General features: G+C 65.8%; 217 protein-coding genes, 6 tRNA genes and 1 riboswitch (1 of these 224 running past the window's edge). Of the genes, 86 read left to right on the forward strand and 137 right to left on the reverse strand.

What is annotated here, in order from left to right:
• Nucleotides 1-86: 86 nt before the first annotated feature.
• Nucleotides 87-176 (reverse strand) — tRNA-Ser (locus tag BM075_RS05280).
• A 218-nt stretch (nt 177-394) separates the two neighbouring features.
• On the opposite strand from BM075_RS05280, the gene BM075_RS24755 reads away from it, so the two are divergent.
• The 7 genes from BM075_RS24755 to BM075_RS05320 are packed head-to-tail and all read left to right on the forward strand — an operon-like array spanning nt 395 to nt 7,015.
• Nucleotides 395-1,495: an SPOR domain-containing protein gene (locus BM075_RS24755; RefSeq protein ID WP_245758749.1), complete on the forward strand. Its 1,101-nt coding sequence runs from the start codon at nt 395-397 to the stop codon at nt 1,493-1,495.
• A gap of 18 nt (nt 1,496-1,513) precedes the next feature.
• Nucleotides 1,514-2,668: a D-alanyl-D-alanine carboxypeptidase family protein gene (locus BM075_RS05295; protein ID WP_093359610.1), complete on the forward strand. Its 1,155-nt coding sequence runs from the start codon at nt 1,514-1,516 to the stop codon at nt 2,666-2,668.
• A 4-nt stretch (nt 2,669-2,672) separates the two neighbouring features.
• Nucleotides 2,673-3,326 (forward strand): dTMP kinase, encoded by a 654-nt coding sequence (gene tmk / locus BM075_RS05300; RefSeq protein ID WP_093359611.1) that lies wholly within the window; start codon nt 2,673-2,675, stop codon nt 3,324-3,326.
• The gene (locus tag BM075_RS05305) at nt 3,323-4,465 is read left to right on the forward strand and encodes a DNA polymerase III subunit delta' (protein ID WP_093359612.1); all 1,143 of its coding nucleotides are present in this window, start codon (nt 3,323-3,325) and stop codon (nt 4,463-4,465) included. Before tmk ends, BM075_RS05305 begins: the two co-directional genes overlap by 4 nt.
• A gap of 9 nt (nt 4,466-4,474) precedes the next feature.
• Nucleotides 4,475-5,278 (forward strand): TatD family hydrolase, encoded by an 804-nt coding sequence (locus BM075_RS05310; RefSeq protein WP_093359613.1) that lies wholly within the window; start codon nt 4,475-4,477, stop codon nt 5,276-5,278.
• Nucleotides 5,278-6,075: an MBL fold metallo-hydrolase gene (locus BM075_RS05315; protein WP_093359614.1), complete on the forward strand. Its 798-nt coding sequence runs from the start codon at nt 5,278-5,280 to the stop codon at nt 6,073-6,075. Before BM075_RS05310 ends, BM075_RS05315 begins: the two co-directional genes overlap by 1 nt.
• Nucleotides 6,076-6,079: 4 nt before the next feature.
• Nucleotides 6,080-7,015: an AEC family transporter gene (locus BM075_RS05320; protein WP_093359615.1), complete on the forward strand. Its 936-nt coding sequence runs from the start codon at nt 6,080-6,082 to the stop codon at nt 7,013-7,015.
• 43 nt (nt 7,016-7,058) lie between these two features.
• Here BM075_RS05320 and BM075_RS05325 read toward each other — a convergent pair whose 3' ends face one another.
• From BM075_RS05325 to BM075_RS05345, 5 genes are all read right to left on the reverse strand, one after another.
• Nucleotides 7,059-7,970 (reverse strand): ABC transporter permease, encoded by a 912-nt coding sequence (locus tag BM075_RS05325; protein WP_093359616.1) that lies wholly within the window; start codon nt 7,968-7,970, stop codon nt 7,059-7,061.
• Nucleotides 7,971-8,058: 88 nt separating this feature from the next.
• Entirely contained in the window at nt 8,059-9,375 is a 1,317-nt protein-coding gene (locus BM075_RS05330) for an ABC transporter permease (protein WP_093359617.1), read from the reverse strand.
• Nucleotides 9,376-9,474: 99 nt separating this feature from the next.
• Nucleotides 9,475-10,548 (reverse strand): ABC transporter substrate-binding protein, encoded by a 1,074-nt coding sequence (locus BM075_RS05335; RefSeq protein ID WP_093359618.1) that lies wholly within the window; start codon nt 10,546-10,548, stop codon nt 9,475-9,477.
• A 66-nt stretch (nt 10,549-10,614) separates the two neighbouring features.
• The gene (locus BM075_RS05340) at nt 10,615-11,715 is read right to left on the reverse strand and encodes an ABC transporter ATP-binding protein (RefSeq protein WP_093359619.1); all 1,101 of its coding nucleotides are present in this window, start codon (nt 11,713-11,715) and stop codon (nt 10,615-10,617) included.
• A gap of 235 nt (nt 11,716-11,950) precedes the next feature.
• Nucleotides 11,951-12,967: a zinc ABC transporter substrate-binding protein gene (locus tag BM075_RS05345; protein WP_093359620.1), complete on the reverse strand. Its 1,017-nt coding sequence runs from the start codon at nt 12,965-12,967 to the stop codon at nt 11,951-11,953.
• Between the two features lie 73 nt (nt 12,968-13,040).
• On the opposite strand from BM075_RS05345, the gene BM075_RS05350 reads away from it, so the two are divergent.
• The 3 genes from BM075_RS05350 to BM075_RS05360 are packed head-to-tail and all read left to right on the forward strand — an operon-like array spanning nt 13,041 to nt 15,105.
• Nucleotides 13,041-13,544 (forward strand): Fur family transcriptional regulator, encoded by a 504-nt coding sequence (locus tag BM075_RS05350; protein ID WP_093359621.1) that lies wholly within the window; start codon nt 13,041-13,043, stop codon nt 13,542-13,544.
• On the forward strand, nt 13,541-14,311 hold the full coding sequence (locus BM075_RS05355; RefSeq protein WP_093359622.1) for an ATP-binding cassette domain-containing protein: 771 nt from the start codon (nt 13,541-13,543) through the stop codon (nt 14,309-14,311). Before BM075_RS05350 ends, BM075_RS05355 begins: the two co-directional genes overlap by 4 nt.
• A complete protein-coding gene (locus tag BM075_RS05360; RefSeq protein WP_093359623.1) occupies nt 14,311-15,105 on the forward strand; it encodes a metal ABC transporter permease in 795 nt (264 codons plus the stop codon). Before BM075_RS05355 ends, BM075_RS05360 begins: the two co-directional genes overlap by 1 nt.
• A 79-nt stretch (nt 15,106-15,184) precedes the next feature.
• Here BM075_RS05360 and BM075_RS05365 read toward each other — a convergent pair whose 3' ends face one another.
• The 8 genes from BM075_RS05365 to uxaC form a co-directional block, all read right to left on the reverse strand.
• A complete protein-coding gene (locus BM075_RS05365) occupies nt 15,185-16,621 on the reverse strand; it encodes a mannitol dehydrogenase family protein (protein WP_093359624.1) in 1,437 nt (478 codons plus the stop codon).
• A complete protein-coding gene (gene kduD, locus BM075_RS05370) occupies nt 16,599-17,327 on the reverse strand; it encodes a 2-dehydro-3-deoxy-D-gluconate 5-dehydrogenase KduD (protein WP_093359625.1) in 729 nt (242 codons plus the stop codon). The genes BM075_RS05365 and kduD overlap by 23 nt, the downstream gene beginning before the upstream one ends.
• Nucleotides 17,324-18,148, reverse strand: a complete 825-nt coding sequence (gene kduI, locus BM075_RS05375) for a 5-dehydro-4-deoxy-D-glucuronate isomerase (protein ID WP_093359626.1) — start codon at nt 18,146-18,148, stop codon at nt 17,324-17,326. The genes kduD and kduI overlap by 4 nt, the downstream gene beginning before the upstream one ends.
• An 11-nt stretch (nt 18,149-18,159) precedes the next feature.
• Nucleotides 18,160-18,471 carry a cupin domain-containing protein gene (locus BM075_RS05380; protein ID WP_093359627.1) on the reverse strand — a complete coding sequence of 104 codons (312 nt, stop codon included), beginning with the start codon at nt 18,469-18,471 and terminating at the stop codon, nt 18,160-18,162.
• Between the two features lie 10 nt (nt 18,472-18,481).
• Nucleotides 18,482-19,762 (reverse strand): TRAP transporter large permease, encoded by a 1,281-nt coding sequence (locus tag BM075_RS05385; protein ID WP_093359628.1) that lies wholly within the window; start codon nt 19,760-19,762, stop codon nt 18,482-18,484.
• Nucleotides 19,762-20,316: a TRAP transporter small permease gene (locus BM075_RS05390; protein WP_093359629.1), complete on the reverse strand. Its 555-nt coding sequence runs from the start codon at nt 20,314-20,316 to the stop codon at nt 19,762-19,764. Before BM075_RS05390 ends, BM075_RS05385 begins: the two co-directional genes overlap by 1 nt.
• A 76-nt stretch (nt 20,317-20,392) precedes the next feature.
• Nucleotides 20,393-21,367, reverse strand: a complete 975-nt coding sequence (locus BM075_RS05395) for a TRAP transporter substrate-binding protein (RefSeq protein WP_093359630.1) — start codon at nt 21,365-21,367, stop codon at nt 20,393-20,395.
• A 29-nt stretch (nt 21,368-21,396) separates the two neighbouring features.
• Nucleotides 21,397-22,803, reverse strand: coding sequence for a glucuronate isomerase (gene uxaC / locus BM075_RS05400; RefSeq protein WP_093359631.1), 1,407 nt, complete (start codon nt 22,801-22,803; stop codon nt 21,397-21,399).
• A gap of 107 nt (nt 22,804-22,910) precedes the next feature.
• Here uxaC and BM075_RS05405 point away from each other — a divergent pair, with 107 nt between their 5' ends.
• Complete coding sequence (locus tag BM075_RS05405) at nt 22,911-23,612, forward strand: GntR family transcriptional regulator (RefSeq protein ID WP_093359632.1); 702 nt, start codon at nt 22,911-22,913, stop codon at nt 23,610-23,612.
• Between the two features lie 48 nt (nt 23,613-23,660).
• On the opposite strand, the gene urtE is transcribed toward BM075_RS05405, so the two are convergent.
• The 13 genes from urtE to thiM all read right to left on the reverse strand — a co-directional run bounded on the left by urtE (nt 23,661) and on the right by thiM (nt 36,090).
• A complete protein-coding gene (urtE, locus tag BM075_RS05410) occupies nt 23,661-24,356 on the reverse strand; it encodes an urea ABC transporter ATP-binding subunit UrtE (RefSeq protein ID WP_093359633.1) in 696 nt (231 codons plus the stop codon).
• Between the two features lies 1 nt (nt 24,357).
• The gene (gene urtD, locus BM075_RS05415) at nt 24,358-25,098 is read right to left on the reverse strand and encodes an urea ABC transporter ATP-binding protein UrtD (protein ID WP_093359634.1); all 741 of its coding nucleotides are present in this window, start codon (nt 25,096-25,098) and stop codon (nt 24,358-24,360) included.
• Nucleotides 25,095-26,327, reverse strand: coding sequence for an urea ABC transporter permease subunit UrtC (gene urtC / locus BM075_RS05420; protein WP_093359635.1), 1,233 nt, complete (start codon nt 26,325-26,327; stop codon nt 25,095-25,097). The genes urtD and urtC overlap by 4 nt, the downstream gene beginning before the upstream one ends.
• 91 nt (nt 26,328-26,418) lie before the next feature.
• Entirely contained in the window at nt 26,419-28,377 is a 1,959-nt protein-coding gene (gene urtB / locus BM075_RS05425; RefSeq protein ID WP_093359636.1) for an urea ABC transporter permease subunit UrtB, read from the reverse strand.
• Nucleotides 28,378-28,442: 65 nt separating this feature from the next.
• Entirely contained in the window at nt 28,443-29,720 is a 1,278-nt protein-coding gene (urtA, locus tag BM075_RS05430; protein ID WP_093359637.1) for an urea ABC transporter substrate-binding protein, read from the reverse strand.
• 381 nt (nt 29,721-30,101) lie between these two features.
• Nucleotides 30,102-30,566, reverse strand: a complete 465-nt coding sequence (locus BM075_RS05435; protein WP_093359638.1) for a phage holin family protein — start codon at nt 30,564-30,566, stop codon at nt 30,102-30,104.
• A gap of 10 nt (nt 30,567-30,576) precedes the next feature.
• Nucleotides 30,577-30,864, reverse strand: coding sequence for a hypothetical protein (locus BM075_RS05440; protein ID WP_093359639.1), 288 nt, complete (start codon nt 30,862-30,864; stop codon nt 30,577-30,579).
• A 573-nt stretch (nt 30,865-31,437) separates the two neighbouring features.
• Nucleotides 31,438-32,175, reverse strand: coding sequence for an ABC transporter permease (locus BM075_RS05445; protein ID WP_093359640.1), 738 nt, complete (start codon nt 32,173-32,175; stop codon nt 31,438-31,440).
• Nucleotides 32,172-32,900 carry an ABC transporter ATP-binding protein gene (locus BM075_RS05450; protein WP_093359641.1) on the reverse strand — a complete coding sequence of 243 codons (729 nt, stop codon included), beginning with the start codon at nt 32,898-32,900 and terminating at the stop codon, nt 32,172-32,174. The genes BM075_RS05445 and BM075_RS05450 overlap by 4 nt, the downstream gene beginning before the upstream one ends.
• Entirely contained in the window at nt 32,897-33,832 is a 936-nt protein-coding gene (locus BM075_RS05455; RefSeq protein ID WP_093359642.1) for an ABC transporter substrate-binding protein, read from the reverse strand. The genes BM075_RS05450 and BM075_RS05455 overlap by 4 nt, the downstream gene beginning before the upstream one ends.
• Before the next feature lie 22 nt (nt 33,833-33,854).
• Entirely contained in the window at nt 33,855-34,670 is an 816-nt protein-coding gene (thiD, locus tag BM075_RS05460) for a bifunctional hydroxymethylpyrimidine kinase/phosphomethylpyrimidine kinase (protein ID WP_093359643.1), read from the reverse strand.
• The gene (thiE, locus tag BM075_RS05465) at nt 34,667-35,305 is read right to left on the reverse strand and encodes a thiamine phosphate synthase (protein ID WP_093359644.1); all 639 of its coding nucleotides are present in this window, start codon (nt 35,303-35,305) and stop codon (nt 34,667-34,669) included. Before thiE ends, thiD begins: the two co-directional genes overlap by 4 nt.
• A complete protein-coding gene (gene thiM, locus BM075_RS05470) occupies nt 35,302-36,090 on the reverse strand; it encodes a hydroxyethylthiazole kinase (protein ID WP_093359645.1) in 789 nt (262 codons plus the stop codon). Before thiM ends, thiE begins: the two co-directional genes overlap by 4 nt.
• Before the next feature lie 49 nt (nt 36,091-36,139).
• A riboswitch (TPP riboswitch) is annotated at nt 36,140-36,237 on the reverse strand.
• A gap of 211 nt (nt 36,238-36,448) precedes the next feature.
• On the opposite strand from thiM, the gene BM075_RS05475 reads away from it, so the two are divergent.
• Nucleotides 36,449-36,871: a c-type cytochrome gene (locus BM075_RS05475; protein WP_093359967.1), complete on the forward strand. Its 423-nt coding sequence runs from the start codon at nt 36,449-36,451 to the stop codon at nt 36,869-36,871.
• A 61-nt stretch (nt 36,872-36,932) separates the two neighbouring features.
• Here BM075_RS05475 and BM075_RS05480 read toward each other — a convergent pair whose 3' ends face one another.
• Together BM075_RS05480 and gltX are read right to left on the reverse strand one after the other, a co-directional pair.
• Nucleotides 36,933-38,447, reverse strand: coding sequence for a malonate--CoA ligase (locus BM075_RS05480; RefSeq protein ID WP_093359646.1), 1,515 nt, complete (start codon nt 38,445-38,447; stop codon nt 36,933-36,935).
• A gap of 456 nt (nt 38,448-38,903) precedes the next feature.
• Nucleotides 38,904-40,223: a glutamate--tRNA ligase gene (gene gltX, locus BM075_RS05485; protein ID WP_093359647.1), complete on the reverse strand. Its 1,320-nt coding sequence runs from the start codon at nt 40,221-40,223 to the stop codon at nt 38,904-38,906.
• A gap of 80 nt (nt 40,224-40,303) precedes the next feature.
• On the opposite strand from gltX, the gene BM075_RS05490 reads away from it, so the two are divergent.
• The 4 genes from BM075_RS05490 (at nt 40,304) to BM075_RS05505 (ending at nt 43,344) form a co-directional block, all read left to right on the forward strand.
• Nucleotides 40,304-40,708 carry a metallopeptidase family protein gene (locus tag BM075_RS05490; RefSeq protein ID WP_093359648.1) on the forward strand — a complete coding sequence of 135 codons (405 nt, stop codon included), beginning with the start codon at nt 40,304-40,306 and terminating at the stop codon, nt 40,706-40,708.
• A 128-nt stretch (nt 40,709-40,836) separates the two neighbouring features.
• Nucleotides 40,837-41,757, forward strand: coding sequence for an MBL fold metallo-hydrolase (locus BM075_RS05495; protein ID WP_093359649.1), 921 nt, complete (start codon nt 40,837-40,839; stop codon nt 41,755-41,757).
• A gap of 207 nt (nt 41,758-41,964) precedes the next feature.
• On the forward strand, nt 41,965-42,912 hold the full coding sequence (locus BM075_RS05500) for a 1-phosphofructokinase family hexose kinase (protein WP_093359650.1): 948 nt from the start codon (nt 41,965-41,967) through the stop codon (nt 42,910-42,912).
• A gap of 3 nt (nt 42,913-42,915) precedes the next feature.
• Nucleotides 42,916-43,344, forward strand: a complete 429-nt coding sequence (locus tag BM075_RS05505) for an ArsC/Spx/MgsR family protein (RefSeq protein WP_093359651.1) — start codon at nt 42,916-42,918, stop codon at nt 43,342-43,344.
• A gap of 36 nt (nt 43,345-43,380) precedes the next feature.
• On the opposite strand, the gene BM075_RS05510 is transcribed toward BM075_RS05505, so the two are convergent.
• The 3 genes from BM075_RS05510 to BM075_RS05520 form a co-directional block, all read right to left on the reverse strand.
• On the reverse strand, nt 43,381-43,659 hold the full coding sequence (locus BM075_RS05510; protein ID WP_143089819.1) for a hypothetical protein: 279 nt from the start codon (nt 43,657-43,659) through the stop codon (nt 43,381-43,383).
• A 237-nt stretch (nt 43,660-43,896) separates the two neighbouring features.
• Nucleotides 43,897-45,303: a magnesium transporter gene (gene mgtE, locus BM075_RS05515; RefSeq protein WP_093359653.1), complete on the reverse strand. Its 1,407-nt coding sequence runs from the start codon at nt 45,301-45,303 to the stop codon at nt 43,897-43,899.
• Nucleotides 45,304-45,429: 126 nt separating this feature from the next.
• A complete protein-coding gene (locus BM075_RS05520; protein WP_093359654.1) occupies nt 45,430-47,106 on the reverse strand; it encodes an NAD+ synthase in 1,677 nt (558 codons plus the stop codon).
• A gap of 169 nt (nt 47,107-47,275) precedes the next feature.
• On the opposite strand from BM075_RS05520, the gene BM075_RS05525 reads away from it, so the two are divergent.
• The 3 genes from BM075_RS05525 to BM075_RS05535 all read left to right on the forward strand — a co-directional run bounded on the left by BM075_RS05525 (nt 47,276) and on the right by BM075_RS05535 (nt 51,554).
• Nucleotides 47,276-48,856, forward strand: a complete 1,581-nt coding sequence (locus BM075_RS05525; protein WP_093359655.1) for an MORN repeat-containing protein — start codon at nt 47,276-47,278, stop codon at nt 48,854-48,856.
• Nucleotides 48,857-48,982: 126 nt separating this feature from the next.
• Complete coding sequence (locus BM075_RS05530; protein WP_093359656.1) at nt 48,983-49,777, forward strand: glutathione S-transferase family protein; 795 nt, start codon at nt 48,983-48,985, stop codon at nt 49,775-49,777.
• Between the two features lie 211 nt (nt 49,778-49,988).
• Entirely contained in the window at nt 49,989-51,554 is a 1,566-nt protein-coding gene (locus BM075_RS05535) for a 2-isopropylmalate synthase (RefSeq protein WP_093359657.1), read from the forward strand.
• On the opposite strand, the gene BM075_RS24115 is transcribed toward BM075_RS05535, so the two are convergent.
• A complete protein-coding gene (locus tag BM075_RS24115) occupies nt 51,529-51,729 on the reverse strand; it encodes a hypothetical protein (RefSeq protein ID WP_143089820.1) in 201 nt (66 codons plus the stop codon). The genes BM075_RS05535 and BM075_RS24115 overlap by 26 nt on opposite strands.
• A gap of 160 nt (nt 51,730-51,889) precedes the next feature.
• Between BM075_RS24115 and BM075_RS05540 the strand changes: the two genes are divergently transcribed.
• Entirely contained in the window at nt 51,890-52,801 is a 912-nt protein-coding gene (locus BM075_RS05540) for a helix-turn-helix domain-containing protein (RefSeq protein WP_093359658.1), read from the forward strand.
• Nucleotides 52,802-52,834: 33 nt separating this feature from the next.
• On the opposite strand, the gene BM075_RS05545 is transcribed toward BM075_RS05540, so the two are convergent.
• Entirely contained in the window at nt 52,835-54,349 is a 1,515-nt protein-coding gene (locus BM075_RS05545) for a mechanosensitive ion channel family protein (protein WP_093359659.1), read from the reverse strand.
• A gap of 275 nt (nt 54,350-54,624) precedes the next feature.
• On the opposite strand from BM075_RS05545, the gene BM075_RS05550 reads away from it, so the two are divergent.
• From BM075_RS05550 to BM075_RS05580, 7 genes are read left to right on the forward strand one after another with little or no spacing between them, the layout of a single operon-like run.
• Nucleotides 54,625-55,662, forward strand: coding sequence for a rod shape-determining protein (locus BM075_RS05550; protein ID WP_093359660.1), 1,038 nt, complete (start codon nt 54,625-54,627; stop codon nt 55,660-55,662).
• A 55-nt stretch (nt 55,663-55,717) separates the two neighbouring features.
• On the forward strand, nt 55,718-56,647 hold the full coding sequence (mreC, locus tag BM075_RS05555) for a rod shape-determining protein MreC (RefSeq protein WP_093359661.1): 930 nt from the start codon (nt 55,718-55,720) through the stop codon (nt 56,645-56,647).
• Nucleotides 56,640-57,179: a hypothetical protein gene (locus BM075_RS05560; RefSeq protein WP_093359662.1), complete on the forward strand. Its 540-nt coding sequence runs from the start codon at nt 56,640-56,642 to the stop codon at nt 57,177-57,179. Before mreC ends, BM075_RS05560 begins: the two co-directional genes overlap by 8 nt.
• A complete protein-coding gene (gene mrdA, locus BM075_RS05565) occupies nt 57,176-59,095 on the forward strand; it encodes a penicillin-binding protein 2 (protein WP_093359663.1) in 1,920 nt (639 codons plus the stop codon). The genes BM075_RS05560 and mrdA overlap by 4 nt, the downstream gene beginning before the upstream one ends.
• Entirely contained in the window at nt 59,092-60,240 is a 1,149-nt protein-coding gene (gene rodA, locus BM075_RS05570; protein WP_093359664.1) for a rod shape-determining protein RodA, read from the forward strand. Before mrdA ends, rodA begins: the two co-directional genes overlap by 4 nt.
• Nucleotides 60,237-61,172 carry a 2-hydroxyacid dehydrogenase gene (locus tag BM075_RS05575; RefSeq protein ID WP_093359665.1) on the forward strand — a complete coding sequence of 312 codons (936 nt, stop codon included), beginning with the start codon at nt 60,237-60,239 and terminating at the stop codon, nt 61,170-61,172. The genes rodA and BM075_RS05575 overlap by 4 nt, the downstream gene beginning before the upstream one ends.
• Nucleotides 61,173-61,222: 50 nt before the next feature.
• Entirely contained in the window at nt 61,223-62,074 is an 852-nt protein-coding gene (locus BM075_RS05580; protein ID WP_093359666.1) for an alpha/beta hydrolase, read from the forward strand.
• A gap of 16 nt (nt 62,075-62,090) precedes the next feature.
• Here BM075_RS05580 and BM075_RS05585 read toward each other — a convergent pair whose 3' ends face one another.
• The 6 genes from BM075_RS05585 to BM075_RS05610 form a co-directional block, all read right to left on the reverse strand.
• Nucleotides 62,091-63,086, reverse strand: a complete 996-nt coding sequence (locus tag BM075_RS05585; protein ID WP_093359667.1) for a P1 family peptidase — start codon at nt 63,084-63,086, stop codon at nt 62,091-62,093.
• A gap of 15 nt (nt 63,087-63,101) precedes the next feature.
• Nucleotides 63,102-63,842: a glucose 1-dehydrogenase gene (locus BM075_RS05590; RefSeq protein WP_093359668.1), complete on the reverse strand. Its 741-nt coding sequence runs from the start codon at nt 63,840-63,842 to the stop codon at nt 63,102-63,104.
• A 167-nt stretch (nt 63,843-64,009) separates the two neighbouring features.
• The gene (locus BM075_RS05595) at nt 64,010-65,461 is read right to left on the reverse strand and encodes an aldehyde dehydrogenase family protein (RefSeq protein ID WP_093359669.1); all 1,452 of its coding nucleotides are present in this window, start codon (nt 65,459-65,461) and stop codon (nt 64,010-64,012) included.
• Nucleotides 65,462-65,531: 70 nt separating this feature from the next.
• Nucleotides 65,532-66,242 (reverse strand): alpha/beta fold hydrolase, encoded by a 711-nt coding sequence (locus BM075_RS05600; RefSeq protein ID WP_093359670.1) that lies wholly within the window; start codon nt 66,240-66,242, stop codon nt 65,532-65,534.
• A gap of 130 nt (nt 66,243-66,372) precedes the next feature.
• Complete coding sequence (locus tag BM075_RS05605; protein WP_093359671.1) at nt 66,373-67,350, reverse strand: alpha/beta hydrolase; 978 nt, start codon at nt 67,348-67,350, stop codon at nt 66,373-66,375.
• A complete protein-coding gene (locus tag BM075_RS05610; RefSeq protein WP_093359672.1) occupies nt 67,347-68,108 on the reverse strand; it encodes an alpha/beta fold hydrolase in 762 nt (253 codons plus the stop codon). Before BM075_RS05610 ends, BM075_RS05605 begins: the two co-directional genes overlap by 4 nt.
• 200 nt (nt 68,109-68,308) lie before the next feature.
• Here BM075_RS05610 and BM075_RS05615 point away from each other — a divergent pair, with 200 nt between their 5' ends.
• The gene (locus BM075_RS05615; RefSeq protein ID WP_093359673.1) at nt 68,309-68,491 is read left to right on the forward strand and encodes a hypothetical protein; all 183 of its coding nucleotides are present in this window, start codon (nt 68,309-68,311) and stop codon (nt 68,489-68,491) included.
• 5 nt (nt 68,492-68,496) lie between these two features.
• Here the strand turns inward: BM075_RS05615 and BM075_RS05620 are convergent, their stop codons facing one another.
• Nucleotides 68,497-69,693 carry a pyridoxal-phosphate-dependent aminotransferase family protein gene (locus BM075_RS05620; RefSeq protein ID WP_093359674.1) on the reverse strand — a complete coding sequence of 399 codons (1,197 nt, stop codon included), beginning with the start codon at nt 69,691-69,693 and terminating at the stop codon, nt 68,497-68,499.
• Between the two features lie 281 nt (nt 69,694-69,974).
• On the opposite strand from BM075_RS05620, the gene BM075_RS05625 reads away from it, so the two are divergent.
• Nucleotides 69,975-70,670, forward strand: coding sequence for a tyrosine-protein phosphatase (locus BM075_RS05625; RefSeq protein ID WP_093359675.1), 696 nt, complete (start codon nt 69,975-69,977; stop codon nt 70,668-70,670).
• On the forward strand, nt 70,667-72,469 hold the full coding sequence (locus BM075_RS05630) for an ABC transporter ATP-binding protein (protein WP_093359676.1): 1,803 nt from the start codon (nt 70,667-70,669) through the stop codon (nt 72,467-72,469). The genes BM075_RS05625 and BM075_RS05630 overlap by 4 nt, the downstream gene beginning before the upstream one ends.
• Here BM075_RS05630 and BM075_RS05635 read toward each other — a convergent pair.
• Complete coding sequence (locus BM075_RS05635; RefSeq protein ID WP_093359677.1) at nt 72,430-73,137, reverse strand: TIGR04283 family arsenosugar biosynthesis glycosyltransferase; 708 nt, start codon at nt 73,135-73,137, stop codon at nt 72,430-72,432. The two genes, BM075_RS05630 and BM075_RS05635, sit on opposite strands and share 40 nt — an antisense overlap.
• Before the next feature lie 69 nt (nt 73,138-73,206).
• Between BM075_RS05635 and ygfZ the strand changes: the two genes are divergently transcribed.
• Both ygfZ and BM075_RS05645 read left to right on the forward strand, forming a co-directional pair.
• Nucleotides 73,207-73,962, forward strand: coding sequence for a CAF17-like 4Fe-4S cluster assembly/insertion protein YgfZ (gene ygfZ / locus BM075_RS05640; RefSeq protein ID WP_093359678.1), 756 nt, complete (start codon nt 73,207-73,209; stop codon nt 73,960-73,962).
• Entirely contained in the window at nt 73,950-74,765 is an 816-nt protein-coding gene (locus BM075_RS05645; RefSeq protein WP_093359679.1) for a fructosamine kinase family protein, read from the forward strand. Before ygfZ ends, BM075_RS05645 begins: the two co-directional genes overlap by 13 nt.
• Before the next feature lie 53 nt (nt 74,766-74,818).
• Here the strand turns inward: BM075_RS05645 and efp are convergent, their stop codons facing one another.
• Complete coding sequence (gene efp, locus BM075_RS05650) at nt 74,819-75,382, reverse strand: elongation factor P (protein ID WP_093359680.1); 564 nt, start codon at nt 75,380-75,382, stop codon at nt 74,819-74,821.
• 212 nt (nt 75,383-75,594) lie between these two features.
• Here efp and BM075_RS05655 point away from each other — a divergent pair, with 212 nt between their 5' ends.
• On the forward strand, nt 75,595-75,918 hold the full coding sequence (locus BM075_RS05655) for a DUF6280 family protein (protein WP_093359681.1): 324 nt from the start codon (nt 75,595-75,597) through the stop codon (nt 75,916-75,918).
• Between the two features lie 942 nt (nt 75,919-76,860).
• On the opposite strand, the gene BM075_RS05660 is transcribed toward BM075_RS05655, so the two are convergent.
• The 10 genes from BM075_RS05660 to lon all read right to left on the reverse strand — a co-directional run bounded on the left by BM075_RS05660 (nt 76,861) and on the right by lon (nt 87,049).
• On the reverse strand, nt 76,861-77,976 hold the full coding sequence (locus tag BM075_RS05660) for a hypothetical protein (RefSeq protein ID WP_093359682.1): 1,116 nt from the start codon (nt 77,974-77,976) through the stop codon (nt 76,861-76,863).
• A gap of 122 nt (nt 77,977-78,098) precedes the next feature.
• Nucleotides 78,099-79,514, reverse strand: a complete 1,416-nt coding sequence (locus BM075_RS05665) for a TolC family outer membrane protein (RefSeq protein ID WP_245758750.1) — start codon at nt 79,512-79,514, stop codon at nt 78,099-78,101.
• Between the two features lie 61 nt (nt 79,515-79,575).
• A complete protein-coding gene (locus tag BM075_RS05670) occupies nt 79,576-80,229 on the reverse strand; it encodes a protein-L-isoaspartate O-methyltransferase family protein (RefSeq protein WP_093359683.1) in 654 nt (217 codons plus the stop codon).
• A 419-nt stretch (nt 80,230-80,648) separates the two neighbouring features.
• On the reverse strand, nt 80,649-81,392 hold the full coding sequence (locus BM075_RS05675; RefSeq protein WP_093359684.1) for a helix-turn-helix transcriptional regulator: 744 nt from the start codon (nt 81,390-81,392) through the stop codon (nt 80,649-80,651).
• Nucleotides 81,393-81,441: 49 nt separating this feature from the next.
• Nucleotides 81,442-82,011 carry a histidine phosphatase family protein gene (locus tag BM075_RS05680; RefSeq protein ID WP_093359685.1) on the reverse strand — a complete coding sequence of 190 codons (570 nt, stop codon included), beginning with the start codon at nt 82,009-82,011 and terminating at the stop codon, nt 81,442-81,444.
• 32 nt (nt 82,012-82,043) lie between these two features.
• Nucleotides 82,044-82,118 (reverse strand) — tRNA-Val (locus BM075_RS05685).
• Nucleotides 82,119-82,222: 104 nt separating this feature from the next.
• Nucleotides 82,223-82,465: a hypothetical protein gene (locus BM075_RS05690; RefSeq protein ID WP_143089823.1), complete on the reverse strand. Its 243-nt coding sequence runs from the start codon at nt 82,463-82,465 to the stop codon at nt 82,223-82,225.
• 141 nt (nt 82,466-82,606) lie between these two features.
• Nucleotides 82,607-82,681 (reverse strand) — tRNA-Val (locus BM075_RS05695).
• A 114-nt stretch (nt 82,682-82,795) separates the two neighbouring features.
• Nucleotides 82,796-84,301, reverse strand: a complete 1,506-nt coding sequence (locus BM075_RS05700) for an NHL repeat-containing protein (protein WP_093359687.1) — start codon at nt 84,299-84,301, stop codon at nt 82,796-82,798.
• Nucleotides 84,302-84,631: 330 nt separating this feature from the next.
• Entirely contained in the window at nt 84,632-87,049 is a 2,418-nt protein-coding gene (gene lon, locus BM075_RS05705) for an endopeptidase La (RefSeq protein ID WP_093359688.1), read from the reverse strand.
• A gap of 250 nt (nt 87,050-87,299) precedes the next feature.
• Between lon and BM075_RS05710 the strand changes: the two genes are divergently transcribed.
• Entirely contained in the window at nt 87,300-88,259 is a 960-nt protein-coding gene (locus tag BM075_RS05710) for a glycosyltransferase (protein ID WP_093359689.1), read from the forward strand.
• 5 nt (nt 88,260-88,264) lie between these two features.
• Here the strand turns inward: BM075_RS05710 and tgt are convergent, their stop codons facing one another.
• Nucleotides 88,265-89,395: a tRNA guanosine(34) transglycosylase Tgt gene (gene tgt, locus BM075_RS05715; protein WP_093359690.1), complete on the reverse strand. Its 1,131-nt coding sequence runs from the start codon at nt 89,393-89,395 to the stop codon at nt 88,265-88,267.
• Between the two features lie 62 nt (nt 89,396-89,457).
• Nucleotides 89,458-89,940, reverse strand: coding sequence for a YciE/YciF ferroxidase family protein (locus tag BM075_RS05720; protein WP_093359691.1), 483 nt, complete (start codon nt 89,938-89,940; stop codon nt 89,458-89,460).
• A gap of 208 nt (nt 89,941-90,148) precedes the next feature.
• Between BM075_RS05720 and BM075_RS05725 the strand changes: the two genes are divergently transcribed.
• The 4 genes from BM075_RS05725 to BM075_RS05740 all read left to right on the forward strand — a co-directional run bounded on the left by BM075_RS05725 (nt 90,149) and on the right by BM075_RS05740 (nt 92,464).
• Nucleotides 90,149-90,511 carry an SUF system Fe-S cluster assembly protein gene (locus tag BM075_RS05725; protein WP_093359692.1) on the forward strand — a complete coding sequence of 121 codons (363 nt, stop codon included), beginning with the start codon at nt 90,149-90,151 and terminating at the stop codon, nt 90,509-90,511.
• Between the two features lie 98 nt (nt 90,512-90,609).
• Entirely contained in the window at nt 90,610-91,230 is a 621-nt protein-coding gene (locus tag BM075_RS05730; protein WP_093359693.1) for a hypothetical protein, read from the forward strand.
• A 71-nt stretch (nt 91,231-91,301) separates the two neighbouring features.
• Nucleotides 91,302-92,039 carry a DUF3307 domain-containing protein gene (locus BM075_RS05735; RefSeq protein WP_177208258.1) on the forward strand — a complete coding sequence of 246 codons (738 nt, stop codon included), beginning with the start codon at nt 91,302-91,304 and terminating at the stop codon, nt 92,037-92,039.
• Between the two features lie 53 nt (nt 92,040-92,092).
• Entirely contained in the window at nt 92,093-92,464 is a 372-nt protein-coding gene (locus BM075_RS05740) for a HesB/IscA family protein (protein WP_093359695.1), read from the forward strand.
• Here BM075_RS05740 and BM075_RS05745 read toward each other — a convergent pair.
• Entirely contained in the window at nt 92,442-92,660 is a 219-nt protein-coding gene (locus tag BM075_RS05745) for a hypothetical protein (protein WP_093359696.1), read from the reverse strand. The genes BM075_RS05740 and BM075_RS05745 overlap by 23 nt on opposite strands.
• A 92-nt stretch (nt 92,661-92,752) precedes the next feature.
• On the opposite strand from BM075_RS05745, the gene BM075_RS05750 reads away from it, so the two are divergent.
• From BM075_RS05750 to BM075_RS05760, 3 genes are all read left to right on the forward strand, one after another.
• Nucleotides 92,753-93,601 carry a LysR family transcriptional regulator gene (locus tag BM075_RS05750; RefSeq protein ID WP_093359697.1) on the forward strand — a complete coding sequence of 283 codons (849 nt, stop codon included), beginning with the start codon at nt 92,753-92,755 and terminating at the stop codon, nt 93,599-93,601.
• A gap of 101 nt (nt 93,602-93,702) precedes the next feature.
• Nucleotides 93,703-94,452 carry a triose-phosphate isomerase gene (gene tpiA, locus BM075_RS05755; RefSeq protein WP_093359698.1) on the forward strand — a complete coding sequence of 250 codons (750 nt, stop codon included), beginning with the start codon at nt 93,703-93,705 and terminating at the stop codon, nt 94,450-94,452.
• A gap of 13 nt (nt 94,453-94,465) precedes the next feature.
• Nucleotides 94,466-96,154 (forward strand): ABC transporter permease, encoded by a 1,689-nt coding sequence (locus tag BM075_RS05760; RefSeq protein WP_093359699.1) that lies wholly within the window; start codon nt 94,466-94,468, stop codon nt 96,152-96,154.
• A gap of 1,458 nt (nt 96,155-97,612) precedes the next feature.
• Here the strand turns inward: BM075_RS05760 and BM075_RS05765 are convergent.
• Together BM075_RS05765 and BM075_RS05770 are read right to left on the reverse strand one after the other, a co-directional pair.
• Nucleotides 97,613-98,644 (reverse strand): extracellular solute-binding protein, encoded by a 1,032-nt coding sequence (locus tag BM075_RS05765; RefSeq protein ID WP_093359700.1) that lies wholly within the window; start codon nt 98,642-98,644, stop codon nt 97,613-97,615.
• 208 nt (nt 98,645-98,852) lie between these two features.
• Complete coding sequence (locus BM075_RS05770; protein WP_093359701.1) at nt 98,853-99,320, reverse strand: Lrp/AsnC family transcriptional regulator; 468 nt, start codon at nt 99,318-99,320, stop codon at nt 98,853-98,855.
• Between the two features lie 143 nt (nt 99,321-99,463).
• Here BM075_RS05770 and cysG point away from each other — a divergent pair, with 143 nt between their 5' ends.
• The 6 genes from cysG (at nt 99,464) to BM075_RS05800 (ending at nt 104,988) form a co-directional block, all read left to right on the forward strand.
• Nucleotides 99,464-100,864, forward strand: coding sequence for a siroheme synthase CysG (cysG, locus tag BM075_RS05775; protein WP_093359702.1), 1,401 nt, complete (start codon nt 99,464-99,466; stop codon nt 100,862-100,864).
• Complete coding sequence (locus BM075_RS05780; protein WP_093359703.1) at nt 100,864-101,172, forward strand: DUF2849 domain-containing protein; 309 nt, start codon at nt 100,864-100,866, stop codon at nt 101,170-101,172. Before cysG ends, BM075_RS05780 begins: the two co-directional genes overlap by 1 nt.
• 75 nt (nt 101,173-101,247) lie before the next feature.
• On the forward strand, nt 101,248-102,912 hold the full coding sequence (locus BM075_RS05785) for a nitrite/sulfite reductase (RefSeq protein ID WP_093359704.1): 1,665 nt from the start codon (nt 101,248-101,250) through the stop codon (nt 102,910-102,912).
• Nucleotides 102,902-103,639 (forward strand): phosphoadenylyl-sulfate reductase, encoded by a 738-nt coding sequence (locus BM075_RS05790; RefSeq protein ID WP_093359705.1) that lies wholly within the window; start codon nt 102,902-102,904, stop codon nt 103,637-103,639. Before BM075_RS05785 ends, BM075_RS05790 begins: the two co-directional genes overlap by 11 nt.
• A gap of 17 nt (nt 103,640-103,656) precedes the next feature.
• Nucleotides 103,657-104,064, forward strand: coding sequence for a DUF934 domain-containing protein (locus BM075_RS05795; RefSeq protein WP_093359706.1), 408 nt, complete (start codon nt 103,657-103,659; stop codon nt 104,062-104,064).
• A 72-nt stretch (nt 104,065-104,136) separates the two neighbouring features.
• Nucleotides 104,137-104,988 (forward strand): ferredoxin--NADP reductase, encoded by an 852-nt coding sequence (locus BM075_RS05800; RefSeq protein WP_093359707.1) that lies wholly within the window; start codon nt 104,137-104,139, stop codon nt 104,986-104,988.
• A gap of 74 nt (nt 104,989-105,062) precedes the next feature.
• Here BM075_RS05800 and BM075_RS05805 read toward each other — a convergent pair whose 3' ends face one another.
• Nucleotides 105,063-105,764: a hypothetical protein gene (locus BM075_RS05805; RefSeq protein WP_093359708.1), complete on the reverse strand. Its 702-nt coding sequence runs from the start codon at nt 105,762-105,764 to the stop codon at nt 105,063-105,065.
• Nucleotides 105,765-105,849: 85 nt separating this feature from the next.
• Here BM075_RS05805 and infC point away from each other — a divergent pair, with 85 nt between their 5' ends.
• Together infC and BM075_RS05815 are read left to right on the forward strand one after the other, a co-directional pair.
• Nucleotides 105,850-106,587, forward strand: a complete 738-nt coding sequence (gene infC, locus BM075_RS05810; RefSeq protein WP_425445188.1) for a translation initiation factor IF-3 — start codon at nt 105,850-105,852, stop codon at nt 106,585-106,587.
• Between the two features lies 1 nt (nt 106,588).
• Nucleotides 106,589-107,266, forward strand: a complete 678-nt coding sequence (locus BM075_RS05815; protein WP_093359709.1) for a DUF938 domain-containing protein — start codon at nt 106,589-106,591, stop codon at nt 107,264-107,266.
• Nucleotides 107,267-107,317: 51 nt separating this feature from the next.
• On the opposite strand, the gene rocF is transcribed toward BM075_RS05815, so the two are convergent.
• Nucleotides 107,318-108,247 carry an arginase gene (gene rocF / locus BM075_RS05820; protein ID WP_093359710.1) on the reverse strand — a complete coding sequence of 310 codons (930 nt, stop codon included), beginning with the start codon at nt 108,245-108,247 and terminating at the stop codon, nt 107,318-107,320.
• A gap of 1,067 nt (nt 108,248-109,314) precedes the next feature.
• On the opposite strand from rocF, the gene BM075_RS05825 reads away from it, so the two are divergent.
• Nucleotides 109,315-110,199 carry a phosphoadenosine phosphosulfate reductase gene (locus tag BM075_RS05825; RefSeq protein ID WP_143089824.1) on the forward strand — a complete coding sequence of 295 codons (885 nt, stop codon included), beginning with the start codon at nt 109,315-109,317 and terminating at the stop codon, nt 110,197-110,199.
• 6 nt (nt 110,200-110,205) lie between these two features.
• Here BM075_RS05825 and ureG read toward each other — a convergent pair whose 3' ends face one another.
• From ureG to BM075_RS05865, 8 genes are all read right to left on the reverse strand, one after another.
• Nucleotides 110,206-110,820 carry an urease accessory protein UreG gene (ureG, locus tag BM075_RS05830; RefSeq protein ID WP_093359712.1) on the reverse strand — a complete coding sequence of 205 codons (615 nt, stop codon included), beginning with the start codon at nt 110,818-110,820 and terminating at the stop codon, nt 110,206-110,208.
• A 28-nt stretch (nt 110,821-110,848) separates the two neighbouring features.
• The gene (locus BM075_RS05835; protein ID WP_093359713.1) at nt 110,849-111,487 is read right to left on the reverse strand and encodes an urease accessory protein UreF; all 639 of its coding nucleotides are present in this window, start codon (nt 111,485-111,487) and stop codon (nt 110,849-110,851) included.
• Entirely contained in the window at nt 111,480-111,977 is a 498-nt protein-coding gene (locus BM075_RS05840; protein ID WP_093359714.1) for an urease accessory protein UreE, read from the reverse strand. The genes BM075_RS05835 and BM075_RS05840 overlap by 8 nt, the downstream gene beginning before the upstream one ends.
• A 130-nt stretch (nt 111,978-112,107) precedes the next feature.
• The gene (ureC, locus tag BM075_RS05845) at nt 112,108-113,817 is read right to left on the reverse strand and encodes an urease subunit alpha (RefSeq protein WP_093359715.1); all 1,710 of its coding nucleotides are present in this window, start codon (nt 113,815-113,817) and stop codon (nt 112,108-112,110) included.
• Nucleotides 113,818-114,232: 415 nt separating this feature from the next.
• Nucleotides 114,233-114,928: a hypothetical protein gene (locus BM075_RS05850; RefSeq protein ID WP_093359716.1), complete on the reverse strand. Its 696-nt coding sequence runs from the start codon at nt 114,926-114,928 to the stop codon at nt 114,233-114,235.
• 56 nt (nt 114,929-114,984) lie between these two features.
• Nucleotides 114,985-115,290, reverse strand: coding sequence for an urease subunit beta (locus BM075_RS05855; protein WP_093359717.1), 306 nt, complete (start codon nt 115,288-115,290; stop codon nt 114,985-114,987).
• A 71-nt stretch (nt 115,291-115,361) separates the two neighbouring features.
• Complete coding sequence (locus tag BM075_RS05860; RefSeq protein WP_093359718.1) at nt 115,362-115,664, reverse strand: urease subunit gamma; 303 nt, start codon at nt 115,662-115,664, stop codon at nt 115,362-115,364.
• Between the two features lie 8 nt (nt 115,665-115,672).
• Nucleotides 115,673-116,497 carry an urease accessory protein UreD gene (locus BM075_RS05865; protein ID WP_093359719.1) on the reverse strand — a complete coding sequence of 275 codons (825 nt, stop codon included), beginning with the start codon at nt 116,495-116,497 and terminating at the stop codon, nt 115,673-115,675.
• Between the two features lie 183 nt (nt 116,498-116,680).
• Between BM075_RS05865 and pyrC the strand changes: the two genes are divergently transcribed.
• The 3 genes from pyrC to BM075_RS05880 all read left to right on the forward strand — a co-directional run bounded on the left by pyrC (nt 116,681) and on the right by BM075_RS05880 (nt 120,324).
• A complete protein-coding gene (pyrC, locus tag BM075_RS05870; protein ID WP_093359970.1) occupies nt 116,681-117,739 on the forward strand; it encodes a dihydroorotase in 1,059 nt (352 codons plus the stop codon).
• Between the two features lie 125 nt (nt 117,740-117,864).
• Nucleotides 117,865-118,539, forward strand: coding sequence for an orotate phosphoribosyltransferase (locus BM075_RS05875; RefSeq protein ID WP_093359720.1), 675 nt, complete (start codon nt 117,865-117,867; stop codon nt 118,537-118,539).
• A gap of 267 nt (nt 118,540-118,806) precedes the next feature.
• Nucleotides 118,807-120,324: a replicative DNA helicase gene (locus tag BM075_RS05880; protein WP_093359721.1), complete on the forward strand. Its 1,518-nt coding sequence runs from the start codon at nt 118,807-118,809 to the stop codon at nt 120,322-120,324.
• A 27-nt stretch (nt 120,325-120,351) separates the two neighbouring features.
• Here the strand turns inward: BM075_RS05880 and BM075_RS05885 are convergent, their stop codons facing one another.
• A complete protein-coding gene (locus BM075_RS05885) occupies nt 120,352-120,873 on the reverse strand; it encodes a GFA family protein (protein ID WP_483887628.1) in 522 nt (173 codons plus the stop codon).
• Nucleotides 120,874-121,008: 135 nt separating this feature from the next.
• On the opposite strand from BM075_RS05885, the gene alr reads away from it, so the two are divergent.
• Genes alr through BM075_RS05900 form a run of 3 tightly spaced genes read left to right on the forward strand, consistent with a single transcriptional unit; the run spans nt 121,009 to nt 123,604 of the window.
• Nucleotides 121,009-122,061: an alanine racemase gene (gene alr / locus BM075_RS05890; protein ID WP_093359723.1), complete on the forward strand. Its 1,053-nt coding sequence runs from the start codon at nt 121,009-121,011 to the stop codon at nt 122,059-122,061.
• 23 nt (nt 122,062-122,084) lie between these two features.
• On the forward strand, nt 122,085-122,861 hold the full coding sequence (locus tag BM075_RS05895) for an MlaE family ABC transporter permease (RefSeq protein ID WP_245758764.1): 777 nt from the start codon (nt 122,085-122,087) through the stop codon (nt 122,859-122,861).
• Nucleotides 122,858-123,604 carry an ABC transporter ATP-binding protein gene (locus tag BM075_RS05900; RefSeq protein WP_093359724.1) on the forward strand — a complete coding sequence of 249 codons (747 nt, stop codon included), beginning with the start codon at nt 122,858-122,860 and terminating at the stop codon, nt 123,602-123,604. The genes BM075_RS05895 and BM075_RS05900 overlap by 4 nt, the downstream gene beginning before the upstream one ends.
• Before the next feature lie 9 nt (nt 123,605-123,613).
• Here the strand turns inward: BM075_RS05900 and BM075_RS05905 are convergent, their stop codons facing one another.
• A complete protein-coding gene (locus BM075_RS05905; RefSeq protein ID WP_177208259.1) occupies nt 123,614-124,945 on the reverse strand; it encodes a LysM peptidoglycan-binding domain-containing protein in 1,332 nt (443 codons plus the stop codon).
• 113 nt (nt 124,946-125,058) lie between these two features.
• On the opposite strand from BM075_RS05905, the gene BM075_RS05910 reads away from it, so the two are divergent.
• Nucleotides 125,059-125,625, forward strand: coding sequence for an LOG family protein (locus tag BM075_RS05910; protein ID WP_093359726.1), 567 nt, complete (start codon nt 125,059-125,061; stop codon nt 125,623-125,625).
• Here the strand turns inward: BM075_RS05910 and rarD are convergent.
• The 9 genes from rarD to BM075_RS05955 all read right to left on the reverse strand — a co-directional run bounded on the left by rarD (nt 125,556) and on the right by BM075_RS05955 (nt 134,058).
• Nucleotides 125,556-126,464 carry an EamA family transporter RarD gene (gene rarD / locus BM075_RS05915; RefSeq protein WP_093359727.1) on the reverse strand — a complete coding sequence of 303 codons (909 nt, stop codon included), beginning with the start codon at nt 126,462-126,464 and terminating at the stop codon, nt 125,556-125,558. The genes BM075_RS05910 and rarD overlap by 70 nt on opposite strands.
• 72 nt (nt 126,465-126,536) lie before the next feature.
• Entirely contained in the window at nt 126,537-126,992 is a 456-nt protein-coding gene (locus tag BM075_RS05920; RefSeq protein WP_093359728.1) for a host attachment family protein, read from the reverse strand.
• Nucleotides 126,989-127,192 (reverse strand): hypothetical protein, encoded by a 204-nt coding sequence (locus BM075_RS05925; protein ID WP_093359729.1) that lies wholly within the window; start codon nt 127,190-127,192, stop codon nt 126,989-126,991. Before BM075_RS05925 ends, BM075_RS05920 begins: the two co-directional genes overlap by 4 nt.
• A 293-nt stretch (nt 127,193-127,485) precedes the next feature.
• Nucleotides 127,486-128,085 carry a superoxide dismutase gene (locus BM075_RS05930; protein ID WP_093359730.1) on the reverse strand — a complete coding sequence of 200 codons (600 nt, stop codon included), beginning with the start codon at nt 128,083-128,085 and terminating at the stop codon, nt 127,486-127,488.
• 209 nt (nt 128,086-128,294) lie between these two features.
• On the reverse strand, nt 128,295-129,467 hold the full coding sequence (locus BM075_RS05935) for a tetratricopeptide repeat protein (RefSeq protein WP_177208260.1): 1,173 nt from the start codon (nt 129,465-129,467) through the stop codon (nt 128,295-128,297).
• A 139-nt stretch (nt 129,468-129,606) separates the two neighbouring features.
• A complete protein-coding gene (locus BM075_RS05940; RefSeq protein WP_093359732.1) occupies nt 129,607-130,185 on the reverse strand; it encodes a sarcosine oxidase subunit gamma in 579 nt (192 codons plus the stop codon).
• Complete coding sequence (locus BM075_RS05945; RefSeq protein WP_093359733.1) at nt 130,178-133,177, reverse strand: sarcosine oxidase subunit alpha family protein; 3,000 nt, start codon at nt 133,175-133,177, stop codon at nt 130,178-130,180. The genes BM075_RS05940 and BM075_RS05945 overlap by 8 nt, the downstream gene beginning before the upstream one ends.
• A complete protein-coding gene (locus BM075_RS05950; protein WP_093359734.1) occupies nt 133,174-133,497 on the reverse strand; it encodes a sarcosine oxidase subunit delta in 324 nt (107 codons plus the stop codon). Before BM075_RS05950 ends, BM075_RS05945 begins: the two co-directional genes overlap by 4 nt.
• A gap of 234 nt (nt 133,498-133,731) precedes the next feature.
• On the reverse strand, nt 133,732-134,058 hold the full coding sequence (locus tag BM075_RS05955; protein WP_093359735.1) for a hypothetical protein: 327 nt from the start codon (nt 134,056-134,058) through the stop codon (nt 133,732-133,734).
• A gap of 230 nt (nt 134,059-134,288) precedes the next feature.
• Between BM075_RS05955 and BM075_RS05960 the strand changes: the two genes are divergently transcribed.
• Entirely contained in the window at nt 134,289-134,510 is a 222-nt protein-coding gene (locus tag BM075_RS05960; RefSeq protein WP_093359736.1) for a hypothetical protein, read from the forward strand.
• A gap of 2 nt (nt 134,511-134,512) precedes the next feature.
• Here the strand turns inward: BM075_RS05960 and BM075_RS05965 are convergent, their stop codons facing one another.
• Nucleotides 134,513-135,760, reverse strand: coding sequence for a sarcosine oxidase subunit beta family protein (locus tag BM075_RS05965; protein WP_093359737.1), 1,248 nt, complete (start codon nt 135,758-135,760; stop codon nt 134,513-134,515).
• Nucleotides 135,761-135,986: 226 nt separating this feature from the next.
• Between BM075_RS05965 and ccmI the strand changes: the two genes are divergently transcribed.
• The 3 genes from ccmI to BM075_RS05980 are packed head-to-tail and all read left to right on the forward strand — an operon-like array spanning nt 135,987 to nt 138,226.
• Nucleotides 135,987-137,513: a c-type cytochrome biogenesis protein CcmI gene (gene ccmI, locus BM075_RS05970; protein ID WP_245758751.1), complete on the forward strand. Its 1,527-nt coding sequence runs from the start codon at nt 135,987-135,989 to the stop codon at nt 137,511-137,513.
• A gap of 3 nt (nt 137,514-137,516) precedes the next feature.
• Nucleotides 137,517-137,993, forward strand: coding sequence for a Holliday junction resolvase RuvX (gene ruvX, locus BM075_RS05975; RefSeq protein ID WP_093359738.1), 477 nt, complete (start codon nt 137,517-137,519; stop codon nt 137,991-137,993).
• On the forward strand, nt 137,990-138,226 hold the full coding sequence (locus BM075_RS05980) for a DUF1289 domain-containing protein (RefSeq protein WP_093359739.1): 237 nt from the start codon (nt 137,990-137,992) through the stop codon (nt 138,224-138,226). Before ruvX ends, BM075_RS05980 begins: the two co-directional genes overlap by 4 nt.
• 7 nt (nt 138,227-138,233) lie before the next feature.
• On the opposite strand, the gene BM075_RS05985 is transcribed toward BM075_RS05980, so the two are convergent.
• Both BM075_RS05985 and dusA read right to left on the reverse strand, forming a co-directional pair.
• Nucleotides 138,234-138,968 (reverse strand): SpoIIAA family protein, encoded by a 735-nt coding sequence (locus BM075_RS05985; RefSeq protein WP_218152815.1) that lies wholly within the window; start codon nt 138,966-138,968, stop codon nt 138,234-138,236.
• Nucleotides 138,969-139,037: 69 nt separating this feature from the next.
• Complete coding sequence (gene dusA, locus BM075_RS05990) at nt 139,038-140,084, reverse strand: tRNA dihydrouridine(20/20a) synthase DusA (protein WP_093359740.1); 1,047 nt, start codon at nt 140,082-140,084, stop codon at nt 139,038-139,040.
• Nucleotides 140,085-140,468: 384 nt separating this feature from the next.
• Here dusA and BM075_RS05995 point away from each other — a divergent pair, with 384 nt between their 5' ends.
• Together BM075_RS05995 and BM075_RS06000 are read left to right on the forward strand one after the other, a co-directional pair.
• On the forward strand, nt 140,469-141,002 hold the full coding sequence (locus BM075_RS05995) for a biliverdin-producing heme oxygenase (RefSeq protein ID WP_143089826.1): 534 nt from the start codon (nt 140,469-140,471) through the stop codon (nt 141,000-141,002).
• A 13-nt stretch (nt 141,003-141,015) separates the two neighbouring features.
• Nucleotides 141,016-143,595 (forward strand): HWE histidine kinase domain-containing protein, encoded by a 2,580-nt coding sequence (locus tag BM075_RS06000; protein WP_093359742.1) that lies wholly within the window; start codon nt 141,016-141,018, stop codon nt 143,593-143,595.
• A gap of 86 nt (nt 143,596-143,681) precedes the next feature.
• On the opposite strand, the gene BM075_RS06005 is transcribed toward BM075_RS06000, so the two are convergent.
• Entirely contained in the window at nt 143,682-144,470 is a 789-nt protein-coding gene (locus BM075_RS06005) for a hypothetical protein (protein WP_093359743.1), read from the reverse strand.
• Nucleotides 144,471-144,699: 229 nt separating this feature from the next.
• On the opposite strand from BM075_RS06005, the gene pepN reads away from it, so the two are divergent.
• Nucleotides 144,700-147,264, forward strand: a complete 2,565-nt coding sequence (gene pepN / locus BM075_RS06010) for an aminopeptidase N (RefSeq protein WP_093359744.1) — start codon at nt 144,700-144,702, stop codon at nt 147,262-147,264.
• 254 nt (nt 147,265-147,518) lie between these two features.
• Nucleotides 147,519-148,439: a 1-acyl-sn-glycerol-3-phosphate acyltransferase gene (locus BM075_RS06015; protein ID WP_245758752.1), complete on the forward strand. Its 921-nt coding sequence runs from the start codon at nt 147,519-147,521 to the stop codon at nt 148,437-148,439.
• Between the two features lie 21 nt (nt 148,440-148,460).
• Here the strand turns inward: BM075_RS06015 and BM075_RS06020 are convergent, their stop codons facing one another.
• From BM075_RS06020 to BM075_RS06030, 3 genes are all read right to left on the reverse strand, one after another.
• Nucleotides 148,461-149,090, reverse strand: coding sequence for a LysE family translocator (locus BM075_RS06020; RefSeq protein WP_093359745.1), 630 nt, complete (start codon nt 149,088-149,090; stop codon nt 148,461-148,463).
• Nucleotides 149,087-149,551 carry an Lrp/AsnC family transcriptional regulator gene (locus BM075_RS06025; protein ID WP_093359746.1) on the reverse strand — a complete coding sequence of 155 codons (465 nt, stop codon included), beginning with the start codon at nt 149,549-149,551 and terminating at the stop codon, nt 149,087-149,089. The genes BM075_RS06020 and BM075_RS06025 overlap by 4 nt, the downstream gene beginning before the upstream one ends.
• A 146-nt stretch (nt 149,552-149,697) precedes the next feature.
• Nucleotides 149,698-150,381, reverse strand: coding sequence for a transglycosylase SLT domain-containing protein (locus BM075_RS06030; protein ID WP_342741234.1), 684 nt, complete (start codon nt 150,379-150,381; stop codon nt 149,698-149,700).
• A gap of 195 nt (nt 150,382-150,576) precedes the next feature.
• Between BM075_RS06030 and gatB the strand changes: the two genes are divergently transcribed.
• The 3 genes from gatB (at nt 150,577) to BM075_RS06045 (ending at nt 154,668) form a co-directional block, all read left to right on the forward strand.
• The gene (gene gatB / locus BM075_RS06035; protein WP_093359747.1) at nt 150,577-152,085 is read left to right on the forward strand and encodes an Asp-tRNA(Asn)/Glu-tRNA(Gln) amidotransferase subunit GatB; all 1,509 of its coding nucleotides are present in this window, start codon (nt 150,577-150,579) and stop codon (nt 152,083-152,085) included.
• Nucleotides 152,086-152,208: 123 nt separating this feature from the next.
• A complete protein-coding gene (locus BM075_RS24760; RefSeq protein ID WP_245758753.1) occupies nt 152,209-152,727 on the forward strand; it encodes a DUF4177 domain-containing protein in 519 nt (172 codons plus the stop codon).
• Nucleotides 152,728-152,979: 252 nt separating this feature from the next.
• Complete coding sequence (locus BM075_RS06045; RefSeq protein ID WP_425445185.1) at nt 152,980-154,668, forward strand: chloride channel protein; 1,689 nt, start codon at nt 152,980-152,982, stop codon at nt 154,666-154,668.
• Between the two features lie 36 nt (nt 154,669-154,704).
• Here BM075_RS06045 and BM075_RS06050 read toward each other — a convergent pair whose 3' ends face one another.
• From BM075_RS06050 to cobS, 7 genes are all read right to left on the reverse strand, one after another.
• Nucleotides 154,705-155,052 (reverse strand): DUF427 domain-containing protein, encoded by a 348-nt coding sequence (locus tag BM075_RS06050; RefSeq protein ID WP_093359748.1) that lies wholly within the window; start codon nt 155,050-155,052, stop codon nt 154,705-154,707.
• An 81-nt stretch (nt 155,053-155,133) separates the two neighbouring features.
• A complete protein-coding gene (locus BM075_RS06055) occupies nt 155,134-156,933 on the reverse strand; it encodes an aminopeptidase P family protein (protein WP_093359749.1) in 1,800 nt (599 codons plus the stop codon).
• Between the two features lie 92 nt (nt 156,934-157,025).
• Entirely contained in the window at nt 157,026-157,796 is a 771-nt protein-coding gene (locus BM075_RS06060) for a calcium-binding protein (RefSeq protein ID WP_093359750.1), read from the reverse strand.
• Nucleotides 157,797-157,900: 104 nt separating this feature from the next.
• Nucleotides 157,901-159,772, reverse strand: a complete 1,872-nt coding sequence (gene cobT / locus BM075_RS06065; protein ID WP_093359751.1) for a cobaltochelatase subunit CobT — start codon at nt 159,770-159,772, stop codon at nt 157,901-157,903.
• 114 nt (nt 159,773-159,886) lie between these two features.
• Nucleotides 159,887-161,437 (reverse strand): CYTH and CHAD domain-containing protein, encoded by a 1,551-nt coding sequence (locus BM075_RS06070; protein WP_093359752.1) that lies wholly within the window; start codon nt 161,435-161,437, stop codon nt 159,887-159,889.
• Nucleotides 161,438-161,569: 132 nt separating this feature from the next.
• Nucleotides 161,570-162,277, reverse strand: coding sequence for a phytochelatin synthase family protein (locus BM075_RS06075; protein ID WP_218152816.1), 708 nt, complete (start codon nt 162,275-162,277; stop codon nt 161,570-161,572).
• A 93-nt stretch (nt 162,278-162,370) separates the two neighbouring features.
• Complete coding sequence (gene cobS, locus BM075_RS06080) at nt 162,371-163,354, reverse strand: cobaltochelatase subunit CobS (protein WP_093359754.1); 984 nt, start codon at nt 163,352-163,354, stop codon at nt 162,371-162,373.
• A gap of 272 nt (nt 163,355-163,626) precedes the next feature.
• On the opposite strand from cobS, the gene BM075_RS06085 reads away from it, so the two are divergent.
• Nucleotides 163,627-164,112 (forward strand): hypothetical protein, encoded by a 486-nt coding sequence (locus BM075_RS06085; protein WP_093359755.1) that lies wholly within the window; start codon nt 163,627-163,629, stop codon nt 164,110-164,112.
• Between the two features lie 41 nt (nt 164,113-164,153).
• Here the strand turns inward: BM075_RS06085 and BM075_RS06090 are convergent, their stop codons facing one another.
• Nucleotides 164,154-164,783 (reverse strand): DnaJ domain-containing protein, encoded by a 630-nt coding sequence (locus tag BM075_RS06090; RefSeq protein ID WP_093359756.1) that lies wholly within the window; start codon nt 164,781-164,783, stop codon nt 164,154-164,156.
• 106 nt (nt 164,784-164,889) lie between these two features.
• On the opposite strand from BM075_RS06090, the gene BM075_RS06095 reads away from it, so the two are divergent.
• A complete protein-coding gene (locus BM075_RS06095; RefSeq protein ID WP_093359757.1) occupies nt 164,890-165,147 on the forward strand; it encodes a BolA family protein in 258 nt (85 codons plus the stop codon).
• A gap of 124 nt (nt 165,148-165,271) precedes the next feature.
• On the forward strand, nt 165,272-166,642 hold the full coding sequence (locus tag BM075_RS06100) for an FAD-binding oxidoreductase (protein WP_093359758.1): 1,371 nt from the start codon (nt 165,272-165,274) through the stop codon (nt 166,640-166,642).
• A gap of 110 nt (nt 166,643-166,752) precedes the next feature.
• Here BM075_RS06100 and recN read toward each other — a convergent pair whose 3' ends face one another.
• The 13 genes from recN to ftsW form a co-directional block, all read right to left on the reverse strand.
• Nucleotides 166,753-168,402: a DNA repair protein RecN gene (recN, locus tag BM075_RS06105; RefSeq protein ID WP_093359759.1), complete on the reverse strand. Its 1,650-nt coding sequence runs from the start codon at nt 168,400-168,402 to the stop codon at nt 166,753-166,755.
• A gap of 146 nt (nt 168,403-168,548) precedes the next feature.
• Nucleotides 168,549-169,400, reverse strand: a complete 852-nt coding sequence (locus BM075_RS06110; RefSeq protein ID WP_093359760.1) for an outer membrane protein assembly factor BamD — start codon at nt 169,398-169,400, stop codon at nt 168,549-168,551.
• 129 nt (nt 169,401-169,529) lie between these two features.
• Nucleotides 169,530-170,450: a UDP-3-O-acyl-N-acetylglucosamine deacetylase gene (gene lpxC / locus BM075_RS06115; RefSeq protein ID WP_093359761.1), complete on the reverse strand. Its 921-nt coding sequence runs from the start codon at nt 170,448-170,450 to the stop codon at nt 169,530-169,532.
• A gap of 249 nt (nt 170,451-170,699) precedes the next feature.
• Nucleotides 170,700-172,322, reverse strand: a complete 1,623-nt coding sequence (gene ftsZ / locus BM075_RS06120; protein ID WP_093359762.1) for a cell division protein FtsZ — start codon at nt 172,320-172,322, stop codon at nt 170,700-170,702.
• A gap of 448 nt (nt 172,323-172,770) precedes the next feature.
• Nucleotides 172,771-174,105: a cell division protein FtsA gene (gene ftsA / locus BM075_RS06125; protein ID WP_093359763.1), complete on the reverse strand. Its 1,335-nt coding sequence runs from the start codon at nt 174,103-174,105 to the stop codon at nt 172,771-172,773.
• Nucleotides 174,102-174,923, reverse strand: a complete 822-nt coding sequence (locus BM075_RS06130; RefSeq protein WP_093359764.1) for a cell division protein FtsQ/DivIB — start codon at nt 174,921-174,923, stop codon at nt 174,102-174,104. The genes ftsA and BM075_RS06130 overlap by 4 nt, the downstream gene beginning before the upstream one ends.
• Nucleotides 174,924-174,973: 50 nt before the next feature.
• Nucleotides 174,974-175,888, reverse strand: coding sequence for a D-alanine--D-alanine ligase (locus tag BM075_RS06135; RefSeq protein ID WP_177208261.1), 915 nt, complete (start codon nt 175,886-175,888; stop codon nt 174,974-174,976).
• Nucleotides 175,889-175,982: 94 nt separating this feature from the next.
• Entirely contained in the window at nt 175,983-176,921 is a 939-nt protein-coding gene (murB, locus tag BM075_RS06140; RefSeq protein WP_093359766.1) for a UDP-N-acetylmuramate dehydrogenase, read from the reverse strand.
• A 1,512-nt stretch (nt 176,922-178,433) separates the two neighbouring features.
• Nucleotides 178,434-178,727: a DUF2484 family protein gene (locus tag BM075_RS06145; RefSeq protein ID WP_093359767.1), complete on the reverse strand. Its 294-nt coding sequence runs from the start codon at nt 178,725-178,727 to the stop codon at nt 178,434-178,436.
• Nucleotides 178,724-179,002 (reverse strand): DUF2484 family protein, encoded by a 279-nt coding sequence (locus tag BM075_RS06150; RefSeq protein ID WP_093359768.1) that lies wholly within the window; start codon nt 179,000-179,002, stop codon nt 178,724-178,726. The genes BM075_RS06145 and BM075_RS06150 overlap by 4 nt, the downstream gene beginning before the upstream one ends.
• A gap of 52 nt (nt 179,003-179,054) precedes the next feature.
• Nucleotides 179,055-180,452, reverse strand: coding sequence for a UDP-N-acetylmuramate--L-alanine ligase (gene murC / locus BM075_RS06155; RefSeq protein WP_177208271.1), 1,398 nt, complete (start codon nt 180,450-180,452; stop codon nt 179,055-179,057).
• 17 nt (nt 180,453-180,469) lie between these two features.
• On the reverse strand, nt 180,470-181,594 hold the full coding sequence (locus BM075_RS06160; protein WP_093359770.1) for a UDP-N-acetylglucosamine--N-acetylmuramyl-(pentapeptide) pyrophosphoryl-undecaprenol N-acetylglucosamine transferase: 1,125 nt from the start codon (nt 181,592-181,594) through the stop codon (nt 180,470-180,472).
• Nucleotides 181,594-182,760, reverse strand: coding sequence for a putative lipid II flippase FtsW (gene ftsW, locus BM075_RS06165; protein ID WP_093359771.1), 1,167 nt, complete (start codon nt 182,758-182,760; stop codon nt 181,594-181,596). The genes BM075_RS06160 and ftsW overlap by 1 nt, the downstream gene beginning before the upstream one ends.
• A gap of 258 nt (nt 182,761-183,018) precedes the next feature.
• Here ftsW and BM075_RS06170 point away from each other — a divergent pair, with 258 nt between their 5' ends.
• The gene (locus BM075_RS06170; RefSeq protein ID WP_245758754.1) at nt 183,019-183,705 is read left to right on the forward strand and encodes a hypothetical protein; all 687 of its coding nucleotides are present in this window, start codon (nt 183,019-183,021) and stop codon (nt 183,703-183,705) included.
• A gap of 14 nt (nt 183,706-183,719) precedes the next feature.
• Here the strand turns inward: BM075_RS06170 and murD are convergent, their stop codons facing one another.
• The 9 genes from murD to BM075_RS06215 form a co-directional block, all read right to left on the reverse strand.
• Nucleotides 183,720-185,126 carry a UDP-N-acetylmuramoyl-L-alanine--D-glutamate ligase gene (gene murD / locus BM075_RS06175; protein WP_093359772.1) on the reverse strand — a complete coding sequence of 469 codons (1,407 nt, stop codon included), beginning with the start codon at nt 185,124-185,126 and terminating at the stop codon, nt 183,720-183,722.
• Between the two features lie 80 nt (nt 185,127-185,206).
• Nucleotides 185,207-186,289, reverse strand: coding sequence for a phospho-N-acetylmuramoyl-pentapeptide-transferase (mraY, locus tag BM075_RS06180; RefSeq protein WP_093359773.1), 1,083 nt, complete (start codon nt 186,287-186,289; stop codon nt 185,207-185,209).
• Nucleotides 186,290-186,302: 13 nt separating this feature from the next.
• The gene (locus tag BM075_RS06185; RefSeq protein ID WP_093359774.1) at nt 186,303-187,751 is read right to left on the reverse strand and encodes a UDP-N-acetylmuramoyl-tripeptide--D-alanyl-D-alanine ligase; all 1,449 of its coding nucleotides are present in this window, start codon (nt 187,749-187,751) and stop codon (nt 186,303-186,305) included.
• Nucleotides 187,748-189,235, reverse strand: coding sequence for a UDP-N-acetylmuramoyl-L-alanyl-D-glutamate--2,6-diaminopimelate ligase (locus BM075_RS06190; RefSeq protein WP_093359775.1), 1,488 nt, complete (start codon nt 189,233-189,235; stop codon nt 187,748-187,750). Before BM075_RS06190 ends, BM075_RS06185 begins: the two co-directional genes overlap by 4 nt.
• Nucleotides 189,236-189,333: 98 nt before the next feature.
• Nucleotides 189,334-191,118: a peptidoglycan D,D-transpeptidase FtsI family protein gene (locus BM075_RS06195; protein WP_093359776.1), complete on the reverse strand. Its 1,785-nt coding sequence runs from the start codon at nt 191,116-191,118 to the stop codon at nt 189,334-189,336.
• Nucleotides 191,115-191,471, reverse strand: coding sequence for a cell division protein FtsL (gene ftsL, locus BM075_RS06200; protein WP_093359777.1), 357 nt, complete (start codon nt 191,469-191,471; stop codon nt 191,115-191,117). Before ftsL ends, BM075_RS06195 begins: the two co-directional genes overlap by 4 nt.
• Entirely contained in the window at nt 191,468-192,478 is a 1,011-nt protein-coding gene (gene rsmH / locus BM075_RS06205; RefSeq protein ID WP_093359778.1) for a 16S rRNA (cytosine(1402)-N(4))-methyltransferase RsmH, read from the reverse strand. The genes ftsL and rsmH overlap by 4 nt, the downstream gene beginning before the upstream one ends.
• A gap of 3 nt (nt 192,479-192,481) precedes the next feature.
• On the reverse strand, nt 192,482-192,985 hold the full coding sequence (gene mraZ, locus BM075_RS06210) for a division/cell wall cluster transcriptional repressor MraZ (RefSeq protein WP_093359779.1): 504 nt from the start codon (nt 192,983-192,985) through the stop codon (nt 192,482-192,484).
• A gap of 701 nt (nt 192,986-193,686) precedes the next feature.
• A complete protein-coding gene (locus BM075_RS06215; protein ID WP_093359780.1) occupies nt 193,687-194,769 on the reverse strand; it encodes an Mrp/NBP35 family ATP-binding protein in 1,083 nt (360 codons plus the stop codon).
• A 1,248-nt stretch (nt 194,770-196,017) separates the two neighbouring features.
• Here BM075_RS06215 and BM075_RS06220 point away from each other — a divergent pair.
• On the forward strand, nt 196,018-196,227 hold the full coding sequence (locus tag BM075_RS06220; RefSeq protein WP_093359781.1) for a DUF1127 domain-containing protein: 210 nt from the start codon (nt 196,018-196,020) through the stop codon (nt 196,225-196,227).
• A 281-nt stretch (nt 196,228-196,508) separates the two neighbouring features.
• Nucleotides 196,509-196,730: a DUF1127 domain-containing protein gene (locus BM075_RS06225; protein ID WP_093359782.1), complete on the forward strand. Its 222-nt coding sequence runs from the start codon at nt 196,509-196,511 to the stop codon at nt 196,728-196,730.
• Nucleotides 196,731-196,917: 187 nt separating this feature from the next.
• Here the strand turns inward: BM075_RS06225 and BM075_RS06230 are convergent, their stop codons facing one another.
• Complete coding sequence (locus tag BM075_RS06230) at nt 196,918-197,331, reverse strand: response regulator (protein WP_093359783.1); 414 nt, start codon at nt 197,329-197,331, stop codon at nt 196,918-196,920.
• Between the two features lie 72 nt (nt 197,332-197,403).
• Complete coding sequence (locus BM075_RS06235; protein WP_093359784.1) at nt 197,404-199,845, reverse strand: ATP-dependent helicase; 2,442 nt, start codon at nt 199,843-199,845, stop codon at nt 197,404-197,406.
• A gap of 268 nt (nt 199,846-200,113) precedes the next feature.
• On the opposite strand from BM075_RS06235, the gene BM075_RS06240 reads away from it, so the two are divergent.
• Complete coding sequence (locus BM075_RS06240; protein WP_093359785.1) at nt 200,114-203,554, forward strand: pyruvate carboxylase; 3,441 nt, start codon at nt 200,114-200,116, stop codon at nt 203,552-203,554.
• Nucleotides 203,555-203,590: 36 nt separating this feature from the next.
• Complete coding sequence (locus BM075_RS06245; RefSeq protein WP_093359786.1) at nt 203,591-203,977, forward strand: MAPEG family protein; 387 nt, start codon at nt 203,591-203,593, stop codon at nt 203,975-203,977.
• A gap of 1 nt (nt 203,978) precedes the next feature.
• Here the strand turns inward: BM075_RS06245 and BM075_RS06250 are convergent, their stop codons facing one another.
• A complete protein-coding gene (locus BM075_RS06250; protein ID WP_093359787.1) occupies nt 203,979-204,545 on the reverse strand; it encodes an NADPH-dependent FMN reductase in 567 nt (188 codons plus the stop codon).
• Between the two features lie 216 nt (nt 204,546-204,761).
• Between BM075_RS06250 and BM075_RS06255 the strand changes: the two genes are divergently transcribed.
• The 5 genes from BM075_RS06255 (at nt 204,762) to hisA (ending at nt 207,198) form a co-directional block, all read left to right on the forward strand.
• Nucleotides 204,762-204,836: transfer RNA gene (locus tag BM075_RS06255), tRNA-Gly, on the forward strand.
• Nucleotides 204,837-204,913: 77 nt separating this feature from the next.
• A tRNA-Gly gene (locus BM075_RS06260) sits at nt 204,914-204,988 on the forward strand.
• Nucleotides 204,989-205,109: 121 nt separating this feature from the next.
• Complete coding sequence (gene hisB / locus BM075_RS06265) at nt 205,110-205,697, forward strand: imidazoleglycerol-phosphate dehydratase HisB (protein ID WP_093359788.1); 588 nt, start codon at nt 205,110-205,112, stop codon at nt 205,695-205,697.
• Nucleotide 205,698: 1 nt separating this feature from the next.
• On the forward strand, nt 205,699-206,340 hold the full coding sequence (hisH, locus tag BM075_RS06270) for an imidazole glycerol phosphate synthase subunit HisH (RefSeq protein WP_093359789.1): 642 nt from the start codon (nt 205,699-205,701) through the stop codon (nt 206,338-206,340).
• A 123-nt stretch (nt 206,341-206,463) separates the two neighbouring features.
• Entirely contained in the window at nt 206,464-207,198 is a 735-nt protein-coding gene (gene hisA, locus BM075_RS06275; protein ID WP_093359790.1) for a 1-(5-phosphoribosyl)-5-[(5-phosphoribosylamino)methylideneamino]imidazole-4-carboxamide isomerase, read from the forward strand.
• Here hisA and BM075_RS06280 read toward each other — a convergent pair.
• A complete protein-coding gene (locus tag BM075_RS06280; RefSeq protein WP_093359791.1) occupies nt 207,173-207,616 on the reverse strand; it encodes a DUF302 domain-containing protein in 444 nt (147 codons plus the stop codon). The genes hisA and BM075_RS06280 overlap by 26 nt on opposite strands.
• A 107-nt stretch (nt 207,617-207,723) precedes the next feature.
• On the opposite strand from BM075_RS06280, the gene hisF reads away from it, so the two are divergent.
• Both hisF and BM075_RS06290 read left to right on the forward strand, forming a co-directional pair.
• Complete coding sequence (hisF, locus tag BM075_RS06285) at nt 207,724-208,485, forward strand: imidazole glycerol phosphate synthase subunit HisF (protein ID WP_093359792.1); 762 nt, start codon at nt 207,724-207,726, stop codon at nt 208,483-208,485.
• A 68-nt stretch (nt 208,486-208,553) separates the two neighbouring features.
• Nucleotides 208,554-208,868: a phosphoribosyl-ATP diphosphatase gene (locus tag BM075_RS06290; RefSeq protein WP_093359793.1), complete on the forward strand. Its 315-nt coding sequence runs from the start codon at nt 208,554-208,556 to the stop codon at nt 208,866-208,868.
• On the opposite strand, the gene BM075_RS06295 is transcribed toward BM075_RS06290, so the two are convergent.
• The 3 genes from BM075_RS06295 to rlmB form a co-directional block, all read right to left on the reverse strand.
• Complete coding sequence (locus tag BM075_RS06295) at nt 208,865-209,311, reverse strand: CoA-binding protein (RefSeq protein ID WP_093359794.1); 447 nt, start codon at nt 209,309-209,311, stop codon at nt 208,865-208,867. The genes BM075_RS06290 and BM075_RS06295 overlap by 4 nt on opposite strands.
• 197 nt (nt 209,312-209,508) lie before the next feature.
• Nucleotides 209,509-209,805, reverse strand: coding sequence for a hypothetical protein (locus tag BM075_RS06300; protein ID WP_093359795.1), 297 nt, complete (start codon nt 209,803-209,805; stop codon nt 209,509-209,511).
• Nucleotides 209,806-209,817: 12 nt separating this feature from the next.
• Complete coding sequence (gene rlmB, locus BM075_RS06305) at nt 209,818-210,594, reverse strand: 23S rRNA (guanosine(2251)-2'-O)-methyltransferase RlmB (RefSeq protein ID WP_093359796.1); 777 nt, start codon at nt 210,592-210,594, stop codon at nt 209,818-209,820.
• A 188-nt stretch (nt 210,595-210,782) separates the two neighbouring features.
• On the opposite strand from rlmB, the gene BM075_RS06310 reads away from it, so the two are divergent.
• From BM075_RS06310 to BM075_RS06320, 3 genes are all read left to right on the forward strand, one after another.
• Nucleotides 210,783-210,866, forward strand: a tRNA-Tyr gene (locus BM075_RS06310).
• A 163-nt stretch (nt 210,867-211,029) separates the two neighbouring features.
• Nucleotides 211,030-211,776 carry a 5-oxoprolinase subunit B family protein gene (locus BM075_RS06315; protein ID WP_093359797.1) on the forward strand — a complete coding sequence of 249 codons (747 nt, stop codon included), beginning with the start codon at nt 211,030-211,032 and terminating at the stop codon, nt 211,774-211,776.
• Nucleotides 211,773-212,825: a 5-oxoprolinase subunit C family protein gene (locus BM075_RS06320; protein WP_093359798.1), complete on the forward strand. Its 1,053-nt coding sequence runs from the start codon at nt 211,773-211,775 to the stop codon at nt 212,823-212,825. Before BM075_RS06315 ends, BM075_RS06320 begins: the two co-directional genes overlap by 4 nt.
• 27 nt (nt 212,826-212,852) lie before the next feature.
• On the opposite strand, the gene BM075_RS06325 is transcribed toward BM075_RS06320, so the two are convergent.
• From BM075_RS06325 to iolD, 14 genes are all read right to left on the reverse strand, one after another.
• The gene (locus BM075_RS06325; RefSeq protein WP_093359799.1) at nt 212,853-213,323 is read right to left on the reverse strand and encodes an A24 family peptidase; all 471 of its coding nucleotides are present in this window, start codon (nt 213,321-213,323) and stop codon (nt 212,853-212,855) included.
• A 6-nt stretch (nt 213,324-213,329) separates the two neighbouring features.
• Nucleotides 213,330-214,166 (reverse strand): helix-turn-helix transcriptional regulator, encoded by an 837-nt coding sequence (locus tag BM075_RS06330; protein WP_093359800.1) that lies wholly within the window; start codon nt 214,164-214,166, stop codon nt 213,330-213,332.
• Between the two features lie 265 nt (nt 214,167-214,431).
• A complete protein-coding gene (locus tag BM075_RS06335) occupies nt 214,432-215,430 on the reverse strand; it encodes a type II secretion system F family protein (RefSeq protein WP_093359801.1) in 999 nt (332 codons plus the stop codon).
• 9 nt (nt 215,431-215,439) lie between these two features.
• Nucleotides 215,440-216,411: a type II secretion system F family protein gene (locus tag BM075_RS06340; protein WP_093359802.1), complete on the reverse strand. Its 972-nt coding sequence runs from the start codon at nt 216,409-216,411 to the stop codon at nt 215,440-215,442.
• A 3-nt stretch (nt 216,412-216,414) separates the two neighbouring features.
• Entirely contained in the window at nt 216,415-217,809 is a 1,395-nt protein-coding gene (locus BM075_RS06345) for a TadA family conjugal transfer-associated ATPase (RefSeq protein WP_093359803.1), read from the reverse strand.
• Between the two features lie 12 nt (nt 217,810-217,821).
• Nucleotides 217,822-219,027: a CpaE/TadZ family protein gene (locus BM075_RS06350; protein WP_177208262.1), complete on the reverse strand. Its 1,206-nt coding sequence runs from the start codon at nt 219,025-219,027 to the stop codon at nt 217,822-217,824.
• 19 nt (nt 219,028-219,046) lie between these two features.
• Nucleotides 219,047-219,736, reverse strand: coding sequence for a TadE/TadG family type IV pilus assembly protein (locus tag BM075_RS06355; protein ID WP_093359805.1), 690 nt, complete (start codon nt 219,734-219,736; stop codon nt 219,047-219,049).
• Nucleotides 219,733-220,269: a TadE/TadG family type IV pilus assembly protein gene (locus BM075_RS06360; RefSeq protein WP_093359806.1), complete on the reverse strand. Its 537-nt coding sequence runs from the start codon at nt 220,267-220,269 to the stop codon at nt 219,733-219,735. Before BM075_RS06360 ends, BM075_RS06355 begins: the two co-directional genes overlap by 4 nt.
• 5 nt (nt 220,270-220,274) lie before the next feature.
• Nucleotides 220,275-221,732, reverse strand: coding sequence for a TadE/TadG family type IV pilus assembly protein (locus BM075_RS06365; RefSeq protein WP_093359807.1), 1,458 nt, complete (start codon nt 221,730-221,732; stop codon nt 220,275-220,277).
• 24 nt (nt 221,733-221,756) lie between these two features.
• The gene (cpaB, locus tag BM075_RS06370) at nt 221,757-222,554 is read right to left on the reverse strand and encodes a Flp pilus assembly protein CpaB (RefSeq protein WP_093359808.1); all 798 of its coding nucleotides are present in this window, start codon (nt 222,552-222,554) and stop codon (nt 221,757-221,759) included.
• A 152-nt stretch (nt 222,555-222,706) separates the two neighbouring features.
• On the reverse strand, nt 222,707-222,901 hold the full coding sequence (locus tag BM075_RS06375; protein ID WP_093359809.1) for a Flp family type IVb pilin: 195 nt from the start codon (nt 222,899-222,901) through the stop codon (nt 222,707-222,709).
• A 414-nt stretch (nt 222,902-223,315) separates the two neighbouring features.
• On the reverse strand, nt 223,316-224,122 hold the full coding sequence (gene iolB / locus BM075_RS06380; protein ID WP_093359810.1) for a 5-deoxy-glucuronate isomerase: 807 nt from the start codon (nt 224,120-224,122) through the stop codon (nt 223,316-223,318).
• A gap of 117 nt (nt 224,123-224,239) precedes the next feature.
• Nucleotides 224,240-225,133 (reverse strand): myo-inosose-2 dehydratase, encoded by an 894-nt coding sequence (gene iolE / locus BM075_RS06385; RefSeq protein ID WP_093359811.1) that lies wholly within the window; start codon nt 225,131-225,133, stop codon nt 224,240-224,242.
• A 70-nt stretch (nt 225,134-225,203) separates the two neighbouring features.
• Nucleotides 225,204-225,248, reverse strand: the 3' portion of a protein-coding gene (iolD, locus tag BM075_RS06390; protein ID WP_093359812.1) for a 3D-(3,5/4)-trihydroxycyclohexane-1,2-dione acylhydrolase (decyclizing). The gene runs 1,782 nt beyond the window's last position; only the last 45 of its 1,827 coding nucleotides appear in the window; its start codon lies beyond the right edge, outside the window; its stop codon occupies nt 225,204-225,206.

The raw sequence follows: 225,248 nt of genomic DNA on the forward strand, positions 1-225,248 counted from the left end.
GTTCGCACCCAACCGGCAAACGCCTTTGAAAACAGGAGAAAAACGCCACTCCAAGAACGGCCCGAACGCGTTCGAAAGGGTGATAGTGGCGGAGGCGGTGGGATTCGAACCCACGGTACGCTTTCACGTACGCCGGTTTTCAAGACCGGTGCATTCAACCGCTCTGCCACGCCTCCGACCGGAGCGTTCGGATACGCGTTACGGAGCGATTCTGGAAGCCGAGATGTGTGCCAACGTCCTCGCAATACGGCCACGGCGAGTCTCGACTCTTCCTTCGTCGGCAAACACGCTGTATAAGAGGTGTCAATGGGGCGAACATGCCCAAAATCGAGCGGTGGGGTCGTCTGGCCGGCCCCGGACAAGCGCGGCGAACGCGCGGAAAATGGGGTCAAGAATGGACAGATACAGGCTGACTCTGCTTCTTGGTGTTTCGTTGCTGGTTCTGCCCGTCGCAGGATGCATGGAAGGCATGCCTGGAGGGGGTGATAAACCGGAGAGCGAGGCGACGGCCTTTGCCGAGAGGCCAGCGGCCGGGCGGCTGGTCGAACGAGACGTCGAAGCGCCCGAAGTCTTCCAGGTGTCAGATACCGGCCTTTGGGACGGGCGCCCCTCCCTCGGTGGGGTTTGGGTCGCGCATCCAGACGTGAAGGAGCCGGAGCGGGTCGTCATACGCAACGAGGAGAGCGGAAGTTTCGTCATCGGCGCTCTTTTCAAGCGCGAGCGCGAGCATCCCGGACCCAAGCTTCAGGTCTCGTCCGACGCGGCTGCCGCACTCGGCCTGCTTGCAGGCAAGCCCACGAAAATCAATGTCACCGCGCTGCGCCGCGAAGAGCCGCAGGCCAAATCCGAGGCCGCTGCTCCGGCGATTGAGGAACCGGCGGTTACGGAGGCTGTTGTCGCAGATATCCCCGCCCCGGCAGCTGCGCCCGAGCCGGCCGCGGTGCCTGCCCAGGAGCAAGTTGCCTTCGGTGCACCGATCGCCGCTGGGACAATCGGTGGAGGCGACGGCGCTCCTGCCGCGCCCGCAGAGGTCTCGGCACCGGCAGACCCGGCGACGATCCAGACTGCGACCAAGCAGAAACGGTCGTGGAACCCGTTCCGCCGCTTCAAGCGCAACGAAACGGTGACGCCGGTGGCTGCACCCGCGCCGACACCGGGGATCGGGTACGAGCCGCTGACGTCGGAGCCGCTTCCCGCTGTTGCCAGCGAAGCGGCCGCTGCCCCCGAGGCGATCGCGGAAAGCCAGGCAAACGAGCCGAAGATCGACAAGCCGTACGTGCAACTCGGCATCTTCTCGGTGGAGCAGAATGCGAACAACACCGCCGATGCGATGCGAAAGAACGGCGTGACCGCGAAGGTGTTTGAGCAGGAGAGCAGCGGCAAGACATTCTGGCGTGTCGTGGTTGGCCCGGCGAGTTCCCGAGCGGACCGGACGTCCATGCTCAAGAAAGTGAAGGATCTGGGCTTTGCCGACGCCTATCCCGTCAGCGGCTGAGGCGGTAGACATACGATCATGAGAAAATTCGCCACCCTGCTGATTCTTGCCGCCGGCCTCTTTGCCAACGCGGCCTCCGCCGCCTTCGAGACACGCGCCACCGCCGCCTGGGTGCTGGACGAAACGACCGGCACCGTGCTGCTGTCCAAGAACGCGGAGACGCCACGCCCTCCGGCATCCATGTCGAAGCTGATGACGCTCGACATGCTCTTCGAAGCCGTGCGCGACGGCCGGGTGACGCTCGACACGCGCTTTAGCGTCTCGGACAAGGCGGCCGGGATGGGCGGGTCGTCCATGTTCCTGACGCCGAAGGACCGCCCGACGGTCGAAGAACTGATCCAGGGGATCATCGTGCAATCTGGCAACGATGCCTGCGTCGTGGTGGCCGAAGGGCTGGCCGGGACCGAGGATGGCTTTGCCAAGCTCATGAACGAGCGGGCACGGGCCATCGGGCTGAAGAACTCCCATTTCGTCAATGCTTCGGGCTGGCCGCACCCGGATCACAAGATGTCGATGGAAGATCTGGGCATCCTGGCTCGGCGCCTGATCGAGGAGTTTCCGGACTACTACCATTACTTCGGAATGCCCGAGTTCGGCTACGACGGCCGCGTGCCGTCCAACCACCGCAACCGCAACCCGCTGCTGTCTCTGGGCATTGGCGCCGACGGTCTGAAGACCGGTCACACGGCCGAGGCGGGGTACGGGCTTGTCGGTTCCGCCGTACAGGGGAACCGGCGGATCATCTTCGTGATTTCCGGCCTCGGGAACGAAACCGAACGCGCGGAAGAAGCCGAGAGCATCGTCAACTGGGCCTTCCGCCAGTTCGTGCACAAGACCATCGCCGAAAAAGGCACGCGCCTTGCCACGGTGCCGGTGTGGATGGGCTCGCAGCAGAATGTCGGCCTGGTCGTGCCGGAAGACTTGAACTTGCTGGTTCCTGCGGTGGTCAGAGGCGAGATCCAGGCCGAGGTGACTTACGAAACGCCCCTGCGCGCCCCGATTGCAGAGGGACAGCAGATTGGCACGCTGATCGTGGACCTGCCGGATCTGGAACGCCAGGAGCTTCCGTTGACGGCGGAGACGGCGGTGTCCCGGGGCGGGTTCCTGCCGCGCGTGCGCACCGCCGCGCTCGTGCTGTTCAAGCAAATCAGCGGACAGGCCGCGGGGCTCTGATTTCATGCCGGCGCCCGAGGCCCGGCGCGGGGTCTTCATCACGTTTGAAGGGATCGACGGGTCCGGTAAGTCCACTCAGGCCAAGCGGCTGGCCGAGGCGTTGGTTGCGGCGGGTTTCGAGGTCGAACTGACGCGCGAGCCGGGCGGCTCCGAGGGTGCGGAGCAAATCCGCAGCTTGGTGCTGGAGGGCGACCCGGATCGATGGTCGCCCGAAACCGAGATCCTGCTGTTCACCGCCGCGCGTCGGGATCACTTGGAAAAGCGGATCTGGCCCGCGCTGGAGGCTGGCAAGGTGGTCATCTGCGACCGGTTCGCCGACAGCACGCGGCTTTACCAGGGCCTGCGGCGGGACGGCTTGCGCGAGCAAGTGGATCGCCTGCATGACATGATGATCGGCACCGAGCCGGACGTGACCTTCGTGATCGACCTGGACCCTGCCCTCGGCCTGTCCCGCGCCAAGGGGCGGCAGGGCAGCGAAGAACGCTTTGAGGATTTTGGCGAGGGTATGCAACGCCGGATGCGCGCGGGATTTCTTGAACTCGCCCAAGACCATCCGGAGCGCTTTATCCTGATCGATGGCGGCCGTCCGGCGGATGCGGTGGCTGCGGACGTCCTGGCCCGCGCGCTGCCCCGCCTGCCCGCTCCGGTGACATCGTGAGCGAGAGCGCCGACATTCCTGAACCCGACCGCCTGGAAGGTGCACCGCATCCACGGGAGACCCTCGCCCTCGTGGGTCAGCAGCACGCCGAAGCCGCCTTTCTCGACGCCTACACGTCCGGCCGTCTCCACCATGCGTGGCTCATTACCGGCCCGCGCGGCGTCGGCAAAGCCACGCTCGCCTGGCGACTGGCGCGTTTCCTGCTGACAGCACCGGAGCCGGGAGGCGAGGACAGTCTGTTCGGCGCCCCGTCCCCACCCGACACGCTGGACATCGATCCGGAGCATCCGGTCAACCGCCGGGTGCAGGCCCTGTCGGAGCCACGCCTGTTTCTGCTCCGCCGGCCGTGGGACGACAAGGCGAAGCGGCTGAAGCAGGAGATCACGGTCGATGAGGCGCGCAAGCTCAAGGGCTTTTTCGCCATGTCGTCGACGGATGGCGGACGGCGTGTGGTGATCGTGGACTCGGCCGACGAGATGAACCCGTCCGCAGCCAACGCGGTCCTCAAGCTGCTGGAGGAGCCCCCTGCCCGCACGGTTTTGCTGCTCGTGTCGCATCAACCCTCGCGACTTTTGCCCACGATCCGCTCACGTTGCCGGACGCTGCGCTGCGATCCCTTGACGCCTGCTGACATGGAGCACGCACTTGCAGCCGCCGGAGCCACCTTGCCGGAGGACATGTCGCCGCTCACCGCACTGGCCGTAGGATCGGTCGGCGTGGCCTACAGGTTGATCTCCGAGGATGGTCTGGCGCTCTACGCAAACCTTGTCGCACTGTTCCAATCCGCCCCCGGTATCGACCGCGACCGGGCGCTGTCCTTCTGCAATGCCGTGGGACAGCGCGGGGGTGAGGTGACCATCGATCAGGCGTTGGAGACGATAGACCTGTTCCTCAGCCGGCTGGCGCGTACCGGCGTTCTCGGCCCCCCGGATCCGGAGGCCGCGCGTGGCGAAGCTGCCCTGATGTCCCGCCTCTGCCCCCATTTGGGCGCAGCCCGCCATTGGGCGGCGCTGCAACAGACTGTGAGCGAACGCACTCGCCATGGCGTGGCGGTCAACCTTGACCCTGCTGCCCTGCTGCTTGATACCGTGCTCAAGATCAATGCGGGCGCCGAAGAGGGATTGCCCGCGCCAGTTTGAGCCGAGCAAATGCCCCACCCCACGATCGTCGACAGCCATTGCCACCTGGATTTCCCGGATTTTGACGGGGAGCGCGACGGTATCGTCGCCCGCGCAGCAGAGGCCGGCGTGACGCGGATGGTGACGATCTGCACGAAGCTACGGCTCGAGCCGCAGGTGCGTGCGATCGCCGAAGCGCACGGGGGCATCTTTTACGCAGCCGGCACCCACCCGATGAGCGCGGCGGAAGAGCCGCTCGCCAGCGTGGACGAATTGGTCGCCCTGTCGAAGCATCCCAAGTTTGTGGGCATCGGGGAGACCGGGCTGGACTATCACTACACTGCCGAGAGCGCCGAAGTGCAGCAGGCGAGCCTGCGGATCCATATCGAGGCCGCGCGCCAGACCGGCCTGCCGCTCATTATCCACGCCCGCGATGCGGACGACGACATGGCGCGCATCCTGACCGAGGAACATGCCACTGGCGCCTATGCGTGCGTAATGCATTGCTTCAGTTCATCGGCCGCTTTGGCGAAGGCCGCGCTGGATCTGGGCTTTTACCTCTCCATGTCCGGCATCGCCGCCTTCCCGCGGAGCAAGGAGCTGCGCGATATCTTCGCCGCTGCGCCCCTCGACCGTATCCTGGTGGAGACCGACTCGCCCTACCTCGCCCCACCACCCCACCGCGGCAAGCGAAACGAACCAGCCTTCACCGCGCACACCGCCCGCGTCGGAGCTGAGGTGTTTGGTGTGGAGTACCCGGAATTCGCCGCCCGAACGACGGAGAATTTCGACCGCCTCTTCGCCAAGGCCGCCGCGTGGGAAAAGGCCGCCTGATGGCCGAACTGCGCTTTACGATCCTTGGATGCGGCTCCTCGGGCGGCGTTCCTCGCGTGGGCGGCCTTTGGGGGGCCTGCGATCCGACGAACCCCCGGAACAACCGACACCGCTGCTCGCTCCTGGTTGAACGGTTCGACAACGGCGCGGCGACCCGTGTGCTGATCGACACCACCCCCGATTTGCGCCACCAGCTTCTGTCTGCCGGCGTCGGCGTGCTCGACGCCGTGGTCTACACCCACGACCACGCCGACCATACGCACGGCATCGACGATTTGCGCATGGTTGTCTTCAACCGCGGCAGCCGCCTGCCCGTGTGGGCGACGCCGACGACGCAGGACGCCCTGATGGCTCGGTTCGGCTATGCCTTCGTTCAGCCCGCGGGTTCCGACTACCCACCGATCCTCGACATGAACACCGTCAACGGGGTCGTGACGGTTTCAGGCGAGGCCGGGCCCATTGTGCTCACGCCGATCCACGTCCGCCACGGAAACATTGACGCGCTTGGTTACCGCATCGGCGACCTTGTCTACATGCCCGACGTCAACGAGATTCCGGACACCGCGTGGGACGAGCTTTTGGGGCTCGACTGTTGGATCATCGACGCGCTGCGCTACAAACCGCACCCGAGCCATGCCCACCTTGATCTGGCGCTGGACTGGATCGCCCGTGCGGCGCCCCGTCACGCGGTTCTCACCAACATGCATATCGACATGGATTACGCCGAGGTCGCCGAGCAGACGCCGGACCATGTCAGCCCCGCCTATGACGGCATGGTCCTGCGGTACGAGGTCTGATCCGATGCTCGCCATTCTCGCCGCCATCCTTCCCGTCTTCATCGTGGTCGGCTTCGGGTACGTCGCCGTCCGCTACAATCTCTTTGCCGACAGCGCCGTCGAAGGGCTGATGAAGTTCTCGCAGAACTTCGCCATTCCCGCCCTGCTGTTTCGCGCGATGTCGACGCTGGAAATCGGCGCGGCCTTCACGCCGTCGCTCTTCCTGAGCTACTACGGCGGCGCGACCCTGTCGTTCCTGGTGGCACTGCTGGGAGCACGCCTCCTGTTCGAGCGCCCATGGGAGGACAGCATCGCCATCGGATTCAGCGGCCTTTTTGCAAATGGCCTGTTGCTTGGCGTGCCCGTCACTGAACAGGCATTCGGCCCGCAGGCGACCGAAGGCAACTTCGTCATCATCTCGGTCAATTCGCTCTACTGCTACGGCATCGGCATCACCGCCATGGAAATCGCGCGCGCTCGTCGCAGCGGCGGAACCCTGTCGCAGCTTCCCGGCCGGGTGCTTAAGGCGATGTTCCGCAACGCGATGATCCTCGGCATCATCTCCGGGCTGGCGGTCAACGCCTCCGGTTTGACGCTTCCTGTCTTCTTTACCGATGCGCTCGATCTGATGGCCCGCGCGGCCCTTCCGGCCGCCCTTTTCGGCCTCGGCGGCGTGCTCTGCCACTACCGCCCCGAGGGCGACCTTCGGACGATCGCGTTGATCGTCCTGGCTTCCCTCTTCATCCACCCGGCAACGACGTGGTTTATCGGGACGGTGTCGTCCCTGCCGGAAGCCGGTTTCCGGTCCGCCGTGACGATGGCGGCCATGGCACCGGGTGTGAACACCTACATCTTCGCCAACATGTACGGCACCGCGCGGCGGGTCGTTGCGTCTGCCGTGCTGATCGGAACGGCCGTGTCGTTGTTCACCACCTGGGCGTGGTTGACGCTACTGCACTGATCCAGCTGCGGCGGTGCCGGACCGCCGCGCCCCTGCGCTTCGCTTACCCAGGAGAGACGCCACGCAGTTTCTCCGACCGGCGGCGCAGAAGTTCCACCGTGGTCAGCAAGGCAATCGAGATGACGACCAGGATCGTCGCCACGGAGAGGATCGCCGGGGAAATCTGCTCGCGGATGCCGTTCCACATCTGGCGCGGGATCGTCTGCTGGTCGTGCGCGGCCACGAAGAGGACCACGACGACCTCGTCGAAGGACGTCACGAAGGCGAAGAGCGCCCCCGAGATCACGCCGGGCAGGATCAGCGGCATCGTGATCTTGAAGAACGTCGTCGTCGGGTCCGCCCCAAGAGAGGCCGCGGCGCGGGTAAGCGAATGGTCGAAGCCCACCAGCGTCGCCGTCACCGTGATGATGACGAAGGGGATGCCGAGCGTCGCGTGGGCCATGATGATGCCGATGTAGGTGTTGGCGAGGCCGGTCGAGGAATAGAAAAAGAAAAGACCCGTCGCGGTGATGATGAGCGGCACGATCATGGGCGAGATCAGGATGGCCATGATGGTGCGCCGGAACGGCATCTCCGGCCGCGACAGGCCGAGCGCCGCGAGCGTGCCAAGGAAGGTCGCCAGGATCGTGGCAAAGAAACCGATAATCACCGAGTTCTTGGCGGCGTTGATCCAGGCGGCGTTGGCCCAGGCGTCGGCCCACCACGACGCGTCGCGCGGGGCTTCCGGGTTTTCCATGCCGAAGGTCAGCAGAAGGTCGTACCAGCGCATGGAATAGCCCGTGGGATCGAGCGACAGCATCTTTTCGGTGAAGGTGAAATAGGGCTCCGCATTGAAGCTGAGCGGCACGACGATCAGGATCGGCGCGATAAGAAAGAGGAAGATCAGGGCACAAATCACGAGGTAGAGGTAGTGCCAGATCTTCTCCAGCGGCGAAGCGTAGCTTGGAAGGGCCATGGGCGGTCTCCGGTGGTGGAGGCCGGGGGGCCAGCCCCCCGGACCCCCCGGGATATTTATGGACACAAGAAGATGCGCGGCGGCGTCATCATCCGAGCTTGAGGTTGTCGATGCCGACCAGCCGGTCGTAGAGCCAGTAGAGCAAGAGCACTGCGCCCAACAGGAGCGAAGCGAGTGCGGCGGCCAGGGACCAATTGAGCGATTTCTGCATGTGGAAGGCGATGAGGTTGGAGATGAGCTGGCCGGAGGAGCCGCCCACCAGCGCCGGCGTGATGTAGTAGCCGACCGCGAGAATGAAGACGAGCAGGCCACCCGCGCCGATGCCCGGCACGGTTTGCGGGAGGTAGACCCGTCGGAAGGCGGTCCACGAGGTGGCTCCGAGCGAGCGGGCGGCGCGCACGTAGGACGGGTCGATCGGGCGCATGACGGAGTAGAGCGGCAGCACCATGAAGGGCAGCAGGATGTGCGTCATGGCAATGATGGTCCCGGTGCGGTTGTAGATCATTTGAAGCCGGTTCCCGTCGTCGATCAACCCCGAGGCGACCCAGAGGTCGTTGACCACGCCCTGACTCTGTAACAGCACGATCCATGAGGTCGTTCGCACCAGCAGTGAGGTCCAGAACGGCAGCAGCACGAGGATCATCAGCAGGTTGGAATGGCGCAGCGGCAGTGTCGCGAGCAGGTGCGCTATGGGAAAGCCGAGGATCAGCGTCATCAGGGTGATGAGCGCCGAGAGGACGAAGGTGCGCTGGAAGAGCAGGATGTAGACGGCGCGTTCCTCGTCGACCTTGACGATGTTGCCATCCGCGTCGCGGGTGCGGTCCAGGGCGGCGAGGTAGAAGTCGAGCGTGAAGGCCTTGGAGGCACTTCGCATCGCAGCCCAGATCTCCGGGTCGGCCCACTCCTCGTCGGCGTCCAGTATGGCCTCCTTGTAGGGCGGCTCCATACGCTCGGCCTTTCGCGACGTGCCGGTAAAGAGCGAACGGGTGCCGGAGACCTCGTAGTTGATGCGGGTGCCGATCTGGCCGATGGCCTTGATATCCCGCGCGTGGGCAAGGCCGGCGGCGAGGGCTGCATAGGCCGCCTCGTCCGGCTCCGTGCCGGGTTCATTTTCGTTGAACCAGCCGCGCAGATCGACCATGAGCGGAATGGTGTCGCCGGTGTCGCGGTCTTTCCACGAGTAGAACGCGGAGTTGTTGACGGACATCGACAGCATCTGGCCGATAGGCACCAGGAACGTGACCACCACGAAGAGCAGCAGTGGCACAACGAGGAAGAAGGCGCGGCGCTTGTTACGGGCCTGCGCGCGGGCGAGCGCGGCCTTCAGCGGCTTTCCGTCGGCCGTTGTAAGCCTGCCATCTGTGGCTCGGGTCGTGGGGGCGGCTGCGGCAACGGCGTCGGTCATGCGGTGTCCCAGCTAGGCTGTGCGGCGCGAAGCGGCGCGGTTTGGCAGGGATCCGCCCCGAGCGCGCGGCCCGGGGCGGACGGGTTCAGGAGCGGGCGGTCAGCCGGCCAGCCAGGCGTTGAAGCGCTCGTTCAGCTCCGTGTCACGGTCAGCCCAGAACTCGAAGTCAGAGGCCAGCGCCTTCTTCAGGTTGTCTTCGGCGGTGGGCATGTGCGGGCCCATCTCCGTTTTGCCGTCCTGATAGAGACCGACAAGCGGGCCGGAGGACTTGCGGGCCGGGCCGTAGCTGATCCACTTGGCCTGCTCGGCGAGCTGCTCGGTCTCCGTCGCGAAGGCGATGAACTGCAGCGCCAGATCGAGGTTCGGCGCGCCCTTGGGAATGACGTAGCCATCGTACTCGTAGATCTGCCCGTCGAAGACAGTGACGAACGGCTGATCCTCTCCCACGGCGGCGTTGAAGATCCGGCCGTTGTACGCGGTGGTCATCGCGACCTCGCCATCGGCCAGAAGCTGCGGCGGTTGAGCGCCGGCTTCCCACCAGACGACCTGGTCTTTGATCTCGTCGAGCTTGGCGAAAGCGCGGTCGACGCCCTCGTCGGTCTCGAGCATGCCATAAACTTCCTCAGGCGCCACGCCGTCGGCCATCAGCGCCATTTCGAGGTTCGCCTTGGCGCCTTTGCGCAAGCCGCGCTTGCCCGGATAGGTCTCCAGGTCGAAGAAATCGGCGATGGTGCTCGGCGGATTGTCCGGGAAGGCCGTGGAATCGTAGGCGTAGATCGTCGAGAAGACGATGGAGGTCACCAGGCAATCGGTCACCGCGCCGGGCAGGAAATCGTCCATAGCCGGCGTGCCGTCGGATCCATCTGGCAGGATCGAGGGATCGATCTCTTCCAGAAGCCCTTCGTCGCAAAGGCGTACGCCGTCAGCGTATTCCACATCGGCCACGTCCACGGTGACGTTGCCGGCTTCGACCTGGGCCTTGATCGGCGTCGCAGGGTTGTCCGCGTCGACCGAAATGACCTTGATGCCGGTCTCTTCGGTGAAGGGTTTGTGGTAGGCTTCGACCTGGGACTTGCCGTAGGCGCCCCCCCAGCTCATGACCGTCAGTTCCTGCGCCGAGGCGCCGACGGCCAAGCCAATCAAGGCTGTGGTCAGTATCAAGGTCTTCTTCATCGTCGTCTCCCTGTTGGACGGTTTTTATTGGTTATGCACCGCGCCCGTCATTAACGGCCCGAAAGCTCACATCGGGTCGAGCGCGCGGGCATCTTGCGGGTGCCAGCTGATCTGCAACTTTCGTCCCGGTTCCAGGCGCTGCTGCCCCAGCATGTTGCGGCACTTCATCACGAAGTCGTCGTGCCCCGCCACGCGCATGCGAGTGCGGAAGCTGTCGCCCATGTAGATGAACTCAAGCACTTCGGCCTCGATCGTATGGGCGCCCGGATCGAAGTACTCCGGCTTGAACTCCACGCGTTCCGGGCGGATCGAGACCAGCGTGTCCTGCCCGACCTGCGTGACGTTCACCGGGGTCGCGTCGATGATCTCGCCGGACTTGAGCCGAACGACGGCCTTGTCCGCCTCGATCGCCTCGACCGTGCCCTCCAGGCGGTTGTTCTCGCCGATGAACCCGGCCACGAAACTGTTCTGCGGCCGCTCGTAAAGCTCGTCCGGCGGGGCAAGTTGCTGGATCCGGCCGTCGTTGAAGACCGCCACACGATCTGACATCGTCAGAGCTTCGGTCTGGTCGTGGGTGACGTAGACCACCGTGATCCCGAGGCGCTCGTGCAGGTGCTTGATCTCGAACTGCATGTGTTCGCGCAGTTGCTTATCCAGCGCGCCGAGGGGCTCGTCCATCAGGACCAGTTCGGGCTCGAAGACGAGGGCCCGCGCGAGAGCAACGCGTTGCCGCTGACCGCCCGAAAGCTGCGCGGGCCGGCGGGCGCCAAATGCGCCCATCTGCACCATATCCAACGCCATGCGGACACGGGCTTCGCGGTCGCTCTTCGGCTCTCCCCGCACGTCGAGCGGAAAGGCAAGGTTCTCGGCCACTGTCATGTGGGGGAAAAGAGCGTAGTTCTGGAACACCATCCCGATACCGCGCTTGTGCGGGGGAATGTTGTTGATGGGCTTTCCGTCTAGCTTGATCTCGCCGTGGGTGGCGGTCTCGAAGCCTGCCAGCATCATCAGGCAGGTCGTTTTGCCCGAACCCGATGGGCCGAGCATCGTCAGAAACTCGCCTTTGGGCATCTGGAGATTGAGGTCTTTCACGACGAGAGTTTCCCCGTCGTAGCTCTTCTGTACCCTGTCGAATTCGACAAAGGGCTTGGCGGCTGGCGCGTTCAAGGCAGCTCCTGTCGGACGTGTCCCGCGTTACTTTCGTTCGCGACGCTATTGTTGACGTTTACTAAAGCAACCGAGATCACAGTTGGCAATCCGGCAGAGCGGCAGAAATGCTGCCAAAAACGACAGGTGCATGGCAAATGAGCGTAATTCCCCCCGTGTTCGCTCGGGAATGCGGCAGCACCGCAGAGAGGAACGACGTAGCGCCCCGGCCGGAACGCCCGGCCGGGGCTGAGACTTAGCGGCAGGTGGCGAACCCATCGGCGATGTCACGCAGCGTTGCGGTATAGAGGCCCTGGCCGGGATCGTGCGAAACGCCGAGGGGATCCAGAACCACGGTCTTCACGTTGGCGCCTTCGGCCACCGTGTCGACCAAGGCTGCGTTGAACTGCGGCTCGGTGACCATGCAGGAGACGCCGGCCCGCCGCACTTCGTCCCGAAGCGCGGCGACGCGCGCGGCCGTCGGGTCCGCCGCATCTCCGAGGGACAGCGCGCCGACGGCCTGCAGGCCGAAGCGGCGTTCGAAATACTGGAAGGCATCGTGCAGAACGATGAAGCGCACGTCGCCGAGCGGTGCGAGTTCGTCCGTGATATCGGCCCCGAGCGTCGCCAGCTCCGCCTGCGCCGCGGCCGCGTTGTCCGCGTAGGCCGTGCCGTTTTCCGGATCGATTGCCGATAGCGCCTCGGCGATCGCAGTCAGCCAGACCTGCGCATTCGCCGGGTCGAGCCAGGCATGGGGGTCCGTACCGTGGTGATCATGATGGTCGTGGTCGCCTTCCCCATCGTGGTGGTCGTTCTCGGCCTCCTCATCGTCATGGTCATGGTGGTGCTCATCCGCGTGATCGCCCTCCGACGCGTGCTGGACGGCCCCTGCATGCGCCGCCTCCTCATGCTCGAAGAGGTCGTTGCTGCGAAATTCGTGAAGCTGCGTGCCCGGCACCTCCAGAAGCTCCAGCGCCTCAGCATCCCCCGCCAGGGAGGCGATGGATTTCGACAGCCACGGCTCCAGCCCCTCCCCCGCCCAGACGACAAGATCCGCCTCCGACAGCGCGCGCGCCTCCGACGGGCGCATTGCGTATCCGTGGGGCGACGCTCCCGGTGGCACGATCAGCGACGGCGCTCCAAGCTCGCCCATCACCTTTGCAACGAGCGAATGAATCGGGGCGATATCGGTTGCCACCGACGGTACCTCCGCCATCGCCACCGCAGGCATCGACAGGGCGACAGCCACCCAACTCGTGAGACGTTTCGTCATCGGTCAACTCCATTTCCAGGTGGCGGCCTCGTAAATGATACGTTATAACAACACAAGAGAAATCGGAGAGACCATGCCCGGCCACAACAGACAGACCGAGCCCATGGGGTTCGCGCGTCATGACCACGATGCCTGTGTCAGTGCAGCGCTGACGCAGGCGGTTGCTTATTGCGACGCCGAAGGTTTGCGCTTCACGCCAGTGCGCAGGCGCGCGCTTGAAATCCTGCTGGAGAGGCACGCCGCCATGGGAGCCTACGACGTGCTCAAGCGACTGCAGGACGAGGGCCTGGGCGCGCAGCCGCCCGCAGCCTATCGGGCTCTGGATTTCCTGGTGCAGCACGGGTTTGCGCACCGCGTGGAAGGCCTGAACGCCTTCGTCGCGTGTACGCGCCCGGGCGAAGACCACGTGCCCGCCTTCCTGATTTGCACCAGTTGCAACCGCGTGGCCGAGGCGGCGACGATCCCCGCCCGGAGACTTCTGGAGACCGCCGCCGAAGCTCAGGGATTCGCCATCGCCAAGGTGCTGGTGGAGGCCGAGGGCACCTGTGCCGCCTGCCGCGAGCGGGCTCAGGCATGAGGGACATCGCACCGCCGCTCATCGCGGTCCGCAACCTCGGCGTCAGGATCGGGACGTTAGACGTCTTGCGAAACGTCGATCTGGAAATCCACCCGGGCGAGATCGTCACCATCGTCGGCCCCAACGGGTCCGGCAAGTCCACCCTTGTCCGTGCGATTGTCGGCGCCGTTCGCCCGCATACCGGCACCATCACCCGCAGTCCGGCACTTCGCATCGGCTACGTCCCACAGAAACTCCACATCGACCCGACGCTACCGATCACCGTGGCCCGTTTTCTCTGCCTGCCCACCCGCCGCACGGCAGATCAGATCGCCGGGGCACTCAATACCGTCGGCCTGCCCGACCTGCACAAGCGGCAGATGTCGGCGCTGTCGGGCGGGCAGATGCAGCGGGTGCTGCTGGCGCGCGCCCTGTTGGAAGCGCCCGACCTGCTGCTTCTCGATGAACCCACGCAGGGGTTGGACCAGCGCGGATCCGCGGCATTCTACCACCAGATCGAGGACGTTCGGGCCCGGCTCGGCTGCGCCGTCCTCATGGTCAGTCACGAACTTCACGTGGTCATGAGCGCGTCGGACCGGGTGATCTGCCTGAACGGTCACGTCTGTTGTCATGGCACGCCCGAAGTCGTTGCGACCGCCCCGGAATACAGGGCGCTGTTCGGCACGGGCACGCAGGGAGCCCTCGCGCTCTATCGCCATACACACGATCACGCCCACGACGACGACCACCCGCAGCCGGGTCACCATCACGAGGACCACGCGATCTGATGCTAGATGATTTCATGTTCCGCGCCGCGCTGGCGGGCGTCGGCACGGCGGTGGCGGCCGCCCCGCTCGGCTGTTTTGTGGTCTGGCGGCGCTTGGCCTATTTCGGCGACGCCACGGCACATGCGGCGATCCTCGGCGTCGCATTGGCGCTCGCTTTGGACGTGTCGATCTTTGGCGGCGTTGTCGTCGCGGCCCTCGCCATGGGCACGGTCGTCTCCACGCTCTCCGGTCGCGGCTTCGCGGCAGACACGGTTCTGGGGGTGCTCGCCCATTCGGCGCTGGCCTTCGGCCTCGTCGCGGTCTCGTTTCTCTCCGGCGTGCAGGTGGACCTCATGGGCTACCTTCTGGGCGACATTCTCGCCGTCAGCCGGACGGACCTGTTGCTCATCTGGGGTGGCGCCGGGGTGATCGTGGCCTTGATCGGCCTCCGATGGTCCGCATTGCTGACCGCGACCGTGGGCCCGGACCTCGCGATGGCCAGTGGCATTGATCCGCGGCGGGAACAGATGGTCCTGACGTTCTCACTTGCGCTCACGGTCGCCATTGCGATCAAGGTCGTGGGCGTTCTCCTGATCGCTGCCCTCCTGGTGATCCCGGCGGCAACGGCGCGGGGACTGGCGCGCACACCGGAAGCGATGGCGCTCTCCGCGGGCGCCACTGGCAGCGTCGCGGCCGTCGGAGGGTTGGGGGGATCGTTCATGCTCGACACACCGACGGGGCCGACCATCGTCTGCCTCGCGGCGCTGATGTTCGTGGTGTCCGTGCTGCTATCCGGACTTCAACGAACGCACTAGGACGCGGCGTCGAGCAAGGTTCGTCACCAGCGCAAGAGACGGCTGCGAGCCGAACCCGAGAGGTCAGGCTCGCAGATCGTCAGGCGACGGTTTCTGCGCAGGCGCGCGCGCCATCTTCCACCAGTGCTGTGTAGACGGGTTGCACCAAGGGCTCCAACCGCGCTGCAAGGTCCGCATCGAAGACCTCCCGCACAGTTAGCAAGGCCGCCACCTTGTCTGGTCCCTTCGCCTCGCCGGAGATTTGCCGGAGTTTGTCGGCAAGCGGATCCTGAACATCAATCGGGTCGCCTTTCTCATCGGTGCCGCCGACGTATCGCATCCAGGCGGCGAGAGCGAGCAACAGCCCGGGCGACGCGCGGCCTGCATCGAGATTCTCCTGCAACGTGCTCAGAATCCGCTGTGGCAGCTTTTGACTCCCGTCCATCGCGATCTGCCATGTGCGATGCCGGATCGCCGGATTGCGGAACCGCTCCAGAAGCTCGCCGGCATAGGCCTGAAGATCGACGCCGTCGGGCGGGGTCAGCGCGGGAATGATCTCGTTCTTCCAGAGGTGCTCCACGAAGCCGGCGAAAACCGGATCGCCAGTGGTCTCGGCAATGGTTTCGTGACCCGCCAGATACCCCAGATACGCGAGCGATGAATGCGCCCCGTTCAGCATTCGCAACTTCATGTGCTCGTAAGGCGTAACGTCCTCGACGAGTTGCACCCCCACCGCCGCAAAATCCGGCCGTTCGCCGCCGACGAAATCATCCTCGATGACCCATTGCCGGAAGGGCTCGTGCATCACCGGTGAGGCGTCGTGGTAACCTGCGAGTTGCTCCAGGCGGGCGATATCCTCCGGTTTGGTGGCCGGAACGATCCGGTCGACCATGGTCGAGGGAAAACGCCCCTCCGCCTCGATCCAATCCGCAAGCGCCGGGTCCACTTCCCGCGCAAGATCCAAGACCACCCCGCGCACCACCCGGCCGTTGTTTGGAAGGTTGTCGCAGCACAGCACGGTGAACGGGGGCCGGCCGGCGGCGCGGCGGGCCTGCAGTGCACGGACGAGGAAGCCCGGCGCCGATTTCGGCAGCTCGCCAGCGAGGTCGTAGACGATGTCCGGATGGTTGAGGTCCAGCTTGCCGGTCGCCGGATTGTGGCAGTAGCCCTTTTCCGTGACCGTGAGCGACACGATCCGGACCGACGGGTGGGACATCGCGGTCAGCAGCGCTTCCGGGTCCTCCGGCGCGACGAGCATGTCATGGACGTTTTCGATGACCTGAAACCGTTCGCCGGTGGGTGCCAGTTCCACGGCGGTGTAGGCATATCCCTGCGGTTTCAGCGCATTCCGGACAGAAGGCGACCTTAGGGAAACGCCAAGGATGCCCCAGTCCCCGCCACCCGCCAGGGCGGCCTCCGCGATCCAGGGCACGCCGAACGCGCGGAAGAACGCACCGAGGCCGAGATGAATGATGCCGATCCCGGCAGTGGGGCCGTTGGGCCGAACGAGACGATCAACGGGCAAGCCAGCCTCCATCGACGTTGAATATTGCACCATTTACGTAGTCCGCTGCAGGCGAAGCGAGGAACACCGCCGTGCCGGCGATATCCTCGGGCTTCCCCCACCGGCCGGCCGGGATGCGATCGAGGATCGCCTGGTTGCGGTCGGGGTCGTTGCGCAGCGCCTCTGTGTTGTTGGTGGCGATGTAGCCCGGTGCGATGGCGTTGACGTTGATGTCCTTTGCCGCCCATTCGTTGGCCAGCAACTTGGTCAGCCCCGCCACCCCATGCTTGGACGCGGTGTAGGATGGCACCCGGATGCCGCCCTGGAAACTGAGCAGGGAGGCGATGTTGACGATCTTGCCCCCTGCCCCGCGCGCCATGACCGCCTTGCCGAATGCCTGGCAGGTGAAGAACAGCGCCTTCAGGTTCACGTCCATCACGGCGTCCCAATCGGACTCCGTGAAGTCCACGGCGTCCGCCCGGCGGATGATGCCGGCGTTGTTCACGAGCACGTCGATCTCGCGGTCCGCGAAGACGTCCCGCGCGGCCATCGGATCGGCGAAGTCGAGGTCCATCGCCTCGGCGCTGTGAATCATGCCCACCGTCTCCGCGCAGGATGATCGTCCCGCGCAGATCACATGCGCCCCCGCTCCGCCAAGCGCAACCGCGATGGCCTGCCCGATGCCGGTATTGGCACCGGTGACGAGGGCGGTCTTACCCTCAAGCGAGAACGAGATCATCGCAAGTCCTCCACCGCAACCATGTCCATGTCGGTGAAGGCCATGTTGTCGCCCGCCATGGCCCAGCAGAAGGTATAGGCACCGGTGCCGGCCCCGGCGTGGATGGACCAGGGCGGGGAGACGACGATCTCTTCGCCCGCCATCAGGATGTGGCGGGTTTCCTGCGGCTCGCCCATGAAGTGGAAGACCCGCTGGCCGTCGGCCACATCGAAATAGAGGTACGCCTCCATTCGGCGGTCATGGGTATGCGCGGGCATCGTGTTCCAGACCGAGCCGCCATGCAGCTTCGTATAGCCCATGACAAGCTGGCAAGACTTCACGCCGCCTTCGTGGATGAATTGGTAGATCGTCCGGTCGTTCGAGGTGTCCGCCGAGCCGAGCTTGACCTCGTTGGCGTCGGCCGGCTTTGCAAGGGTGGTCGGATAGGTCTGATGTGCGGGCGTCGAGACGATGTAGAACCGCCCCTTTCCCCCGAAGGTCACCGCCCCTGCGCCCATGCCGACATACAGGATGTCGCCCTTCTCCAGCTCGTAGGTCTCGCCTCCGACTATGATCGTTCCGGTGTCGCCGATGTTCAGGATTCCGGCCTCGCGACGGGCCAGCCACGTGTCGGTTCCGGTCTCAGCGACCGCGTCCAGCACCAGATCGCTGCCCGCTGGCACCGCGCCGCCCACCATCATCCGGTCATAGTGCGTGCAGGTCAGCCGGATCTCACCGTCCGCGAACATGCCGGGCACGTGGAACCGCTCGCGAATACCGGCCGTGTCCAGTCCCTTCGCGGTTTCGGGGTCGGTGGCGTAGAGAGTTGTAACGCGTACCATGGCGGGTCCTTTCACAGAAAATCGTCTCGGCGGGGAGTGAACGTGTCGATGAGCTGGCCGGCCTCGAGGCAGACGCAACCATGTTCGGCGCCGGAGGGAATGATGAAGCTGTCGCCCGGGCCGACCTCGAACCGCTCTTCTCCCACGGTGAAGCGGAAACGTCCCGACCGAACGTAGGTCGACTGCACGTGCAGGTGGCTGTGTAACGCCCCCTCGCCGTCGTGCTCGAAGGTGAAAGCGACGACCATCAGCTCCGGGGCTTCCGACAGGACTTGGCGCGTGACGCCACCACCGGCGTCCACGACCGGGAATGTGCGAAGCATGTGGATCTCCTCAGCGGAACAGGGCCGGCAGCCAGAGAGACAGCGCGGGGATGAACGTGACGAGCAACAGGGTAACGACTGCCGCCGCGTAGAACGGGCCGATGGACCGCATGACCTGCCAGATGGAGATCTTGCCGACCGCGCAGCCGACGAAGAGCACTGTGCCAACGGGCGGCGTGCACAGGCCGATCCCAAGGTTCAGGATCAGGATGATCCCGAAATGCACCGGGTCCACCCCGAAGGCCATGGCGACCGGCAGGAAGATCGGCGTGGTGATGACGATCAGGGGCGACATGTCCATGAAGGTGCCGAGCACGAGTAGCGTCACGTTGATGAGAAGCAGGACGACGATGGGGTTGTCCGATATTCCCTGCATGAATTCAACCAGATCCGCGGGGATCCTCAGGTACGCCAGCAGCCAGCCGAACCCGGCGGCACTGCCGATCACCAGAAGCACCATCGCCGTCGTGCGCACGGCCCCGAGGGTGGCGCCGACGAAGGCCTCCCAGGACAGCGTCCGATACGCGATGAAGGTGGCGAACAACGCGTAGACCACCGCGATGCAGGAGGATTCCGAGGCGGTGAAGATCCCGGAGCGGACCCCGCCAAAGATGATCGCCACCAGGATCAGCCCCGGCAAGGCGTTGATGAACAGGCGCCCGACCATGCTCCAGCCGTGGAAGGGTTCCGTCGGATAGTCGCGCCGGCGCGCCATGATCCAGGCCGCCACCATGAGCGAGACGGCCAGGATGAACCCCGGAATGATGCCGGCGGTGAACAGGTCCGCGATGGACAGTTTTCCGCCCGCCGAGATCGAGTAGATGATCAGGTTGTGCGAGGGCGGCAACATCAGTGAGATCATCGAGGAGGTGACCGTCACGGCCACGGCGTAGTCGACATCGTAGCCGCGCTCCTCCATCTGCCCGATCATGATGCCGCCAATAGCTGACGTGTCGGCGGCAGCTGAGCCAGAAATGCCGCCGAACATGACCGAGGTCAGGATGTTCACCTGCCCCAGCCCGCCCTTGAAGTGCCCCACCATGGAGCCTGCAAGCGCCACAAGCCGCCGGGCGATATCGCCCCGCACCATCAGTTCGCCCGCGTAAATGAAGAACGGGATGGCCATCAGGGCGAAGACCGACACCCCGGAATTCAGCCGCTGGAAAATCACCACCGGCGGCAGCCCGAGGTATGTCACGGTCACGAAGGACGCAACGCCGAGGCAGAAGGCGATCGGCGTGCCGATCATAAGCAGGAACACGAAGCTGCCGAAAAGGATCCAGTATTCCATTATTGATTTTCCTCGATCCGGTTCGTGGGCACCAGGCCGTTCAATTCATCCTCGTCCACTGTCTCACCGAAGCGGGCCGTGGGCATGCCCGCGGCGCGGCGCGCAAGCCGTTCGAGGGAAAAGATCACCAGAAGCACCCCGCCTCCCACCAATGGGATGAAGTCGAACGCGCCCGAAATTCCGAGGGACGGGAGCTTGTTGCCCGCCGTTTTGAGCGCGAGTTGCGTCCCGTACCAGATCATGCCGAAGCCGAAGGCCACGACGACGAGGTCGGAGACCGAGTAGCACCAGAGCTTCGCGCGATTGGGCAGAACCATCAGCATCACGTCGAAGGAGAGGTGATACCCCTCGCGCACGCCAACCGCGGCGCCGAGGAAGATGAACCACCCCATGACCATCACCGAGCCCGGTTCTGTCCAGATAATGCTGTCGTTGAGAACGTAGCGCCAGAAGACCTGGGCCGCGATCATCGCGGTCATGATGACCAGACCTGTTCCCGACAAATAGAGGGCAATGCGCCCGATGATTCCCGTGACACGCGCCACGGATCTCATAGTCTCCTGCACGGCAACCTCCGGCGCATGGAGGGCCGCGGCGGCACATCATGCCGCCGCGGCCAGGGGTTTCATATTACTCGACGGCGCGAATGCGTGCGACGAGGTCCTTCAGAGTTTCGTCGGTGACGTACTTTTCGTAGACGGGGTCCATCGCCTCGATGAACGGCGTCTTGTCGATGTCGGTGATGATCTCACTGCCTGCGGCACGGACCTTCTCCTCGGATTCCGCCTCACGCTCGGCCCAGAGTTCCCGCTGAACCTTCGTGGATTCCTTGGCGGCTTCCATTACGAGCGCCTGGTCCTCTTCCGAAAGGCCGTCCCAGGTCTGCTTCGACATCACCAGCACTTCCGGCACCATCAGGTGCTGGTCGAGCGTGTAGTAGCCGGCGACTTCGAAGTGGCCGGAGCTTTCGTAGGACGGCCAGTTGTTCTCCGCCCCGTCGATGACGCCGGTTTGGATCGAGCTGTAGACCTCGCCATAGGGCATCGGCGTCGCGTTGGCGCCGAGGGCACCGACCATGTCGACGAAGAGGTCCGACTGCATGACGCGGAACTTCATGCCCTCCAGGTCATCCAGCGAGTCGATTGGCTTCTGGCTGTTGTAGAAGCTGCGTGCGCCGGCATCGTAGGTGGTCAGCGCGACCAGATCGTGATCCGAGAACGCATCGAGGATCTGCTGGCCGATCTCCCCGTCCATCACCTTGTGCATATGATCGACCGACCGGAAAATATACGGCAGCGAGGGGACTTGCGTTTCGGGGATGATGTTGTTGAACGGCCCGAAGGACACGCGGTTCAGGTCGATGACCCCGAACTGGGTCTGTTCGATTGTGTCCTTCTCCTCGCCGAGCTGTGCGGAGTGGAACATCTCGATGCAGATGCGGCCGTCGGTCTTTTCCTCCAGCATCTTGCCCATGGCTTTGACGCCCTCGACGGTCGGATAGCCGTCCGGGTGGGTGTCGGATGCCTTCAGCGAGATCTCGCAGGCAAAGCTGGCCGTTGCCATGGCGGCCGAAGCGAGTAGTGCGGCGGTGACTGTCTTGAGCATGGTACAGTTTCCTCCCTCTGGGTTGCTCGTCACAGTTTGTAGGCTCGTTTGACGAGCCTGTAGGCGAGGTCTTGGGCGACCTCGAACGCCTCGTCCTCGGCCAGCCGCCCGGTGCGGACCAACGTGGCGAGGAAAGCGCAGTCGACCCGCCGAGCGACATCGTGCCGGGCGGGGATGGAACAGAAGGCGCGGGTGTCGTCGTTGAAGCCCACGGTGTTGTAGAAACCGGCCGTTTCGGTGGTCATCTCGCGGAAGCGGCGCATGCCTTCGGGGCTGTCATAGAACCACCAAGCGGGTCCAAGTTTCAGCGATGGATAGACGCCGGCCAACGGCGCAAGCTCCCGCGCATAGGCAGTCTCGTCCAGCGTGAAGAGCACGATGCTGAGCCGCGGGTCCGTGCCGACCGCGTCAAGCAGCGGCTTGAGCGCGGCCACGTAGTCCGTGCGGCCCGGGATGTCGAAGCCCTTGTCGCGACCGAAAAGCTGCATCATTGGCGCCGAATGGTTGCGGCGGGCGCCCGGATGGATCTGCAGGACGAGACCATCATCCAGGCTCATCCGCGCCATCTCAGTCAGCATGTGCCCGCGGAAGGCGTCCGCCTCCTCGGGGGTGCAGGCCCCGTTCAACGCTTTCTCGAACAGCGCCACCGCCTCGGGGAGAGGGAGGTCCTCGGTCCGCGCGGAGGCGTGACCGTGATCCGAGGAGGTGGCGCCGAACTCCTTGAAGTAGGCCCGCCGGTTGCGGTGGGCCTCCAGGTATCCGTCCCATGTCGTTGCGTCGGTTCCGGCGATCTCGCCGAAGCGGGCGACGTTGTCCGCGAACCCCTCGAATTCCGGATCCACGACCGCATCGGGCCGGTAGGCCGTGACCACACGCCCGGTCCAGTCGCTGTCGCGGATCATCCGGTGCCAGCGCAGATCGTCGAGCGGGCTTTCGGTGGTGGCGATCACCTCGATCCCGAAACGCTCGAACAGCGACCGTGGCAGGAACTCCGGCTTGGCCAGGCACTCCGAGATGTGATCATAGAAGGCGTCCGCCGTCTCGGGACCGAACCGCTCGGTCAGACCGAACACCTCCTGAAACGCGTGCTCGAGCCACATGCGCGAGGGCGTGCCACGGAAAAGGTAGAAGTTTTCCGCAAACAGGCGCCAGATCTTTCGCCCATCCGTTTCCGCCCGCGAGCCGTCCGCACGCGGGACGCCAAGATCGTCCAGCGAAATCCCTTGCGAATGGAGCATTCGGAAGACGTAATGGTCGGGCGTAACAAAAAGCTGGGCAGGATCGGGGAACGGCGCGTTCTCGGCATACCAGCGGGGATCGGTGTGACCATGCGGGCTGACGATGGGGAGACCCTTGACCCTCTCATAGAGGGCGCGGGCCAGCGCTCGGGCTCCCTCCTCTGTCGGGAACAGCCGGTCTTCGTCCAATTGCCCCATAGCGACCGCCTCCCGCCGGATTCGCACGCGCCGATTGTATATCATTGCGTTCTTGCAGACTGATATGCTAGAATAACTCTCAAGTCAACAGGGTGGAACACCAGTCTATGTCCAGCAGCCCAAACCTCGCTTCGCTGGAGCCGATTCCGCGGCCGTCTGTCGCCGATCAGGTCTTCGAGAAACTCCACAATCAAATCATATGGCTGGAACTGCCCCCCGAAACACGGTTGTCCGAAGTGGAGGTCGCCCGCGCCCTGGACGTTTCGCGTCAGCCCGTCCGCGACGCCTTCTACCGATTGTCGAAGCTTGGTTTTCTCGTCATCCGCCCGCAACGGGCGACCACGGTCAGCCAGATCTCGCTGCGATACGTGCGCGAAGCCACCTTTGTTCGCACCGCGCTCGAACTGGAGGTCTTTCGTGTTGCCTGCGACACGCTTGGCGAGGCGGATTACGACCGCCTGCAGGAGATCATCGATCTGCAGAAAGTCGCCGTCGGCAAGGGCGCGCGGGGCAACTTCCACGAACTGGATGACGCATTTCACCAGGCGCTCTGCGATTGCACGCAGCATCCGTTCACGTGGCAGATGATCCGTGAGAGCAAGGCGCACATGGACAGGGTGCGCCTGCTGTCGCTCTCTTTCGGCTCCCACCAGGCTGTCGAGGATCACCTGAACCTGTTCGAAGCGCTGAAATCGCGTGACAAGGATCTGGCACAGGAGCTCATTCGGACGCACCTCGGCCGAATTCACGATCAGCTCGGCCGGATTCGGTCGGAACACCCCCAGTACTTCGCCGACGAGGACGTCTGAGGGCGTCGGCCGCCACGGGGGGCACACCCTGCCCCGCTGCGGTTCTGATCAGACCGAAACCGCGCCTTTCAGCGTTTCCTTGGACAGCTCAGCCCGGGTGCCCGCCATGGAGACCTCGCCCCGTTTCATCACCACGAAGCGGTCGGCAAGACCGTAGGCGAACTCGAAATACTGCTCCACCAGAACGATCGCCATGTTCCCCTGCCCCCGCAGATATTCGATCACACGGCCGATCTGCTGAATGATATTGGGCTGAATGCCTTCGGTCGGCTCGTCGAGCAGAAGCAGCTTCGGCTTAGTAATCATCGCGCGTGCGATGGCCAACTGCTGTTGCTGTCCGCCCGAAAGGTCGCCACCGCGGCGGCCAAGGAATTCCTTGAGGATCGGGAACAGCTCAAAGATCTCGTCGGGAATGACATGCTCCGATTTCGGCAGGCAGGCATAGGCGGTTTCCATGTTCTCCTGCACCGTCAGCAGCGGAAAGATCATCCGCCCCTGCGGAACATATCCGACGCCCTTGTGTGCCAGAACATGCGCCGGCACGCGCCCGATGGCCTCGCCGTCGAGTTCCACCGTGCCGCCCGAGCGCGGATGGGTGCCGGAGATCGCCTTCAGCAGGCTGGTCTTGCCGACCCCGTTGGTTCCCATCACGCAAGTTACTTCGCCCGCCGCCGCTTCCAGGTCGACCCCGTAGAGGATCTGGCTGCCGCCGTAGTGAAGGGTCAGATCGTGAATCTTCAGCATCTCAGCGCCCCAGGTAGACGTCGATGACGTCCTGATTTTTCGTCACGTGGTCCAGGCTGCCCTCGGCCAGAACCGAGCCTTCGTGCAGAACCGTCACCCTGCAGTCGAGCCGCCGGACGAACTCCATGTCGTGCTCCACAACCACGACCGCGCGGGTCTTTGCCGCCTCCTTGAGCAGATCGGTCGTGTGTTCGCGTTCCGCCAGCGTCATGCCGGCCGCGGGCTCGTCCACCAGCAGAAGGCGTGGCTCCTGCGCCAGCAGCATCCCGATTTCCAGCCATTGCTTTTGCCCGTGCGACAGCTCGCCGGATTTGCGCCGAAGCGCATCCGCCAGCCCGATCTCGGCGGCCAGTTCCTCGATCCGGACCCGGTCCGCCTCGCTCGGGCGAGAGGCCAGCACGCTCCATGGGCTGCGGCTCTTCTTCAGCGCCATCGCCAGGTTGGCGTAGACCGTCTGGTCCTCGAAGACGGTGGGCCGCTGGAACTTCCGCCCGACGCCCGCCCGCGCGATCTGGCTTTCGTTCATCTTCAACAGCGACTGGCTCATCTCGCCCCAGAGCACGCTGCCCTCGTCGGGGCGGGTCTTGCCGGTAACAATGTCCATGAAGGTCGTCTTGCCAGCTCCGTTGGGGCCGATGATCGCCCGAAGCTCGGCATCCCCGATGGAGAATGACAGGTTGTTGATGGCCTTGAAGCCGTCGAATGTGACGGACACGCCGGAGACCTCGAGAAGCTGGCTCATTGTTCGGCCTCCCGCTCGCGGAAGCTGCCCTTGTCCGGCCCGAGATCGGCACCGTGGCGGTCGGGCGGTCGGCGGCCGGTAACGAGGTCGAACAGACCACCGATCCCTTGTGGGGCGAAGAGCGTGACCAGCACGAAGGACAGGCCGAGCAGCACCTGCCACCAGTCGACCCAGTCGACGGTGTAGAAACCGAGCGGCACGCTTGGCACCTGCCCGCCCGTGAACCACGTCGACAGCAGAGAGACGAAGGCCGCGCCGATCACCGCGCCATAGAGCCGGCCGCGGCCACCGATGGCGACCCAAACGGCAAGGTAGATCGACGCGATGGGCGCGATCTCTGCCGGGTTAATGATGCCCGCCTGCGGGTAATATAGCGCACCGGCAATACCCGCGATGACGGCGGTGAGGGTGAAGACGAAAAGCTTGTAGCCCTCCACCGAGTAGCCGAGGAACCGGACCCGCGCCTCGTCGTCCCGGATGCCGCGAATGACCGAGCCGAACTTGCCGGAGACCACCCAGGCGCAGAGCAGGTACCCCGCTCCGAGGGCGAAGGCAGAGGCCCAGAAGAACCAGAGCGACAGCACGGACTGTGGCATGCCGGTGAGGCCGGGGATGTTCTGCAGGCCCGAGAGGCCGTTGTTGCCACGAAGGCCGGAGTCGTTCTGGAAGAGGTAAAGCGCGAGCGCCAGCGTCATGGCCTGGGTAAGGATCGAGAGATAGACCCCCGTCACCCGGCTGCGGAAGGCCAGCCAGCCGAAGACCAGTGCCAGCAGCCCTGGAACGAGGACCACCAGGGCAAGCTGCATCCAGAGGCTGTCCGCGAAGGCCCAGACAGGCGGGAACTCCGACCCGCCCACCACGCCGAAAATCTGGGTGCCGATGGCGTCCACGATTTCCTGATCGGTGGGCGGAATGGCGGCGTTGGACATCGAGGCAGTGACGATGGTCTCGGTTCGAGCATACATGAGCCACATGCCGATCATGTAGCCGCCGAGCCCGAAGAACGCCATGTGGCCGAGGCTGAGGATGCCGGTGTAACCCCAGACCAAATCCATCGCGAGCGCCACCAGGCAGAGGCAGAGCGTCTTGCCCAGCGTCTTGACGAAGGAGGTGGAGATCGCGCCGGAGCCTCCGGCCTCGCTCATCAAGGTCACAGCAAGCGTGAAGAGGGCGAGGCAGGCGATGAAAATCAGAACCGACGGGTTGCGCGCAAGGAAGGATCGGGTCATGGGCGGGCCCCCTCCGGCAGGCGGGGGTCGAGCCCCCCGCACCCCCCGGGATATTTTCGGACACAAGAAGACGGGCGTCGCGTCAACATGATCAATCTCCCGCTGCCCTGCCCTTGAGGGCGATGATGCCTCTGGGGCGGAACTGAATGAAGATGATGATGAAGATGATCATGTAGGTCTGGGCGGCCAGCGTGTTCGACGGGTTGAGCCATTCGATGCCCTTTTGCAGGAAGCCGATCATTGTGGCGCCAAGCAGCGTGCCCCAGATGTTGCCGACCCCGCCCACGACCACGGTCATGAAGCTCTGGACGATGTAGTCCTGGCCGAGTTCCGAGGTGACCTTGGCATAAAGCCCGATGGCGACGCCCGCGATGCCGGCGATTCCTGAGCCGAGGCCGAAGGCAAGCATGTTGATCCGATCGGGATTGATCCCCATGGACGCGGCCATGCGCGGGTTCTGAGTGACGGCGCGTAGTTCCAGACCCAGCCGGGTGCGGCGCATGATGAAGAGGAAGATCGCGAGGAAGACCAGCGCCAGCACGAAGATGGCGATCCGGATGTAGCTGATCGAGACGACGTCGCTGAGGACCAACGCCCCGTCGAGCCAGTCGGGCGAGGTGAGCGGCCGCGCCTGCGTGCCGAAGATGTTCTTGGCGAGTTGCTGCAGCGCGATGGAGATCCCGAAGGTGGCCAGCAGGGTCTCCAGTGGGCGGGAATAGAGCCAGCGGATGACAAGCCGTTCCATTGCGACGCCGGCGGCGAAAGTAACGGCGAAGGCGAGTGGCAGGGCGATGATGATGGAGATCGTGTAGTCCGGCACCAACTGCTGCACGACGTAGCCGGTGTAGGCACCCATCATGATGAATTCGCCGTGGGCCATGTTGATGACCCCCATCACGCCGAAGGTGATGGCCAGCCCGATTGCGGCAAGGAAGTAGATCGAAGCAAGAGAGAGGGCGTCGAGCGACAGGTCCAGCGCCTGGCTGAGGCCGACGCGGGTGGTGATGCTGGTGAGCGTGCCGCGAGCGGCGTCGGTGACGGCCTCCGACAGCTCTGCGTAGCGGTCGTAGAAGACATGGGCGTCGAGTGCCGCCTCGAACTCGGCCTCGGTGGCGGTGGGCGGGACAGTTCCTGCCTCGGCAAGGGACGCATAGGCGCGTTCGCGGGCGGCTTCGGTATTGAGGTGCTCGACAGGCACGCCGCCGACCTGACCATCCGCGATATTGGCCTCCAGCGCCGCGCGTTTGTCGGCGCGGCTGATGCGTGCAGGGGCGAGGTCCTTGGAGACGAGAAGGCTGTAGGCGTCCTCCTTCGTAAAATCCTCCTGCCCGGGGCGCAGCTTGCGGGCCACGTTCTCGCCCTCTGGAATGTCGCCCTCGGCCGCCTGTCGGGAGGTCGCCAGCAGAGGGTTCAACGCGGCGCGGACATCGACGCCGGTGTCGCCGGAGAAGCTGCGGATGGCCTCGATCCGGGTCTCCTCGCTGGCACCGTAGGAGATCGTCAACAGCCGCAACAAACGCTCTTCGCGGGTGCGGATGGTGGCGTCCGGCTCGTCCTCGACTGCGGCGCGCAGCGCGTCGAGGTGTTCGGGCTCCGGGTCGCGCTGAATGGAGTTCAAGGCCGCGATCCGCTTGCGCCGCTCCGGGGACTGGAGCTGGAACTGCACCAGCGCCGCCGCGATCATGCCGCGCACGCCAGAGTTCGGCTTCAACTGGTCCATATCGTCGTCGGGCACCTCGCCCAGCGGATCTCCGGTCGCGATGTCGATCAACTGGAGCGTGTCGCGGTCGATCTTCTCGGCAAAGAAGAACAGTCCGTCGGACTCACGCTGCCAGAGGTCCTTGTCCCGCCACTTCTCCAGAACGGTCTCCGCCGCGGGCAGACCGCTGTCGCGGAGTGCGTCGATTGCCGGACCGATGGTCCTGCGGGAGGACTTCTCGATCAGCTCGCGGTTTTCCTGCAGCAACGTCTGGATGGGGCTGTCCTGAGCCGCCGCCATGCCGACGCAGAGCATGCACGCGGCCAAAGCCGCCAGTAGGTATTTCGTCATTCCTGCCCCGATCCCCAAAGGGTCGGGAGGGCGCGGGCGCCCTCCCCCTTGTCATTCTCGTCGGATCAGTAGTTGGACTTGATCTGGACGCAGGTCTCGGTCTCGGTGTTGTACATGCCGCAGTCGAGCTCGGCCCAGTCGGAGGTCAGCACGGCCGACTCCGGGAGGTAGTCCGTCCAGGCATCGCCCGGCACTGGATCGGTTTCGGAGATGATGTCGAACTGGCCGTCATCCAGAATTTCGCCGATCAGGACCGGCTTCGTCAGATGGTGGTTCGGCAGCATCTCGGCGGTGGAGCCGGTCAGGTTCGGGAACTCCTGCCCGATCATCGCCTTGGAAACCGCGTCCACGTCGGTGGTTCCGGCTTCCTCGACCGCGTTCACCCACATGTTGAAGCCGATGTAATGGGCTTCCATCGGGTCGTTGGTCACGCGGGCCTCATCGCCGATGAAATCGTGCCAGGTCTCGATGAAGGTTTCGTTCTCCGGCGTGTCCGCGGACATAAAGTAGTTCCAGGCGGCCAGGTGGCCGACGAGGTTGGAGGTGTCGAGGCCCGAAAGCGCTTCCGCGCCCACCGAGAAGGCCACGACAGGGATGTCGTCGGCCGAGACGCCCTGGGCGGCCAATTCCTTGTAGAAGCCGATGTTGGCGTCGCCGTTGATGGTGGAGATCACGCCCACCTTCTTGCCGTCCGCGCCGAGCGCCACGACGTCGGAGACGATCTTGGACCAGTCGGAATGGCCGAAGGGGGTATAGTTGACGAAGATGTCTTCCTCGGCGATGCCCTTGTCCTTGAGGTAGGACTCGAGAATGTTGTTGGTCGTCCGCGGATAGACATAGTCGGTGCCGAGCAGCGCGAATTTCTCGACGCCCAGTTCCTCCAGGAAGTAGTCCGTCGCCGGAATCGCCTGCTGGTTCGGCGCGGCGCCGGTGTAGAACACGTTCTTGGAGCTTTCCTCGCCTTCGTACTGCACCGGGTAGAACAGCAGCCCGTTCAGTTCCTCGATCACCGGCAGCACGGACTTGCGGCTGACCGACGTCCAGCAGCCAAACATCACGTCGACGTTTTCGACGGTCAGCAGCTCGCGGGCCTTCTCGGCGAAGAGCGGCCAGTCGGAGGCCGGGTCGACCACGACGGCCTCGAGTTGCTTGCCCAGGACCCCGCCCTTCTTGTTCTGCTCTTCGATGAGCATCAGCATGGTGTCCTTGAGGGTGGTCTCAGAGATCGCCATCGTGCCGGACAGCGAGTGCAGCACGCCCACCTTGATGGTGTCGTCCTGCGCCAGCGCCGTCGTCGCAAAGGCCAGAGCGCCGAGCAGCGCAGAGGTCATACGAAGTTTCATGTAAACGGTGTCCCTGTGGTGGGCATCTGCGCGCGGCACCGGCTGCCGACGGGGCCGCGGTTGCGGCCCAGGCGGAAGCTGAATCCGGGCGTCAGTGCCAGTTCTTGTTGCGGCCCCGCGGAGAGAGGTTCCGCGGGAACTGGGAGGCCCGAGGTCGTTCGTACCCCGGCGGGAGGAATAAAAACGTCAGGCCGTGAGCTTGCGCAAATGTTGTGCAGTGCCCGGTAGCCTGATTGCGGCGGGCGCAGGAAAATGCATCCGGAATTGGCACTTTGGGAACGCAGACGCTCAAGTCCTACGCGCTTTACGTATAGTAAACCGCCCAGACAGGCGAAATGGCGCGCCGACGGCGCGCCCGAAAACCTGACGGAACAGACAGGTTCAGGACTTGGGATTCTTGAAAAGCGACGCCAGAATCGGGCCGAGAAGACCAGCACCAACGGTGCCGAGAGGGTCGTGCACGGCCCGGCGGACGCCCGCTGCCAGCGCACGAGCTTCCCATGCCGTCTGTTCGAGTTCCACCTCGAGGTCGGCAAGAGCGGTGTCCCGCACCTCCGTTATTACCTCGATTTCCCGCTCGGTGATCCGGCTGCGAGCGGCCAGAATGAGGACCGCCGCGAGGATCAGGTTAATCAGCGCCACGAAGAAAGCCGAGAAGGCGGGCCCAAGCACCGGCCAGAGCGCGTAGAGCGCGGCGACATTCAACATCACGAGGCCGATGACGCCGAACAGCCCCGCGATGGCGATCAACGCCGTCTGGCGGCGCATGGCATTCAGGCGCAGCCGCGCAATCAGCCCCTCGGCTTTCAGCACGATGGCAACGTTGCGTCCGATTCGGCTCTTCATCTGCGCCTCCCTACCGTCTGCGTCCGAGGAGAAAGCCCACAGCTACCGCCCCGAGGGCGATGGCGAATGGATGGCGCCGATAGGCGCCCTTCACCTCACCGACCATCTGGTCCACCACGGTTTCCAGTTCCGTGACGGCGGGCAGGCCTGCTTTCGGCGTTATTGGCCGACGCGGGGCACTTGCGGCGGCCGCGTGTGGGGGCACCGGCTTTGCCGCCGCCCGTTTGGCCGCCTGCGACTCCGCCAGCATCCGACGCAGTTCCGCGACTTCCGCGTTGAGGCGCGCTTCGGATATCATCTCGCCCGCCCTCTGCGATTCACGACCAAGAGTCGCCGGCCGGCACTGGGAGCGTTCGGGGCTACGAAATGAAGCATGGTCTCCTCTGTGCGACGCCGGGCGGGCCAAGCCGCCGATGCATTGAATAACACTGCGGCTCAAACCGCTAGCACGGAGTTAGCGACACCCACAAGCCACGTGCTCCGCGACGCCGGTGCGCCACCGATTCTTCAGCCCCGCACATCGCTCGGACAAAACCAAGCTTCATGTGCACAACTTGCGTCACGATGCCACTGGGAAGCCTCCGCTCGCACGCTATGAGCGGATTCCTGCCGCGGCTTGATCACAGCCGTCGATGAATTCCCACCCCTTCAATGGGTTGTCTCGGGGCACAGTCCGTCGATCCCCGCCCCTAACTGCATAATTGCTAACACAATTGCTTATAGATTGGTCATTTCAGGAGCGGACCGACTGTATACAGTCGCCAGATTGATCACCCTACGGAATGACCTAAAGGAAGGCATCGATTTGCGTCTGCCTTGGGAAGCTGTGGATAAGTCGGTGGATGGGCATTTTCTGCGCCCGCGCGTCGCATCAATCGAGCCGCGCAACAAGGCGGTCGCAGGCCCAGCCGACAGAACGGTGCAGGAGCAGCGTCAACGCCGCCAGAACCAGCAGAGTGGCGAACATCAGGTCGATCTTGACCCGCCCGTTGGCGAGCAGCATCAGGTACCCCAGCCCCCCGGCCGCGCCCACCCATTCTCCGATCACCGCACCAATCGGCGCGTAGACCGCGGCCAGCCGGAGCCCCGACGCCAGAGACGGTATGGCTGCCGGAACCCGGATCCCCCAGAGCAACCGCGCCGGCGACGCCCCCATGGTGTGCCCCAGGTCGAGCCAGCCGCGCGGCGTTCGCATCAGTCCGTCGAAGAAGGCTGAGGCGACCGGGAAATAGATGATGAGCACCGCCATCACCACCTTCGACCAGATGCCGTAGCCCATCCAGAGCGTCAGGATCGGCGCCAGGGCGAAGACGGGCAGCGATTGCGTCGCGACCAGGGCGGGCCGAATGAGGTATCGCGCAGCCGGAGAGACGGCGAGGCCGATAGCCGTGGCAATCCCGAGCCCCACCCCAAGAGCGAGGCCGATGAGAACCTCGGCCATGGTGATGCCAGCGTGCCAGGCGATCAGGCCCACATTACTCCAGAGCGCGCCCGCCACGCGGACCGGCCCGGGCAGGATAAATGGCGGCAGGTCCGCCAACGTCACGAGCGCCTGCCATAGGCCCACGAAGAGCACCGCGGCCGCGAGTCCCCGCCACACCCCGCTCATGCCGCCGGCTCCCTGAGCGCGTCGAGCAGGCGGCCCTGGAAGGCCAAAGTCTCGGAATCCGCGGCAGGCCGGATGGCGGGCGTTGCCGGGGGCACCGCTTCGACCATTCCTGTCCGGTCCATCAGGAAAACGCGGTCTCCAAGCCGCGCCGCCTCGCCAGGATCGTGAGTGACGAGCAGGACCGTCCGCCCCTCGAGCGTTTCGGCGGCAAGATCCTGCATCTCGGCCCGGGTTCGTGCATCGAGCGCGGAGAACGGCTCATCGAGAAGCACGACGGGGCGGTCCTCCATTAACGTCCGGGCCAGCGCCACCCGTTGACGTTGCCCGCCCGAGAGCTTCGTCGGCCGCTTGTGGGCGTGCTCGGACAGGCCCAGCCGCTCCACGAGTGTCTCTGCGGCCTCCACGTCCGGCGTCTCCCCACGCAGCCGCGCGCCCAGCGTCACGTTGCCCAGAACGTCGAGCCACGGCATCAGCAGATCCGTCTGCGCCATGTAGGCCACGCGCCCCGGCAGAGGCTTGCCATCGCTCGCACGGATATGCCCGTCAAAATCCACGCCGGTGTCGAGGCCGGCGATCAACCGCAGGATCGTCGTCTTACCGCAGCCCGACGGCCCCAGCAGGCAGGACCACGACCCCGGGTCGATCTCCAGTCGCACCGGCGGAAAGAGAGGCGACTCGCCGAAGCGCGCCGCCCCGATCAGGGTGATGCCCGGTGCCGGTGTCATTCGGCGCCGAGGTCGACCGCGATCTCGGAAACGGGCCGCGTGCCCTCGATCAGTCCAGCCTCGTTCAGGAACGCTTCGAAGCGCGCATAGCGGCCGGCGTCGAGCGCCGCGGGGGCCAGCGAGAAGCGCGGCCAGGTGTCGCCCCACGCCCGCTCGTTCAACTCGTCGCGCAGTTCCGCGGCGGTAGAGGAAAACACCTCCCAAGCCTCGTCGGGGTGATTGACGATGTAGTGGGTTGCGTGCTCGGTGGCGGTCAGAAAGCGCTGCACCTTATCCTTGTCCATCAGGTCGGGGTTGGTCACGTAGATCAACTCCTCATAGGGCGGCAGGCCTTCCTCTTCCAGATAGAAGCAACGGCCGGGCACGCCTTCGATGTCCATCTGGTTCAGCTCGAAATTGCGGAAGGCACCGATCACGGCGTCCACCTGCTCCGCCATTAGCGCGGGCGAGAGCGACCAGTTGACGTTGACCAGTTCGACGTCGTCGAGCGTGAGCCCCGCGTTGCCAAGGATCTTGGCGAGCAACGCTTCCTCCACACCGGCCACCGAAAAGCCGATCTTGCGGCCCTTCAGATCCGCGAGCTCCTTCACCGGCCCATCGTCCAGCACGGCGAGGCAGTTTAGCGGCATCCCGATCAGTGTGCCGACGCGGACGAGCGGCAGGCCGGCCGCGACAGACAGGTGCAGCTGGTACTGGTAGTCGATCGCGAGGTCAGCGTTGCCGGCGGCGGCCATCTTGGGCGGGTCGGACGGGTCCGAGGGTGCGATGATCTCCACCTCCAGATCCTGATCGGCGAAGAACCCCTTTTCCTGCGCCACGATGATCGGCGCGTGGTCGGGGTTGATGTACCAGTCGAGCACGACCGACATCTTGTCCGCGGCGAGCGCCGGGGTGGCGGCGAAAAGAGCGAAAGCGAGCGTTGTCAGGCGCATGGAGCGTCTCCTTGATGTCAGTCTACATGCCGCCGGCGGGCGGCCAGAGTGCGTGGAAGTGGTGCGTGGGTCCGTGGCCGTGTCCGATGGCAAGGGTATCGGCCGCCCCAATGGCGCCGGTGAGCCAGTCCCGCGCCGCCCGGACGGCATCGGCCAGCGCCGCCCCCTTGGCGAGTTCCGCGGCGATGGCGGAGGACAGCGTGCACCCCGTGCCATGGGTGTTCGGCGTCTCGATGCGGGGCGCATCGACCCAGAGCAGACCATTGGCAGTCGCCAGCACATCAGGGCTCTCCGCGCCCTCCAGATGGCCGCCCTTCAGCAGCACGGCCTGCGGCCCGAGGGCGCGCAGGTCCGCCGCATGGCGCGCCATTTCCTCGCGGCTCCGGGCGGGGTCACGGTCCAGCAGGGCCGAGGCCTCCGGCAGATTGGGCGTTAGCAGACTGGCGCGCGGCAACAGCCGGGTTCGTAGCGCCTCCACAGCGTCGGCAGGCAAGAGCGGATGCCCCCCCTTTGCGACCATCACCGGGTCCAGCACGACCGGTCCGTCATAGTCCGCCAGGCGGTCCGCCACAGCGACAGCGATTTCGGCCCCCGCGATCATGCCGATCTTGATCGCATCCACACGGATGTCGTCGAAGATCGCCTGTATTTGGTGCGAGACAAACTCCGGCGGAACGGTGTGCACACCGCTGACGCCCGTCGTGTTCTGCGCCGTGAGGGCGGTCATCGCCGCCATCCCGTAGACGCCCAAGGCAGAAAACGTCTTCAGATCCGCCTGGATACCGGCCCCGCCGGAGGGGTCCGACCCGGCAATGGACAGGGCTGTCGCAACGCTCATGTCCGCGCTCCCTTCACTGCTTCGACCAGATCGCGCGCGGCGGCTTCCGGGTCCGGCTGGCCACAGATGGCGGAGACGACCGCCAGTCCGGCCGCCCCGGCCGCGATCACGCCCTGGGCGTGCGCGGCCGTCAGCCCGCCAATCGCGACCGACGGCACCGGGCAGAGCGCCACAATCCGCGCCAGCCCGTCCATGCCGACGGGGCGTGCGTGGTCCGGCTTTGTGGGCGTGCCGAAGACGGGGCCAACCCCCGCATAGTCCACCGTTTTAGGGTCCAGCGCGCGTGCATGGGCCTCCGTTTCCACCGACAGGCCCAACACCATGTCCGGGCCGATGGCCGCGCGCGCCTCGTGGGCGGGGCGGTCCCCCTGCCCCACGTGCAAGCCGTCTGCCCCGCAGGCGACGGCGGCCTCCACGTCGTCGTTCACGACCAGCAGCGCGCCGGTGCCCTCCATCGCGGCGCGCAGCGCCCGTCCGATCTTCACCCGCTCGGACGTCGAGGCGGTCTTGTGTCGGAGCTGAATGGTGCGAATGCCGCTCGCCATGGCGGCGCGGGCGGTCTCCACCATGCCAACGTTTGCGCAAAGGTCGGGGTCAAGCACGAGATAGGCGGACAGGTCCAGCGGCGTCCTCATGCTGCCTGCACCCTGTCGTCGCCAATCGTTTCGGGGGTCACGGCGGCCACCGCATCCAGGAAGGCCGGCAGGAAGCTGCCCGGCCCCTGCGCCACCTTGGCCGCCTCTGCCCCGGCGGCGGCGAAATGGGCCAGCGCTCCCACGGTCGCGTCGAACGGATCTTCGACAGCCGCCGCGTAAGCCCCGACCAGGCAGGTCAGCGCGCAGCCGGAGGCTGTCACCTTCGGCATGAGCGGCGAGCCACCGGAGATACGCACCGCGCGGCTCCCATCGGTCACGAAATCCACTTCGCCGGTGACCGCCACAACCGAGCCCGCGCGTTGCGCTACGTCCCGCGCAGCGGCTTCGGCCGCGGTCACGGAATCGCCCGCGTCGACCCCCTTGCCCGAGCTGTCCTGCCCCCCGATCGCGAGGATTTCAGATGCGTTTCCCCGCACGATGGTGGGCGACTTCTGCATCAGCCGCGAGGTCGCTTCCCGCCGCAGGCCGGTTGCGAAACAGGCGACCGGATCGAGCACCCAGGGCTTCCCGGTCTTGGCGGCCACACTGGAGGCTTCGATCATGCCCGCGACCCACCGCGGGCTGAGCGTTCCGATATTGATGGTCAGCGCACCCGCGATGGCGGCGAACTCGCCCGCCTCCTCCACGTCGTGCACCATCGCCGGGGCCGCCCCCGCCGCCAGAAGCGTGTTCGCGGCAAAATTCATCGCCACGTAATTGGTGATGCACTGCACCAGGGGCGCTGCCTCACGCATGGATGCAAGGGATTGGGAAGGAGCGGTCATCGGATTGGCCTCCACCGGCAAAGGCCGCGGGGGGCCTGCTGGCGGTGCGCCGATCGGGTCCCCGACTCCCTCCGCCAGTATCATCTGGTTCAGGTTCAAAGGGTACTTCTCAGACCGCATGAGATGCGGACGCCCCCGTCGATGTCCGTCCATAAAGCAGATCGCTCCGGAAATGTCACGAGGGCGCGCCATCAAATATTGCCGGGGCACGCTTCAACGCCCGCGAACGGACCATGTCTAAATGCGGGCCCCGGCCAAGATTCCGGCCCCGGCCGCCATCGCCATGATCTGCTTCAACGACACGCGGCGAAAGACCGCGCATTGTTCCGGTGGAGGCAATCGGAAGGAGGAGGTCGAGATGAGGTGCTTCATTCTCGCCGCGGGCGCGATGCTCGCGCTGTCCACCGGAGTGGCCTTGGCTCAGGAGGCGGAGGCAAAACTCGGCGAACAGGAATACATGATCGCTTGCGCAGGATGTCACGGGGAGGACGGTAAAGGCAGTGGGCCGATGGCAGAGCTGCTTGTCATCAATCCACCGGACTTGACCAAGATCACCGAACGGACCGGAGGCGGTGCCTTCCCGTATTACAACACGATGATCCTGATTGATGGACGCAACGACATCCGTGCACACGGAGGCCCCATGCCGATCTGGGGAGACCGTTTCATGAGCGACATGCGCGCCCACGACGCCGCTTGGGTTACGCCCGAATCCGTGAAACTCGCGGTCAAGGGGCGCATATTGGCCCTGACGCAGTACCTGGCATCGATCCAGCAATAGCGGCCCCGGTGCAGCCGGCACGTAACCCGCCGCGGGGGACTCGGCGCATCCGCAATGATGGTCAGGCGGTAAAGACGTCCGAATAGGTTTGGCGCAGCAGCTTCTTCTGCACCTTTCCCATGGCGTTGCGGGGCAACTCGTCGACAATCACGTAATGCCGCGGCTGCTTGAACCGGGCGAGATTGGCGCTGATTTCGGCCTCGATCTCCAGCACGTCGAGCTTCGCACCACTCTCCGGCACCAATACGGCCACGACGCTTTCACCGAGATCCGGGTGCGGCGCCCCGATGACCGCGCTTTCCAGTACGCCGGGTTGCGCATCCAGCGCCTGCTCGACATCGACCGGATAGACGTTGAACCCACCCGAAATGATCAGATCCTTGCTGCGGCCGACGATGGTGACGTAGCCGTCCTCCCCCTGCATTCCCAGGTCGCCGGTAATGAAGAACCCGTCCGGGCGCAGTTCTTCCGCTGTCTTCTCCGGCATCCGCCAGTAGCCCTGGAAGACATTGGGGCCGCGTACCTCGATCATCCCCACTTTCCCGCGGGGCAGCTCGGCGCCGGTATCGGGGTCCGTCACCCGAATCTCCACGCCCGGCAGCGGAAGGCCCACCGTCCCCGCCCGCCGCTCGCCCTCGTACGGGTTGGAGGTGTTCATGTTGGTCTCGGTCAGGCCGTACCGTTCCAGAATGCGATGCCCGGTACGCTCTTCGAACGCCCTGTGTGTCTCCGCCAGAAGGGGCGCAGATCCCGCGATGAACAGGCGCATGTTAGCGCAGCGATCCCGCGTGAATTCGGGGTGGTCCAGCAGGCGGGTATAGAACGTGGGCACACCCATCAGCGCGGTGGCCCGCGGCAACGTCTCCAGAACCGCGTTCAGGTCGAACCGCGGCAGGAAGATCATCGACCCGCCGGCAAGCAGCATGATGTTGGTGGCCACGAACAAGCCGTGGGTATGAAAGATCGGCAGGGCATGGATAAGCACGTCTTCACGATTGAAGTGCCAGACGTCTTTCAGCACCTGGGCATTCGACAACAGGTTCTGCTGACTCAGCATCGCGCCCTTGGACAGCCCGGTCGTGCCGGAGGTGTAGAGCAGCGCCGCAAGGTCCGACTCCTCCCGGTCCGCCGGCTCGAATCGGTCCGACAAGCCGCGCGCGAGTTCGGCGAAGCTGCCGCTGCCATCGGCTTCCAGCGTTTCGTAGCGCACGCCGAGCTGGTCGCAATCGGTGTGCAGCACCTCACGCGAATCCCCCCGCCCCAGAACAAGCCGCGCGCCGGAATTCTCGATGAAGTAGCAGACCTCATGGGCGGTGTAGCCAGTGTTGAACGGCAGAAAAACGAGCCCCGACATAACCGACGCGGCATAGACGGCCAGTGCTTCTGGCGATTTGTCCACTTGCACGGCGAGCCGGTCTCCCGGCCGCAACCCCACGTCCGTCAGGGCATTGGCGAACCGGGACGCCATGCGCAGAAAGGCACCATGCGTCAGTTCGGCGCCGTCGGGGAGGACAAGGAACGGCGTCTCCTTGTCCATGTGCGGCGCGAACAGGGCGTCAAACAGGGGATTTGGCATGTCAGGACCCTTCGACGTACGTTCTTGTGCGACCTCTACCCTCCCGTCCCTCCCAAGGGCAAGGCGACGAAGCGCACGCGCGATGAGAGAGCTTCAGTTGCACGAAGACGCACTGCCGCAGCAAATTTCAGAGGCCGTCCTGCAATGTGAATAACTTTTTGCCGGATTTTCCGGGGCATGGCGCTATTTCAGTAGCATCACGCCCGCGCTTCTACGCCAAACACGATCTCGCATCCAAATGGACTCGGCAGAACCATATAACCTATTGTTATAAATCGTTTATTTTTTTATTATTTGCTGGAACAAATTTGAGGTTTAGCAAATTGGGCCGCCGATCACCCCACGCCAAATAGTTCCACGCTGTGGATAAGTTTGTGGACCTGCCGTCCGGTCAAGACTCAAGACGTGTCTCGATATGGCGTGTTGCATTTGCGCAACCCATACGATGTCGGTCGCTCAGAACTTCGGTTTGGCCTGCATAAGCGGCATAAAGTCTGCCATTTCAGGGCCATGACGGCGCCCGGTCAGAGCCTTGCGAAGCGGCATGAACAGCCCCTTGCCTTTCCGCCCAGTCTCCGCCTTCACCGCGGAGGTCCAGGTGGACCAGGTGGACTCGTCGAACGGAAGATCCGGCAATAGCGCCATCGCACTCTGGACGAAGTCCGCATCCTCCGGGTCGACGTCAGCCTGCGCGCCTTGCGACAGCACCGTCCACCAGTCGGCGATCTCTGCACGGGTACCGATGTTTTCCCGGACCACGTTCCAGAACTGCGCGGCCATATCGTCCGGAACGCCGATTTCCGCGATCCGGTCAGAGACTGCCTCCAGCGGCAGGCTATGCAGGTACCGCGCCGTGAGCGGCCGAAGGTCCTCCACGTCGAACTTGGTCGGCGCGGCGCCGAAATGGCTTAGGTTGAACCCGTCGATCAGCTCCTGATGGTCGGTGCGCAACTCCACCGGATCGGACGAGCCGAGTCGCGCCATCAGCGACAGCAGCGCCATCGGCTCCACGCCTTGCTCGCGCAGGTCGCGCAAGGCCAGCGTCCCGAGGCGCTTTGACAGTGCCTCCCCCTGCGGGCCGGTGAGCAGCGAGTGGTGCGCAAAGTGCGGCACGGCGCCGCCGAGCGCCTCGATGATCTGGATCTGGGTTGCGGTGTTCGTCACGTGGTCGGAACCGCGCACCACGTGGGTGATCCCCATCTCGGTGTCGTCCACCACGGAGGCGATGGTGTAGAGCACCTGCCCGTCCCCGCGAATGAGGACCGGATCGGAAACCGAGGCCGCGTCGATCGAGGTCAGGCCGAGGATACCATCCTCCCACTCGATCCGCTCCTGCTTCAGCAGGAAGCGCCAGTGCCCGGACCGATCCGCCCGCAGGGCCGCCTTATCTGCCTCGGAGAGCTGCAATGCCGCGCGGTCGTAAACCGGCGGCTTGCCCATGTTGAGCTGCTTCTTGCGCTTCAGGTCCAGTTCCGTGGGCGTTTCGAAGCACTCGTAAAGCCGCCCCTCCGCCCGCAATGCGTCCGCGGCCGCGGCGTACCGGTCAAGGCGGGAAGATTGCGTCTCCTCCCGGTCCCACGTCAGGCCCAGCCATTCCAGATCCTCCCGGATCGCATCGGCGTATTCCTGTTTCGACCGCTCGGGGTCCGTATCATCAAGCCGCAGAATAAACGTGCCGCCGGCTTTGCGCGCGATCAGCCAGTTGAACAGCGCAGTGCGCAGATTGCCCACATGCAGATATCCGGTGGGCGACGGGGCGAAACGTGTGACGGTCATTCGAGCTCTCCTGTTCTGCGCCCTCTTCCACAGGGGGGCGTTCTTGTCCATACCGGAGGCAGAGAACCAGGGGATCATGCATGGACTGGACCGCCGCACAGGCTCCGAGCCTCTACGACATCGCCGTTCTGGCGGAGGAGACCCGAAAGGCATTTCCGCAGCCGTTCGACTATCCGGCGCGGTCGGTGGTGATACAGGTGGAGGAACTGGCCGACGAGGACATGCTGGCGGACCTCGAGTTGGATGACCCCTACGAACTCACCGGACTCTACGACGGCATCCCTCTCACGGAGCGGTCCGTGATGGACCAGCCCGACCAGCCAGACATGATCTGGCTGTTCCGCCGTGCGATCCTGGAGGAATGGATCGAGCGCGGGGATGTGTCGCTGGCCGAGCTTGTCGGAAATGTCGTGGTGCACGAGTTCGCCCACCATTTCGGATGGTCCGACAAGGACATCGCCCGCATCGACCGTTGGTGGGAATAACGTCGAACAAGGCCTTGGCGCAGTGCCTCGGCCAGTTCCCTCTCCGAGACCCACTGCCCGAGAACTGAACCGACGCCGCCCCATGTGCGTACACACAGGATACGGGACTGGAGAACAGGAGATCCGACATGACCTTTCGCTTGAGCCGACGTGCCGCAATTGCGTCCACCCTCGCCGCGCCTGCCGTGCTGGCCGCCACACGTATGGCAACGGCCCAGACGGCGCCCCAGGCGCCCTCGCCGATGCCCCGGGCACGCGGCTTCAAGGTGGGCGACTTCGACGTGACGACCCTGCTGGCGGGCAGCGCAATGCGGGAGGAGCCGCACACGATCTTCGGCCTCAACGTGGACGCCGAGACATTTGGGACCGTAAGCCGGGACAACTTCATCCCCACGGACAAGGCTCAGTTCTATTTTACACCGACCGTGGTCCGCACTGCGAGCGAGGTGATTCTCTTCGATACCGGGCTGAACCCGGAAGGGATCGCCACGGCTTTGCAGGAGGCTGGCACGTCGGCCGATGACGTAACGCATGTCGTCATAACGCATATGCACGGCGATCACATCGGCGGGCTGATGAAGGACGGTGCGCCCACATTTGCGAATGCCGCCTACCTCACCGGCGAGCGCGAGTACGATCACTGGGCCGACTCGGGGAACGAAGGGTTCGAGGGAATGGTGAAGCCGCTGGCGGAGCAGATGACATTCCTGAAGGACGGCGACTCGGTCACCTCCGGCATCACCGCTGTCGCGGCGTTCGGGCACACGCCCGGACACATGACCTACATGCTGGAAAGCGGGAACGATCAACTTCTGCTCGCGGCAGACCTCGCCAACCACTACGTGTGGTCCCTCGCCTACCCCGACTGGGAGGTGAAATACGACAGCGACAAGGCCGCCGCCGCGGAATCCCGCCGCCGCATTCTCGGGATGCTCGCCGCCGACAAGGTGCCGTTTGTCGGCTACCACATGCCCTTCCCTGCCGCGGGTTTCGTTGACACGCGCGAAGACGGTTTCCGGTATGTGCCGGTCAGCTACCAGTTGATGTGACCTTCCGCGCGCCCTGACAGCACAGTTTCCGGGGCGCGCGCCCCTTGTGATTGGCACTGACATGCCTTTCCCTGCAAGCCGACGCTTTTCGCACAAGAACCGGTCGCCTCGTGCCTGCGGTCGTATTACGCGCCCTCCAAGGTTGCATCGTCGCGCCGAATGGGGTGTGTGTGCGCAAACATCGGCTGAAAGGGAAAGGCACACACCGTGTCGGAAATTCTGACGATCACCCTGAACCCCGCGCTCGACATCAACACCGAGACCGACCACGTCGTTCCCGACGTCAAATTGCGCTGCACCGAACCGCAGGTTGATCCCGGCGGCGGCGGCATCAACGTCGCGCGGGCCATCCAATACATGGGCGGCAAAGCGACCGCCATCGTCGCGGCGGCCGGCCACAACGGCAACCGGCTGCTCGACCTGCTCGGGGCCGAGGGCATTCCGACCGTCAAGATCCCATCTCCCGGCGAAACGCGCAGCAGTGTTGTGGTGAACTGCAAAGAAACCGGCCTGCAATATCGCTTCGTCCTGCCTGGACCGCCCTGGTCGGACGAACACGTGCGGAACGCCATCGTCACCACGGTACAGAATGCACCGGAGGGCGGGCTGATCATCCTGTCCGGCAGCCAGCCGCCGGGTGTGCCGCTCGATTTCGAGGAATCCCTGTCGACCGCCATCCGGCACGCCGGAGCGCGGCTCATCGTGGACACCTCCGGCCCGGCCCTGCGCCGGATCGTCGAGGACCATACCTCCCCGCCCTTCCTGCTGCGCTCGGACGACGAAGAAGCCGAAGGACTCGCCGGCCGCAAGCTGGTGACGCCGGCCGACACCGCCGCCTTCTCCCGCAGCCTGATCGAGAACGGCGTGGCGCAGAACATCATCTTCGCCCGCGGCGCCGAAGGTTCGGTGCTGACCACGGCGGAGGGGTCCTGGCTCGCGACGGCCGCGAAAGTGACCGTCGTCTCCAAAGTGGGCGCCGGCGACAGCTACGTCGGGGGATTCACCCTGAGCCTGTCGCGCGGAAGCTCGATTCAGGAAGCCGCCCGCTGGGGCGCTGCCGCTGCCTCCGCCGCGGTCACCACAGAGGCCACGCAACTGTGCCGGGGCGAAGACGTGGAGCGGCTGCTGCCGCAGTGCAAGCTGATCCCGCTCTGATCTATGGAAGCGACGATCTATCACAACGCCGCCTGCAGCAAGTCGCGAGACGTGCTGCGGGTGATCGAGGCTGCGGGCTACACCCCGCGCATCGTCAAATACGTGGAAACCGGCTGGGACCGCGCCCATCTCGCCGCCCTGCTCGAGGCTGCGGGGCTCACGCCCTCGCAAGCCCTGCGCCGCGTCCGTGGGCCGGCGAAGGATATGGGCCTGCTGGACGACGGCGTGACGGACGCCGAGATCTTCGAGGCGATGCTCGCGCGGCCGATCCTCGTTGAACGTCCGATCGTGACGACCGACCTCGGCACGCGGCTTTGCCGCCCGGTGAGTTTGGTGCTCGACCTACTGTCGTCATGGCCGGACGCACCCTTTGCCATGCTCAACGGCCACATGCTGATCGACGCACAGGGCCTTCCCGTTCCGGGTGCGTAACTGTCCTGAGGCCGGCAGGCGATGCCGGACGGCAGGTCACTTGTCGGACGGGTGAACGTATGTCGTCTGGAGGATCTTGCCGGTTTCGGTATCCACCACGATGCAAACTTCGCTCCCGTCCGGATCATAGGCGACAAGCCGGCCGGTTTCCGGGTCCAGTACCCGAACGTCGTGATACCCGTTGTTGATGAGCTTCGCGTTCATTCCGTCATAGAAGACCGACGGCATCTCGCGGTCCAACATGGCGCTCCAGGCCGGGGCGGCGAGCATGGCCAGAGGCACGAGGGGAACGAGCGTCAAGCGAGCGAGTTTCATGGTGTCCTCCCATTTGTTGCTCCGCTCCTGCCGCAGCACGCGGAAAACACGCGCAATCGAACGCACCGAGGCACGTGGCACGCACCGCCTCGTTCCGCAGCAGATTTACGGAAATTGTTCTGTCGGAAGCGGCCGGCGTCCCTGGCCGACCATGCGACAGGATAGCACAATTATGCCCGAGTCGGCTAGGCCGTCGCCGGAACCGACCGGCCCGCCGGGCCATCCTGAAGGCATGCGTCAGAAATAGATCAGCGACGCGACCGTGAAGAAGATGAGCACGCCGAAGACGTCATTGGCGGTGTTGATGAAGATCCCCGTGGCCACCGCCGGATCGAGCTTCAACTTTTTCAGAATGAACGGCACCAGGGCCCCGTAGGACCCCGCAACCATGGTGACGATCAGCAGCGCGGCGGCGCAGGTCAGCGCCAGGTGCTGCGCCCGTTCCACACCAATCGACGGCCCGATGAACAGAACCAGCAGCCCCACCACGGCACCGACCACCACCCCGTTGATGGCCGCGCCCAGCAGTTCGCGGCCGAGCCGGGGAAGAAAATCGCCGCTCCACTCCACGCCGGACCCGATCGCCTGGATCGACATCGTGGAGGCCTGCACACCCACGTTCCCCGCGGTGCCCATGACGACGGGGATGAAGCTCGCCAGGATCGCCGCCTCTGTAAGGGCCGTCTCGAAAGAGCCGATGACGCTCGCGGAGAGGCCCGAGCCGATCAGGCCCAGCAGGATCCAGGGAAGACGGCTGCGTACGATCCGCACCGGCCCGTCAAATTCGGAGGCCTCTGGCGACACGCCGCCCATCAGCAGCATGTCCTCCTTGGCTTCCTCGCTGGATATCTCGCGCAGCTCCTGCGCCGCGATCCCGCCAAGAAGTCGGCCTTCCCCGTCGACAACCGCGAGGTTCTGGATGTTGTACTTCGTGGCGAGCGCCAGCACGTCTTCCTGATCTGTCTCGGCCGTGACGAAGAACCGGGGCGGCTGCATGACCTGCACGACCGGCGTGTCGTCGTCGTAGAGAATCAGGTCCCGCAGCCGGACAGACCCCTTCAGGTGCCGCGCGTGATCGACCACGTAGACGCGTTCCAGTCGGTCAATCTCCTCCGAACGGGCGCGAATGTCGGCGATGATCTCGCCGATGGTGCCGTCCTCCCGTGCGGTCAGGATACCGCGCCGCATGTGGGCGGAGGCGAGGTCGTCGTTGGTTTCCAGCGCCTCGCGCAGCTCCGCAGCATGGGGATGCCCTTCGATCAGGTCCAGCGCGTAGGGGCGTGGCATCTCGTCCAGCAGCCGGATCGCGCGGTCCTGGTCGAGCTTGCGGAGCAGCTTGCGGAACTTCGCCTTGGTTTCTTCCTCCGCCAGCAGGGCGTGCAGGTGAGGATCGATCTCCGACAGCACGCCAAGTCCCGTTTCGTCGGGCATGATCTCGATAAGGCGGCGGGCGTCCTTGCTGCGCAAGGACATCAGCAGCGCCACGATATCCGCCACCGGCCACCTGCGGACCGCCGCGAGGGCCTTTCGCCCGTCGCCTTCCCGCACCATCCTGCCGATCTGCCGCGCCGTCACCCGGTTTTCGACAGCGGCTTCCTCGCTGCCGCTGGCATCCCACGAAAGCGAGGTGGCGGTTTCGGTCATGGTCGATCTCTCCTGTCGAAGCCTGCCCCGGACGCGGGACCGTCGACGGGAAATGTGCGTCAGACGGGGGCCGGTTCAAGTCCGGCACCCGCGGGAATGCACCATGAACGCCGCAGCCGGGGCGTTTCAGTCGGGAGCGTTCTCCCGCCCCACCGGGTCGCGCCAGCGGTTGACGATGGGATAACGGCGGTCGAGCCAGAAGGCGCGGCGCGTCAGCCGGGCGCCGGGAGCGGACTGGAAGCGTTTGTATTCGCTCATGTAGAGCAAGCGTTCCACGCGGCGGACATCCTCCAGCGAAAAGCCCTCGGCCAGCACCTCTTCGAAGCTCGCCTCCTCGTCCACCAGCAACTCCAGGATGCGGTCGAGCACCGCGTAGGGTGGCAAGCTGTCCTCGTCCTTCTGATCCTCCCGCAGCTCGGCCGACGGCGGCTTGTCGATCACGCGCGGCGGGATCACCGCGCCCTCCGGCCCCATCATCCAGTCGCGGTGGTTGGCGTTGCGCCAGCGGCAGGTCTCGAAAACCCGCATCTTGTAGAGGTCCTTGATCGGGTTGTAGCCGCCCGACATGTCGCCGTAGATCGTGGCATAGCCCACCGCGACCTCGGACTTGTTGCCGGTGGTCAGCAACATCTCCCCGAACTTGTTGGAGAGCGCCATCAGAAGCAGACCGCGCAGGCGGGACTGGATGTTTTCCTCGGTCACGTCCGCCGGCAGCCCCTCGAACATCGGAGCCAGCGCCTCCGTCACCGCTGCACGCGGGCCGGAAATCGGCACGGTGTCGAGCCGGCAGCCCAGGTTCTTCGCAACGGCCGCGGCATCCTCGAGCGAGGCGGGCGAGGTATATTCGGAGGGCAGCATCACGCAGCGCACGTTCTCCGGACCGATGGCGTCGGCAGCGATCATCGCGACCAGCGCCGAATCCACGCCGCCCGACAGGCCCAACAGCACCTTGGAGAACCCCGATTTGCGTAGGTAGTCGCGCAGCGCTTCCACCATCACGCGATAATCCTGCTCCCATTCGTTGGGCAGGTGCGCCTTTTCGCCGGGAACGGCCCGCCAGCCGTCCGGCCCTTCGACGAAGTCCTGATGCGCGATATGCTCGTCGAACACCGGGAACTGCGTCGCCAGCTCGCCGTGCGGATTGAGCACGAAGGTGCCACCGTCGAACACCTGGTCGTCCTGACCGCCAACCATGTTGAGATAGGCCAGCGGCAGGCCCGTTTCCACCACCCGGGAGACCATGTGCGTCATGCGGAAATCACGCTTGTTGCGGAAATAGGGCGAGCCGTTCGGCACCAGCAGGATCTGCGCGCCGGTTTCGGCCAGAGTTTCCGTGACGTCCGGGAACCACGCGTCCTCACACACCGGAATGCCCACGCGCAGCGGCCCCACCGCCACCGGCCCATGCACATCGCCGCTGGCAAAGTACCGCTTCTCGTCGAAGACATTGTAGTTGGGCAGGTGGTGCTTGAAGATCGGGCCGGCCATCTTCCCGCCCTGGAGCACCACGTAGACGTTGAAAAGCTCCGCGCCTTCGAACCACGGCAGGCCGATTCCGAGCGCCGGGCCGTCCGCGCAATCCTGCGCCAACTCTTCCATCACCCGCTGGCAATCGGCCACGAAGGCCGGCTTCATCACCAGGTCCTGCGGCTGGTAGCCGGCCAGGAACATCTCCGGAAGGGCGACCATGTCGCTGCCCGCCGCCTTGGCCTGTTCCCAGGCCACGCGCGCCTTTTCGGCGTTGCCCCGCAGGTTGCCCACCGTCGGGTTAAGCTGTGCCAGCGTCAATCGAAATCTGGTCATCGGCGCCTTCCTCGTCCCGGGCCCGACAGGGGGCCCCGGCCCTCTTATCAGACTGGCTGGCGCATGGAAGCCGATGTGGGCGAAAAGCAATTGCCCATGATCGGGGGGCCAACTAGTGTTGCGCACCAAACGTGGAATCCAAAACCCCGGCTTCGCCGAGGGGAGTATTATGACCCGACAGGCAAGATTTACCGCCCCGGCTGCTATTTTCGCGGCAACCCTGGCCACCGCCCTTCCCGCGATGGCGCAGCTATCGGACGTGCAGACCAAGCAGTACGAGAACGGCGGCGTGTACGAGGGCACCTTCAAGGACGGGTTGCAGCACGGCACGGGAACATACCTCCTGCCGAACGGCTACGAGTACACCGGCGACTGGGTGGAGGGCGAGATTCTCGGCGAGGGAATCGCACGGTTCCCCGATGGCGCCGTCTACGAGGGCAGCTTTGCCCGGGGCAAGCCGAATGGAACCGGCAAGATCACGTTTGCGGACGGTGGCACCTACGAGGGCGACTGGGTCGACAACGAGATGACCGGCAAGGGCGTCGCCAACTATGCCAACGGCGTGCGCTACGAAGGGGACTTCAAGAACGCATTGCATGACGGCTCCGGCGTGATGACAGCGCCCACCGGCTACGTCTACGAGGGCGAGTGGGTCGCCGGCGTCAAGGAAGGCAAGGGTAAGATCACCTACCCCAGTGGCGCGGTCTACGAAGGCAACCTAAGCCGCGGCCTGCGCTCCGGGCAGGGCAAGCTCACCATGCCGGACGGGCTGGAATACGAGGGCGCCTGGAAGAACGGCCAGATCAACGGTTTCGGCACGCTCCGCCAGTCCAACGGAGACGTCTATGAAGGTCTGCTCGTCAACGGCAAGCGCGAGGGCCAGGGAAAGGTGACCTACGCCAACGGCGACACCTACGAAGGCGAGTTCCACGACGATCAGCGCCACGGGGAGGGCACCTTCACGGGCACCGACGGCTACGTCTATGTGGGCCAGTGGGTCGACGGCAAGATCGAGGGCGAAGGCACGGTCGTCTACCCCGACGGGTCGGTCTACGAAGGCGCGTTCAAGGAAGATCAGCCCAACGGCAAGGGCAAGATCACCTACCCGGACGGCAACACCTACGAAGGCGACTGGCTGGACAGCGTGATCGAGGGCCAGGGCATCGCGACGTACGCCGACGGCCAGGTCTATGAAGGTGCGTTCAAGGACGCGCGCTATCACGGCTACGGCGTGATGACCTATCCCGACGGCTACAAATATGAAGGCGAGTGGGTGAACGGAACACGCCACGGCCAGGGCAAGGCGACGTATACCGACGGCAGCGTCTACGAGGGCGCATTCCAGGAGGGCCAGCGCACCGGCCAGGGCACGCTGACGGCCCCGAGCGGCTTCAGCTACACCGGCGAATGGCTGAACGGCGAGATGCAGGGCAAGGGCGTTGCGACCTATGTGAACGGCGACACCTACGAAGGGACCTTCGTCGCCGGGATGCCGCAGGGCGAAGGGCTGATGCGCTATTCCACCGGCGAGGTTCGTGCCGGCGATTGGGAGAAGGGCGATCTGGTGAAGTCCGATCCGGAAGCGGCAGCCCGCGCGGCCGAAGATACTGCCGGCAGCGAGGGAGCATCCTCGGCAGTGCCCGGTGCCACCGATGATACAACGGACGCGGCTCCAACCGACGGGACCGAAACCGCCGGCGACGGCGATACGACGTCCGGCACAGCCGAAGACGGCACGGCGGTCGACTGATCCGGTGACGGCGCGTCCGCACCGCATCGAGCCATGCAACAAGTGTTTGGATGCCATGCAACAGGCTCCGCGCCGTGGCCCATCTCGTGCGCGAGCGGTGACGGCAGTCAACGATCCGGAGGTTTCATGTCAGGCATAACGATCTACCACATCCCGGTCTGCCCGTTCTCACAACGCGTGGAGATCCTGTTGACGCTCAAGGGGATGAAGGATCGCGTGAATTTTCACGTCGTGGACGTCACCGAGCCCCGGCCGGACTGGCTGACGGCCAAGACCGGCGGCGCCGTCCCCCTCCCCGTTCTGGAAACCGCCGACGGCCGCATCCTGCGGGAAAGCCTCGTCATCCTGCGCTACATCGAAGAGCTTTGGCCCGACCCGCAGGTGGCCCGTTCCGACCCCTTTGAACGCGCCGTGGAGCGGATGCTCATCACACGCGAAGGCGGTTTCGCGGACATCGGCTACGGCATGGTCCTGAACCAGGACCGGACACAGACCGAGCGTTTCCGCGAGAAGATGGACGCCCATTACCTCGGCATGTCGCGCTTCCTCGACCGCCACGCGCCGGACGGCCCATTCCTGTTCGAGGACTTCGGCCTGGCCGAGGCCGTCTTCACGCCGCTCTTTATGCGGTTCTGGTTCCTCGAATACTACGAGGACTACCGCCTGCCCGACGGTCCCGAGGCCGCCCGCGTGCGGCGTTGGCATGCGGCCTGCCTCGACCATCCGGCGGCCCAACAGGTTTCATACCGCGAGATCGTGACGCTCTATTACGACTACGCGCTTGGCGTGGGAAACGGCGGCGTTCTGCCCGGCCGGGAAAAGTCCAGTTTCGTCTTCGAGCCGGACTGGAGCGACCGGCCCATGCCCCCGGCGCAAAAATACGGCTCCCCGGCGAGCGATTTCCAACTCGGCCTGCTCTGAAAACCGAATGGGCCTTCCATTTCGCCGCCGCGTCCGTATAGTCCCGCGCATGACGACCGTCCGGCATATCGCATTAGCCCCCGCTCCGCGGGCGCTGCCGCTTGCCGGCCTTCTCCTTCTCCTTAGCCGCCTCTGAGCGTGCCAGTCGGCGCGTCCGCTCAGAGGGCATGGTGACCGCGCCAGGGATTGAAGGACATCAAGGAACACCCCAATGACGAACGACAAGAACCGCGTGTTGATTTTCGACACGACCCTGCGCGACGGCGAACAGAGCCCCGGCGCGACCATGACCCATGACGAGAAGCTGGAGATCGCCCAGCTGCTCGACGAGATGGGCGTGGATATCATCGAGGCCGGCTTTCCCATTGCCTCCGAGGGCGATTTCGAGGCCGTGCGCGATATTGCCGAGGTGACGCAAAACGCCGTCATCTGCGGCCTGGCGCGGGCCAACTTCAAGGACATCGACCGCTGCTGGGAGGCCGTGCGCTACTCCGAACGGCCGCGCATCCACACCTTCATCGGTACCTCGCCGCTGCACCGCGCCATTCCGGACCTGTCGATGGACGAGATGGCCGACCGCATCCACGAGACGGTCACCCATGCCCGTAATCTCTGCGACAACGTGCAGTGGTCCCCGATGGACGCCACGCGCACGGAGTTCGACTATCTCTGCCGGGTGATCGAGATCGCCATCAAGGCGGGTGCGACGACCATCAACATCCCGGACACCGTCGGCTATACCGCCCCGCGCGAAAGCGCCGATCTAATCCGGCGGCTGATCGAGACCGTTCCCGGGGCCGACGAGATCATCTTCGCCACCCACTGCCACAATGACCTCGGGATGGCGACGGCCAACTCGCTGGCCGCGGTGGAGGCCGGCGCGCGGCAGATCGAGTGCACGATCAACGGGTTGGGCGAGCGGGCTGGCAACACGGCGCTGGAAGAGGTCGTGATGGCGATGAAGGTCCGCCATGACATCATGCCTTACACCACCGGCGTCGACACCAAGAAGATCATGAACATCTCGCGTCGGGTTGCCGATGTCTCCGGCTTCCAGGTGCAGTTCAACAAAGCGGTGGTGGGCAAGAACGCATTCGCCCACGAGAGCGGCATCCACCAGGACGGGATGCTGAAGAACCCGCAGAACTTCGAGATCATGCGCCCCGAGGACGTGGGCCTCTCCGCGACCAACCTGGTGATGGGCAAGCACTCCGGCCGCGCGGCCCTGCGCGCCAAGCTGCACGACCTGGGCTATGATCTGGGCGACAACCAGCTGAAGGACGTGTTCGTCCGGTTCAAGGCGCTCGCCGACCGCAAGAAGGAGGTCTACGACGACGACCTGATTGCGCTGATGCGCGAGGCAGGCCCGGAGACGGACGACCACCTGAGGGTCAAGTTCCTGCGGGTGATTTGCGGCACCGAGGCGCCACAGTCGGCCGACCTGACCCTGACGATGGATGGCAAGGACCACCAGGTGACCGCCACCGGCGACGGCCCGGTCGATGCCACCTTCAACGCCGTGAAGCAGATCTTCCCGCACAATGCGCATCTGAAGCTCTATCAGGTGCACGCGGTGACCGGGGGAACTGACGCCCAGGCGACCGTAACCGTGCGGCTGGAGGAGGACGGCCGGATCGTAACCGGTCAGGCCTCGGACACCGATACCGTCGTGGCCTCCGCCAAGGCCTACGTCGCGGCGCTCAACCGGCTAATCGTCCGCCGCCAGAAGGTCGGCTCCGACGAGAAGGAAATCAGCTACCGCGACGCGGTGAACTGAACGGCTCGCCAGACGGCTCGAGACCGCGGCGCAGGGGGACCCACCCCCTGCGCCGTTTCTGTTCCGGCTCGGGAATGTCCTGCATCCGGCGCGCAGGCCGATGTGCGTTGGCTGCCGAAACGCCGGGAAACAGCAGGTCCGCGACGCCGGGATAGGGCGATAGACGGCGGGTCATAGGGATTGCCTCCTTGTGTTGCTGACCCGATCATCTTGAAAAACGGCGCGTGACAGCACCGTCATGACCCGCCAGCGCCCGTAAGAAGCCCGTAAATCGCTTGGTCGGCCGGGCCGGACGGGGCAAACTGACCGGCAAAAGCCACCGTCCCGGAGGCGCCGTGCCGACCTCGCCCTCCCTCTTTGCCCGCAAGCTGCGCGAATGGCGCGCGGCCAACGGCGAGCACGGGCGGATGACGCAGGAGGAACTGGCCGAACGGCTGGACGTCAGCCTCGACGCCATCAGCAAGTACGAACGTTCCGTCTCCTTCATCCGCGGCGATCTGGAGCCGCGCCTCGCCGACCGCCTTGGGTGGCGCCGCGAGGACATCCTGGCCTGCCGACAGGATTGGGAGGACCGCCGGCAAACAGCCCCGCAGGCGCGGGAGAGGTACAGGTTGCTCGACCGGCAGGTCCTCGAAGACTCCTTTGGCGGCTCCCAGGCCAAGGCCATCGAGAATGCGCTCGTCATGGCACGGGCGGAATTCGCCGACATCCCGGAGGCGATGCAGCCACAGCCGCGCCTCTGGACGGAGGTCTACCTGCGCTTTCCGGACCATTGGGCGGCGGTCGTCTGGCAAAACCAGATCGTTGCGAAATGGGCCCTGCCCTTCCTCTGCCCCGAAGACGAAGTCCGCTTCCGCGACGGGGGGCTCGAAGAAGAGACGCTGTCAGCTGACCGCCTGCATCGCCCGCTCCTTCCGGGCAGCTACTTCGGCTACTCCCCCGCCGTCGTCGTCCTGCCGGGGCACGAAGCGGCCAGTACGCTCCAGCTCTCTTCATTCGTGCGGTTTCTGGAGGATCTGGCGTCGCGTGACGTGGTGCTTCACGGGATCGGAGCGATCTCCGTCAGCCTGGGCGGCGGGCGGCTTTGCCGGGATCTCGGCATGACGCGGCTCGGTTCTTACCGGATCTATCCGTCCTTCGACGTTTGGGAACTGCCAGGACGAGTGGTTCCCATGTCCATCTTCGGCCGGCGCAGCGCGCGCCTTGCCACTCGGTATGCGCAGGCATTCGGGGGCCCGGAGGCATGAACCGGGCCGCGGGCGACGCCGCGGCCGGGGCGTTCATGAGCGTTCCGACTCATCCTCAGATCCGCCGTCGTCGCCGGACGCATAGTCCTTCGCGCCCTCCGGCCTGCCCTTGCCCGGACCCGCTGGCTCCGCCAGGCCAAGCGCCGTCAGGCCCGCGACCGACGTGGGGTCGGTCACGCGCACATGCATGTCGGTCTGCGGGAACGGGATCGAGATGCCCTTGTCGTCGAAGGCTTCCTTGACCGACCGCGTCAGGTCCCACACCACGGTCCAGTAGTCCGCGCTCCGTGCCCAGGGCCGCACGATGAAGTTGACGGAGCTGTCGGCCAGTTCGTTCACCCGGATCACCGGCGGCGGGTCGCTCAGGACCAGCGGATGCGCGGTCACGACATCCTCCAGCACGGTCTGCGCCTCTTCGATGGAGTCGTCGTAGCCGATGCCGAACACCAGATCGACGCGGCGCGTCGCGGAGGCGGTGACGTTGGTGATGACATCTCCCCACACCTTGGAGTTGGGAATGACGATCACCTGGTTGTCCGGCGTCGTAACAGTCGTCGAAACCACGGATACGGACTGAACCGTCCCCGAGGTGCCCCCGGCGGTGATGTAGTCGCCCTCGTCGAAGGGCCTGTTGATCATGATCATCAGCCCGGCGGCAAGGTTGCCGAGCGTGTCCTGCATGGCAAACGCAATGATGAACGAGGCGCCGCCCACGACAGCGAAGAGCGGCGTGATGTCCACCCCGAGTGCCGACAGGACGATCATCAGGCCAATGGCAATCGTCACCCAATAGGCAACGAGCGCAAGGAAGGACTGCAACAGCTTGGAGAGATCGGGGACACGCGTCAGCAGGCGGCGGGAATAGCCGCGCACCAGCCGGGCAATCAGCACGAGCGCGAGGATGGAGACCAATACGACCGCGATCCGGGTGGCAAGCTGGATGCCGCCCTCCTCCGAGGTCGCCCAGTTGGCGGCGAGCCGGGCCAGCGCCCGCCAGCTTGCCTGTTGCGCCTCCTGCACCGAGATCGCGCTCTTGTAGGCCCGCATGGCGGCGATCTCGTCGGCGTTACCGCCCTTCTTTTCCCACGAACCGAGCACGGCCTCGAAACGGGTGAAGCTCTTCCCGCGGGTCTCCTTCAACTCGACGATCCGTTCCAGCTCGGCCTCCGAGGTCTGCCCATCGCCGGCTTCGGCCGCCAGCGTGGCGTCAACCACGGCCTGCGTCTGCTCCTGAATGATCGACTGCCAGTCGCCCGCGAGGACCGCGAGCTGTTCGGCCGTGAGGGGAAGCAGCCGGAGCTGAAGCGCCTGCATGGGAATGTTCGGGTCGGCGAGCTGTTCTGGATACGTGGGCGCCGCGTCTTCCTCCTGCGCCGGCTCCGCGGCGGCGGCATCGCTGGCCGTTGCATCGCCGGACGCGTCCGCGGGCTGGCTCGCCTCCGACCCTTGCGAATCGCCGGATGGCGTGTCCTGCGCCGCAACCGCTCCCGGCAACGCCAGGAGGAATACGATACTCAGCGCCCTGAGCAGCGCCCCTTTGATCTTCATGTCGTCACTCCATGCCCCGCAACGGCAGTAACCGGGATTTTACTACACGTCATTCGCGCCTCGCCACACCGAGGAATCGCCTGCACAAATCCGCGCCGGGCGATCCGGGTGGCGATACCATGAAGACCCACACAGCGCAAAACGGCCGGTCCCTGGCGCACTCGCCGGTATTGGCTCTTTTCCAGTGCAGGGTGCTTGACTATAAGTTGCGCATCCGGCGACAGCGGAGCGACCGGCAATGGTTTCTAAACGAAACGGCAACGAGCAGGAATAACATGGCGTTGTTTGGTGGGATGTTCTCCTCCGACATGGCAATCGACCTCGGGACGGCGAACACGCTCGTCTATGTAAAAGGCCGCGGGATCATCCTCAACGAGCCCTCCGTCGTTGCCTATCACAGCAAGAATGGTCGCAAGGAAGTTCTCGCCGTCGGCGAGGACGCGAAGATGATGCTCGGCCGCACGCCTGGAAGCATCGAGGCGATCCGGCCGATGCGCGAGGGTGTGATCGCGGATTTCGACACCGCGGAAGAAATGATCAAGCATTTCATCCGCAAGGTGCACAAACGCACGACCTTTACCAAGCCCAAGATCATCGTATGCGTACCCCACGGCGCGACGCCGGTGGAAAAGCGTGCCATTCGCCAGTCGGTCCTTTCGGCTGGTGCACGGCGCGCCGGCCTGATCGCGGAGCCCATCGCGGCGGCCATCGGTGCCGGAATGCCGATCACGGACCCCACGGGCTCCATGGTCGTCGACATCGGCGGCGGCACCACCGAGGTGGCCGTGCTGAGCCTCGGTGACATCGTCTACGCCCGCTCCGTGCGGATCGGTGGCGACCGGATGGACGACGCCATCGTCTCCTACCTGCGCCGCCAGCAGAACATTCTTGTGGGGGACTCCACGGCCGAACGGATCAAGACGTCCATCGGCACCGCGCGGATGCCCGACGACGGGCGTGGCGCCTCCATGCAGATTCGCGGCCGCGACCTGCTGAACGGCGTTCCGAAGGAAACCGAGATCAACCAGGCGCAGGTGGCCGAAGCCCTGTCGGAGCCGGTGCAGGCGATCTGCGAGGCGGTGATGACGGCGCTGGAAGCGACCCCACCGGACCTTGCCGCCGACATCGTGGACCGCGGCGTCATGCTGACGGGCGGCGGCGCGCTCCTGGGCGAGTTGGACCTGGCCCTCCGAGAGCAGACCGGCCTGGCGATTTCCGTCGCCGACGAGTCGCTGAACTGCGTCGCGCTCGGCACGGGCAAGGCGCTGGAGTATGAAAAACAGCTCCGACATGCGATAGACTACGAGAGCTGAAACCCTTTGGACCCGGTCACCGCCCCCGCGGGCCGGGTGGCGAGACGTGAGGCCATTGGCGAAACGTAACGGCAGCGAACTGGACTATGTCCGCCCGGTCCGGCGAATTCTGGTCGGGGGCCTGATCCTGCTGTGCCTCGGCATCTTTTTCCTGTGGCGGATCGACAGCCCCCGTGTGGAGCGGTTCCGGGCCAACCTGATCGACCGCGTCGTGCCGAGCTTCGAATGGGCCTCGGTGCCGCTGGCGCATTTCACCGGCATGATCGAGGATTTCCAGTCCTACCAACGCATCTATCAGCAGAACAAGGACCTCCGCCGCGAGTTGCAGCAGATGAAGGCGTGGAAGGAGGCCGCGGTTCAACTGGAGCAGCAGAACGCCAAACTGCTGGCGCTGAACAGCGTGCGGCTCGATCCCAAGCTGACCTCCGTCTCCGGGCTCGTGATCGCCGATTCAGGTTCGCCCTTTCGCCAGTCGGTCCTATTGAACGTGGGCGCCCGCGACGGCATCCGCGACGGATGGGCCACGATGGACGGGCTGGGGCTGGTCGGCCGCATCTCGGGCGTCGGCCAGTCCACGAGCCGTGTGATCCTGCTGACCGATGCCGCCAGCCGCCTGCCCGTCACGATCCAGCCGTCGGGCCAGCGAGCCATTCTCGCCGGCGACAACTCCGCCGCCCCGTCGGTCGATTTCCTGGAGAACCTCGATTCCATCAAACCCGGCGACCGCGTTGTCAGTTCCGGCGATGGCGGGGTGTTTCCCTCGGGCCTGCCGGTGGGCCAGCTCACCCTCGGGCCGGACGGGCGCTACCGCGTGTGGCTGGCGGCCGACTACCAGCGGCTGGAGTTCCTCCGCGTGCTGCGCAGCCACCAGGGCGAAGTCATCACCGACACCGGCGGCCTGATCGTACCGCCACAGCCGGACCCGGCGGCGGAAGCGGCCCCCGGCGAGGACGCCACGCCGCAGGAGGGCCGGGCAGATGGTTGATCCCGTCACCGCCCGGAGCTGGGGCTACCGCCTGCTCTTCGTCGCGCTCATTCTGCTGCTGGCCTTTGTGCAGATCCTGCCACTCGGCCCCGGTGCCGGCAAACTGCCCGGCCCGGACCTCATGCTCGCGCTTACCTTCGCCTGGGTCATTCGGCGCCCGAGCTACGTTCCCATTTCCTTGCTGGCCGTGCTGTTCCTGTTTCTAGACCTGATCCTTCAACGCCCCCCGGGCCTCGGTGCGGCGCTGGTGCTGGGCGGGTCCGAAATCCTGCGCGCGCGGCAGGCCGCGTCCCGGTCCATGCCGTTTCTCGTCGAATGGGCGCTGGTGACGGTGGTTCTGCTGTCGCTGGTGGGCCTGAGCCAGTTCGCCATGGCCATCGTGGTCGCCGACCGGCCGCCGCTGGGCCTCGGCCTACTGCGCGCAATGTTTACCGCCGGGGTCTATCCTCTGGTGGTCGCCCTGTCGCATTATGTGTTCAGGGTCACCGCCGCCGACCCGAACGAAGCCGACGCTCTGGGGAGCCGCCTGTGAGACGACCGACGAAAGACACCGAAGAAAGCGCCCGCCGGATCACGCGGCGCGGGTTGATCCTGGGCGGCTCCATGATTGGCTTCATGGGCGTGCTGGCCGGGCGGATGCGCTACATGCAGGTCGATCAGGCCGAGCAGTTCCGCCTGTTGGCCGAGGAGAACCGGATCAACATCCGGCTGATCCCCCCGGCGCGCGGGCTGATCTTCGACCGCACGGGAACCCCAATCGCCGCCAACACCCAGAACTATCGCATCGTGATCGTGCGGGAGGATGCGGGCGACCTGGACGAGACCTTCGCCAAGCTGCGCAAGCTCGTGCCGCTTTCGGATGCCGACGTCGAGCGCGCAATGCGGGAGATCCGCCGCCGCAGCCCCTTCGTGCCGGTTACAATCGCCGACCAGTTGGCTTGGGAAGACGTGTCCGAGGTCGCCGTGAACGCCCCTGCCCTGCCCGGTGTGACTCCGGAGGTGGGGCTGACGCGCCATTATCCGCTGGGCGAGGATTTCGCCCATGTCGTGGGCTACGTCGGTCCGGTGTCGGATTACGACCTGTCGAAGCTGGAAAACCCAGACCCGCTCCTGCAGATCCCGAAATTCCAGATCGGCAAGGTCGGGCTGGAAGCAAAGCGGGAGGACGTTCTGCGTGGCTCCGCCGGCACCAAGCGGATCGAGGTCAACGCCGGCGGGCGGGTGATGCGGGAGTTGTCCCGGCTGGAGGGCAAGAAGGGCGCCGACCTGCAGCTTACCCTCGATCACGGCCTGCAGAACTTCGTACAGGCGCGGCTGGCCGGCGAAAGCGCCGCGTCCATCGTGATGGACGTGCACACTGGCGACATTCTCGCCATCGCCTCCGCGCCGTCCTTCGACCCGAACCTGTTCGTGCGCGGAATCTCGGTCAGCGATTACCGCCGCCTGACCCAGAACGACCACCGCCCGCTCGCCGACAAGTCCGTCCAGGGGACGTACCCGCCCGGCTCGACCTTCAAGATCGTGACGGCCCTTGCCGCGCACGAGGCGGGGGTCGTGACGGCGGGCGAGACGATTTACTGCTCGGGCTACAAGAAGCTGGGCATCCGGCGGTTCCACTGCTGGAAACGCGGCGGGCATGGATTCATCGACCTGCACGACAGCCTGATGCGCTCCTGCGACGTCTATTACTACGAACTGGCGGAGCGGGTCGGGATCGACCGCATCTCCGAAATGGCGCGCCGGCTCGGCATCGGAATACGTCACGACCTGCCCATGTCTGCCATCGCCGAGGGCATCGCGCCGACCAAGGAGTGGAAACAGTCGAGCTACGGCGAGTCGTGGCGGGTGGGCGACAGCCTGAACGCCGCGATCGGCCAGGGCTTCGTTCTGGCCTCCCCGCTTCAACTGGCGGTCATGACCGCCCGGGTGGCCACCGGCGAGGGCATCCACCCGCGGCTGGTGAAATCCATCGACGCGGTGGAACAGCCGGTGCAGAGCGACGGGCCGCTTGGCATCAGTCCGACCACGCTCTCTCAGGTGCGCAAGGCGATGTATTCCGTCTCCAACTCCCGCCGCGGCACGGCCTATCGCTCCCGCCTTCTGCCGGACGACATGAAGCTCGCCGGAAAGACCGGCACCAGTCAGGTCCGCTCCGTCGTCGTCGACAACAAGAACGTGCCGTGGGACCAACGCGACCACGCGCTGTTCGTCTGCTTCGCGCCCTACGACAACCCGCGCATCGCGGTGTCCGTGGTGATCGAGCATGGCGGCGGCGGCTCTTCCGCGGCCGCCCCGGTCGCGCGCGACATCGTCGCCCGGGCCCTGCATGGGGACCTGCCCCCGCTCGACGTCTTCCCCTCCGGCGAGCGGGACAGTATCGCCGAGATCTGGGACGCCATGCCGCTGCGCCGTGAGGACGGCAGCTTCGGCCGGAGCGACCGCGCATGAGTTATCTGGAGTACCGCGTCCAGACCGTTCCCACGGGGCTGCGGAAGATCCTCCATCTGAACTGGGCCCTGGTACTGCTGCTGACGGCGGTCGCCTGCTTCGGCTTCCTTATGCTCTATTCGGTGGCCGGCGGCTCCATGCACCCCTGGGCCGAGCCGCAGATGAAACGCTTCGCCCTCGGCATGGTGGGGATGTTCGTCATCGCGATGGTGCCGATCTACATCTGGCGCAACGTCGCGGCGGTGGCCTATGCGGGCTCCGTCCTGCTGCTGATCGCGGTGGAACTCTTCGGCTCCACCGGCATGGGCGCGCAGCGGTGGATCGACCTCGGGTTCATGCGGCTGCAGCCCTCCGAGCTTATGAAGATCACGATGGTGATGTTCCTGGCCGCCTATTACGACTGGCTCGACATCCGAAAGGTCAGCCGGATCTTCTGGGTGATCCTGCCGCTTTTCATCATCCTGCTGCCCACCTTCCTGGTGCTGAAACAGCCGGACCTCGGCACCGCGATCCTGCTGGTCGCGGGCGGCGGGATCGTGATGTTCGCGGCGGGCGTCCACTGGGCCTATTTCGCGGTGGTGATCGCCGCCGGAGCCGGGCTGGTGACGGCCGTGCTGAAATCGCGCGGCACCGACTGGCAGCTGATCAAGGACTACCAATACCGCCGCATCGACACCTTTCTGGACCCCGAGTCGGACCCGCTCGGCGCCGGCTACCACATCACCCAGTCCAAGATCGCGCTCGGTTCAGGCGGCTTTTCGGGACGCGGGTTCATGCAGGGCACCCAGTCGCGGCTGAACTTCCTGCCCGAGAAGCACACCGACTTCATCTTCACCACCCTGGCGGAGGAATTCGGTTTCATTGGCGCCGCCTCGTTGCTGACGCTCTACGCCCTCATCATCGTCTTTTGCCTCGCCTCCGCCTTCACCAACAAGGACCGGTTCGCTTCACTCCTGACCATCGGCATCGCGGCGACGTTCTTCCTGTTCTTTGCCGTCAACATGTCCATGGTCATGGGGCTCGCTCCCGTCGTGGGTGTGCCGCTGCCGCTGGTCAGCTACGGCGGCTCGGCGATGCTTGTACTGCTGGCGGCGTTCGGGCTAATCCAGTCGGCCCACGTCCACCGCCCGAGAGACCGCTCATGACGCCCAAGGTTCTGTTCGCTGCCACCGACACCGCCTGGCAGGAATACGAAGGTCACCTCGGCCACGCGCTTGCCGCCGCGGGCATCGAAGCCGAGCTGTCGCCGGAGGCCGGCCCGCCGGAGACGGTGGACTACATCGTCTATGCCCCCAGCTCCAAGTTGAAGGATTTCACGCCCTTCACCCGGCTGAAGGCGGTGCTGAACCTCTGGGCCGGGGTGGAACACGTGGTTGGCAACCAGACGCTGCGCGTACCGCTGGCGCGCATGGTCGACCAGGGGCTGACCGAGGGCATGGTGGAATGGGTAACGGGCCACGTGCTGCGCCACCACCTGAACATCGACCACGCCCTGAGCCACCAGTCCGGGGAATGGGTCCGCCACGTGCCGCCCCTCGCCCGCCACCGCCCGGTGACCGTGCTGGGCCTCGGCGCGCTCGGGGCCGCCTCAGCGCAGGCGCTCGCGGGGCTGAACTTCCCTGTCACCGGCTGGAGCCGCACGCCGCGCGACGTGGCCGGGATCGACTGCCTGAGCGGTCCTGCCGGGCTGGAGGAAGCGTTAGCGCGCGCCGAGATCCTCGTGCTGCTGCTGCCGCTGACACCGGGCACGGAAGACCTGATCAATGCCGCCCATATCGACCAGCTTCCCCGCGGCGCGGTGATCCTGAACCCCGGGCGGGGCCGGCTGATCGACGACGACGCGCTTCTGGCGGCGCTGGATGCGGGTCACCTGGGGCACGCTACGCTCGATGTCTTCCGCACCGAACCGCTGCCCCCAGACCATCCGTTCTGGGCGCATCCAAAGGTGACGGTCACCCCGCACATCGCCTCCGAAACCCGCCCCGATACCGCCAGCGAGGTGATCGCCGAGAACATCCGCCGTGGCGAGGCGGGCGAGCCGTTTCTGCATCTGGTGGACCGCGACCGGGGCTACTGAGGCCTTCAGGCGCACATTGGGCCGGCGCTCATTGGCCTCCGGCCGCCGGCATGCTTAACTGGACCCCGGATGAGCCCGCGAAAGGCCCCGCAGTGATCGACCCGACCTCGTACGACAACGCCGATTTCATCCCCGACGGCGAAAGCTACTTCGACCGATGGCCGGCCGCGGCGGAGGCCTTCCGCCAACACCACCCCGAGGCGCAGCAGCGGCTCGACAGGCCCTATGGCCCCGGCGAGCGGGAAAAGTACGACCTCTTCCTGCCGGAACGTGCGAGCCCCCCCGAGGGCCTCTTCGTCTTTCTCCACGGCGGGTTCTGGCGGATGAGCGGCCGCAAGGACTGGTCGCACCTGGCAACGGGTGTTCTGGCGCATGGCTGGGCGGTCGCGATCCCGTCCTACCCGCTCGCGCCCCACGTCCATATCGCGGAAATCACGCGCGCCGTTGCCCGCGCGCTGCCGGTTCTGGCAGCCGAGGCGGCAGGCCCGATCGTGCTCAGTGGCCATTCGGCGGGCGGACACCTCGCGCTCCGCATGGTCTGCCCCGACGTGACGCTCCCGCCCGACGTGCGGAGCCGGATCAGGGGAATTCTGGCAATCTCCCCCCTCGCCGACCTGAACCCCCTGCTCATGCTGCCGATGAACGAGCACCTACAGATCGACGCGGTGGAGGCCGAACGCGAAAGCCCGATCCTCCATCCCGAACCCGACTGCGGCGTGCAGGTCGAGGTGGGCGGCGCGGAGCGGCCGAGCTTCATCGATCAGGCGATCCGGCTGGCGGACGCTTGGCAACGCAGCGACCTGACGATCACCCCCGGCAAACATCACTTCGATATTCTGGACGCGCTGGAATCGCCCGACAGCGCGATGGTGCGCAAGGCGCTCGCACTGGCGGCGGGCTGAGCCGCCGGACTGCCCGCTACGCGGGATCGCCCTCCGCCTCCACCTGCCGCCAGCAGGGAAGCGTATCGCCCGGCACGGGCGCCGCTGCCCAGACGCCCCGGGCAATCGCGCGCGACAGGCAGGCGGCGGCGGCGTGGCCGATCACCATGGGATCCAGCACCGGATCAGCGAGCGGCTGCGCTCCGGTGGTCACCGCGAAAACGAGATCGCCGTCGACGGGCGTGTGGGCCGGCACGATGGCGCGCGCCATGCCGTCATGCGCGGCAATGGCCATCCTTTGCGCTTCCGCCTTGGTCAAAGCGGCGTCCGTCGCCACCACGGCGATGGTCGTGGCCCCTCCGCGCTTCGGCTGCGGCTCGGTGCCCGGATCGAAGCCCGTCACCGGGCCGCAGCCACCGAACTCGTCATCGAATTCCCACGGGGCCGCCCAGAACCGCCCATCCGCGCCAACGACATCGCCCGCCGCATTCACCGCCACCAGCGCCCCGACCGTCACGCCATTCTCCAGCACGACCGAGGCCGACCCGAGCCCGCCCTTCAGCCTCCGGGTGGTCGCCCCCGTGCCAGCGCCTGCGGTGCCGATGGCAAAGTCCTGCGACGCCGCCGCCAGTGCCTGCGCCCCGAGCGCCTTGTAAGGGTTCTCGGACCAGTCCTTCTCCCCCCCGTTCAGCAGATCGAAGAGGATCGCGCCGGGCACGATGGGCACCCGCTGGCTGCCCACCGCAAAACCCCGCCCGGCCGCCCGCAGTCCGTCGGCCACCCCCGAGGCGGCATCGAGCCCGAAGGCGGACCCGCCCGCCAGCACGAGCGCGTCCACCTGTTGCACCAGTTTGTCAGGGGCGAGCAGATCCGTCTCCCGCGTGCCGGGCGCCCCGCCCATGACATGCACCGCCGCTGTCAGAGGCGCGTCCCCGAGCAGCACGGTCACACCGGATTTCAGTGTTGCGTCATCGGCGTTGCCGACCATCAGGCCCGGAACGTCGGTTATCAGGTTTCGCGCGCCGGGACGCATGGGTCTTTCCTTCGCTCAGATGCACCGCCCGCCGTCGACCTTCAGCACGCTGCCGGTGATCATGCTGGCTTCGTCGGAGCACAGGTAGCACGCAGCATTTCCAATGTCTTCCGGCGTCGAGAACCGCCCGATGGGAATGGTGGACAGGAACTTCTCCCGCATTTCCGGCGTGTCCTCTCCCATGAACGCGGCAAGCAGCGGCGTCTCGCCGGCCACCGGTGCCAGCGCGTTCACCCGCACGCCGGCCGGCGCAAGTTCCACCGCCATGGTGCGTGTCGCGGTGATCACCCACCCCTTGGACGCGTTGTACCAGTTCAGATTCGGCCGCGGCGAGATGCCGGCTGTCGAGGCGACATTGAGTATCGCACCAGCGCCGGCGGCCTTCATGTGCGGCACCAGGTACTTCGCCGTCAGGAAGATCGACTTGGTGTTGACCGCGAGCACCTTGTCGAAGTCGCTCTCGGCCACCCCTTCCAGCGGTCCCGGACGGTGCGTGATCCCGGCGTTGTTGATCAGGATATCCACCTTGCCGAACGCGCTGATGGCCTCCTCGGCCATGTCCTTCACGCTGCCGGAAAAGGCAACGTCGGTGAACTGCGCGATCCCGCCGACCTCTTCGGCCACCGCCCGGGCTGTCTCGATATTGATGTCCGCGATCATGACGCGGGCGCCCTCGGCGGCGAACTTGCGCGCGATGCCCGCGCCGAAGCCCGAGCCGCCGCCCGTGATGATCGCTGATTTTCCTTCCAGTCGCATCGGTCTCCTCCCTTGACCATTCCTGCACCGTCTGAAGAAGACACCTCAAAACGCCATCGGGCAACCAGATTGCAACCAAAGCAGCGCTTTGCCAAAAGCCCTTCCCGGCGGACGGCGACCGCCCCGCCGGCCATGTGGCCACGATCTTTCGGCCAAGAAATCAGCGTCTAACCGTGCCGGAGCGCGACCGTCTTGAGTTGGGAAAAGCCGTACAGGGCCTCGAACCCCTTCTCCCGCCCGTGGCCGGACTTGCCGACGCCGCCGAATGGCAATTCCACGCCGCCGCCCGCACCGTAATTGTTCACGAAGACCTGCCCGGCGCGCAGCCGGCGGGCCATGCGCATCTGCCGGGCGCCGTTCTCCGTCCAGACCGCCGCGACGAGACCGAGCCCGGTGCCGTTGGCGATCGCGATGGCCTCCTCTTCGTCCTCGAACGGCAATAGCACCTGCGCGGGGCCAAAGATCTCCTCCTGCGCCAGCCGGTGACCGGACGCCGCCCCCGCAAACAGGTGGGGCGCAACGTAATACCCGCCCGCCGGCGCATCCTCCACGATCCGGCCGCGAGCGAGGCAGTCCAGATCGGCGCCAAGCCGCAGATAGCCCTCCACGATCTGCTTCTGCCGCGCCGAGATGAGTGGACCGACCTCCAGATCCGCCATCGCCGGACCGACCCGCAGCGCCCGATAGCGCTCGGCCATCCGGTCTGCGACCTCCTCGTACCGGCGCCGCTCCACCAAAATCCGCGAGGCGGCGGAACACGTCTGGCCCGCGTTCTGAATGCCCGCGTTCACCAGAAACGGCAGCGCCGCCTCCAGGTCCGCGTCGGCGAAGACCACCTGGGGCGACTTCCCGCCCAGTTCCAGCGTCACCGGCACCACGTTCTCCCCGGCGGCCTTCTGCACGAGCTGGCCCACGGGGAACGACCCGGTGAAGGAGATATGGTCGACGCCCGCGTGGCCGGTGAGCGCCGCGCCCGCCTCCTCGCCAAGCCCCGGCACCACGTTCAGCGCCCCCGGCGGCAGGCCGGCCTCCTCCGCCAGCCGCGCGAAGGCGAGCGCGGTCAGGCACGCTTCCTCCGCCGGCTTCAGCACCGCGGCGTTGCCCATGGCCAGCGCGCCCCCCACGGAGCGGCCTATGATCTGCATGGGGTAGTTCCAGGGAATGATGTGGGCGGTCACGCCGTGTGGCTCGCGCAGGGTTAAGACGGTATAGCCCGCCTGATACGGGATCGTCTCTCCCATCACCTTGTCCGCCGCGCCGCCGTAGAACTCCATGTAGCGCGCCAGCGCGATAGCGTCGTTGCGCGCCTGGGCCAGTGGCTTGCCGACGTCCTGCGCTTCCATCCGGGCGAGATCCTCGACGCGTTCGAGCACCAACTGCCCGATCCGGGTCAGGATGCGCCCGCGCTCCACCGCGGTGGCCTGTCCCCAGTCGCCGTTCAGCGCGCTGCGCGCCGCCGTCACGGCCTCCCCGATCTCCGGTGCGCCGCCGCGCGCGATCTCTCCGATCTCCATCCCCGTCGACGGGTCTTCCAGCGGCAACGCCTCCCCGGCCCTGCGCCATTGCCCGCCGATCAGCATGTCCCGGCTGTCGAACCACCCCGCCGTCACATCTTTCATCCGTCTCTCCCTCTGCCGGCGCCACTCTGGCACGCCCACCGACGCTGGCAAGACCGGCCGTCCGCGCGGATCACCGCACCAGCAAGGGCGCCTCCAACCACGCCCGCAGGATCTCCGTGGTCTCCTCCGGCTGCTCCACCGTGGGCATGTGGCCAGCGCCGGAAATAACGCGAAGCTCCGCCACCGGTATCAGGTCCGCCATGAACGCGTGCCGCGCGACCGGGTAGAGCGTATCATGCTCCCCGCACAGCACCAGCGCGGGCACCTTGGTCGTGCTCAGCGTCTTTTGCTGGTCCGGGCGGCGCTGCAAGGCGCGCGACTGGGCGATGAACACGTCCCGCCCCAGCGACTGCGCCATGTCCGCCAACAGCGCCTGGGTCTCCCTCCGCCCCGCGCCCGGCGCGAGGCACTCCGGCGGGATCTCGGCCTTCATCGCCTCCGCCATCTTCCCGGTCTGCACGGCAATGATCCGCGGTTCCCGCAGCCCGGCGACGGATGGCGGCTCCGGCTGCGGGCTGGTGTCCATCAGCGCAATCCGGGTCACCCGTTCGGGCGACCGTCGCAGCACCTCCATCGCCACCATCCCGCCCATGCCGTGCGCCACCAGAGCGAATTTCCGCGGCGCCGCGTCGAGCACCGCGGATGCCAGCGCGCCCATCGAGGACGCTCCGGTGAGCGGCATGAAACTGATCGGACGCGTGGCGCCGAGGCTCAGGATCTGCGGCAGGAACAGCCGCGCGTCGCACATCATGCCCGGCAGGAAGACCACAGTTTCGTTCATTCACCCACTATCCTTCGACGAAAGCCGCACCGCGCCGTTTGCACGCGCCATGCTACGGCCGCAACCCGCCCGCCGAAAGCCCGGCAGGCGGCTTCCCGCCGCCGCTATCACGGCACGCCGGCCAACGCCATCACAGGCCTTCGGACCACTCCGTGATGCGATCGCTCAGGGACTCGGTCCGCTCCGGACTGATGATGTCGCCCGCGATGACGTGGTTCGACGGATCGCCCGTCCCGTCCGGCTCGATCAACTCCCGCGCCGCCTGACCGCCCCAGGCGATATAGACCGCATCGGTCGCATCCGCCGCCACCACCTGATCCGCCCGCGAATAGATGAAGAGCGCCGGAACCCGTGTGGCGGAGAAATCGAGCCGTGACACATGCTCTACCAGCGCCGCCAGCGGCACCGCCGCCTCCGTGGGATAGCGATGCGTCCAGTGGGCCGCGTGTGCCTCGTTCTGCGGTGTGAACCCGCGCTCCTCGCCGGCCAGCACAGGCACCCAATGCCGCGCGAGCGGCAAGGTCAGCAGCGACGCCGCCGCGGTCCCGATGCGAAAGTTCGGAGAAATCAGCACCACCCCCGCCAGCCCCTCCGACAGTGCCGGGTCCGTCGCGGCCAGCGCCGCCAGCGTCCCGCCGGTGGAGGCGGAGAGCACCAGCACCCGCTCCCCGATCCGCCGCCCGATCTCGAGGGCTTCGGCGGTATCCTGGATCCAGTCGCCGGCCTTCGGCTCCGCCATCGCGGCGCCGTCGCGGCCGTGCCCCGACAGGCGGGTGTAGAACAGGTTCGCCCCCAGCCGCTCCGCCACGATGTCCGGAATCGGCCGGATTTCCTCGGAGGAGGCGGAGAAGCCGTGCAGGTAAACGATGGACAGCGGTGTCACCTGGCCGCGCTCCCCGGCCCAGATAATCCGCTTGGCGTTCTCGGGGCGCAGCGCCGGAACGGTGGCCTCGCGCGCCTCCAGCCAACCGTCAAGATCGGCGGCATCCGCCGGCAGCGTCGCCGGATCGAACACCTCCCGCGCCTCCACCGGCTCCCGCGGGCCCCAGACCATGACGCCCGCGGCCGAAATCATCACGCACACCAGAAGCAGCGCGACAATTTTCATTTCCCACCACTCCCGGAGCCCGAGACGTCCTCCACCGCCGCGACGATGGTGGCAAGCTCTGCCGGTTCGGAGAAGCGATGATCCGCCCCCTTCACCAGCGTCAGGCGCATGTCGGGGCCGTCGGCGTGCTCCAGCAGCCGAAGCGCCACGGACACGTCGACATCGGCATCCGCCGTCCCTTGCAGGAACCGCGTCGGAAACGGCAGGTCCAGCGGTGCGCGCAGCACGAGGTGGCTGCGCCCGTCCTCGATCATCCGCTGCGTGACGACGAGCGGCTCGCCATACTCCGACGGCAGCGCCACTTGCCCCGACGCCTCCATCTCCGCCTTCTGGTCCTCGGTGAATTCCGCCCAGAACCCGTCTTCGGTGAAATCGGGCGCCGCCGCGATGGTGACGAGGCCCGCCACGCGCTCCGGCATGGCGCGCGCCATCAGCAGCGCCAGCCACCCCCCCATGGAGGACCCGACGAGCACGACCGGCCCCTCGGTCACCTCCGACAGGATGGCGCGGGCATCCTCCGCCCAGTCGCCGATGCACCCGTCCTCGAAGGTACCGTCGCTCTGCCCGTGCCCGGAACAGTCGAACCGCACGAACGCGCGGCCCGCCGTGCGCGCCCAGTCGTCCAGGTGCAGGGCCTTGGTCCCCTCCATGTCCGACCTCAGCCCATGCAGGAACACGACCGCAGGCCCCGCGCCGTCCCTCCGGCGATAGGCAAGGCGCCTACCGTGCTCGGTGGCGATGTACTCGGGCTGGCTCATCCGGCGTCCTCTCGTGTCAACGATATTGGCCGCAAGACTACCCATGTGCCGTGCCGCCGCAAGCCTGCCGCCCCGGTGGCCAGACGCCACCGGCGCGGTTGGCTGGACTCCGCCAGAAAATGCGCCATCTCGAGACTGTACCTCCGCAAGCCCGCCGCCCCGGTTTATGGTGGCGGTATGTCCCACACAGGAGCACGGGGATGAAACGGCATACCATGGGACGCGCGCCGGATTACACCGTCGCCGCGCTCGTCACGGCAGGCGTCAACCTCTTCTGCCTGCTCCTCGCCTTGCGCCTCACGCTGGGGTGGCCCGCCGTGGCGCTGACGGCCCTGTTGCTCAATCACCTGCTGGACCGTCTCGCCCGTCGCCGTCGCGGCTAGCGGCGTCAGTCGTCGCCCAAGGCCCGCGAGGCAGCCTCCAGCGCCCCGCTCCCATGAGGAATGTCGAGCGCCTTGAGCCCCGCATCGACGGAACCGAGCACCCCCATCACCATCTGCCCATTCACATACCCCATGTGCCCGATCCGGAAGGCGCCGTCCGAGTTCGGGTCTTCGTTCGTGGCCATGCCGAGCCCGATCCCGAGCGTCACGCCCATACGCGCACTCAGCCAGTCGCGCAGCCGCGTTCCGTTCTCCCGGCCGGCCAGAACGGTCGTCACCGCATGACTCCGGCAGGCGGGGTCGGCGATGTTGAGCGCCAGCGGGCCATCTTCCCCCCACGCCTCGACCGCCGCCCAGACCGCGCGGGCCAGCCGCGCGTGGCGCGCCCAGATCGCCTCCATCCCCTCTTCCCGGATCAGATCCAGCGCTGCCCTCAAACCATAGAGATGATGCGTCGGCGCCGTACCGCCAAAGTACTGATAGAACATCTCCGGCCGCACCCGCGGCCTCCAGTCCCAATAAGGCGTCACCAGACCCGCACGCTCGCGCAGCTCGTCCGCCTTCGGGCTGAAAAAGACGAAGCCAAGACCCGGCGGCGTCATCAATCCCTTCTGGCTCCCGCTCACCATCACGTCGACGCCCCAGGCGTCCATCTCGAACGGGTCGACGGCCAGGCTCGCGATGCAATCCACCATGAGCAACGCCGGGTGCCCTGCCCTGTCCAACGCCTCCCGCAGCGCGCGAATGTCGTTCCGTACCGAAGTGGCGGTATCCACATGCACGCACATGACGGCCTTCAGCGAATGCGCCGTGTCCGCCCGCAGCGCGGCCTCCACCCGGTCCAGATCGATCGGCGCCCGCCGACCGAAATCGATCCGCTCGACCTCCACCCCGAGCTGGCCGGCCATGTCCGCCCAGCCGTGCCCGAAGCGCCCCGTCGCGAGCATCAGCGCCCGGTCCCCGCGGCTGAACACATTGACCAGCGCCGCTTCCCAGGCCCCGTGGCCGTTGCAGATATAGATCGCCGCCTCGCCCGCCGTCCGGGCCACCTGCTTCAGCTCAGGCATGATCGTCTCGACGATATCGATCAACTCGCCGGTATAGATGTTGGGCGCGGGACGGTGCATCGCCCGCAAGACGGCCTCCGGCATCACCGAGGGGCCAGGGATGGCGAGGTACTGGGTGCCGCGCTGAACTGACATGGGACTCTCCAAAAAAAGAAACCGACCCCCGGACTTAGGACGCAGCCGCGCGGCCGTCAATCGCCCCGCACTCCAATGCCCCGGTGCGGGTCTCCCGGCGTCTTGTGTCCGCAAATATCCTCGGGGGGAGGCCGGCGCGCCCCGCGCCGGTCGGGGGGCAGACAGCCCCCCGCGCCCTCGGCGCCCGTGCTCCCCCCCGATGCTTGCCCTGACCCCTGTTTTTGCGCTAAGTCCCTGCGACGCCAAGCCCACGGCGCGCTCACCGGGAAGCCGACGACCCCATGTTGAAACGTATCGAGACCTGGTTCGAAAGCATCGAACGCCGGATGCGCGGGTCCGTGGGGGCGGACATCGCGCAACGCGAGGCGCGGCGCCGGGCATGGTTGCATTTCCACCTCTTCGACCACGCGTTTTTCCGATATTGGTGGACCAACTTCGACAAGGTCGCCGAGGGCGTCTACCGTTCCAACCATCCGGACCCGGCACGACTCGTCAGGTACAAGGAAATGGGAATCCGCAGCATCCTGAACCTGCGCGGCGACGACGGCCGCAGCCCGTGGCTGTTCGAGAAGGAAGCCTGCGACGCGCTGGGGATCGAGCTCCGAACGGCCCGGATCTACGCGCGCAAACCCGCACGACGGAAGGAGATCGTGGCCCTGATCGACACCATGCGGCAGATGGAGAAACCCTTCGTCATGCACTGCAAGTCCGGCGCGGATCGCGCGGGCTTCGCCTCCGTGCTCTACAAAGCCGTGATCGAGGGCGTCCCGCTGGAAGAGGCGCGCAAGCACCTGTCGCTCCGCTACGCCCACGCCAACTGGACGGCGACGGGCATCGTGGGCCATATCTTCGACATGTACGAAGCCCGCAACGCCGAGAGCCCGATCGACCTGGAAACGTGGTTCCGCACCGAATACGATCACAACACGGCCGCCGAGAGCTTCGCCGCCAAACGGGCCGGACGGCGCACGACATGATCAAACCCCTTGCCGAAATCGAGAACGTCGACGATCTCGGCTGGCGCGAACAGCGCAGGCTCTTCGTCTGGCTCTGGCGCGACTACATGCGCAAGCACATCGTGCCGGTCGTGGTGGCGGCCCTCCTCATGTCCATCGAAGGCTCCATGCTGGGCCTCATGAGCTACATGATGAAACCGATGTTCGACGACGTCTTCGTCGGCGGCAATGAAGAGGCGATGCTCATTGTCGGCATCGTCATGATGGGCATTTTCGTCATCCGGGCCTTCGCCAACGTCGCGCAGCGCGTGCTGATCACGCGCACCTCTGCCAAGATCGTGTTCGAACTTCAGACCCGGCTGCTGCAACACGTGATGACGCTCGACACCCTGTTCCATCAGGCCAACCCACCGGGCGCACTGATGGAACGGATTCGCGGCGATACCGGAGCGATCCGCAACGTCTCCAACGTTCTGATCACCGGCGCCGGACGGGACGTGATGTCGCTCGTCTCCCTGCTCGCCGTGGTCTTCTGGATCGACTGGCGCTGGACGCTGATCGCCTTGGTCGGCGTGCCGTTGCTGGTGCTTCCCTCGCTGCTCGTCCAGCGGTTCGTCCGCCAGGTCTCGCTCCGCAACCGCATCAACGCCGGCATGATGAGCACCCGGCTCGACGAGATCTTTCACGGCATCACGCCCATCAAGCTCAACGCCCTGGAGGCCTACCAGACCGGCCGGTTCCGCGACCTCGCCGACCAGCAGATCCAAACGGAGACCCGGGCCAGCTTCGGCAAGGCGCTGATCCCTGCCATGATCGACATCATGAGCGGCATCGGGTTCTGCGCGGTTCTGCTCTACGGCGGCAGCGAAATCCTCGCCGGCGAAAAGACGCTGGGGGAGTTCATGAGCTTCTTCGCCGCCATGGCGCTCGCCTTTGATCCGATCCGGCGGATCGGGGGGATGAGCGGCGTCTGGCAGGCCACCGCCGTCAGCCTTCACCGGCTCAAGACACTGCTCGAGATGCGGCCCAACCTCAAGAGTCCCGAACACCCGGTGCGTCTGCCGGAGGCGCAGGGCGATATCCGGCTGGACGGGGTCGAGCTTGCCTACGGCGACCTGCCGGTCCTGCGCGGCACCACGTTCACGGCCCATGCCGGTCAGACGACGGCACTCGTTGGCCTGTCAGGCGCGGGCAAATCCACCGTCTTCAACGTTCTGACCCGGCTCGTGGAAATCGACGGCGGTGTTGTGACCATGAGCGGCACGGATATCCGCCGTTTCGACATCGCCGACCTACGCGGCCAGTTCTCGGTCGTCACGCAGGATGCGCTGCTCTTCGACGAGTCGGTGCGAGAGAACATCCTGCTCGGCCGCACGGATGTCTCCGAGGAACGGCTGCGCGAGGTGATCGACGCCGCCTTCGTTTCCGATTTCATCGACGCGCTGTCGGATGGCATCGACAGCCCCGCCGGCCCGCGCGGCTCCGCCCTCTCCGGCGGCCAGCGGCAGCGCGTGGCCATCGCCCGCGCCCTGCTGCGCGACACGCCGATCCTGCTGCTGGACGAGGCGACCTCCGCTCTCGACGCCCACTCGGAGGCGGTGGTGCAGTCCGCGCTCGAACGGCTGTCGGAGGGCCGGACCACCCTCGTCATCGCCCACCGCCTCGCCACGGTGCGCAACGCCGACAAGATCGTGGTGATGGACGCCGGACGCGTGGTGGAACAGGGCACCCACGCCGAGCTGCTGGAGCGGGACGGTGCCTATGCCGAACTCTACCGCCTTCAGTTCAGCGAGCGCGACGAAGCCTCCGCCGCCGAATAGCCCCGCGCAAGCCGCTCCGGGGGGACCCCCGTCATGTACCGCGCAAGCCTCCAGAGGTTACGCGCCCCTTGCCCGACCCACCCTTGCGCCGCGTAGCGATCCGCCGACGTCGAGACCGTCGCCGGCAGCAGCCGCACCCGTCGCCCGAGCGCCCGCGCAAGCGCGACGTCCTCCATCAGCGGAATGTCCAGGTACCCTCCGGACCTCTCGTAAAGCGCCCGCGACAGGAGAAGCCCCTGGTCACCGTAAGGCAAACGGAGCGCCCGGCTCCGCAGGTTGGCCCACCCCGCCACGATCCGCGGCGCCACCCCCCGCGCCCGGAAGGACAAGCGAAAGGCACCGGCGCAGTCCGGCTCCACCATCGCCGCCTCAACGACGTCCACCCACCCCGCTGGCAAGTGCGTGTCCGCGTGCAGCACCAGTAGCCACGCCCCCCGCGCCGCCGCGCAGCCCCGCCGCAACTGGCCGCCACGGCCCGCGTCGCCGCGAACGACATGAGCGCCGACGGCCTCGGCCAGCGCGACCGTTTCGTCCCCCGATCCCCCGTCACTGATGACCAGATCGCGCACCAGCCCCGCCGCCACGCCCTCGAATACGCCCGGCAGCGACCCACGCAGGGCCGCCTCGGCGTTCAGGGTCGGGATCACGACGGAAAGCGGCGCAGTCATCTCACCTCCGGGTCTGTCGGGCCAGCGCGCCCTCCCCTATATAGGAGCGGAGCGGAAAGGGAGAACGAAATGACCGGGGAACAGGCATCGGGGCGCAGCGTGCTCGCCATCGGCGGCGGCGACCGCGAGCATTTCCTGCAAGGGCTCGTCACCAACGACGTGGCCAAGCTGGCCCACGGCGCCGTCTACGCCGCCCTCCTGACGCCGCAGGGGAAATACCTCGCCGACTTCTTCCTGATCCCAAACGGCGAGCGCATCCTGCTCGACGTGGCCGAACCCATGGCAGCCGGTCTCGCCAAGCGGCTCACCATGTACCGCCTGCGGGCCGACGTGACCATCGAGGCCACGGACCTTAACGTGCTCCGCGGCGTCGGGGACGCGCCGGACGTCGCCTTCGCCGACCCGCGCCATCCCTCGCTGGGCTGGCGGCTCTACACGCCGTCCACCGGTGACGCGCCAGCGACAGATTGGGACGCCCTCCGCGTATCCGCCTGCGTGCCGGAAAGCGGCATCGAGCTGATCCCGGACGACAGCTACATCCTCGAATGCGGATTCGAGCGGCTGAATGGCGTGGATTTCCACAAGGGCTGCTACGTCGGGCAGGAAGTCACCGCGCGGATGAAGCACAAGACGGAGCTTCGGAAGGGCCTCGTCACCGTTGCCGTAGACGGCAGCGCTCCGGTCGGCTCCGAGATCGTCTCCGGCGAGGTGGCCGTCGGGCGGCTTTACACCCAATCGCAGGGCCACGGGCTCGCCCATCTGCGGTTCGACCGCGCCACCGGCGCAATGCAGGCCGGCTCGGCGACAGTCACATGGGAGCGGTAGCCGCCGCCACCCGCGCCGCCGAAGAGACGTTCGGCACGCCCCCTGCCTCCGCCCGCGCCCTCCATGGCGGCGACCTCTCGGACGTCCTCCTGCTGGAGTGGCCAGACGGACGGCGGGTCGTTGCGAAATGCGGCCCCCTCGTGGACCGGGAGGCCCGAATGCTCCGCGCCATCCGGTCCGCCGGCGCGCCGGCTCCGGACGTCCTGGCGTGCACCGCGCACGTGCTGTTCCTGGAGACCTTGGACGAAGCCTCCCCAACGCCGCCCGCTTGGCAGTCCCTCGGCGTCGGCCTCCGCCGCCTGCACGACAGCACCGGCGCGACCTACGGCTGGCAAGACGACTACGCCTTCGGGTCCGTCGAAATCCTTAACGACGCGATGGAGGACTGGCCTGCCTTCTGGGGCGAACGCCGCCTGCTGGCCACGGCGAATGGCACGCCCGCCGACCTGCGCCGCCGCATCGACGCCCTTGTCCGCCGCCTGCCGGACCTCCTGCCGTCCGCGCCGCCCCCGGCCCTCCTCCACGGAGACCTGTGGTCCGGCAACGCCCTCTTCGGCCCGGGCGGCACCGCCTTCTTCATCGATCCCGCCTGCTATCACGGCCACGCGGAGGTCGACCTTGCCATGCTGCACCTCTTCGGCCGTCCCGCCCCGGCGTTCTGGGAGGGGTACGGCCCCACCGAGCCGGGCATGGACGACCGCCGCCCCGTCTACCAGCTCTGGCCGGCCCTGGTGCACCTGCGCCTCTTCGGCAGCAGCTACCGCGGCCTCGTCGAGCGCTGCCTGTCCGCCGTCGGGGGTTGAAACGCAAACGGGCCGCGCGATGGCGGCCCTATTTTCGGAGCGGTAAGAGCCGGTCAGGCCCGCTCGGAATACTCCATCGTTTCGGTGTTCACGACGATGTCTTCGTCCTGCCCAACGAAGGGCGGCACCATCACCTTGACGCCGTTGTCCAGCAGCGCGGGCTTGAAGGAGTTGGCGGCCGTCTGGCCCTTCACCACCGGCTCCGTTTCCACCACCTTGCAGACCACTTTCTGCGGCAGGCTCGCACTCAGCGCCTCCTGCTCGTAGTACTCGATCTGGATCGTCATCCCGTCCTGCAGGAACGGACGCCGCTCCCCGAGGATCTCGGCGGGCAGCTCGATCTGCTCGAACGTGTCGTTGTCCATGAACACCAGCATCCCATCGTTTTCATACAGGAATTGCTGGTCTTTCTGCTCCAGACGCACGCGTTCGACCTTGTCGGCACTGCGAAAACGCTCGTTCAGCTTGGAACCATTGCGCAGGTTGCGCAGCTCCACCTGAGCGAACGCGCCGCCCTTGCCGGGCTTCACATGGTCCACCTTGACCGCGGCCCAAAGGCCGTCGTTATGCTCCAGAACATTGCCCGGGCGAATTTCGTTTCCGTTAATTTTCGGCATGAAGAGTCTCGTGCGGCGCTTGATCCGGTTTCGCCGGCCTCTATATCTTGGTCATCCGGGGCTGGCAAGTCGACCAGATATGGCGTTTTGGAAGATAGAGCTATGCGTTGGGAACATGGGTGGCATTCCAAAACGGAAATACCGAATCGCAGCAAATAGGTCATATTCGGCGCCATGCCGAAAAGACAAGAGCAAGAATAAAGGACGACGAGATGAGTGATTTCGTTGACGGCACGGCTTTCAATTATGAGCAGGGTCAGAGAGCGAGGAAGCTCTTTGCTGCTGTTGTGTTGGCCGCGCTGGATGATGCCATTGCCGATGACAAGAAATACGGTAACGGCCCTGAGCAGATCGCCCGTTGGGCGCGCTCTCGCGATGGGCGTGAAGTGCTGAGCTGTGCCGGGATCGACCCCAATGAACGGGTTGTGTCCGGCTTGATGCAATTCGTCGCGAGCGGTGTGCGGACGTCTGTCGCGCTATCCCGCGAGGAAAGCGAACGTCGCCAAGCCGCGGCCGAACAAGCCGAGGCCGCCTGATCCTGCCCGCCTGCCCCTGGCCGGGCGGACTGGAAACCAACCGAAAAAGGGTGCGCACCCTCCGCGCACCCTTTTTCGTTGTGGCGACTCGACATCTAGCGCCCGACAAACTCACCCCGTCAGCGATATCCGAATAGCCGCGCCGGCCCGGTCGCTGCAGCCCGGGACAGTCGCCCCGATTCCGTGCAAGTACCACCGGAGTAGAAACGGCGTGGCCCTCTGGTCGAACTTGCGCCGTCCCTCTGGTCGCCCGCCTCTGCGCGTATCACCTATATTAACGCCGGTAATGGGAACGTTGGTGCGCCTTTCTCATAGCGCGGACTGGGACATACTCTTGGTATCCACTCGTGCCGCTCCGAGGATCGCTCGTACGCTCTTAAGGAGGACGCCGTCTGATCGGACATTATCGGCCCACGAGCTCGACTAAGCGCGGCCGGCCGAGCGACACCCCCATCCTCAGGCGCATCGACCGTGCGCGAAGGCTGGATCCATGGCTCGCGTTTCTCTCGTAGCGCTGCCTCGTCCACCTCGGCACCGATTGGCGCGGGGCTGAGCATTGGTCAAAATCTCCCATGACGCGTTTCCACTGGTCCTTCTCGCGTCGGCCCACGAGCTCCAAAGCGCCTGCCGAGAAAGCGGCCCGCCTTACGTACGGCAGATTGCGCGCGCAGCCTGGATTCGCGGCCGTGAGTCAAACATGGGCGTTGTCTCATACACCCAATTCGCCTGTTGGGGTAAAATGGGGATCTCACCCAGTTCGATCAGGCCGGAGCCAGCCGATCTCGGGTGCAACGGCCTACGAACGCCACGAAACTGCCCGGGAGAGCGGCGGGCCGACGTGGGCGGGCGAGTCAATGGCGCGGCAGAATTGAAATCGCGGTCCGCGATCCTCTTGTGCGCGATCTCCTGTAGCCCAGGCACCCACTGGTGCCGTTTAGGGTCCTACTCGAAATCTCGCATGGAAAGTGCCCGGTGGATCTCCCGGCGGACCAGCTTGCGCACGTTGCGGGTGATGCGTTCACCGAGTTCCCCTTGCAGTTCCTTGTGCACGCACTCCGAGATCAGGGCCGACAGGGCATCGGCATCCAGACCGGAGCCATAGGCGCCCGACGCGGCGGAGCTTTTGGCGACGTCTGTCGGAGTTTCCAAGCGGGACGGATGATCCCCCGCCCCGTTACCGGGCGCCTCCGCCGCGGCGGCCCCTTGGCGGGCATGCGCCCGGAACGAGGGCATCATGGGCACCACGTCATCGGTCAGCGACGGCGGACGCTGCTGGTCGGACGCTGAGTCCCTGTCGTCCGACGCGGAATCCCGGTTCGCAGGCGAATGGCGGAATGTCGGCAGATTGTAAACGTTGGGGTCCGCATGCGTGCCGAACCGAAAACCGGCGCGCGGCGCGTTCCGCGAGGCAAAGGTCGAGTCGCCGCCGGACTCAGCGTCCTCGCTTACCGATTGCGGAGAGGTTGCTCCGTCCCCGGCGCTCGCAGGCCGACCCTGTTGCGACGCCGCGGCGCGGTTCCGCCGTTCGACAGCGGCCCGAACGAAACTGGGCACCTCTGCCACGGGAATCTCGGGTGTGGCGTCGCCGGAAACGTCGTCCTTCGGCTCGGCGGGTTGTTCCGCCTCCGCTACAGGGGAGGTGTCCTCCGGCAAAATCGCCGCCTCCCCGTCCTCATCGGGATCGGCGACTTCTGCCGCTTCAGGCTCCTCGGGCACAGGGGAGGCGTCGGTGACCATGTCTTGGTTTGCCGCGTCCAGCGACGCCACTTCGGCCGGCGCGTCTATCGTTTCCTCCTCCGTCACCCTCAGGGACGGGGTCAGGATGAGGGCCGGTGTCTCGGTCCGGGTACGGGGCCGTGGCGGGGCATGCCGCTCGCTCTCCGGCTTTTCGACGCGCGCGGAAAACGGCGTCGGCGCGGCGTCGGGCGCCTCTGGAGCAGCCGCGTCCGCAGGCTCCGGCTCTTCCACATCCGGTTCCGTGCGGGCGTCGCCTTGCACGAGTCGCCGTATGGACAGCAGGACATCCTCGATCTCAGCGTTGGTTACTGGCTCCGACATGTCACCTCCCGCCCTTGCTCATTTCCCAGGCCCGCGACGAGACCGCACCCTTATCATATGGAAATGCCCCGACTTGTGAAGCCGGGGCCTTCGATCGTCCAGCCACGCGAGCATGCGAACGCTTATTGCCTGCCGATCTTCCGCAACACCTTGTCGAGCTGTTGCCCCCGCGGCGAGAAGCGCGCGGGCGCGTGTTTGACAGCGTTGTAGTAGCCAGCGGGGTCATAGGTCTGAATTCCAAGGTTCAGGTGGTCGACCGTCAACAGACCCATGGCAGAAAGAAGTGAATAAGCTGCTACGTATTGCGTGGCAATCGCGTCGATGCGGGAGGCGCGGGCGTCCAGCAGTTCCTGTTCGGCGTCCAGCACGTCGAGCGTGGTACGTGCGCCGAGCGTCGCTTCTTCCCGGGTGCCGTCAAAGGCGATCTGGGCGGCGTCGATCTGCAGATCGGTGGCCCGGATCTGCGCCCTCGACACCTCAAGGTTCGCCCAGGCGCTGGCCACCTGCTCTTCGATCCCAAGCGTCGTTTGCAACAGATTGGAGCGCGACGCGTTGCGTTGCGAAATCGCCTGCCGCTCCAGAGCGGCGAGGCGGCCGCCCCGGTAAATCGGCTGGTTCAGCGTGATGCCGAGCCGGTGCTCCTCGTCGTCGTACCGGTCGTCCGTGCCGGTCAGCGACGTGACGGTTGCGCTGATCGTCGGCAGATAGGCGCCCTTCGCGATTTTCATCCCGAGTTCCGCTACGGTCACTTCCCGCTGCGCCTGCCGAATATCCGGGTGCGTCCGCACGGCGACATTCGTCGCCTCGCCAACCGACGCGGCCGTCACCGGCAGGTTCGCGGGGGTTTGAAGATCGCCGGGATAGCGCCCAACTGCGGTGCGGAAGTTCTCGCGGGAGATGGCATAGTCGCCACGCGCGGCTTCGAGCGCGCTGACGGCGGCGGCAGAGCGGCTGTCGGCCAGGGCGACGTCCGTCCGGGTCACTTCGCCAACTTCGAACCGGTCTCCGGTGGCCTGCTTTTCCTGCTGCAGCACCCGAACGTTGTTCTCGCGCAGGTTCACGAAGGCCTGGGCGCGGAGCACGCCGAAATACGCGGTGACGGCCTGCAGCAAAACGCTCTGCTCCAAGGACCGGAGCGCCTCTCGCGTGGCCAGAACGGTTTCTTTCTCGGCCTCTACTCCAAGCTTGTTCCGCCCGCCCGCGTACAGATCGATCTTCGCCTGAAGCGCGAAGGTCGCGTTCAGGTTGTCAGGGGTCACGTCTTGGCCGGCAAAGTTAAACTGCCGGTCGTTCGGATGGGTCGCGCCGAAATCGGTGATGAAATCCAACGTCGGCAGAAGAGACGAAAAGGCGACCGCGACGTCGTCATCGGCCACCCGCAGCAACGCCCGGTTCTGTTCGAGCAGGTTGGAATTCCTGTAAGCGTCGATCAAGGCGTCGGACAAGGTCTCCGCCACAGCCCCAATCGGCATGAGCATCGCAACGGCCGTCGCCGCGCCGAAGATATCGCGCCTGAGGCGCCTGCCATAAATACTCACGCGAACTGCTCCCTCTCGAAGGCCTGCCTTTTCTTGCACTATAGCAGGCTCGATTCGCCGATTACAGCGAGAATGCTTTCTCCGCCTCGAACCCTGGCATTACGGGCGCACCGGCATTGAACGCGAACCGCCAGTTCACGGCACCGTCTATCTTGTATCCTATTCTGACTGCACCACATTCACTGTCCATGAACAGGCAGGCGATGCGTCCGCCCTCCTTGAGCTGGTCCATGAATGCTTGTGGCAGCGTGGCAACACCGCCCTGAATCATGATGACGTCGTAGGGGCCGTGCTGCGGCGCGCCCTCCGTCAGCGGACCCTGGATCACCGCGGCATTGTCCACGCCTTCTGCGGCGAGCGTGGATTCTGCTTCCGACGCAAGGTCCTGATCCTCTTCCAGCGCGACCACCGCTTCGGCCAGCCGGGCCGCGACGGCAGTGGCGTAGCCCAGCCCCGCGGCGACATCGAGAACCAGGTCGGTCGGCCCGATGTTGAGCGCATCGAGCATCTTGGCAAGCGTCCGCGGCTCCAGCATCACGCGCCGGTCACCGATCGGCACGTTCTGGCCCGCATAGGCGACCTCGCGGAGGTTGGCCGGCACGTAGAGTTCCCGCGGGACGGCCAGCAGCGCACTTATGATCGAATACTTCGTAACGTCGGATGGCCGGATTTGCGTATCGACCATCGTTGTGCGCAGGGATGTGAAGGAGCTCATCGAATACCTCTGTCGACCCGGAAGCGTCGAGATCGTGTCGCATACTCGCCAGAGTGAAGCAACCTGCCGGCACGCCGCACGCCTGCCCGTCCCCTGTTAAAAATGGCGGCGGGTCCTTTCCGGAAACCCGCCGCCCAACGCGCGGAAACCGCGCGGTCAGAGCACGTGAGTGGTGCTTGTGGCGCCCCCTTTTCTGACGCGGGGGTCAAACCGCCCGGCTGCCTGTCAAATACGTGGCGTGCCGGGCATCGCTCGATGGGCCGATGGGCGTGACCCTTCACGTTGGCGCTCGAGCCGGCGCACGGGTGGCAAGCGGGTCCGGCGCCGGTTCCGAACCCCGCCTACCGCAGGTCCAACGTGAATATCTGCACCGGTACACCCGGATCAGTCCCGTACCCGCGTGACCCGCCCGCACGGAGCTACGGACCCCAGCCTGACGTCGCGTTCTGAACCAGTCCCGCGCCCAGCCCCTTCACCGCCGCCGTCGTCCGGTCGTGAACCCGCAGCTTCTTGAAGATCCGCCGTATATGCGTGTCGACGGTATGGACGGAGATTCCGAGGATGTCCGCAATGACGGAGTTGGACTTGCCCTGCGCGATCCACTCCAGAATCTCGACCTCGCGCGCGGTCAGGCGATGGGCCTCCTGCTCCTCCGGCGGAACCAGTCGGCAATAGGCCAGATGCGCCGCCTGCCCCACCAGCTGCAACTCCCCCAATTCCGACGGCTCCAGCCGCGGAAAATCCTCCGGGAAACCGAGATTTATCGTTCCATTCCGACTATTTGGCCCGAACATCTGAATGACCACTCCATTCCCGGGAATCTCGGTGCGAACGATATCCAGAAAGGCCAATTCGGCGTCCGAGAGCTTCCTCTTCGTTTCGACATCGGACCAGTAGAAGGGCTCTGTCGTCACTAGGGCGACCGCCGAGATGGGGTTGCTGCGATGGTACCCCTCGGCAACGGAACGCCGAATGAACCCATCTGGGAATCCGTCGTGATAGATGGTGGGCGTCATGTCCCGGTCGGGGTCGCCCTGTACGTGACGGTAGCTGATACGAATCCCGCCGCGACTATAGAAAAAGGTGAGCATCACCCGCCAGAGCGCGTCCGCATCCGTTACCTTGCGCAGAGCGTCGACGAACTCCCGGCAATCTGTCTTCATCACGCGCGCCTATCCTGTCGGGGCCATGGGCCGGTTCCGGCAGATACCTCTAGACTGCCTCCAGACGCACCTCGCCCGTCGCCTGCGACACACGATAGACCACGCCCTGCCGATCCTCCAAACCGGCCATGGCGGGAATATCGAGACCGAGCAGCATTCCGCGGAGCAGTTGCGAGGTAACACCGTGTGTGACGACGATCACCGGCGCCCTTTGTTCCGCCAGCCAGTCCGCAATACGAGCCTGCATCTGCGCCAACCGCTCGCCCCCGGGGGCGTCGAACTTCCACAGGAAGGGGTGCGGGTCGTCCACGGTGCTGGGCCAGAGCCGCTCGATCTCCTCCAGCGTCCGCCCCTGCCACTCGCCCATGCCGACCTCGGCAAGGCGCCGGTCGAAGACGGGCCGCACCCCCGGCAGCGCCAGCGCCGCCGTCTCTGCCGTCCGGCCGCTGGGGCTGCTGTGGACGGCCAGCCCCTCCACCCCGGCTCCGCGCAGGATCTCCCCCTGCCGCAGGGCCTGCGCGCGTCCACGTTCGGTCAACGGCGAATCCAGATGGCTCTGCATCCGCCCCTCGACGTTCCAGACCGTCTCGCCGTGGCGCAGGATGTAAAAGTCGGTCATGCCAGGCCCGCGCAGCAAGTGGGGGGTGGGGATGGTGGGTGATGAGGGATTTGAACCCCCGACATCTTCGATGTGAACGAAGCGCTCTACCACTGAGCTAATCACCCGGTGGCGTGCGGGATAGCGGCAACCCCGAAGTTTGGCAAGGCGCAAACAGCCCCCGCTGCCGGCCTCCTAACGGGCCGTCCCAGCCCCGGCCGCCGTGATCGCCTCACCGCGCGCAGATCTTCTTCACCTGGTTCTTGATCGAAGTGTTCTTGCTGCCGTCGCTGCGGTTCGGATCGTTCTTGATCCCGGTGATCCGCGCCGCGTCATTCAGCGTGACCTTGGCGATGCACTCTTCCGACACACCGTCCCTGCGCAAGTCGGCAATCACCGTCTGTTCCATGTTCGATGCGGCCTGTGCGGACGACGCGGCAGCCACCATAACGAGACCCAATGCCATGCGTTTCATCACTGTAATCCAATTGAAAGTCACATGATCCGCATATGGGGAGATCGGGCGAAAATATCACCGCCCTCGGCCTCCCCGCACGTCGATTTGATCCGCGCGGACAGGGCCGCCCATGGCAGGCGCGCGATCGACTTGGGGGGATGGTGGGTGATGAGGGATTTGAACCCCCGACATCTTCGATGTGAACGAAGCGCTCTACCACTGAGCTAATCACCCGGCGACGAGCGAAATACCGGCTGCCACGCCCGTTTGCAAGGCTGAAACGGGCCGCCTCCGGCACCCGGAAGCGGCCGCAGGAGGCCCGCCAGTCCCCCGGCCAGCGTCGCATCGTCAGGCGATCAGGCCCGCGTCGAACAGGTACGGGTCCGTCATGGGCTGGAAGGTGCCGCTCGGGTCGTCGACACGGGCGAAATCCTCCACCGAAGTGATCGGCCCCTCGCTCACGAAGACTGCGCTGTCCGCAACGCCGTCCCCGTCCGGATCGACGGAAGCGTAGACCAACAGTTCACCATTCAGAACGCCTGCCACTTCCGCATTGCTGCTGTCGCTGCCCTCCAGAAAATCGAACGCGTCGACGGTTCCGGTCTCGGGATCGTAGGCATACAACTCCCGCCCGGTGTCGGGATCGGTCGCGCTGAAGTAGAGCTTGCCGTCATGTGCCTGCAGCCCCGATGGCGCGGAGCCTTCGGCCCCCGACGCAATATCCGCGATCAACGCCACCTCGTTTGTGGTCGCGTCATAACTGCGGAGTTCGAGCCCGGTCGCCCCATCCATCGCGGTGAAGAACAGCTTCTCGTCGAAGACCATCAGGTTGCCCGGATACGAGCTCCCGCCCCCGGAGATCAACTCCGCCGCCACGGAGACGGAGCCGTCCGCCGGATCGTAATACCGCAGTTCGGACCCGTTCGCGGGATCGTAGGCCGTAAAGAACAGCTTCCCGTCGTAGACGACGAAGTCCTGCGGAGACGACCCCGGGTTGCCCGCGTAGATATCCGCCACAAGGCTCACCTCGCCCGTTGCCGGATCGTAGGAATGCAGTTCCGATCCCGTCCCGTCCCCGGTCGCGCTGAAGAACATCTTGCCGTCGAACTCGATGAACCCCTGCGGAGCGGACCACCCGGTGCCTTGGTTGATATCGTGCAGCACGACGCCCGCGACAGGGTCATAGCTGAACAATTCCAGTCCTGCGTCGGGATCTTCGGCGCTGAAGAACAGCTTGCCGTCGAACGCGAAAAGATTCTCCGGGTACGAACTCGAGGACCCGTCCGCAATATCGGCCACCAGCGAAACGACCCCCGTCTGCGCGTCATAGCTGCGCAACTCGTAGCCGCTCGCGCGATCGTAGGCGGTAAAGAACAGCGTATCGTCGTAGACGATGAAGTCCGACGGCGATGCGCTGCCGCTGCCGTTGATCTCCGCAACCAGCGCCACTTCCCCGGTCGCCGGGTCGTAGCTGCGCAGCTCGTATCCGCTGGCGTCATATGCGGAAAAGTAGAGGCTGCCCGCATACTCTATGAATCCGGTCCGGCCCGCGAAGGAGCTGCCAGCGCCATCATTTATGTCGCCGAGCGGCGTGAGCGTCTGTCCGTCGAAGGTCCACGCCTCCCAGCCTTCCGCCGCCGTGCTGCCGCCCAGGATCGCGATCTGCGCCGGCGGTTCCGGATCGGTGGGCCCACCCGGATCGCCCGGGTCCCCGGGGTCCATCTGGTCTTCGATGACCGCGCCGATCCCGCTGTCCAGAAGGTTGTCGAGCGTTCCGTTCTTGGTGTGGACCTCGATCAGGTGGTCCAGCACATCCGACGGCGGCCCAGCCCGCTTTGCCTTGTCGTTTACCATTGGCAGTCTTCCTCATCACGATACGATTCAGACACGGACGACGCCCGCCCCGGGATCTTCCTGCGGGGTTCGGACCGGCCGTGCGGCACCTGGAAACTCGGAAATCGTACAGACGAAGACGGACGTTAACCAAGAATTGCGGCAGAAAGATGCAAACGGTTATCAAACGGTTAATGGCGCTTTCGACCCCCGCGACCGTTGCGGAACCGATGCCTTTCCGCCCCTTCCCCAAGGATCGTTTCCCGGGCGGTCCCAGCCTGCAACCTGGCGGCGAATCGAAAAAGGGCGCCGGTGAGGGCGCCCTTTTCCAATATCTCTATGATCCGGCCGTCAGTGCGCCGTCTGCGGTTCCCCGCCACGTGCGTCCTCGATGGCGGCGGCGCGTGCGGCCGCGGCTTCCTCCTCGGCCGCCTCGTCCCATTCGATGGGCTCCGGCATCCGAACCAGCGCGTGCCGCAACACATCGCGGACATTGGCCACCGGGATGATTTCCAGACCTTCCTTCACGTTGTCCGGAATCTCGGTCAGGTCCTTCTCGTTCTCCTCCGGGATGAGCACCGTCTTGATGCCGCCCCGAAGCGCCGCGAGAAGCTTCTCCTTCAGCCCGCCAATCGCCAGCACGTTGCCGCGCAGCGTGACCTCCCCGGTCATCGCGATGTCCTTGCGGACCGGGATCTTGGTCAGCACGGACACGATGGACGTCACCATCGCCACGCCCGCCGAGGGGCCGTCCTTTGGCGTCGCCCCTTCCGGCACGTGAACGTGAATGTCGATCGTGTCGAACTTCGGCGGCTTCACCCCGATCTCCGGCGCGATGGACCGCACGAAGCTGTTGGCCGCGTCGATGGATTCCTTCATCACGTCGCCCAGCTTGCCGGTCGTCTTCATCCGCCCCTTGCCAGGAAGCTTCAGCGCCTCGATGGACAGAAGATCGCCACCGACGCTGGTCCAGGCCAGCCCGGTCACGACGCCCACCTGGTCCTCCTTCTCGGCCAGGCCATAGCGGAACCGCTTGACGCCAAGGTAATCCTCAAGGTCCTTCGGCTCGATGACGACGGTCTCCACCTCCTTCTTGATGATCTTGGTGATCGCCTTCCGGCAGAGCTTCGCGATCTCGCGTTCCAGGTTCCGCACCCCCGCCTCACGGGTATAGGTGCGGATGATCTCGGTCAGCGCCGCATCGGTCAGTTCGAACTCCTTGGGCTTCAGCCCGTGGTTCTTCATCTGCTTGCCGATCAGGTGACGCCGCGCGATCTCGCGTTTCTCGTCCTCGGTGTAGCCGGCCAGCGGAATGATCTCCATCCGGTCCAGCAGCGGGCCCGGCATGTTGTAGGAGTTCGCCGTGGTCAGGAACATCACGTTGCTGAGGTCGTATTCCACCTCGAGATAGTGGTCCACGAACGTGTTGTTCTGCTCCGGATCGAGCACCTCAAGCATCGCGGAGGCCGGATCGCCACGGAAGTCCTGCCCCATCTTGTCGATTTCGTCGAGCAGGATGAGCGGGTTCGTGGTCTTGGCCTTCTTCAGCGCCTGGATGATCTTGCCGGGCATGGAACCGATGTAGGTCCGCCGGTGGCCACGGATCTCGGATTCGTCGCGAACGCCGCCGAGCGAGATGCGGATGAACTCGCGCCCCGTCGCCTTCGCAACCGACTTGCCGAGCGAGGTCTTGCCGACACCCGGAGGCCCGACGAGGCACAGGATCGGCCCCTTCAGCTTGGCGGACCGCTGCTGAACGGCGAGATACTCGACGATCCGCTCCTTGACCTTCTCGAGGCTGTAGTGATCGTCGTCGAGGACCTTCTGGGCGCGCGTCAGGTCCTTCTTGACGCGCGACTTCGTCCCCCACGGGATCGACAGCATCCAGTCGAGGTAGTTGCGGACCACGGTCGCTTCGGCGGACATGGGCGACATGTTCTTGAGCTTCTTCAGCTCCGCATCCGCCTTCTCCCGCGCTTCCTTGGAAAGCTTCGTTTCCGCGATCTTCTCTTCCAGTTCGGCGATCTCGTTGGCGCCCTCGTCGCCGTCGCCCAGTTCGCGCTGGATCGCCTTCATCTGTTCGTTCAGGTAATACTCGCGCTGCGTCCGCTCCATCTGGGACTTCACGCGCGTCTTGATCTTCTTTTCGACCTGCAGGACGGACATCTCCCCCTGCATCAGGCCATAGACCCGCTCCAGCCGTTCCGCGACCGAGAGCGTCTCCAGAAGCTCCTGCTTCTGCTGAACTTCCACGCCAAGGTGGCCCGACACCAGGTCGGCCAGCTTCGCAGCATCGCGCGTCTCCGCGATGGCGGCGAGCGCCTCCTCGGGGATGTTCTTCTTGATCTTGGAGTACCGCTCGAATTCCTCCGCGACGGACCGGATCAGCGCGGCCACGGTGTCGCGGTCGCCCATTTCCTCCGGCAGCTCTTCGGCTCTCGCCTCGAAGAAATCTTCGTTATCAAGGTATTCAAAGATCCGCACCCGGTGGATGCCCTCGACGAGCACCTTTACGGTCCCGTCGGGCAGCTTGAGGAGTTGCAGGACATTGGCCAACACGCCCGCGGAATAGATCCCCTCGGAAGAAGGGTCGTCATCCGCAGCGTCAATCTGGCTGGCCAGAAGAATCTGCTTGTCGTCCTGCATCACCTCTTCCAGGGCCCGGACGGACTTCTCCCGGCCCACGAAAAGCGGCACGATCATGTGGGGAAACACCACGATATCGCGCAGGGGCAACACGGGGTAGGACTGGTTGAGTGGCTCGCGCATGTTGATATTCCTGTCTGGGCAAGAAGGCACCGGCCCCAAGTCTGGCGGCACTCGGCCTTCTCCGGTCATCGGGGCTAGAGGTGGTGGTGCCGGCGGACAAAGTCAACCTCGCCCTCTTCTGCCTCGAGCATGACGGCTCGGGCGCGGGCCGGCAAGCAGATACATTGGTCAGATTGAAGCGGCGTGCCGATCCTGTGGACCCCGCGCCGCCGGTTGTCTAGTGTCCCGCCACCGCAACGGAAGCCCTCGGATGCCCCCTGAAACACCCCCCGCCCCGACGCCCCATGGCGCCTGCCGCATTGCCGCTGTCGTGGTCACCTTCAACCGGCTGGAGCATATCCGGAAAACCCTCGAACGGCTCGACATGGAGGGCATCGACCACGTCGTCGTGGTGGACAACGGCTCCACCGACGGCACACGGGAATGGCTCGAAACACAGCGGAGCCCCCGGTGTGACGTGCTGCTGACGGAGGGCAATCTTGGCGGCGCCGGCGGCTTCGCGCGCGGCATGGCGCACGCAAGAGACCACGTTGGCGCCGAATGGACCGTCCTGATGGACGACGATGGCCGCCCTGCCCCCGGCGCCCTCGCCCGGTTCCGCCAGCACGACTGGCAAACCGCGGACGCCGTGGCCGCCGCCGTCTTCTACCCCGATGGCCGGATCTGCGACATGAACCGCCCCCTGCGCAATCCCTTCGCCAAGGGGCGGAGGCAGCGCGGCTTCCGGATCGACGATGCCGCCTACGATGCCGGCGCGCCGTCTCTGCCCATCGACATGGCGACCTTCGTGGGCCTGTTCCTCTCCCGCCGAGCCTTGGAGGCGATGGACGGGCCGGACCCGCGTCTCTTTATATATGGCGACGATCTCATCCACACGCTCCGGCTCTCGCAGGCGGGCTGCCGCATCGTCTTCGCCCCGTCGATCCGGTTCGAACACGACTGCGCGACGATGAGCGACGCGACCAAAACTTACCGCCCGCTCTGGAAGGTCTATTACCACCACCGCAACGGCATCCTGCTCTATCGGCAGGCAGCCGGACCGCTCTCCTGGGGTTTGCTCGCGCTCAGGGCGCCGAAATGGTGGCTGGCGGGGCGCCACTATGGCGCGGACGCCCCGGAATACCGCCGCCTTCTGCGCAAGGCTCTGGCCGACGGCATCCTGCGCCGCCTCGACGATCCGCCGCCTGGCATCCCCGGCCCGCCGCGCTGACTGCCTTACAGGGGGTCGATATCGCCCCGCGCCCGCTCCGCGTGGAACGTCGACTCCCAGGCCGCAAACCGACCCTCAGCGATCGCCTCCCGCATCCCCTGCATCAGCTCCTGATAATAGTGCAGGTTGTGCCAGGTCAGCAGCATGGAGCTGATGATCTCCTGCGCCCGGAAGACGTGGTGGAGGTAGGCACGGGAGTAGTTGCGGCACGCGGGGCAGGAGCAGCCCTCGTCCAGCGGCCGCGGGTCCTCCTGGTGGCGGGCGTTCTTGATGTTGACCACGCCGCGGCGCGTAAACGCCTGCCCCGTCCGGCCCGACCGCGACGGCAGCACACAATCCATCATGTCGATGCCCCGCTTCACGGCGCCCACGATGTCATCCGGCTTGCCCACACCCATCAGGTAGCGCGGCTTGTCAGCGGGCAGCATGTCCGGCGCGTAGTCGAGAACCTGGAACATCACCTCCTGCCCCTCCCCCACGGCCAGCCCGCCAACGGCATAGCCGTCAAAACCGATGGCCCGCAGCGCCTCCGCGCTCTCCCCGCGCAGGTCTTCCTCGTCGCCCCCCTGCTGGATGCCGAAGAGCGCATGGCCCGGGCGATCCCCGAACGCATCGCGCGACCGCGCCGCCCAGCGCATCGACAGCCGCATGCTCTCCGCGATCCGCTCATGGGAGGCCGGCAGCGCCGGGCATTCGTCGAAGCACATCACGATGTCGGAGCCAAGCAGCCGCTGAATCTCCATGCTCCGCTCCGGCGTCAGCATGTGTTTCGAGCCGTCGATATGGCTGCGGAAACTCACGCCCTCCTCGGTCAGCTTGCGCAGCTCCGCCAGGCTCATCACCTGAAAGCCGCCCGAATCGGTCAGGATCGGCCGCTCCCAGTTCATGAATTTGTGCAGCCCACCGAGCCGGTCGATCCGCTCCGCGGTCGGCCGCAGCATCAGGTGGTAGGTATTGCCGAGCAACACGTCCGCCCCCGTGGCGCGGACGCTCTCCGGCATCATCGCCTTAACCGTCGCTGCCGTCCCCACCGGCATGAAGGCCGGCGTACGGATTTCGCCGCGCGGGGTGGAAATGATGCCGGAGCGGGCCTTGCCGTCGGTCATGTGCAGGGAAAAGGAGAATCGGGGTGTCATGGCGCCCGGTTACGCCAGGCGCGGCGGAAAGCAAAGTCCCGCCGCGCCGCCAGTCGCCCGTGTCAGGCGGCCTTCTTGTTCAGGTTGCCCTCGCCAAGGTCGGAGAGCTTGCGGTCCGCCTCGTACTCCTCGTCGAGCGTCTTCTCGAGAAGCGTGACCGCCTCGTCCATCCCGAGCGACCGCGCCCAGGCGATGAGCGTGCCGTAGCGGGTCAGCTCGTAGTGCTCCACCGCCTGTGCCGCCGCGATCATGCCGGCGTCGCGGGTCTGATCGTCCTCAGCTTCCTCCATGATCTCCTTGCCTTCCTCCAGGATCCCCTCGATCGCCTCGCAGGTCACGCCACGCGGCTTGAGGTCAAGGCTCTCGAACACCTTCTCCAGGCGCTCGATCTGGCCTTGCGTCTCCTCGTGGTGATGCTCAAAGGCCTCCCGCAGTTCCGGCGAGCTCGCCTTGCGCGCCATTTTCGGCAGGGTCTTCAACACCTGCTTCTCGGCATAATAGATGTCTCGCAGGAAGTGCTTGAACAGTTGTTCCAGGTTCTTCATCGTTCGGTGTCCTCACATGTTGCGGGGCGCCTCCCGGCCCTCCCGGTGTGCTTCTTTCAACAGGCTCGTGACGGGAAAGTTCCTCGGCGGGGTTCCGCCCATCGGGCGCCGGCGCGGCGCCTTGACCCGCCTGACCTCCGGAGGGTGGACCCGGGCCGCGAGCTTCCTTATATAATCGGTCAACAATTTCTCCCGAGCAGGAGACGCCATGACCGCCGAAACCGCCCCCATGGAAGGCGAGCCGATGATCCGGCCGTCCACGACTGACCACCCGCTCTACGACTCCGTCGTGGAAGCCTGCCGGACCGTCTATGACCCGGAGATCCCGGTGAATATCTACGACCTCGGTCTGGTCTACACGATCGACATCAACCCGGAGGCCGAGGTGCGCGTGACCATGACGCTGACCGCACCGGGCTGTCCCGTGGCCGGCGACATGCCCGGCTGGGTCGCGGAGGCCATCGAACCCCTGCCCGGCGTCAAGCAGGTCGATGTGGACCTCACCTGGGACCCGCCCTGGGGCATGGAGATGATGTCCGACGAGGCCCGCCTCGAACTCGGCTTCATGTGACGCCCCTGTAAAGCATTTTCGCTTTCCTGTGCGACAGGCATGCGAATTTACTTGCGCAAACACGAGCCATCCGGCATGATGTCTCTCGAAGAGGCATCATGCGTATCGCGGTCCTGACCGGAGACATCGTCGAATCCACCGCCATGCCGGCCGACCGGCAGGAGGCGGTTATCGTCGCCCTGCAAACGGCCTCCCGCGATGCGGCGGACTGGCAGGGCGCGGACCTCCGCTTCACCCGGCAAAAGGGGGACGGCTGGCAGCTTGTGCTGACCCGCCCCCGCCTGTCCCTGCGCCTGTCGCTCTTCCTCCAATCGGCCGTGCGCGCGCTTGGCAAGGGCCTCGCCACCCGGATCTCCATTGCGGAGGGAGAAGGCGCCGTGCCCGCGGGGCCAGACCTCAACAGCGCCACAGGCCCCGTATTCGTCGCCTCCGGCCGCGGCCTCGACGCGCTGGAGGGTGACGTGCGCTTTAGGCACGCGTCGGGCGGCCCGCTTGCCGCCGCCGTCGGCCTCGCCGATCACATCAGCCAGGACTGGACCCCGCCGCAAGCCCGGGCCATCCACCCGATGCTCACACCGTTCGACCCGCCCCGCCACAGCGACGTGGCCGATCACCTCGGCATTTCGCGCCAGGCCGTCTCGCAAGCGCTGGACGCCGCCGGCTATGGCCCCTTAAGCACTGCCCTGACAAACATCGAAACCGCCGGGACAGGCAACTGATTTGACTTGCATAGACAAAACGCAACCCCTCCGGCTTGCCCCAGAACCCGCCGGGCTGCGGACAAGCTGACGTGACCGAGACCCTCAGCGCCCTGCTGCTGGCCCATGCGCTCGCGGACTTCGTCTTCCAGACCGGCTGGATGGTGACGAACAAATCGCGGCCCCACGTGCTGCTGCTGCACGGCGCCATCGTCTTCGCGCTTGGCTTGCTGGCGGTCGGCCAGTTCTGGGCGCCCGTGATCGGCGTGCTGGCCCTGCTCCACATCGCGACGGACGCGCTCAAGCTCCGCTTCGGCGACGACGGCCTGCGCGCCTACCTTCTGGATCAGGCCGCCCATACGGTCGCAATCCTCGCCGTCGCGCTGATCGCCCCTACCCTGTTTCAGGACGGCTGGTGGCCCGGCCTCCTGCCGGACCCCTACGATCCGTGGCTCCCGACCGCCATGGCCTGGGTCGCGGGCATGATCCTCGCCGTCCGGGCGGGCGGATTCGCGGTGGCCAAGCTGCTCGCGCCTTATGCGACCTTCTGGAACCGCTACGCCGTCTTTTCCGGCAGCCTGCCGAACGCCGGCCGGATGATCGGGGAACTCGAGCGCGGGCTTACCTACGTCCTCATCACGGCCGGCCAACCCACCGGCGTCGCCTTCCTCATCGCGGCCAAATCCGTCCTGCGGTTCAACGCGACGAAGGACGACCGCAAGATCGCCGAATACGTCATCATTGGCACGCTGGCCTCCGTCGGCTGGGCCCTGCTCGTCGCGTTCGCCGCACATGCCCTCATTGGCAGGCTGATCGTGGCAGCCCCTTGAGCGAAACCCGCCGAGCGCCTAGATTGATACCCGACCAAAAGGATCGGACCCGCATGTTCTCCATTCCCGGCAAACAGGCCGTCACCCTCACGCCCCGCGCGGCAACGCATATTTCCAAGCTGATGGCCCGCGAAGGGCATCAGGGGCTGCGCCTTGGGGTGAAGAAGGGCGGATGCGCCGGCATGGAATACACCATGGAATATGCGCGCACCGTGGACCCGCTGGACGAAGTCGTCGAACAGGACGGCGCGCGGGTGATGATCGCCCCCATGGCACAGATGTTCCTGTTCGGCACCGAGATCGACTACGAGGTGTCGCTGCTGGAATCCGGCTTCAAGTTCCGCAATCCCAATGTCACCGAAGCCTGCGGTTGCGGCGAGTCGATCAAGTTCGACGAGACCCTCACACCGGGCGGGCCGGCCTGAACCGCCCCTCCGGGCAGGCCGCAAACCGTTCCTTCCGACGACCGAAAAGCGTGGCACGCAAGCGCAGCCACCCGCGGCGGCGGCGCCATTTTTCCCGGCTTTCGATGCGCGCGCGGATAAGTTCCGCCTCGCTGCGGCGGCGGTCGTCCGCAGGCCACAGGTCGCAGTCCGGGGCCTTCAGCGGTTGCAGAATCATGGGATGTTCCTTTCAGTTCCGATACCCGGTAGGATTGGATCACCTTTTGGCTCCCACGTTCATTGGTTCCCTTCGCAATCTCGCTTTCAGAAATGAAACCCCCGCCCAGCCTCGATGACCTCTCCCTTTTCCTCCGTGTCGCCGATGCGGGCTCGCTCAGCGCGGCATCGCAGGCATCCGGCGTAAGCCTTCCGACGCTCGGTCGGCACATGACGCGGCTGGAGGCACACCTCGGCCGCCGCCTGTTCCTGCGCGGGGCCAAGGGCTATGCCCTCACCGCCGAAGGGCGCGCCCTCGCGGAGGAGGCGCTGGCGCTCCGGGCGGCGGAGGAGCGCATCCATCGTTGGCGCGACGGCGGTAGCCGCGCTGTGCGCGTCCGCATAACGGCAGGCAACTGGACCTCGCGTTTCCTCGCCCGGCACATCGCGCGCTTCTGGTCTGCGGACGCCCCCTGGGTGCCGGAGTTCGTGGCCTCCAACCGCAACGTGGACATCGCCCGGCGGGAGGCCGACATCGGCATCCGCAACCGCCGCCCGGAGCAGGACTGGATGGCCGGCCGCCGCACGCTCCGCATCGACTACGCCGAATATGGAACGGACCCTGCTGTCGCAGGCTACATCACCCTGCGCCGCGACGGCCCGACCACGCCATCGGAACGCTGGCTCTGGCGCACCCGTGCCGAGCAGGTCGTGATGCAGGCGAGCGATGCCCGCCTCGCGATGGATCTCGCGACCTCCGGCGCGGGCCGGGTCATCCTCCCGACCTTCGTGGGCGATGCCGAACCGGCCCTCCGGCGCCTCTCCCCGCCCATCGCCGAAATCTCTCACGAGGAATGGCTGGTCAGCCACCACGAGGCTCGCAACGATCCCCCCGTACGCGCCGCGCTGGACGCGCTGACCCGCGTGCTGACCGACCGAGATCTCCGCCCCGCTCCCGTCTGAACCCGCCGCCCCACCAAAGAGCCGCGCCCCGCAGACCTTGACGCTGGCCCCTGCCCCTGCAAATTGGCGCCGACCCAATTGCCCACACGGAGGGACGACCCATGGCGCAGAAACTTGCCGCCGGAAACTGGAAGATGAACGGCACTGAGGCCTCGCTGGCCGAGATCGACAAGATGCTCGCGGCCTATCCCGAGCCCGGCTGCAAGGTCCTGATCTGCCCGCCCGCCACGCTCCTCGACCGCCTCAGCACCCGCATCGGCGACGGCCCCATCGCCACCGGCGCGCAGGACTGCCACATGAAGGCCAGCGGCGCCCACACCGGCGACATCTCCGCCGACATGATCAAGGACGCCGGCGGCACCTACGCCATCCTCGGCCACTCCGAACGCCGCACCGACCACGGCGAGTCCGATGAGGTCGTCAAGGCCAAGTCCGCCGCCGCCGTCGGCGCGGGCCTGATCGCCGTCGTCTGCGTCGGCGAGACCGAAGCCCAACGCGACGCCGGCCAGACGCTCGACGTCGTGGGCACGCAACTCGCCGGCTCGGTGCCGGACGACGTGACCGGCGAGACGCTCGTGGTCGCCTACGAGCCGGTCTGGGCCATCGGCACCGGCCGCGTGCCGACCATCGAACAGATCGCCGAAGTGCACGACTTCATCCGCGAAAAACTGGTGGACCGCTTCGGCGCCGAAACCGGCAACGCGGTCTCCCTGCTCTACGGCGGCTCCGTGAAGCCCTCGAATGCGGCAGAGATCTTCGCCGTTGCCAACGTCGACGGCGCCCTCGTGGGCGGCGCCTCGCTGAAGGCCGACGACTTCGGCGCCATCATCGACGCCCTGCAATCGGCCTGATAGAACGGCTCGCATGAGCGCCCGCCCCTCCGCCCTCGCCGAACGCTTCGCGACCGGCCTCCTGCGCGGGGGGGCGATCGTCGTCGCCGCCCTCTGCCTGCTGCCCATGGCAGCGGTCCTGGTCGCGGCCCTCCTGGGCTCGACCGACACCCTCCGCCACCTCGCCGACACCGTGCTCTGGCGCTACTCCGCCACCACGCTGCAACTGGTGCTCATCGTCGCCGCCGGCACGGCCGCCATCGGCACCGGCGCGGCCTGGCTCGTCACCATGACGCGCTTCCCAGGCTCCCGCATCTTCGAAATCGCCCTCGCCCTGCCGCTGGCCTTCCCGGCCTACGTCATGGGCTACGCCTACACCCACTTCCTCGACCACCCCGGCCCCGTCCAGACCCTCCTGCGGGACGTCACCGGCTGGGGCCCCCGCGACTACTGGTTCCCCGAGGTCCGCTCCGTCACCGGCGCGGCGGTGATGCTCATCCTCGTCCTTTACCCCTACGTCTACCTCCTGGCCCGCGCCGCGTTCCTCCAGCAAAGCGCCACCGCCTTCCTCGCCGCCCGCGCCCTTGGCCGTGGGCCCTGGACCGCCTTCTTCCGCGTCAGCCTGCCCATGGCGCGGCCCGCCATCGCCGGGGGCGTGCTGCTGGCGGTGATGGAGACCATCGCGGACTACGGCACGGTCTCCTATTTCTCCGTCCAGACCTTCGCGACCGGCATCTACACAAGCTGGTTCACCATGGCCGACCGCGCCGCCGCCGCCCAGCTCGCGCTCTGCCTGCTCTCCGTCGCCCTGCTGCTGGCCCTGGCCGAACGGCTGCAACGCGGCGCGGCCCGCCACCACGGCGCCGGCAAGCGCTTCGAACGCCTGCCGCCGACCACCCTCACCGGCGCCGCAAAATGGGCAGCCCTCGCGGTCTGCGCCGCACCCGTCCTCTTCGGCTTCGCCCTCCCGGTGACGCTGCTCTTCACAATGGGGCTCGGCTCAGAGCAATCGCTGCTCTCGCCCCGCTACCTCGCCTTCACCCGCAACACCATCATCCTTGCCGGCACCGCCTCCGTCCTGACGGTGCTCGCAGCCATCCTGGTCGGCTTCCGCCAGCGCCTCTGGCCCGGGCGCACCTCCTCCGGCGCGGGCCATATCGCCCGGATCGGCTACGCCGTGCCCGGCGGGGTGATCGCGGTCGGCCTGCTGGTGCCGTTTGCAGCCATCGACAACGGCCTCGACGCCTGGATGCGGCAGACGTTCGGCCTCTCCACGGGGCTGCTTTTCACCGGCTCCATCTGGCTGCTGGTCTGCGCCTACCTCGTCCGCTTCCTCGCCGCCGCGCTGAACGCCTATGACAGCGGGCTCGGCACGGTGCACCCGAACATCGACGCGGTCTCGCGCACCCTCGGCACGCCGCCCCTGACAATGCTGCGCCGCATCCACCTGCCGATCCTGCGCCCGTCCGTGCTGACGGCTCTCCTGATCGTTTTCGTCGACGTGATGAAGGAACTGCCCGCCACCCTCATCATGCGCCCCTTCAACTTCGACACGCTCGCGGTGCAGGCCCACCGCCTCGCTTCCGACGAACGTCTCGAAGGGGCCGCCGTCCCGAGCCTCGTCATTGTCGCCGTGGGCCTGCTGCCGGTGATCCTCGTCTGCCGCTCGCTCGGCGCCCAGCGCTCCCGCGTCTACGGCCCCGCGCCGGTGGCGGCGGAATAGGCTCGGCTTGGAAAACCAGACCGCCGGCGCTCCCGGCCAGCCGCAACCAATCGCGCGCCCACCACAAAGTGTGGCCCGGACGACCAGCCCGGGCCGCGCCCGACCCTTCTCTCACAGCAAAATGAGACGAACATCGCCGCCAGCATTTTCGGGGCTGCAGGCATAGCGAAGGCACGTTTGGCCCACGCAACCAGAGCGTCTAGGCGGCGAGACGCAAAGCGAACCAACGCGTCTCCTAAAACTAAGCACAGCACAGTCCAAGCCGGACCCTGCCCTTCAAACCCTCGCAAGTTGCCCAGACGAAGGCCTCCCTGCATCTCGCTCCCAACAGCGATTGGCCCGGGCGACCAACCCGGGCCGCGCCCGACCCTCCCCCCGGGAGGGCGCTTTGCAACCTCTGAGAATGCTCGACCGTCAGAGTGGATTTCACTATAAATCACACCGACCCGGCGTCTCGAGGCGCCCACCCAAAGTCGGGCGCGTCCCTTCTCTCGCCAATCACATCAAACGCCCACCGTCGTGCGACCTCTAGGGAGCCGGTTCATAGGCTGAACGCGCCCGCGGCCCCGCAAACCCGAGAGGCCGCGTGCCGCAATGGTCGAAATGAGCCAACGCGCCACTCACGACGAAGCCCAGCGCAAATCACGCCAGCCCCTTACCGAAGCAATGCTCGTCGACCCCCCGCAAACTTCCCCCTGCATCTCGCCCACCACAAAGCTTGGCCCGGGCGACCAGCCCGGGCCGCGCCCGACCCTCCCCCCGGGAGGGCGCCTTGCAACCTCTGAGAATGCTCGACCGTCACAGTGGATTTAATCATAAATCACACCGATCCGGCGTCCCGAGGCGCCCACCCAGGGTCGGGCGCGTCCGTCAAGAAAAGCCGTTGCAATTGATGGCACGACAAATTGGACCGAACGAGCGCCCCTAAGCGCCCGCCGAAGGTCGGCCGCGCCCCGTCACTAAGTTTGGTGCATCAGCCCACAGCCGTCGCCGCCTGTGGTCACTGTCCCACCTGGATACAGGCCCAACCGATGCAGTCGATTGCATCACAGACCGTCCAACGGCAGCATTCCGCAACGCCCGCACTTCGGGCCCTCGCCGCTCGTCGACTTTCGCTCACCGCCGGACGTCACTGTCCACCCCACGCAACGGAGGAGCGCTCCGTCCAGTACAAGTCGGCGCGCAGTGCGCGCGGTCGTGCCCGATGCGGGCTCTCCCGAGACGACAGAACCGGCGACTGCAGTCCCGGATCCGGTGCGAGAAGCAGGACGGGTTGCGGGACGACGATCCACCCAACCGAAACTCACAGGCTGCCGAGTCCAGCGCCCGCATGGGTATCCGCTAAGCCCTAACAAAGAGTGAAACCGAGGCTGTAAGCGATTGGAAACACAACAAAGGCGCGGTGTCCCACCGATGGGACACCGCCTGTCTCACGAGATGTCGCTGCCGAGAGGCAACCTACCGCCAGCCGACCTCGTTGAAGATTTTCTGAGCCGTCGCGATATTTTCAGCCACCTCCGAAAGATCCACATCGTCCTTCTTGAAGGAGCCCAGCTTCTGCACCGACTCGGCCAGATCCACGCCCTCGACAGCCGGGAATTCGTCGTTGCCCGCCGAGAAGTAACCCTGCGCCGAGTCCCCGGACAGGTACTCCAGGAACTTCACCGCGTTCTCCCGGTTCGGAGCGTGCGCCGCAACCCCGGCCCCCGACAGGTTCATGTGCGCCCCATTCCCTTCCTGGTCCGGAAAGACCCAGCCGATCTGGTCGATTGCCTCGGACACGCCGTCGACGTCCTTCCGAAGAGCCCGGGCAAAGTAGTAGGTGTTGGAGACCGAAATATCGCACTCCCCCGACACCAACCCGCGCAGCTGGTCGGTATCTCCCCCCTGCGGCGGGCGCGCCATGTTATCCACCACGCCCTGCGCCCAGTCCCGCGCGGCATCCTCCCCCTCGTGGGTCACGATCGCCGCCAGCAGCGTCTGGTTGTACTCGTTGCCGGACGACCGGATGCAGATCATGCCGCGATACTTCGGATCGGCAAGGTCCGCATATGTTTCCGGCGGGTCTGTTACGTCCGCCTTGTCGTAGAAAATGATCCGCCCCCGCTGCGAGAAGCCGAACCACTGGTTGTCGGCATCCTGAAGATAGTTCGGAATCCTCTCCTCCAGAACCTCGCTCTCCACCGCCTGCAGCACCCCCGCCTGCTTGGCGCGGTGGAGGCGAGACGTATCTACTGTGATCAGCACATCCGCCGGGCTGTTCATCCCTTCCGCCCGCATCCGTGCGATCAATTCGTCAGCGTTGCCTTCGATCCGATTGATCGTGACGCCCTCCGCCTCCTCGAAGTCCGAATACAACCGTTCATCCGTATCGTAGTGCCTCGACGAGTAGATATTCAGCTCCCCATCCGCGAGAGCTGCCGCAGCGGAGAGGATGCCGAGTGCCGCTGAAATTGCGCCCGCGAGCGGTTTGATCGGAGTGTGGGACATGGAGTGCCTCCTGTTCGTGACGTGTCTTTGCCCTTGTTTGAGGCGGGACGTGCGCCGCGTCAAGCAATTCCTTAGTGTTTATATCGGATATATTGAAACGCGACGTTCGGCTTCCGTCGCACCGCGCTGGAAATGACCGACCAGCCCACCGCAGGTGCCTGGCCCAACGGGATGAGGCGCCGTAAGGCGCTGAAGACGGGCGGGAGAGCTACGCTTTCAGCGGCAGCGACGTGGTCGACTTGATGACCTCCATCGACAGCAGCGCTGTCACGTTGTGGACCCGGACCTCCGAGATCAATGCCTGGTAGAAGGTGTCGTAGGCCCGCGCATTGGCCACCTGGACCTTGAGGATGTAGTCGATATCGCCGGCCAGCCGGTGGGCCTCCAGAACCTCGGGGCGGGCACGAAGAGCTTCCAGAAACCGCCGCTGCCATTCTGCCTCGTGTTCGCTTGTGCGGATCAATACAAAGAAGCACGCCTCCAAACCCAAAGCATCCGGGTCAAGCAGCACGGTGGTTTGCCGGATGACCCCGGCGTCCCGCATCTTTCGAATCCTGTTCCACACAGGGGTCTTGGAGGAGCCCACATTCCGGGCGATCTCATCGAGCGATTGATCGGCATCGCGCTGCAATTCGACAAGGATTTTCCGATCTGTCGCATCAAGCCGGACCGCCATCTTCACCTCCATAATAATGCAGAACTTTGATCCGATATTGCGCGGACTAGCAAGACGTCTTTCTTCTTTCTGCCAGTCACTAGCCACCATTCAGGATATTTTCCTATATTGCAGTGCAGAAACCCTACCCACGGAGAGAGCGCATGCAGCACTTCCCGATCTTTCTGGATACCGCCGCACGGCGCGTGGTGCTGTGCGGCGGCGGCGAGGCGGCGCTGGCGAAGCTGCGCCTGCTGTTGAAGTCTCAAGCCTCTCTCCATGTTTTTGCGGAAGATCCCGCATCCGAAATCGTGACATGGGCGGAGGCGGGCCTGCTGGACCTGCATCGCCGCACCCCAAGCGCCGAGGATCTCTCCGGCGCGGCCCTGGTCTATGCCGCCCAAGAGGACGCCGACGCAGATGCGCGGCTGGCCGGCTTGGCCAGGGCTCAAGGGGTGCTGGTCAACATCGTCGACAATCTGGAGGACAGCGACTTCATCACCCCCGCAATTGTCGATCGCGACCCTGTCACCGTCGCGATCGGGACCGAGGGCGCAGCTCCCGTGCTGGCGCGCGCGATAAAGCGGGACCTGGAGGAACGTTTGCCCCAAAGCCTCGGTCTGCTCGCTCGAATCGGCAAGGCCTTCCGGCCGCGGGCGGAGGTTCTTCCGCACGGGCGTCGGCGCAGAGACTTCTGGTCCGACTACTATTTCACCTCCGGCCCGCGTGCGGCCGAACGGTCCCCGGACCTCGTGGAAATGGAACTGGAGGCGCTTCTGAAACGCCATGCGCGGGTGGAGGCGCAGCCCGGTCACGTCCATTTCGTTGGCGCCGGCCCGGGCGACCCCGATCTGCTTACTCTCAAGGCCCGCCGCGCGCTCGATGAGGCCGACGTGGTGATTCACGACCGGTTGGTTCCGAAGGAGATCCTCGAACTTGCCCGCCGCGAGGCCGTTCTGGTGTCGGTCGGCAAGGAAGGCTTCGGCCCGTCGACCCCGCAGGGTGAGATCGACGCCCTGCTGGTGGAGCATGCCAACAGCGGCGCGCAGGTGGTGCGGTTGAAGTCCGGCGATCCGTCCGTCTTCGGCCGGCTGGATGAGGAACTTGCCGCCGTCGAGGCGGCCGGGGTCGCGTTCACCATCGTTCCCGGCATCACCGCCGCCTCGGCCGCCGCCGCGCAGATCGGCCAGAGCCTGACCGCACGCGGCCGCAATTCCGAAATGCGGCTGCTGACCGGACACGACGTCAAGGGTTTCGCGGAGCAGGAATGGCACGCCCTCGCACGTCCCGGTGCGGTTGCGGCCGTCTACATGGGCAAGCGGGCCGCGCGGTTCCTGCAAGGGCGGCTGCTGATGCACGGCGCCGTACCGGAGACTCCGGTGGCCATCGTCGAGAACGCCTCCCGCCCGGATGCCCGCATCGTCGCCAGCCGGCTTGGATCGCTTTCCGACGACATCGCCGCAGCCGAGCTCTCCGGCCCGGCCGTGATTCTGCTGGGTCTCGCGCCCCGCGCCGCACGGGTCGCCCTCCCCCGCTTCGACACGGTACAGAAGGAATTCGCCTGATGGCCCGCCCGTTCACGCCCAAGATCGTCACCGCCAACGCGCTCCTCGAGGGGGACGTGGTGTATCTGACCGAGGACAACCGCTGGTCGCGCTCTCACAGCGACGCAGAACTGCTTGAGGACGAGGCGCATGCCACGCTCCGCCTTTTGGAGGCAGAGCGGCAGCAGAACGTGATCGTCGGAGCCTACCTTGCCGACGCAAAGGCCGGCCCGGACGGTCCGGAACCCGTGCATTTTCGTGAGAGCTTTCGCAGCCGCGGGCCGTCCAACTACCGGCACGGCAAGCAGGCCCACACGGGCAACCGATAACGAAATTGGAATATGACTTTCAGCTTTCGTGAATATCCATTTCAGTTTAGTTGAAAGTAGAGACCGGAGAGTCCCATGTACCGCTACGACGACTTCGACGCCGAGTTCCTCGCCGAACGGAACGCCCAGTTCCGCGACCAGGTGGAGCGCCGCATCGACGGTTCGCTGACCGAAGACGAGTTCAAGCCGCTTCGGCTGATGAACGGGCTCTACCTGCAACTGCACGCCTACATGCTCCGGGTCGCCATTCCTTACGGCACGCTCGATTCTGCCAAGATGCGGAAACTGGCGGAGATTGCCGAGCGGTGGGACAAAGGCTACGGCCATTTCACCACCCGTCAAAATATCCAGTACAACTGGCCGAAGCTGCGCGACGTGCCGGACATGCTAGATGCACTGGCGGAGGTGGGCCTGCACGCCATCCAGACCTCCGGCAACACCATTCGCAACGTGACCTCGGACCATTTCGCGGGCGCCGCCGCCGATGAGATCGCGGACCCCCGCCCTTATGCCGAACTGATCCGCCAGTGGTCCACCGATCACCCGGAGTTCCAGTTCCTGCCCCGCAAGTTCAAGATCGCCATCACCGGCAGCCCGAACGACCGCGCCGTCACCCGCGCACACGACATCGGGCTGCGGATGGTGGAACAGGACGGCCGGACGGGCTTTGAAGTGATCGTGGGCGGCGGCCTGGGGCGGACGCCGATGATCGGCAAGGTGATCCGCGACTTCCTGCCCGAAGACGAGTTGCTGCCCTACCTCGAAGCGATCGTGCACGTCTACAACCGCTACGGTCGGCGGGACAACAAGTACAAGGCACGGATCAAGATCACCGTGCACGAGGCCGGGCTGGAGACAATCCGCGCCGAGGTCGAAGAGGCGTTTCAGCAGACGAAAGCGGATTTCGAGGGCGTGGACGCGCGCGTCATCGCCCGCATCCGTGACCGGTTCGTGGTTCCGGCGTTCATCGAGGGCGGCGCGGACCCTCTGGATGGCACCCAAACCGATCCCGTCTTCCGCGCCTGGGCCGACACGAACCTGTCCGAGCACCGCCACCCGGACTACGCCATCGTCACGGTCTCGCTGAAGGCGCATGGTCAGACCCCCGGCGATGCCACGGCGGAACAGATGCGGGTGCTGGCCGACCTTGCCGAGCGCTATGGCCACGACGAGTTGCGGATCAGCCACCAGCAGAACGTGATCCTGCCGCACGTGCGCAAGGTTCATCTGCCGGTGGTCCACGCCAGGCTGAAACAGGCGGGTCTGGCCACTGCGAACGTTGGCCTTGCCTCAGACATCATCGCCTGTCCGGGCATGGACTACTGCGCGCTGGCGACGGCGCGGTCCATCCCGGTCGCTACGCAACTGGCGGAGCGGATTGACGCGCTCAGGATCGAGCACGAGGTCGGCCCGCTGCAGATCAAGATCTCGGGCTGCATCAACGCCTGCGGCCATCACCACGTGGGCCATATCGGCATTCTCGGGCTGGATCGCGCGGGGGTGGAGAACTATCAGATCACGCTCGGCGGCGATGCCACCGAGACCGCCGCCGTCGGTGAACGGGCCGGGCCGGGCTTTGCATATGACGAGATCGTCCCGGCGGTGGAGCGGCTGATGCTGGCCTATCTGGAAACGCGTGAGGACGAGTCCGAGACTTTCCTCGAAACCTACCGCCGCCTCGGCGCCGCGCCCTTCAAGGAGGCGCTTTATGGACCGGAGAAACGTAAAGATGCCGCGTGACGCACTTTCCTCGGCACCCGCAGACCGGGCCAGCCGGATCATACGGGATATCGACGGCCTGCGCGGCCCGGAGCGGCTAAAGGCGCTGCTGACCCACCCGCTGACCGGCAAGGTGGCGCTCGTCTCGTCGTTCGGCGCGGATTCGGTGGTTCTGCTGCATCATCTCAGCCAGGTCGCGCCAGCCACGCCCGTGCTGTTCATCGACACGCAGATGCTGTTCCCCGAGACGCTGGACTACCAGCGCGAGGTGGCTGAGAAACTGGGCCTGACCGGTATCCGGGTGATCCGGGCCCGCGCCATGCACCTTGCTCAGGAAGACCCGGCCAATACCCTGCATCTGCGCGACACCGACGCGTGCTGCGACCTGCGCAAGACGGTGCCGCTGGAGCGGGCGCTTTCTGGATTCGACAGCTGGATCACCGGCCGCAAGCGCTTCCAGAACGGCTCCCGCGCGACTCTGCCGATCGTCGAGGAAGCCGGGGGGCGCCTGAAACTCAACCCGCTGGCCGACTGGACACCCAGCGAGATTGCCGACCACATGCGCGCGCACAGGCTGCCGCGCCATCCGCTGGTGGACAAGGGGTACCCCTCCATCGGCTGCGCTCCCTGCACCTCCCCGGTGGCCGAGGGCGAGGACCCGCGCGCCGGGCGCTGGCGGGGCGAGGACAAGGACGAATGCGGCATTCACTTCGTGGACGGTAAGCTCGTCCGCACCCGTGCCGCCTGAGACGAGGACCGAGACCCATGACCGTAATCGTGACCGACACCGGCTTCGGCCCCGACACCCATACCGGGGACTTCTTTGCACTCGAGGCCCTGACCGATGGCGCCGGCAGCGTCGATCTGCCCTCCGACACCGACCCGCGGGCGCTGGCGCCATTTCTGGGCAGCCTCTCGATGATCCGCGTGGACTTCCCGTCCTTCGCGGACGGGCGCGGCTTCTCCATTGCACGCGCGCTGCGCCGCATGGGGTACGCCGGCCGGTTGCGGGCCAAGGGCCACGTTCTGGCCGACCAATACGCGATGGCCCGCCGGTCCGGCTTCGACGAGGTGGAGATCGACGACACCCTTGCCGCCCGGCAACCCGAGGCTCAATGGCTCGCCCGGGCCGACTGGCGGGCCCACGACTATCGGTCGCGGCTCGCGAGCTGATCCGGCCTTTCAGAAATTCAGCATTCCGAATATAGCAACAGGACCGGGCGGCGTTGCCCCGGCAGGAAAGAGATGACCGAGCAGACACCCGTGACAAACGCAAAACCGATCAAGGCCGTTCCCACCCTGCCGGATGCGCAGACGGTGACCTTCGTCAAACACTGGACGGACCGGCTGTTTCATTTCCGGTGCACGCGGCCGCAAAGCCTCCGGTTCCGCTCCGGCGAATTCGTGATGATCGGCCTGATGGGCGACCCGGATCCGAAGACAGGCAAACAGAAGCCCATCCTGCGGGCCTATTCCATCGCATCGCCGTCCTGGGACGATGAGCTCGAATTCTATTCCATCAAGGTGCCGGACGGGCCGCTGACCTCGAAACTGCAGGCGATCCAGCCCGGTGACGAGATCATCCTGCGGCCCAAGCCCGTCGGGACACTGGTCCACGATGCCCTGCTGCCGGGCAAACGGATCTGGTTCTTCGCCACCGGCACGGGTTTCGCGCCCTTCGCGTCGCTCCTGCGCGACCCTCAGACCTACGAGGACTACGACGAGGTCATCATCACGCATACCTGCCGCGAGGTCGGCGAACTGGCTTACGGCGCAGAGCTCATCGACAGCATCCGGAACGACGACTTGCTGGCGGAGCTGATGGGCGAAGGTTTCCACGAGAAGTTGCGCTATTACCCGACGACGACGCGCGAGCAGAGCCCCAAGATGGGCCGCATCACCGATCTGATGCGCTCAGGCGAGGTGTTCGACGATCTGGGCGTGGAGACGATCCATCCGGATCGGGATCGGGCGATGGTTTGCGGCAACCTCGCCTTCAATCTCGAGATCAAGGATATGCTCGAGGAGTATGGCCTTCGCGAAGGGGCGAACTCGGACCCGAAGGAATACGTGGTCGAAAAAGCCTTCGTGGACTGACCGCACGCCTTAACGTCAGCGCAAGCAAAAAGGGGACCGCGCCACGCGCGGTCCCCTTCATCGTTGTGACTCAATCAGAGGTTCAGTTCGGCCCGCAGTTGGGCGAGCGCCGCTTCGAGTGCCTCCGGGGTGCTTCGCGCGACATCCAGGGCGCGCTCGAGCGCATCTTTGGTGTCCTGCGCCAGATCCGAATTCGAAATCCGGTCCACCATGGCGTCGAAGTCGAAGCCTTCCGGCGTCAGCATTTCCGTATCGATCCCGTCAAACGCGGCCTGAACGTTCTCGGACGCGTTCGCGAAGATGGATTCGATGGCGTTGGCGGAGGACGCAGCAGCGCTCTCGCCCGCGTCCACGGCATCGGAAGCCGCTTGCTCAGTTGCTTCGGCAGCATCGGAGACTGCCTGCTCTGTGGCTTCGGCGGCGTCTGACGCTGCTTCCTCGGTTGCCTCGGCAGCATCGGAAGCCGCTTGCTCCGTCGCCTCGGCCGCATTCTCCATTGCGGCGCCAGCCTCCTCGGCAGCCTCCTCGGTTTCCTGTGCGGCCTCGGAGGCCGCTTCTTCGGTCGCTTCGGCCGCGTCCGACGCGGCTTCGCGGGTCTCTTCGGCCGCCTCTTCCGTTGCTTGCTCGGCTTCGTTCGTCGCTTCTGCGACGTCGGATTCCACGGCCGCCGGTGCCTCTTCTTCGGTCACGGGCACTTCGGTGTTGGACCCAACGATGTACCACACCGCCAATATCACGACGATCGCGGCGATGATGATCCCGATAGTCCTATTCATTTCGACTGTCCTTCTCCTGAGTGTCCCATCCCGATGGTAACGCAAAGCGCCGATCCATGGTTCCCCAATGCCGCGCCTTTCGCGGATGGGCGCCCGCTTTCGGCGGGCCTTCGCCGATCCACTCTGCGACGGGCGGAAACGCGGCGGCGGCGCGAAAGCGAGCAGCGCGCCCGCGGGGTCGCAGAATCCATTGGCATATCGCGCAATTCCCTTGAATCGCCGCCGCTGCGCCGTTACCTTCTTGCCACTTTTGCGAAGACATAGAAGGACCCACACCATAGCTCGCAGACCGCACAACGCGCCGCCCACACGTGATACCGGCCCCCGTGTCAACGGACGCATCCGGGCCCCAGAAATTCGGCTGATCGGCCCCGAAGGACAGAACGTCGGAGTCGTTTCGCCCGCCAGAGCGATGGAACTGGCCGAGCAAGTCGGCCTCGATCTGGTCGAGATTTCCCCGAATGCCAGTCCTCCGGTCTGCAAGATCATGGACTTCGGCAAGTTCAAGTACGAACAGCAGAAGCGGGAATCCGAAGCCCGCAAGAAGCAGAAGACGATCGAGGTGAAGGAGGTGAAGTTCCGCCCCAACACCGACACCCATGACTACGACGTCAAGCTGCGCAACGTCACGCGCTTCCTGGAAGCCGGAGACAAGGTAAAGGTCACCCTGCGCTTCCGCGGCCGCGAGATGGCCCACCAGAACCTCGGACGGGACCTGCTGGAGCGGGTTGCCGAGGATATCAAGGAATTGGGCAAGGTCGAGAACATGCCCAAGATGGAAGGCCGGCAGATGGTCATGATGATCGGCCCGCTTTCAAAGTGACATGAACGACTCCGGCCGGCGCCATGCTCCGCGCTACACGCGACAGGATCATGGGTCGGCCGGAGACGCGCGCCTTTTCTCTCCGGCGTTCGAGCGCAACGCGCGCCCCATCATCGAAACCCTCACGCCCTATTTTGAGGGCAGAACCGGCACCGTCGTCGAAATCGGCGCGGGCACCGGCCAGCACGCGGCCGCTTTCGCCCTCGCTTTTCCTGGACTGGAGTGGATCGCGACCGACCCGTTCGAAGACCACCGCCGCTCCATCTCCGCTTGGGCAAATGCCCTGCTCCCCGCCCCGCGCGAACCGCTCGAACTGGACGCGACGCGCGACTGGGCGCAGATCGACGTCATTCGAGCGCTTGGCCCTCTACTTGCGGTCTATGCCGGCAACGTAACGCACATCGCCCCGTGGGCGGTGACGGAGGGAATACTGTCGGGGGCGGCGACGGCCCTCGCCCCCGGCGGGTTCGCGTTGTTCTACGGGCCGTTCCGGGACGGCGAGACCTTCTTCGGCGAGGGAAACCGCGCGTTCGACCGGGACCTGCGGGCCGACAACCCGGAATGGGGCCTGCGGGACATCGCCTCTATCCGCGCGGCTGGGGGGGACGTAGGGCTCCGGATGGAGGCCGTTCACCCCATGCCAGCGAACAACCATATCCTCGTCCTGCGCCGAACCTGAGCCTTGGGCCTGCTGGCGGAACAGTCCCGCAGCAGCCCCCTGATGACCCGATCAATAACTCCGCGTCGGCCGGTCGAGCACTCGGCGGCCGAACAAGCTCGCAGTCAGGTCGGACATCAGCCGAGCCGTGCGGCCGCGCTCGTCGAGGAACGGGTTGAGTTCCGCAAGGTCCAGCGAACTGACCAGCCCGCTGTCATGCAGCATCTCCATCACCAGATGTGCCTCCCGAAACGTCGCTCCGCCCGGAACGGTCGTGCCCACGCCGGGCGCGATGACGGGATCGAGAAAGTCCACATCCAGGCTCACATGTAGGTATCCGCCTTCCGTCGCGACACGCTCCAGGAACGGCTCAAGGAGGCGTTCGACGCCGGCCTCGTCTATGGCGCGCATGTCATGGGCCTCCACCCCGGCGTCGCGGAGCAAGCGCCCCTCGCTCCGGTCGACCGACCGCAGACCAAGGATGCAGACGCGTCCCGGATCGACCGTCGCGACAAGCGACTCGCCCAGGAGCGGCTCGAAGCCCGGCAGCCCGCAGGCATACGCCAATGGCATCCCGTGCAGGTGACCCGTTTCGCTGGTTTCGAATGTGTTGAAGTCCGCATGCGCATCCAGCCACAGGACGAAAAGCGGCCGACCGGCCTCCTGTGCCGCCGCGGCGTGTCCCGAGACCGTGCCAAGCGACATGCTGTGATCGCCCCCGAGGTAGACCGGCAAGGCGTCGCCCTGTGCGAGTGTCCGGGCATGGGCGAAAAGGCTCCGCGTCCACCCGGCAACCTTCTGCAGCTCAAAAGGTTTTCCGATTGGCGACCGCGCGTCCACGACCGTCAGCGGCTCCGCATTCCCCAAGTCGCGCAGGTTGAGCCCGAGCGCCGCCAGATTTTCCGGAAGCCCGGCAGAACGGTAGGCGTCCGGTCCCATCAAGCAGCCGCGTTGGTGGTTGCCCGCCTCCACCGGTGCTCCGAGCAGAACGATCTTGTCCATGCTGCCATCCCGTTTACCCAAGCCATCCGTCCGGTTGGCGTCCGGGGCATGTTGGGGACGATAGGTGAGGTGCGGGCACGAGACAACCTCAGCAACTCGCACCGGTCGTGTCGATCGAACCGCGGTCAGGTCGGAGGGATAGGACGGTGGGGCAGAAACGCGTACCGGCCGGACAAACGATGCACGCACCGCCTCTCCGGCCGGGTGTCCCCTCCCTGGACTTGGCTACGGGGCAGGTGCCTGATCCGGATATTTCCTGTCTTCGTTCCCGGTCGGCACGCCCGAACGGCTGCCCCGAAAACAAAAGCGAACATCCCGATAGGTCGGTCGCCTTCCCGTATTCCGCGCCGAGGCTTGCACCTAGGCTATTCCGGCCGGACCTGAACATGGAACTGACTTAAAGGCCAGCGGAATCTTCGCGAAAAGGTGAAGATTCATGTGATTTTTTAACGCAGTTGGCGCCAGATGGCCGGCGACAGGCCCTGTGAGGCAGAGATGCGGCTCATTCCGGTATGCCAGTATGCTAGTGGCAGGCATTTGACTTTGAGAATCCGAGGTCTATAGGCCTAAAAATGGACGTCGTGACCTACGCAGGCAACGAAATCGAAAGACCGGGACTCCGATTCTCGAGCGCACCTGCCGTGCCCGATACCCACGCGGCGAAGGAGCTGCGCCGAGACGAGCCGCAGTTCGGCCTTGGTCCGCTTGCCTGTTGTCGACGCGCTTACGGAGCCGCATCTGCCGAGACAGATCGTGTCGAATACGAGGAGGGCACACCCATCTCCCGGACACCCTACGGGAGAAATTTCGCCGCGCCGTCTTCCGCCCGCCGCGGGACTCTGAGAGAGTCGCGACCATCGTCGGCCGGACGGTTACTCGCGGGTTGTCCTATTTTCCGCGACAATCCACCCGGTATGTTGTTACTTTCCTCACTAAGGGGCGATGAACTCCCGCTGTCCGATCAGTGCCATCGGATCTACTGGCGGCCTTCGCAATTCGGTCCTATTTTGGCTCGAATGGTGGGCGACGGTGAGCCTGTACCCAGGTAGTGAAAGTTGCGTGAACCCATGACCCGAGGCGCCAGCCAAAGCCAGAGCCGCTCCGACTCCGATCAGCCCGAGTGGCGCCATCGGCTCGAGCGCCATGGAGTAGAGCACGGGTTCCACCGTCAGTTGGACGCCCGGCACGGAGCTCTTTTCACCGAGGACGACGACACCCTGATCGTCACGTTCGAACCACTTGAAAGCTTCCGCGAAGGACCGGCCCCGCACCTTCCGCTGGGGTTGGCGGTCGCGGGGCGGGAAGGATGGTCGCATCTCTGCCTCTACTGCGACGGAACGACCTTCTTCCGCTCCGATGCGGTCTACGCGTTCTTCGACGAGTTGATCGACGAAGGGTTCTTCGACGACTTCGACCGGGTGATCTTCTACGGAGCGGGCCCCTGTGGTTACGCCGCCGCCGCCTTTTCAGTCGCCGCACCGGGCGCAACGGTCTTGCTGGTGCGCCCGCTGGCCACGCTGGCGCCGGAGATGACCGCCTGGGACCGACGCTTCCCGGCCCTGCGCAAGACCGACTTCGAAACACGCTACGGATACGCCCCGGCAATGCTCGAAGCCGCCGAGCGCATAATTCTGATCCATGATCCAAGTGTGGCCGAAGACGCCATGCACGCCACGCTGTTTGCGCGGCCCGATATTCTCCGGCTGGATTGCCGCTGGCTCGGCAAGACGCCGGAGGTGGACCTGCAGCAGATGGGCGTCCTGATTCCGCTCCTGCGCGCCCTTGGCAAGCCGGACTATAAAGCGGCCGACTTCTTCGAACTTTATCGCGCCCGTCTGGGGCACACACCCTACCTGCGACGCGTGGCACGAAAGCTCGACCGGGAGAAGCGGCCTGCGCTGCGCAACCAATGGAGCCGCGCGGCGGAAAAGCGGCTGCTGGAGGAGGCGTGAGCGGCGTCAGAGGCCGCCTTCGCGCTCGATGAACGCGGCAACCTCATCGACACCGACACCGCGCCTCAGGGACGCCATCACGTAAGGGCGCCCGGAACGCGCCGCTGCGGTGTCCGCCTCTAGCCGCTCAGTGTCCACCCCGACATGGGGCGCAAGATCCGTCTTGTTGACAATGAGCAGATCCGACCGCGTCAGCCCCGGCCCCTTCTTGCGCGGAATGTCCTGGCCCGCGGCGGTGTCGATCACGTAAAGCGTCAAGTCCGCCAGTTCCGGGCTGAACGTCGCTGCGAGATTGTCGCCACCCGACTCGATCAGGACCAGATCCAGGTCGGGAAAATCCGCCACGAGGGCATCGATGGCCGCCAGGTTGATGGAGGCATCCTCGCGAATCGCGGTGTGCGGGCAGCCCCCGGTCTCCACGCCGCGCACCCGCTCCAGCGGCAGCACCTGCGCCCGCATCAGGTATTCGGCATCCTCGCTGGTGTAGATGTCGTTCGTCACCACCGCCATGGAATAGCGCCCTGCCAGGGCACGGCAGAGCTGTTCCGTCAGCGTCGTCTTTCCGGCACCGACAGGTCCGCCGATACCGACGCGCAGGGGGCCGTGGGGGCTGGTGGTCATGGGACCGTCTCCTGAGTTTGCGGCGGAGCTACGTCTTGAAGAGGCGCACCGCCTGCGCCTCGTGTCGTATGGCGGCAAGACCGGCGCCGAAACACGCGCCACCGATGTCCGACAGCTCCGCCTTGGCGGCATCCACAGCGACATCCGAGATGACCGGGTGGAGACGGCTCAACACGCGCTGGCCGTCTGTCTGACCCAAAGGTACGAACCGTACGGCAACGGACACGAGGTTCGACGCGACTGCGTGCAAGTAGAGCGCGGCAACGCGGGCCGCAGGCAAGTCGAGGTCGGCCGCCGCTGCCCCCACAGCAACCGGAAGCGCCATCGCCGGACGGTCAGCCCCAGTCAACGCGTTGACCGCTCGGGTGAAGGCCGCGCCCTGTTCCATCGTCTCCTGATGGCGTTCCCGGGAAGGCGCCAGCGCCCCCGCGAATGCCGCGAGGTGATCCAAGGGTATTGTGCGCCGCATCGCATGGGCCAGAAGGATCGCGTCCGTCCGACCCGCCCCGAAGCGCAGGACGTCTTCCAACCAGTCCTGCAACGTGGCCGGCGAGGATACGTCCCCCTCGGCGATCACGGTTTCGAGCCCGTGGGAATAGGCGAAGCTCCCCACCGGGAACGCGGGCGACAGCCATTGCGTGAGCGTCAGGAGGTCGGCGTCACTCATGGGGCGTTGCGTGGGGGTTGTGCCCGTGACCGTGATCGCCGCCATGGTCATGGCCCATCGTACGCCCATGGCCGTAGGCTCCGCCCTCCGGGGAGAACGGCGCCCGGAGCGGTGTCACCTCGGCACCCAACTGCCGGAGCATGTCCGCCAGCACGTGGTCGTTGCGGATGAAAAGCCGATCGCGCTCGATCCGGCAGGGCGTGTGGCGGTTGCCAATGTGCCAGGCAAGGCGCGGAAGGTTCGGGCCGGTGATTTGAAGAAGCGGCTCATCCGCGGCGGCCACGGCAACCCGCGCACCGCTTTCGAGCACCAGCGCATCGCCGTCTTCGAGCGAAGTCGTCTCCGGCAGATCGACCACGAGGGAACCGCCGTTCTCCGTAACCAATCGGCGGCGTCGCAGCAGACGCCCCTCGAAATCCAGCGAGACGCGGTCGGAGGCCCCTTCCCCGCCACCGCGCTCTACCGATTGCGCTCGGCCCAGATCGGCCATGTGTCATCTCCCGATGTGTTGGCGTCGGAGCACCGTAGTCTCCACCCGTGGGCCGGAAAAGAGCCGGCGAGGTGCGGCGCGTCTCCAGTCCGGTTCTTTCAGACGTTCAGGCGTGAGCGCGTTCCGGCGATCAGAACATGAAATACCGCTGCGCCAGCGGAAGCTCGCGGGCGGGCTCACAGGTCAGCAATTCGCCATCCGCACGGACCTCGTAGGTCTCCGGGTTGACCTCGATCCTGGGCCGGGCGTCGTTCATGACCATGTCGGCCTTCCCGATCCCGCGCGTATCTCCCACTGCCAGAGTGCCCTTTGCCAGCCCGAGCGCACCGCCGATATCGTCCGCCTGCGCCGCCGCCGAGACGAAGGTGACAGCGGAGCGTTCGAGCGCCCGGCCGAAGGCGCCGAACATCGGGCGCGTGTAGACGGGCTGGGGCGTCGGGATCGAGGCGTTCGGGTCACCCATCTGGGCCACGACAATCGTGCCGCCGAGCAGAACCATCTCGGGCTTCACGCCGAAGAACGCCGGAGACCAAAGGACAAGATCGGCGCGCTTGCCCTCTTCGATCGAGCCGATGTGAGTCGACATGCCGTGGGTGATCGCCGGGTTGATGGTGTACTTGGCAACGTAGCGCTTCACCCGCACGTTGTCGTTGTCGCCGGTTTCCTCCGGCAGCCGCCCGCGCTGCGCCTTCATCTTGTGAGCCGTCTGCCAGGTTCGGATGATCACCTCGCCGATGCGGCCCATGGCCTGACTGTCCGACGCGATGATCGAGAAGGCGCCCATGTCGTGCAGAATGTCTTCGGCGGCGATGGTCTCCTTGCGGATGCGGCTTTCCGCGAAGGCCACGTCCTCGGGGATCGCCTTGTCGAGGTGGTGGCAGACCATGAGCATGTCGAGATGCTCTTCGAGGGTGTTCACCGTGTATGGCCGGGTCGGGTTGGTCGAGGACGGGATGACATGGGCCTCCCCGCAGACCTTGATGATGTCAGGCGCGTGCCCGCCGCCAGCCCCTTCGGTATGGAAGGCGTGGATCGTCCGGCCCTTCATCGCCTTGATGGTGTTCTCCACGAAGCCCGACTCATTGAGCGTGTCGGTGTGGATCATCACCTGCACGTCCATGTCGTCCGCGACCGAGAGACAGCAGTCGATGGCCGCGGGGGTCGTGCCCCAGTCCTCGTGAAGTTTCAGCGCGCAGGCGCCGGCCTTTACCATCTCGATAATCGCGGCGGGCTGGCTGGCGTTGCCCTTGCCGGACAGGCCGAAATTCATCGGGAAGGCGTCGAGCGCCTGCAGCATCCGCCCGATGTGCCAGGGTCCCGGCGTGCAGGTGGTCGCCAGGGTGCCATGCGCCGGACCGGTGCCGCCGCCCAGCATGGTGGTGACCCCGGAGTGCAGCGCGTCGTCGATCTGTTGCGGACAGATGAAGTGGATGTGGCTGTCGAATCCGCCGGCGGTCAGGATCTTGCCCTCCCCGGCAATCGCCTCCGTTCCCGGGCCGATCACGATGTCGACGCCGGGCTGCGTGTCGGGGTTGCCCGCCTTGCCGATCTTGGCGATCTTGCCGTCCCTCAGCCCGACGTCAGCCTTGTAGATGCCGGTCACGTCAAGGATCAGGGCGTTCGTAATAACGGTGTCCACGGCACCTTCGGCGCGCGTTACCTGCGACTGCCCCATGCCGTCCCGGATCACCTTTCCGCCGCCGAATTTCACCTCTTCCCCGTAGGTTGTGAGGTCTTTCTCAACTTCGATCACAAGATCCGTATCGGCCAAGCGAACCCGGTCCCCGGTGGTGGGACCATACATGTCGGCATAGGCGGCACGGGAAATTCTGGCGGGCATGGTCGGTCCCTTCTTCAGTCGTGGAGGACAAGCACAGGCGCTCCGGCGCCGATTGGGCGCCGGAGGTCGCGGGCAGAGATGCATGGAAAGGCGCGCCGCAGTCGGCGCGCCATGGAAACGGGGCGGGAAGCACCCGCCCAAATCGGGGTATCACCGGGATCGAAATCGCCGCCGGACGACCGGCAAACGGGGAGCGGCCGCGCATGGCACGGCCCCCGCCGTGTCGTCAGCGGCGAGGCCCTTTCGGGTCTCGCACCGGGATCGGAATCGGCTGTGGCACGGGGGCCAACAGGCCGAGGAGACGATCGATCAACGAATGGAATAGCATGAGAGGCGCTTTCCGGCAGCTTTCGTTCGAGTGTTAACGTAAGCCTCGCGCCCGCAGGCACAAGGGGGCAATGCCGGCCGTTAGCGATCACTCCGAGTCCTTTTTTGCCGCAGGGCTGCTTGCAGGTTTTGCCGCAGGGCTGCTTGCAGGCGCGGGCGACGCGGCGTTCGTCGCCGCCGCCGAGGCTCCGGTAAGGTCCGGCTTTTCGGCCGGCGCAGCGGCTTTTGTCTCCGCCGGTTGTTTCGTCTCGGGCGCCTTGGTCGTCTGCGGCGCCGTCAGGTTTTCGGGCGTCGAGGGTTTGGCAGGCGCGCGCCGGCGTGTTTTCGCAGCCGCCGGCTTTGCAGCCTTGGCGGTGCTGTCAGCCGTCTTGGTCGCCGTTGCGGCCTTGGCGGCAGGCGCCGAGGATTTCGCGGCCGGTGCCGCTTTCGTCCGCGTGGTGCCTGTCGTGGCTTTCCGGGCAGCCGGCTTCGGTTTGGCTGCGGTCTTGCGGGCAACTGGCGTCGGCGTCGCGGCCTTCGGCTCAGCCGTGTGAACGAGCGTCACCCCGGCCGCCGGCCGCGGTGCCTTGCCCACCGGCGCAACCGTCGGGGTGGCCGCAGCCGTCACCGCGCTCGCGGTTTCCATCGCCCGTGTCACCGCCGTCGCCGGCGAGATCATCGGGCCGTAAATATTGTCGACCATGCCAAATGACATACGGTACATCTCGATCTGGAGCTCCGCTGCCCGGCTCCAGATGGCCATGCTGGTCCGCCACATGTCGATCGGTGTCATGAATTGGATCATCTTGATATTCCCCCTTTTGAATGGAGCCCGCGATGGCGCGGGACTGGCCGTTGCCCTTACAGGGCTCCCATGACGGCCTGATTGAATCCGTAAACGTTTCGCGCCCCGCCCAGTGGAACCAGTGCCACTTCGCGGCTCTGGCCGGGCTCGAAACGCACCGCCGTCCCGGCGGCTATGTCCAACCGCATGCCGCGTGCGGCCTCGCGGTCGAAATCCAGCGCCGAGTTGGTCTCGGCGAAATGATAGTGACTGCCCACCTGAACGGGGCGGTCCCCGGTGTTGGCGACCATCAGCGTTACCGCCTCGCGGTCGGCGTTCAGAGTGATCTCGCCCGGGGCGGTCAGGACTTCACCTGGAATCATCTCGTGGTCTCCTTCGTCTTGACGGCATCGCGCGGAGCAACGATTGCGCCGGCGCGACGTGCCTGCGTTGCCTAGCGGATCGGGTGATGAACGGTCACCAGCTTGGTGCCATCGGGAAACGTTGCTTCGACCTGCACTTCGTGGATCATCTCGGGGATGCCCTCCATGCACTGGTCCGCGCGCACGACGCCGGCTCCCGCTTCCATCAGGTCCGCCACCGAACGCCCGTCCCGCGCGCCTTCGACGACATAGTCGGTGATCAGCGCGATCGCCTCCGGGTGGTTCAGTTTCACACCGCGCTCTAGCCGGCCGCGTGCAACCATTGCGGCCACGCTCACCAGCAGCTTGTCCTTCTCGCGGGGGGTCAGGTTCATCTTAGTCCTCAGATCTGCCAGACGCGGGGTGGGACCGCGCCTCTGAAATGTGTCACCACGTCAATCAACGCCCGTCGTAGCGGCCAAAGGTCCGGCGCAGCAAGGCGCACAACGCATCGGCCGTCCCATCCACTTGCTTCGGCCTGAATGTCGTTCCCCGCCAGCATGCCGCGAACGGGCCCAACGGCATCTTCCGCACCTGGCGCGACGAGCGCAACCAAAGCGACCGCCCGCGCTTTCCCAAGAAGAGCCGGCCCGTCGCGGCGCGCCAGTGCCTCGTCGCCCATCCGTACCGCGTCTACAAGAACCGGCCTGCCGTCCCGGCGAATTTCCCTACGGTCGGACAGTCGCAGAGAGCGCACCGTCTCCCCCATGGCGGCGCGTCCGAGCACCAGAGTCTCGCACAGGAGCAGCCGGGCATCGCCTGCGAGGTCCACCTCGGTCACGCGATCAAGCGCCGCGCCGTCGAACAGGATCGTCTCCTGCGGCAGCCAGTCGAGTGCGCCGCCCGCTCCGACGGAGATGCGGCATCGCACCCGCGCGGTCTCACCCGTGGAGGCATACCCACGCTCGGCAGTCTGCGTCGTCGCCGTCACCTGCGCGCCCGCCGCCACGTCCAGACCGTAGTCCAGAACGTCGCCACCCGTCAGCCCGCCTGCAGTGTTCAGGAACACGACCTCCGGAGGCCCCGGAACCCGCGGCAGCATGGCCTTCGCGCAGCCCGATTGGTGCAGGCCAGCCAGAACGGTCCGGCCGTCACGGCAGCCGAATCGTGCCTCCGCACGTCCGCGAGCGCGTTGCAGGGGTGTTTTGCCGGGGGCGATGTCGAGCATCCGGTCTCCGCGTGTTTGCCGGACCCTAACGCAGGGGAAATCTCGCTGCAACGCGGCACTGGCCCCGTCGGCACGCGACCGCACAATTTTCCGCTCACTGCCCATTTCCCGGGCGGCAGAGGGGCCGTTATGCCGCGCTCCTGTATGGCGCGCGCGCCCCGGGTGGGCTATGCCGCGACCGTCATGACCCAAACCCTCACGCTCCGCCGCCCCGACGACTGGCATCTGCATCTGCGCGATGGCGCCATGATGCGCGCCGTTCTGCCCGAAACCGCCCGTGATTTCGCCCGTGCGATCATCATGCCAAACCTCGTTCCCCCGGTGGTGACCTCCGGCGACGCGGCTGCGTATCGGGACCGCATCCTCGCCGCCCTACCGGCGGGCGCGGAGTTTGCGCCCCTCATGACGCTCTACCTGACCGAACAGACCGACCCCGCGGACGTGGTGCAGGCCCATGCGGACGGTCTGATCGCAGCCGTCAAGCTCTACCCCGCCGGCGCTACAACCAATTCTGCCTCCGGTGTGCGCGATATGGACAAGGTGCAGCCCGTGTTCGACGCGATGGCCGAGGCGGGCGTCCCGCTTTGCGTGCACGGCGAAGTGACCGACCCGGCCATCGACATCTTCGACCGGGAGGCTGTCTTCATCGACCGGGTACTCGATCCGATCCGGCGGCGCACGCCGGGCCTCCGCGTGATCATGGAGCACATCACGACGTCGGATGCCTGCGCCTACGTGCGTGAAAGCGACGGCTCGCTGGGCGCGACGATCACCACGCACCACCTTCTGATCAACCGCAACCACATCCTTGTGGGCGGGATCAAACCGCATTTCTATTGCCTGCCCGTCGCCAAGCGCGAAACCCACCGCGAGGCATTGGTGGCCCTTGCGACGTCGGGATTTCCGTATGTGTTCCTCGGCACCGACTCGGCGCCACACACGCAAGCCAACAAAGAATGCGCCTGCGGCTGCGCGGGCATCTTCAGCGCGCCCGTCACCATGCCATGGCTCGCGCAGGTCTTCGACGAAGCGGGGGCGCTGGACAAACTCGAAGCGTTTACGTCGCTGAACGGCCCCGCCTTTTACGGTATGTCAGCAAACGAAGGGCGCCTGACCCTCGAAAAGGCCCCTCCGACCGGCGGTCCGCAGCAGATCGAAACCCCGGACGGCCCGGTGATCGTGTTCGACCCCGGGATATCGCTCACCTGGCGTGTGCGCGGCGCCGAGAACGGCACAGGGTAGACCGGCGAAAACGCTAGCCTTCGCGGCTCTGCTCAAGTACCTCGCTTCTGCCATTGGGCCCTGCGGCGTGCCGGAGGCGCCCGTGGCGGGAGTATTTGCCCCAGACCGACGCAAGGAGCGCCCCGATGATCCCGACGACGCACCCCGATGATGCAACCATCGCCCGTCTCACTGCCGGAATGCTGCTGGAAATCGGCGCGGTGCATTTCAACGCCGCCGATCCCTTCACCCTTGCCTCCGGCCTGCCGTCGCCGACTTACATCGACTGCCGCAAGCTCATCTCCTACCCCCGCATCCGCACCACATTGATGGACTTCCTCACGGCGAAGGTGCTGCGCGACGCGGGGTTCGAAGCCTTCACCAACGTGGCGGGCGGGGAAACGGCCGGCATTCCCTTCGCCGCCATGGTCGCCGAGCGCATGGGGCTGCCCATGACCTACGTCCGCAAGAAGCCGAAGGGGTATGGCCGCAACGCCCGCATCGAAGGCGTCATGGGCGAGACCGACCGGGTGCTGCTGGTAGAGGACCTGACGACGGACGGGGGCTCGAAGGTCAGTTTCGTCGAAGCGATCCGCGCCACCGGCGCCAGTTGCGCCCACACGGCGGTGATATTTTACTACGGGATCTTTCCAGAGACGCTGACAACCCTCGGCGATATCGGCGTGTCGCTGCATCACCTGTGCACCTGGCATGATGTGGTGGACGAGGCCCGCCGCCGCGAGGCGTTCGATGCCGACACGCTGTCCGAGGTGGAGAGCTTCCTGGGCGATCCGCGTGCCTGGCAGGACGCCCGAGCCTAGCAGGATCTCATAACGCGACGATTCGGGATCACACCGTCCACTCGGGACTCTCCGACGTCGCCGCAGGCCATGCGACGTATGACGAATTTTTGTGCACGCACAACGACCCGGCAGTTTCTCGCCGCTTTATGTTGACGCGAAGCCAGCGCGGGGAACAAGATGAGGTAGCGGAAGAGGACTCACAGGTTCTCCACAAAGATATACATTTTGACCGGCAAGTGGCCGCGTCGGTATGACGGCTGCAACGATAAAGCGGGCAGTGTGGCGATGAATGAACTGACGGGCGTCGGGGCAGTCCCGGCGAAATTGGCAGCACGGGCAGAAACGGGCAGTGCATCCGCGGAAGACTTCCTTCCGCACAATATCGAGGCCGAGCAGCAGCTGCTGGGCGCGATCCTGACGAACAACGATATCTTCGACAGGGTCGCGTCCATTATCTCCGAAAAGCATTTCTTCGATCCGGTCCATGCCCGGATCTACGAAGTCGCAAGCGCTCGGATCGCCAAGAACATGCAGGCGACCCCGGTGACGTTGAAAGCGTTTCTGGAAGATCACCCTGGCCTGAAGGAACTGGGTGGGCCGGCCTACCTTGCCAAGCTCGCGGGCGGCGCAATTTCCAGCTTCGCCGCGCGGGACTACGCCCAGATCATCTACGACCTCGCCATCCGGCGCGAATTGATCTCCCTCGGCAAGGACATCACCGCCAAGGCCGGCAATGTCGATATCGCCTCGGAGCCCAAGGAACAGATCGTGGAGGCCGAACAGGCGCTCTACAAGCTCGGCGAGCAGGGCAAGGCCGAGACCGGCTTCCAGAGCTTCCTGCGGGCGATCACGGACGCCGTGGAAGTCGCGCACGCGGCCTATCAGCGGGACGGCGGGCTGGCCGGCCTGTCCACGGGCCTCGACGACCTCGACAAGCAGCTCGGCGGCCTGCACCGGTCGGACCTGCTGATCCTCGCCGGACGCCCGTCCATGGGCAAGACCTCGCTTGCCACCAACATCGCCTTCAACATCGCCAAGGCCTACCGCCGCGGCGCATTGACGGACGGCACCGAAGGCACGGTGAATGGCGGCGTCGTCGGGTTCTACTCGCTGGAGATGTCGGCCGAGCAGCTGGCGGCGCGTGTGCTGTCTGAGGCGTCGGAAGTTCCGAGCGAACTGATCCGAAAGGGCGACATGACGGAGGACGAGTTCCGCCGGTTCGTCGCCGCCGCCAAGCAGCTCGAAGCCTGCCCACTCTTCATCGACGACACCCCCGCCCTCCCCATCAGCCAGCTTGCGGCCCGGGCCCGGCGGCTGAAACGGACCCACGGGCTGGATGTGCTGTTCGTCGACTACCTCCAGCTCGTCCGTCCCGCCACGGCGAAGGACAGCCGCGTGAACGAGGTGTCCGAGATCACCCAAGGCTTGAAGGCGATCGCCAAGGAGTTGGACATCCCCGTCGTCGCCCTGTCGCAGCTCTCGCGGCAGGTCGAATCGCGGGAAGATAAACGCCCCCAATTGAGCGACCTGCGGGAGTCGGGTTCCATCGAGCAGGACGCAGACGTGGTGATGTTCGTCTACCGCGGCGAGTACTACAAGGAACGCGAGAAACCGGGCGACGACAACCTCGAAGCCATGTCCAAGTGGCAGGAGGACATGGAACGCCTCCACGGCAAGGCCGAGGTCATCATCGGCAAACAACGTCACGGGCCCATCGGCACGGTGGAACTGAGCTTCGAAGGCCAGTTCACCCGCTTCGGAAACCTCGTGAAACCGTGGCAACAGGGCGGCGAAGGGTACTGACGCGCCCTGCCCGCCCGTGTCCCGGCCTTACGCCTGCGCGGCGGCGAATTGCTCCATGAGTACCGCAAAGTCCTCCATGGACGGAAATCCCTCGTAGCTGCGCGGGGCCGGCGTCGTGACCCAGGGCAGTTTCTCCGCCGTCATCGTCTCCAGGAACGGATCGCCGAACGCTGCATCGTCGAACATTGTCGAACGAACGTTGACGACGTGCGGTAGTCCGGGGAAGCGGGTGAACATCCACGTCATGCAGTCCGGGCAAAAGAAGTGATTGATGTCCGGCCCCTTCAGCCCGCCGACAACCGGCTCGCCACGCACAACGCGAAAGCCTTCCACAGGCACGAGCGCGCTCAAGGAAAAGGCACTGGCGCTCATGCGTTGGCATCCCCGGCAATGGCACACCGAGGTAAGCAGAACCGGCGCCGAAATCTCCATGACGACGGCACCGCAACGGCAGGTTCCGGTGAGTGGTAGCATGTTGGTCTCCAAGGGATAATTGCGGTTTCCTTGCCAATCTACGCAAGGAGCTGTGTGGGGGGAACCGGGCATCATTGCAGACCGGGCGACGCAAGCGTCGTGCGCCTCATTTACGGGCCACCCATGTCACGACCCTCGCAACCGCGGGACTCCCTCCGGGGAAGGTGGCTTTCCGCTTGACCTCGCAGTCTGAATTGTCAGAACCGGACCATGGCGACTGGAACTCTCTCGATAGACCTCGACGCGCTCTCCGCAAACTGGCGCGCGTTGGACCAGAAATCCGGCGCGGCGACGGAAACCGGCGCCGTGGTCAAGGCTGACGGCTACGGGCTAGGCTCGGCACGCGTGTCCCGTGCCCTGGCCCGGGCGGGCGCACGTCGCTTCTTCGTCGCTGTCGCCGAGGAGGGCGCAAAGGTGCGTGAAGCGCTCGGGCGTGGGCCGGAAATCTTTGTCTTCGGCGGTCACATGGCTGGCGACACCGAGATGATCGGCGATCTCGACCTGATCCCCCTACTCAACTCCATCGACCAGTTGACCCGCCATTTCGAGGCCCTTCCGGGGGCGCCCTTCGGCATACAACTCGACACCGGCATGAACCGTCTCGGTCTGGAGCCAGAGGAGTGGGCCGCGGTGCGCGAGCTGGCGCTGTCCCAGGCCCCGCAGCTGATCATGAGCCACCTGGCCAGCGCCGACGAGCCGGACAGCCCCCAGAACGCCGAGCAACTCCAGGCGTTTCGCGACATGACCGATGGCATTGCCGTGCCGCGCTCCCTGTCGGCCACCGGCGGCACGCTGCTCGGCCCGGACTACCACTTCGACCTGACCCGGCCGGGCATCGGACTCTATGGCGGACGCCCTTTCTTGGAAGCGCAGCCGGTTGCGAGCCTGTCCGTGCCCGTCATCCAGCTTCGCGTCCTCTCCCCGGGCGAAGCCGTGGGCTACAACGCCACCTGGACGGCGGACGGGGAACGGCGGATCGCGACGGTCTCCGTCGGCTATGCCGACGGCGTTCTCCGCAGCCTGTCCAATTCCGGTGCGCTCTATGCCGAAGGAATACGCTGTCCCATCGTGGGACGTGTCTCGATGGACCTGATCACGGTTGACATCTCCGCCCTGGATTACGTGCCCGTGACACTCGACCTGCTCGGCCCTGGGCAGACTGTGGACGACGTCGCCGATGCCGCTGGCACCATCGGGTATGAGATATTGACCTCCCTCGGGCATCGCTACACCCGAAAGAGCATTGGGGGCAGCCAGTCTTGAGCACATCCGCGGCCACCGGCCTGATCACACGACCCCTCGCGGCCATCGGCCGACCGGTCCTGCAGGGGCTGGCCAGCGTCGGGCGCATGGTGCTTTTCACCTTGAGTGTGGTCAGCCATCTCGTCCGCCCGCCGTTCTACTTGCGGGAGTTCGCCCACGCGATCATGACAATCGGGTGGTATTCCCTGCCGGTCGTCGGCCTGACCGCGCTCTTCACGGGCGGCGCGCTGGCGCTCCAGATCTACGACGGCTCCTCCCGCTTTTCCGCCGAAGCCGCCGTGCCCTCCATCGTCGCCATTGGCATGGCGCGGGAGCTTGGTCCGGTTCTCGGCGGGTTGATGGTTGCCGCCCGTGTCGCCTCCTCCATCGCGGCGGAGATCGGCACCATGAAAGTGACCGAACAGATCGACGCGCTGGTCACCCTCTCCACCAATCCCATCAAGTACCTCGCCGTTCCGCGTGTGCTGGCCGCGACGCTGACGGTGCCGGTCCTTGTGGCGGTCGGCGACTCCATCGGCATCATGGGTGGCTGGCTGGTGGGGGTGAACCGGCTGGACTTCAACTCCGCCGCCTACCTCAAGAACACCGTTGATTTCCTCGAAGCGGCCGACGTTGCCTCCGGCATCGCCAAGGGCGCCGTGTTCGGATTCCTGGTGGCCCTCATGGGGTGCTACTACGGGATGACCTCGGGCCGTGGCGCGCAGGGCGTCGGCAAGGCGACGAAGCTGGCTGTGGTCGCCAGTTCGGTTCTTATCCTGGGTGCAAACTACCTGCTGACCGAGGTGTTCTTTTCCGGATGATCGAGCTCAGGAACGTTCACAAGGCTTTCGGCGACACCCCCGTCCTCCGCGGCGTCACATTTGTGGTGCCCAAGGGCGAGTCCATGGTCGTCATCGGCGGATCGGGAACGGGGAAATCCGTCACCCTGAAGTGCATTCTCGGGCTGGTCGAGCCGGACTCCGGCGAGATCCTCGTCGGCGGGCAGCCGATCCGCCGGGGCGATCGCGACGCCTTCCTTGCCCGTTTCGGAATGTTGTTCCAAGGAGCGGCGCTCTTCGACAGTTTGACAGTCTGGCAGAACGTCGCCTTCCGCCTGCTGCGGGGCCGGCAAAAACGCCCTCGTGCCGAGGCGCGCGAGATCGCGATCGAGAAGCTGCGCCGGGTGGGACTGAAGGCCGAGACGGCCGACCTCTACCCCGCTGAACTCTCCGGCGGGATGCAGAAGCGGGTCGGGCTGGCCCGCGCCATTGCCGCCGATCCAGAGGTGATCTTTTTCGATGAGCCCACCACCGGCCTCGACCCCATCATGGCGGGGGTCATCAACGACCTGATCCGCGAGATCGTGGTGGAGATGGGCGCCACCGCCATCACGATCACCCACGACATGACCAGCGTCCGCGCCATCGCGGACGACGTGGCCATGCTACATGACGGGGTCATCCAGTGGACAGGGCCGGTTTCGGAAATGGACGGATGTTCAGACCCTTACGTCCAACAATTCATCCATGGACGCGCCGAAGGGCCCATCGAAGCCGTTCGCTAGGGGCGGCTTTCACTCCGTGACGACGATGGTGGCCCCGTCGCCATCCCCGGAGCCAGGAAGTTCGAATACCTGGCCGGGATAGATGAGGTCCGGATTGCGGATCTGGCCCTTGTTGGCCTCGAAAATCTGAACGTATTCCAGACCGTCGCCATATCGGTCGTTCGCAATACCCCAAAGCGTGTAGCCGGGTTGTACGGTAATGACCGACGCCGAGACCGGGCCAGACGTCCCTCCGGCTGGAGCCAGCCGCGCGAGCTCGGTCGGATCTTCGCGCTTGAATGGCGTTTCGAACCTGGCGACCACCCGCCCGTCAGCTCCCACCTGATCGACCCGAAGGGTATAGACCCCTGCCTTCACCTGCGGCAGGAGCATACGCCAGCTGCCATCGGACGCGCGCTGGATCGACTGCACCAGTTCGTTGTCGAGATAGACCTGGACCGTGCCGGCGCGCTCGAAATTCGCGGCGGCACGCCCCTCCAGAGTGACACTGCCGTCGTCGGAGTAGCTGATGACGTCCACCACAACCCTGTCGCGCAACCGGGCGGGGACCGAGTTTGCGGAATGGAGCATTTCCACCCCGTCGCTTTTGGCCAAGAGCACGGCCGGTGCCTTCGCCCCATCCGGACTGTTCGCAGCGGGCTCCGAGGCGCGCTGGCCGTCCGGCGTCTCCGTGCCGTCGGTCGTCGTGCCTTGCGACGCGACTGAGCCACTGCGGGCAAGAGCGACTGCAGCGCCCTCCGCATCCTCCGGCGCAGTCCCGCCGCCAGCCGCATCGCCAATCGCGATGTCGACGCCCCCGGCGGCCGTCTCCCCCGCCATGTGCGGGGCAAGGATCACGCTGTTCTCGGATCGGACCTCTTCTCCGTCGTGGCGGGCCACAAGCGAAATGACCCGGGCCGCGTCTGTGGTAGGAAGTTCGACGAAGGCCGCGAAATGGCCCGAGGAGTCGGTGGACACCGTCTGAATGTCCGCCCCGTCGACCTCGATAGAGACGTCGAAACCGCCTGGCGCCTTGCCGGCGATGACGGTCCGCCCATCAGGGTCGACCCGCACATGGTCGAATACGAGCGCCCCCGATGCCGGCTGACCCGCATCGGGGGCAGTCGTCGTCGCGCTCTCGCGCGCCGCTCCATCGGGCTCGTTTGCAAGAAGGGTTTGCTCTTTCGGAGCCTGCTCGGCTGGCCCGGTCGGACCAGAGGCTTCCTCTCCAGGGGAGAAAGCCGCGGGGAACAAAGAAACATCCTGGGAACGCAAACCGAGGAAGACGATCAGGCCCGCCGCTGCGACCACAGCCACCGCTGCGATGCCGCCCGCTCTGCCGAGCCCCGCTTTCTCAGACATATTACCTCTAACCTTTCTCCATTTCGGCCGCACATCCTCCCTGTACCATTGTGAGAGCATAGCAAGGTCGCTATCACGGGTCAAAACCGGATGTATCCCAAGGTCTTGCAACCATGTCACAACCGTTTTCCGTTTGCGTCTACTGCGGCTCCCGCGACGGGGTGGACCCGGCCTATGCGGCGGCGGCCGAGGAACTTGGATCTGCCATCGCGGCGGAGGGATGGCGGCTGATCTATGGCGCGGGCGATATCGGGCTCATGGGCCGCGTGGCGCGCTCCGCTCAGACCGGCGGCGCGCAGACGTTCGGCGTGATCCCGGTGCACCTTTTCGAGCGCGAGGTGGGCAAGCGGGACCTGACGACCTTCATCGTCACGGAGACGATGCACGAACGCAAGAAGGTCATGTTCATGAACGCGGACGCCATCGTGGTGCTGCCGGGCGGGGCCGGGTCACTCGACGAGTTCTTCGAAACGCTCACCTGGGCCCAACTTGGACTGCACGCCAAGCCATTGATCTTGCTGGATACGAACGGGTACTGGAAACCTCTCACGCATCTTCTGCAGCACGTCGTCAGGCAGGGCTTCGCGGAGACCAGCCTGTTGGCATACTTTCAGACCGTGCCGGACGTGGGAAACCTGATGGACCTTTTGCGCACCGCCCGTTCCACCGCCATCGCGTGACCCGAGTAGAGCGCGAGCGCGGCCCAGATCAGGCCGAAGGCCATCGCATGCCATAAGGTGAAAGGCTCCGCAAACACCAGGGTCGCACAGAGAAACTGCAGCGTCGGGTTGAGGTATTGCACCAGCCCAATGGTCACGAGCCGCGCACGCCGGGCCGCGTAGGTGAAGAGCATCAGCGGAATTGCCGTGTATGCCGTTCCCGAGAGAAAGAGCATGGCCGCCGTCCCGGTCGAATACGGGAAATTCGCCGTTTGACCGTAACGCCAGGCCAACCAGGCGAGGGCGATGGGCAGGAGGATGGCCACTTCTGCGGTGACGGACACCACCGGCCCGGCGTCCAAGCCTTTCTTGATCATCCCGTAGAAGCCGAATGTGCCAGCAAGCACCAAGGAGACGACTGGCACGACCTTCAGGCCGAAGCTCAGGAGAGCCACCGCCACCGCTGCGAGGCCGACCGCGAACCACTGTGTCCGGTCGAGCCGCTCACGAAAGACGGTGGCACCGAGCAGGACGGCCACGAGGGGGAAGAGGTAGTATCCGAGGCTTGCCTCGATCCCGTGACCGACCTGTATTGCCCAGATGTAGACAAACCAGTTGGCGGAAATCATCACGGCCGCGACCGCCACCCGCGCAGGTGACATGAGGAGCAGCCTTGGCATCTCCCCCAGACGCCCCTGAACCCTCAGGACAACGCAGAAAAACAGGAAGGCCCACACTGTCCGATGTGCGAGGATCTCGATCGGCGGGACGTGACGCAGCGCTTTGAAAAATAGCGGCGAGAGGCCCCAGATCACACAGGCCCCGATCATCGCCAGAATACCTTTTCGCGCCTCGCTCACGTGCCCTGTCTCCGCTCCGTCACGCGGAACAGACGCCGCGGCGGAGCGAAGGTCAAGCAGCGTTCAGCCGGGTCAGGCGCTTTCCAGCTCTTCCTTGACCAGACGCTCGATCTTGTCGATCGGGTGGTTTGTCAGCGTCTTGGGGATCTCCGCGACGACGACATCCTCGACCTCCTTGTGCATCTTGTTCCGCAACTCTCCCAGAACCTTCGGCGGTGCGACGATCACGAGGCGCTCGATCTTGCCCGAGTGCACGCGCTTGAACAGCATGTCAGCCAGTTCGTCGGCGAACCGCTCTTTGGCCAGCTCATGCCAGTCGGTGTCGTCCATCGCAGAGCGCTGTTGCACGCCGGTGTCCGCCTTCCGCCCGGGGCGATTTGCGGCTTGCTCGCGCGTGGGCGGATTGTCTTGGGATTTCTCTTCCTGAACGTTCAGGTCAGGGTCCTGCGCATCGAGATCGTTGCGCAGAAACAGAGCCTTCTCGCCATCCGCCACGAGGACCCAGGTTCCAGCCGTCAGTCGTTTCATGGTTGCTCTCCCTCTTCGTCCGACTTCGTCACGCGCGTCGCGCCACCGGGGCGTTCGTTGCTGCGCTTGAGTTCGTCGCGGGTTCCGACTTTGCGTTGCAGGTTTCCGTCTGCGCGACCCTGCTGGGAAATCTGACCCTGCTCCCCGAGCACCTCGTCCGTATCGCGCGAACCGTCCTTAGATCGAATGCGTTCCGGCATGGTGTCCTCCTTGTTCTTTTTGCTTCACTGGATGAACGCCTGACACTACTGCATGTTCCACCCGGCCAGATGGCTGGGCGCGGTCAGATGCCAGGGTGGAGACCCCTAAATTGTCGAGAAAAGATGTCGGTGTAAGGCCGTGAAGGCGAGCGCGGTGACAGCGGGTTTACCGATCCCCTGGCGCCCCTTTGGGACTGCCAATTCAGGCCATCAAAGCAGCGGTCGTGAACGTCCGCCCCAAATCACCCCCCGAGTTGATCGGGGGGCGTGTATTCTCAAGTAAGGCTAATCCCTTACATCCGCGAAGCGACGTTTTCCCAGTTCACAAGATTGTCCAGAAAGTTCTTCAGGTAAACCGGGCGCTTGTTGCGGAAGTCGATGTAGTAGGAATGCTCCCACACATCACATCCCAGCAGAGCGGTCTGGCCGAAGCAAAGCGGGTTCACCCCGTTTTCCGTCTTGGTCACCTTGAGCGAACCATCGGTGTCCTTGACCAGCCACGCCCAACCGGACCCGAACTGGCCCGCGCCGGCGGCCGCGAAGTCGTCCTTGAACTTGTCGACCGAGCCGAAGCTCTCGGTGATCGCCTTTTCCAGCTCGCCCGGCATCCCGGCGCCGGAGGGGCCCATCATTTCCCAGAACTGGCAGTGGTTCCAATGCTGAGAGGCGTTGTTGAAGATGCCGTTTTGGGCAACGGCGCCCTTCTCGTAGGTGCCCGTGATGATATCCTCCACCGACTTGCCTTCCCACTCGGTGCCGGCAATCGCCTTGTTGCCATTGTCGACATAGGCCTTGTGGTGGATATCGTGGTGATATTCGAGGGTCTCCTGGCTCATACCCTTCGCGGCGAGCGCATCGTGGGCATAGGGCAGATCGGGCAGTTCAAAAGCCATGGAATTATCCTTCGTAAACAGCGTTTCCTGTGGAAGGTATGTGACTTCGCACTGCCCATCCGTCAAGCGAAGAGCCGATGTCTTGCCGTCGCTGAAATTCTAAGTTTTTGATCTGAATTGATTTTTCAGAGAGGACTTGTTTTTGGCTCCAGGCCGCGCCGGCATCGGAACGCCCGACCGGAGGGAGTCGCACGGCTCGTCGGCTCGCCTTAGGGCAGAAGCGCCCCGCCCCGTCGGTCCGGCGCCGACCAGCCACGTGCCGGAGGCGGCAGACCCTGAGCAATGCGGACGATCTGCTCGCGGTGCTCCGGCCATTGCTCCAGCGCCATCTCGGCCACCGCCGCCGCCTGCGCCCGCGACCGCCCGCCCATGGCGCCAAGCTTCCTGATCAGCCGCCAGCAAAAGCCGAAGTTCTCCGTCACCTCAAGCGCCAGTTCGAGCACCTCGGCGGTGGCGCGATCCTGCCCCATCTCCTCGTATCGATCTGCAAGCAGGCTCCAGTAGCGCGCACTCTGTGGAGCGTCCACAACGAGCCGCTCCAGCGTCTCCACGGCTTCGAGTGACTTACCGAGGCCCACCAGCGCGTCGGCCCGAGCCAGTGCCAGCTCCGGATTGCCCTGCGCCGCCGGGGCGGTCTTGGACGCGATCTCGGCCGCCCATCGGTAGTGACCGCGCCGCGTGCACGCCCGTGACAGCCGGGCAAGGTACCGGTCGTCCTGCGCTCGATTGTGCCGCAAGAGCTGCGCCGCCTCCCACAGACGCCCGTGGAGGGCTTCGCCGAAGACCTTCAGCGCGCACCCCTCGCCGATTAATGCCCGTTCCGTCCGAAGACCCATGAATGGCAGGGGCACCCCGTGCACGCCCCCCAGCCTGCGCAACGCCTGCATCTGCGCCGAATCCCGCGCGACTTTGGGGTCGAACGCCACCATCGCCGTCGCTGTCAGGTCTTCCTGCCGCAGGTCCGGCCCCGTAGCGGGGTCGCCCGACGGAGCGACCCCGATGGGCGAAAAGGCCAGCGTCGCGGCGCACCCCGCCCGCCGGCCATGGCGCAACGCCGCCAGCCCGCCCAGTCCCGCCCCAACCGCGATGGCCGGTCGGCTGTTCGTTTCTGTAATCACATCGCATAGCGCGTCGATCTGCTGCGCAGGAAGGGCCTCGCGGTCGTGCGGCACGATCTCGTACAGATCGAGGGCCGCCTGACCCGGGCCACTCATCCAGCGACTGCTTAAGCGCGGGCGGCCCTCCCCCGCGCCGAACAGCACAACCGAATAGTCGGACTCTGCCGGCCGATGGAAAAGCCGAACGTCCTCCGTCTCGTACAGACAGCCGCTTGTGCCACTCATCGCCCGGTGCCGCCGTGCTGCGTCATCGTCATCACCCATGTCCCGTCCGACACATTCCCTGGTGCCGGACATAACCGCCTCATTTCGGTGACATCATGGCGAACCGCGGCACCATCGCGTCGATCTTACCCGAGTCGCGCGCGCAGAGCACTCCCAGCACGGCCCCCGGCGACACGTGTCAGACGGCATCGCTCTCCGGGAAGAAGCCCACCGGCGCTCCACGGGCCGCCCCGCACAGCACGTCGAACGCGTAGCGGGCCACGGACCGGAAACATATGAGCCGGAACGCGCCCGCCTCGTCGATCCAGAACGCCGCGGGAACTTGCGCAAGGCGCGTCCGCCGCAATTCGCCCGGACCGAACGCGGCGGGCGACAGATCCGCGGGGCACAGCCGCGCCAGGACCTCGCGCGCACCGGCGCCGGAAATGCGAAACACCGCGCGGGCGTCGGAAACGTCGACAGCGAGGTGATGCGTTCCGTCCAGACGTTCGGAGAGCGTGGTCAGGCACGCCTGCACCTCGGCGTGTGGCATCAGCAGCAACAGCTCGTCGGGCGACATCCAGGCGACGGCCTTGTCCCCGGCGATCACAATCTCCCGCTGACTTGGCATGGAAAGGCCGATCGCGGCGGTGACGGCATCGGCGATGTCTCCCATCGCGCCGCGCAACGTCACCATGCCCTGCGCCGGAAGCTCTTCGACCTTCGCGCCTTCGCCCTGACAGACGGCCCCGCCGAGGGGTGATCTGGCCTCAGACATCCTGCTTCTCCCCTTCCGGATCGTAGAACACCGGTTCGACGATTTTTGCCTCGATCATGCGGCCGTCGGTCGTGGCGAGCTTCAGAACCTCCCCCATCCGCTCCGACCCGCGCTCCACCAGCCCCATGGCAATGCCACGGTCCAGCATCGGCGACCGGTAGGTCGAGGTCACGCGGCCGACGGTGACGCGCTGGCCGTTCGCGTTCACGCCCTCGCCCACCGCGTAGGCCCCATCCGGCAGGACCGACCCGTCCAGCGTCTCAATCCCCACCAGCTTCCACCGGTCGGGGCGGCTCATATGGCTGCGCTCCTGCGCCCGCTTGCCGAGGTAGTCGTCCTTCTTCTTCGAGATCGCCCAGTCGAGGCCGAGGTCCTGCGGGATCACGGTGCCGTCTGTCTCGTCGCCGATCATGATGAACCCCTTCTCGGCCCGCATGACGTGAAGCGCCTCGGTCCCGTAGGGCGTGATGCCGACCTCCCTGCCGGCCTCCAGCACCTTGTCCCAGAGCGCCCGCGCCTGCCCGGCAGGCACGGCGATCTCGAAGCTGAGCTCGCCCGAGAAGGAGATGCGGTAGACCCGCACAGGGAAACCCGCCAGTTCGCCCTCGACCCACCCCATGAAGGGGAGCGCCTCTTTCGACACATCCAGGCCGCCGAGTTTTTCCAACACCGCGCGCGCGTTTGGGCCGACGACGGCGATCTGGCCGTATTGCTCGGTCAGGTTTGCGGTGTAGACCTTCCAGTCCCACCACTCGCACTGCAGCCAGTCCTCCATCCAGCCGTGCACGTGGTCCGCCCCGCCGGAGGTCGTGTGGCAAAGGAACGTGTCCTCGTCCAAACGCGCCACGACGCCGTCGTCCATCAGGAAGCCGTTCTCGTTGCACATCAGCCCGTACCGGCAGCGGCCCGGCTTCAGGCTCGACATCTTGTTGGTGTAGAGCATGTCCAGGAACCGTCCGGCGTCCGGCCCCTTCACCACGATCTTGCCAAGCGTGGACGCGTCGAGCAGGCCCACCGAACCGCGTGTGGCCATGACTTCGCGCGACACCGCGTCGGCGTGGCTTTCGCCCTGCTTGGGGTAGCAATAGGGCCGGCGCCACTGGCCCACCGGCTCCATGTAGGCGCCCTGTTCCTCGTGCCAGTCGTACATCGGCGTGCGGCGCAGCGGTTGGAACGTCTCGCCACGGGCCTCGCCCGCGATGGAACCGAAGGAGATCGGCTGGTATGGCGGGCGGAACGTCGTCGTGCCGACCTGCGGGATGCTTTCGTTCCGCGTCTTGGCGAGGATCGCCAGTCCGTTGATGTTGCTCAGCTTTCCCTGGTCGTTCGCCATGCCGAGCGTGGTGTAGCGCTTGGCGAGTTCCACGCTCTCGTAGCCTTCCTGTGCCGCCAGCCGCACGTCGGAGACCTTCACGTCGTTCTGAAAGTCCAGGAACATCTTGGATTGCAGTTCCGGCAGGGCCTGTGCCGGCATCACCCAGACCGGCTGCATCGGCACCTCCTCCAGATCTGTCGCGGCGGGCGGGTCTTCCCCAGCCTCCGCCCCGGCCGCCGCAGCGCCCTTCGACGCGGCATCGGTCAGGACGTCGCCGCTGCGCAAGAAGCCCGAGGCCGCTCCGGCGGTCGAGACGAATGGCTCACCGTCCGCACCTGTCGGCGCGCGGGAGGCGTCGGGGTAGAAATGCGCGTTTTCCTCCGACCACTGGAGCTTCCCACCGCAGTGGGACCAGAGGTGGACGACCGGAGACCAGCCGCCCGACATCGCCACGCAGTCGCAGTCCAGCAGCGCCCCCGCGCCTCCGGTGCCGTTCGCCCGGCAGAGCATGACGCCTTCGACCCGTTGCCGCCCCTTCACCTTCATCACCGCCGCGCCGGTCTCCACCTGTACGCCGCGGCGGGCGCATTCGCGGGCGAGCGGGCCGTCGTTGCGTTCGCGCGGGTCGACCACAAGCGGCACCTCCAGCCCAGCGTCGATCAGCGCGAGGGCGGTGCGATAGGCATCGTCGTTGTTGGTGACGACAACCGTCCGCCGTCCGGGGGCGACGTCGTAATTCACCACGTAATCCCGCACGGCAGAGGCGAGCATGACGCCCGGGACGTCATTTCCGGCGAAGCTCAGGGGGCGTTCGATGGCGCCCGTCGCGGTGACGATGTGGCCGGCGCGGATCTTCCACAGCCTGTGCCGCGGCCGCCCGTCGCCGGGGGTGTGATCCGACACACGTTCGTAGCCAAGCGCGAAGCCGTGGTCGTATACACCCGCCCCCATGCAACGGGCCCGCAGGGTGACATTGTCCATCCCACGCAGTTCCGAGAGGCTCGCCGCGATCCAGGCGTCCGCAGGCTGGCCACCGATCTCCACACCGTCTACAGGCGCGCGGCCTCCCCAGTGCGGCGTCTGCTCGATCAGGAGCACGCGGGCGCCAGACCTGCCCGCCGTCAACGCAGCCTGAAGCCCGGCGATGCCGCCGCCGACAACAAGCACGTCCACATGGGCATAAAAATGCTCGTAGGTGTCCGCGTCCGGCTCCTTCGGCGGCAGGCCGGACGCGGCGGCCTCGCGGATCAGCGGCTCGTAGACACGCTTCCAGAACGGGCGCGGCCAGATGAAGGTCTTGTAGTAGAACCCAGCCGGCATCATGGAGGACACCCATTGGTTCACCGCCAACATGTCGAAGCCCAGCGAGGGCCAGGCGTTCTGGCTCATTGCGGTCAGCCCGTTGAACAGCTCGGTCGTCGTCGCGCGCTGGTCGGGCTCGAACCGCGCCCCCTGCCCCAAGCCCACCAATGCGTTCGGCTCCTCCGCGCCGCTGGCGACGATGCCGCGCGGACGGTGGTACTTGTAGGAGCGATTGACGAGAGTCTGACCATTTGCCAGCAGCGCCGAGGCAAGCGTGTCGCCGCTCAGGCCCTGCATGGGTTCCGTGTCGAACGTGAAGCCGAGGGGCGCGTTGCGATCGATCAATCGCCCGCCCTGGTCCAGACGAAAGCTCATGCCCGCCCCTCCCACTCCGGCCGCCGCGCCCGGATCGCTGCGACGATTTCTTCGGGCGGCTCCGTGGTCTGCGCCTTGTAGGTACCGAACACCTCCATGGTCACCGTGTCTCGCGCGGCGAGGAACCACTTGCCGCAGCCATGGGCGTGCCGCCAGCGTTCGAAATGAACACCCATGGGGTTCTCACGGTCGAAGAGATACGCCTCGAACGCCTCGTCGCTGGACCCCGGCCCTGCGCGTTTCACATGTGCCTCGCCGCCCGCTGCGAGTTCCGTCTCGTCGCACAGGATCCCGCAATAGGGACATTTCAGGGTCAGCATGAGCGGGACCTCGCAAATATGGGGAAGGCCGGTGAGCGAGGTCGCTCCCGGCCAGATGCGGTAATGAACTGATTTTGGTTCCTCAAAGAACCGTTTGTGGCGGCGTCCTTTCCGACCGAAAGACGTGCCTTATATGGCGCCCAGCCAGCATTGGTGGACGGCATCTGGGGGCCAGGCAAGCGAATGGCGGCCGCCGCAAGGCACCCGCCACTCGTGATAAGCCGCCAGTATGGATTAATTGCCGCCGGTCGACGCCTCGGCGTTCGCGCCGCCGTCACCGGCCGATGCGCCGGCTTCCGCACCACCACCGCTTGCATCGGCGGACGCGCCGTCGCTTTCACCGCCTCCGGAGCCCACATTGACGCTGACAGAGCTCGACCCGCCGCCACTGCTGTCGGGTGCGCCGCCGCCACCGGATCCGGTGCCGAACAGGACGTACGCGAGAACGCCGACGGCGACAACGAGGCCCCCGACGATGAAGGCAAGCCCGCCCCCGCTCCTTTTGGTCTCACGGATTTCCGTACGTTCGCGCACCGTGTTGTCGTGCGTGTGATCGGCCATTCTCGGGTCTCCAGTCGTTGATTTGTCCACTGCGCAACGCCGAATGGGCCGAAAGTGTTCCGTCCTCGGCGACCACGCGGGAAACAGACCGTTTCCAAATCGGGACGGTAGCTCGGGAGATTAGAGGGTAGATAAAGCAATGGTTTGCACGCTAGCGCCAACGGTTGTCCGACGGCTGGAGAATTGCCGAGGGAAGCGAAATCGTCCCGGCTTCGTGCTACGCTGCTGCCATGAGCATCTGGAGCTTCGTGTGGACCACTCTCCTGACACTTGCCGTCGTCGGGGGCGTCATCGTTCTCGTCATGCGCTCTGAACTTCGCCGCGAACAGTGCCGACAAGCGCGGCGTCGAAGCCACCGCGACACCGCGCTCGGCAAGGATCAGAGTGCCACCGATACCGATGTTGCTGCCACGCTCGGCTATGATGGCAGTGATGTCGGCTCTGGCGACTGACGTCAATGCGCCACCCCCGCCGCGACGCTTTCGTCGATGAAGCGGCCCTCGCGGAAGCGGTCCAGCCCGAAATCGGCCGCCAATGGGCCCGGCTCGCCCTTGGCCACCAGGTCCGCCATCGCCCATCCGGAGCCGGGGATCGCCTTGAACCCGCCGGTTCCCCAGCCGCAGTTGATGAAGCAGTTGCCCAGCGGCGTTTTCGACAGGATCGGTGACCGGTCTCCCGTCATGTCCACGATCCCGCCCCATTGGCGCAGCATCTTCAGGCGCGAGATGATCGGGAAAGTTTCGACGAGCGCTCGCACGGTGTCCTCGATGTGGTTGAAGGAGCCGCGTTGGGTGTAGCCGTTGTAGCTGTCCGTCCCGCCGCCGATCACCAGCTCACCCTTGTCGGACTGACTCATGTAGCCGTGGACCGTGTTGGCCATGACCACGCAGTCGATGCAGGGCTTTATGGGCTCCGACACCAGCGCCTGAAGCGGTGCGGACTCGATCGGCAACCGGAATCCCGCCACTTCCGCCAGTTGCCCCGAGTGGCCCGCGACAACGATGGCGAGCTTGTCGCAGGCAATGTCGCCCTTCGTGGTGCTGACGCCGGTGACGGTCCCGCCCTCGGACCGCACACCAGTCACCGCGCACTGCTGGATGATGTCCATCCCCATGCCGGAGCACGCCCGCGCATAGCCCCAAGCGATGGCGTCGTGCCGGGCCGTGCCCGCCCGTGCCTGCCAAAGGCCACCCAGCACCGGGTAGCGCGGCCCGTCGATGTTGATGATTGGCACGATCTCCTTCACCCGCTCCGGCCCGACCCATTCCGTGTCTACGCCCTGAAGCGCATTGGCGTGTGCCGTACGGAGGTAGCCGCGCTTTTCGTGCTGTGTCTGGGCCAGCATGAGGACGCCGCGGGGGCTGAACATCGCGTTGAAGTTCAGGTCCTGGCTGAAGGTCTCGTAGAGGCTGCGCGATTTCTCGTAGATCGCGGCCGACGGGTCCTGCAGGTAGTTCGAGCGGATGATCGTCGTGTTGCGGCCCGTGTTGCCGCCACCGAGCCAGCCCTTGTCGAGCACGGCGATATCCCGGATCCCATGGTTCTTGCCAAGGTAATAGGCGGTCGCGAGCCCGTGGCCCCCGGCGCCGATCACGATCACCTTGTAGTGCTTCTTCGGCTCGGGCGAGCGCCAGGCCCGCTCCCAGCCGGTGTGGTGACGCAGGGCTTCGCGGGCGATGGCAAAGGCAGAATATCGGCGCATGGGGCTCCTTGTCGGTCGGGCGGTGTCGCGGGTGCCGCGACGGGAGGCACGATACTTGTTTTCCCGTCGATTCATACTGACCATCTGCCTGCCTGCGGCATATTCGGGGCGGGAAACGACCTTGTGATCCGACGCCGCACGCGGTGCGGCCATGGGGGGCTTTGCCATAGCGCCCGATTTCGATAGAGGAAATGCCAGCCGTCGCAACAGCGCCCCGGGAGGACGCATGACATTCTGGATCATCTCGGGTCTCGTCGCCCTGGCGACCGCATTGCTGATCGGCTGGCCGTTGGTCCGGCCACGTCGGGCAAGCGACGACGCGGCGGAAGACCTCGACATCCAGATCTATCGCGACCAGTTGCAGGCCGTCGAGAAAGACGTCGCGCGCGGGGTAGTGACGGAGGACGACGCGGAGCGCCTGCGCACGGAGATCAAGCGCCGCATCCTCGACGCGGACAAGACCAGGGCTGGCGCAGCCGGCCGCGCGCCGAGAGAACTGAACATCGGGGTCGCCGCGGTTGCCGGCATCGCGATCATTGCGGGCAGCTATCTCGTCTACGATCTCGTCGGCGCCCCGGGGTACGAGGACCTTCCGCTGAAGAAGCGTCTCGCTCTGGCCGAGCGCGCCCGCGCCGAGCGGCCGAGCCAGGCGTCGCTTGAGGCGCAGATGCCCCCCTCCCCGACGCCCGCGCCGGAGGTCAGCCCCGAATACGCGGACCTGATCGAACAACTCCGCGCCGCGGTGGAGAAGAACCCCGACGAGTTGCAAGGCTGGGAGCTGCTGGCGCGGAATGAGGCCCGGCTGGGCAACCTGTCCGCCGCGCACGCGGCGCAGGCGAAGATCGTCGAGTTGAAGGGTCCGGAAGCGGCGCCGCAGGATTACCTGGCGCTGGCCGCGCTGATGATACAGGCGGCAGGGGGCAATGTCTCCGCCGAGGCGGACGCCGCTCTCACCTCCGCGCTGGAGCGCGATCCGCATAATCCCGTGGCCCGGTATTACATGGGGCTCGCCCACCTGCAGACCGGGCGGCCGGACCTGACCTTCGAGGTCTGGGAGCCGCTTCTGCGGGACAGCCCGCCCGACGCGCCGTGGGTTCCGGTCATCCGCGCCCGGCTGGAGAGCGTGGCGGCAATAGCAGGGATTCACTACACCCCACAGGCACCGCGAACCGCCGGCCCCTTCAGCGGCGGCCCCTCGGCGGACGACATGGCCGCAGCGGCGGAAATGTCGCCAGAGGAGCGGCAGGCGTTCATTCAGAACATGGTGGACCAGCTTTCGGCGAGGCTTTCCGAGGAAGGCGGCCCGCCCGAAGACTGGGCGAAACTGATCCGCGCCCACGGCGTGCTCGGCGACACGGAGAGCGCGACGGCGGCGTGGGAGCAGGCACAGGCCGCCTATCCCGATCCGTCCGACCTTGAACCCGTCCGGCAGGCGGCGGCGATGGCGGGCGTGGAAGGCGTGAGCGCGCTGGAGCGTGGCCCGACGCAGGACGATATCAACGCCGCGGCCGAAATGGCGCCGGAGGACCGGCAGGAGATGATCCGGAACATGGTCGACCAGTTGGGCGAACGGCTGGCGACCGAGGGCGGCCCGCCGTCGGACTGGGCGCAGCTGGTGCGGGCGCACGGTGTGCTGGGCAACACCGACCGGGCGGCGGCGATCTGGGCGGAAGCGCAGCAGACGTTCGGCAGCAGGCCGGAGGCGCTGGAGACGATCCGGCAGGCCGCCGTCGATGCGGGCGTCGCGGAGTAGCGGATGATCTTCGAGGACATTGCGGAGTTTGCATCGGCCCTGCCGCCTATGCGTGCTGTTGTCGGCCTGGACCTTGGCACGGTGACAATCGGCGTGGCCCTGTCCGACCGCCTTTTGACTGCCGCAACCCCGTTGGAAACCATCAAGCGCAAGAAGTTCGGCGTGGATGCGGAGAAGCTGCTGGCGCTTCTGACGGCGCGTGAGGCCGGTGGGATTGTTCTGGGCCTGCCGCGCAACATGGATGGCACCGAAGGCCCGAGGTGCCAGTCCACCCGTGCCTTTGCCCGCAACCTGGAGCGGCTGACCGACCTTCCCATCACCTTCTGGGACGAGCGGCTCTCGACCGTTGCGGCGGAGCGGGCGCTGCTGGAGGCGGATACGTCCCGGAAACGTCGCGCCGAGATCATCGACCACGTGGCCGCCGGGTTTATCCTCCAGGGCGCGCTCGACCGAATGCGGCACTTGAGGACAAACGGATGAACGAAGACGACCAGCGGGAGCGGGCGGAGATCGAGTCTCCCTGCACGAAGGTCTGCGTGATCCACCCGGCCGAGCGGATCTGCGTGGGCTGCCTGCGCACGTTGGAAGAAATCGGCGGCTGGGCGCGGATGACCCCCGGGGAACGCCGGGCCGTCATGGCCGACCTCCCCGGGCGCGCCCCGCGCCTGGCAAAACGCCGCGGGGGCCGCGCGGCGCGCACCGGGAAAGCCTAAGTCCGGGCTACTGCTCTCCGCCGACGATCCAAGCCTTTGCCGCCTCGAAATCCGCCGCCTTGTAGTGCTTGACCTCCGCGTCGACGAAACGGGACATCACCTGTTCCGCCAGCCGCTGCCAGGATTGATCTCCGACGACAGCGATACGGCTCGGAATGCGGTAGTGGTCGCGGATCAGCCCGAAATGCTCCCCAAGCGCTCCGAGCCCTTGCCAACCGTCGAAGTCCCGCAAGTCGAGCAAAAGCTCGAGCCCGCCGGCGCGCGCGATGAAGGCGTTGAGTTCCGTTTCGGCATCCGCAATGGACTGCGTGTCGAGCTTTCCATGGAGCGCGACCTGCAACTGGCGCTCGCCGATCTCCGTCACGTGCACGGTGCCGAGAGATTCCTGTAGCCACCGCCGCGCGTCGTCCAGGCCATCCAGACCGAACACCATGACCGGGCACGGCATGAGAAAGCTCATCCCGCGTATCGCGCCGCGAAGCCACCCCGTATCGGTGACCATCGCAATTCGGTCGAACCCGCGCCAGTGACGCAGGCCCAGCTTGAGATCGTCCCAAGCAGCTTCAGGGCTGTACCCTTCGAACCCTGGGCCCACCTGGATCAGAACCCGGACTCGCCCGCCGTCTTCCAAAGCCCGGTCGATGGCCGGGGTAATGACGCGGTCGTAGTCGTCGCTCGTGACGTGGCCCGTAATGCGGAATTCCAGCGTTCCTTCCGGCCGGCCGGTGATTTCCTCAATCATATCCGTCTCCTTTTCAGGAGAGATATGTAGGCTCGGCCGCGGCAGGTTGTAAGGAAGGATCGGCCGGACTCAGCCCGCCGGCTCCTCCGCCGCGTCGCGGACCATTGCAAGCGCCGCGTCCAGCACCTCCAGCCCGGCGCCATCCCGCGTGGCGCCCTCGCTCAACACCCTGCGCCAACCGCGGGCACCCGGACGCCCAGCAAAAAGCCCGAGCATGTGCCGTGTCACCGAATGCAGCCGCCCGCCCTGCTCCAGATGCCGAGCAATGTAGGGGCGGAACCGCTCCAGCGCATCCATCGCCGACAGGGGGGCCTCGGCGGCGCCGAAAATGCGGTGATCCGCCGTCAGGAGGATGTCGGCGGGCTGCTGGTAGACCGCGCGCCCGATCATCACGCCATCCATCCCGCTCCGCAGGTGTGCCTCCGCCGCGTCGAGGGAGACGATGCCACCGTTGACGGAGATATGCAGGTCGGGAAACGCGCGTTTCATCTTTGCGACCAGAGCGTAATCGAGCGGCGGGATCTCCCGGTTTTCCTTCGGCGACAGCCCTTGCAGCCACGCCTTGCGCGCATGGATGATGACGCGACGAACGCCGGCGGCGCGTACGGTTTCGAGGAAGTCGGGAAGGATCTCCTCCGGTTCCTGATCGTCCACCCCGATCCGGCATTTCACCGTCACCGGCAAGCGCGTCGCCGCCGCCATCTCCGCCACGCAGTCTCCGACGAGCGCCGGGCGTTCCATCAGGACAGCGCCGAAGCAGCCGGACTGCACCCGGTCCGACGGGCAGCCCACGTTGAGGTTCACCTCGTCGTAGCCCGCCTCCTCCGCCATGCGCGTGGCCTCGGCCAGTTCCCGCGGGTCGGCGCCGCCGAGTTGCACAGCGACGGGATGCTCGTCCGCGTCGAAGTCGAGCAGATGCCGCGCCCCTCCCCGCACGAGAGCAGCGGCAGCGATCATCTCCGTATAGAGAAGCGCGCGACGGGACAGAGTCCGATGGAACGCCCGGCAATGGCGATCGGTCCAGTCGATCATCGGTGCAACGCTCAGCCGCGCGGCCCGCCCGGCTTCAGACGCTCCCGGGATCTCGATCTCGGCGCTCACAACATTTGTTCCCATTTTTCCTTCTCGAGGTGCCCTTTGCCCGCCTTTGGGACCGGAGTGCAACAGGCAGATACACCTTTTGCGGGACGTACGATGGCCTTGGGCAGCCGTCCGACGGCGTGACCTCCGCCTCTGCCAGACCGGCCCAGGTCGCCTCAACTATTTACAGTGCCAAGAAAAATTGGAAATTTCAGCGATGTCCAATCCATGGATTGCGCGCGGCTTACAATCCTACTTCAGGCTCTCCATCCCGACACGCATGGCAGGCACTTCACCGGACATAGGGGTGCGGATACCGAGGTGACGCCAAAGCGGCTCGATAATCTTGAAACCCCGTACACACGATATAAATTGCCTCGACCTTGAGAATTGAAAGGGCGCGGCGTGCAGGCTGTCCAGGTGGATGATTTGAGAGGCCGGCTGCGGAGCGATACCAGATCGTCTCACGACCGGCTGGACCGGCACGTCTCCACTTTCGACCTCGGTGAACCGGACGGTCTCCGCAGTTTCCTGGCGATGCAGCTCATGGCGCTGACGAGGCTGGAGCCGCTCGCCAAGAATTCAATTTGCGCACCGGCCATCCATGATTTAAGAGCGCGCGCGGAATTCGATCTGCGCGGACTTGATGAAACCACGGCTCTCTCTTGCCCAGACCTGACGTTCACGCCCCATCCCATGTCGGTGGACTACGTGATCGCAGGCTCACGGGTCGGAACGGCCATCCTGAGGAAACGCTGGCTTGCCTCGAAAAATGCCGAGGTGCGCGCGACATCCGCATACTTTTCGGCGCCCACATATATGGATATGTGGCGCGCTTTCTGTGACAGGGCCACGCGCGAGACAAGTTCGGGCCCGCAGGCAGACCGCATCGTAGGGGACGCGATCGGTTTGTTTGACTTCTACGGCCACTGTGCAGCCTCGGCATGCGCATAAAGGAACAGGCAAGATGAGCGACACGGAGCCGAGCCCCCCGGCCCCCCAGGTAGATCTGAGCAACTGCGACAGAGAGCCGATCCACATCCTTGGACGGGTACAGTATTACGGCTGCCTGATTGCGCTGTCTTCCGACTGGATCATCGCCCACGCGTCCGAGAATTGCGACGCAATCCTCGGACAATCCGCCGAAAGCATCCTCGGGACCCGATTCATCGACCTGTTTTCGCAGGAAGCGGTGCATTTCCTGCGCACCCGGATTCAGGTGCTGAGCTACCAACCCGGAGCGGCACGGGCCTTCGCCTACCCGCTATTCGGCGACGAGCGGTTGTTCGACATCTCGATTCACAACGGGCAACGGCATCTTATCTTCGAGTTCGAGCCACGCACCGGGCCCTCCCGCCAACTGGAAGAAGCCGGCGACGTGCAAGCCCTGATCGGGCGGGTGCAGCATCAGGGCACCCTTGAAAAGATGGCCCAGGAGGCCGCACGCGGGCTTAGGCTCCTGTCCGGGTTCGACAGGGTCATGGTCTACCGGTTCGAGGAAGACGACAGCGGCACGGTGATTGCCGAAGCGCTCGAACGGGGCCAGAAACCCTATCTTGGCCTGCGGTTCCCAGCGAGCGACATTCCTGCGCAGGCCCGCAGGCTCTATACCCGCAGCCCGTTGCGCATCATCCCCGATGTGGACGGCCCGACCTATCGCATCGTTCCCGAGGTCGATCCAAATGGCGAGCCGCTCGACCTCTCGCTCGCCGTGACGCGCGCGGTTTCGTCAATCCACCTGGAATACCTGCGGAACATGGGCGTGGCCGCGTCAATGTCTGTGTCAATCCTGCGCCGCGGCAAGCTGTGGGGGCTTTTTGCCTGCCACCATCGGACGCCCCTCTACATCGACTACGAGAAGCGAAGTTCGGTGGAGCTCTTCGCGCAGCTCTTCAACTACGAACTCGCTCAAGTGGAGATGGACAGCGAACTCCGGGACGTGGACCGCGCGCGGAGCCTGCATGACCGTATGATGGCCCAGCTTTCCAGTGGTCATCGCATCCACGAGGCGTTCGAGCATCTCGTGGAGGACATTCGCGAGGTCATTCCGTTCGACGGGGCGGCCATCTACTCCGACGGGGCCTACACGGCGATCGGCTCCACCCCGACACGGGAAGAATTTCTCGGCCTCGCGCGCTTTCTCAACACCGCGCCTGCGTCTCAGATCTATGCCACCGACAACATCGGGCACCGCTACCCCAAGGGTCAGGATTTCGTGGAACGCGCCGCCGGACTGCTCTCCCTCCCAATTTCCCGAACGCCGCGCGACTACCTCGTGCTGTTTCGCCGCGAACTGGCGCAGTCGGTCACCTGGGCGGGCAGCCCTGAAAAACCCGCCGAGATCGGACCGAACGGCATCCGGCTGACCCCCCGCAAGAGCTTCGAGGCCTGGCAGGAAATCGTCCGAAGCCAAAGTGCGCCGTGGAAGGCAGGCGAGCGCCGGGCTGCGGAAGCGCTGCGCGTGACCCTGCTCGAGGTTGTGCTGAAGCTCACCGAAGAGAGCAACATTGTCCGCAAGCGCGCGCAGGACCAGCAGGAGCTTCTGATCGCGGAGCTGAACCACCGGGTGCGGAACATTCTGGGCCTGATCCGCGGGCTGGTTTCGCAAGGAAGCGATGAGGGCACCTCGGTACATGCCTATCGGTCCGTCCTTGACGCGCGCATTCACTCACTGGCCAGAGCGCACGATCAACTCACCCAGACTGAGTGGGACTGGGCGCCGCTGCTTCCGTTGATCGATACCGAAGCCAAGGCCTTTCTCTCGCAGAAGTATTCGCGCCTCACCATATCGGGCGACAGGATCGACCTGACGCCGACCGCGTTCACCACGGTCGCCCTTCTGGTGCACGAACTTGTCACGAACTCCGCCAAGCATGGCTCGTTCAGCGACTCTTCGGGGTCGGTCACCGTGGACGTCGAGTTGCAGGAAAACGGTAACGCGGTCATCCGGTGGCGCGAACACAACGGGCCACCGGTCAAGCCGCCGACGCGCAAGGGGTTCGGGACGACCATCATCGAGCGGTCGATCCCCTTCGAACTGCAGGGGGAGGTCGACGTCCGCTACAAGGTGACGGGGTTCGAAGGGGACTTCACGCTGCCGGCTCGGCATGTCCGGCGGGCGGCAGAAGATGCGCCGGTGGAAATCTTGCCGGCCGCCTCCGGCAGCAACTCGGCGAGCCTGTCCGGAAATGCCCTGGTGCTGGAAGACAACATGATCATCGCGCTCGATGCGGTCGACATGCTGACCGCGCTCGGCGCGCAACACGTGAGCACGGCGAGCCGGGTGGCGGACGCGATGCGGATTCTCGACCAAGGCGACATCGAATTCGCGCTGGTCGACGTGAACCTCGGCGATGAAATGTCATTGCCCGTCGTTGAACGCTGCACGGCGGAGGGCATCCCGGTGTATCTCGCCACGGGGTACGGTGCGAATGCGGATATCGTTTCGCAGTTTCCCGGCATCCCCGTCATTCGGAAGCCCTACAAGATCGAGCACCTTCGCGCCGCGCTCAGCGAACACCCACCCGTCCGTCCCGGCAAAACGTAGACGGGCGCGCCCCTCGGGGCTGAAAAGTAGCCTGGGGCTTGGTGGCGCTCCTGCCACTCGGGAGCGCCACGAACCGTGTCGGTGCTTCAGAAGCGGATGTTCCAGAGCAACATCGGGCCCGTCTGGTAATACTCGGTGACCACGTCGTCGTCAGGCAGGTCCCATTCCATGTGACGATAGCCAAAGACGATATCGTTGCGTCCCCATGTGTAGCCCACGCCAAGCCCGGCCTGCCACGTCAGGTCCGACTCGCCCGCGCCGACGTCGGCCAGGTAGGTCATGAACCAGTTGTCGTTGAAGGCCCAGCGACCGTTCACGCCGACGACCGCATCCCAGTAGTTCTGATCGCTGTCGACGTCGCGAGAAACCTTGTTGCCAAGGGGACCGGTCAGGTCGAACGTCAGGTCGGCGTTCATGCTCAGGTAACGCGCACCGAACAATCCGTACATCGAATAGGTTGGCGTATCGACCAAGCGGTAGCCACCGCCGAAGCTGACGATTGTCGTCTCGATCTCCGCATCCGCAACAGCGTTGACGTCGAACCCGCCGCCCAAACCGCCCGGTCTGACGGTAAATGTCGCGTCACCGTCCTGTCGGATGCTCGCGTAGCTGAGTTCGCCATAGGTCATCCATGGTCCGTTGTAGCCCCTGAGTGCGCCCATCAGGGCAAAGTTCAGATTCTCCAAGATCTCGTCGAAGCCGAGTTCGAAATCCTCCCCGGCGGCTTCGCCGCCGACTTCGGTGCCCCACAGGTAAAGCTGAAGTTCATAGTTCCAGGACCGCTCCGGCCCATAGGTGACCGGATCCTGGGCCGCTGCCTGCGTGGCAGCAACGGCGGCGGTGGCGGCGAGCGCCAATGCGAACGGTGCCTTCATGGTGTCATCCTCCGCTTTCCTTCACGACGGAATGCCCCACTCCCGGCTCCGCCGTCGTGGAGTATAGCGCCAAATTGGCGGGAAAAAGCTGGAAAAAATGTCCACATCCCAAAGCCGCTGCACAACCTCTTCGCTTTCGGGGCGCCTTATCTCGGAACCGGCCTTTGCGACGTTGCAGCAGTCCCGCCGCGCCCCTAGGGTGCGCGCGAGACATCCCGGAGCCAAATGCATGCCGCAAGACGCCGCGCAGACTATCTATCTCGCCGATTATGCCCCGTTCACGCATACCGTAGAGCAGGTGCATTTGACCTTCCGCCTCGCCCCCGGCGCGACTCGGGTGCTCTCCCGCATCTCCTTTGCCCCGACCCCGAACGCGCCGGCCGGCCCGTTCTTCCTGCATGGTGAGCAACTCAACCTGATCTCCGCGCGCATCGACGGCGCGCCGGTGACGCCGGAGGTCACGGCGACGGGCCTCACCTGCCCTGTCCCCGACGGCCCCTTCACCTGGGAAGCCGAGGTGGAAATCAGCCCTGAGACGAACACCGCCCTGGAAGGGCTCTACATGTCGCGCAGCATGTACTGCACCCAGTGCGAGGCCGAGGGGTTCCGCAAGATCACCTTCTATCCGGACCGTCCCGATGTGATGGCGCCCTTCACCGTCCGCATCGAGAGCGACCTGCCGGTTTTGCTGTCGAACGGCAACCCCACGGGCAATGGCGACGGCTGGGCGGAATGGACCGACCCATGGCCGAAGCCCGCCTATCTGTTCGCGCTGGTGGCCGGCGAGCTTGTCAATCATGCCGACCGCTTCACCACCGCTTCGGGCCGCGATGTGGAGTTGAACATCTGGGTCCGCCCCGGCGACGAGCACAAATGCGCCTTCGGCATGGATGCGCTCAAACGCTCGATGCAATGGGACGAGGAGGTCTATGGCCGGGAATACGACCTCGACGTGTTCAACATCGTGGCGGTGGACGATTTCAACATGGGCGCGATGGAGAACAAGGGGCTGAACATCTTCAACTCCTCCGCGGTTCTCGCCTCGCCGGAGACGTCGACGGACGCCAATTTTGAGCGCATCGAAGGGATCATCGCACACGAATATTTCCACAACTGGACGGGCAACCGCATCACGTGCCGCGACTGGTTTCAGTTGTGTCTGAAGGAAGGGCTGACGGTCTTCCGGGACCAGCAGTTCACCGGCGACATGCGCTCCCACGCGGTCAAGCGGATCGAGGACGTTCTGATGCTCCGGGGCCGCCAGTTCCGGGAGGACAACGGCCCTCTTGCGCATCCGGTCCGCCCGGAGAGCTTCGTCGAGATCAACAATTTCTACACCGCGACTGTCTATGAAAAGGGCGCCGAGGTGATCGGGATGCTCAAGCGATTGGTGGGTGATGACGCCTATTACCAGGCGCTGGACCTCTATTTCGACCGCCACGACGGGCAGGCCTGCACCATCGAGGACTGGCTCAAGGTGTTCGAGGACACCACCGGCCGCGACCTGTCGCAATTCAAGCGCTGGTACGCTCAGGCCGGCACCCCGCGCGTCCGGGTGGACGAAGCCTGGTCGCCGGGGCCGAAGGGGGGCACGTATACCCTGCACCTGCGACAGACGACACCCCCCACTCCCGGACAACCTGACAAGGAGCCGCTCGTGATCCCGGTGGCTGTGGGCCTGCTGTCGCCCAACGGCGACGAGGTGGTGCCCACGCAGGTGCTGGAGTTCACCGAGGTCAGCCAGGCCTTCAAGTTCGAGGGCCTCGCCTCCCGCCCTGTCCCGTCCATCCTCCGCGGCTTCTCGGCGCCCGTCATCCTCGAGCGGCAGTCGAGCGCCGATGAGCGGGCGTTCCTGCTCGCCCACGACACCGACCCCTTCAACAAATGGGAAGCAGGTCGCGGCCTGGCGAAGGATGTGCTGAGCCGCACGATCGCCGGCAAGCCCGCTCCGACCGCGTCATTCGTCGACGCCCTGCACGCCATGGCCGCGGACACGCGCCTGGACCCGGCCTTCCGTGCGCTGGCTCTGCGGCTGCCCGCGCAGGACGACATGGCGCAAACCCTGTTCGACTCCGGCCTGACACCGGACCCGCTGCAGATTTATTCAGCCCTGCGGCACTTGCGCGAGACCATCGCGGCGCAGATGGGCGGCCTCCTGGCGGACCTCTACGACGAAATGGCAGTGCCCGGCCCCTACCGCCCAGATGCGGAGGATTCCGGGCGCCGGTCGCTCCGGCAGGCGGCGCTCAGCTACCTAACCCTGATCGACGGCGGCGCCCGCGCCCGGACGCAGTTCGCCGGAGCCGACAACATGACTGAGCAACTCGGCGCGCTGTCCTGCCTGCTCGACATCGGCGCGGCGGACACGGCCCTCGCTGACTTCCGGACGCAATGGCAGAATGACCGGCTGGTCATGGACAAGTGGTTCGGTCTGCAGGTCTCCCTCGCACCGCCCGATACGGCCGCCGTGCGTGCCAATGCGTTGACCGAGGATCGCGACTTCGATTGGAAGAACCCGAACCGTTTCCGCGCCGTGATCGGCGGGCTTGCCATGAACCCCGCAGGATTCCACGACCCGAGCGGGGCATCCTATGCGCTTGTGACCGACTGGCTGATCCGTCTCGACCCGGTGAACCCGCAGACGACGGCGCGTATGTCGACGGCTTTCGAGACCTGGAAACGCTACGACGCCGATCGGCAAGGAATGATTCGCGAGAATCTCGAACGGCTCGCCGCAACCCCCGGACTGAGCCGGGACACGACGGAAATGGTCAGCCGGATCCTGGCCGCGTGACGACCGGCCCTAACATGGGGCTCCGCCCTTGAATCCAACTTGCATGGACGCATGTAGTCCACCGGTCCTGCCTTTGGGACGGGAGCGGGGCAACGCGAGCGCTGGCAGCGAGAAATCTCCATTTCGGTAAGGCTTGGATCGCAGTGCTTTGCAAAGCTTCACAAAGGGTTTAAATTCATGCGCTAGAGACAGTTGGCTTGACAGCTGCTTCGCGGGCTACTGGATCGTTTATGGTTCGAACTTGGGGGGGTCCGATGGAAAGCATCATCACCGCAGGAACACCCCTGCCTTCGGACGACATGCAAGATCGTATCGCTCCTCTGATCAAGGAGCGCGCGGCTTGGCTGTTCAATGACAACTTCGTCGCCCGGAATTCCTACAGGATTCTCAACCGACTCCTTGGCTACGACCGGACAATCGCTCTGGGCAACCTGCTCAAGGATGAACCGACCGACGTCATCATGTCCCACATGGCCGACATGATCGCGAAGGATGTGCAGATCTCCGGGCTCGAGAACATTCCCGCAACGGGACCGGCGCTGGTCGTCTGCAACCATCCGACCGGCATCGCCGACGGTATCATGATGTGGCACGCGATCACGCAGCGCCGCGCCGATCCGTTTTTCTACGCAAACTCGGACATCCTGCGGGTCATGCCGCAAATGACCACCATGATCGCGCCGGTCGAATGGCGGCTGGAAAAGCGCAGCCATGCGAAGACGCGCGAAACCATGGCCTACACCCGCAAGGCAATCGAAGCGGGGCGCATCGGTGTCATCTTCCCCTCTGGCCGTCTGGCGAAACGGCGATGGCTGAAGCTCTACGAGCGGGAGTGGATGGCCTCGGCGGCGATGATCGCCCGCAAGTGGGATCTGGATGTGATCCCGGTCAACGTCCGGGCGCGCAACTCGGTTCTGTTCTACATCTTCGACATGATCCACCCGAGTCTGCGGGACATCACGCTGTTCTACGAGACGTTGAACAAGGACAAGCAGCCATATCGGTTGACCTTCGGCCGACCGATTCCGGCCAGTTCCCTCTCCACCAACTCCAGCGAGGCCATCGAGGAACTGAAGGCGGCCACGCTGAAGCTCGGCGGCCGCCATGCCCCGACCGTCTCGCTCGCCGAGATGACCCGCCGCCCCCGCTGGAAGCGCTCCACGCTGTCTGCCTAGGCGTAGTGCGGTCTTCTGACCTCACACGGCCGTGGCCGCGATCCATATGCCCCAGGCCAGCAAGAGGCTGCCCGAGGCGAGATCCAGCCAACGCAGAGCGTCGGCGTTCACCCGCGCGCCGGCGTAGGACGCCATGTGGACGAGCAGGAGCCACCACGTTGCGGAGCCCGCGAACACCCCGAACACCAGAACGTAAGGCGCCAGCGCGGCACCCGACGCTGCCGATCCGAGAGCCGCGACCATCCCGATGAAGGCCAGGATCGTCGTCGGATTGGAGAGGGTCAGAACAAACGTCGTGGCCCAAGCAGCCGTCAGCCCGCGATAGGGCCGCCCGCCAGTCGCTGCCGGTGGCGCCGGCGCATGGCGCGCCGCCCAGTACCCGCGCAGCGACAGGACCCCGAGCAACGCCATGAGGAAGCCCCCGCTTATGGCCATCGGACGCGAATAGTCCATCAGAACGCCCGTGGCCGTGAACCCTGCCGCCACCAACAGTCCGTAAACCGCGTCGGCCGTCGCGGCACCCAGCCCCGTCGCCAGCCCTGCGGCGCGGCCGCGCGCCAGGGTGCGCCGGATGCACAGCACCCCGATCGGCCCCACCGGCGCGGCAATGGCAAAACCGACACCCATCCCCTTGAGCAAAACCGGGATCATGCGCCGCCCCCGGCACCGGCCACGGGGACCGCGGTCGTCTCCTTGAGCGCTTCGAGAGAAATCATCGTCTCGGTCCGCCGGATTGCCGGCAGAGGCTTGACGACGTCCTGCAAGAAGCGCTGTAACGCTGCCGTATCCGGCAAGCGCACTTTCATCAAATATGAATGCGCCCCGCTGACGTGGTGAAGCTCCATGACCGCTGGGTGCGCGACCAGCGCGGCGCAAGCCTCCGCCTCGCCTTCATAGTCCATGTCCAGCAAAACCATCGCGCATAGCACCGCGCCGACCGCCTCCCGGTCCAGCACCGCTTGCCACCCGGTAATGACACCCTGCGCAACCAGCCGTCGAACGCGTTCGTTGGCGGAGGAGACGGACAATCCCACCGCATCCGCAACTTCCGCGCTCGACGCCCGGCCACTCACCTGGAGGAGGCCGCAAATTTTTCGGTCGATGTCATCCATATCCAGCAAAATGCCGGATGTATCCGCTTACATCAATATATGATTCGGTGATTGCCGATCAATTCTGGCATCCGCCAGACGCACGTCCTTAGCGGATAGGCATCACTCCTATCTGCCTCGTGTTGGATGAATGGCGACTTAGAAAATCAGCCGTCCGCTTTCAGGAAATCCAGTACCTGCGCGCTCGCCGACTTCGGCTTTGCCTGGCAGAAAGGTTGCGCGCTGGTCCAAGCGATCATGTCGGCCCGCTTTGAGGAGGAGTGGAACGGACCCCAGTCTGCCGCCACGCCGCGCATCCCGCGACTTACGACGCCGTCGCGAGCCACGGTCCGGGCCATGATACGAATGGCGCAGCTCACGTTGTCTGCGCCATTCTTCAGGGCCGAGCCGCTGCGGGCCTTGCATCCATAGCTGCTGGCGGTTGGGGGGGCGATCTGCACCAGACCGTACCACAAGCCGCCGCCACCGACGGCGGATGGGTTCCAGGTGCTTTCGTGCTTGGCCAGCGCGGAGACGAGGCCGACCCAGAACGCCTCGCGGTCCTCTTGGCTCGCGTCGCGGTAGCCGGGACACCAGGTGTCGATATCGGCCGGCACGACCCGCGGAAGAACTCCGCCATGACTTCTGAGAGCGTTGAGCGCCGACGCAGTCCACAAGTCCGCCTCCGGCCGGTGATCCCACCGCATCGGCGGCGTGTCGATCGTCGGCGCCTTGGTAGACGCAGTGGCCTTGGGGGTGTCCATCGCAGTCTCGCTCGGCTTGACGCAGGCGGACAGAGCGAAGGGAACGGCGATTATCGCGGCTTTCAGCAGGGAAAAGCGGGAAGGCATCCGTCGGAACTCTGGCAGCATCGGGTCCGGCCCGACGGACTTCCGTTTCGCCCGACACATTCAATATGGCAAGATCACTGTCGTCGCAGCCCGCAAAATCGGCGAGGTTTCGCGACTCCGGCGGGTCTGCGGTCCCTTGCCCCGCCTTTGGCGCTGCTCTAAACCCGGTTCCGATCAGCGAAGAGGGATCTCCAGATGCTCGACCTCACCTTTGACGCACCGAAACCCAAGGTCATCTCCGGGGCCAAGGAAGACTGGGAACTGGTGATCGGGATGGAGGTGCACGCCCAGGTCTCCTCCAAGGCCAAGCTGTTCTCGGGTGCCTCGACGCAATTCGGGGCGGAGCCGAACTCCAACGTCTCCTTCGTGGACGCCGGGATGCCGGGGATGCTGCCTGTCATCAACGAGTTTTGCGTCGCCCAGGCGGTTCGGACCGGCTTGGGGCTGAAGGCCGAGATTCACTTGCGCTCCGCCTTCGACAGGAAGAATTATTTCTACCCGGACCTCCCGCAGGGGTACCAGATTTCTCAACTCTATCACCCGATCGTCGGCGAAGGCGAAGTGCTGGTCGACATGGGGCCGGGCGTAGCGCGGCGGGTGCGGATCGAACGGATTCACCTGGAGCAGGACGCCGGCAAGTCGATCCACGACATGGACCCGAACATGTCCTTCGTGGACCTCAACCGTACCGGCGTCGCCCTGATGGAGATCGTCTCGCGCCCTGACATCCGGGGGCCGGAGGAAGCCGCGGCCTATGTCGCCAAGCTGCGTCAGATCATGCGCTACCTCGGCACCTGCGACGGCAACATGCAGAACGGCAACCTGCGGGCGGACGTGAACGTATCGGTCTGCCGCCCGGGCGACTACGAGCGGTACTGGGAGACGCAGGACTTCTCGCACCTCGGGACGCGCTGCGAGATCAAGAACATGAACTCCATGCGGTTCATCCAGCAAGCCATCGAATACGAAGCCCGGCGGCAAATCGCGGTCCTGGAGGACGGCGGCTCGATCGTGCAAGAGACGCGCCTCTACGACCCCGACAAGGGCGAAACCCGCTCCATGCGGTCCAAGGAAGAAGCGCACGACTACCGCTACTTCCCCTGCCCCGACCTGCTGCCGCTGGAGATCGAGCAAGCCTGGGTGGACGACATCGCAGGCACCCTTCCGGAGCTGCCAGACGAAAAGAAAGCGCGCTTCGTCAATGACTTCGGGATGACTGAATACGACGCCTCGGTTCTGACGGCAGAGGCGGAGTCGGCGGCCTATTTCGAGGAAGTGGCCAAAGGGCGCGACGGCAAGCTGGCCGCGAACTGGGTGATCAACGAGCTGTTCGGGCGGCTCAAGAAGGACGACCTCGACATCACGCGCAGTCCGGTGAGCGCGCAGCAATTGGGCGGGATCATCGATCTCATCAGCAAGGGCGACATTTCCGGGAAGATTGCCAAGGATCTGTTCGAGATCGTCTTCAGCGAAGGCGGCGACCCGGCCGAAATTGTCGAGTCCCGCGGGATGAAGCAGGTGACGGACACCGGCGAGATCGAAAAGGTCGTTGACGAGATTATCGAAGCGAACCCGGCGCAGGTGGAAAAGGCCAAACAGAACCCGAAGCTGGCCGGCTGGTTCGTGGGACAGGTCATGAAGGCCACCGGCGGCAAAGCGAATCCGAAAGCCGTGAACGAGATCGTGGCGAAGAAACTGACCTGACCGGGCCACGGAGCGGTCGAGAGACGGTGGTCGTGCCCAAGGGTGTCGATCGCGCCGCTGCCGCTTTGGACGGGCGGTGCCGAATCGGTTATGGACGGTCGAATAGTTGAAAAGGGACACCGGATGGCCGTTTACGAATACAAAGTCGTGCCCGCCCCTTCGAAGGGGCAGAAGGGCAAGGGAGCGAAGGGCGCTCCCGAGCGGTTCGCGCTGGCGCTGGAAACCCTGATGAACGACCTAGCGGTGGATGGCTGGGAGTACTTTCGCGCGGATACCCTTCCTTGCGAGGAACGCTCTGGCCTGACCGGCTCCACCACCGTTTTCCAGAACATGCTGGTGTTCCGCCGCGCATCCGCGGTGACCGAGAGCCTGTCCTTTCCCCGCGCGAACCTGCCGGAGCCGCCCGCTGCGCGGCAGGCCGCGGTTGCGCCCCAGCCGCCGACGCAAGACGCGGAAGAAGGCGCCACGCCCGCTCTGGACGCCCCGTCCGCGGAAACACCCCGGGAGGAGGCGACTGCTGCGGCTGCGGCGGCCGCTGCGGCTCTCAGCGCATACCGCGGGGCGAGCCCCCCGGCGAAGGGCCGCCCGCTTGGTCCGGCGCGGCGCCACGAGGACGACGACAACACCCGCAACGAGGACTGAGACCTCGGGTCGGTCGCGCCCCTCTCCGGAATCCAGCGCCTCCCGGCCGCCGCGCTCCTCGGCCAACATTGGCACGGATCGGACGGCCCTCTGCCCTGATGCGGCGGGTTTCGGGCTTGGCGGTCGCGGACCGATCCCCTAGGAACGAGCAGGGCGGCGGGACACCCCTTCCGGCGCTCACTGCGACGCCGTCGCGGGCTGCGCGGGCGCCCGCACGAGAGGCGGAGAAACCGGCCCGCAAGCGGACGCCGTGTGAAGGAAAGCACCCGAGCACTGATCTGGCGACAGGTCCGGGAAAGCCGGCGGGAATTCGGGCGCGGCTGGCAACTGCTGTTGCGGCGCGGGCCCAGCCAAATTCAGTTCTGGTTCATTGCTCTGGCGGTGGGCATCGCCGCCGGCTTCGCGGCAGTGGCCTTTCGCGAAGGCATCACCTGGCTTCAGGGGGCGCTCTACGCCGCGCCGGACATCCGGCAGATCCATTCCCATGCCCGAACGCTCCCCTGGTGGTGGCTGATGAGTGTGCCGATCCTGGGCGGGCTTGCGGTAGGCCTGATCCTGGGCCGCCTGACGCCGGATCACCGCGTCCGGTCCGTGGGCGATGTCATTGAAGGCGCGGCGCTCCGCAAGGGACGGGTGGAACTGAAGGAGGGGATCGCCTCGACCGCAGCTTCGCTGATCACGCTGTCCTCCGGCGGGTCCACTGGCCGTGAAGGACCAGTGGTGCACGTGGCCGGGCTGATCTCCACCTGGGTTTCGGACCGGATCCAGGCCGACGGCATCGCGGGCCGCGATCTGTTGGGGTGCGCGGTGGCGGCGGCCGTCTCCGCCTCCTTCAACGCGCCCATCGCCGGAGCGCTCTTCGCGCTGGAGGTCGTGTTGCGCCACTTCGCCGTCCACGCCTTCGCCCCAATCGCCATTGCCTCGGTCGCAGGCACGGTTGTCAGCCGGCTGGCCTTCGGCAATGTGACGGAATTCACCCTGACGCCGTCCAGCTCGGTGTCGTTCTACGTGGAGCTGCCGGCCTTCCTGCTGCTCGGCTTGATGTCCGGGCTGGTGGCGGTGGTTCTGATGCGCTCGATCTTTTTCGCCGACGACTTCGCGAGCCACCTGCAAGCGCGGTACCGGATCCCGTCCGTCCTCCGCCCCGCGTTGGCTGGCGCGGTACTGGGCGCAATCGCCATTGCCTTTCCGCACATCATCGGCGTCGGCTACGAGACGACCGCGAAGGCCCTGCGGGCCGAGATCCCGTTCCTCTCAGTCGTGATCTTCGTCGCGGTAAAGATTGCGGCAGTCGCCGTCACGATGGCCGGGCGGATGGGCGGCGGCGTGTTCTCACCCTCGCTGATGATCGGAGCCCTGTCAGGGCTGGCGTTCGGTATGGTCGCGACATCGCTTGTTCCGCAGTACTCAGGAACGGGCGAGCTCTATGCGCTGGCGGGAATGGGGGCGGTCGCGGCCGCCGTTCTGGGCGCGCCGATCTCAACCACGATGATCGTTTTCGAACTCACGGGGGACTGGCAGACGGGCCTTGTGGTGATGGTGGCGGTCTCACTCTCGACTGCCCTTGCAAGCCGGATGGTGGACCGCTCCTTCTTCCTCACCCAACTGGAGCACCGCGGCGTGCACCTCGCTGCGGGCCCACAGGCCTATCTGCTGTCGATCTATTCAGCGGCCGTGATCATGCGGTCGAAGGACAGCCCGCGCGCCGCGCCGGAGGAGGCGTGCCGAACGCTTGTCGAAAAGGGCATTTCCATCACGCCCGACACGACGTTGGAAGTCGCGTTGCCGATGTTCGACGAGAGCGGGCAGACCTTCCTGCCCATCGTGGCGGCATCAGCCGACGGCGGGCCGCCGGAGCTGATGGGTGCGCTTTTCCAGGTAGACGCGCTGAAGGCGATGAACCGGGCGCTCAGCGAGACAGCGGCGGAGGAGCACTCGTAGGCAGCGGGGAAGTACGGCCGCGCCTCTGGAACTCCTTCAGAGCCGCTCGACAGCGATGTCCGCGTTGCTGGTGTAGAAAGCGATGTGATCCTTGATCCGGTCCATCCCTTCGGCCGGGTCTTCATACGTCCAGGCCGCGTTGGGCAGAGACCGGCTCTTGGTCTCGATGGAGAAATACTGCGCATTGCCGAGGTAGGGTGAATGCGAGGTCTCGGGACTCGGCTCCAGGAACGCCATCGCGATGTCCGTGCGCGGGAAAAAGATGACGGGTGCCATCGCCCCTTCGGTCAGTTCCAGCGCATTGTTGGTTTCGGCCAGAACAGCACCGCCTGCGCGGACCACCCAGGTGCCGTCGGCCTTTCGAATCTTGATGTGGTCAGCCATGTCATTCCCCTCAGGTGGCGCGCCGAACCCAAGGCCTGGCGGTTATTACATCATACAAAAAATGAATGTTAGCGGCCAACATTACAAGGGTGCCACCGCTGCGTCCAGCCACGCCAAGGCCTCGCCGTCGAGCTCAGGGGCGATGCGCGACCGGGTTTCGGCGTGGTAGGCATCGAGCCATGCGCGCTCCGCCTTGGTCATCGCGTCCCGCAGAATCAGGCGCCGGTCGATGGGCACCCACGTCAACGTTTCGAAGGCGAGCATGTCGCGGTCATCGCCACCGGGCAGAGTCGGCGCGTCGACAACGTGGATCAAATTCTCGATCCGGATGCCGAAGGCGCCCTCGCGGTAGTATCCCGGCTCGTTGGACAGCACCATGCCCGGTTCCAGCGGCACGTCGGACTGACGGGAGAGCCTTTGCGGACCCTCGTGCACGGACAGATACGCCCCCACCCCGTGCCCGGTGCCGTGGTCGTAGTCCTGCCCCGCGCGCCACAGCGGGGCACGGGCAATCGCGTCCAGGTGTTTGCCGGCCAGCCCCACCGGCCAGCGCAGGGTGGAGATGGCGATCATCCCTTGCAACACACGGGTAAAGCAGGCGCGCTGCTCCTCGGACACCGGTCCGGTCGCGACGGTGCGGGTGATGTCGGTGGTCCCGTCCGCGTACTGGCCACCCGAGTCCACCAGCAGGATATCCCCCGGCGTAACGGCCCGGTTGGTCTTCTCACTAACGCGATAATGCACAATGGCGCCGTTCGGGCCGCTTCCCGCGATGGTCTCGAAGCTGATGTCGCGCAGGAGCGGGTCGCGGCGCCGTTCCTCCTCCAGCTGCGTCACAACGTCGATCTCCGTCAGCGTCCCACGGGGCGCTTCGCGGTCCAGCCAGGCAAGGAACCGGCACATCGCCGCCCCGTCCCGAAGGTGGGCGGCCTGCATCCCGGCAATCTCGGCGGGATTCTTGCGGGCCTTCGGCAGCACGCAGGGATCCTGCCCCATCGCCACCTCTGTCTTGCCGGGTTGCTCGGCCACCCACACCGAAGCGCTGGTCCGGTCGAGCCGCACGGGCCCCTCCAGCGCGGCCAGCCGGTCGGACAATGCCTCCGGCGGATGGCAGGTTACATCGGGTCCAAGATGCGCCCGCACATCTTCCGACAGCTTCTCGGGCGCGCAGAAAAGCTCCACCCGCCCGTCGTCGTGCAGGATGGCCGTGGCATGAGGAACCGGGTTCCGGGGGATGTCGCTGCCCCGGATGTTCAGCAGCCAAGCCACTGAGTCCGGCAAGCCGATCACCGCGGCACGGGCGCCCGCCTCCGCCAGTTCGCGAGCCAGCCTGGCGCGTTTGTCCGCATGATCCTCGCCCGCATAATTCAGCGGATGGACCGAGATCGGGCCGGCGGGCGGCGGCGGCTGGTCGTCCCAAAGCGCATCGACGGGGTTCTCCACCGCGACGTACTCGATCCCCGCATCCGCCCCCTTCCGCCGAAGCCGTTCGATATCGGCAACGGTGTGCAGCTTTGGGTCGAACCCAATCCGCCCGCCATCCGGCAGTTGCTCCGCCAGCCAGTCGGCCAAATGAACCTTGGGCCAATCCAGCGGGGTGAAATACGCCTGATCGACCTGCGCGCGCACCTGAACGCGGTACCGTCCGTCCACGAGCACGCCTGCTGCCCCCATAAGGACCGCGCAGGTCCCTGCGGAGCCGGTGAACCCGGTGAGCCATGCAAGGCGATCGTCATGGGGCGCGACGTATTCACCCTGATAGGCATCCGCCCGCGGCACCAGAAACCCGTCCAGGTCCATCTCCGCCAGCTTCGAGCGGAGCGCCGCAAGGCGCGGTGGGCCGTCTTCGGGGCGCGTCGTGACGTCGAAGGTCTGATACATGGCCGGAAACTCCCTGCTGCACGTGCAAAGGGGTACCGCCGCAGGGTCGGGAAGACCAGCCGTCACACGAGGGAGCGCGCCCTGATGCCGCCTCAGACGATGACCAGATCGTCCTTGAGGTCCGAGAGGTCCGTGACCCCCAGGATCTTCAGCCGCTCCTCCCCGAAATCGAAGACGACGTTGCCATGTCTCACCTCCGCAAACCGGTGGAGGACCTGACCTTTCGTCAGATCGCCCCGCCAGAGATCGTCGTAGAGCTGAATCGTGTCGACGTCGTCTCTGAAGTCCATGATGCGGTCGCGACCCCATCCCGCCTTGAAGTCAAACGTGTCCGCTCCGCCGCCGCCGCGAAGAACATCGTTGCCCTTTCCCCCGCTCAGCTCGTCCGCGCCATGATGCCCTTTCAGGACGTCCCGGCCCTCTCCGCCATAAAGCGCGTCGTCTCCTTGAAAGCCCAGGATCGTGTCCGCCCCCTTGGCGCCGCGAACCACATCGTTCCCGCCAAACCCGCATAAGGTATCGCCGAATTCGCTTCCGAAGATCCGATCCGCGTCCCGGGCGAAATGGCGCAACAGGCCGTCGCCGTCGCCATTGTCGATGTAGGAATAGGCCGTCTTCGCTTCGGTCCTGCCGCCGGTGAAGGACACCACCAGATCCCCGCCCTCCCAGAACTTGAACCCCGTGAGAGTGCCGCTGATGGTCCCAAACAGGCCGAAGGCGAAGTCCCCGTAGTAAGCGCTGGTGTGGTATCCGTCCGAGAAGGTGATCCGGTTGGGCAGAACTTCCGTCACCTCGCCCTCAGACCCGTCCACAGTCTCCATTCCCGTCATGTCGATTGCGCCGTATGCCCGCAGGACTGCCATATCCGTCTCCCCCACCTGTTTCGCGCGATGCGCTTAACGTAGCGCCAATTTGCGTCAACTCCATCCTTCGACACGGCAGCCGTCGCGGCGATGGGGGATCGGGGTCAGCCTGCCTTGCGAATCCCGGCAAACCGGGCGCGCGCCCTCGGGTCCGCATCGAACAGGGCGGCAAGCTGTTCGGTGATTGCACCGGCCAGTTGCTCCACGTCGGTAATCGTCACCGCGCGCTCGTAGTACCGCGTCACATCGTGGCCGATGCCGATGGCGATAAGCTCCACCTGTCGGCGGCGCTCGACCATCGCGATCACGTCGCGCAGGTGCTTTTCGAGGTAGTTCGCCGGGTTCACCGACAGGGTGGAATCGTCCACCGGCGCGCCGTCGGAGATCACCATGAGGATCTTGCGCGCCTCGGGCCGGGCCGCCACACGGCGGTGCGCCCACTCCAGCGCCTCGCCGTCGATGTTCTCCTTCAACAGCCCTTCTTTCATCATCAGGCCGAGGTTGTCACGGGACCGCCGCCAGGGGGCGTCGGCGGATTTGTAGATGATGTGGCGCAGGTCGTTAAGCCGTCCCGGAATCTGCGATCGGCCCTCCTTCAGCCACTTCTCGCGGCTCTGCCCGCCCTTCCAGGCGCGGGTGGTGAAGCCGAGGATTTCGACCTTGACCGAGCAGCGTTCCAGGGTGCGCGCCAGCACGTCGGCGCAGATGGCCGCGATGGAAATCGGGCGGCCGCGCATGGAGCCGGAGTTGTCCAGCAGCAGCGTCACCACGGTGTCGCGGAACTCGGTGTCCTTTTCGATCTTGAAACTGAGCGGTGTGGTGGGGTTGGCAACGACGCGCGCCAGGCGCCCGGCGTCCAGGATCCCCTCGTCGCGGTCGAATTCCCAGCTCCGGTTCTGCTTGGCTTGGAGCCGGCGTTGCAACTTGTTAGCGAGCCGGGAGACGGCCCCCTTGAGCGGCTCCAGTTGCTGATCGAGGTAGGCGCGGAGGCGTTCCAGCTCCACCGGCTCTGCCAGCTCGGTCGCGTCGATGATCTCGTCGAACTCCGTGGTGTAGACCTCGTAATTCGGGTCGGCTTCGGAAACCGGGGCGGGCGGCGGCGGCTCCAGCGGGGCTTCGCCGTCTGTCAGTTCGGACTCCTCGGCCATCTCCTCGTCGGCCAGGTCATCCATGGAAACCTGGGCCTCCGACGGGTCGTCGGTGGTTTCCTGATCCTGCTCGGGGCTGCTCTCGTCGTCCTGACGGCCTTCCTCGTCCTCGCTGCCGGTGCTTTCGGGCTCGTCGTCCTCCGACTCGGCCTCGTCTTGCTGCTCCTCGTCGTCGATTTCGTCTGGGTCCTCGCCGAGTTGGTCTCCGTAGCCGAGATCGTCGATAATCTGGCGCGCGAACCGCGCAAAGGCCGCCTGGTCCGACAGACACGTCTCAAGGTCCGGCAGCGTCTCGGCGGCCGAGCCTTCCAAGTGGTCGCGCCACAGGTCGAGCACGTTCTGGGCCCCGTCGGGAAGCTCGCGGCCCGTGGCAAGCTGGCGGATCATGTACCCGGCCGCCACCGACAGCGGCGCCTCACTGGGTTTCGTGATCTGGTCGTAGCGGCGACGGTGCGCATCGGCGGCAATGCGGGCGTCAATGTTGCCGGCGGTTCCCGGCATGGTCCGCGCGCCGAGCGCCTCGCATCGGGCCGTCTCCATCGCCTCGTAGAGGTCCAGCGCCATCTGCCCGGCGGGCAGGTAATGCTGGTGCACCTTGGGATCGTGATATCGCCGCTTCAGCGCGAAGGCATCCGCCGTGCCGCGCGCCAGCATAACCTCCGCCTGCGTCATGCGGCGGCTGATCTGCGGCAGGCGCACCTGGTCGGCGGTCATTCCCGGCGGGTCGACCGTAAAGACCACGGCAAGATCCGGGTCGTCGGCGATCACACGGGTCGCTTCGGTGAGCGCCTTCTTGAACGGGTCGGCGGGATTGTCTTGCTGGGCCATGGGTCTTTGTCTCGTGTGTCTACCTGCAACTTAGGCGGGGTTGGCACCAGACGCCATGCACCGGGGCGAAAAAGTGGGCCGCTCTCCAGCCCGTACGGCGGCAAACACCCTGGATCACCCCCAGAACGGCCCCGTTCGCTTCAGCCCGCGCCACAACTCCTTGGCATGGGACCACGCAGCCTCGGATCGCACGGCGCGGCTTCCCAGCAGCCAACCCACGGCGCGTTGCGCGGCGGGGTTGCGGGCGGCAGGGCTATCCGGCTGGCAGAGCATGTGCTCAGCCATCGCGAGATCGTTCAGATCCCCGAACACCGTTTGCAGCATCTTCAACCGCTTGACGAAGAGCGCCACTTTCTTCTCCGGGTAGAGCGGGCCGAGAAACTCGATCGTGTAGCGCAACTTCTTGAGTTCCTTGCGCAACTCGTGCCGCCCGTCGATCGTCAGGTGATCGATTCCCCTCGCGTGGCGGCGGACGGACTTCCACCGCTTCGCGAGCGCACGGTCCGCGTGCGCCCGGACCGGCATAGCCAGCCGCGCGGTCTGGTCGAAGTCCTCCGCCGCCAACCAGCCGCGGGTTTCGATGAACCGTGCGAGGTCGATCTGGAAAGCCTGCACACGCGCCCCGCCGAGCGTTGCACGCAAATCCCCGCGCACCCCGGAACGGCGACTGTCGATGGCCGCGCGCAATGCACGAAACCCGGGCTCGGAGGGATGCTCCTCCTCTGCCGGGTCGATGAGGTCTTCGATCACCACGTCGAGGTCCCGCAAGGCCCCCACCTCTGCGCCGATGGCCTTGGCCTCGTCGCTCAAGCGCACCAGTTCGGAGTGGCCGACGATCGGCTTGAACACCCCAAAGGCGGAGCGCAGGCGCCGCAGCCCCACGCGCAACTGATGCGGCCCCTCCGCGGCGGTGCTGTCCAGCACAGCGTCCACGTTGGCGGAGATCTGCTCGAAACATTCCCGCAGAACGTCGCGTGCCGCGATCTCGGAGGTCATGGCGGGGTCGAGCCGCACCTTCCGCGCAGTACGCGGTGCGATCTCCGCCTGCGCCTTGCCGGTTTCTGCCAACATGTACCCACGGGCCGATTTCGGCAGTGTCGACAGGTGCAAGCCGCCCTCGGGAAAGAGCTTCGCAGTCAGGTCGTAGAGCGCATCGATCTCGCCTGCCTTCAGCTCCAGTTCCGCCTCCTGGAACGGAGCCGCAACCTCGCCCGCGAGGATCTCGCCAACGTCAATCGCAAGCTCAACCCGCGCACCGCTCTCCAACGTCAGCGTGCTGGCCCTGCGCTTCATTTGGGTTTCGCAGACGACACCCAGCTCAGCGCCGTCGACAACGGCGCCAATTTCAGCCTGCAATGCCGCGTCGGGAATGAGGGAGAGGTCCAGCCGACCGCCGGGCGCGGCACATTCCACTTCCCGGGTACGCATCAGCCCGCCGGTGATCGTCCCGCCCGCCTTCACGGTCTGCACCCACCGCCGCCCTTCGCGGCGCACCCTGAGCGCGATCCCGGCCTGTTTGAGCGCATGATCGGGGGTGTCGTAGTAAATGCCCCGAAGCGTGCGGGAGGAGACGCCGGTTTCGTTGAGCGGCAACGCCTTGAGGTTGCGCCGCAACGACTTGGCTCGTTCCTCGTCGAGGAGGAATTTCAGCTCGATCTCGGTCATGTCACAGCCTTAGGGGCTCGAGCCCCAAAGGCACAAGATCAAACGGCGCCGAGCGAGACAATCCGCCGTCCGCAGGCGATTGTCGCGCGGATGTTGGCGAGATTAGAGGCGGACGGGCGACCGCCCGCGCTGCTATTGCCGACTGACGACCAGATAGCCCCGCGACCGGCCGTCATTGTCGGAATCGGGCGTGTTCATCGCATCGAATAGCGCCGCCGCCCCGACCCATACGGGCGGGTACTTGTAGCGCGTGACGTCGAGGATGAGGAAGCTGTCCGTATCTTCGTCGTAGGCAGCCAGCGGCGAGATGTGACCGCCCTTTTCCTGGCCGATGGCAGACCGAAGGTAATTCACCAGCAGGAAACTCTCGCCGTCCTCGATGCTGTCGATGGCGGTCTGGCGGAAGTCGTCCAGCGCGCTGTCTTCCGCGTGGACTGCCTCCGCCGACACCGAATGCGCTTGGAACATGCCCGCCAGTTCATCCAGCGTCAGGCCCGCGCGCTCGATCACGGCGCGCGGCTTCACGGCTTCAGTCGCTGGGGTGAAGACGTTCTCCTGATCGAACAACCCGAGCCCCAGCGTCATATCCGACGCGGGCCGGGGCACCTCCAGCGCGTTCAGGACCATGGCGATGGACGCCGGCCCGCAGAAGGCCGGATGCACCTGGTTGGTGAAATGGATCGCCAGATCGAAGTAATCCGCGTTCGCCTCCGACTGCATCAGCAGCGCCTCTCCCGGGGCGCTGTTGAGCGCCACCAGTCCCTCAGGCATCGGCAGGGTTTCGGCTGCGGCGGGCAGCACCGTGGAGAGCAGGAAAAGACCGGTAAGCAGGGGACGCACAGTGACCTCCCTGAAATGAGGGTTCAAAACGGATGAAGTATCGGGCGATGATACCGTTTCGGCCCACATCTGGCAACGCGGCCCGGGCTGCGGTCAGGCGAGCGCGGTGCTCACGGCGCTTTCCGGCAATTCCTCGTCGAAACAGCGCTGGTAGAACTCCGCCACCGTCTGCCGTTCCAGCTCGTCACATTTATTGAGGAAGGTCAGCCGGAAGGCATAGCCAACCGAGCGGAAGATCATCGCGTTCTGCGCCCAGTTAATCACGGTCCGCGGGCTCATCACGGTCGACAGCTCGCCGTTCATGAAGGCCGTGCGCGTCAGGTCGGCCACCGTCACCATCTGGCCCACCGTCCGGCGGCCCTTCTCGGTGTTGTAGGTCGGCGCCTTGGACAGCACGATAGCGGTTTCGGCGTCGTGGCTGAGATAGTTGAGCGTCGCCACCAGGGACCAGCGGTCCATCTGCGCCTGGTTGATTTGCTGCGTGCCGTGGTAGAGGCCCGTCGTATCGCCCAGGCCCACCGTGTTGGAGGTCGCGAACAGCCGGAAATAGGGGTTCGGCGTGATGATCTCGTTCTGGTCGAGCAGCGTGAGCTTGCCGTCATGCTCCAGCACGCGCTGAATGACGAACATCACGTCGGCACGGCCCGCATCGTATTCGTCGAAGACGATAGCCACGGGGTGGCGCAGAGCCCACGGCAGGATGCCCTCGTGGAACTCGGTCACCTGCTTGCCCTCACGCAGCTTGATGGCGTCTTTCCCGATCAGGTCGATCCGGGAGATGTGACTGTCGAGGTTCACACGCGCGGTCGGCCACTTGAGCCGGGCCGCGACCTGCTCGATGTGGGTCGACTTCCCGGTACCGTGATAGCCCTGGATCATCACCCGGCGATTGTGGGCAAAACCGGCAAGGATCGCGAGCGTCGTGTCGGGATCGAACTTGTAGGTCGTGTCGATCTCCGGCACGCGGTCGGCCGTGTCGGCGAAGCCCTTCACCACCATGTCGGTGTCGATACCGAAGGTTTCGCGCACCGATATTTCTTCGGTGGGCTTGGCATGGGGATCGACGTGGGCTTCCATGTTCCTGCTCCTCGCAATTGCCGGACGCCCGGCGGGACGGGCCAGAAGCGGGGATGCACCATATCTGAGAGGGGTGCAAGAGCGGCGGGCAAATCGTGCCGCGCACAGGCCTGTATCCGGCGACACGTGCATTGATGGCGGGCAGACGGGGGTTTGGATTTTCGAATTCGGGACGTGCGCTGCCCGCGCCCCGGACCCACGACAGGCTTCCCCTACGGCACCTTTGAGGTCACAGTAGGCACGGCAGGCAGCGGAACGTCAGGGAGAGCAAGATGAGCATCGCGGGGTCCGGTCATTCGTCCACAGGATCGTCGGCGCGCGGCGTGGTCGCGGCGATGATGGCGCTCGTCATGGCGCTGCTGGTCCTGACGATGATGCTGGAGGACAGGACCGACGACCTTTCGCAGGTGGAAGGCCTGGGAAGCTTCGTTGCGGGCCAGATCGCGACGCAGGCGTTTGCGGGGGCGATCTGCGGCTGGCTCCTCGCCACGTTCTTCGGCCGTTCTGGCGGCGTCGGATGGGTCTTGTCGGTGCTCGGCGGGCTCCTGGTGACGCTACTGGCCGGAGCCCTTGCCGGCGTGCTGCAGAGCCTTCCCGAGATATTGAGCGAAGGGCTCGCGCTGACCGAAGCTTTGAAGGTTGCGGTCGGGCTGCTGGTCGTGATTTTCGCCTCTGCGGGGCGGCCAATGGTCGCCGTCGGGTGGCTCGCGCTCATCCTGCTCACGCATGTACTTGCTGCCCGGCAGCGGCGCGGCTGATCCCCGCGACCGCTCCGCCGGCTCCGGCATGGCGCCGCCGATCAGTCCCGAAAGTTTCGGCTTTCCTTGATCTGATCCCAGGCCCAGACGACCTCCTGCAAGCGCTCCTCGTCCGAGCGGTCGCCGCCGTTCATGTCCGGGTGGAGAATCTTGATGAGCGCCTTGTAGGACTTGCGGACCTCCGTCTTCGTCCAGGTGTCCTTCGCGTCCAGGATTTCCAGCGCCCGACGCTCCGTCGGCGGCAGTCGCCGCCCGGCACCGGCCCTGTTGCCGGGGTTTCGCGTTGCATTCTCGCCCAGAACCTGATGCGCGTCGTCGATCCCGAGCCGTGCCCATGCCCGTTCCTCGGCGCTCTGGCGGAACGGTTTGGTCTCCCGCCCCCAGACCTTGTCCTGGTCGACTTGCGCCTGGAACTCCTCCTCGGTCGTGCCGTCGAAGAAGTTCCACTTCAGATTGTACTCGCGGACGTGGTCCTTGCAGAACCAGTAATAGTCATCCAGCGAATCCGGTGATTTCGGCGCGCGATACTGCCCGGCTTCCTCGCAGCCCGGCGCTTCGCATTGGCGCTGCGATGTCTCGAAAGCGCCAGACATGCCTCGCTTCCCCCGCGAACGCTTTCGCTTGTCACTCTTCACCCGTATGTCAAAGCCGAAAGGATCTGGTTTCGCCATGGTTCGGCTCCTTTCACGAAATCTGCGCCCCGTCCGGGTTCTTTCCGACTCGGACGCGGTAGTCTAGTCTCCCGAACGGGGCTCTAACAGGGGGTGATCTCAGAAAATGCCGGTCCGCGATGAAATTGCGAAATCCCTCAACGACGCCTTCGCGCCGCGAGAGTTGGAAGTGATCGACGACAGCGAAAAGCACCGCGGCCATGCGGGTTACCGCGAGGGGGGAGAGACCCATTTCCAGGTGCGCATCGCTGCGCCGGTCTTCGCCGACATGACGAGACTGGCGCGGCACAGGGCGGTTCACGATGCCCTCGGTCCGGACCTCATTGGCCGGATTCATGCGTTGGCCCTCGATATCTCGGCCTGACGGCACGGGCGGCCGTTGAAGGCCCGCCCGCCGCACAAGCGAAGCCCGGCGTTCGACCGGTCCCGCTATCCCCGACGGCGGCGCAGCCATACTTTGCCGGACCGTTTTGCGCAAAGGGAGGCAGATGACGATCGCCGCCGCCATTTCCGAGCTTGCCGGTTTCTTGGGAGACCGGTTGAGCCGCGCGGAGCGGGACCTCTTCGGCCATGGCCGCCCCAAAAACCGTGCCCCGTTCCTGCCTCCCGATGCCGTGGCCTACCCGGAGACCACGCGCGAGGTTGCACGGATCGTCACTGCCTGCGCGGCGCAGGGCTGCCCGGTCATTGGCCGGGGCATGGGCACGTCGCCGGAGGGCCATTCCCAAGCCATGCGAGGCGGTGTCTGCGTGGATTTCAGCCGAATGAACCGGATCGTGGAGGTCAATCATGCTGACATGGACGTGGTGGTCCAGCCCGGACTGACGCAGGAGATCCTGAACCGCCACCTGCAAAGCACGGGTCTGTTCTTTCCGGTCGAACCCGGTACCAATGCGTCACTCGGAGGCATGGCGGCAACGCGGGCGGGCGGGATCGCGACGGTGCGATACGGCTCAATGGCAGACAACGTTCTGGCCCTGCAGGCGGTGTTGGCCGACGGGCGCGTAATCCGCACGGGAGCGCGGGCGCGGACGCCAGCCGCCGGCTACGACCTGACGCGTTTGCTCGTCGGCTCCGAAGGAACGCTGGGGCTGATCACGGAACTGACGCTTCGGCTGTGCGGGCAGCCGGAAAAGATCTCCGCGGCGGTCTGTGCCTTTGACAGGATGCGAGACGCCATCGACATGGCCACCGCCGCCATAACCTACTCTATTCCCGTGGCACGGCTTGAGTTGCTCGATTCCGCCACGGTGGCGGCAGTCAACGCCTATGCCGGTCTCTCGTTGGAGCAGAAGCCTCATCTGCTGGTGGAGTTCCATGGCTTCCAGCAATCCGTCGCGGAAGATGCGGCACGGTTCGCCGAACTGGTGGACGACATGGGGGGACGCATCTTTCGGTGGCCTGCCCTCGCCGAGGACCGCGCCGCCCTCTGGGCGATACGTCAGAACGCCTACTACGCGCTTCTCGCGAGCCGTACGGGGACCCGAGCCGTCGCGATAGACCTGAGCGTTCCACTTTCGCGCCTGCGTGACGCCGTTGAGGAAATACGGGCGGAGATCGCTGCGAGTCCGATCCCAGGGCCAATGCTGGGCCACGTGGGCGTCGGCCACGTTCAGGTCCTCCTTTTGGTGCGCGATCAGGTGCCGGGAGAGGTCGAGGCGGCGTCGGTCCTCGCCCGCCACATCGTGGAGCGCGCCTTGCGCCTCGGTGGCACAGTATTGGGAGATCACGGGCTGGACGGCCTCTCGGACATGGCAGCACAACATGGGCCGGGGTGGGATGTGATGGGCGAGATCAAGCGAGCGCTCGATCCTCTGGGGATTCTCAATCCGGGTAAGGTGGTGCCGCTGCCGCATTGAGAAACGGCTCGATGGTTGCGGAGACGGGCGGGGGGCTGTCTGCCCCCCGCGCGCCCCGTACCGGGGCGCCCCCCCGAGGGTATTTGACCAACAAGAAGCCGGACGGTTTTTTACCGATCCAGAAGCGCACGCGCCGCCGCGCGCGCTTCCTCGGTCACGCGGTCGCCAGCCAGCATTCGGGCCAGTTCGTCGACACGTGCGGCTGGGTCCAGCGGTGTGACTGTGGAGAGCGTTGCATCCCCTGCGACACGCTTTTCGACGCGCCAGTGGTGGCCGCCCAGGGCAGCGACCTGTGGAGAATGGGTGACGATGAGGACCTGCGCCCGTTCGGCAAGCGTCGCGAGCCGGCGGCCGACGGCATCGGCCGTCGCCCCACCGACACCGCGGTCGATCTCGTCGAATATCATCGTCATCCCGTGGCTCTCACCCATCAGGCAAACCTTCAACGCGAGTAGGAATCGCGACAGTTCGCCGCCAGAAGCAATGCGGTTCAAGGGGCCGGAAGGGGCACCGGGGTTGGTCGCTACCGTGAACTGTACCGCGTCCTGACCGTCGGGTCCTGGATCGGCTGGCGTGATTTCCGTCGTGAAAACGGCCCGTTCCATCTTGAGCGGTGCAAGCTCGACCGCCATGGCGGCGTCCAGCCGCTTGGCGGCGGTTCGGCGGATCTCGCTCAGGCGATCACAGGCCGCAGCGTGCTCCGCCTCCGCTGCCGTTTTTGCGGCCTTCAGATCTGCAAGATCGCCCGCCCCGGCGTCCAGCGCCGCGAGCTTGCTGCGAAGGACGTCTGTCCTGTCGGCCAGGTCGTCGGGCTGGACCTTGTGTTTGCGGGCCATCTCGCGGATTGCGAACAGACGGTCGGCCACACGGTCCAGTTCCGACGGATCGAAGGCGAGGCTTTCCACACAATCCGCGATGCCTTGCTCCGCCTCCGCCAGGGCTTCCAGCGCCCGTCCGAGAGCAGCGGAAGGCGCATCGAGTCGGCCGTCCACGTGCTCCGCCGCTCCATCGATCCAGCGCAGAGCATCGGAGACCAACCCTTCCGCTCCCTGCCCGGCCACCGCCTCGTGGGCGCGCGCGATGTCCTCACGCACCCGTTCGGCGGCCTGCATCAGACGGCGGCGTGCATCAAGTTCGGCGTCCTCGCCAGGCTCGGGCGCCAGCGCCTCCAGTTCCTTGACCGCATGGCGCAGAAAATCCTCCTCTGCCCGCAGCCCTGCAATCCTTTGCTCGGCGGCGTCCAGGGCCTGAGCCGCGGTGCGCCGCGCAGTCCAGGCCGCGCGCACTGCGTCCAGGGCACCAGCCGCGCCCGCGAATTCATCCAACAACTCGCGATGGCCCCGGGGATTGAGCAAACCGCGGTCGTCGTGCTGACCATGCAACTCCACTAAGGTCGACGAGAGTTGCCGCAACACCTCGCCGGAGGTACGCCGGTCATTGACCCAGGCCGTTTTGCGCCCGTCGGCGGTGTTTACCCGCCGCAGGATCAGTTCGTCGGCCACCGGCAGGCCCGCTTCCCGAAGGACTGCCCGCGCCGGATGCCCGTCCTCAAGGTCGAACCAGGCCGTCACCTCACCCTGAGCCGCGCCAGCCCGGACCAGCTCGGCCCGCCCGCGCCATCCCAGCACGAAGCCGAGCGAATCCAGCAGGATCGACTTGCCCGCGCCCGTTTCACCGGTCAGCACGTTGAGACCCGACTGGAACTCGAGCTCCAGCCGGTCGATGATCAGCATGTCACGGATATCGAGCCCGCGCAGCATCCGCCCACCTCAGTTTCCAGCCCCGGTGACGCTCTTCTACCGCGCCTGCCGGCACGAACGCCAGCCGCAGGCGCACGCCGGCCGCGCGTCTTGTGTCCGAAAATATCCCCGCCGGAGGCACGCGCCTCAAGGCGCGTTTCAACCCCTCAGAGCCACTGCCCGGCGACCATCTGGCGATACACCTGGTTCAGCCAGCTGTCGCCCTTTGCCTGCGCCTGCAGCCCGCGGGCGACAAGCAAGGTGTAGCTGTCCTGGTACCAAGTGGTGGAACGGAAGTTGTAGGCCAGGATCGCGCCCGCCGTCTGTGCCTCGTCCACCAACCCCAGCGAGAGATAGGCCTCCACCAGTCGGTGCAACGCTTCCGCGGTGTGCGTGGTCGTCTGGAAGTCCTCGACCACAACCCGGAATCGATTGATCGCCGCCGAATAATGCTGCCGTTTCAAATAATAACGGCCAATCTCCATCTCCTTGGCCGCCAGGTGGTCGAAGGCCAGATCGAACTTCAGCATCGCGGACCGGGCGTATTCGCTGTCCGGGTAGAGTTCGATCACATCACGGAGGGACTGAAGCGCCTGGAAGGTGAGTCCCTGGTCCCGGCCCACCTCGTCGATCTGGTCATAATAGCTCAGCGCCAGCAGGTACTGGGCATAGGCCGCATCCTCGTCGGCTGGGTAAAAGTCGATGTAACGCTGCGCCGAGCTGCGCGAGTTCTCGTAATCCCGGTCGGTGTGATACGAGTACGCCTGCATGATCAGCGCCCGCTTGGCCCACTCCGAATACGGATAAAGCCGCTCGATCTCGCCGAAAAGCTGGGCGGCGTCGTCGGCATCGCCGTTGTTCAGGTCGTACTCGGCGCGTTTGTAGATTTCTTCGGCGGTGAAGTTCTCCAGCGGCACGCCGCGACTCGCCCCTAAACCGGGCCTGTCTCCGCACGCTGCCAGTGTCGCGACGACCGCCAAGGCCCCCAAAAGCCGGAATGTCATACTACCTGACGCCATGCCTAGAGACCCTTGCGAATTCCCTGCCCCGGCCCCTCTCTGGAGGCTGCCGTGCAACCGTCTAGCACAGAAAAATCCGGTGCAAAACGGGTCTGCACCGGATTTCCGTTCGTAAAGAAACCACTGTGTTCAGGCAACCTCGGCAAGATCGGCGAGACGAACGCCCACCCCAGGAAGGCGGGCCGCCATCCGAGCGTCGCTCACGGTCCATTCCGCCGCTCCCGGTGTCGCCATAAGTTCCCGCACGAGCCGGTTGGTGAGCGTGTGGCCAGCCCGAATCCCGGTATAGCGGCCAAGGATGGGCGCTCCAGCGAGCGAGAGGTCGCCAAGGGCGTCCAGCATCTTGTGGCGCACGGGTTCGTCGGCGTGGCGCAATCCGCCGGGGCTCAGCACCTTTTCGCCCTCGACCACCACCGCGTTGTCCATCGTCCCACCAAGCGCCAACCCGTGGGCGCGCATGTATGCCACATCGGACAACCGGCAGAAGGTGCGGCTGTCGCAAAGCTCGCGCACGAAGGCGCCGTTGGCCATGTTCAGCGAATACCGTTGATGACCGATCGCGGCGTCTTCGAAATCGATCTCGAAGTCCAGGCGCAGTTCCGCGGCCGGCTCAAGGCGTGCCACCGCGTTGCCCTCGCGCACCTCCACGGGCTTGCAGACACGCAAGACCCGAAGCGGCACGTACAGACGCTGGATACCGGCTTTCAGCACCGCCCGAACGAAGGGCGCGGCGCTGCCGTCTAGGATCGGAACCTCGGGGCCGCTGACCTCGATCCGCACGTTGTGCACCCCAAGCCCCGCAAGCGCCGCCATGACATGCTCAACCGTCGAAACGGTGACACCGTCGGCGTTCACGAGCCGCGTGCAAAGCGGCACATGTTCGGTCGCATCCCACCGGGCCGGAACGATCGGGCTTCCGGTGACCGCGTCGGTACGGCGGAAAACGATGCCACTGTCGGCGGGTGCAGGCATGAGCGTGATCCGCGCCGGCCGGCCGGAATGGAGGCCTTCGCCGATCAATGTCACCTTGGTTTTCAGGGTCGTCTGCAACGTCTCGTCTTTCCTCGCACCGGCAGGAGGGGCCGGCTAGCAAGCAAATACGGATGCAAGCGGTTTACCTCAATTCAAACATTGTAACCGTGTGAAACATCCGTCAGCGCGCCGTAGGCAATTCGCCGCCGAAATGCGAATGTCGCGCGGTAACTATCTAAAATTGCAAAAAGAAAGTGGGCCGGACAAGCCGGCCCATAGGAGGTTAACGAGGGATGGTTTTTTATCTGTTTTCCTGCTGGGGCAGGATTAGTTGGCCTGCCTGCGCAGGAAAGCGGGGATCTCGATACGCTCCTGTTCGGGGTCCATATCGGGATCGTCATCGTAAGCCTGGCTCGGCCGTGCGGTCTGCTGGCGCAGTTGCGGCGGCTGTTGGCGGGACGGGTGCGGCGCGGGGCGCTCCGCGGCCGCCTCGGGCTGGCCGGACATGCGATGGATCAGCGTGCCGATGCCAAAGCCGCGCTTCTCGCCTGCGGTCTGCTCCACCGGTTGACGGTGCTGCGCCCCCTCTCCCGCCGGGGCGGACTTGCGCACAGCGGCCTGCAAGCGTTGCAGGGCCTCGGGGCTCGGCGTACCGGGGCGACGGGGTTGCGGGGCCACGTAGTGCTCCGCGGCATCCTCGTCTGCGGCCTCGACCAGCGGGAAGGCGTCCGACGCTGGCGGCTGGTAAGCCGGGGGCGGCAGATCGTCCTCTAGGTCATCGTCATCCGTCGTCGCGGCGAAGAGCGACGGTTCATCCCTGTGGCGCGCGCGCTCGGCAGGGGCAGTCGCACGAGCTGCGACGGGCTCTGCAATCGGATCTGCCTCCGCTCCGGCAGCCGCCGCATGAGACGCCGCTGCGGCGGTCTCCGCCGACACAGGCTCACGCAGCTTGCGCGACGGGCGCGGAATGTCCTGCACTACGTGGGTCGCGTCGATCCCCGTGGCAACGACAGACACCCGCATGCGGCCTTCCATCTCCGTATCCAGCGTGGAGCCGACGATGATGTTGGCATCCGGGTCCACTTCCTCGCGGATGCGGTTGGCGGCCTCGTCGAGTTCGAACAGGGTCAGGTCGTAGCCGCCTGTGATGTTGATCAGCACGCCCTTGGCGCCCTTCAGCGAGATCTCGTCGAGCAGCGGGTTGGCAATCGCGGCCTCGGCGGCCTGGATCGCGCGATCCTCGCCGTCGGCTTCGCCGGTGCCCATCATCGCCTTGCCCATCTCGTCCATCACCGAGCGGACGTCGGCGAAGTCGAGGTTGATAAGGCCCGGGCGCACCATCAGGTCCGTCACACCCTTCACACCCTGATAGAGCACGTCATCGGCCATGGAGAACGCCTCGGTAAAGGTCGTCTTCTCGTTGGCAAGCCGGAACAGGTTCTGGTTGGGAATGATGATGAGGGTATCGACCACCTTTTGAAGGGCATCGACGCCATCTTCCGCCTGGCGCATCCGTTTCGCGCCCTCGAACTGGAAGGGCTTGGTAACGACGCCGACGGTTAGCACGCCAAGCTCACGGGCGGCTTGCGCAATGATCGGGGCGGCGCCAGTGCCCGTACCGCCGCCCATGCCAGCGGTGATGAAGCACATGTGTGCGCCGGCCAGATGATCCACGATCTCCTCGATCGTTTCCTCGGCGGCAGCGGCACCGACGGTGGGGCGCGCGCCAGCGCCGAGACCTTCAGTAACCTTCACACCCATCTGGATGCGGTTCTGGGCGTTGCTCTGCTGGAGCGCCTGAGCATCGGTGTTGGCGGTGACGAACTCCACACCCTCGAGATTCTTCTCGATCATGTTGTTGACCGCGTTGCCACCGGCGCCGCCCACACCGAATACGGTGATACGCGGCTTGAGCTCTTCCTGCTGGGGCATGGTGAGATTCAATGCCATAGTTACTCCGCCTGTTTATGCCGCCCAGTTGCCGGACGGTTGTCTGCCTGTCCTGTCCCGGGCCCCCCCGAGATTCCAAATTCGTTGCGGTGAACATACGCTGCGGCCACCGTCGCGTCACCTAAAAATTGCAAAAATGCCACAAAATATGGAAAAAAAAATCTGTCGCCACGCTGCATCTGCCTGAATTGCCTGCATATAGCGGTTCGGCCGCTCCCAAACACTAAGGGCGCGCTGCCAAACGACCTGCGCGCGGAAGGCACCGACAGGCGGCGCGGAATTTCAATGTCAGGCGGCTGCTCGGCCTGCCTGCCGCCGGTTAGCCGGCGGGCGGTCTTCTTCATTCCAGCCTAGCGGCTTCACATCACAAAATCCAGTGCGAAGCTATACACTTGGCAGGTTCTGGCCGGCGATGCGATCCGGGGTTCCGGAAGCTTTCGTCCAGACGTCACCAGTTGTCCCGGAACCACTTCACTGCCCGTTTCAGCGAGCGCGCGGGATAGCGGTCCGCGGGGATGTCGAAATCCCACCATTCGTCCTGCGGGTGCGTGGCGAACAGGCAGAGCCCGACGGCAGAGGAGAAGGCCGGACCTGTCGCCGCCTGCGGCAGACCTTGAACGCGGAGCGGGCGCCCGAGGCGCACCTGCTGACCGAGGATTTTGCCGGCCAGCATGTCCAGCCCCGGGATCTGGCTGGCTCCGCCGGTAAGCACGATCTGACGCGCTGGCAGATGCTCGAAGCCCGAAGCATCGAGGCGCACGCGCACCTCTTCGAGGATCTCCTCCACCCGGGGCCGCATGATGCCGATCAGTTCCGCGCGGCTGACGGTGCGGCGGTCGTGTTCCCAGTCGCCGGTGTCGCCGCCGATCTCGATCATCTCCCGGTCGTCCATGCCGGTGGCCAGCACGCCGCCGTAGAACGTCTTGATCCGCTCCGCCACGTTCAGCGGCACCTTCAACCCCTTTGAGATGTCTTGGCTGATATGATCGCCGCCGATCCGCACCGTATCGGCATAGATCATGTGTTTCTTGATGAAGATCGACAGACCGGTGGACCCGCCGCCCAGGTCGATACAAGCCGACCCCAGCTCCTGTTCGTCCTCGACCAGCGCGGAAATGCCGGAGACATAGGCGGAGCTGGCCAGCCCGGCGAGTTCGAGGTCACAGCGCTTTATACAGTGCAGAAGGTTCTGCACCGACCGCGTATCGACGGTGAGCAGGTGCATGTCCACGGCCAGCACGTTGCCCATCTGCCCGCGCGGATCGGAGAGGCCAGAGCGGTGGTCGATGGCGAAATTGACCGGCTGCGCGTGCAGCACCTCCCTCTCGGCGCCGAAATCAGGCACGACGCAGGCGGACAGAGCGCGCGCCACATCCTCCTCCGAAACCGTGCTGTCGGCCAGGTCGATGCGGCCGTCCAACCCGTAGCTGCGCGGTCTCGCGCCGCCGAAACACGCGATCACGTGGTCGACACGCACCCCGGCCATCTTCTGCGCCCCCTGAACAGCGGTCCGAATGGCGCGTTCGGTTTCCTGCATCGCGGTGATCTCGCCGAAGGTGACGCCGCGGGAGCGGGTGGTGGCCGCGCCGATCACCCGAAAGCTCGACTGCCCTGCCAACGAGCCCACCCCGTCCGCGCCCCGAAACTTCTCGGAGCCATCGAAGCGCAGCACGAGGCAGGCGATCTTGGAGGACCCAACGTCCAGGATCGCGATCACGCCGCGATCCATCGCCTGCTTGCGCATCCGCCGCATGGCACGTTGGGACTGGTAAAGATCGGTCATGGCAGGGTGTCTCCGGACTCGGGATCTCTTATGTTCCGCAGTTCGATGACCGCGTTTCGGTTCAGCCTGAGGGTGGGCCGGCGGGGACTGCGAAAGTCGATCACCGTGACGTCGCGCTCCAGCATCTGCTGCTGTTCGGCCAAGGCCAGGAGGGCCTCCAGGGTCGAGACGGCGTCCTTTTCCGGCAGCATGATCCGCTGGTTGCGGTCCAGCACGACATCCCAGCGGCGCTCGCCCATGCGCACCAGCCCGCGCAGGCGCTCCTTGATCGGTGCGGCCGTTTCGATAAGGGCAAGGGCCTCGGGAATGACGTCTTCCGCCCCCTTCCCCGCGACCAGCGGCAGGTCGGGCCAATCGCCGCGCCCGGACGTGCCGGCCACCATCTCACCCTCCGCGTCCAGCAGGCTCAGGCCGTGCTGGTGCCGCCAGAGCACCGCCGGCACCCGCTCGGCGATCTCCACCGCCAGCACGCCACCCGGCCGAACCCGCAGGTGCGCATCGGCCACCGCGTTGAAATCCAGGACCTTCTGGCGCATCGCCTCGAGGTCCATATCAAAAGAAGACATCGGGAGACGCAGAGCCAGAACGTCTCGAACGGCGTCGGACAGTTCCGGAGACGCGCCCTGAACAGACATGACGTTGACCATGAATTCGGGGCGCTGCTCGATTGCGCGGCGGGTTTCCTCCACCTTCTCAGATATCTGCGCCAGCCGCTCGGCGTCGCTGACATACCAGGCGATGGATGCAACGACGATCAGCACCGGCAGGCCTAGCCGAAGGACCCGGTGGAAGGCCGGTGTAAGCCAGAGCCGGTTCATTCGGTAGGACAGCCGAGACGGCGCGGGGTCGTGTCGGGCGGGCGATCGGCTCACCGATTGCACGATGCGTCCTCCACGATCCAACGGCAGAATGCGCCGAACGGAATACCGGAGACGGCGGCCTGTTCGGGCGCGAGTGACGTGGGCGTCATGCCCGGCTGCGTGTTGGTCTCCAGCAGGACAAGCCCGTCCAGCCCGCGACCTTCATCCCAACGGAAATCGGTGCGGGAGATCCCGCGACATCCAAGCGCCTGATGAGCCCGCAAAGCGTAGTCCAGACACGAGTCGAAGACATCGGCGGGAATGTTGGCCGGAACCTCGTGACGGGACCCGCCGGGCTTGTACTTTGCATCATAGTCGTACCAGCCGTCGGTCAGAATGTCTGTCACGGTGAGGGGGCGGTCGCCCATGACGGTCGTGGTCAATTCGCGTCCGGGAGCGAAGCGCTCCACCATCACCACCTCGGGCATATCGGCGGCAAGCTGCGGGGGGCCGTTGGCCGCCTCGTGCACCAGATAGACGCCGACAGAGGAGCCCTCGTTGTAGGGCTTCACCACGTAAGGCGGCTCCATCACGTGCCGGGCCCGCACGTCCTCGGCGGGGGCCAGGCGGCTCTCGGCCACCGGCAGGCCGGCGGCGCGATAGGCGGCCTTGGTCCGCTCCTTGTCCATCGCCAGTGCCGAAGCAAGCACGCCCGAGTGCGTGTAGGGGAGGCCCAGCCATTCGAGCAGGCCCTGCACACACCCGTCCTCGCCCCAGCGGCCGTGCAGGCCGTTAAAAACGACATCGGGCGCAACCTCTGCGAGGCGCGCCGGCAGATCCCGCCCGGCGTCGATCTCTACAACTTCGAATCCTTCGCCCCGGAGCGCTGCGGCGCATTCACGCCCGGAAGAGAGCGAAACCTCGCGCTCTGCCGAAGGCCCTCCCAGGAGGACCGCCACTCTCGGGGATGCCCTGCTCGACATGCCCGCCTCGTTCGCTGGGCCTTTGGCCCTTGTTATGATGCGAAATCCGCGCGGCTTGCGCGGCTTCACCGCCTGCACTGATGCCCGTTTCGGGTCAGATTTTTTCGGAGGGCCGATCTCCAACCCTCATGATTTCCCACTCTAGCTGAATTCCGCTTTCCCGGTAAACCTTTTTCCGCACGAGCTCGCCCAGTTCCTCGAGGTCCGCGGCGGTGGCATTCTCGGCGTTTATCAGGAAGTTGGAGTGCTTTTCCGACATCTGTGCGCCGCCAAGCCTCTTGCCGCGCAGGCCGGCGTCGTCGATCAGTTTCCACGCCTTCAGATCGTGGCTGTCGTCGGGCTGGCCGGTGGAGCTGTAGCCGGCCGGATTGCGGAACGTGGAACCGGCGGAGCGGTCCTTTGTCGGCTGGGTCTCGTCGCGGCGGGCGAGTTGGGCCTCCATACGGGCCGCAAGCTCTGCGGGGTCGCCTGGCGCGGCGCGGAATGTGGCGCGGGTGATGAGCCAATCGGGCGGAAGGGCGGTCTGCCGGTAGGCGAAATTGAGGTCGTCCGGGGTCATGGTGACCGGCTGGCCGTCGCGGGTGACGGCCTCGGCCTCGATCAGGTGATCGGCGATGTAGGTCCCGTAGCAGCCCGCGTTCATCCGCACCGCTCCGCCGATGGCGCCGGGGATGGTGCGCAGGAAGGTCAGGTCCAGCCCCGCCTCCGCCGCCTTGCGGGCGACGTGGGCATCGAGGGCGGCGGCCCCGGCGGTGACGGTGTCCGCGCCGGTCTCGATGGAATTGAAGCCGCGGCCGAGCCGGATCACCACGCCGCGGATGCCGCCGTCCCGGACGATCAGGTTGGAGCCGACCCCGATGGGAAAGACGGGGATGGAGGGATCGAGCTGGGAGAGAAACCGGCAGAGGTCCTCCCGGTCGGCGGGCTGGAAGAGCCAGTCCGCCGGGCCGCCGACACGGAGCCAGGTGAGGCCGGACAGCGGCCGGTCGGGGGTCAGGGCCCCGCGGGTCTCGATCTGGTCGGGCGTCGCCATGGGCGCTCCTCTTGGGGGGTGTTGGGCCGGCAAATAGCGGCGGGGTGGACGGGTGTCGAGAGGGGTCGGGGTGGTCGAGGCTGGCAGAAAGGGAATGTACCACGGGTGGGGCGAGGCGATGTTAGAATGATTTCAATGCGTTGCGGAGACGGATTCAGGATTTGTTAAGGCTGGTGTCCGCCGACGTTGCCTAGCGGCGCGGCGACTGGAGAGCCACGCTCGACGCTGCATGGGCGCGCCACACCGCCTGTGGTCGACGATGTATCCCGAAGCCACGGGCTCTGTTCCCGCCGTATTCGTAAAGCCCATGCGGCCTCCCAACCGGGATTTCGGAGGGGCACGGAGTCAGGGATCGTTGAGAATGACGCCTGATGCGGCCAACTGAGCAGACGGCAGGGCCGCCACCGACTTTGGGAGAGCGCGACGCGGCGCCTGTGGTCCGCGCTTAATCCAGACCCCCGGCCTCGGTTCGTGCGGCGGGCGACATCGCCATGCACCCCTCACGGGCGTTGACCGGGCGGAGCCCGAATGGCAGGTGACGCGCACAACGGTAGCATCTCGATGGGGCGGCTGCAGTTCCCGCCCTCCACGGCCCTTGCGCCCTTCCGCCCAAATTGCAGGAGACCACAGATCCAACGGTCAATGAAAACGGGCCCCTGACGCGACCAACAAAGTGGAGATGTGCGGAGGTAGGAGGGCAGTGGCCGACCCTGGGACGACGCCATGCTTCGCCGGTGGTCAGCAATTTATCCCAAAGCCCCGGACGCATTCATGCGACGGGCGACATCGCCATGTGCCCTCCCGCTCGGGGGGGCGGGCGCGGCACGGGCTGGACGCCCGGGCCAAGGGAGATCGGAGGGGACGCGCCCGGCAAAGCGGAGACGGTTCTTAATCGGTGGGCCGTGCTCGAGTCTGGGAGGGCGCCATGCTGCGACGGTGGTCAGCGATTTATCCCAAAGCCCCGGACGCATTCATGCGACGTGCGACATCGACATGCACCCTCCCGCCCGGAGGGTCGGGCGCGGCCCGGGCTGGACGCCCGGGCCAAGGAAGATCGGAGGGGACGCGCCCGGCAAAGCGGGGACAGTTCTTGATTGTAGGGCCGTGCTCGAGACTGGGCGGGTGCCATGCCCTGGTGGTGGTCAGCGTTTCATCGCGAAGCCCCGGACGTGTTCATGCGACGGGTGGCAGCGCAATGTGCCGTCCCGCCCGGAGGGTCGGGCGCGACCGGGCTGGTGGCCCGGACCACGGAAGGTTTGCAAGTGGAGCCAGTTTTTCGGCGGCATCCAGCATCTTCGAGGGACGCCCGTGCGGCGTGTGCTACAGCGCTTCGCCCCCTCCCCCGGGAGGGCGCATTGCGGCCTCTCCAGCGGCACATCAGTTCCAGGTAAAGGCACCATACATCGCGCGGGTCGGCTGGGGCTCCACGCCCTCCCGGAAGAGGGCGCGGCCATTTGGTTTTCGGTCAGACGTACCGGTGTGCGGGGGTCGGCAGCGGGGCGCGCGAGAGGGTCACGCGTCCGGCCGGCGGTCCGCCATTTCGACGGGCGGGGATCGGTCGCCGCCGGTTTGACGCCGCGACCAGCGCCAGAGATAAAAAAGCGGCCAGCGCAGGATGGAGGCGCCGGCGACGAAGACGACGAGGCCGGCCAGCGGGCCGTTTTCGTAGGTGACGTATCCCAGCAGCGGGATGCCCACGGCAATCAGCACGGCCGCCTGAGGCCAGTGGTTGTGGCGCGAGGGGATCATCGCGATCAGTGTGGCGACGACGGCCCAGAGGCAGGCGAGGGTGAGGGACGTGCTCATCGCGTGACCTCCCCGGTGACCTGGCTCCGGGCGTCCTCGCGACTGCGGCCGACCGCCCGCAGCGCAAAGTAACGCAGCGGTTTGCGGAACATCGAGGCGAAGGCGAAGGCAGCCACGAGCAGCGCCGGCCAGCCGTAGGCCGCCCCAATCTGCCAGATCAGGATCGGCGCCGCCAGCAGCAGCCCGACCCCCGGCACGTACTGGTACCGCATGGGCAGGACCGCCACGACCGTTGCCGCAACGACCCAGATGCATCCCCAAAACAGCGCGTTCATCGCGCATCTCCCCTTACGGGCCCCGGGCGCTCCCCACCCGGGGCATCCTTGGTTACTTGGCCAACCGCTCTGGCAGGTTGTTGGCCCAGGCCGAGATCGTGCCGGCGCCGAGGCAGACGACCATGTCGCCGGGCTGGGTCTGTTCGCGGACCAGACGCTCCAGGTCGTCCTCGCTGAGCAGTGCCCGGGCGTGGCGGTGGCCGTGACGGATCAGGCCCGCGACCAGCGCGTCCCGGTCGGCGCCCTCGATGGGCGCCTCGCCCGCGGCGTAGACCTCGGCGATGGCCACCACGTCGGCCTCGTTGAAACAGGCGCAGAAGTCGTCGAAGAGGCTCGACAGGCGCGAATAGCGGTGCGGCTGGTGCACGGCGATCACCCGGCCCTCGGTCGCCTGACGCGCGGCCTTCAGCACGGCGGCGATTTCCACCGGGTGGTGGCCGTAGTCGTCGATGATCGTCACGCCGTTCACTTCGCCGACGCGGGTGAAGCGGCGGTTGACCCCGCCGAAGTTGGCGAGCGCCTCGCGGATTTCGTCGCGCTTCATCCCGAGGTGGCGGGCGACCGCGACGGCGGCGAGCGCGTTGGAGACGTTATGGTCCCCCGGCATGGGCAGGGTGCAACCCTCGATCATCGTGCCGTCGGCGCGGAGCTGGATGTCGAAGTGCGCGACGCCGGCCTTGTAGGTGAGGTTCACGGCGCGCACGTCGGCCTGGGCGTTGAAGCCGAAGGTGGTGACCTTGCGGTCGGTGATCCGGCCGACGAGGGCCTGGACCTCCGGATGGTCCGTGCAGCAGACGGCGAGGCCGTAGAACGGGATGTTGGAGACGAAGTCGTAGAACCCCTGGCGGAGGTTCTCGATGGAGCCCCAGTGCTCCATGTGCTCGGGGTCGATGTTGGTGATGATCGCGATGGTGGCGGGCAGGCGATTGAAGGTGCCGTCGCTCTCGTCGGCCTCCACCACCATCCACTCGCCCTGCCCCGCGCGTGCGTTCGAGCCGTAGGCGTGGATGATGCCGCCGTTGATGACGGTGGGGTCGATGCCGCCGGCATCCAGCAGCGTGGCGACCATGGTCGTCGTGGTCGTCTTGCCGTGCGTTCCGGCGACTGCCACATTGGACTTGAGCCGCATGAGTTCGGCCAGCATCTCGGCCCGGCGCACCACCGGCAGGCCACGGGCGCGGGCGCCGTCGAGCTCGGGGTTCCCCGGCTTGATGGCGGAGGAGATGACGACGACGGCGGCGTCGGCGAGGTTTTCCTCCTTCTGGCCGATGCAGATCCGGGCGCCGAGGGTTTGCAGGCGGTCGGTGATCTTGCTTGCCTTTAGGTCGGAGCCCTGGACGGTGTAGCCGTGGGTCAGCAGAACCTCCGCGATGCCAGACATGCCGATGCCGCCGATCCCGACGAAGTGGATGGGGCCCACGTCGGTGGGCAGTTTGGTGACTGCGTTCATCAGCGTACTTCCGTCCATCATGTCTGCTCCTGCCCCTGGGGTGCCGTTGTGGTGCCGGACAGTTCTTCGACCATCGCGACGAGTGTATCCGTCGCGTCCGGGCGCCCCTGGCCAAGCGCGTTATGCGCCATTTTTATCGCGGCCGAGGGGTGCGCCAGGATCGCGGCTATGTGCTCGGAAAGCGTTTCGACCGCAAGCCGGGATTCCGGGATCACGATGGCGGCTTCGGCCTCCGCGAGGCCGCGGGCGTTGGCGGCCTGGTGGTCCCCCGCCGCGGCGGCGTAGGGCACGAGGATCGAGGGGCGGCCGATGACCGAGATGTCAGCCACGGAGGAGGCGCCGGAGCGGGAAATCACGAGCTGCGCCTCGCTGAGGCGGCGGGGGACGTCGTCGAAGAAGGGTTCCACCTCGGCGTCGATGGCGTGCTCGGCGTAGAAGGCGGTGACACGGTCGTGATCCTCCCCGCGCGCCTGATGGGCAACGCGGACGTGCCGCAACAGGTCCGGCGGGAGAGCGGCGATGGCGGCGGGCACCATGTCCGACAGGATGCGCGCGCCCTGGCTGCCGCCGATTACGAGAATCGACATGGGGTAGTCCCCCGGCGGGATGTAGGGCGCGCCCGCCCGTTCCATGACCGCCGCCCGCACGGGATTGCCGGTGTGGTAGCCCTCCACGCCCTCGGGGAGCGTCGTTGGCCACGTGCCGCAGGCCACCGCGTTGACGCGCGGGGCGAAGATCTCGTTGACGCGTCCCAGCACGCCGTTCTGTTCGTGGATCATCCGGGGCAGCCGCAGCGCCCAGGCGGCGGCCATGGCGGGAATTGCCGGGTAGCCGCCGAAGCCCACGACCACGGCGGGGCGGTCCCACAGCATCCGGGCCGTGGCCCCCACGGCGCCGGCGGCGATGCGCACCGGCACGACGGCCTTGGCCAGCGCGCCGCCACGGGCAAAGGTGGCCGAGGCGACCTCGACGATCTGAACCGCGTCGGGGAAGCCGCCGGCGTAGCGCGCGCCGCGCGCGTCGGTGGAGAGCCGCACGCGCCAGCCGCGCGCCAGCAGCGCCTCCGCCAACGCTTGTGCCGGGAACATGTGCCCGCCCGTGCCGCCCGCGGCGATGATTGCGAGGGGCTGGCGGGCGGCCATCACCGCCCCCGCCGCTGGAAGATGTCGGCGATTTCGCCTTGCGGCCGCTGCCGGGTGAAGGCGAGCAGCATCCCGACCGCGATCCCGCCCGCGATGAGCGACGAGCCACCGTAGGAGACGAAGGGGAGCGTCATGCCCTTGGCGGGCAGGAGCCGCACCGCGACGCCCATGTTGATCATCGCCTGAACGCCGAACATGCAGGCAAGCCCGGTGCCCGCGAGCCGGATGAAGGGGTCCCGCTCCCGCATCAGACGGAAGAGCGAGCGGACGACGACGGTCGTGTAGAGCGCGATGATGAACAGCACGAGGATGAGGCCGTATTCCTCCGCCGCGACGGCGATGATGAAATCGGTGTGGGCATCGGGAAGCGACCACTTCACCTGCCCCTCGCCCACGCCGACGCCGAAGAAGCCGCCTTCCTGAATGGCGTTGGTCGCGTAGCCGAGCTGCGTGCGCGGGTCGACCTCCGGTGAGAGGAAGCCGTCGATCCGGCGGGCGAAGTGTTCGGAAGCGCTGTAGGCGAACATGCCGAAGGCGACGACGCCGCCAGCGATGCTGACCATCAGGAACATCGGCGCACCGGCAACGAAGTACATCACGCCCCAGGCGAAGAGGATCAGCGCCGCCTGCCCGAAATCGGGCTGGAGCGCCAGAAGGCCCACGATCACGGCGACGATGGCGAAGGAGATCGACTTGCCCGGCGGGCCGGCGACCTCCTGACTGGCGGCCATGAGCCAGCCGGCCAGGACCACGAACGCGGGTTTCAGGAATTCGGACGGCTGGAACGAGGTGAACCCCAACGAGTACCAGCGCACCGCGCCCTTGCCGAAATCCGTCCCGAGGAAGGGCAGCAGGAGCAGCGAGACGAAGGCGGCGAGAAAGCCCAGAACCGCCAGCCGGCGGACGACCGACGGCGACATCATGGAGACGATCAGCATGGTGACGAGCGCCACGCCGCCGAAAAAGACCTGCCGCTCCACATAGTGGAAGGAGGCCAGCCCGTTGCGTGCGGCCAGCGGCGGCGAGGCTGCAAGCCCCAGAAGCAGCCCCGTGCCGAAAAGCATGAGGATCGCCGAAATCGACCATTTGTCGACCGTGCGCCACCACCGGGGAAGAACCGGATCACCCCCGCGTACGGGCACGCTCCCGTAAACCATTTCCGTCATGGAAGTACCGCTACACTGCCTCTGCCGCCCGATTTGTCGGGTCTGCTCACAGGAACCATAGCGGGAATCCGCTGATACTGCCAGAAAAAAAGGGGCTTACGTCCAGGACGGACCTGCCGCCCGGGAGGCGGACGCGTGGTGGGAGACGCAGGGTGCCGTTGCGTCCGGCGTATCGGGATCGGGCGGTGCGCCTCCCAATGGCTTGACCGGCGGGTCCGAATGTGAACCTTCTGTGACACCCTTCAGGCCAGTCCGGACATGCTGCGACAGCTCCCCCCAACCGTATCTCTCGCCAACCTGCCGCGAACCATCGAAGCCAAGGTGCCGTTGAAGGTCGTCCGGGACCTGAAGAACCGCGCCATGTATGGCCGCGATGCGCCGCAGTCGGACGAGTGCGTCTTTGTCGATCCCGATGCGGTGCGGTTTGCCTATAGCAGCCGGCGGAACGCGGAGGCCCCGGTTTTCCGGCGGTCGCACTCCGGGCTCGTCAAGGGCGGCGACTGGGACCTGTCGGTGACGCCGCTGAAGAACGGCACGAAGGAGATCGCCTGTATCGCGCATTTCCGGGACGGCGTGCCGTGGGAAGAGACGGGCATCTACGATTACCTGATGGCGGACATCCACCGCAAAGGCACGGCCGACGGGATGCGCAGCCTCGCCGAGTTGGAGGAGCGCTATGCGGACCTCGACCAGCTATACGCAGAAACGAGGGAACTGGGGCGGTTTCGGCGCCGGCATGAACTCGACAGTTATTTCAGGCGCGAACACGGGGCGATCTACATTCATATCGCGCGGGACGGCACGCCGCTGAAGGCCGGCGGCGGGGTTCACCGGCTAATCATCGCGCGGATCCTCGGGCTGAGGCGGGTGCCGGCGCAGCTCGGGGTGATCCATGCCGAGGCGGTCAAGGCGGGGCTGATGGACAGGCTGCGGCACCCGGATTGATCCCGGGGCCGTGGCTACGTGTTAAGTGCGGCCCGCACCCGCGCGGTGAAATCCTCGCCACGCTGCTCGAAGTTGTCGTACTGGTCGAAGCTCGCGGCGGCGGGGGCGAGCAGCACGGTATCGCCCGACGTCGCCTCCGCCGTGGCCCGCGCCACGGCGACCTCCATGGAGCCGCAGATCTCGCTTTCCACCCCGTCGCCCAGTTCGAGGGCGAAATGCTCCGCCTCGCGGCCGATGACGTAGGCCTTGAGAACGCTGCCGAAATGGGGGTGCAGGGCCGAGAGCCCGCCTTCCTTTTCCAGCCCGCCGCAGATCCAGCGGATGCGTTGGAAGGCCTGGAGGGCCTTTGCCGCGCTGTCGACGTTGGTGGCCTTGGAGTCGTTGACGAAGGTCACCCCGGCGGCCTCGGCGATGAGCTGGCTGCGGTGCGGCAGGCCGGAGAAGCTGTGCAGGCCGGCTTCGATCGTGCGGGGCGCGAGGCCGAGGGCGCGGACGGCGGCGTAGGCGGCGCAGGCGTTCTGGTGGTTGTGGGCCCCGGGTAGGCCGCGCACCCCGCGCAGGTCGATGGAGGCGGTCTGCCGGCCCTTGCGCATCTCGGACAGGAAGCCCTTGCGGGCGCTGACGGACCAGCCGGGCCCGCCGAGTTTCTGGCCGGAGGAGACCCGGATCACCCGGTCGTCCGCCGGGCCGACGGAGAGCTGGCCGGCCAGGAACAGCCCTTCGTCCTCGTCCACACCGATCACCGCGCGATCCGGTCCGCCCTCGGCAAAGAGGCGGCGCTTGGCGGCGAAATAGCCGCCCAGGCCGGCGTGGCGGTCCAGATGGTCCGGGGAGAGGTTGGTGAAAACGGCGATGTCGGGGGTGAGCGCCCGGGCGAGGTCCGTCTGGTAGGAGCTGAGTTCGAGCACGACGACGCCCCCGTCGCCGGGCGGGTCGATGTCCAGCACGCCGCGGCCGATGTTGCCCGCGAGCTGAACCTCGCGGCCCGCGCTCGCCAGCAGGTGCGCGATCAGGGCGGAGGTTGTGGACTTGCCGTTGGAGCCGGTGACGGCCACGACCTTGGGGGCCACGTCGAACCTGTCCCAGTCGCCTGTGGCGAGGGAGCGGAAGAAGAGGCCGATGTCATTGTCCACCGGAACCCCGGCGCGCAGGGCGGCGGCGATTGCCTTGTGCGGCGCGGGGTAGAGGTGCGGGATGCCGGGCGAGGTGACGAGCAGGGAGACGGCGTCGAGCGCTCCGGGGCGGGTGGGATCGTGCAGGGTGAACCCCTCCTCCTCCGCCCGTTGGCGCCCCGCTGCGCCGTCGTCCCAACAGAGCGGCGTGCCGCCACCCGCGGCGACCGCGCGTGCCGCCGTTAGGCCGGATCGGCCGAGACCGAGGATGAGGACGGTCTGGCCCTCGACACCGCGCACCGGAATCATTGGCGTGCTCCTAACAGATTACCCGACGCCGAATTTTCGGCCGAAAGATCGCGGCTGCCGATCCGGTCCGCCCCATGGGACTAGCGGATCTTAAGCGTGGCCAGGCCGATCAGCGCAAGGATCAGCGAGATGATCCAGAAGCGGATCACGATCTGAGGCTCCGCCCAGCCGCGTTTCTCGAAGTGGTGGTGGATCGGCGCCATCAGGAAGACCCGCTTCCCGGTGCGCTTGAAATAGAAGACCTGGATGATGACGGACAGGGCTTCGACCACAAAGAGCCCGCCGACGATGGCCAGCACGATCTCGTGCTTGGTCGCCACCGCGATCGCCCCGAGCGCCCCGCCGAGCGCGAGGCTGCCCGTGTCGCCCATGAAGACGGCTGCGGGAGGCGCGTTGTACCACAGGAAGCCCAGCCCGCCGCCGATCAGGCCGGCGGTGAAGACCAGAAGCTCGCCGGTGCCAGGCACGTAATGCACGTCGAGGTAAGTGGCGAAGTCCACCCGTCCGACCGCGTAGGAGATGACGCCGAGCGTCCCGGCCGCGATCATCACCGGCATGATTGCCAGCCCGTCGAGGCCGTCCGTGAGGTTCACCGCGTTGGCCGCGCCGACGATCACGAGCATCGCGAAGGGAAAGAAGAGGATGCCGAGGTTGAGCAGCGTGTCCTTCAGGAAGGGGAGCGCGAGGGTGTTGGTCAACTCCGGCGGATGCGCGAAGGCCGCCAGTCCGGCGGCGACGGCGGCGATAAAGAAGCCGAGTGCGAGGCGCACCTTGCCCGGAACGCCGTTGGTCGTGTGCTTGGAGACCTTTGCGTAGTCGTCGGCGAACCCGATGGCGCCGAATCCCATGGTCACCGCCAGGACGATCCAGACATAGGGGTTGTCGAGACGGGCCCAGAGAAAGGTGGAGACGACCAGCCCGCCCAGAATCAGCACCCCGCCCATGGTGGGCGTGCCGACCTTGGAGAGGTGGCTTTCGGGGCCGTCGCCACGGATCGGCTGGCCCTTGCCCTGTTTGCGGCGGAGCAGGTTGATCAGCGGCCGGCCGAAGATGAACCCAAACACAAGCGCGGTAAAGAACGCCCCGCCGGTGCGAAAGGTGATGTAGCGGAACAGGTTGTAGAACCCGCCGTCGTCGGAAAAGGTCGTCAGCCAGTAGAGCATGTGTCGCGGGCCCTCACGTCTCCTGCGGGCGGACTTGGCCCAGTTTTCGGATCGCGTCAACGACCCGCGAGAGCCGGATGCCAAGCGATCCCTTCACGAGCACGATGTCGCCCGCGTCGAGCAGGTGGCGCATTTCAGCCGCCATCTCGGCGCTGTCCTGGCACCATTGGCCACGGCGCTCCGCCGGTAACGCCTCCCACAGGGCGTGGGACCGCGCGCCGACGCAGTGGATCACGTCGACCGACGCCATCGCGGGATGCTCCGCCAGTGCGGCATGGAGCGTCATCTCGTCCGCGCCGAGTTCGAGCATGTCGCCCAGAATGGCAATGCGGCGCCCGCGCGAGACGCGGCCGATTCCGTCCACCGGGGCAATGGCGGCGAGCATGTCGAGCGCGGCGCCGACCGAGGCGGGGTTGGCGTTGTAGGAATCGTCGATCAGCTCCAGCGTCATCCCATCGTGCACGATGTCGAGCAGGATCGTCTCACGCGCCCCCCTGCCCTCGTAGGGCGCCCAGCGTCCCAAGTCGCCGGCGGCGAGCGCCAGGTCAACCCCGAGCGCGGCAGCCACCGCCAGCGCGGCCAGCCCGTTCATTGCGAAGTGCTTGCCGGGCGACTGGAGCTTGAAGAGCAGTGGATGCACCGCGCCGTCGGGGCCGGTCATGCGCGCCTGCGCAACGGTCTGGCCGTTTTGTGGCGTGCTGACAAGCAACGTCGCCTCCGACCCCTTTTCGCCGAAGCCGACGATCCGTGCGCCGCGGGTGCGGGCCGCGTCGAACAGGGTTTCGGATGTTGGAATGTCGGCGTTCAGGACCGCGACGCCGCCGGGGCGCAGGCCCTGCATGATCGACGCCTTCTCGCGGGCGATGTTCTCCACCCGGCCGAAGGCGGCCAGGTGAGCCGGGGCGACCGTGGTGACCAGGGCTGCGTCCAGATCCGCCAACCGCGCCAGCGGGGCGATCTCGCCGGGATGGTTCATGCCGATCTCGATCACCGCGAAATCGGCATCCGCCGGCATCCGGGCCAGCGTGAGGGGGACGCCCCAGTGGTTGTTGTAGCTCTTCTCGGCGGCGTGCACCTTGCCCTGCCCCGCGAGGATCGCGCGCAGCATCTCCTTGGTGGAGGTCTTGCCGACCGAGCCGGTGATGCCGATCACCTTGGCGGTGGTGCGCGCGCGGGCGGCGGAGGCCAGCGCCTCCAGCCCGCGCAGGACGTCGTCGACGATCAGCAGGGGGGCATCTTCGGCCAAGCCCTCGGGCACGCGGCTGACCATCGCTGCCGCTGCGCCGCGTTTCAGGGCGTCGGCCACGAACTCGTGGCCATCGCGGACGTCCTTCAGCGCCACGAAGAGGGCTCCGGGCTCGAGCGTGCGGCTGTCGATGGAGACGGAATGCGCCTGCCACGGGCGCGTGGCGCACCCCCCGGTTGCGGCGGCGGCGTAGTCGGAAGTCCAGAGTGCTGTCATGTGAGATGTCCGTCCAGTGCGGCCACCGCAACGCTGGCCTGCTCCACGTCGTCGAAGGGATAGACGGTGTCGCCCACCGTCTGCCCCTGTTCGTGGCCCTTGCCGGCCACCAGCAGCGCGTCGCCCGGTTGCAGCGCGTCGACGCCGCGCAGGATCGCCTCCGCCCGGTCGCCCACTTCCGTCGCGCCGGGGCAGCCCTCCAGCACGGCGGCACGGATCGCGGCCGGGTCCTCCGTGCGGGGGTTGTCGTCGGTGACGAAGGCGACGTCGGCATTCTCGGCGACCGCCGCGCCCATCAGGGGCCGTTTGCCACGGTCCCGGTCGCCGCCGGCGCCGAAGACGCAGATGAGCCGGCCCATGACGTGCGGGCGCAGGGCCTTGAGGGCCGTGGCCAGCGCATCGGGGGTATGAGCATAGTCCACGTAGACCGCCGCTCCGTTGGTGCGGGTCGCGGCGAGCTGCATCCGGCCGCGCACGCCACGGAGTTGCGGCAGGGTCTTGAAGACCTCGGTGGGATCGCTGCCGGAGGCGATGGCAAGGCCGGCGGCGATCATGACGTTTTCGGACTGGAAGCCGCCGATCAGCTCCAGCCGGGTCTGGTGGATGGTGCCGTTCCAGGAGAAGCGCACGTCCTGCCCGGTGGCGTCGAAGCGCAGCCCGAGGATGCGCAGATGGCAGGTCTCACCCCGGCCGACGCGGATCACTTCAAGGCCCGCGCGGTCGGCGACCTCGGCCATTTCGGTGCCGCGCAGGCTGTCCATCTGGATAACGGCGACGCCGTCGTCCGACAGGATCCGGCTGAAGAGCCCGGCCTTGGCGGCGAAATAGTCCTCGAAGTCGGCGTGGTAGTCGAGGTGATCCTGGGTGAGATTGGTGAAGCCGCCGGCGGCGAGGTGCACGGCATCCAGCCGCCGCTGCGCCAGCCCGTGGGAGCTTGCCTCCATCGCGGCATGGGTCACGCCGGCGGCAGCGGCCTCCGCCAGCACGCGGTGCAGGGTGATCGGTTCCGGCGTGGTGTGGGCGAGCGGGGCCTCCCAGTCGCCTTCGACGCCGGTGGTGCCGACGTTGACCGCGGAAAGGCCGAGCGCCTGCCAGATCTGCCGGGTGAAGCTGGCGACGGAGGTCTTGCCGTTGGTGCCGGTGACGGCGACCACGACGTCCGGCTGCGCCTCGAACCAGAGCGCGGCGGCATAGGCGAGTGCGGCGCGGGGCTCCTCCACGACGATCAGCGCGGCGGGGTTGCCGGCCAGTTCCTCGGCGGCGATGCGGGCGCCCTCGGCATCGGTCAGGATGGCGCCGGCCCCCATGCGCAGGGCGTACTGGATGAACTCCCCGCCGTGAACGCGCGTGCCCGGCAGGCCGGCGAACAGGTGGCCGGGCTTGACCGTGCGGCTGTCGACCGAGAGGCCGGTGACACGGGCCTCGGCCCCGCCCTGGGCCGTCAGCCCGAGCCCGGCAAGGGATTTCGTCTTGATCTCAGTCATGCCTGCGCACCCTTCCGCCGGCGCCCCGGGGGGCATCGGCCATTCTCACAGAAGCGTTGAAGCCTCTTTTCGGCCCTTTTGCCGGGAGCGTCCACCGGTCAATTCGAGGCGCGCATCAGCACGGCCTCCTCACCGGGCTCCGGCTCGGGGTGCAGGCCCAGGAGCGGCGCGGTGCGGCGGATGATCTCCGCAGCCACGGGGACGGCCGTCCACCCGGCGGTGCGGCGCGGTTTCGGGCCGGAGCTTTCCACCGGTTCGTCGAGCGTCACGACGAGCACGTACTTGGGATCGTCCGAGGGGAAGACGCTGGCGAAGGTGGCGATGACCTTATCGTCGTAATATCCGCCCTGGGGCTTCGGCTTGTCGGCGGTGCCGGTCTTGCCGGCGACGGAGTAGCCCGGCACGTCCCCGAAGCTGGCGGTGCCGCGGCTGACGACGGCGCGGAGCATCTTGCGGGCCGCCGTCGAGGCGCGTTCGCTCACAACCCGCTCGCCCCCCTGCGGCGCCGGCTGGCGGAGCAGGGTCGGCGTGATCCGGGTGCCGCCGTTGAGCAGCGAGGCGTAGCCCGCGGCAAGGTGCACGGGGCTGGAACTGAGGCCGTGGCCGTAGGAGATGGTGATGGTGTTGATCTCCGTCCAGCGCGGGGGAAGCAGCGGCTTGCCGGTGGGCGCTTCGACCATTTCCAGCGACGTCGGCTCCAGGAAGCCCAGCTTGCCCAGAAAGGCCTTCTGGCGCTCCCCGCCGATGGCCAGCGCCATCTTCGCGGTGCCGACGTTGGAGGAGTTCACAATCACATCGGTGACGGACAGCTTGCCGTAGTTCTTGCCGTGGAACTCCTTGATCTTGAACTTGCCCCACCGCATCGGCGCGTTGGCGTCGATGATGGTGTCGGGGCCGACAAGGCCGAGGTCCATCGCCTGTGCGGCGGTGAAGATCTTGAACACCGAGCCAAGCTCGTAAACGCCCTGCACCGCGCGGTTGAAAAGCGGGCTGTCGCCCGGATCGCCCTTCACCAGCGGGCGGGGCCGGTCATTTGGATCGAAGTCCGGCAGGGAGATCATGGTGAGAATCTCGCCGGTGTGGACGTCCATCAGCACGGCGCTCGCGCCCTTGGCGTTCATGAGCCTCATGCCGCCTTCGAGCACTTCACGGGTGGCGGCCTGAACGGTGAGGTCGATCGACAACTGCAACGGCGCGCCGTTGTTGGCGGGATCGCGCAGCCAGGCGTCGAATTTCTTTTCCACGCCGGCGGTACCCACGACCTCGGCCGAATGGACGCCCTCGCGGCCGAAACTCGCGCCGCCCAGGACGTGCGCGGCGATCCGGCCGTTGGGATAAAGGCGCATTTCGCGCGGACCGAACAGCAGGCCGGGTTCACCGATGTCGTGCACCGCCTGCATCTGCTCCGGGCTCAGTTTCTTCTTGATCCACAGGAACTTGCGCTTGCCGGTGAAGTCCTTCATCAGGCGCGCCTCGTCGAGATCCGGGAAGATCTGGATCAGCTCGTGCGCGGCGCGTTGCGGATCGACCAGGTCGCGGGTCTGGGCATAGAGGGAATGGGTGGAGAGGTTGGTCGCCAAGATGCGGCCGTTGCGGTCCACGATGTTCGCGCGCTGCGCCACGATGTCGGAACCGAGGGAGGCGACCTGCGTCTCGGAGGGCTCGCTGGCAGCCAGCAGGCCCATCCGCACGCCGACGACAGAGAAGGCACAAAAAAAGAAGAGCGCGAGCGCCAGCAGCCGCCCCTCGGCCCGGTGGCGCATCCGGTCGCGGTCCGCCTCGTGGCGGAGGCGCAGGTTCTCGCGCTCGATGGCGTCCGGGTTCTCGCCCTTTTCGCGCGCCGAAAGGATGCGCGCGAGCGGCCGCAGCGGCGTGCGCGTCATGGGAACTCTCCCCCCACCTGAAGCTGACCGGCGATCTCGATCGGCGTGGTGATCGGAAGGGTCGGCGGCGGCGGGAAGGCCACCTGCTCCAACGCGCTGAACTGCTCCGGCTCCAGCGGGAGGAGGCCCAGCCGGTCGAAATTGATCTCCGCCAGTTCGGCCAGCCGGTCGGGCCGGTTGAGATAGGCCCATTCGGCTTCCAGCACCGCCAGGCTCTCGCGCAACTCACCGATCTCGCGCTTGAGCTGCGCGGATTCCTTCAGCGCGGCCTGGGTCTGGTAGTTCTCCTGGTAGGCCCAGAAAGCGAGGCCCATCACGGACAGGGCGGCCATAAGGTACAAGAACGTTTTCACAGCGTCTCCTTCCACCAGTCCTTGGGTCCGGGAAGACCCATGGCGGTTCGGTCGAGGGGGGTGACGGGGGCGGCGGTGCGTTCGGCCACACGCAACTTGGCCGAGCGAGCCCGCGGGTTTGCGGCAACTTCCGCGTCGGATGGGCCGACGGCGCGGCGGGTCAACAGGCGGAACTGCGCGGCCGTCTCTTCGGTTTCGGGGGCATAGCGGTTGGCACGGCCACCGCCGCCCGAGCGGGCCTGCAGGAACCGCTTCACGACGCGATCCTCCAGCGAATGAAAGGTCACGACGGCCAGCTTGCCGCCGGGTTGCAATGCGCGTTCGGCGGCCTCGAGCCCGGCGATCAGTTCGCCGAACTCGTCGTTCACGGCGATTCGGATCGCCTGGAAGCTGCGTGTGGCGGGATGGACCTGTCCCGGGCGCGGGCGCGGCAGGCAGGCGGCAACGGCCTCGGCCAGTTGCAGCGTGGTCTCGAAGGGGCGCACGGCGATGATGGCGCGCGCGATGCGGCGAGACGCGCGTTCCTCCCCATAGTGGTAGAGGATGTCGGCCAGATCGGCCTCGGGCAGCGTGTTCACGAGGTCGGCCGCCGACGGCCCCTCCCCGCTCATGCGCATGTCCAGCGGGCCGTCTTTCTGGAAGGAAAATCCGCGCTCCGCCTGGTCGAGCTGCATCGAGGACACGCCGAGATCCAGCACCACGCCGTAGAGAGGCGCGTCAGCGAATGTGTCCAGCTCCGAAAAGCGCCCCTCGACGAGGGTCAGGCGGTCGCCGAATTCGGCTTGCATCGGCGCGGCCATGGCGAGCGCGCTCGGGTCCCGGTCCACGCCGATGACCCGCTCGGCCCCCGCCTCCAGCAGGCGCCGGGTGTAGCCGCCCGCGCCGAAGGTCCCGTCCAGCCACAGGCCGGACACCGGCGAGACCGCCTCGATCAGCGGGTCGATCAGGACGGGAACATGCGGCGGGTGGGAATCGTGGGAGTCAGGGGGGCGGGCAGCGGCAGCCATCGGTCAGTCCGCACCTCCCGCAAGCAGGGTGAGCGGATCGACGTCGTCGGGAAGCTCGTCGAACATCGCCTCGGTCTGCGGTTCGACTTCCTGCTCGTAGGTCTCCGGTTTCCAGATGTGGAAGGTGTCGTGCGCGGCGATGAAGAACGCCTCGTCCTCCAGCCCGATCATGTCGCGAATGTGCTGCGGAATCAGCAGCCGGCCGTTTTCGTCGACGCTCGCGGGGTGGGATTGTCCGTTGAAGTAGTTTTCCATGTCGCGGCGGGTCTTGGAGCCGCGGGGCAAGGCTGCGATCTTGGCGTCCACTTCGGCGGCCGCCTCCATCGTGTAGCATTCCAGAAAGCCCTTGCGGCGGGCGATACCCCAATGAAGCACCAGGTTCGGTTGCAGTCCCTCGGTCCAGTCAGGGTCGCCCGCCTCGAGCACACGGCGGAAGGGGGCAGGCACGGAGACCCTGCCTTTTCCATCCACCTTGTGGCGGCCTCGACCTCTGAAAACTCGCGCCAAGGGACGCGCTCCTATCTGCCTCTGTGTCGCCTCGCAGGGCCGGGTGGCCCAGAAACGAAAACGGCGGATCAGACTGCTGCCACTGTCTGATCCGCCGCCCTCGTCCCATCACTGGGTTGGTCCGATCACGCGCGCCACCCGGGGGGATGTCTGCTCGCTCGCGCGCCGGATCTCTTTTTTTCGACGAGTGTGGGTGCCTGTATGAAACCTGGCTGGGGAAGCCTGTCGGGGTCTTCTGCCCCTTTGTCTGTGCCCGTCCTCATCGTGTGAAAACGTTATGCCTGCCCCCAACGTAGAAATCAATAACACTTTCTCCCACCCTGCCCCACTACGTGCCCCAGAAGTCACAGATCGCGGTCTGACCCCGCCAGGATCGGGCATTTATAGGCCTATGGGCAATTTTGAACACTAGATGTGGACCGTTCGGGCGACGGAAAAAATCGACCCGCTGGTGGGAGACACTGCCTTCCCAGCGGTGGTCACGGGCGAATCCGGAGGGACTCGGCGGCGGGGTGGCAGGGATTCCCAAGGAATCACGGGCTGAACACGGCCGATTCCCGAAATCGTGATTCGACGCGGGCCCACGTCGTTCCATCGCGGTGGCACGATTTCCCATCGGGGGCATGATTTCCCATGCCCGCCCCAAACGACAACGGGAGGGGCGCGCCCCTCCCGTCGATCTCAGTCTGTATGGATGAGTGTCAGGCCATGCCGCCGCCGACCAGTCGGGCGGCGATCGTGGCGTAGGCATCGGCGGCCTGGGTGTCGCCGAGGGCGACCGGCGTTCCCGCATCGCCGGCAAGCCGCGTCTCCAGTTCCAGCGGCAGCGCGCCGAGGAAGGGCACGCCGATCCGCTCTGCCTCCGCCATCACGCCGCCGTGGCCAAAGAGGTGCGCCTCGTGCCCGCAGTTGGGACATATATAAGTAGACATGTTCTCGATCAGCCCGAGCACCGGCACGCGGAGCTTCTCGAACATGTCTATGGCGCGCCGGGCATCTATAAGCGCCACGTCCTGCGGCGTGGACACCACCAGCGCGCCTGCGAGCTTGTACTTCTGACCGAGAGTAAGCTGCACGTCCCCCGTTCCCGGCGGCAGGTCGATAATGAGCACGTCGAGGTCCCCCCAGGCGACATCGCCCAGAAGCTGCTGCAAGGCCCCCATCAGCATCGGGCCGCGCCAGATCACCGCCTCGGCCTCCTTCAGCAGCGCGCCGATGGACATGAGGGTGACGCCGTGGGCGTGCAGGGGCTCGATCGTCTTGCCGTCCGGGGAGGCGGGCCGCTGGGTGGTGCCCATCATGCGGGGTTGGGAGGGACCGTATATATCGGCATCCAGCAGCCCCACGCGCCGCCCCTGCCGGGCGAGCGCCACGGCGAGGTTGGCGGAGACGGTGGACTTTCCGACCCCGCCCTTGCCGGAACCGACCACGAGGATGCGGTCGATACCCGGCACGGAGGCGGGTCCGGCGGCTCCCTTCGTGGGATGGCGTCCCACCTTGAGGCCCTGCGGCGGCGCGCCGGCCCCTGCTGCCGGGCCGTGGGCCGTGAGCACCACCGAAACGGACGTCACCCCGTCAAGCGCCGCCACGGCCGCCTCGGCAGCCTGCCGCGCCGGCTCCATGGCGCGCGCGGCCTCCGGCGACGGCGCCTCCAGCACGAATTTCACCGCACCCGGCGAATCAACTGTCAGCGCGCGCACCATGTCTCGCGAGACAATATTGCCACCATCGGGCAGATTTATGGCCTCAAGCGTCTTGACAATGCTATCCCGTGTAACCGTCATCTTCCCGTCCAATCACCCAAATCGTCGCTCAGACCTACCGCCCCACGCGGCAGACGCAAGCCTGCGATCACCATCCGCCCAATTGCTAGGCCAGTCGCCTAAAATATAGGTCAGCATCACGTATGCAATTGCCGCATGGCGGCGTTGAGGTTTCGGTGAATTGCGAAACCGGGCGTCATGGCTATTTTGGATGACAACAGCAGCGCTAACATAGAGGACGTTGGCGCTAACAACCCGGAACGAGGTTGCCGCCTACGTCAGGCGACCTAAGCACCGGGAAGCCGGTCGAACGGCACACGAGATAGAGTTTCAGAAACCCGTCCTCCTCCCTGGGTTTTCTGAATAGGCGGCGACACCTTCCTCCTCCCTGGTGTCGTCGCCCCCTAATACCGCCCGCAAGGGCAGACATACGGAGCCTACACCCCTCCTCCTCCCTGGGGCACGGTTTCGGCGGCGGCACCCTCCTCCTCCCTGGTGCGCCGCACCTTACACAGCCCGCAAGGGCAGACATACGGAGCCTATCCCCCTCCTCCTCCCTGGGGCACGGTTTCGGCGGCAGCACCCTCCTCCTCCCTGGTGCGCCGCACTCTACATCCCCGGCCCGTCCGGGATCGCGCAAAGGACGCGCGAAAGACAAAGGATCAGAGAACCCGTCCTCCTCCCTGGGTTTTCTGCTACAGGCGGTGGCACACTCCTCCTCCCTAGTGCCACCGCCGCAAATTCCGCCAGTTCGCTGGCGACCGGTCTCAGAGAACCCGTCCTCCTCCCTGGGTTGTCTGAATGTAGGCGGCGACACCTTCCTCCTCCCTGGTGTCGCCGCCCTTTTATTTTCCGCACCTCGTCTCTTCGTGCCTTGCTTGGGCGACTCGCTTCCGGCGGCAGCAATGGCTGCGCCCAGCCAATCCGTGCGACAGGCCCTTACCCACGTCACTGCAACCCGCACCGTGCCGGCCGCGACAGGTGCGGACCATCTGGGGCTGCGCCGCCCCCATGCGCCGAGAGAAACGAGGCAGTCCTCAGGCTGCTGAATCGCATGGCGGAAAATAGGATGGGATGACGAGACCCACGGCGTTTGCCGTTTCCGCATCCCGAATGCTGCATAGCAGCATTGACGATTGCGGCGATTGTAGCTCCGCAGAAAGTATCTACTTTACTCAGCGAAGATAGCGCTAACAGACCTATTCGGGTTTGGGCGTTCACGGAAATCAGTGCGGTACGCCGCCGAAACAATTGGAAGGAATTGGTACAATGGGAAACGCGACCTGCAATTCCGCTGTGCATGTTGGAAATGGCGCTCCGGGCGTTCTCGGACTCATCCGCGCCCGCTTTGAGCAATACAAGACCTATCGTCAAACCCACCGCGAACTGTCCTCGCTGACGGATCGCGCGCTGAGCGACCTGGGTCTGAGCCGGTCCATGATCAAGTCCCTGGCCCGCGAAGCGGCCTACGGCGCCTGATAGGGCCATGAATTCCGGAAACCCGTCCTCCTCCCTGGGTTCTCCGGATCGGCGGCGGCGTCTCCTCCTCCCTGACGCCGTCGCCAACTTGGTTACGCTAACGTCATACCTCCCACGCCTTTACTGTGCACGGAATGCATGGCGGAACTGACAAGACTGGGGCTACCGCAAGACGCGCGAAAGCCTTAGTTCATTACCAACGAGAGCGCTAACAGACCTCCCACAGAGCTCTCCACAACCGGGCCGGAAAGGGTTTTCGGCCAAATCCGAGGAAGACCAAGATGACCTATGTCCACACTGAAGCCCGCCAAAACGTCGGCCTGGTTTCCAGCTGGTTCTCGGGCATGCTCGACGAGATGAAAGCGAACGCCAAACGGTACAAATGCTACCGCGCGACGCTGAACGAACTGAAAGCGATGAGCAATCGTGAACTGGACGATATCGGGATCAGCCCACTGTCGATCCGCGACGTTGCCCGCGACGCCGCCAGAATGGCTGCCTGATAGAAAAAAAGAATTTCGAATATCGGACGGTACCTCCCTCCCTAACCGCTCCGATACCATCGCGGCCGCGCCAATCCTCCCTGGCGCGGCCGTTTTTTTATTTTTCGGGTTGGGTTTTGATCCGGCAAACCGGCGATGGCGCATTAATCGTCACGGAAATTCAATTTCCAGAATTCCGGAGACTGCCTCAGCAGCGGAATTCGCAAGCGCCGCTGCTTCGCGTCGAATTGGTCCCGGCGCGCCATCCGGGGGTGAGGCGTTCGCAGACGGATATGAGGTCTTCGATGTTCACAGGCTTGTGCAGGGCGGCGGCCACGGCCGGGGACATCGCGAAGAGCTTCTTTTCCGAGTAGACGGCCGAGCCACTGACGACGACCACCTTGCACCGGGGATTGCGGTAGGTCGCCAGGGTCGCGACGCCCAGGGTTTGCTTGCCGCCCATGCAGAGATCCATCAGCACCAGATCGAAGCCGACGCGCTGCAAGGCATCCAGGGCCGCGGTCTCGGTGTCCGACAGGTGGACGTCGTGGTCCATCGCCGCGAGCGACCGGGCCCACAAGGCTTGAACATTCGGGTCGTCCTGGACAACCAGTACCTTCATCACCACTCTCCGCACTGCGGTCGGCGAAAGAAGGCCAACCCGCTAACCTTCATACACCCAAAATGTCGCGGGTCAAAAGGGCACATCGCCGGCGGATGCCGCCGGGACCACGAATTTCGCCACCACCCGTTTGGCGCCGGCCTTGTCGAAGGCGATTTCGAGTTTGTCGCCCTCGATCGCCGTGACGGCGCCATAGCCGAACTTCTGGTGGAAAACGCGGTCGCCCTCGGTGAAGGCCGAAACGGCGTCCAGGTCGATCACCACGTTTCGGGTCTCCCGCGGCTGGCTCATGCCGCGCACCTCGCTGCGGGCCTGCATTCGCTTCCAGCCGGGGGAGTTGTAGACGTCTGCCCGTGAGGCCCTTTCGTGCAGATCCGAACGGGGGGCTGGCGCCGCCGCCGCCCCGTAGCCGCCGCCGTAAAGGCCGGGCGGCGTCAGAACCTCCACATGCGCTTCGGGCAGTTCGTCGATGAACCGGGAGGGCAAAGCGGACTGCCACTGGCCATAGATCCGGCGGTTGGCCGCGAAGGAGATGGTGCACAGCTCTTCCGCCCGGGTGATGCCGACGTAGGCGAGGCGCCGCTCCTCCTCCAGCCCTTTGAGGCCGGTTTCGTCCATCGCCCGCTGGGAGGGAAAAAGGCCATCCTCCCATCCCGGAAGGAAGACGGCCGGGAATTCCAGTCCCTTCGCGGCGTGGAGCGTCATCAGCGTGACCTTGGCCTCGGCGTCGTCGGTCTCGTTGTCCATGATGAGCGCGACATGTTCGAGGAACCCTTGCAGGTTATCGAAGGATTCCAGCGCCTTGACCAATTCCTTGAGGTTTTCGAGACGGCCCGGCGCCTCCGGCGTCTTGTCCTTCTGCCAGTGCTCCGTGTAGCCCGATTCCTCCAGGATCTGCTCGGCGAGTTCGATGTGGCTCACCTGAGGCCCTGCGCGGCCGGCCGCACCGGCCATGCCGACCTCCAGGTCGAGCACGTCATCGTCCGCCGGCATCCGCACCACCGGCCCGAGGGCCGCCGCGTGCCACCGGTCGATGCCGGCCAGAAGCTCCGCCAGCGCCTTGGCGCCTTTGCCGGACAGGTCCTTCGCAGCGAGCAGGATCTTTGCCCCTTCCACCAGGCTCACCCCGTTGGCACGGGCCGCGACCTGTATCTTCTGCTGAGCCTTGTCGCCGAGGCCGCGTTTTGGGGTGTTGACGATCCGCTCGAAGGCGAGGTCGTCGTCCGGGCTGACGGCGAGGCGGAAGTAGGCCATGGCGTCCCGGATCTCCATCCGCTCGTAAAAGCGCGGTCCGCCGATCACCTTATAGGGCAGACCGATGGTCAGGAACCTGTCCTCGAAGGCGCGCATCTGGTGCGACGCGCGCACGAGGATCGCGCATTCGTCGAGGGCCATGGCGCGCATTCCGCGCGTGCCCTGCCCCATCGCCTCCAGCTCCTCGCCGATCCAGCGCGCCTCCTCCTCGCCATCCCAATGGCCGATGAGGCGGACTTTCTCGCCGCCGTCGGCTTCGGTCCAGAGCGTCTTGCCGAGCCGCCCCGTGTTGGCGGAGATCACGCCGGAAGCAGCGGCGAGGATGTGCGCGGTGGAGCGGTAGTTCTGTTCCAGCCGGATCACCGTCGCGCCGGGAAAATCCTTTTCGAACCGCAGGATGTTGCCCACTTCGGCGCCGCGCCAGCCATAGATCGACTGGTCGTCGTCGCCCACGCAGCAGATGTTGCGGTGCCCGCCGGCGAGCAGGCGCAGCCAGAGGTACTGGGCGACGTTGGTGTCCTGGTACTCGTCCACGAGGATATAGCGGAACCAGCGGCGGTATTGCTCCAGAACGTCCTCGTGGCGCTGGAAGATCGTCACGACGTGCAGGAGCAGGTCACCGAAATCGACCGCGTTGAGCGTGCGCAGGCGCTGCTGGTACTCGGCGTAAAGCGCCACCGCCTTGCGGTCGAAGGCGCCGGCTTCGGCGGCGGGGACGGCGTCGGGCAGCCAGGCCCGGTTCTTCCAGTTGTCGATGACGTTGGCGAGCAGGCGCGGCGGCCAGCGTTTCTCGTCGATGCCGGCCGCGATGACGAGTTGCTTGAGCAGGCGGATCTGGTCGTCCGTGTCGAGGATGGTGAAGTTCGACTTCAGGTCGACCAGTTCGGCATGGCGGCGCAGGAGCTTGACGCAGATGGCGTGAAAGGTGCCGAGCCAGGGCATCCCCTCCACCGTCTGGCCAAGCAGGCGGGCCACCCGCTCCTTCATCTCGCGCGCGGCCTTGTTGGTGAACGTGACGGCGAGGATCTCGTTCGGACGCGCGGTGCCGGTGTTCAGCAGGTGCGCGATTCGCGTGGTCAGCGCCTTGGTCTTGCCGGTGCCGGCGCCGGCCAGCATCAGCACCGGCCCCTCCAGCGCCTCGACCGCCTCCCGCTGGGCCGGGTTCAGGTCGTCCAGATACGCCGCCGGGCGCACCGCCATTGCGCGCTGCGACAGGGGGACGGCGGCCTCGAAGGCCTCGCTTTCGTCGAAACTGCTCATGGCGCGAAAGGTAACGCCAGAAGGGACGAAGGAAAAGAACTGTTCGCAGAATGTTCGCGAACGCGCCGGTCTCGGGACGGTATGAAAGCGGGGTCGCTCCCCTCTCCGCCCGGCCAGCCCACCGCAGGTGCGTGGCCCAACGGGAGGAGGCGCATCTTCGATGCGTCGACGACGGGCGGGAGGGCTCCGTCGTTTGAGTGGCGTGGAATCGTTTACCTCTCCGCGAAACCTCCCTACAACTTTCTGCGACCGCAAAAGGGAGCCGGTAATGCCAGAGTTCAAGAAGATCCTCGTGGCCAACCGCGGCGAGATCGCGATCCGCGTGATGCGCGCCGCCAGCGAGATGCGCAAACGCACCGTGGCCATCTATGCCGAGGAGGACAAGCTCTCGCTACACCGCTTCAAGGCGGACGAGGCCTATCGGATCGGCGAGGGTATGGGCCCTGTCGCCGCGTATTTGTCCATTGAGGAGATCATCCGGGTCGCCCGCGCCTGCGGGGCGGATGCGATCCACCCCGGCTATGGATTGCTGTCCGAGAACCCCAATTTCGTGGACGCCTGCACCGAGGCCGGCATCGCATTCATCGGCCCGCGGGCGGAGACGATGCGCCAGCTCGGCGACAAGGCCAGCGCCCGGCGGATCGCGATGGAGGCCGGCGTGCCGGTGATCCCGGCGACCGAGGTGCTGGGCGACGACATGGCGGAGATCAAGCGCCAGGCCGCGGAAATCGGCTATCCGTTGATGCTCAAGGCCTCCTGGGGCGGCGGCGGCCGGGGGATGCGGCCGGTCCTGTCGGAAGACGAGCTGGCGGACAAGGTGCTGGAAGGCCGGCGCGAGGCAGAGGCCGCCTTCGGCAATGGCGAGGGCTATCTGGAGAAGATGATCACCCGCGCCCGCCACGTGGAGGTGCAGATCCTCGGCGACAGCCAGGGTCACATCTATCACCTGTGGGAACGGGATTGCTCCGTACAGCGGCGCAACCAGAAGGTGTTGGAGCGCGCGCCGGCGCCGTATCTGTCCGGCGCGCAGCGCGAGAAGCTTTGCAGCCTCGGCCGGAAGATCTGCGAGCATGTGGGCTACCAATGCGCGGGCACGGTCGAGTTCCTGATGGATATGGAAACCGGCGAGTTCTACTTCATCGAGGTGAACCCGCGCATCCAGGTCGAGCATACCGTGACCGAGGAGGTGACGGGCATCGACATCGTCCGTGCGCAGATCCTCGTCACCGAGGGCAAGAGTCTGGTGGAGGCGACCGGGATCGCCAGCCAGTACGACGTGACGCTCGACGGCCATGCCATGCAGTGCCGGATCACCACCGAGGACCCGCGCAACAACTTCATCCCCGACTACGGCCGGATCACCGGGTATCGCGGCGCCACGGGCATGGGGGTACGGCTGGACGGCGGCACCGCCTATTCCGGCGCGGTTATCACCCGCTACTACGACTCGCTGCTGGAAAAGCTGACCGTCTGGGCGCCGACGCCCGAGGCGACCATCGCCCGCATGAGTCGCGCGCTGCGCGAGTTCCGGGTGCGGGGGGTGGCGACCAACATCAACTTCGTCGACAACCTGCTGCAGCACCCGAAATTCCTGAACAACGAGTACCACACGAAGTTCATCGACGAGTCGCCTGAGCTGTTCCAGTTTCCGCGCCGCAAGGACCGGGCGACGAAGCTGCTGCATTACATCGCCGACACCACCGTCAACGGCCACCCCGACGTGGCCGGCCGCCCCAAACCGCCCGAGGACATTCGCGACCCCGCCCTGCCGCCGCTGCAGACCCAGTTTCCGGTGCCCGGCACGCGCAACATTCTGGAGGAGTTCGGCCCGCAGGCCGTGGCCGACTGGATGGCGGAGCAGAAGCGGCTGCTCATCACGGACACGACGATGCGCGATGGCCACCAGAGCCTGTTGGCCACGCGGATGCGCTCGCTCGACATGATCCGCGCCGCGCCTGCCTATGCGGCGAACCTGCCGCAGCTCTTCTCGGTGGAATGCTGGGGCGGCGCGACCTTCGACGTGGCCTACCGCTTCCTGCAGGAGTGCCCCTGGCAGCGCCTGCGCGATTTGCGCGAGGCGATGCCGAACCTCATGACGCAGATGCTGCTGCGGGGCGCGAACGGCGTTGGGTACACGACTTATCCCGACAATGTCGTGCGCGCCTTCGTCAAGCAGGCCGCCGAGACGGGCATCGACGTGTTCCGGGTGTTCGACAGTCTCAACTGGGTCGAGAACATGCGCGTGGCGATGGATGCCGTGATCGAGGCCGAGAAGGTCTGTGAGGGCACGGTCTGCTACACCGGCGACATTCTGAACCCGGATCGGGCGAAGTACGACCTGAAGTACTATGTTTCCATGGCGTCGGAACTGAAGGAGGCAGGCGCCCATATCCTCGGGGTGAAGGACATGGCGGGCCTGCTGAAGCCCGCCGCCGCGCGCATTCTCATCAAGGCGCTGAAGGAGGAAGTGGGCCTGCCCATCCACCTGCACACCCACGACACCGCCGGAATTGCGTGCGCCACCATCCTCGCCGCCTCCGAGGCCGGCGTGGATGCGGTGGACTGCGCAATGGACTCCTTCTCCGGCAATACCTCCCAGGCGACGCTCGGCACCATCGTCGAGGCGCTCGCTCACACCGACCGCGATCCCGGGCTGGACATCGAGGAGGTGCGGCGGATCTCGAACTACTTCGAGGCGGTGCGCGGCCATTACGTTGCCTTCGAGAGCAGCATGCAGGCGCCGGCCTCCGAGGTTTATCTGCACGAAATGCCGGGCGGGCAGTTCACCAACCTGAAGGCGCAGGCCCGGTCCATGGGTCTGGAAGAACGCTGGCACGAGGTCGCCCACATGTATGCCGAGGTGAACCGGATGTTCGGCGACATCGTGAAGGTTACGCCATCGTCGAAGGTGGTGGGCGACATGGCCCTGATGATGGTGAGCCAGGGCCTGACCCGCGAAGAGGTGGAGGACCCGGACCGCGAGGTCGCCTTCCCGCAGTCGGTGGTGGACATGATGTACGGCAATCTCGGGCAGCCCCCCGGCGGGTGGCCGAAGGCGCTGCAGGCCAAGATCCTGAAAGGCGAGAAACCCCTGACGACCCGCCCCGGCGCGGACGTTCCGCCGGTGGACCTCGAGGCGACCCGCCAGGAGGTTTCGAAGCGGCTCGACGAGGAGATCGACGATGAGGATCTGAACGGCTACCTCATGTATCCCAAGGTCTTCAGCGAATATGTCGCGCGCCACAAGGAATACGGGCCCGTCCGCGTGCTGCCGACCCACACATACTTCTATGGCATGGAGCCGGGTGACGAGATCACGCCGGAGATCGAGCCGGGCAAGTCTCTGGAGATCCGGATGCTTGCCGTATCGGAGACCAACGAGGAAGGCGAGGTGAAGGCGTTCTTCGAGCTGAACGGGGAGCCCAGGATCATCCGCGTTCCGGACCGGAAGGTGAAAAGCGCGCTCAAGGCGCGCCCGAAGGTGGACGTGGCCAATCCCAACCACATCGGTGCGCCGATGCCCGGGGTGATCGCGACGGTGGGCGTGTCGGCGGGGCAGTCCGTCTCGGCGGGCGATCTGCTGGTCACGATCGAGGCGATGAAGATGGAGACCGGCCTGCGCGCGGAACGGGACTCGGTGGTCAAGGCCGTTCACGTGCGCCCGGGCGACCAGATCGACGCGAAGGACCTGCTGGTGGAACTGGAGTAGAGCCGCGCCCGCCGGCGAACGGGAAAGGGAGCGGCCATGCTGCACGTCACGCCCATCTACGCGGGGCTTTTGGGGCTGCTGTTCGCTGCGCTGAGCCTGCGGGTCATACAGGCCCGCCGGCGCCTCGGCATCTCGCTTGGAGACGGGGGTGAGGCGGAGCTACAGCGGCGGGTCCGCAGCCAGGCGAACTGCGCCGAATATGCCCCCTTCGGCATCCTGCTGCTCGCCCTCGCGGAGCTTCAGGGAATGGCCGGCGCGTTGCTCCACCTCTTCGGCGCGATGCTGTTTTTGGGCCGTGTCGTCCACGCATGGAGCCTGGCCCAGACGCCTCAGGTCTTGCCCGCCCGCGTCGCCGGGATGGCGCTGACGTTGTTCAGCCTCATCCCGGTCGCGCTGGCGAATATCCTGATGGCGGTGATCTGACTCACGCGGCCTCGCGCAGTCCCTTGAGTGCCCGGCTCCACTTCGCGAGTTCCGCCAGCATCGTGTCCGCGCTTTTCTTGTGGATATCTTCGGCGACGAAGGCGTCGTCCTTCAGGTAGTCGAACACCATCGGGATCGTTACCTGTTCCGGAATCGGCATCATCCGCAGCGCGGTGAGCACCCCCTTGGAGGACTGCACCGACCGCAATCCGCCGGAAACGCCGCCGTAGCTGACGAAGCTCACCGGTTTGTAGGCCCACTCGTTGTAGAGGTAATCCAGAGCGTTCACCAACGTCGCGGGCATGGTGAAGTTGTATTCCGGAATGACGAGGACGAAGGCATCGCTGCCTTCGACGATTTCGCTCCACTTGCGAGTGTGCTCGTGCTGATACTTCTGCGCCTTCGGATGGTTCGGCTCGTCCAGCATCGGCAGCTCCAGCTCCGCCAGATCCGTCAGAACGGTGTCGAACCCGACCTCGTTCTCCCGAGCGTGCGCGTAGATCCAATCGCCGACAGGTTTGCCCACCCGGCCCGGCCGCGTGCTGGTGATAATGACGTTCAGCTTCATGTCATACATTCCCAAATCTATACCTGAGGTCCGGCAGATGCCGGAGCCTTCGCAGTTGCTTCCCGGTTCAACCTAAGTCGGACGCGGAGATTTCCAACGCAGCAGGCGCACAGCCCCTGTGCTCACGCGAAGGCTGCCCGCGATTTTTCGCATAGCTCCGCGTTTTCCCCTTGAAGCGTCCGGCGCCTCCCGTTAAATCCCCGCTCACTCTCGGATGCGGGCGTAGCTCAGGGGTAGAGCATTACCTTGCCAAGGTAAGGGTCGTGAGTTCGAATCTCATCGCCCGCTCCAGGAGAGAGGTTGAGGCCGGTTCTGTCGGCTTGCAACCGGCGGGCGGGGCCGCTAACCCTCGCACAGTCTCTAGGGGCGCGGGCGTAGCTCAGGGGTAGAGCATTACCTTGCCAAGGTAAGGGTCGTGAGTTCGAATCTCATCGCCCGCTCCAAAGAGAAAACCTCCCAAGACAAACGATCCTTCGCCGCCACGGCAGCGGCCTGCGCGGATGCAAGCCCTTGGAACGGCTTGGCGTCCCTTGTATGGAACGCTGGTCAGACCGGAGACGACAGATGCGCAAGGCGAAAATCGAACGGGCCACCAGTGAAACGAAGATCTCCGTCGAGGTCGATCTCGACGGCACGGGCCGCTACGACTGCAAGACGGGCGTGGGGTTTTTCGATCACATGCTGGAGCAGCTCGCCCGACATTCGCTGATCGACCTGACGGTGCGCGCCGACGGAGATTTGCATATCGACGACCACCACACGGTGGAGGACACCGGCATCGCGTTTGGTCAGGCGCTGACGCAGGCGCTCGGCGACAAGCGGGGCATCCGGCGCTACGGCTCGTTCCTGCTGGCGATGGACGACTCGCTCGTACGCGCGGCGCTGGACCTGTCCGGGCGGCCCTACCTGGTCTGGAACGTGGACTTCACCGCGGCCAAGATCGGCACATTCGACACCGAGCTGGTGCGGGAGTTCTTCCAGGCGCTATCCACCCACGGCGGGATCACCCTGAACGTCGCGCGGCTCGACGGGATCAACAGCCACCACGTGGCGGAGGCCGCGTTCAAGGCCGTGGCGCGGGCGCTGCGCGAGGCGGTTGAGCCGGACCCGCGCAAGGGTGACGAGATCCCTTCGACCAAGGGGATGCTCTGACATGCCCCTGACGGTCGTGGTCGACTACGAGAGCGGCAACCTGCACTCGGCGGAGAAGGCGTTCCAGCGGATGGCGGCAGAGACCGGCGCGGGCGACGTTGTCGTGAGCGGCAAGCCGGAGGACGTGGCCCGGGCCGACCGGATCGTTCTGCCGGGCGACGGTGCGTTCCCCTCCTGCAAGGCCGCAATCGACGGCCATTCGGGGCTGCACGAGGCGATCGAGGAGGCGGTGCGCGGCAAGGGCCGCCCGTTCCTGGGGATCTGCATCGGAATGCAGATGATGGCGACCGTCGGACGGGAGTACCAAGACACGCCCGGCTTCGGCTGGATCGGGGGCGAGGTCGTCGCGATCACGCCCGAGGACCCGGCGCTGAAGGTGCCGCACATGGGCTGGAACGACCTTGTGGTCACCGGCGCGCACCCGGTTCTGGAAGGTCTCGCGACCGGCGATCATGCGTATTTCGTCCATTCCTATCAGGTGGTTGTCGAAGACCCAGCGCACCGACTCGCCTATGCCGACTACGGCGGGCCAGTGACCGCGATCATCGGGCGGGACACCATGATCGGCACCCAGTTCCACCCGGAGAAGAGCCAGGCGGCGGGGCTGCGGCTGATCTCCAACTTCCTGAGCTGGGCACCCTGATCTCTTGCGCCCGCTGGCGGGTGGCCCTGCCCTGCACCGCCGTGGACGGTGACGTTGGGTCGCTTTGCATCTTCCCGTTCTGCATGCCAGAGACTGAACGAAAACACTAGCAAGGCCCCCACCATGATCCTCTACCCCGCGATAGACCTGAAAGACGGCAACTGCGTACGCCTGCTCAAGGGCGACATGGACAAGGCCACCGTGTTCGGCGACGACCCGGCCGCACAGGCCCGCAAGTTCGTCGATGCCGGGTGCGAATGGCTGCATCTGGTGGACCTCAACGGCGCCTTCGCCGGCCATCCGGTCAACGCCGCGGCGGTGGAGGCGATCCTGGCCGCGGTAAAGGTACCGGTGCAGCTTGGCGGTGGCATCCGGGATCTGGAAACCGTGGAGATGTGGCTCGCGAAGGGCGTCTCCCGCGTGATCCTGGGCACCGTGGCAGTCGAGGACCCCGAGCTTGTCCGGGAGGCCGCGACGCGGTTTCCGGGCAGGGTCGCCGTCGGGCTCGACGCGCGGCGGGGCAAGGTCGCCACGCGTGGCTGGGCGGAGGAGACGAAGATGACCGTCACCGACCTCGCCGGCCGGCTGGAGGGCGCAGGCATTGCCGCGATCATCTACACCGACATCGAACGTGACGGCGCCATGCAGGGGCCGAACGTCTCCGCGACCGCCGCACTGGCGCGGTCGACGACGATCCCGGTGATCGCGTCTGGCGGCGTATCCTCACTCAAGGACCTGATCGCGCTGCGCAATGCGGTCGGCATTTCCGGCGTGATCTCGGGCCGCGCGCTCTACGACGGCGCGATCGACCTGAGCGAGGCGCTGGAGGTGCTCAGGACCCCGCCGCAGCAGCCGTGAGCTTGGCCAGCGCGCCAGACATCATGCCAAGATACGGCGCGTCGGGCGCGATGTCGAGCGCGCCCAGCATGTCTTCCGGACGTTCGTAGGCGAGCCAGACCTTCCCCTCCCCATCCTCGTAGACGAGCACCCGCAGCGGCAGGAGCAGCCCCGCGCGCGGGTCGTCCTGCATCGCGGGGGTGCCGAGCTTCGGGTTGCCGAAGACCAGCAGTTGCGACGCGGCAAGCTCCAGCCCGGCGGACTGCGCCCCACCCGCATGGTCGACGCGCGCAAAGACCGTGGCGCCGGCCTGATCGACGGCAGCTTCAAGCGCATCCATGGTCGCGCCGACGTCCCCGGTGGCAGGCACCTTGATGATTTCGGAGATGGCCGGAGCGGCGACGAGGGCGGCGGCGACCGCAAGGGACAGGATTTTCATGGCTCGTTTCCTCCCGAGGTGAGCATGCAGAACGGCGCCTCTATGCTCTGGCGTCTTTGCGCCCAAGCCCATAAAACACTCCGTGATAAGCCAAGGATCGCCGCCGCATGCTCAAGACCCGCATCATTCCCTGCCTCGACGTCAAGGAGGGGCGCGTCGTCAAGGGCGTGAACTTCGTCGACCTGATCGACGCGGGCGACCCCGTGGAGGCGGCCAAGGCCTATGACGCCGCCGGTGCCGACGAACTCTGCTTTCTGGACATCAACGCCACCCACGAGAACCGGGGCACGATGTACGACCTCGCCACGCGCACGGCGGAACAATGCTTCATGCCGCTGACCATCGGGGGCGGCGTGCGGACGCCGGAAGATGTTCGCAACCTGCTGCTCGCCGGGGCCGACAAGGTCAGTTTCAACTCCGCCGCCGTGGCGGACCCCGACGTGGTCGCGCGCGCCGCGGAACGGTTCGGCAGCCAGTGCATCGTCGTGGCCATCGATGCCAAGACCGTGGCGCCGGGCAAATGGGAGATCTTCACCCACGGCGGCCGGCGGCCGACCGGGATCGACGCCGTGGAGTTTGCCCGCACGGTCGTGGCAAAGGGCGCAGGCGAGATCCTGTTGACCTCCATGGACCGGGACGGCACGCGGGCGGGTTTCAACCTGCCCCTGACGCGGGCGATCTCGGAGGCGGTCCACGTGCCCGTCATCGCGTCCGGCGGCGTGGGCACGCTGGACCATCTCGTCGAGGGCGTGACGGAGGGCGGCGCGAGCGCCGTTCTGGCGGCCTCCATTTTTCACTTCGGGGATTTTACGATACGCGAGGCCAAGGAGCATATGGCGGCGGCGGGCATTCCCGTGCGCCTGAACTGAACCGACGGGCCACGGGGGGCTAGCCCACCGCACCCCCCGGGATATTCGCGGACACAAGAAGGGACGATATGAGCGCATTGCACCGGCTGGCGGAGACCATCGAGGCGCGCAAGGGGGCGGACCCGGAGAGCTCCTGGACGGCCAAGCTGTTCCACAAGGGACCGGAAAAATGCGCCGAGAAGTTCGGCGAGGAGGCCGTGGAGGCGATCATCGAAGCGGTGAAGGGGGATCGAGCGCGGCTCGCGTCTGAGGCGGCCGACGTTCTCTATCACATGCTTGTGATGTGCGCGGCCCGGGACGTGGGGCTTGCCGACATCGAAGCGGAGCTCGAACGGCGCGAGGGCACGTCGGGCATCGCCGAAAAGGCGGCGCGGACGCCCTAGGCGGCGGAGATGTCGCTTAGATCCTGGTGCCCGAACAGGCGCGGGTATTCCACCTTGGGGCACCGGTTCTCGATAACGGTCAGGCCGTGGGACCGCGCAAGCGCGGCGGCCTCCGCATTTTGAACGCCGATCTGCATCCAGACGGTGCGCAGCCCGGGGAGGCTTTCAATCGCCTCCTCCACAACGGGCAGAACCTCGCTCGACCGGCGAAAGATATCAATCATATCAACGGGTTCAGTAATATCTGACAGGCGCGCCACCGCCGTCTCTCCGAACAGCCGATTGCCCGCCTGACCCGGATTCACGGGGATGATACGGTATCCGCGGTCGCGCAGGTACTGGGAGACGAAGTGGCTCGGGCGCCCGGGGTTCGCCGATGCGCCGACACAGGCGATCACACGGGTGGTGCGGAAAACGGTGCGGAGGAGGTCGTCGGTGGCCATACCGGGTGCCCTTCAAGAAAAAGGCGCCCGGGAACATAACCGGGCGCCGAGTGTGGAACGAGGGACAGTGCAGCGAGTTGCGTCTGTTCCAATCTTCGCAACTCATGGGATAAACTTAGGAATCCCATGAAAGGTTCCAAGAGGTCGGCACATTTATGTGATTTTTTTTTCGCAGCCCGAAGATGCGGTGGCCCGCCTCAGTCGAACAGATCCTCCAGATCGTCGAGGACATCTTTAAATAGTTTCCCCAGCCTCGGCTTTCGCCTCTTGCGTGTCTTCGTCCGCTTCGGCGTCTTTCGACCCGTGTGAGGCGCCGGGGCGGTGGTCGTTTTGCCCTGCCCGCGCCCGGCCGTCGGTTCGACCGGAATGGACTTCAGCTGACGCAGCGGTGCCCCGCACGCGGCACAGGCGAGTTCGTGGCGCCCGCTATCCAGAACCAGCGCGGCGCGGGTGCCGCAATAGCAGCAGGTCGCGATCTTGGTGTTTCTATGCATCCCTTCGTCGGATCAGTCTGACCGACTTGCATATAGGGCCACGGCGGCGGCGTTCGAGACATTGAGGGAGCCGAAGGCGCCGGCTGCGTCAATCCGTGCAATTCGGTCACAGGTGGCCCGCGTGCGGTCCCGCAGGCCCGGCCCTTCGGCCCCGAGGACAAGCCCCAGCGGAACGCCCGCGTAATCCGCGGCGGCCTGGGCAAGCCCGGTCTCGGCCTCGCCGTCCAGTCCCAGCATGACGTAGCCCATCTTGCGCAACACCTCCATGCTGTCGGCCAGGTTGCGCACCCGCAGGTACGGCTGGCGCTCGAGGGCGCCGGAGGCCGTCTTGGCCAGTGCACCAGTCTCGGGCGCGGAATACCGCTGGGGGGCGATCACCGCCCGCGCACCAAAGACCTCCGCCGACCGGAGGATCGCACCGACGTTATGGGGGTCGCTGACCCGGTCCAGCAGCACGACCCGGGGGGATTCCTGGCCGGGCTCACAGATGTCCTCCAGCCGGCCCCAGTCCAGCGGCTTGACCTCCAGCGCCGCGCCCTGGTGGACGGAGCCCGGGTCAAGCGGCGCCGGGAACGTGCGCGGGTCCGCCAGTTCCGGCTCCATGCCGCTCGCGGCCACCGCATCGGCGAGCTTGTCCGCGGCGTTCTTGGTCAGAACCAGACGGAGACGCTCCCGCGCCGGGTTCTGGAGCGCATCGCGAACGGCATGCAGGCCGAACAACCAGACCGTCTCCGCCGCGGCGGCCCGCCGGGCGCGTTCCTTCTCGATGACCCACGCTGGTTTCTTCATCGCTTTCGTCCCCTTTGCCCCCACCTGCCCCGCAGCGCGCCAAATGGCAAGCGGCAGCGCGAAACCGGGCGCGCATGTGCAGTCCCGGCGGGCTGGAACCATAGAGTTTGGCGGGGCACTGGCGATCCGGATTCGGTGAATTTTCGGGTTGACCCAGCCCCCCCGCGCAGCTATTTCCGCCCGGCGTCGGGCGACGTGCTGCAAGGTGCGGCAGCGGACTGTAACTCCGCCGGGGAGACCCATGCCTGGTTCGATTCCAGGGTCGCCCACCATTCTCCTCAATAGATCAGGCCAGAGCCATTTCAGCTGAAGACGATCCGTCGTGGCAGCGCGGATCGAGGACCTTTTGCCCGCTCCGATTGCCCCGTATGCTCACGCCTCGGGACGTAAGCAGGAGATCCGGCAACGGATCAAGGCGGCCAACCTCTGGATGCGATGACCGACGAGACCGACATATCCCCTCCGCAACTCGCGCCGTTGGGCCTTGACGGGCTGCTCGTGCGGTTCGCGGACCGGCTGTCGGAGGCCGGGAACCGGGCGACGCTGGCCTTTCGCGCAACGGCCGAGGATGCGCTGGACGATCTGCTGGAGGCGTCCAGTTCCGCCGGGGCGGTGCACCTGCGGTTCGACCCGACCCGGACGACCCATGCCGAGTTGCAACGCGCCGTCGAGGCGCTCCTTGCGACACGCGATTGGCAGGACGCGCCGCTCCCGGCCCGGCGCCGCCTGTGGCGGGTTCCGGCAGCCTATGGCGGCCTGCTGGCACCGCAGTTGGGCCGGGCGGCGGCGCTCGCCGGGGTGTCAGAAACGGAGGCCATTGCGTATCTCGGCTCTGTCCGGCTTCGCGTGATGGCGATCGGCTTCGCGCCGGGTCAGCCGTACCTCGGCCACCTGGCCGAACGGTGGGATTTGCCGCGCCAGACCGACCTCGACACACGCGTGCCGCCCGGGGCACTCGGCCTCGCCGTCCGCCAGATGGTCCTGTTCCCGACGTCCAGCCAGACCGGCTGGTACCACGTCGCTCAAACCGCCTTTCGCTGCTTCCGCCCGGACGGCACGCCGGCCTTTCCGCTCCGACCCGGTGACGAGATGACCTTCCACCCGGTGCCGCCGGAGGAGATCGAGGCCCAGCGGCACGACCCGGCGGGCGACGGTGGGGCAACCTGTGAGGATCTGCCGTGACGCGGGAGGTGCACATTCTCCGCGCGGGCCCCGGCGTGACGGTACAGGACCTTGGGCGTCCCGGGTACCTCGCGCAGGGCCTCTCCTGTGGCGGGGCGGCCGATCCGGTGGCGCTGGCCGAAGGGGCCGCGTTGCTGGAACAGGCCGTATCCTGCGCAGCCATCGAGGTCGCCGGGGCCGTGCTGGAGGTGGAGGCGACCGCGCCGGTGCGTTTCGCCCTGACCGGGGCGCCGATGCGGGCGCAGATCGGGAGCGACGGGCGCTCGCTGGCGTGGAACGCCAGCCACCGGCTCGACGCGGGCGAAACGCTGCGCCTCGCCCCCGGCGGCACGGGCAGTTACGGATACCTGCACCTTGGCGGCGGGATCGACACGCCGGAACGGGTCGGCGGCCGGGGCGCGCATCTCGCAGCGGGCCTGGGCGCCCCGCTCGACCGCGGCGACCGGCTCACGCTGGCAGCGGACCCTCAGCCAGATGCGTCGCCGCGCCGGCTGCCCCCGGACGACCGCTTCTCGGGAGGGACCATCCGGATGATCCCCGGCCCGCAGACGGGCCTGTTCCCCCAGGCACTTCTGACGCGGTTCCTCTCCACGCCATTCGAACGGACCGCGTGGGGCAACCGGCAGGGCGTGAAACTTGGCTTCTCGGGAGAAGGCTTCCGCCCGGAGGGCGGGTTGCACCTGCTCTCAGAGGTCATCGTGCCCGGCGACATCCAAATCACCGGCGACGGCACGCCCTATGTCCTCGGGCCGGAATGCCAGACGATCGGCGGCTACCCCCGGATCGGCACGGTCCTGCCTCAGGATCTGCCGAAGGTGCTTCAGGCGGCACCCGGCGCGGCGCTTCGCTTCCGGATGGTGCCGCTGGAGAGCGCCGCCGCCGACTACCTGTCGCCCGAGGCGCAGACCCGCGCGCTGTCCCGCCGGGTCGAGCCACTGGTGCGGGACCCGCGTCACGTTCCCAACTTGCTCTCGTACGAATTCATCAGCGGCGTGACGGCGGGGCGGGAGTTGTCCGGCCCCGACGGGGACGACGCGGGGGGTGATTGATCTGCGGCCGCTCCCCCCGGTTCTGCCCTACCCCGCGAGCGCGGAGACCATGACCGGGTGCATGAGGCCCGCGAGCGAGATGGAGATGCCCATCGGGAACATCCCCTTGGCCCGCACGCCGACCCACCCGGACCGGGCGGCTGCCGGCGCCAGCCGCATCGTCAGGACGACCGCGATGCCCAGCAGCATGGCAACCGAGAACAGCAGCGCGAACTCCACCCGCGTGCCCGGGGGAATGAGCAGCATGAGCGCGCTCAGCACCTTCACGTCCCCGCCGCCGAACAGGCCCGCGGCAAAGGTGACAAACCCGATCCCCAGGACGCAGGCCGCCGCGATGACCCTCGACGTGACGGACGCCATGGGCAAAACCGGGAGGCAGACCACGAAGATCACCACGATGCCGAGCACCAGCCAGTTCGGAATGCGCATGAAACGCAGGTCGCTATAGGCCATCCAGGCGAGCAACGGGGCGGCGAGGACGAGCGGCAACAGTTCCATACCGCCCTACGCGATCTTCCGCTTCGGGGCGACGAGGGACTCCGCCGGCTTGCGCAGCAACAGGTAGAGCAGGTCGGGAAGGTTCTCCGTCGCCGTCTTGGCGTAAATGTTGCGCAGGTGCGTCCTCAGCGTGGAGCGGGCAATGGAAAGCTCGTCGCAGATGGAAGACAGCGTGACCCCCCGTGTGAGCAGCAGGCAGATACGGAATTCGGCCCGGCTGAGGCGCGCGGGATTGCGATGGCCGAGAAGATCGGTGCCGTAAATCGGCTTGTCGTCCTTGTCCTCCTTGCTCAGGACGCTGGAGACGAAAATTCCCTCGGACCGTTTGCGCCACGCCTCGCTCAGGGTCATGGCGAGCGAATTCAGAACCGCGTGCTGGCCGGGCGTGAGCGGATTGGCAAAATGAATTTCCAGAAAGTCAGAATGGGACTGTTCGGTGGCCAGTGGCACGATGGCGAGTTCCCGCATGTTCCGGCGCGAATGGAAGAGGTCCAGCGCGGGGTCGGCCTCCACTTCGACCGCAGAGCGCAGCCACACCGTTCCCGGCCGGGCGCTGGCGAGGAAATCCGACAGGATCGACACCGCGAAGGACCGCTGCAGCCGGGGCATCGGAGCGTTCGCCGGCATGGCGTCATACGCCAGGATGCGCGTGGTCGCTCCGGCGCCAATACGGACGCGTGAAATCGCCAGCGCTTCGGACCCGAGGCTATCGCCGATGGCCTTCAGCGCGCGGTCGACGACCTGCTGCCCCTTGACGCATTCGCACCAACGGTAAACGGCGTCTATGAGTGATATTGCATTACCAATCCCTGCGGACTGGCCTGTCCCTTCGAAAAATGACATCTCGACTCTCCGGTCGTACTAAAACTAACAATACACGCTGCCCGGGACTGGCGTCGTGCCTGGTACAATTCACTGCCTCGTTACAAAGGTTAACGGGCAGCTTGAAAACGAGTCAATTATTCAAGTCAGCAACAGTGCGTTCGCGCAATAGTTCACCCTGAGATTGTATCTTTTCCGCCGACACTCGCTAAAATTACAACCAGAAGTTGCCGAACTGTGGCGAACAAGGTACTGATATGTGGCGAAAAAGTGTCATTCATCCCTGTTAGTTCGCCGCAAAGTAGTTCGCGTAACGGATCACAACCGGGCCAAGAACGATCAGAAGCAGCGCGGGCAGCATTAACGAGGCCAGAACACCCGACATTTTCACCGGAAGCTTGTTGGCCTTTTCCTGCGCCGCCAATTCCCGATAGTTCCGGAGTTCCTCCGAGTAGACGTTCAGCGCATCGGTCATGCTGGTGCCGAATTGCATCGACTGGCGGACGACATTGACAAAGGAATGCACGAAGTCGAGGCCAATGCGGTCCGCCATATCCGAGAGCGCCGCAGCGCGGGAACGGCCGGCCTGCACCTCGTGCTGGACCGCCAGAAACTCGTAGGCGATATCGGGCGACACCCGGGTCAACTCGTTGCCGACGCGCGTCATTGCGGCGTCGAAACCCAGCCCGGCTTCCACCGAGATCTGCAGCAGGTCGAGCGCATTCGGAAAGCCCTCCGTGAAGCGCTGCTTGCGCGCGCTGACCTTCGCATTGAGCGCATAGAGCGGGCCGAAATACCCGGCGCCGATCAGGAAGGCGAGGTGCTTGAAGACCCCCATCTTAGATAGCCCGGCAAAGCGTTCGACGACGGCCTGCGGCAGGTACTGCGGAAACTCGCGGCTGGCGCCCACAAGGGCCAGAAACAGGCAGGGCAGAAGGAGCGCGAGGAGGATGCGCTTGAGGGAGAACCGCAGAAGGCTGTTCGGCCCCCCCTGCCCGGCCTGGTTCAGCTTGCGCTGCAGGTTGTTGCGTTCCTTCTCGTTCGTGGGAACGAAGGTCTTCATCAGGCCCTTGGGGTCCGCGCTGATAGGTTTCAGGATGCCCTGATCGATCCGCGCCTGTCGACGGCGGTCGGAGGCCGCCAGCCGGTCGGCGGCGGGGTTCCCCGCGGTCGCCGCCGAGGCCAGTCCGTAGACCAGCAGCAGCGAGCCGAGGGCGGCACCGGCGACGATCAGCAGATCGCTATTGGGGACAAACGCGGAGAGCAATGTCTGGACGTATTCCATGGGGCGACCTCAGATCCTGAAGTTGACGAGCCGGCGGAGCACCAGCGCATTGGCGATGGTCAGGCCGATCACGGTAAGGGCCATCGGCTGGAACATCGGGTCATCCATGACGCCGCGGTAGTAGCTGGGCGTGGTCATCATGGTGAAGCCGAAGATGAAGAACGGGATGACCGAGAGGAACCAGGCGGAGAGCCGGCCCTCCGACGAAATCGCCCGGATCTTGCGGCGCATGGCAAGGCGGCTGCGGATCGTGCGCGACAGCACGTTGATCACCCGCACCAGGTCTCCGCCGGTGCCGTACTGGATGCCGATGCTCGACGCGAGGTAGTCCACATCCTCCACGCCGACCCGGTCGGCGAATTCCTTGAAGGCATCCACCAGGTCGTCACCGTAGTTGACCTGATCGTGGATGAGGCCGAACTCGGTGCCGATCGGATCGGGCATTTCCTGAGCGACCGACGCGATCGAGGTACTGAGCGGATGGCCGACCTTCAGCCCGCGTGCCATCAGATCGAGCGCGTCCGGAAGCTGCGTGACCAGCTTCTGCGTGCGCTCCCGCACCCGCGCCTCCACCACCAGTGCCGGCACCAGGAAGGCGGGCAGAAGGGCGAGCACCGCGACGACCTCGATGTTCATGAAGCGCTGCCCGAAGAACGTGGCGAGCGCCCAGAGCAGCAGGCAGAGCCCGAGGAACATCCGCGCGCTGATCATGAACCCGGCCTTGCGCAAGGTCGCGGACAGATCGCCGTAGACCGGGACCTTCGCAAAGGCCCCCTGCCGCGAGACCGGCTTGAGCAAGGCCAGCAGTTCGGCCGAGCTCTTGCCCTCCGCGATCATCCGCATCCGCCGGCTTCGCGCCTCGCTGCGGTTCTCCCGCTGGCTCACCAACTGGCCAAGACCGGAGATGAACACCAACGCCCCCACCGCGACGCCGCAATAGACGAGATAGAGGATTTCCTGTTCGCCGAGCAGTCCCAGCATGGCTCAGACCTCCCGCGCGGTGAACATGTCGCTCGGCAGCTCGACACCGGCGGCCTGCAGCCGTTCGGCGGCGAACGGGCGAATGCCGGTGGGCACGAACTCTCCCAGCACCTCGCCAGCCTCGGAGACACCGCGGCGGCGGAACACGAACATGTCCTGCATCGTGATGACATCCCCCTCCATGCCGGTGATCTCGGAGACCGACATCACCCGGCGGCGGCCGTCCGACAGGCGGGACAGCTGGATCACGAAATCCAGGCCGGACGAGATCTGGCTACGGATGGCCGACAGCGGCAGGTCCGCGCCGATCATCGTCACCATCTGCTCGATCCGCGACAGCGCATCGCGCGCGGAGTTGGCGTGCACCGTCGTCATGGACCCGTCGTGGCCGGTGTTCATGGCCTGAAGCATGTCGAACGCCTCGGCTCCACGCACCTCGCCGACGATGATCCGGTCGGGCCGCATCCGCAGCGCGTTGCGCACGAGGTCGCGCTGCAGCACCGCGCCGGTGCCGGACGGGCTCGGCGGACGCGTCTCCAGCCGTACAACGTGCTCCTGCTGCAACCGCAGTTCAGCGGCGTCCTCGATGGTCACGATCCGCTCGCGCTCGTCGATGGCGGCGGACATGGCGTTCAGCATGGTCGTCTTGCCGGAGCCCGTTCCGCCGGAAATGAGCACGTTCATCCGGGCCGAGACGAGGCCCTTGAGGAACCGCGCCGCCTGATCGTTCAGCGCGCCATAGTCCACGAGCTTCTGCATCGTCAGGGGCTTTTCGGAGAACTTCCGGATGGAGATGCTCGGCCCGTCTACCGCGCAGGGCCGGATGATCGCGTTGACCCGGCTTCCGTCCTCCAGCCGTGCATCCACCCACGGGTTCGACTCATCCACCCGGCGGCCGATACGGGAGACGATCTTGTCGATGATCCGCAGCAGGTGCTTCTCGTCGAGGAATCGCACCGAGGACCGCTCCAGCACGCCGTTGCGTTCCACGAACACGCTCCGGTGGCCATTGACGAGGATGTCGTTGATCGTCGGGTCTGCCAGCAGCGGCTCCAGCGGCCCCAGCCCCAGAACTTCGTGCATCAGATCGTCCACGACGGTCTTGAACTGCTCCGAGCGCATCGGGTTGCCTTCCTCGCTCAGCACCTGGCTGACAAGGGAGGCCACCTCGCGGCGCAGGTCGTCCGGCTGGATCTTGTCGATCACCGACAGGTTCAACCGGTCGAGCAGCGCGTCGTGCAGGCGGCTCTTGAGCTGCAGGAATTCCCCGAGTTCCCGCTCCTGCTCGGTCGGCACCTGCCGCGCACGCTCTTCGCTGACGCTGCTGAGCGCTCCAGGCAGGGCCACAACCTTTCCATCGGTCTCGGCAATGGCGCGTTTGCTGAAATTTTTGAACATTTATTGAACTCCTTACCCGACCGACTTCCGGGAGACCGACGATTGTTCGAATGCCGTCTCGAGAGACCGGCAGAGTTTGGTAATGGCTTTCGTGACCGGCGAGCGCCGCGCGGCCTCTGCGAGCGGCACACCGCGGTCGATGGCTTCGCGCATGGCCTTCCTATCGTCCGGCAGCCAGGCCGCGAATTGCCGTTCGAGCACGTGGGTGGCCTCCGTATGGTGGCGGCCCATGAACATCGGACGCTTCTCGCGGTTGACGATGACGTCGACGGCGAGCCCGAGGTGGTCTTCGGTGTAGAAGTCGATCAGCCGGCGGGCCTGCTGGATGGAGGGCACGGCGGTGTCCGTCACCATCAGCATCCGGGCGCTCATTTCCAGCACGGGCGCGATCCAGCCCACCAGGGTGCGCGGCAGGTCGACCACGACATAGTCGTATTCCGTCGACAGCGTCTCCATGATCGCCCGAACCTGCTCCGGCTGCAGGGCGTCCACCGGCACGAGGCTCGTGGGCGCGGGCAGAACGGCGAGGCCGGACTCCAGCCGGATCATGGACTGCTCAAGGAAGACCGCATCGGGGATCATCGAGTCCTTCGCGATCTGGAACAGGCTGTCATTGCGCGGCACGTCCAGAAAGCCCGCGACGGCGCCGAACTGCAGGTCCAGATCGACCAGCGCCACCCGGTTCTTCGCGGTCTTCTTCCGGCGGCCCTCTTGGTGCAGCAGGGCGTGGGCCAGGTTCACCGCGACCGTCGTCGCGCCGATCCCACCCCGCGCCTGTGAGACGGAAATGATGCGGCCGGGCGCACGTGCATCTTCCGCGGGCTTCGCGATGGCGGAGATAGACTCCTTGATGACGGCGCGGAGTTCTTCCGCCGAGACCGTGTCGGGCAGAACCGTGTCCGCGCCGGCGCGCGCCAGGATATGCGCCGCCTGGAGCGAGGCAGACCCCTCCGTCAGCGCAATGATCCGGGACTTGCCCGGGGTGATCGCGCGGATGGACTTCAGCGCCGGCACATCGTTGCCGGTGCTCGTGTCCGTGCGGAAGATGATGACGCCATGGGACTTCGCCAGGTCGACGGCATGCCCGTTGATGGAAGACAGGGTCGAGGGAACGTCCTCGACGCGGAATGCCTCCGTTTCCCGGATCGCCTGAGCGAGCGCCCTTGCGGCCGGATCGCTGAAACCGACCAATGCGACGGAATGTTCGCGGTCCTTCATAACTGGCTCCCTCTTAAAACTACTCTGGCATGCCATGGGCGAGATCCTCGGCGGGCAAGGACACGCTCAGGGCTGGAAAATTGATCATGTTGCTGTTGGTCTGGCCCCCCAGATCCGTCGGGCCGGTGCCCATCGCCATCCCGGCGAGCGCCCCCAGCGGCGACACGAATTCAAACTGCACGTCCCGCAGCTCCACCGTAACGATTAGCACGCACGGACCGCCGAGAAACCCGAGGTTGTCGTCAAACGTATAGGAAAACATCAGGTTTTCCCGTCCAGACCCGCTCGGCAGCAGGCCGTCCATCACGGTCCAGATCTCGTCCACAGTGTCCTTCGCGTCGCCGGGCGCGGCCGCTGCGTCGCCGGTGCACGACAGGGTCGGCTTGGCCTTGCACACGTTCGTCTGGCAATGGGCGCCGAATTCCGGCGGCGGCACATCGGCGTTGTTGGGATCGACTTCGTAGATCCAGAAATCCGCCGGCGTCGCGCAGGCCGGCGGGCGAACCACAGCGATCCGGGCGGCAAGGTTGATCGCCTTCTCGACCGTCACATAGTGATAGGCCAGCCGGCCGAAGTCGATCAGCCCGAAGATCAGGAGCAGGAACAGGGACAGCACCAGCGCGAATTCGACCAGCGTCGTGCCGTTCTCCTCCCGCCAGAAGCCGGTGAGGCGCCCGCGGGTCGCGAGATATGTGCGCGCGCGGGTCATGTGCCGAAGATCCGGCTCTGGTCGGTCACGGTCTTCGTGAACGTCGCGCGCTGTCCACCGGCCAGTTCGAACAGGCCGGCGAAGGGGAACGTAACCTGCACCGTCGCCGTCACCTCCGCCACGCCCACGACCGGCACGCGATACGTGACTGCCGTGTCGCCCTCGGTGCCGTCGAAGCAGGCATAAGACGGCTGGGCGGACAGGATCTCGACGAGCTTGGTTCCGAAGAACCGTCCTGAGGCCGATCGCTTCTCGACGATGGTCGCAAGGTCGCTTGCCGAAACGTAGGTGCCGATGGAGTCCATGGTGTCGCAGATGTTCGACGGCGCGACACGGGCCAGGTAGCGCGTGGCGTCCCTCACCCCGGCATTCGCGGCTTGAAAGGACCACATGAGCCGGCCGCCCTCCACGATCACCGCGAACACCAGCAGCATCATCGGCAGGATCAGCGCGAACTCGACAAGCTGTGCCCCGTCCTCGCCACGGGCGAAGCGCCGGAGGGTCTGGGGGATATGGCGGAACCGGTTCGTCATGGCGCTCACCGGTACAACTGCACGACATCGCGGAAGGATGCCGTGGTGGCGCTGCCGCCACCGTCGTTGCTGGCCGAGCCAACGATCTCGCCCCAGAGATCCAGCGTCGGCGGCGAATTCCCGTCGTCGCCCACCGGCTCGGTCAGGAAGATCTCGAAGAATTCCTCCACCGGCACGCCCTTCGCCGCCCCGCCAATGCCGTAAGTCGTGCAATCGATACCGGCGGCAACCACCACGCGCCGGTTCGCGCTGGCGGCCATCTGGTTGGAGCACTGCGGCCGGCCGGTCTCGGACAGCCCCGACAGAATGTCGGACCCCGCGCCCCGTGCCTCCGCCGCGGCGATCTCTGCCTTGTAGTAGGCGAAGCGCGTCGTCGCGGAGGGATGGGGATCGACGCCACCGTAGTTCTTCGCCACGTATTCGGTGCGCGACCAATTTCCATCGCCGAACCGGGTGCAGGTGCCAGAGGCGAAGCAGGTGTCCCGGGGCAGACCGACGGTATCCGGCGACGCCTCCTCGCTGTTGCCGATGCAGGCGCCGTTGCCGTTCTTCGGCACGATCCCCTTGATGACATTCGGCGCCGGCGCGTAATCCGGATCGTTCTTCGCGCCATTCATCGTCGCCTTGAAGATGTCGAAACGGACGTTGAACATCGCATCCTCGATGCCGACCTTCTGGCCCGGCTCGATGTCCACGCCGTTCTGCGCGAAGCACTGGGTGATGCTGCCGATCGCCCCCATCAGGCAGGAGTCCAGCTTCTGGCCGTTCAGGCCCGCGCACGGCCCGTTGGGGTCGACCTTGATCTTCGCCGGATCGAGGAACCCGAAATCGCCCGGCCCCCAGGCCGCGCCGTTCCCGCCGGACCGCAACAGGATCATGTCGCCGATGTGCGCGTCGGCCGTGTAGTCCGCATTCGGCAGGCAGAACATCAATGGGGTGATGTCGCAGGCGTATTGGGTGAACCCGGCGACGGCCGACGCGTTGACGACGACATCGCGATCCTCATGCCCGGTCAGCCCGGCGAAGGCCGCGGCAAACGTCATGTCGACCGTGTTGGCCGTGGCCGTGGCGCGTACGTAGGCGGCCTTTCGCGGGTCGGTCGTGACGTCGGTCAGCGCGTCGGTGTCGTTATCCGGGAGCGTCCGGAAAAAGGTCAGCGTGTAATCGTCGGAGCCGGCGAGAACATTGCCCTCGCTGCCGAAGGACTGCCAGTCCGTGATGAGGGTCGCCGCCGCCGCGCGGGCGCGAATGATCGAGTCGTCCCGCCCGTCAAGTTCCCCCGCCGCGGCGAGGGCGACGTTGTCGGCGTAAGCCTGCAGTTCCGTCTGCGTGATCCCGACCCGCCCCAGGTCGAACGAGAGCGCCACGATACCGAGGAACATCCCCAGGCACATGGCCCAGAAGACGAGGATGGTCCCCTCCTCGGCCTTGCGCAGATCCCGTATGGTGCGGAGCGGTGTCATGGCGATCCTCCCGGAACCCGCGCCTCAGCGCAGTTCCTGGATCTCCGTCGTGTTGCCCCGGCGGACCAGGACAGTGCGGGAGACCTTGTCCTCCAGCGGGGCGTCAATGAGGATGTCGCTCAGTTTGATCAGGTCGAGCTGCTGGGTCTCCGCCGCCTCGAAGTTGCGCAGCGTCAGGCTCAGCGTGCCGGCCCTCTGGGCGAGCGCGAGCCGCTGGCTCTGCTCGGGGGTCACGGCGACGGTCACGGTGCGCGCCACTTCGGGCGTATCGGCGTGCTCGTCCGCATCCTGGTCGACGCCGATCACACGGATGTTCTGCAGGATCGTCACCGCGCGAAGCTCTTCGCGGTTGCCCTGCGTCAACACCACGTCAACGGAATCGCCCGGCGTGACAAAGCCGCCGACGGCGGTTTCGGCGGAGACCTTGATCGCCATGGCGCGCAGGTTCGGGCCAAGCGTCTGGCCGATGGTGACCTTCTCGCCGTACTCCGAGACCTTGGATTTCATGATGAGTTCGCCCTGCGAGATCGCCCGCTTTGCGCGACGCGGGTGCTGGCCTTGCGGGGCCAGGAGTTCGCCGCGGTCGGTGTAGACGCCGCCGGGAACGGAGTCCCGCGGCCAGGCGATCGTTTCCAGCAGATGCGCCTCAATGGCCTGGCCAAGGGCGATGTCCGAGCGTGCGACGAGCACGCTCACAAGTTCGGCCTCTTCAGAGACGCTGGCGGAGGCCTTGCTCCGCTCGACATAGTCACGGGCAAGATAGGCGGACCCGCCCGCAACGGCGAGGCCCACGAGTGTCGTCAGGATGGCGCTCATACGCATGGTGGGGGTCCTTTGAATTCGGTCGTTACCAGCCTGTGCAGTCGAATTGCTGTTCAGGAGCAAGCTGCCTTCGGCTTGGGCAAGGTGTGCCGCGGCCAGCCAACGGCCGCGGCACATGAGCGGATAACAGGTTCAGATCGGCCGACCCCGGATCAGCCGTCCGCTACCTTGTTGCCCATCGCAAGTTCGGCCTCGCCCATCTTGCCATCGACTTCGGCGGAGAGGTCGGTAAGGGCTGCGGCGCCAAGGCCGACGGCCAGGATCAGCGCGATGCCATACTCGACAAGGGTCACGCCTTTTTCGTCTTTGGAGAAGCGCTTGATCGTCTTCAGCAGGTAGGTCTTCATTCTTTCCCTCCAGGGTTCATGCCGTAATCCGGCAACTGATGACAGCCGCCGATATCTCGGCCAGCTTCCCCAAAAGTGTCAGAGCTGAAGCGCTCCCGCGTCCTCAAAGGACGGTGGTTTTTCAACCTTAAGTTGAATGATTGCTCGATATCTGCGGACTCAGACCGTTTTGAACCTATTCGGAATCGGCAAGCGGCATGTTCGGTCATTGCCACGCCACCGGCGCCGGGCGGGCTCCGCGCATGGGCAAATCCCTGTCAGAGGGGGCCGGCAACGCCAAAATACAAACGCCCGGCCCACGCGCGCAGAGCGGCGGCGGCCGAAGCAGCCCCAAAGCCAATCCCGGTCGCTGCAACCGACAGCGGTCGCGGGCGCCTGCCACGGCCCCCGCGCGGTCAACCCACTTGGAGGCCGTCAGGCGTCCCTGTCCATGATCCACTGAACCTGCGGGGCGGGAACGAAGCGCCATTTGCGCAGGGGGCCTGCCATGACGTTGAGGTAGTACATCTCAAACCCATAGGGCGCGCCGCAGGGGTGATGCCCACGCGGCACGCAGACGACGTCGCCATCCGACACCGCCATCGTCTCGTTCAGTTGCAGGTCGTCGGTGTAGACGCGCTGGATGCCGAAGCCGTCGCCCGGGTTCAGGCGGTGATAGTACGTCTCTTCAAGATAGGTGATGCGCGGATAGTCGTCCTCGTCGTGCCGGTGGGACGGATAGGAGGACCAGTGCCCCGCCGGCGTGAACACCTCCGTCACCAGAAGCGAGTCGCAGTAGTCCTCGCCCTCCATCGCGATATTGTTGATGTAGCGTGTGTTGGTCCCCTTGCCTCGTTCCGTCAGCGAGATCCCGTCAGGGCCGATCCGCCGCGCAGCGTGGCCGGAATGGCCCGGCGCGGAGCAGACCGCGAGCACGCAGTCGGTCTCCGCCGTCGCCTCCCACGCGGTGTCGTTGGGCAGGTAGAGGCAATGCGGCGGCGTCTTCTCGAACACGTCCATTCGCTCACCCAGCACGCCCCAGTCCTGATCGGCACCGGTGAGGCGCGCCTTGCCCTCGACCATCACCAGGATCACCTCCCGCGCGCCGGTCGCCTCTCCCACGCTCTCGCCCGCCCGCAGCCGGTAGAGCGAGAATCCGACATAGCGCCAGCCGGCCGATTGCGGCGTGATCTCGTGCACCTTGCCGTGGGTGCCGAAGGGGGTGTGGAGAAGATGGCTCATGGGGTCCTCCTGAGTCTGGCGTGTCGAGCCGGTGTGGCCGCGCGAACGCTGGCGCGGCACCGGCGGGGCGGTCAAGGGCTGGCCGGCGCAGCGGAAGAGCGCGCCGGCCAGATCCGGTCAGCTCAGGCCGACCTTTTCGGCGACGTCCTTCAACGTCTTCAGCCCGAGGGACTGGTATTCAAGCGGATTGCGCACCGCGCTGTCCTGCTCGGCCTCGATCACGATCCAGCCGGAATAGCCCGCGTCGGCCGCAATCTTCAGCACCGGCTCGAAATCCACGCAGCCCTCCGCGTCGCCCGGCACGGTGAAGGCCCCGCGCCGCACACCCTCAAGGAAGGAGAGGTTCTCGTCGCGGACCTGCTTGGCGATCGGCGGACGCACGTTCTTACAGTGAATGTGGCTCACCTTATCCATGTACTTGCGGGCCACCTCGGCCGGATCGGCGCCGCCGAACCACGCATGGCCGGTGTCGAGCAGCAGCCGCGTGTGCGGGCCGGCCATTTCCATGAACCGGTCGATGTCGGCGGCGCTTTCGATGATCGTACCCATGTGGTGATGGTAGCCCATCTTCACGCCCTCATCGGCCGCGAAGGCCGACAGCGCCTCGTACCCCTTGGAGAACCGCTCCCACTCGGCGTCGCTCATAATCGGGCGGTCGTTCACGGCCACCGCGTCATTACCATGCACCGTGTTGGAGCACTCGCAGGCGTTGATGTGGTCGCCGCCGGCGGCCTTGGTGAAGTCGATCCACGCCTTGAGCGCGGTCTTCTCCGCCTCGATGTCGTTGACGAGGATGTTGGTGGAGAACCAGCCGGCCGCGAACCGCAGGCCGTATTCGGCGAGCTTCGCCTTCAGCGCGCCGCCCTCATCGGGCATCTTGTGCCCCTTTTCGATGCCGTCGAAGCCGATTGCCCGGCAGTCCGACAGGCAGTCGTCCAGGCTCAGGTGGTCGCCGATCGACCAGTCGTCGTCGTTCGACCATGCGATCGGGTTGGTGCCGTACAGGATCATGTTTGCCCTCCTGGCTGGTCTTGTCCTGGTCTGTCTTCCTCGGAGTGCCGGCCGTCAGCCGCGGCACCCCTCAGTTAAAGATGTGCTGCTTGGCGACGTTCTCGTTGTACTCCGC

It is taken from the genome of Tropicimonas isoalkanivorans, assembly GCF_900112335.1.
GTDB lineage: Bacteria > Pseudomonadota > Alphaproteobacteria > Rhodobacterales > Rhodobacteraceae > Tropicimonas > Tropicimonas isoalkanivorans.

Bases quoted from the DNA above. Each gene is read 5' to 3' on its own strand.
- BM075_RS06220 (WP_093359781.1), top strand. From the start codon at position 196,018: ATGGGAAACGCGACCTGCAATTCCGCTGTGCATGTTGGAAATGGCGCT.
- BM075_RS06005 (WP_093359743.1), bottom strand. From the start codon at position 144,470: ATGAAGGCACCGTTCGCATTGGCGCTCGCCGCCACCGCCGCCGTTGCT.
- BM075_RS05525 (WP_093359655.1), top strand. From the start codon at position 47,276: ATGACCCGACAGGCAAGATTTACCGCCCCGGCTGCTATTTTCGCGGCA.
- murD (WP_093359772.1), bottom strand. From the start codon at position 185,126: ATGATTCCGGTGCGCGGTGTCGAGGGCCAGACCGTCCTCATCCTCGGT.
- BM075_RS05315 (WP_093359614.1), top strand. From the start codon at position 5,278: ATGGCCGAACTGCGCTTTACGATCCTTGGATGCGGCTCCTCGGGCGGC.
- urtD (WP_093359634.1), bottom strand. From the start codon at position 25,098: ATGAGCCAGCTTCTCGAGGTCTCCGGCGTGTCCGTCACATTCGACGGC.
- recN (WP_093359759.1), bottom strand. From the start codon at position 168,402: ATGCTGCGCGGGCTCGATATCCGTGACATGCTGATCATCGACCGGCTG.
- iolB (WP_093359810.1), bottom strand. From the start codon at position 224,122: ATGAGCCATCTTCTCCACACCCCCTTCGGCACCCACGGCAAGGTGCAC.
- BM075_RS05295 (WP_093359610.1), top strand. From the start codon at position 1,514: ATGAGAAAATTCGCCACCCTGCTGATTCTTGCCGCCGGCCTCTTTGCC.
- BM075_RS05900 (WP_093359724.1), top strand. From the start codon at position 122,858: ATGATCGAGCTCAGGAACGTTCACAAGGCTTTCGGCGACACCCCCGTC.
- BM075_RS06145 (WP_093359767.1), bottom strand. From the start codon at position 178,727: ATGAGCACGTCCCTCACCCTCGCCTGCCTCTGGGCCGTCGTCGCCACA.
- BM075_RS06170 (WP_245758754.1), top strand. From the start codon at position 183,019: ATGCTGCGACAGCTCCCCCCAACCGTATCTCTCGCCAACCTGCCGCGA.
- BM075_RS06130 (WP_093359764.1), bottom strand. From the start codon at position 174,923: ATGAACCGGCTCTGGCTTACACCGGCCTTCCACCGGGTCCTTCGGCTA.
- BM075_RS05620 (WP_093359674.1), bottom strand. From the start codon at position 69,693: ATGTCAGTTCAGCGCGGCACCCAGTACCTCGCCATCCCTGGCCCCTCG.
- uxaC (WP_093359631.1), bottom strand. From the start codon at position 22,803: ATGGGGCAATTGGACGAAGACCGGCTGTTCCCGACAGAGGAGGGAGCC.
- BM075_RS06185 (WP_093359774.1), bottom strand. From the start codon at position 187,751: ATGACAGCACTCTGGACTTCCGACTACGCCGCCGCCGCAACCGGGGGG.
- BM075_RS05480 (WP_093359646.1), bottom strand. From the start codon at position 38,447: ATGCCAAATCCCCTGTTTGACGCCCTGTTCGCGCCGCACATGGACAAG.
- BM075_RS06195 (WP_093359776.1), bottom strand. From the start codon at position 191,118: ATGACGCGCACGCCGCTGCGGCCGCTCGCGCGCATCCTTTCGGCGCGC.
- BM075_RS05660 (WP_093359682.1), bottom strand. From the start codon at position 77,976: ATGTCGGAGCCAGTAACCAACGCTGAGATCGAGGATGTCCTGCTGTCC.
- BM075_RS05760 (WP_093359699.1), top strand. From the start codon at position 94,466: ATGAGCGCCCGCCCCTCCGCCCTCGCCGAACGCTTCGCGACCGGCCTC.
- BM075_RS06095 (WP_093359757.1), top strand. From the start codon at position 164,890: ATGCCGGTCCGCGATGAAATTGCGAAATCCCTCAACGACGCCTTCGCG.
- dusA (WP_093359740.1), bottom strand. From the start codon at position 140,084: ATGGGAACAAATGTTGTGAGCGCCGAGATCGAGATCCCGGGAGCGTCT.
- BM075_RS06100 (WP_093359758.1), top strand. From the start codon at position 165,272: ATGACGATCGCCGCCGCCATTTCCGAGCTTGCCGGTTTCTTGGGAGAC.
- BM075_RS05745 (WP_093359696.1), bottom strand. From the start codon at position 92,660: ATGATTCTGCAACCGCTGAAGGCCCCGGACTGCGACCTGTGGCCTGCG.
- BM075_RS05390 (WP_093359629.1), bottom strand. From the start codon at position 20,316: ATGAGATCCGTGGCGCGTGTCACGGGAATCATCGGGCGCATTGCCCTC.
- BM075_RS06350 (WP_177208262.1), bottom strand. From the start codon at position 219,027: ATGAAGGACCGCGAACATTCCGTCGCATTGGTCGGTTTCAGCGATCCG.
- BM075_RS05960 (WP_093359736.1), top strand. From the start codon at position 134,289: ATGAGCATCTGGAGCTTCGTGTGGACCACTCTCCTGACACTTGCCGTC.
- BM075_RS06335 (WP_093359801.1), bottom strand. From the start codon at position 215,430: ATGGAATACGTCCAGACATTGCTCTCCGCGTTTGTCCCCAATAGCGAT.
- BM075_RS06085 (WP_093359755.1), top strand. From the start codon at position 163,627: ATGAGCATCGCGGGGTCCGGTCATTCGTCCACAGGATCGTCGGCGCGC.
- BM075_RS06020 (WP_093359745.1), bottom strand. From the start codon at position 149,090: ATGATCCCGGTTTTGCTCAAGGGGATGGGTGTCGGTTTTGCCATTGCC.
- BM075_RS06190 (WP_093359775.1), bottom strand. From the start codon at position 189,235: ATGACTGAGATCAAGACGAAATCCCTTGCCGGGCTCGGGCTGACGGCC.
- BM075_RS05590 (WP_093359668.1), bottom strand. From the start codon at position 63,842: ATGCGACTGGAAGGAAAATCAGCGATCATCACGGGCGGCGGCTCGGGC.
- ftsA (WP_093359763.1), bottom strand. From the start codon at position 174,105: ATGACCGATCTTTACCAGTCCCAACGTGCCATGCGGCGGATGCGCAAG.
- urtC (WP_093359635.1), bottom strand. From the start codon at position 26,327: ATGACCCGATCCTTCCTTGCGCGCAACCCGTCGGTTCTGATTTTCATC.
- mraY (WP_093359773.1), bottom strand. From the start codon at position 186,289: ATGCTCTACTGGCTGACGACCTTTTCCGACGACGGCGGGTTCTACAAC.
- BM075_RS06295 (WP_093359794.1), bottom strand. From the start codon at position 209,311: ATGGCCACCGACGACCTCCTCCGCACCGTTTTCCGCACCACCCGTGTG.
- BM075_RS05635 (WP_093359677.1), bottom strand. From the start codon at position 73,137: ATGACTGCGCCGCTTTCCGTCGTGATCCCGACCCTGAACGCCGAGGCG.
- BM075_RS05325 (WP_093359616.1), bottom strand. From the start codon at position 7,970: ATGGCCCTTCCAAGCTACGCTTCGCCGCTGGAGAAGATCTGGCACTAC.
- BM075_RS05865 (WP_093359719.1), bottom strand. From the start codon at position 116,497: ATGCTCGACATCGCCCCCGGCAAAACACCCCTGCAACGCGCTCGCGGA.
- cobS (WP_093359754.1), bottom strand. From the start codon at position 163,354: ATGGAAGCCCACGTCGATCCCCATGCCAAGCCCACCGAAGAAATATCG.
- BM075_RS06330 (WP_093359800.1), bottom strand. From the start codon at position 214,166: ATGTCATTTTTCGAAGGGACAGGCCAGTCCGCAGGGATTGGTAATGCA.
- BM075_RS05595 (WP_093359669.1), bottom strand. From the start codon at position 65,461: ATGAAAGATGTGACGGCGGGGTGGTTCGACAGCCGGGACATGCTGATC.
- BM075_RS05770 (WP_093359701.1), bottom strand. From the start codon at position 99,320: ATGGCGGTCCGGCTTGATGCGACAGATCGGAAAATCCTTGTCGAATTG.
- BM075_RS05345 (WP_093359620.1), bottom strand. From the start codon at position 12,967: ATGACGAAACGTCTCACGAGTTGGGTGGCTGTCGCCCTGTCGATGCCT.
- BM075_RS05800 (WP_093359707.1), top strand. From the start codon at position 104,137: ATGACCGAGCAGACACCCGTGACAAACGCAAAACCGATCAAGGCCGTT.
- BM075_RS05930 (WP_093359730.1), bottom strand. From the start codon at position 128,085: ATGGCTTTTGAACTGCCCGATCTGCCCTATGCCCACGATGCGCTCGCC.
- BM075_RS05605 (WP_093359671.1), bottom strand. From the start codon at position 67,350: ATGAAAATTGTCGCGCTGCTTCTGGTGTGCGTGATGATTTCGGCCGCG.
- BM075_RS24115 (WP_143089820.1), bottom strand. From the start codon at position 51,729: ATGACCCGCCGTCTATCGCCCTATCCCGGCGTCGCGGACCTGCTGTTT.
- BM075_RS06160 (WP_093359770.1), bottom strand. From the start codon at position 181,594: ATGGCCGCCCGCCAGCCCCTCGCAATCATCGCCGCGGGCGGCACGGGC.
- BM075_RS05455 (WP_093359642.1), bottom strand. From the start codon at position 33,832: ATGCGCCTGACAACGCTCGCTTTCGCTCTTTTCGCCGCCACCCCGGCG.
- BM075_RS05335 (WP_093359618.1), bottom strand. From the start codon at position 10,548: ATGAAGAAGACCTTGATACTGACCACAGCCTTGATTGGCTTGGCCGTC.
- BM075_RS05940 (WP_093359732.1), bottom strand. From the start codon at position 130,185: ATGTCTGAGGCCAGATCACCCCTCGGCGGGGCCGTCTGTCAGGGCGAA.
- thiM (WP_093359645.1), bottom strand. From the start codon at position 36,090: ATGACCGCTCCTTCCCAATCCCTTGCATCCATGCGTGAGGCAGCGCCC.
- BM075_RS05950 (WP_093359734.1), bottom strand. From the start codon at position 133,497: ATGCTGACCCTGAAATGTCCCTATTGCGGGATCCTGTGCGACGAGACG.
- BM075_RS24760 (WP_245758753.1), top strand. From the start codon at position 152,209: ATGGCCGTTTACGAATACAAAGTCGTGCCCGCCCCTTCGAAGGGGCAG.
- BM075_RS05520 (WP_093359654.1), bottom strand. From the start codon at position 47,106: ATGACCAGATTTCGATTGACGCTGGCACAGCTTAACCCGACGGTGGGC.
- murC (WP_177208271.1), bottom strand. From the start codon at position 180,452: ATGAACGCAGTCACCAAACTGCCCACCGACGTGGGCCCCATCCACTTC.
- BM075_RS06355 (WP_093359805.1), bottom strand. From the start codon at position 219,736: ATGACCCGCGCGCGCACATATCTCGCGACCCGCGGGCGCCTCACCGGC.
- BM075_RS05985 (WP_218152815.1), bottom strand. From the start codon at position 138,968: ATGATTGAGGAAATCACCGGCCGGCCGGAAGGAACGCTGGAATTCCGC.
- BM075_RS06225 (WP_093359782.1), top strand. From the start codon at position 196,509: ATGACCTATGTCCACACTGAAGCCCGCCAAAACGTCGGCCTGGTTTCC.
- ccmI (WP_245758751.1), top strand. From the start codon at position 135,987: ATGACATTCTGGATCATCTCGGGTCTCGTCGCCCTGGCGACCGCATTG.
- BM075_RS06315 (WP_093359797.1), top strand. From the start codon at position 211,030: ATGACCGACGAGACCGACATATCCCCTCCGCAACTCGCGCCGTTGGGC.
- BM075_RS05825 (WP_143089824.1), top strand. From the start codon at position 109,315: ATGACCCGAGGCGCCAGCCAAAGCCAGAGCCGCTCCGACTCCGATCAG.
- BM075_RS05320 (WP_093359615.1), top strand. From the start codon at position 6,080: ATGCTCGCCATTCTCGCCGCCATCCTTCCCGTCTTCATCGTGGTCGGC.
- BM075_RS05360 (WP_093359623.1), top strand. From the start codon at position 14,311: ATGCTAGATGATTTCATGTTCCGCGCCGCGCTGGCGGGCGTCGGCACG.
- BM075_RS05855 (WP_093359717.1), bottom strand. From the start codon at position 115,290: ATGATTCCAGGTGAAGTCCTGACCGCCCCGGGCGAGATCACTCTGAAC.
- BM075_RS06050 (WP_093359748.1), bottom strand. From the start codon at position 155,052: ATGGCTGACCACATCAAGATTCGAAAGGCCGACGGCACCTGGGTGGTC.
- lon (WP_093359688.1), bottom strand. From the start codon at position 87,049: ATGCGCGAGCCACTCAACCAGTCCTACCCCGTGTTGCCCCTGCGCGAT.
- BM075_RS06300 (WP_093359795.1), bottom strand. From the start codon at position 209,805: ATGCATAGAAACACCAAGATCGCGACCTGCTGCTATTGCGGCACCCGC.
- BM075_RS05750 (WP_093359697.1), top strand. From the start codon at position 92,753: ATGAAACCCCCGCCCAGCCTCGATGACCTCTCCCTTTTCCTCCGTGTC.
- pepN (WP_093359744.1), top strand. From the start codon at position 144,700: ATGCCGCAAGACGCCGCGCAGACTATCTATCTCGCCGATTATGCCCCG.
- BM075_RS05495 (WP_093359649.1), top strand. From the start codon at position 40,837: ATGACCTTTCGCTTGAGCCGACGTGCCGCAATTGCGTCCACCCTCGCC.
- BM075_RS06055 (WP_093359749.1), bottom strand. From the start codon at position 156,933: ATGTATCAGACCTTCGACGTCACGACGCGCCCCGAAGACGGCCCACCG.
- BM075_RS05670 (WP_093359683.1), bottom strand. From the start codon at position 80,229: ATGAGCTCCTTCACATCCCTGCGCACAACGATGGTCGATACGCAAATC.
- cobT (WP_093359751.1), bottom strand. From the start codon at position 159,772: ATGGCCCAGCAAGACAATCCCGCCGACCCGTTCAAGAAGGCGCTCACC.
- BM075_RS05945 (WP_093359733.1), bottom strand. From the start codon at position 133,177: ATGAGCTTTCGTCTGGACCAGGGCGGGCGATTGATCGATCGCAACGCG.
- BM075_RS05905 (WP_177208259.1), bottom strand. From the start codon at position 124,945: ATGTCTGAGAAAGCGGGGCTCGGCAGAGCGGGCGGCATCGCAGCGGTG.
- BM075_RS06325 (WP_093359799.1), bottom strand. From the start codon at position 213,323: ATGGAACTGTTGCCGCTCGTCCTCGCCGCCCCGTTGCTCGCCTGGATG.
- BM075_RS06215 (WP_093359780.1), bottom strand. From the start codon at position 194,769: ATGACGGTTACACGGGATAGCATTGTCAAGACGCTTGAGGCCATAAAT.
- BM075_RS05355 (WP_093359622.1), top strand. From the start codon at position 13,541: ATGAGGGACATCGCACCGCCGCTCATCGCGGTCCGCAACCTCGGCGTC.
- BM075_RS05550 (WP_093359660.1), top strand. From the start codon at position 54,625: ATGGCGTTGTTTGGTGGGATGTTCTCCTCCGACATGGCAATCGACCTC.
- BM075_RS06235 (WP_093359784.1), bottom strand. From the start codon at position 199,845: ATGAGCAGTTTCGACGAAAGCGAGGCCTTCGAGGCCGCCGTCCCCCTG.
- BM075_RS05630 (WP_093359676.1), top strand. From the start codon at position 70,667: ATGATCAAACCCCTTGCCGAAATCGAGAACGTCGACGATCTCGGCTGG.
- BM075_RS05510 (WP_143089819.1), bottom strand. From the start codon at position 43,659: ATGAAACTCGCTCGCTTGACGCTCGTTCCCCTCGTGCCTCTGGCCATG.
- BM075_RS24755 (WP_245758749.1), top strand. From the start codon at position 395: ATGGACAGATACAGGCTGACTCTGCTTCTTGGTGTTTCGTTGCTGGTT.
- urtB (WP_093359636.1), bottom strand. From the start codon at position 28,377: ATGACGAAATACCTACTGGCGGCTTTGGCCGCGTGCATGCTCTGCGTC.
- rodA (WP_093359664.1), top strand. From the start codon at position 59,092: ATGAGTTATCTGGAGTACCGCGTCCAGACCGTTCCCACGGGGCTGCGG.
- BM075_RS05435 (WP_093359638.1), bottom strand. From the start codon at position 30,566: ATGAAGAGCCGAATCGGACGCAACGTTGCCATCGTGCTGAAAGCCGAG.
- BM075_RS05385 (WP_093359628.1), bottom strand. From the start codon at position 19,762: ATGGAATACTGGATCCTTTTCGGCAGCTTCGTGTTCCTGCTTATGATC.
- BM075_RS05615 (WP_093359673.1), top strand. From the start codon at position 68,309: ATGAAACGGCATACCATGGGACGCGCGCCGGATTACACCGTCGCCGCG.
- BM075_RS05610 (WP_093359672.1), bottom strand. From the start codon at position 68,108: ATGAGCCAGCCCGAGTACATCGCCACCGAGCACGGTAGGCGCCTTGCC.
- efp (WP_093359680.1), bottom strand. From the start codon at position 75,382: ATGCCGAAAATTAACGGAAACGAAATTCGCCCGGGCAATGTTCTGGAG.
- rsmH (WP_093359778.1), bottom strand. From the start codon at position 192,478: ATGGCTGCCGCTGCCCGCCCCCCTGACTCCCACGATTCCCACCCGCCG.
- BM075_RS05580 (WP_093359666.1), top strand. From the start codon at position 61,223: ATGCTTAACTGGACCCCGGATGAGCCCGCGAAAGGCCCCGCAGTGATC.
- hisA (WP_093359790.1), top strand. From the start codon at position 206,464: ATGATCCTCTACCCCGCGATAGACCTGAAAGACGGCAACTGCGTACGC.
- BM075_RS06030 (WP_342741234.1), bottom strand. From the start codon at position 150,381: ATGCCTTCCCGCTTTTCCCTGCTGAAAGCCGCGATAATCGCCGTTCCC.
- ygfZ (WP_093359678.1), top strand. From the start codon at position 73,207: ATGACCGGGGAACAGGCATCGGGGCGCAGCGTGCTCGCCATCGGCGGC.
- BM075_RS05860 (WP_093359718.1), bottom strand. From the start codon at position 115,664: ATGAACCTGACCCCCCGCGAGAAGGACAAGCTGCTGGTGAGCGTGGCC.
- infC (WP_425445188.1), top strand. From the start codon at position 105,850: ATGGGCGCCCGCTTTCGGCGGGCCTTCGCCGATCCACTCTGCGACGGG.
- rocF (WP_093359710.1), bottom strand. From the start codon at position 108,247: ATGGACAAGATCGTTCTGCTCGGAGCACCGGTGGAGGCGGGCAACCAC.
- BM075_RS05795 (WP_093359706.1), top strand. From the start codon at position 103,657: ATGACCGTAATCGTGACCGACACCGGCTTCGGCCCCGACACCCATACC.
- hisF (WP_093359792.1), top strand. From the start codon at position 207,724: ATGCTCAAGACCCGCATCATTCCCTGCCTCGACGTCAAGGAGGGGCGC.
- iolE (WP_093359811.1), bottom strand. From the start codon at position 225,133: ATGATCCTGTACGGCACCAACCCGATCGCATGGTCGAACGACGACGAC.
- thiD (WP_093359643.1), bottom strand. From the start codon at position 34,670: ATGAGCGTTGCGACAGCCCTGTCCATTGCCGGGTCGGACCCCTCCGGC.
- BM075_RS05560 (WP_093359662.1), top strand. From the start codon at position 56,640: ATGGTTGATCCCGTCACCGCCCGGAGCTGGGGCTACCGCCTGCTCTTC.
- BM075_RS06015 (WP_245758752.1), top strand. From the start codon at position 147,519: ATGGAAAGCATCATCACCGCAGGAACACCCCTGCCTTCGGACGACATG.
- tpiA (WP_093359698.1), top strand. From the start codon at position 93,703: ATGGCGCAGAAACTTGCCGCCGGAAACTGGAAGATGAACGGCACTGAG.
- BM075_RS06110 (WP_093359760.1), bottom strand. From the start codon at position 169,400: ATGGCGTCAGGTAGTATGACATTCCGGCTTTTGGGGGCCTTGGCGGTC.
- BM075_RS06090 (WP_093359756.1), bottom strand. From the start codon at position 164,783: ATGGCGAAACCAGATCCTTTCGGCTTTGACATACGGGTGAAGAGTGAC.
- BM075_RS05530 (WP_093359656.1), top strand. From the start codon at position 48,983: ATGTCAGGCATAACGATCTACCACATCCCGGTCTGCCCGTTCTCACAA.
- BM075_RS05675 (WP_093359684.1), bottom strand. From the start codon at position 81,392: ATGAAGACAGATTGCCGGGAGTTCGTCGACGCTCTGCGCAAGGTAACG.
- ftsW (WP_093359771.1), bottom strand. From the start codon at position 182,760: ATGACGGAAATGGTTTACGGGAGCGTGCCCGTACGCGGGGGTGATCCG.
- BM075_RS05625 (WP_093359675.1), top strand. From the start codon at position 69,975: ATGTTGAAACGTATCGAGACCTGGTTCGAAAGCATCGAACGCCGGATG.
- BM075_RS05700 (WP_093359687.1), bottom strand. From the start codon at position 84,301: ATGGTAAACGACAAGGCAAAGCGGGCTGGGCCGCCGTCGGATGTGCTG.
- rlmB (WP_093359796.1), bottom strand. From the start codon at position 210,594: ATGAAGAAACCAGCGTGGGTCATCGAGAAGGAACGCGCCCGGCGGGCC.
- BM075_RS05505 (WP_093359651.1), top strand. From the start codon at position 42,916: ATGGAAGCGACGATCTATCACAACGCCGCCTGCAGCAAGTCGCGAGAC.
- BM075_RS06290 (WP_093359793.1), top strand. From the start codon at position 208,554: ATGAGCGCATTGCACCGGCTGGCGGAGACCATCGAGGCGCGCAAGGGG.
- BM075_RS05835 (WP_093359713.1), bottom strand. From the start codon at position 111,487: ATGAGTGACGCCGACCTCCTGACGCTCACGCAATGGCTGTCGCCCGCG.
- BM075_RS06070 (WP_093359752.1), bottom strand. From the start codon at position 161,437: ATGACCGAGATCGAGCTGAAATTCCTCCTCGACGAGGAACGAGCCAAG.
- BM075_RS05330 (WP_093359617.1), bottom strand. From the start codon at position 9,375: ATGACCGACGCCGTTGCCGCAGCCGCCCCCACGACCCGAGCCACAGAT.
- hisB (WP_093359788.1), top strand. From the start codon at position 205,110: ATGCGCAAGGCGAAAATCGAACGGGCCACCAGTGAAACGAAGATCTCC.
- kduI (WP_093359626.1), bottom strand. From the start codon at position 18,148: ATGGTACGCGTTACAACTCTCTACGCCACCGACCCCGAAACCGCGAAG.
- BM075_RS06150 (WP_093359768.1), bottom strand. From the start codon at position 179,002: ATGAACGCGCTGTTTTGGGGATGCATCTGGGTCGTTGCGGCAACGGTC.
- ftsZ (WP_093359762.1), bottom strand. From the start codon at position 172,322: ATGGCATTGAATCTCACCATGCCCCAGCAGGAAGAGCTCAAGCCGCGT.
- BM075_RS05310 (WP_093359613.1), top strand. From the start codon at position 4,475: ATGCCCCACCCCACGATCGTCGACAGCCATTGCCACCTGGATTTCCCG.
- BM075_RS05405 (WP_093359632.1), top strand. From the start codon at position 22,911: ATGTCCAGCAGCCCAAACCTCGCTTCGCTGGAGCCGATTCCGCGGCCG.
- BM075_RS05365 (WP_093359624.1), bottom strand. From the start codon at position 16,621: ATGGAGGCTGGCTTGCCCGTTGATCGTCTCGTTCGGCCCAACGGCCCC.
- BM075_RS05350 (WP_093359621.1), top strand. From the start codon at position 13,041: ATGCCCGGCCACAACAGACAGACCGAGCCCATGGGGTTCGCGCGTCAT.
- BM075_RS05765 (WP_093359700.1), bottom strand. From the start codon at position 98,644: ATGTCCCACACTCCGATCAAACCGCTCGCGGGCGCAATTTCAGCGGCA.
- BM075_RS06230 (WP_093359783.1), bottom strand. From the start codon at position 197,331: ATGAAGGTACTGGTTGTCCAGGACGACCCGAATGTTCAAGCCTTGTGG.
- urtE (WP_093359633.1), bottom strand. From the start codon at position 24,356: ATGCTGAAGATTCACGATCTGACCCTTCACTACGGCGGCAGCCAGATC.
- BM075_RS05920 (WP_093359728.1), bottom strand. From the start codon at position 126,992: ATGAAACGACTGACGGCTGGAACCTGGGTCCTCGTGGCGGATGGCGAG.
- BM075_RS05645 (WP_093359679.1), top strand. From the start codon at position 73,950: ATGGGAGCGGTAGCCGCCGCCACCCGCGCCGCCGAAGAGACGTTCGGC.
- BM075_RS05980 (WP_093359739.1), top strand. From the start codon at position 137,990: ATGAACGAAGACGACCAGCGGGAGCGGGCGGAGATCGAGTCTCCCTGC.
- BM075_RS06280 (WP_093359791.1), bottom strand. From the start codon at position 207,616: ATGAAAATCCTGTCCCTTGCGGTCGCCGCCGCCCTCGTCGCCGCTCCG.
- BM075_RS05690 (WP_143089823.1), bottom strand. From the start codon at position 82,465: ATGAAACGCATGGCATTGGGTCTCGTTATGGTGGCTGCCGCGTCGTCC.
- BM075_RS05780 (WP_093359703.1), top strand. From the start codon at position 100,864: ATGGCCCGCCCGTTCACGCCCAAGATCGTCACCGCCAACGCGCTCCTC.
- BM075_RS05815 (WP_093359709.1), top strand. From the start codon at position 106,589: ATGAACGACTCCGGCCGGCGCCATGCTCCGCGCTACACGCGACAGGAT.
- BM075_RS06000 (WP_093359742.1), top strand. From the start codon at position 141,016: ATGAGCGACACGGAGCCGAGCCCCCCGGCCCCCCAGGTAGATCTGAGC.
- BM075_RS06135 (WP_177208261.1), bottom strand. From the start codon at position 175,888: ATGTCGAGCAGGGCATCCCCGAGAGTGGCGGTCCTCCTGGGAGGGCCT.
- cpaB (WP_093359808.1), bottom strand. From the start codon at position 222,554: ATGCGTATGAGCGCCATCCTGACGACACTCGTGGGCCTCGCCGTTGCG.
- BM075_RS06360 (WP_093359806.1), bottom strand. From the start codon at position 220,269: ATGACGAACCGGTTCCGCCATATCCCCCAGACCCTCCGGCGCTTCGCC.
- BM075_RS05710 (WP_093359689.1), top strand. From the start codon at position 87,300: ATGCCCCCTGAAACACCCCCCGCCCCGACGCCCCATGGCGCCTGCCGC.
- BM075_RS06375 (WP_093359809.1), bottom strand. From the start codon at position 222,901: ATGAAGACCTACCTGCTGAAGACGATCAAGCGCTTCTCCAAAGACGAA.
- BM075_RS06060 (WP_093359750.1), bottom strand. From the start codon at position 157,796: ATGGCAGTCCTGCGGGCATACGGCGCAATCGACATGACGGGAATGGAG.
- BM075_RS06240 (WP_093359785.1), top strand. From the start codon at position 200,114: ATGCCAGAGTTCAAGAAGATCCTCGTGGCCAACCGCGGCGAGATCGCG.
- kduD (WP_093359625.1), bottom strand. From the start codon at position 17,327: ATGATCTCGTTCTCGCTTGAGGGTAAGACCGCCCTCGTCACCGGTGCC.
- BM075_RS06025 (WP_093359746.1), bottom strand. From the start codon at position 149,551: ATGGATGACATCGACCGAAAAATTTGCGGCCTCCTCCAGGTGAGTGGC.
- gltX (WP_093359647.1), bottom strand. From the start codon at position 40,223: ATGACCGTCACACGTTTCGCCCCGTCGCCCACCGGATATCTGCATGTG.
- tgt (WP_093359690.1), bottom strand. From the start codon at position 89,395: ATGACACCCCGATTCTCCTTTTCCCTGCACATGACCGACGGCAAGGCC.
- BM075_RS05955 (WP_093359735.1), bottom strand. From the start codon at position 134,058: ATGGCCGATCACACGCACGACAACACGGTGCGCGAACGTACGGAAATC.
- BM075_RS05680 (WP_093359685.1), bottom strand. From the start codon at position 82,011: ATGACCGACTTTTACATCCTGCGCCACGGCGAGACGGTCTGGAACGTC.
- BM075_RS05450 (WP_093359641.1), bottom strand. From the start codon at position 32,900: ATGACACCGGCACCGGGCATCACCCTGATCGGGGCGGCGCGCTTCGGC.
- BM075_RS05965 (WP_093359737.1), bottom strand. From the start codon at position 135,760: ATGCGCCGATATTCTGCCTTTGCCATCGCCCGCGAAGCCCTGCGTCAC.
- pyrC (WP_093359970.1), top strand. From the start codon at position 116,681: ATGACCCAAACCCTCACGCTCCGCCGCCCCGACGACTGGCATCTGCAT.
- BM075_RS05475 (WP_093359967.1), top strand. From the start codon at position 36,449: ATGAGGTGCTTCATTCTCGCCGCGGGCGCGATGCTCGCGCTGTCCACC.
- BM075_RS05925 (WP_093359729.1), bottom strand. From the start codon at position 127,192: ATGCCGGAACGCATTCGATCTAAGGACGGTTCGCGCGATACGGACGAG.
- BM075_RS05790 (WP_093359705.1), top strand. From the start codon at position 102,902: ATGCCGCGTGACGCACTTTCCTCGGCACCCGCAGACCGGGCCAGCCGG.
- BM075_RS05730 (WP_093359693.1), top strand. From the start codon at position 90,610: ATGCGTATCGCGGTCCTGACCGGAGACATCGTCGAATCCACCGCCATG.
- BM075_RS05380 (WP_093359627.1), bottom strand. From the start codon at position 18,471: ATGCTTCGCACATTCCCGGTCGTGGACGCCGGTGGTGGCGTCACGCGC.
- BM075_RS05440 (WP_093359639.1), bottom strand. From the start codon at position 30,864: ATGATATCCGAAGCGCGCCTCAACGCGGAAGTCGCGGAACTGCGTCGG.
- ureG (WP_093359712.1), bottom strand. From the start codon at position 110,820: ATGACCACCAGCCCCCACGGCCCCCTGCGCGTCGGTATCGGCGGACCT.
- BM075_RS05935 (WP_177208260.1), bottom strand. From the start codon at position 129,467: ATGGGTGATGACGATGACGCAGCACGGCGGCACCGGGCGATGAGTGGC.
- mgtE (WP_093359653.1), bottom strand. From the start codon at position 45,303: ATGACCGAAACCGCCACCTCGCTTTCGTGGGATGCCAGCGGCAGCGAG.
- BM075_RS06250 (WP_093359787.1), bottom strand. From the start codon at position 204,545: ATGAAGCTGAACGTCATTATCACCAGCACGCGGCCGGGCCGGGTGGGC.
- BM075_RS06345 (WP_093359803.1), bottom strand. From the start codon at position 217,809: ATGTTCAAAAATTTCAGCAAACGCGCCATTGCCGAGACCGATGGAAAG.
- BM075_RS06245 (WP_093359786.1), top strand. From the start codon at position 203,591: ATGCTGCACGTCACGCCCATCTACGCGGGGCTTTTGGGGCTGCTGTTC.
- hisH (WP_093359789.1), top strand. From the start codon at position 205,699: ATGCCCCTGACGGTCGTGGTCGACTACGAGAGCGGCAACCTGCACTCG.
- BM075_RS05445 (WP_093359640.1), bottom strand. From the start codon at position 32,175: ATGAGCGGGGTGTGGCGGGGACTCGCGGCCGCGGTGCTCTTCGTGGGC.
- tmk (WP_093359611.1), top strand. From the start codon at position 2,673: ATGCCGGCGCCCGAGGCCCGGCGCGGGGTCTTCATCACGTTTGAAGGG.
- BM075_RS05840 (WP_093359714.1), bottom strand. From the start codon at position 111,977: ATGGCCGATCTGGGCCGAGCGCAATCGGTAGAGCGCGGTGGCGGGGAA.
- thiE (WP_093359644.1), bottom strand. From the start codon at position 35,305: ATGAGGACGCCGCTGGACCTGTCCGCCTATCTCGTGCTTGACCCCGAC.
- BM075_RS05545 (WP_093359659.1), bottom strand. From the start codon at position 54,349: ATGAAGATCAAAGGGGCGCTGCTCAGGGCGCTGAGTATCGTATTCCTC.
- BM075_RS05880 (WP_093359721.1), top strand. From the start codon at position 118,807: ATGAATGAACTGACGGGCGTCGGGGCAGTCCCGGCGAAATTGGCAGCA.
- BM075_RS05585 (WP_093359667.1), bottom strand. From the start codon at position 63,086: ATGCGTCCCGGCGCGCGAAACCTGATAACCGACGTTCCGGGCCTGATG.
- BM075_RS05720 (WP_093359691.1), bottom strand. From the start codon at position 89,940: ATGAAGAACCTGGAACAACTGTTCAAGCACTTCCTGCGAGACATCTAT.
- BM075_RS05885 (WP_483887628.1), bottom strand. From the start codon at position 120,873: ATGATGCCCGGTTCCCCCCACACAGCTCCTTGCGTAGATTGGCAAGGA.
- alr (WP_093359723.1), top strand. From the start codon at position 121,009: ATGGCGACTGGAACTCTCTCGATAGACCTCGACGCGCTCTCCGCAAAC.
- BM075_RS06365 (WP_093359807.1), bottom strand. From the start codon at position 221,732: ATGACACCGCTCCGCACCATACGGGATCTGCGCAAGGCCGAGGAGGGG.
- BM075_RS05575 (WP_093359665.1), top strand. From the start codon at position 60,237: ATGACGCCCAAGGTTCTGTTCGCTGCCACCGACACCGCCTGGCAGGAA.
- BM075_RS05740 (WP_093359695.1), top strand. From the start codon at position 92,093: ATGTTCTCCATTCCCGGCAAACAGGCCGTCACCCTCACGCCCCGCGCG.
- BM075_RS05655 (WP_093359681.1), top strand. From the start codon at position 75,595: ATGAGTGATTTCGTTGACGGCACGGCTTTCAATTATGAGCAGGGTCAG.
- BM075_RS05910 (WP_093359726.1), top strand. From the start codon at position 125,059: ATGTCACAACCGTTTTCCGTTTGCGTCTACTGCGGCTCCCGCGACGGG.
- ureC (WP_093359715.1), bottom strand. From the start codon at position 113,817: ATGCCCGCCAGAATTTCCCGTGCCGCCTATGCCGACATGTATGGTCCC.
- BM075_RS05850 (WP_093359716.1), bottom strand. From the start codon at position 114,928: ATGATCCAATTCATGACACCGATCGACATGTGGCGGACCAGCATGGCC.
- BM075_RS05805 (WP_093359708.1), bottom strand. From the start codon at position 105,764: ATGAATAGGACTATCGGGATCATCATCGCCGCGATCGTCGTGATATTG.
- BM075_RS05395 (WP_093359630.1), bottom strand. From the start codon at position 21,367: ATGCTCAAGACAGTCACCGCCGCACTACTCGCTTCGGCCGCCATGGCA.
- BM075_RS05490 (WP_093359648.1), top strand. From the start codon at position 40,304: ATGGACTGGACCGCCGCACAGGCTCCGAGCCTCTACGACATCGCCGTT.
- murB (WP_093359766.1), bottom strand. From the start codon at position 176,921: ATGGCGACGCCCGACCAGATCGAGACCCGCGGGGCCCTGACCCCCGAC.
- BM075_RS06340 (WP_093359802.1), bottom strand. From the start codon at position 216,411: ATGCTGGGACTGCTCGGCGAACAGGAAATCCTCTATCTCGTCTATTGC.
- gatB (WP_093359747.1), top strand. From the start codon at position 150,577: ATGCTCGACCTCACCTTTGACGCACCGAAACCCAAGGTCATCTCCGGG.
- BM075_RS05600 (WP_093359670.1), bottom strand. From the start codon at position 66,242: ATGAACGAAACTGTGGTCTTCCTGCCGGGCATGATGTGCGACGCGCGG.
- urtA (WP_093359637.1), bottom strand. From the start codon at position 29,720: ATGAAACTTCGTATGACCTCTGCGCTGCTCGGCGCTCTGGCCTTTGCG.
- cysG (WP_093359702.1), top strand. From the start codon at position 99,464: ATGCAGCACTTCCCGATCTTTCTGGATACCGCCGCACGGCGCGTGGTG.
- BM075_RS05785 (WP_093359704.1), top strand. From the start codon at position 101,248: ATGTACCGCTACGACGACTTCGACGCCGAGTTCCTCGCCGAACGGAAC.
- ruvX (WP_093359738.1), top strand. From the start codon at position 137,517: ATGATCTTCGAGGACATTGCGGAGTTTGCATCGGCCCTGCCGCCTATG.
- BM075_RS05725 (WP_093359692.1), top strand. From the start codon at position 90,149: ATGACCGCCGAAACCGCCCCCATGGAAGGCGAGCCGATGATCCGGCCG.
- BM075_RS05535 (WP_093359657.1), top strand. From the start codon at position 49,989: ATGACGAACGACAAGAACCGCGTGTTGATTTTCGACACGACCCTGCGC.
- BM075_RS05875 (WP_093359720.1), top strand. From the start codon at position 117,865: ATGATCCCGACGACGCACCCCGATGATGCAACCATCGCCCGTCTCACT.